Source organism: Streptomyces prunicolor NBRC 13075, assembly GCF_000367365.1.
Classification (GTDB): domain Bacteria; phylum Actinomycetota; class Actinomycetes; order Streptomycetales; family Streptomycetaceae; genus Streptomyces; species Streptomyces prunicolor.
On record NZ_BARF01000051.1, the window covers coordinates 1 to 230,686 of the forward strand.

187 protein-coding genes, 4 pseudogenes and 2 riboswitches (1 of these 193 cut by a window edge) are annotated in these 230,686 nt (G+C 70.6%); of the genes and pseudogenes, 102 read left to right on the forward strand and 89 right to left on the reverse strand.

Features of this window, described 5'->3' with window-relative positions; translation table 11 throughout:
* The first annotated feature begins 110 nt into the window (after nucleotides 1–110).
* From clsA to SPR02S_RS23025, 10 genes and pseudogenes are all read left to right on the forward strand, one after another.
* Nucleotides 111–719 carry a cardiolipin synthase ClsA gene (gene clsA, locus SPR02S_RS22980; protein WP_019059348.1) on the forward strand — a complete coding sequence of 203 codons (609 nt, stop codon included), beginning with the start codon at nucleotides 111–113 and terminating at the stop codon, nucleotides 717–719.
* 114 nt (nucleotides 720–833) lie between these two features.
* Nucleotides 834–3,329 carry a mannose-1-phosphate guanyltransferase gene (locus tag SPR02S_RS22985; RefSeq protein ID WP_019059349.1) on the forward strand — a complete coding sequence of 832 codons (2,496 nt, stop codon included), beginning with the start codon at nucleotides 834–836 and terminating at the stop codon, nucleotides 3,327–3,329.
* A 167-nt stretch (nucleotides 3,330–3,496) separates the two neighbouring features.
* A complete protein-coding gene (locus SPR02S_RS22990; RefSeq protein WP_019059350.1) occupies nucleotides 3,497–4,333 on the forward strand; it encodes a DUF881 domain-containing protein in 837 nt (278 codons plus the stop codon).
* Nucleotides 4,330–4,662, forward strand: a complete 333-nt coding sequence (locus SPR02S_RS22995) for a small basic family protein (protein ID WP_019059351.1) — start codon at nucleotides 4,330–4,332, stop codon at nucleotides 4,660–4,662. The genes SPR02S_RS22990 and SPR02S_RS22995 overlap by 4 nt, the downstream gene beginning before the upstream one ends.
* Before the next feature lie 5 nt (nucleotides 4,663–4,667).
* Nucleotides 4,668–5,504 (forward strand): DUF881 domain-containing protein, encoded by an 837-nt coding sequence (locus SPR02S_RS23000; protein WP_026150803.1) that lies wholly within the window; start codon nucleotides 4,668–4,670, stop codon nucleotides 5,502–5,504.
* A 61-nt stretch (nucleotides 5,505–5,565) separates the two neighbouring features.
* Complete coding sequence (locus SPR02S_RS60385; protein WP_078622974.1) at nucleotides 5,566–6,447, forward strand: zinc-ribbon and FHA domain-containing protein; 882 nt, start codon at nucleotides 5,566–5,568, stop codon at nucleotides 6,445–6,447.
* A 44-nt stretch (nucleotides 6,448–6,491) separates the two neighbouring features.
* Entirely contained in the window at nucleotides 6,492–7,232 is a 741-nt protein-coding gene (gene ftsR / locus SPR02S_RS23010; protein WP_019059354.1) for a transcriptional regulator FtsR, read from the forward strand.
* 85 nt (nucleotides 7,233–7,317) lie between these two features.
* A complete protein-coding gene (locus SPR02S_RS23015) occupies nucleotides 7,318–7,791 on the forward strand; it encodes a bifunctional nuclease family protein (RefSeq protein WP_006123076.1) in 474 nt (157 codons plus the stop codon).
* Between the two features lie 215 nt (nucleotides 7,792–8,006).
* Nucleotides 8,007–8,651 (forward strand): MerR family transcriptional regulator, encoded by a 645-nt coding sequence (locus SPR02S_RS23020; protein ID WP_078622975.1) that lies wholly within the window; start codon nucleotides 8,007–8,009, stop codon nucleotides 8,649–8,651.
* Between the two features lie 57 nt (nucleotides 8,652–8,708).
* Nucleotides 8,709–10,094 (forward strand): annotated as a pseudogene (locus tag SPR02S_RS23025) (DNA polymerase IV); the annotation flags it as partial.
* A 425-nt stretch (nucleotides 10,095–10,519) separates the two neighbouring features.
* Here SPR02S_RS23025 and SPR02S_RS23030 read toward each other — a convergent pair.
* Complete coding sequence (locus SPR02S_RS23030; protein WP_019059357.1) at nucleotides 10,520–10,891, reverse strand: PRC-barrel domain-containing protein; 372 nt, start codon at nucleotides 10,889–10,891, stop codon at nucleotides 10,520–10,522.
* A 114-nt stretch (nucleotides 10,892–11,005) separates the two neighbouring features.
* Nucleotides 11,006–11,101: riboswitch (glycine riboswitch) on the forward strand.
* Nucleotides 11,102–11,288: 187 nt separating this feature from the next.
* Here SPR02S_RS23030 and gcvP point away from each other — a divergent pair.
* Nucleotides 11,289–14,174 (forward strand): aminomethyl-transferring glycine dehydrogenase, encoded by a 2,886-nt coding sequence (gene gcvP / locus SPR02S_RS23035; protein ID WP_026150804.1) that lies wholly within the window; start codon nucleotides 11,289–11,291, stop codon nucleotides 14,172–14,174.
* Between the two features lie 120 nt (nucleotides 14,175–14,294).
* On the opposite strand, the gene SPR02S_RS23040 is transcribed toward gcvP, so the two are convergent.
* The 3 genes from SPR02S_RS23040 to modA are packed head-to-tail and all read right to left on the reverse strand — an operon-like array spanning nucleotide 14,295 to nucleotide 17,046.
* Nucleotides 14,295–15,374 carry an ABC transporter ATP-binding protein gene (locus tag SPR02S_RS23040; RefSeq protein WP_019059359.1) on the reverse strand — a complete coding sequence of 360 codons (1,080 nt, stop codon included), beginning with the start codon at nucleotides 15,372–15,374 and terminating at the stop codon, nucleotides 14,295–14,297.
* On the reverse strand, nucleotides 15,371–16,228 hold the full coding sequence (gene modB / locus SPR02S_RS23045; RefSeq protein WP_019059360.1) for a molybdate ABC transporter permease subunit: 858 nt from the start codon (nucleotides 16,226–16,228) through the stop codon (nucleotides 15,371–15,373). Before modB ends, SPR02S_RS23040 begins: the two co-directional genes overlap by 4 nt.
* Nucleotides 16,225–17,046, reverse strand: coding sequence for a molybdate ABC transporter substrate-binding protein (gene modA / locus SPR02S_RS23050; RefSeq protein WP_019059361.1), 822 nt, complete (start codon nucleotides 17,044–17,046; stop codon nucleotides 16,225–16,227). Before modA ends, modB begins: the two co-directional genes overlap by 4 nt.
* Before the next feature lie 219 nt (nucleotides 17,047–17,265).
* On the opposite strand from modA, the gene SPR02S_RS23055 reads away from it, so the two are divergent.
* A complete protein-coding gene (locus tag SPR02S_RS23055) occupies nucleotides 17,266–17,754 on the forward strand; it encodes a molybdopterin-dependent oxidoreductase (RefSeq protein WP_019059362.1) in 489 nt (162 codons plus the stop codon).
* On the opposite strand, the gene SPR02S_RS23060 is transcribed toward SPR02S_RS23055, so the two are convergent.
* Nucleotides 17,669–20,407: a molybdopterin-dependent oxidoreductase gene (locus SPR02S_RS23060; RefSeq protein WP_019059363.1), complete on the reverse strand. Its 2,739-nt coding sequence runs from the start codon at nucleotides 20,405–20,407 to the stop codon at nucleotides 17,669–17,671. The genes SPR02S_RS23055 and SPR02S_RS23060 overlap by 86 nt on opposite strands.
* On the reverse strand, nucleotides 20,404–21,225 hold the full coding sequence (locus tag SPR02S_RS23065; RefSeq protein WP_019059364.1) for an FAD binding domain-containing protein: 822 nt from the start codon (nucleotides 21,223–21,225) through the stop codon (nucleotides 20,404–20,406). Before SPR02S_RS23065 ends, SPR02S_RS23060 begins: the two co-directional genes overlap by 4 nt.
* Before the next feature lie 180 nt (nucleotides 21,226–21,405).
* On the opposite strand from SPR02S_RS23065, the gene SPR02S_RS23070 reads away from it, so the two are divergent.
* The 3 genes from SPR02S_RS23070 to SPR02S_RS23080 all read left to right on the forward strand — a co-directional run bounded on the left by SPR02S_RS23070 (nucleotide 21,406) and on the right by SPR02S_RS23080 (nucleotide 25,117).
* The gene (locus SPR02S_RS23070; protein WP_019059365.1) at nucleotides 21,406–22,893 is read left to right on the forward strand and encodes a helix-turn-helix domain-containing protein; all 1,488 of its coding nucleotides are present in this window, start codon (nucleotides 21,406–21,408) and stop codon (nucleotides 22,891–22,893) included.
* A 26-nt stretch (nucleotides 22,894–22,919) separates the two neighbouring features.
* The gene (locus SPR02S_RS23075) at nucleotides 22,920–23,852 is read left to right on the forward strand and encodes a LysR family transcriptional regulator (RefSeq protein WP_019059366.1); all 933 of its coding nucleotides are present in this window, start codon (nucleotides 22,920–22,922) and stop codon (nucleotides 23,850–23,852) included.
* Nucleotides 23,853–23,956: 104 nt separating this feature from the next.
* The gene (locus SPR02S_RS23080; protein ID WP_019059367.1) at nucleotides 23,957–25,117 is read left to right on the forward strand and encodes an NAD-dependent formate dehydrogenase; all 1,161 of its coding nucleotides are present in this window, start codon (nucleotides 23,957–23,959) and stop codon (nucleotides 25,115–25,117) included.
* A gap of 41 nt (nucleotides 25,118–25,158) precedes the next feature.
* Here SPR02S_RS23080 and SPR02S_RS23085 read toward each other — a convergent pair whose 3' ends face one another.
* Complete coding sequence (locus SPR02S_RS23085) at nucleotides 25,159–25,554, reverse strand: TOBE domain-containing protein (protein WP_019059368.1); 396 nt, start codon at nucleotides 25,552–25,554, stop codon at nucleotides 25,159–25,161.
* A gap of 97 nt (nucleotides 25,555–25,651) precedes the next feature.
* Here SPR02S_RS23085 and SPR02S_RS23090 point away from each other — a divergent pair, with 97 nt between their 5' ends.
* Nucleotides 25,652–26,242: a DUF1707 SHOCT-like domain-containing protein gene (locus SPR02S_RS23090; RefSeq protein WP_019059369.1), complete on the forward strand. Its 591-nt coding sequence runs from the start codon at nucleotides 25,652–25,654 to the stop codon at nucleotides 26,240–26,242.
* Here the strand turns inward: SPR02S_RS23090 and SPR02S_RS23095 are convergent.
* The 3 genes from SPR02S_RS23095 to SPR02S_RS23105 form a co-directional block, all read right to left on the reverse strand.
* Nucleotides 26,220–26,741: a hypothetical protein gene (locus SPR02S_RS23095; RefSeq protein WP_019059370.1), complete on the reverse strand. Its 522-nt coding sequence runs from the start codon at nucleotides 26,739–26,741 to the stop codon at nucleotides 26,220–26,222. The two genes, SPR02S_RS23090 and SPR02S_RS23095, sit on opposite strands and share 23 nt — an antisense overlap.
* Nucleotides 26,742–26,894: 153 nt before the next feature.
* Nucleotides 26,895–28,850: an APC family permease gene (locus tag SPR02S_RS23100; RefSeq protein WP_019059371.1), complete on the reverse strand. Its 1,956-nt coding sequence runs from the start codon at nucleotides 28,848–28,850 to the stop codon at nucleotides 26,895–26,897.
* Between the two features lie 458 nt (nucleotides 28,851–29,308).
* Complete coding sequence (locus SPR02S_RS23105; protein WP_019059372.1) at nucleotides 29,309–30,883, reverse strand: Na+/H+ antiporter; 1,575 nt, start codon at nucleotides 30,881–30,883, stop codon at nucleotides 29,309–29,311.
* 184 nt (nucleotides 30,884–31,067) lie between these two features.
* On the opposite strand from SPR02S_RS23105, the gene SPR02S_RS23110 reads away from it, so the two are divergent.
* A complete protein-coding gene (locus SPR02S_RS23110; RefSeq protein ID WP_019059373.1) occupies nucleotides 31,068–33,617 on the forward strand; it encodes an ATP-binding protein in 2,550 nt (849 codons plus the stop codon).
* On the opposite strand, the gene SPR02S_RS23115 is transcribed toward SPR02S_RS23110, so the two are convergent.
* Entirely contained in the window at nucleotides 33,595–34,131 is a 537-nt protein-coding gene (locus SPR02S_RS23115; protein WP_019059374.1) for a hypothetical protein, read from the reverse strand. The two genes, SPR02S_RS23110 and SPR02S_RS23115, sit on opposite strands and share 23 nt — an antisense overlap.
* Nucleotides 34,132–34,392: 261 nt before the next feature.
* On the opposite strand from SPR02S_RS23115, the gene SPR02S_RS23120 reads away from it, so the two are divergent.
* From SPR02S_RS23120 to SPR02S_RS23160, 8 genes are all read left to right on the forward strand, one after another.
* Complete coding sequence (locus tag SPR02S_RS23120) at nucleotides 34,393–36,225, forward strand: APC family permease (RefSeq protein WP_019059375.1); 1,833 nt, start codon at nucleotides 34,393–34,395, stop codon at nucleotides 36,223–36,225.
* A gap of 244 nt (nucleotides 36,226–36,469) precedes the next feature.
* Nucleotides 36,470–36,559: a K(+)-transporting ATPase subunit F gene (kdpF, locus tag SPR02S_RS59560; protein ID WP_016434100.1), complete on the forward strand. Its 90-nt coding sequence runs from the start codon at nucleotides 36,470–36,472 to the stop codon at nucleotides 36,557–36,559.
* 7 nt (nucleotides 36,560–36,566) lie between these two features.
* Nucleotides 36,567–38,246 (forward strand): potassium-transporting ATPase subunit KdpA, encoded by a 1,680-nt coding sequence (gene kdpA / locus SPR02S_RS23135; RefSeq protein WP_019059377.1) that lies wholly within the window; start codon nucleotides 36,567–36,569, stop codon nucleotides 38,244–38,246.
* Nucleotides 38,247–38,293: 47 nt separating this feature from the next.
* Nucleotides 38,294–40,387: a potassium-transporting ATPase subunit KdpB gene (gene kdpB / locus SPR02S_RS23140; protein WP_019059378.1), complete on the forward strand. Its 2,094-nt coding sequence runs from the start codon at nucleotides 38,294–38,296 to the stop codon at nucleotides 40,385–40,387.
* Between the two features lie 24 nt (nucleotides 40,388–40,411).
* The gene (locus tag SPR02S_RS23145; RefSeq protein ID WP_026150805.1) at nucleotides 40,412–41,080 is read left to right on the forward strand and encodes a potassium-transporting ATPase subunit C; all 669 of its coding nucleotides are present in this window, start codon (nucleotides 40,412–40,414) and stop codon (nucleotides 41,078–41,080) included.
* A 100-nt stretch (nucleotides 41,081–41,180) separates the two neighbouring features.
* A complete protein-coding gene (locus tag SPR02S_RS23150) occupies nucleotides 41,181–41,864 on the forward strand; it encodes a response regulator (protein ID WP_019059380.1) in 684 nt (227 codons plus the stop codon).
* 1 nt (nucleotide 41,865) lies between these two features.
* The gene (locus SPR02S_RS23155) at nucleotides 41,866–44,412 is read left to right on the forward strand and encodes a DUF4118 domain-containing protein (RefSeq protein ID WP_019059381.1); all 2,547 of its coding nucleotides are present in this window, start codon (nucleotides 41,866–41,868) and stop codon (nucleotides 44,410–44,412) included.
* A 57-nt stretch (nucleotides 44,413–44,469) separates the two neighbouring features.
* Complete coding sequence (locus tag SPR02S_RS23160) at nucleotides 44,470–45,921, forward strand: glycoside hydrolase family 43 protein (protein WP_019059382.1); 1,452 nt, start codon at nucleotides 44,470–44,472, stop codon at nucleotides 45,919–45,921.
* Between the two features lie 92 nt (nucleotides 45,922–46,013).
* Here SPR02S_RS23160 and SPR02S_RS23165 read toward each other — a convergent pair whose 3' ends face one another.
* Nucleotides 46,014–46,205, reverse strand: coding sequence for a DUF5999 family protein (locus SPR02S_RS23165; RefSeq protein WP_019059383.1), 192 nt, complete (start codon nucleotides 46,203–46,205; stop codon nucleotides 46,014–46,016).
* Between the two features lie 283 nt (nucleotides 46,206–46,488).
* The gene (locus tag SPR02S_RS23170) at nucleotides 46,489–47,073 is read right to left on the reverse strand and encodes a hypothetical protein (protein WP_019059384.1); all 585 of its coding nucleotides are present in this window, start codon (nucleotides 47,071–47,073) and stop codon (nucleotides 46,489–46,491) included.
* 543 nt (nucleotides 47,074–47,616) lie between these two features.
* Here SPR02S_RS23170 and SPR02S_RS23175 point away from each other — a divergent pair.
* Nucleotides 47,617–49,134: a glutamate-cysteine ligase family protein gene (locus SPR02S_RS23175; RefSeq protein WP_019059385.1), complete on the forward strand. Its 1,518-nt coding sequence runs from the start codon at nucleotides 47,617–47,619 to the stop codon at nucleotides 49,132–49,134.
* A 52-nt stretch (nucleotides 49,135–49,186) separates the two neighbouring features.
* On the opposite strand, the gene SPR02S_RS23180 is transcribed toward SPR02S_RS23175, so the two are convergent.
* Nucleotides 49,187–50,974, reverse strand: a complete 1,788-nt coding sequence (locus SPR02S_RS23180) for a substrate-binding and VWA domain-containing protein (protein WP_019059386.1) — start codon at nucleotides 50,972–50,974, stop codon at nucleotides 49,187–49,189.
* 188 nt (nucleotides 50,975–51,162) lie between these two features.
* Here SPR02S_RS23180 and SPR02S_RS23185 point away from each other — a divergent pair, with 188 nt between their 5' ends.
* Complete coding sequence (locus SPR02S_RS23185; protein ID WP_019059387.1) at nucleotides 51,163–51,963, forward strand: CPBP family intramembrane glutamic endopeptidase; 801 nt, start codon at nucleotides 51,163–51,165, stop codon at nucleotides 51,961–51,963.
* Between the two features lie 52 nt (nucleotides 51,964–52,015).
* On the opposite strand, the gene SPR02S_RS23190 is transcribed toward SPR02S_RS23185, so the two are convergent.
* From SPR02S_RS23190 to SPR02S_RS23200, 3 genes are all read right to left on the reverse strand, one after another.
* The gene (locus SPR02S_RS23190) at nucleotides 52,016–52,825 is read right to left on the reverse strand and encodes a PhzF family phenazine biosynthesis protein (protein WP_019059388.1); all 810 of its coding nucleotides are present in this window, start codon (nucleotides 52,823–52,825) and stop codon (nucleotides 52,016–52,018) included.
* 71 nt (nucleotides 52,826–52,896) lie between these two features.
* Nucleotides 52,897–53,565 carry a class I SAM-dependent methyltransferase gene (locus SPR02S_RS23195; protein ID WP_019059389.1) on the reverse strand — a complete coding sequence of 223 codons (669 nt, stop codon included), beginning with the start codon at nucleotides 53,563–53,565 and terminating at the stop codon, nucleotides 52,897–52,899.
* Nucleotides 53,566–53,602: 37 nt separating this feature from the next.
* Nucleotides 53,603–54,484, reverse strand: coding sequence for a helix-turn-helix transcriptional regulator (locus tag SPR02S_RS23200; protein WP_019059390.1), 882 nt, complete (start codon nucleotides 54,482–54,484; stop codon nucleotides 53,603–53,605).
* 218 nt (nucleotides 54,485–54,702) lie between these two features.
* Here SPR02S_RS23200 and SPR02S_RS23205 point away from each other — a divergent pair, with 218 nt between their 5' ends.
* From SPR02S_RS23205 to SPR02S_RS60390, 3 genes are all read left to right on the forward strand, one after another.
* Nucleotides 54,703–55,680, forward strand: coding sequence for an aldo/keto reductase (locus SPR02S_RS23205; RefSeq protein ID WP_019059391.1), 978 nt, complete (start codon nucleotides 54,703–54,705; stop codon nucleotides 55,678–55,680).
* A gap of 42 nt (nucleotides 55,681–55,722) precedes the next feature.
* Nucleotides 55,723–56,751, forward strand: coding sequence for a zinc-binding dehydrogenase (locus SPR02S_RS23210; protein WP_019059392.1), 1,029 nt, complete (start codon nucleotides 55,723–55,725; stop codon nucleotides 56,749–56,751).
* Between the two features lie 126 nt (nucleotides 56,752–56,877).
* Nucleotides 56,878–57,525 carry a PadR family transcriptional regulator gene (locus tag SPR02S_RS60390; RefSeq protein ID WP_078622977.1) on the forward strand — a complete coding sequence of 216 codons (648 nt, stop codon included), beginning with the start codon at nucleotides 56,878–56,880 and terminating at the stop codon, nucleotides 57,523–57,525.
* A 108-nt stretch (nucleotides 57,526–57,633) separates the two neighbouring features.
* Here SPR02S_RS60390 and SPR02S_RS23220 read toward each other — a convergent pair whose 3' ends face one another.
* The gene (locus SPR02S_RS23220; RefSeq protein WP_019059394.1) at nucleotides 57,634–58,062 is read right to left on the reverse strand and encodes a type II toxin-antitoxin system Rv0910 family toxin; all 429 of its coding nucleotides are present in this window, start codon (nucleotides 58,060–58,062) and stop codon (nucleotides 57,634–57,636) included.
* 114 nt (nucleotides 58,063–58,176) lie between these two features.
* Nucleotides 58,177–58,344: a hypothetical protein gene (locus tag SPR02S_RS64005; protein ID WP_019059395.1), complete on the reverse strand. Its 168-nt coding sequence runs from the start codon at nucleotides 58,342–58,344 to the stop codon at nucleotides 58,177–58,179.
* Between the two features lie 219 nt (nucleotides 58,345–58,563).
* Here SPR02S_RS64005 and SPR02S_RS23230 point away from each other — a divergent pair, with 219 nt between their 5' ends.
* Both SPR02S_RS23230 and SPR02S_RS23235 read left to right on the forward strand, forming a co-directional pair.
* On the forward strand, nucleotides 58,564–59,115 hold the full coding sequence (locus SPR02S_RS23230) for a Clp protease N-terminal domain-containing protein (RefSeq protein WP_019059396.1): 552 nt from the start codon (nucleotides 58,564–58,566) through the stop codon (nucleotides 59,113–59,115).
* A gap of 61 nt (nucleotides 59,116–59,176) precedes the next feature.
* Nucleotides 59,177–60,187 carry an EamA family transporter gene (locus SPR02S_RS23235; RefSeq protein ID WP_026150806.1) on the forward strand — a complete coding sequence of 337 codons (1,011 nt, stop codon included), beginning with the start codon at nucleotides 59,177–59,179 and terminating at the stop codon, nucleotides 60,185–60,187.
* 144 nt (nucleotides 60,188–60,331) lie between these two features.
* Here the strand turns inward: SPR02S_RS23235 and SPR02S_RS23240 are convergent, their stop codons facing one another.
* The 4 genes from SPR02S_RS23240 to SPR02S_RS23255 form a co-directional block, all read right to left on the reverse strand.
* Nucleotides 60,332–61,255 carry an RNA polymerase sigma-70 factor gene (locus SPR02S_RS23240; protein ID WP_019059398.1) on the reverse strand — a complete coding sequence of 308 codons (924 nt, stop codon included), beginning with the start codon at nucleotides 61,253–61,255 and terminating at the stop codon, nucleotides 60,332–60,334.
* A 35-nt stretch (nucleotides 61,256–61,290) separates the two neighbouring features.
* The gene (locus SPR02S_RS23245) at nucleotides 61,291–61,767 is read right to left on the reverse strand and encodes a carboxymuconolactone decarboxylase family protein (protein WP_019059399.1); all 477 of its coding nucleotides are present in this window, start codon (nucleotides 61,765–61,767) and stop codon (nucleotides 61,291–61,293) included.
* Between the two features lie 314 nt (nucleotides 61,768–62,081).
* The gene (locus SPR02S_RS23250) at nucleotides 62,082–62,717 is read right to left on the reverse strand and encodes an FMN-binding negative transcriptional regulator (RefSeq protein ID WP_019059400.1); all 636 of its coding nucleotides are present in this window, start codon (nucleotides 62,715–62,717) and stop codon (nucleotides 62,082–62,084) included.
* A complete protein-coding gene (locus tag SPR02S_RS23255; RefSeq protein WP_019059401.1) occupies nucleotides 62,717–63,403 on the reverse strand; it encodes a pyridoxamine 5'-phosphate oxidase family protein in 687 nt (228 codons plus the stop codon). The genes SPR02S_RS23250 and SPR02S_RS23255 overlap by 1 nt, the downstream gene beginning before the upstream one ends.
* A 94-nt stretch (nucleotides 63,404–63,497) precedes the next feature.
* On the opposite strand from SPR02S_RS23255, the gene SPR02S_RS23260 reads away from it, so the two are divergent.
* Entirely contained in the window at nucleotides 63,498–64,829 is a 1,332-nt protein-coding gene (locus tag SPR02S_RS23260) for an aminotransferase class I/II-fold pyridoxal phosphate-dependent enzyme (RefSeq protein WP_026150807.1), read from the forward strand.
* Nucleotides 64,830–64,860: 31 nt separating this feature from the next.
* On the opposite strand, the gene SPR02S_RS23265 is transcribed toward SPR02S_RS23260, so the two are convergent.
* Complete coding sequence (locus SPR02S_RS23265; RefSeq protein WP_019059403.1) at nucleotides 64,861–65,814, reverse strand: DMT family transporter; 954 nt, start codon at nucleotides 65,812–65,814, stop codon at nucleotides 64,861–64,863.
* A 74-nt stretch (nucleotides 65,815–65,888) separates the two neighbouring features.
* Here SPR02S_RS23265 and SPR02S_RS23270 point away from each other — a divergent pair, with 74 nt between their 5' ends.
* Nucleotides 65,889–66,791 carry a LysR family transcriptional regulator gene (locus SPR02S_RS23270; protein ID WP_019059404.1) on the forward strand — a complete coding sequence of 301 codons (903 nt, stop codon included), beginning with the start codon at nucleotides 65,889–65,891 and terminating at the stop codon, nucleotides 66,789–66,791.
* A gap of 23 nt (nucleotides 66,792–66,814) precedes the next feature.
* Here the strand turns inward: SPR02S_RS23270 and SPR02S_RS23275 are convergent, their stop codons facing one another.
* On the reverse strand, nucleotides 66,815–67,282 hold the full coding sequence (locus SPR02S_RS23275; RefSeq protein WP_026150808.1) for a pyridoxamine 5'-phosphate oxidase family protein: 468 nt from the start codon (nucleotides 67,280–67,282) through the stop codon (nucleotides 66,815–66,817).
* A gap of 151 nt (nucleotides 67,283–67,433) precedes the next feature.
* Between SPR02S_RS23275 and SPR02S_RS23280 the strand changes: the two genes are divergently transcribed.
* Entirely contained in the window at nucleotides 67,434–68,075 is a 642-nt protein-coding gene (locus tag SPR02S_RS23280) for a cysteine hydrolase family protein (RefSeq protein WP_019059406.1), read from the forward strand.
* 3 nt (nucleotides 68,076–68,078) lie between these two features.
* Here SPR02S_RS23280 and SPR02S_RS23285 read toward each other — a convergent pair whose 3' ends face one another.
* The gene (locus SPR02S_RS23285) at nucleotides 68,079–68,555 is read right to left on the reverse strand and encodes a Rieske (2Fe-2S) protein (RefSeq protein ID WP_019059407.1); all 477 of its coding nucleotides are present in this window, start codon (nucleotides 68,553–68,555) and stop codon (nucleotides 68,079–68,081) included.
* 331 nt (nucleotides 68,556–68,886) lie between these two features.
* Between SPR02S_RS23285 and SPR02S_RS23290 the strand changes: the two genes are divergently transcribed.
* The 8 genes from SPR02S_RS23290 (at nucleotide 68,887) to SPR02S_RS23325 (ending at nucleotide 76,762) form a co-directional block, all read left to right on the forward strand.
* On the forward strand, nucleotides 68,887–70,593 hold the full coding sequence (locus SPR02S_RS23290; RefSeq protein WP_019059408.1) for an MFS transporter: 1,707 nt from the start codon (nucleotides 68,887–68,889) through the stop codon (nucleotides 70,591–70,593).
* Nucleotides 70,594–70,652: 59 nt separating this feature from the next.
* The gene (locus SPR02S_RS23295; RefSeq protein WP_043258445.1) at nucleotides 70,653–71,405 is read left to right on the forward strand and encodes a HipA family kinase; all 753 of its coding nucleotides are present in this window, start codon (nucleotides 70,653–70,655) and stop codon (nucleotides 71,403–71,405) included.
* The gene (locus SPR02S_RS23300) at nucleotides 71,402–71,818 is read left to right on the forward strand and encodes a DUF3037 domain-containing protein (RefSeq protein WP_019059410.1); all 417 of its coding nucleotides are present in this window, start codon (nucleotides 71,402–71,404) and stop codon (nucleotides 71,816–71,818) included. The genes SPR02S_RS23295 and SPR02S_RS23300 overlap by 4 nt, the downstream gene beginning before the upstream one ends.
* Before the next feature lie 140 nt (nucleotides 71,819–71,958).
* The gene (gene fabG / locus SPR02S_RS23305) at nucleotides 71,959–72,720 is read left to right on the forward strand and encodes a 3-oxoacyl-ACP reductase FabG (RefSeq protein WP_019059411.1); all 762 of its coding nucleotides are present in this window, start codon (nucleotides 71,959–71,961) and stop codon (nucleotides 72,718–72,720) included.
* A 30-nt stretch (nucleotides 72,721–72,750) separates the two neighbouring features.
* Entirely contained in the window at nucleotides 72,751–73,512 is a 762-nt protein-coding gene (locus SPR02S_RS23310; protein WP_019059412.1) for an SDR family oxidoreductase, read from the forward strand.
* Nucleotides 73,513–73,711: 199 nt separating this feature from the next.
* Nucleotides 73,712–75,289, forward strand: coding sequence for an ABC transporter substrate-binding protein (locus tag SPR02S_RS23315; protein WP_019059413.1), 1,578 nt, complete (start codon nucleotides 73,712–73,714; stop codon nucleotides 75,287–75,289).
* Nucleotides 75,290–75,401: 112 nt separating this feature from the next.
* A complete protein-coding gene (gene ung, locus SPR02S_RS23320) occupies nucleotides 75,402–76,085 on the forward strand; it encodes a uracil-DNA glycosylase (RefSeq protein ID WP_019059414.1) in 684 nt (227 codons plus the stop codon).
* Nucleotides 76,086–76,186: 101 nt separating this feature from the next.
* Nucleotides 76,187–76,762 carry a hypothetical protein gene (locus SPR02S_RS23325; RefSeq protein WP_019059415.1) on the forward strand — a complete coding sequence of 192 codons (576 nt, stop codon included), beginning with the start codon at nucleotides 76,187–76,189 and terminating at the stop codon, nucleotides 76,760–76,762.
* Between the two features lie 37 nt (nucleotides 76,763–76,799).
* On the opposite strand, the gene SPR02S_RS23330 is transcribed toward SPR02S_RS23325, so the two are convergent.
* Nucleotides 76,800–77,288, reverse strand: a complete 489-nt coding sequence (locus SPR02S_RS23330) for a hypothetical protein (RefSeq protein ID WP_019059416.1) — start codon at nucleotides 77,286–77,288, stop codon at nucleotides 76,800–76,802.
* 170 nt (nucleotides 77,289–77,458) lie between these two features.
* Nucleotides 77,459–77,971 carry a DinB family protein gene (locus SPR02S_RS23335; protein ID WP_019059417.1) on the reverse strand — a complete coding sequence of 171 codons (513 nt, stop codon included), beginning with the start codon at nucleotides 77,969–77,971 and terminating at the stop codon, nucleotides 77,459–77,461.
* 106 nt (nucleotides 77,972–78,077) lie between these two features.
* Between SPR02S_RS23335 and SPR02S_RS23340 the strand changes: the two genes are divergently transcribed.
* Complete coding sequence (locus SPR02S_RS23340; RefSeq protein WP_019059418.1) at nucleotides 78,078–78,989, forward strand: Gfo/Idh/MocA family protein; 912 nt, start codon at nucleotides 78,078–78,080, stop codon at nucleotides 78,987–78,989.
* Here SPR02S_RS23340 and lnt read toward each other — a convergent pair.
* Both lnt and SPR02S_RS23350 read right to left on the reverse strand, forming a co-directional pair.
* Nucleotides 78,907–80,481 (reverse strand): apolipoprotein N-acyltransferase, encoded by a 1,575-nt coding sequence (lnt, locus tag SPR02S_RS23345; RefSeq protein WP_019059419.1) that lies wholly within the window; start codon nucleotides 80,479–80,481, stop codon nucleotides 78,907–78,909. The genes SPR02S_RS23340 and lnt overlap by 83 nt on opposite strands.
* Nucleotides 80,482–80,558: 77 nt before the next feature.
* Entirely contained in the window at nucleotides 80,559–81,050 is a 492-nt protein-coding gene (locus SPR02S_RS23350; protein WP_019059420.1) for a nuclear transport factor 2 family protein, read from the reverse strand.
* A 92-nt stretch (nucleotides 81,051–81,142) separates the two neighbouring features.
* On the opposite strand from SPR02S_RS23350, the gene SPR02S_RS23355 reads away from it, so the two are divergent.
* Complete coding sequence (locus SPR02S_RS23355) at nucleotides 81,143–81,883, forward strand: SDR family NAD(P)-dependent oxidoreductase (RefSeq protein WP_019059421.1); 741 nt, start codon at nucleotides 81,143–81,145, stop codon at nucleotides 81,881–81,883.
* A 56-nt stretch (nucleotides 81,884–81,939) separates the two neighbouring features.
* Here the strand turns inward: SPR02S_RS23355 and SPR02S_RS56165 are convergent, their stop codons facing one another.
* Together SPR02S_RS56165 and SPR02S_RS23370 are read right to left on the reverse strand one after the other, a co-directional pair.
* Nucleotides 81,940–82,119, reverse strand: a complete 180-nt coding sequence (locus SPR02S_RS56165; protein ID WP_043258438.1) for a hypothetical protein — start codon at nucleotides 82,117–82,119, stop codon at nucleotides 81,940–81,942.
* A gap of 251 nt (nucleotides 82,120–82,370) precedes the next feature.
* On the reverse strand, nucleotides 82,371–83,246 hold the full coding sequence (locus SPR02S_RS23370) for an undecaprenyl-diphosphate phosphatase (protein ID WP_019059424.1): 876 nt from the start codon (nucleotides 83,244–83,246) through the stop codon (nucleotides 82,371–82,373).
* Between the two features lie 318 nt (nucleotides 83,247–83,564).
* On the opposite strand from SPR02S_RS23370, the gene SPR02S_RS23375 reads away from it, so the two are divergent.
* The 3 genes from SPR02S_RS23375 to SPR02S_RS23385 are packed head-to-tail and all read left to right on the forward strand — an operon-like array spanning nucleotide 83,565 to nucleotide 86,472.
* Complete coding sequence (locus tag SPR02S_RS23375; protein WP_086021651.1) at nucleotides 83,565–84,803, forward strand: Gfo/Idh/MocA family protein; 1,239 nt, start codon at nucleotides 83,565–83,567, stop codon at nucleotides 84,801–84,803.
* Nucleotides 84,800–85,732, forward strand: a complete 933-nt coding sequence (locus SPR02S_RS23380) for a DUF6807 domain-containing protein (RefSeq protein ID WP_019059426.1) — start codon at nucleotides 84,800–84,802, stop codon at nucleotides 85,730–85,732. Before SPR02S_RS23375 ends, SPR02S_RS23380 begins: the two co-directional genes overlap by 4 nt.
* Nucleotides 85,729–86,472, forward strand: coding sequence for a cupin domain-containing protein (locus tag SPR02S_RS23385; RefSeq protein ID WP_373283331.1), 744 nt, complete (start codon nucleotides 85,729–85,731; stop codon nucleotides 86,470–86,472). The genes SPR02S_RS23380 and SPR02S_RS23385 overlap by 4 nt, the downstream gene beginning before the upstream one ends.
* Before the next feature lie 9 nt (nucleotides 86,473–86,481).
* Here SPR02S_RS23385 and SPR02S_RS23390 read toward each other — a convergent pair whose 3' ends face one another.
* A complete protein-coding gene (locus tag SPR02S_RS23390; protein ID WP_019059428.1) occupies nucleotides 86,482–86,955 on the reverse strand; it encodes a winged helix-turn-helix transcriptional regulator in 474 nt (157 codons plus the stop codon).
* A gap of 118 nt (nucleotides 86,956–87,073) precedes the next feature.
* Between SPR02S_RS23390 and SPR02S_RS23395 the strand changes: the two genes are divergently transcribed.
* On the forward strand, nucleotides 87,074–88,258 hold the full coding sequence (locus SPR02S_RS23395) for a thiolase family protein (protein WP_043258446.1): 1,185 nt from the start codon (nucleotides 87,074–87,076) through the stop codon (nucleotides 88,256–88,258).
* Between the two features lie 4 nt (nucleotides 88,259–88,262).
* Here the strand turns inward: SPR02S_RS23395 and SPR02S_RS23400 are convergent, their stop codons facing one another.
* Nucleotides 88,263–89,087 (reverse strand): TVP38/TMEM64 family protein, encoded by an 825-nt coding sequence (locus SPR02S_RS23400; protein WP_019059430.1) that lies wholly within the window; start codon nucleotides 89,085–89,087, stop codon nucleotides 88,263–88,265.
* Nucleotides 89,088–89,137: 50 nt separating this feature from the next.
* Between SPR02S_RS23400 and SPR02S_RS23405 the strand changes: the two genes are divergently transcribed.
* The 4 genes from SPR02S_RS23405 to SPR02S_RS23425 all read left to right on the forward strand — a co-directional run bounded on the left by SPR02S_RS23405 (nucleotide 89,138) and on the right by SPR02S_RS23425 (nucleotide 93,315).
* Complete coding sequence (locus tag SPR02S_RS23405; RefSeq protein ID WP_019059431.1) at nucleotides 89,138–89,857, forward strand: DNA alkylation repair protein; 720 nt, start codon at nucleotides 89,138–89,140, stop codon at nucleotides 89,855–89,857.
* A gap of 328 nt (nucleotides 89,858–90,185) precedes the next feature.
* The gene (gene tuf / locus SPR02S_RS23415) at nucleotides 90,186–91,355 is read left to right on the forward strand and encodes an elongation factor Tu (RefSeq protein WP_019059433.1); all 1,170 of its coding nucleotides are present in this window, start codon (nucleotides 90,186–90,188) and stop codon (nucleotides 91,353–91,355) included.
* 179 nt (nucleotides 91,356–91,534) lie between these two features.
* On the forward strand, nucleotides 91,535–92,371 hold the full coding sequence (locus SPR02S_RS23420; RefSeq protein ID WP_019059434.1) for a patatin-like phospholipase family protein: 837 nt from the start codon (nucleotides 91,535–91,537) through the stop codon (nucleotides 92,369–92,371).
* A 98-nt stretch (nucleotides 92,372–92,469) separates the two neighbouring features.
* On the forward strand, nucleotides 92,470–93,315 hold the full coding sequence (locus SPR02S_RS23425; RefSeq protein WP_019059435.1) for a spermidine synthase: 846 nt from the start codon (nucleotides 92,470–92,472) through the stop codon (nucleotides 93,313–93,315).
* Here the strand turns inward: SPR02S_RS23425 and SPR02S_RS23430 are convergent.
* Together SPR02S_RS23430 and SPR02S_RS23435 are read right to left on the reverse strand one after the other, a co-directional pair.
* Complete coding sequence (locus SPR02S_RS23430) at nucleotides 93,277–94,632, reverse strand: MFS transporter (protein ID WP_052347032.1); 1,356 nt, start codon at nucleotides 94,630–94,632, stop codon at nucleotides 93,277–93,279. The two genes, SPR02S_RS23425 and SPR02S_RS23430, sit on opposite strands and share 39 nt — an antisense overlap.
* Before the next feature lie 74 nt (nucleotides 94,633–94,706).
* Entirely contained in the window at nucleotides 94,707–95,723 is a 1,017-nt protein-coding gene (locus SPR02S_RS23435; RefSeq protein ID WP_026150810.1) for a DUF8017 domain-containing protein, read from the reverse strand.
* A gap of 153 nt (nucleotides 95,724–95,876) precedes the next feature.
* On the opposite strand from SPR02S_RS23435, the gene SPR02S_RS23440 reads away from it, so the two are divergent.
* The gene (locus tag SPR02S_RS23440; RefSeq protein WP_019059438.1) at nucleotides 95,877–96,314 is read left to right on the forward strand and encodes a DUF4442 domain-containing protein; all 438 of its coding nucleotides are present in this window, start codon (nucleotides 95,877–95,879) and stop codon (nucleotides 96,312–96,314) included.
* A gap of 95 nt (nucleotides 96,315–96,409) precedes the next feature.
* On the opposite strand, the gene galU is transcribed toward SPR02S_RS23440, so the two are convergent.
* A complete protein-coding gene (gene galU / locus SPR02S_RS23445) occupies nucleotides 96,410–97,390 on the reverse strand; it encodes a UTP--glucose-1-phosphate uridylyltransferase GalU (RefSeq protein WP_052347037.1) in 981 nt (326 codons plus the stop codon).
* A 439-nt stretch (nucleotides 97,391–97,829) separates the two neighbouring features.
* Here galU and SPR02S_RS56170 point away from each other — a divergent pair, with 439 nt between their 5' ends.
* From SPR02S_RS56170 to SPR02S_RS23465, 4 genes are all read left to right on the forward strand, one after another.
* Nucleotides 97,830–99,614 (forward strand): RICIN domain-containing protein, encoded by a 1,785-nt coding sequence (locus tag SPR02S_RS56170; protein WP_019059440.1) that lies wholly within the window; start codon nucleotides 97,830–97,832, stop codon nucleotides 99,612–99,614.
* A 260-nt stretch (nucleotides 99,615–99,874) separates the two neighbouring features.
* Nucleotides 99,875–102,385, forward strand: coding sequence for a beta-glucosidase (locus SPR02S_RS23455; RefSeq protein WP_019059441.1), 2,511 nt, complete (start codon nucleotides 99,875–99,877; stop codon nucleotides 102,383–102,385).
* 61 nt (nucleotides 102,386–102,446) lie between these two features.
* Nucleotides 102,447–103,940, forward strand: a complete 1,494-nt coding sequence (locus SPR02S_RS23460; protein ID WP_019059442.1) for an amidohydrolase — start codon at nucleotides 102,447–102,449, stop codon at nucleotides 103,938–103,940.
* A 74-nt stretch (nucleotides 103,941–104,014) separates the two neighbouring features.
* Complete coding sequence (locus tag SPR02S_RS23465) at nucleotides 104,015–104,695, forward strand: isochorismatase family protein (protein ID WP_019059443.1); 681 nt, start codon at nucleotides 104,015–104,017, stop codon at nucleotides 104,693–104,695.
* Between the two features lie 108 nt (nucleotides 104,696–104,803).
* Here SPR02S_RS23465 and SPR02S_RS23470 read toward each other — a convergent pair whose 3' ends face one another.
* Nucleotides 104,804–106,099 (reverse strand): lysine N(6)-hydroxylase/L-ornithine N(5)-oxygenase family protein, encoded by a 1,296-nt coding sequence (locus SPR02S_RS23470; protein WP_019059444.1) that lies wholly within the window; start codon nucleotides 106,097–106,099, stop codon nucleotides 104,804–104,806.
* Between the two features lie 110 nt (nucleotides 106,100–106,209).
* Here SPR02S_RS23470 and SPR02S_RS23475 point away from each other — a divergent pair, with 110 nt between their 5' ends.
* Entirely contained in the window at nucleotides 106,210–107,163 is a 954-nt protein-coding gene (locus tag SPR02S_RS23475; protein ID WP_019059445.1) for a methionyl-tRNA formyltransferase, read from the forward strand.
* 86 nt (nucleotides 107,164–107,249) lie between these two features.
* Here SPR02S_RS23475 and SPR02S_RS23480 read toward each other — a convergent pair whose 3' ends face one another.
* Genes SPR02S_RS23480 through SPR02S_RS23490 form a run of 3 tightly spaced genes read right to left on the reverse strand, consistent with a single transcriptional unit; the run spans nucleotide 107,250 to nucleotide 110,258 of the window.
* Entirely contained in the window at nucleotides 107,250–108,134 is an 885-nt protein-coding gene (locus tag SPR02S_RS23480) for an ABC transporter ATP-binding protein (RefSeq protein ID WP_019059446.1), read from the reverse strand.
* A gap of 4 nt (nucleotides 108,135–108,138) precedes the next feature.
* A complete protein-coding gene (locus SPR02S_RS23485; protein ID WP_019059447.1) occupies nucleotides 108,139–109,221 on the reverse strand; it encodes a FecCD family ABC transporter permease in 1,083 nt (360 codons plus the stop codon).
* Entirely contained in the window at nucleotides 109,218–110,258 is a 1,041-nt protein-coding gene (locus tag SPR02S_RS23490; RefSeq protein WP_019059448.1) for a FecCD family ABC transporter permease, read from the reverse strand. Before SPR02S_RS23490 ends, SPR02S_RS23485 begins: the two co-directional genes overlap by 4 nt.
* A 224-nt stretch (nucleotides 110,259–110,482) precedes the next feature.
* Between SPR02S_RS23490 and SPR02S_RS23495 the strand changes: the two genes are divergently transcribed.
* Entirely contained in the window at nucleotides 110,483–132,457 is a 21,975-nt protein-coding gene (locus SPR02S_RS23495) for a non-ribosomal peptide synthase/polyketide synthase (RefSeq protein WP_019059449.1), read from the forward strand.
* A 65-nt stretch (nucleotides 132,458–132,522) separates the two neighbouring features.
* Nucleotides 132,523–132,732 carry an MbtH family protein gene (locus SPR02S_RS23500; protein ID WP_019059450.1) on the forward strand — a complete coding sequence of 70 codons (210 nt, stop codon included), beginning with the start codon at nucleotides 132,523–132,525 and terminating at the stop codon, nucleotides 132,730–132,732.
* A gap of 63 nt (nucleotides 132,733–132,795) precedes the next feature.
* On the opposite strand, the gene SPR02S_RS23505 is transcribed toward SPR02S_RS23500, so the two are convergent.
* The 3 genes from SPR02S_RS23505 to SPR02S_RS23515 all read right to left on the reverse strand — a co-directional run bounded on the left by SPR02S_RS23505 (nucleotide 132,796) and on the right by SPR02S_RS23515 (nucleotide 137,559).
* Nucleotides 132,796–133,872 (reverse strand): ABC transporter substrate-binding protein, encoded by a 1,077-nt coding sequence (locus SPR02S_RS23505; RefSeq protein WP_019059451.1) that lies wholly within the window; start codon nucleotides 133,870–133,872, stop codon nucleotides 132,796–132,798.
* 76 nt (nucleotides 133,873–133,948) lie between these two features.
* Nucleotides 133,949–135,853, reverse strand: a complete 1,905-nt coding sequence (locus tag SPR02S_RS23510) for an ABC transporter ATP-binding protein (RefSeq protein ID WP_019059452.1) — start codon at nucleotides 135,851–135,853, stop codon at nucleotides 133,949–133,951.
* The gene (locus tag SPR02S_RS23515; protein ID WP_019059453.1) at nucleotides 135,850–137,559 is read right to left on the reverse strand and encodes an ABC transporter ATP-binding protein; all 1,710 of its coding nucleotides are present in this window, start codon (nucleotides 137,557–137,559) and stop codon (nucleotides 135,850–135,852) included. Before SPR02S_RS23515 ends, SPR02S_RS23510 begins: the two co-directional genes overlap by 4 nt.
* A 283-nt stretch (nucleotides 137,560–137,842) precedes the next feature.
* Between SPR02S_RS23515 and SPR02S_RS23520 the strand changes: the two genes are divergently transcribed.
* Nucleotides 137,843–138,487, forward strand: coding sequence for a DedA family protein (locus tag SPR02S_RS23520; RefSeq protein ID WP_019059454.1), 645 nt, complete (start codon nucleotides 137,843–137,845; stop codon nucleotides 138,485–138,487).
* A 65-nt stretch (nucleotides 138,488–138,552) separates the two neighbouring features.
* Here SPR02S_RS23520 and SPR02S_RS23525 read toward each other — a convergent pair whose 3' ends face one another.
* A complete protein-coding gene (locus SPR02S_RS23525; protein WP_019059455.1) occupies nucleotides 138,553–139,080 on the reverse strand; it encodes a gamma carbonic anhydrase family protein in 528 nt (175 codons plus the stop codon).
* Nucleotides 139,081–139,188: 108 nt separating this feature from the next.
* On the opposite strand from SPR02S_RS23525, the gene SPR02S_RS23530 reads away from it, so the two are divergent.
* On the forward strand, nucleotides 139,189–139,986 hold the full coding sequence (locus tag SPR02S_RS23530; RefSeq protein WP_019059456.1) for an acyltransferase: 798 nt from the start codon (nucleotides 139,189–139,191) through the stop codon (nucleotides 139,984–139,986).
* A gap of 398 nt (nucleotides 139,987–140,384) precedes the next feature.
* Here SPR02S_RS23530 and SPR02S_RS23535 read toward each other — a convergent pair whose 3' ends face one another.
* Nucleotides 140,385–141,242 carry a DMT family transporter gene (locus SPR02S_RS23535; RefSeq protein ID WP_019059457.1) on the reverse strand — a complete coding sequence of 286 codons (858 nt, stop codon included), beginning with the start codon at nucleotides 141,240–141,242 and terminating at the stop codon, nucleotides 140,385–140,387.
* A 116-nt stretch (nucleotides 141,243–141,358) separates the two neighbouring features.
* Here SPR02S_RS23535 and SPR02S_RS23540 point away from each other — a divergent pair, with 116 nt between their 5' ends.
* Both SPR02S_RS23540 and SPR02S_RS56175 read left to right on the forward strand, forming a co-directional pair.
* Entirely contained in the window at nucleotides 141,359–141,943 is a 585-nt protein-coding gene (locus SPR02S_RS23540; protein ID WP_019059458.1) for a helix-turn-helix domain-containing protein, read from the forward strand.
* 31 nt (nucleotides 141,944–141,974) lie between these two features.
* Nucleotides 141,975–142,531: pseudogene (locus SPR02S_RS56175) on the forward strand (YbaK/EbsC family protein).
* Nucleotides 142,532–142,555: 24 nt separating this feature from the next.
* On the opposite strand, the gene SPR02S_RS23550 reads toward SPR02S_RS56175, so the two are convergent.
* Entirely contained in the window at nucleotides 142,556–143,635 is a 1,080-nt protein-coding gene (locus SPR02S_RS23550) for a cation diffusion facilitator family transporter (protein WP_019059459.1), read from the reverse strand.
* A 59-nt stretch (nucleotides 143,636–143,694) separates the two neighbouring features.
* Here SPR02S_RS23550 and SPR02S_RS23555 point away from each other — a divergent pair, with 59 nt between their 5' ends.
* Entirely contained in the window at nucleotides 143,695–144,054 is a 360-nt protein-coding gene (locus SPR02S_RS23555) for an ArsR/SmtB family transcription factor (RefSeq protein WP_043258440.1), read from the forward strand.
* Nucleotides 144,055–144,109: 55 nt separating this feature from the next.
* Here the strand turns inward: SPR02S_RS23555 and SPR02S_RS23560 are convergent, their stop codons facing one another.
* From SPR02S_RS23560 to SPR02S_RS23580, 5 genes are all read right to left on the reverse strand, one after another.
* A complete protein-coding gene (locus tag SPR02S_RS23560; RefSeq protein ID WP_019059461.1) occupies nucleotides 144,110–145,333 on the reverse strand; it encodes a 4-hydroxybenzoate 3-monooxygenase in 1,224 nt (407 codons plus the stop codon).
* Nucleotides 145,334–145,419: 86 nt separating this feature from the next.
* Entirely contained in the window at nucleotides 145,420–147,057 is a 1,638-nt protein-coding gene (locus SPR02S_RS23565) for an APC family permease (RefSeq protein WP_019059462.1), read from the reverse strand.
* Between the two features lie 160 nt (nucleotides 147,058–147,217).
* Nucleotides 147,218–147,637 (reverse strand): CoA-binding protein, encoded by a 420-nt coding sequence (locus tag SPR02S_RS23570; protein WP_019059463.1) that lies wholly within the window; start codon nucleotides 147,635–147,637, stop codon nucleotides 147,218–147,220.
* An 81-nt stretch (nucleotides 147,638–147,718) separates the two neighbouring features.
* The gene (locus SPR02S_RS23575; RefSeq protein WP_245607603.1) at nucleotides 147,719–149,563 is read right to left on the reverse strand and encodes a right-handed parallel beta-helix repeat-containing protein; all 1,845 of its coding nucleotides are present in this window, start codon (nucleotides 149,561–149,563) and stop codon (nucleotides 147,719–147,721) included.
* A gap of 202 nt (nucleotides 149,564–149,765) precedes the next feature.
* A complete protein-coding gene (locus tag SPR02S_RS23580) occupies nucleotides 149,766–150,761 on the reverse strand; it encodes a LacI family DNA-binding transcriptional regulator (protein WP_019059465.1) in 996 nt (331 codons plus the stop codon).
* A 193-nt stretch (nucleotides 150,762–150,954) separates the two neighbouring features.
* Here SPR02S_RS23580 and SPR02S_RS23585 point away from each other — a divergent pair, with 193 nt between their 5' ends.
* Nucleotides 150,955–152,913 carry a hypothetical protein gene (locus SPR02S_RS23585; protein WP_245607604.1) on the forward strand — a complete coding sequence of 653 codons (1,959 nt, stop codon included), beginning with the start codon at nucleotides 150,955–150,957 and terminating at the stop codon, nucleotides 152,911–152,913.
* Nucleotides 152,914–152,926: 13 nt separating this feature from the next.
* Here the strand turns inward: SPR02S_RS23585 and SPR02S_RS23590 are convergent, their stop codons facing one another.
* On the reverse strand, nucleotides 152,927–154,975 hold the full coding sequence (locus SPR02S_RS23590) for an AfsR/SARP family transcriptional regulator (protein WP_019059467.1): 2,049 nt from the start codon (nucleotides 154,973–154,975) through the stop codon (nucleotides 152,927–152,929).
* Nucleotides 154,976–155,060: 85 nt separating this feature from the next.
* Between SPR02S_RS23590 and SPR02S_RS23595 the strand changes: the two genes are divergently transcribed.
* Nucleotides 155,061–155,939, forward strand: a complete 879-nt coding sequence (locus SPR02S_RS23595) for an alpha/beta fold hydrolase (protein ID WP_019059468.1) — start codon at nucleotides 155,061–155,063, stop codon at nucleotides 155,937–155,939.
* 1 nt (nucleotide 155,940) lies between these two features.
* Here SPR02S_RS23595 and SPR02S_RS23600 read toward each other — a convergent pair whose 3' ends face one another.
* Nucleotides 155,941–156,762 (reverse strand): DOMON domain-containing protein, encoded by an 822-nt coding sequence (locus SPR02S_RS23600; protein ID WP_019059469.1) that lies wholly within the window; start codon nucleotides 156,760–156,762, stop codon nucleotides 155,941–155,943.
* A 181-nt stretch (nucleotides 156,763–156,943) separates the two neighbouring features.
* On the opposite strand from SPR02S_RS23600, the gene SPR02S_RS23605 reads away from it, so the two are divergent.
* Nucleotides 156,944–157,708 (forward strand): hypothetical protein, encoded by a 765-nt coding sequence (locus SPR02S_RS23605; protein WP_019059470.1) that lies wholly within the window; start codon nucleotides 156,944–156,946, stop codon nucleotides 157,706–157,708.
* Nucleotides 157,705–158,247, forward strand: coding sequence for a SixA phosphatase family protein (locus SPR02S_RS23610; protein WP_019059471.1), 543 nt, complete (start codon nucleotides 157,705–157,707; stop codon nucleotides 158,245–158,247). Before SPR02S_RS23605 ends, SPR02S_RS23610 begins: the two co-directional genes overlap by 4 nt.
* A 221-nt stretch (nucleotides 158,248–158,468) precedes the next feature.
* Here the strand turns inward: SPR02S_RS23610 and SPR02S_RS23615 are convergent, their stop codons facing one another.
* On the reverse strand, nucleotides 158,469–160,454 hold the full coding sequence (locus SPR02S_RS23615) for an APC family permease (protein WP_019059472.1): 1,986 nt from the start codon (nucleotides 160,452–160,454) through the stop codon (nucleotides 158,469–158,471).
* Between the two features lie 125 nt (nucleotides 160,455–160,579).
* Between SPR02S_RS23615 and SPR02S_RS23620 the strand changes: the two genes are divergently transcribed.
* Entirely contained in the window at nucleotides 160,580–161,206 is a 627-nt protein-coding gene (locus SPR02S_RS23620) for a YigZ family protein (protein WP_019059473.1), read from the forward strand.
* A gap of 24 nt (nucleotides 161,207–161,230) precedes the next feature.
* Here the strand turns inward: SPR02S_RS23620 and SPR02S_RS23625 are convergent, their stop codons facing one another.
* On the reverse strand, nucleotides 161,231–163,180 hold the full coding sequence (locus tag SPR02S_RS23625; RefSeq protein ID WP_019059474.1) for a protein kinase domain-containing protein: 1,950 nt from the start codon (nucleotides 163,178–163,180) through the stop codon (nucleotides 161,231–161,233).
* Nucleotides 163,181–163,705: 525 nt separating this feature from the next.
* Between SPR02S_RS23625 and SPR02S_RS23630 the strand changes: the two genes are divergently transcribed.
* The 7 genes from SPR02S_RS23630 to SPR02S_RS23660 all read left to right on the forward strand — a co-directional run bounded on the left by SPR02S_RS23630 (nucleotide 163,706) and on the right by SPR02S_RS23660 (nucleotide 174,608).
* On the forward strand, nucleotides 163,706–165,268 hold the full coding sequence (locus tag SPR02S_RS23630; protein WP_019059475.1) for an ABC transporter substrate-binding protein: 1,563 nt from the start codon (nucleotides 163,706–163,708) through the stop codon (nucleotides 165,266–165,268).
* A 53-nt stretch (nucleotides 165,269–165,321) separates the two neighbouring features.
* On the forward strand, nucleotides 165,322–166,245 hold the full coding sequence (locus SPR02S_RS23635) for an ABC transporter permease (protein ID WP_019059476.1): 924 nt from the start codon (nucleotides 165,322–165,324) through the stop codon (nucleotides 166,243–166,245).
* A complete protein-coding gene (locus tag SPR02S_RS23640) occupies nucleotides 166,242–168,179 on the forward strand; it encodes a dipeptide/oligopeptide/nickel ABC transporter permease/ATP-binding protein (RefSeq protein ID WP_245607606.1) in 1,938 nt (645 codons plus the stop codon). Before SPR02S_RS23635 ends, SPR02S_RS23640 begins: the two co-directional genes overlap by 4 nt.
* Nucleotides 168,176–169,021 carry an ATP-binding cassette domain-containing protein gene (locus tag SPR02S_RS23645; RefSeq protein WP_019059478.1) on the forward strand — a complete coding sequence of 282 codons (846 nt, stop codon included), beginning with the start codon at nucleotides 168,176–168,178 and terminating at the stop codon, nucleotides 169,019–169,021. The genes SPR02S_RS23640 and SPR02S_RS23645 overlap by 4 nt, the downstream gene beginning before the upstream one ends.
* Nucleotides 169,022–169,059: 38 nt before the next feature.
* Nucleotides 169,060–170,310 carry a serine hydrolase domain-containing protein gene (locus SPR02S_RS23650; protein WP_019059479.1) on the forward strand — a complete coding sequence of 417 codons (1,251 nt, stop codon included), beginning with the start codon at nucleotides 169,060–169,062 and terminating at the stop codon, nucleotides 170,308–170,310.
* Nucleotides 170,311–170,422: 112 nt separating this feature from the next.
* Nucleotides 170,423–171,586 (forward strand): exonuclease SbcCD subunit D, encoded by a 1,164-nt coding sequence (locus tag SPR02S_RS23655; RefSeq protein ID WP_019059480.1) that lies wholly within the window; start codon nucleotides 170,423–170,425, stop codon nucleotides 171,584–171,586.
* 31 nt (nucleotides 171,587–171,617) lie between these two features.
* Nucleotides 171,618–174,608, forward strand: coding sequence for an AAA family ATPase (locus SPR02S_RS23660; RefSeq protein WP_019059481.1), 2,991 nt, complete (start codon nucleotides 171,618–171,620; stop codon nucleotides 174,606–174,608).
* Between the two features lie 20 nt (nucleotides 174,609–174,628).
* Here SPR02S_RS23660 and SPR02S_RS23665 read toward each other — a convergent pair whose 3' ends face one another.
* Nucleotides 174,629–175,084 carry an Lrp/AsnC family transcriptional regulator gene (locus tag SPR02S_RS23665; RefSeq protein WP_019059482.1) on the reverse strand — a complete coding sequence of 152 codons (456 nt, stop codon included), beginning with the start codon at nucleotides 175,082–175,084 and terminating at the stop codon, nucleotides 174,629–174,631.
* Between the two features lie 142 nt (nucleotides 175,085–175,226).
* Between SPR02S_RS23665 and SPR02S_RS23670 the strand changes: the two genes are divergently transcribed.
* Both SPR02S_RS23670 and SPR02S_RS23675 read left to right on the forward strand, forming a co-directional pair.
* A complete protein-coding gene (locus tag SPR02S_RS23670) occupies nucleotides 175,227–175,706 on the forward strand; it encodes a rhodanese-like domain-containing protein (RefSeq protein ID WP_019059483.1) in 480 nt (159 codons plus the stop codon).
* 118 nt (nucleotides 175,707–175,824) lie between these two features.
* Nucleotides 175,825–176,343, forward strand: coding sequence for an immunity 21 family protein (locus SPR02S_RS23675; RefSeq protein WP_019059484.1), 519 nt, complete (start codon nucleotides 175,825–175,827; stop codon nucleotides 176,341–176,343).
* A gap of 146 nt (nucleotides 176,344–176,489) precedes the next feature.
* Here SPR02S_RS23675 and SPR02S_RS23680 read toward each other — a convergent pair whose 3' ends face one another.
* Nucleotides 176,490–178,181, reverse strand: a complete 1,692-nt coding sequence (locus SPR02S_RS23680) for a DUF885 domain-containing protein (RefSeq protein ID WP_019059485.1) — start codon at nucleotides 178,179–178,181, stop codon at nucleotides 176,490–176,492.
* Nucleotides 178,182–178,257: 76 nt separating this feature from the next.
* On the opposite strand from SPR02S_RS23680, the pseudogene SPR02S_RS60395 reads away from it, so the two are divergent.
* Nucleotides 178,258–178,562, forward strand: a pseudogene (locus SPR02S_RS60395) (PLP-dependent transferase); the annotation flags it as partial.
* Here SPR02S_RS60395 and SPR02S_RS23690 read toward each other — a convergent pair.
* The 5 genes from SPR02S_RS23690 to pdxR form a co-directional block, all read right to left on the reverse strand.
* On the reverse strand, nucleotides 178,531–180,054 hold the full coding sequence (locus tag SPR02S_RS23690) for a GNAT family N-acetyltransferase (protein ID WP_106436998.1): 1,524 nt from the start codon (nucleotides 180,052–180,054) through the stop codon (nucleotides 178,531–178,533). The pseudogene SPR02S_RS60395 and the gene SPR02S_RS23690 sit on opposite strands and share 32 nt — an antisense overlap.
* A gap of 144 nt (nucleotides 180,055–180,198) precedes the next feature.
* The gene (locus SPR02S_RS23695; RefSeq protein WP_019059488.1) at nucleotides 180,199–182,862 is read right to left on the reverse strand and encodes a DUF7824 domain-containing protein; all 2,664 of its coding nucleotides are present in this window, start codon (nucleotides 182,860–182,862) and stop codon (nucleotides 180,199–180,201) included.
* Nucleotides 182,859–184,286, reverse strand: a complete 1,428-nt coding sequence (locus tag SPR02S_RS23700; protein WP_026150816.1) for an SWIM zinc finger family protein — start codon at nucleotides 184,284–184,286, stop codon at nucleotides 182,859–182,861. Before SPR02S_RS23700 ends, SPR02S_RS23695 begins: the two co-directional genes overlap by 4 nt.
* 141 nt (nucleotides 184,287–184,427) lie before the next feature.
* The gene (locus tag SPR02S_RS23705) at nucleotides 184,428–186,011 is read right to left on the reverse strand and encodes an alkaline phosphatase D family protein (protein ID WP_019059490.1); all 1,584 of its coding nucleotides are present in this window, start codon (nucleotides 186,009–186,011) and stop codon (nucleotides 184,428–184,430) included.
* A 134-nt stretch (nucleotides 186,012–186,145) separates the two neighbouring features.
* Nucleotides 186,146–187,633, reverse strand: coding sequence for a MocR-like pyridoxine biosynthesis transcription factor PdxR (gene pdxR, locus SPR02S_RS23710; RefSeq protein ID WP_019059491.1), 1,488 nt, complete (start codon nucleotides 187,631–187,633; stop codon nucleotides 186,146–186,148).
* Nucleotides 187,634–187,680: 47 nt separating this feature from the next.
* Between pdxR and SPR02S_RS60400 the strand changes: the two are divergent.
* A pseudogene (locus SPR02S_RS60400) lies at nucleotides 187,681–188,523 on the forward strand (DMT family transporter); the annotation flags it as partial.
* A 45-nt stretch (nucleotides 188,524–188,568) separates the two neighbouring features.
* Here the strand turns inward: SPR02S_RS60400 and SPR02S_RS23720 are convergent.
* Nucleotides 188,569–189,399, reverse strand: coding sequence for an alpha/beta fold hydrolase (locus SPR02S_RS23720; RefSeq protein ID WP_019059493.1), 831 nt, complete (start codon nucleotides 189,397–189,399; stop codon nucleotides 188,569–188,571).
* Nucleotides 189,400–189,558: 159 nt separating this feature from the next.
* On the opposite strand from SPR02S_RS23720, the gene SPR02S_RS23725 reads away from it, so the two are divergent.
* Nucleotides 189,559–190,443 carry an RNA polymerase sigma-70 factor gene (locus tag SPR02S_RS23725; protein WP_019059494.1) on the forward strand — a complete coding sequence of 295 codons (885 nt, stop codon included), beginning with the start codon at nucleotides 189,559–189,561 and terminating at the stop codon, nucleotides 190,441–190,443.
* A gap of 239 nt (nucleotides 190,444–190,682) precedes the next feature.
* A complete protein-coding gene (locus SPR02S_RS23730; protein WP_019059495.1) occupies nucleotides 190,683–191,444 on the forward strand; it encodes a GntR family transcriptional regulator in 762 nt (253 codons plus the stop codon).
* Between the two features lie 262 nt (nucleotides 191,445–191,706).
* Here the strand turns inward: SPR02S_RS23730 and SPR02S_RS23735 are convergent, their stop codons facing one another.
* From SPR02S_RS23735 to SPR02S_RS23745, 3 genes are all read right to left on the reverse strand, one after another.
* Complete coding sequence (locus tag SPR02S_RS23735; RefSeq protein ID WP_019059496.1) at nucleotides 191,707–192,861, reverse strand: ROK family transcriptional regulator; 1,155 nt, start codon at nucleotides 192,859–192,861, stop codon at nucleotides 191,707–191,709.
* 99 nt (nucleotides 192,862–192,960) lie between these two features.
* Entirely contained in the window at nucleotides 192,961–193,623 is a 663-nt protein-coding gene (locus tag SPR02S_RS23740) for a response regulator transcription factor (protein ID WP_019059497.1), read from the reverse strand.
* A 14-nt stretch (nucleotides 193,624–193,637) separates the two neighbouring features.
* Nucleotides 193,638–194,792: a sensor histidine kinase gene (locus tag SPR02S_RS23745; RefSeq protein WP_019059498.1), complete on the reverse strand. Its 1,155-nt coding sequence runs from the start codon at nucleotides 194,790–194,792 to the stop codon at nucleotides 193,638–193,640.
* 108 nt (nucleotides 194,793–194,900) lie between these two features.
* Between SPR02S_RS23745 and SPR02S_RS23750 the strand changes: the two genes are divergently transcribed.
* From SPR02S_RS23750 to SPR02S_RS23760, 3 genes are all read left to right on the forward strand, one after another.
* Nucleotides 194,901–195,821: an ABC transporter ATP-binding protein gene (locus SPR02S_RS23750; protein WP_019059499.1), complete on the forward strand. Its 921-nt coding sequence runs from the start codon at nucleotides 194,901–194,903 to the stop codon at nucleotides 195,819–195,821.
* A 2-nt stretch (nucleotides 195,822–195,823) separates the two neighbouring features.
* Entirely contained in the window at nucleotides 195,824–196,546 is a 723-nt protein-coding gene (locus SPR02S_RS23755; protein WP_019059500.1) for an ABC transporter permease subunit, read from the forward strand.
* Between the two features lie 81 nt (nucleotides 196,547–196,627).
* Nucleotides 196,628–197,071: a hypothetical protein gene (locus SPR02S_RS23760; protein ID WP_019059501.1), complete on the forward strand. Its 444-nt coding sequence runs from the start codon at nucleotides 196,628–196,630 to the stop codon at nucleotides 197,069–197,071.
* A 4-nt stretch (nucleotides 197,072–197,075) separates the two neighbouring features.
* Here SPR02S_RS23760 and mug read toward each other — a convergent pair whose 3' ends face one another.
* Complete coding sequence (mug, locus tag SPR02S_RS23765) at nucleotides 197,076–197,621, reverse strand: G/U mismatch-specific DNA glycosylase (protein ID WP_078622979.1); 546 nt, start codon at nucleotides 197,619–197,621, stop codon at nucleotides 197,076–197,078.
* Nucleotides 197,618–199,060: an adenylosuccinate lyase gene (gene purB, locus SPR02S_RS23770; RefSeq protein WP_019059503.1), complete on the reverse strand. Its 1,443-nt coding sequence runs from the start codon at nucleotides 199,058–199,060 to the stop codon at nucleotides 197,618–197,620. Before purB ends, mug begins: the two co-directional genes overlap by 4 nt.
* Nucleotides 199,061–199,340: 280 nt before the next feature.
* Between purB and SPR02S_RS64945 the strand changes: the two genes are divergently transcribed.
* Nucleotides 199,341–199,949 (forward strand): hypothetical protein, encoded by a 609-nt coding sequence (locus SPR02S_RS64945; RefSeq protein WP_019059504.1) that lies wholly within the window; start codon nucleotides 199,341–199,343, stop codon nucleotides 199,947–199,949.
* A 79-nt stretch (nucleotides 199,950–200,028) separates the two neighbouring features.
* The gene (locus tag SPR02S_RS23780) at nucleotides 200,029–200,586 is read left to right on the forward strand and encodes a hypothetical protein (RefSeq protein ID WP_019059505.1); all 558 of its coding nucleotides are present in this window, start codon (nucleotides 200,029–200,031) and stop codon (nucleotides 200,584–200,586) included.
* Between the two features lie 53 nt (nucleotides 200,587–200,639).
* On the opposite strand, the gene SPR02S_RS23785 is transcribed toward SPR02S_RS23780, so the two are convergent.
* The 8 genes from SPR02S_RS23785 to SPR02S_RS23820 form a co-directional block, all read right to left on the reverse strand.
* A complete protein-coding gene (locus tag SPR02S_RS23785; protein WP_019059506.1) occupies nucleotides 200,640–200,981 on the reverse strand; it encodes a DUF4326 domain-containing protein in 342 nt (113 codons plus the stop codon).
* Between the two features lie 6 nt (nucleotides 200,982–200,987).
* Entirely contained in the window at nucleotides 200,988–201,770 is a 783-nt protein-coding gene (locus SPR02S_RS23790; RefSeq protein WP_019059507.1) for an SGNH/GDSL hydrolase family protein, read from the reverse strand.
* Between the two features lie 708 nt (nucleotides 201,771–202,478).
* Nucleotides 202,479–203,492 (reverse strand): hemolysin family protein, encoded by a 1,014-nt coding sequence (locus SPR02S_RS23795; RefSeq protein WP_019059508.1) that lies wholly within the window; start codon nucleotides 203,490–203,492, stop codon nucleotides 202,479–202,481.
* Nucleotides 203,489–204,877, reverse strand: a complete 1,389-nt coding sequence (locus SPR02S_RS23800; RefSeq protein WP_019059509.1) for a hemolysin family protein — start codon at nucleotides 204,875–204,877, stop codon at nucleotides 203,489–203,491. The genes SPR02S_RS23795 and SPR02S_RS23800 overlap by 4 nt, the downstream gene beginning before the upstream one ends.
* A gap of 149 nt (nucleotides 204,878–205,026) precedes the next feature.
* Nucleotides 205,027–205,452 carry a GNAT family N-acetyltransferase gene (locus SPR02S_RS23805; protein WP_019059510.1) on the reverse strand — a complete coding sequence of 142 codons (426 nt, stop codon included), beginning with the start codon at nucleotides 205,450–205,452 and terminating at the stop codon, nucleotides 205,027–205,029.
* Entirely contained in the window at nucleotides 205,445–206,356 is a 912-nt protein-coding gene (locus SPR02S_RS23810; RefSeq protein ID WP_019059511.1) for an LLM class F420-dependent oxidoreductase, read from the reverse strand. Before SPR02S_RS23810 ends, SPR02S_RS23805 begins: the two co-directional genes overlap by 8 nt.
* 66 nt (nucleotides 206,357–206,422) lie before the next feature.
* Entirely contained in the window at nucleotides 206,423–208,993 is a 2,571-nt protein-coding gene (locus SPR02S_RS23815; RefSeq protein WP_019059512.1) for an ABC transporter permease, read from the reverse strand.
* Nucleotides 208,994–208,997: 4 nt separating this feature from the next.
* The gene (locus SPR02S_RS23820) at nucleotides 208,998–209,828 is read right to left on the reverse strand and encodes an ABC transporter ATP-binding protein (protein ID WP_043258453.1); all 831 of its coding nucleotides are present in this window, start codon (nucleotides 209,826–209,828) and stop codon (nucleotides 208,998–209,000) included.
* A 229-nt stretch (nucleotides 209,829–210,057) separates the two neighbouring features.
* On the opposite strand from SPR02S_RS23820, the gene SPR02S_RS23825 reads away from it, so the two are divergent.
* Both SPR02S_RS23825 and SPR02S_RS23830 read left to right on the forward strand, forming a co-directional pair.
* Entirely contained in the window at nucleotides 210,058–210,297 is a 240-nt protein-coding gene (locus tag SPR02S_RS23825; protein WP_019059514.1) for a hypothetical protein, read from the forward strand.
* A 4-nt stretch (nucleotides 210,298–210,301) separates the two neighbouring features.
* A complete protein-coding gene (locus SPR02S_RS23830; RefSeq protein WP_019059515.1) occupies nucleotides 210,302–210,676 on the forward strand; it encodes a hypothetical protein in 375 nt (124 codons plus the stop codon).
* Here the strand turns inward: SPR02S_RS23830 and SPR02S_RS23835 are convergent, their stop codons facing one another.
* Both SPR02S_RS23835 and SPR02S_RS23840 read right to left on the reverse strand, forming a co-directional pair.
* A complete protein-coding gene (locus tag SPR02S_RS23835; protein WP_019059516.1) occupies nucleotides 210,677–211,372 on the reverse strand; it encodes a class I SAM-dependent methyltransferase in 696 nt (231 codons plus the stop codon).
* Nucleotides 211,373–211,466: 94 nt separating this feature from the next.
* Nucleotides 211,467–212,153, reverse strand: coding sequence for an esterase/lipase family protein (locus SPR02S_RS23840; RefSeq protein ID WP_019059517.1), 687 nt, complete (start codon nucleotides 212,151–212,153; stop codon nucleotides 211,467–211,469).
* Between the two features lie 114 nt (nucleotides 212,154–212,267).
* On the opposite strand from SPR02S_RS23840, the gene SPR02S_RS23845 reads away from it, so the two are divergent.
* Nucleotides 212,268–214,538 carry a helix-turn-helix transcriptional regulator gene (locus tag SPR02S_RS23845; protein ID WP_019059518.1) on the forward strand — a complete coding sequence of 757 codons (2,271 nt, stop codon included), beginning with the start codon at nucleotides 212,268–212,270 and terminating at the stop codon, nucleotides 214,536–214,538.
* A 136-nt stretch (nucleotides 214,539–214,674) separates the two neighbouring features.
* Here SPR02S_RS23845 and SPR02S_RS23850 read toward each other — a convergent pair whose 3' ends face one another.
* The 4 genes from SPR02S_RS23850 to bioB are packed head-to-tail and all read right to left on the reverse strand — an operon-like array spanning nucleotide 214,675 to nucleotide 218,389.
* The gene (locus SPR02S_RS23850) at nucleotides 214,675–215,163 is read right to left on the reverse strand and encodes a hypothetical protein (protein ID WP_026150818.1); all 489 of its coding nucleotides are present in this window, start codon (nucleotides 215,161–215,163) and stop codon (nucleotides 214,675–214,677) included.
* Nucleotides 215,160–215,870 carry a dethiobiotin synthase gene (gene bioD / locus SPR02S_RS23855; RefSeq protein ID WP_019059520.1) on the reverse strand — a complete coding sequence of 237 codons (711 nt, stop codon included), beginning with the start codon at nucleotides 215,868–215,870 and terminating at the stop codon, nucleotides 215,160–215,162. The genes SPR02S_RS23850 and bioD overlap by 4 nt, the downstream gene beginning before the upstream one ends.
* A gap of 1 nt (nucleotide 215,871) precedes the next feature.
* Complete coding sequence (locus tag SPR02S_RS23860) at nucleotides 215,872–217,164, reverse strand: adenosylmethionine--8-amino-7-oxononanoate transaminase (protein WP_019059521.1); 1,293 nt, start codon at nucleotides 217,162–217,164, stop codon at nucleotides 215,872–215,874.
* Nucleotides 217,157–218,389: a biotin synthase BioB gene (gene bioB, locus SPR02S_RS23865; RefSeq protein WP_019059522.1), complete on the reverse strand. Its 1,233-nt coding sequence runs from the start codon at nucleotides 218,387–218,389 to the stop codon at nucleotides 217,157–217,159. The genes SPR02S_RS23860 and bioB overlap by 8 nt, the downstream gene beginning before the upstream one ends.
* Nucleotides 218,390–218,535: 146 nt before the next feature.
* Here bioB and SPR02S_RS23870 point away from each other — a divergent pair, with 146 nt between their 5' ends.
* Entirely contained in the window at nucleotides 218,536–219,663 is a 1,128-nt protein-coding gene (locus tag SPR02S_RS23870) for an 8-amino-7-oxononanoate synthase (RefSeq protein WP_019059523.1), read from the forward strand.
* A 41-nt stretch (nucleotides 219,664–219,704) separates the two neighbouring features.
* Here SPR02S_RS23870 and SPR02S_RS23875 read toward each other — a convergent pair whose 3' ends face one another.
* Together SPR02S_RS23875 and SPR02S_RS23880 are read right to left on the reverse strand one after the other, a co-directional pair.
* The gene (locus tag SPR02S_RS23875; RefSeq protein WP_026150819.1) at nucleotides 219,705–219,938 is read right to left on the reverse strand and encodes a DUF397 domain-containing protein; all 234 of its coding nucleotides are present in this window, start codon (nucleotides 219,936–219,938) and stop codon (nucleotides 219,705–219,707) included.
* A gap of 9 nt (nucleotides 219,939–219,947) precedes the next feature.
* On the reverse strand, nucleotides 219,948–220,817 hold the full coding sequence (locus tag SPR02S_RS23880; protein WP_019059525.1) for a helix-turn-helix domain-containing protein: 870 nt from the start codon (nucleotides 220,815–220,817) through the stop codon (nucleotides 219,948–219,950).
* A 212-nt stretch (nucleotides 220,818–221,029) separates the two neighbouring features.
* Between SPR02S_RS23880 and SPR02S_RS23885 the strand changes: the two genes are divergently transcribed.
* On the forward strand, nucleotides 221,030–221,488 hold the full coding sequence (locus tag SPR02S_RS23885; RefSeq protein ID WP_019059526.1) for an ATP-binding protein: 459 nt from the start codon (nucleotides 221,030–221,032) through the stop codon (nucleotides 221,486–221,488).
* 85 nt (nucleotides 221,489–221,573) lie between these two features.
* Here SPR02S_RS23885 and SPR02S_RS23890 read toward each other — a convergent pair whose 3' ends face one another.
* From SPR02S_RS23890 to SPR02S_RS23900, 3 genes are all read right to left on the reverse strand, one after another.
* On the reverse strand, nucleotides 221,574–222,047 hold the full coding sequence (locus SPR02S_RS23890) for a C40 family peptidase (RefSeq protein ID WP_019059527.1): 474 nt from the start codon (nucleotides 222,045–222,047) through the stop codon (nucleotides 221,574–221,576).
* A gap of 3 nt (nucleotides 222,048–222,050) precedes the next feature.
* Nucleotides 222,051–222,230: riboswitch (cyclic di-AMP (ydaO/yuaA leader) on the reverse strand.
* Between the two features lie 339 nt (nucleotides 222,231–222,569).
* The gene (locus SPR02S_RS23895) at nucleotides 222,570–222,878 is read right to left on the reverse strand and encodes a hypothetical protein (protein ID WP_019059528.1); all 309 of its coding nucleotides are present in this window, start codon (nucleotides 222,876–222,878) and stop codon (nucleotides 222,570–222,572) included.
* Nucleotides 222,879–222,885: 7 nt separating this feature from the next.
* Complete coding sequence (locus SPR02S_RS23900) at nucleotides 222,886–223,521, reverse strand: ATP-dependent Clp protease proteolytic subunit (RefSeq protein ID WP_019059529.1); 636 nt, start codon at nucleotides 223,519–223,521, stop codon at nucleotides 222,886–222,888.
* Between the two features lie 81 nt (nucleotides 223,522–223,602).
* On the opposite strand from SPR02S_RS23900, the gene SPR02S_RS23905 reads away from it, so the two are divergent.
* The 8 genes from SPR02S_RS23905 to SPR02S_RS23940 all read left to right on the forward strand — a co-directional run bounded on the left by SPR02S_RS23905 (nucleotide 223,603) and on the right by SPR02S_RS23940 (nucleotide 230,454).
* Nucleotides 223,603–223,881 carry a type II toxin-antitoxin system Phd/YefM family antitoxin gene (locus SPR02S_RS23905; RefSeq protein WP_019059530.1) on the forward strand — a complete coding sequence of 93 codons (279 nt, stop codon included), beginning with the start codon at nucleotides 223,603–223,605 and terminating at the stop codon, nucleotides 223,879–223,881.
* Between the two features lie 179 nt (nucleotides 223,882–224,060).
* A complete protein-coding gene (locus tag SPR02S_RS23910) occupies nucleotides 224,061–224,363 on the forward strand; it encodes an urease subunit gamma (RefSeq protein WP_019059531.1) in 303 nt (100 codons plus the stop codon).
* A gap of 9 nt (nucleotides 224,364–224,372) precedes the next feature.
* Entirely contained in the window at nucleotides 224,373–224,684 is a 312-nt protein-coding gene (locus SPR02S_RS23915) for an urease subunit beta (protein ID WP_019059532.1), read from the forward strand.
* Nucleotides 224,677–226,398, forward strand: coding sequence for an urease subunit alpha (locus SPR02S_RS23920; protein ID WP_019059533.1), 1,722 nt, complete (start codon nucleotides 224,677–224,679; stop codon nucleotides 226,396–226,398). Before SPR02S_RS23915 ends, SPR02S_RS23920 begins: the two co-directional genes overlap by 8 nt.
* Nucleotides 226,398–227,072, forward strand: coding sequence for an urease accessory protein UreF (locus SPR02S_RS23925; RefSeq protein WP_019059534.1), 675 nt, complete (start codon nucleotides 226,398–226,400; stop codon nucleotides 227,070–227,072). The genes SPR02S_RS23920 and SPR02S_RS23925 overlap by 1 nt, the downstream gene beginning before the upstream one ends.
* Nucleotides 227,073–227,269: 197 nt before the next feature.
* Nucleotides 227,270–227,947, forward strand: coding sequence for an urease accessory protein UreG (gene ureG / locus SPR02S_RS23930; RefSeq protein WP_019059535.1), 678 nt, complete (start codon nucleotides 227,270–227,272; stop codon nucleotides 227,945–227,947).
* The gene (locus SPR02S_RS23935; RefSeq protein WP_019059536.1) at nucleotides 227,935–228,702 is read left to right on the forward strand and encodes an urease accessory protein UreD; all 768 of its coding nucleotides are present in this window, start codon (nucleotides 227,935–227,937) and stop codon (nucleotides 228,700–228,702) included. The genes ureG and SPR02S_RS23935 overlap by 13 nt, the downstream gene beginning before the upstream one ends.
* Before the next feature lie 171 nt (nucleotides 228,703–228,873).
* A complete protein-coding gene (locus SPR02S_RS23940; protein WP_019059537.1) occupies nucleotides 228,874–230,454 on the forward strand; it encodes an alpha/beta hydrolase in 1,581 nt (526 codons plus the stop codon).
* Nucleotides 230,455–230,562: 108 nt separating this feature from the next.
* Here SPR02S_RS23940 and SPR02S_RS23945 read toward each other — a convergent pair whose 3' ends face one another.
* On the reverse strand, nucleotides 230,563–230,686 hold the end of the coding sequence (locus SPR02S_RS23945; RefSeq protein ID WP_026150821.1) for a lysophospholipid acyltransferase family protein. The gene runs 596 nt beyond the window's last position; 124 of the gene's 720 nt are visible here — the last part of the coding sequence; its start codon lies beyond the right edge, outside the window — the gene reads right to left on this strand; its stop codon occupies nucleotides 230,563–230,565.

Genomic DNA, 230,686 nt, shown 5'->3' on the forward strand with positions numbered 1-230,686 from the left:
TCCTTTTAGAGCTCTGGCTCTTGGGCATGCAGCCCAAGAGTCAGAGCTTTTTTGCGTTGGGGTAAGGTCAGGGGGAATCGTTGGCTCGTTTTCCCACAGGAGGCCCCCGGGTGGAGGTCCAGGAGACCCGTGTCCAGACAGACCGGGTGCTCACCATCCCGAACATCCTCAGCATGGCCCGCCTGGTCGGCGTACCCATCTTCCTGTGGTTGATCCTCAGGCCCGAGTTCGGCGGCCCCGAGAGCGACGGCTGGGCGCTTCTGGTGCTGATGCTGAGCGGGATCAGCGACTACCTGGACGGCAAGCTCGCGCGACGGTGGAACCAGATCAGCAGCCTCGGCCGGCTCCTTGATCCCGCCGCGGACCGGCTCTACATTCTCTCGACTCTCGTCGGGCTCACCTGGCGCGAGATTCTGCCAATCTGGTTGACCGCCGCACTGCTGGCGCGCGAGCTGGTCCTGCTGGTGGTGGTGGGCATCCTCAGGCGGCACGGCTATCCGCCGCTGCAGGTGAACTTCCTGGGCAAGGCAGCTACGTTCAATCTGATGTACGCCTTCCCGTTGCTGCTGCTCAGTGACGGAAGTGGATGGCTCCCCTCACTCGCAGCCATTTTCGGATGGGCGTTCGCAGGATGGGGTACAACGCTCTACTGGTGGGCAGGAGTCCTCTACGTGGTACAAGTCCGCCGCCTACTGCGTGCGGACGCCATGGCCGACTGACCTTGCCGATTGGGCGGTAACAGTCGCTCGATGGCCCGTTGCGCAAAAGTGCGGGACAATCTGGACTGGTGAAGTCGGCTAGACCGTCGTCTCGCAGAGGAGGACGCTTCCGACATGAAGGCCGTCGTGATGGCCGGAGGCGAAGGCACACGCCTTCGCCCCATGACCTCAAGCATGCCCAAACCACTGTTGCCCGTGGTCAATCGACCGATCATGGAGCACGTGCTCAGGCTGCTCAAAAGGCATGGGCTCAATGAGACCGTAGTCACCGTGCAGTTCCTGGCCTCGCTGGTCAAGAACTACTTCGGTGACGGCGAAGAGCTCGGCATGGAGCTCTCGTATGCCAATGAGGAGAAGCCACTCGGTACCGCCGGAAGCGTCAAGAACGCTGAAGAGGCGTTGAAGGACGATGCCTTCCTCGTCATCTCCGGTGATGCCCTGACCGACTTCGACCTCACCGAACTCATCAATTTCCACAAGGAAAAAGGCGCGCTGGTCACGGTCTGTCTGACCCGGGTGCCCAATCCGCTGGAATTCGGCATCACCATCGTCGACGAAGAGGGAAAGGTCGAGCGTTTCCTCGAGAAGCCGACCTGGGGTCAGGTCTTCTCGGACACGGTGAACACGGGCATCTATGTGATGGAGCCCGAGGTATTCGACTATGTCGAGGCGGATGTTCCCGTCGACTGGTCCGGCGATGTCTTCCCGCAGTTGATGAAGGAAGGCAAGCCGGTCTACGGCTTTATCGCCGAGGGCTACTGGGAAGATGTCGGCACTCACGAGAGCTATGTGAAGGCGCAGGCCGATGTCCTGGAGGGCAAGGTCGACGTTGAGATCGACGGCTTCGAGCTGTCGCCCGGTGTGTGGGTGGCCGAGGGTGCCGAAGTGCACCCCGACGCGGTTCTTCGCGGGCCGCTGTACATCGGTGACTACGCCAAGGTCGAGGCCGGCGCCGAAATCCGTGAGTACACCGTCATCGGTTCGAACGTCGTCGTGAAGGCCGGGGCTTTTCTGGACAGGACCGTCGTACACGACAACGTGTACGTGGGTCAGCACAGCAACCTTCGTGGCTGTGTGGTCGGAAAGAACACCGACATCATGCGTGCGGCCCGGATCGAGGACGGCGCGGTCATCGGTGACGAGTGCCTGATCGGTGAAGAATCGATCGTTCAGGGCAATGTGCGGGTCTACCCGTTCAAGACGATCGAAGCCGGCGCCTTCGTGAACACGTCGGTCATCTGGGAGAACAGAGGACAGGCGCACCTCTTCGGCGCGCGCGGTGTGTCCGGGATCCTGAACGTGGAGATCACGCCGGAGCTCGTAGTCCGCCTCGCCGGCGCCTACGCCACGACCCTCAAGAAGGGGTCCACGGTCACCACGGCCCGCGACCACTCCCGAGGCGCCCGTGCGCTCAAGCGGGCGGTGATCTCGGCCTTGCAGACCAGCGCGATCGACGTACGGGATCTGGAAAACGTACCGCTACCTGTAGCTCGCCAGCAGACCGCGCGGGGCAGTGCCGGCGGGATCATGATCCGGACCACGCCTGGTGTGCCGGACTCCGTCGACATCATGTTCTTCGACAGCCAGGGCGCCGACCTCTCGCAGGGGAGTCAGCGCAAGCTGGACCGGGTGTTCGCGCGGCAGGAGTACCGGCGTGCGTTCCCCGGTGAGATCGGGGACCTGCACTTCCCGGCCAGCGTCTTCGACTCGTACACCGGGTCTCTGTTGCGGAACGTCGACACGACCGGGATCGCCGACTCCGGCCTGAAGGTCGTGGTGGACGCGTCGAACGGCAGCGCCGGGCTCGTGCTGCCCAGCCTGCTCGGCAAGCTCGGTGTGGACTCGCTGACGATCAATCCCGGTCTCGACGAGTCCAGGCCGACGGAGACCGCTGATACGCGGCGGTCCGGCCTGGTGCGGCTCGGTGAGATCGTGGCCTCCGCGCGGGCCGCGTTCGGGGTGCGGTTCGACCCGGTCGGTGAGCGGCTCTCGCTCGTCGACGAGAAGGGGCGGATCGTCGAGGACGACCGGGCTCTGCTCGTGATGCTCGACCTGGTGGCCGCGGAGCGGCGCAGCGGGCGGGTGGCGCTGCCGGTGACCACCACGAGGATCGCCGAGCAGGTGGCCGCGTATCACGGGACCCAGGTCGAGTGGACGACGACCTCGCCGGACGACCTGACCAGGGTCGGGCGCGACGAGACGACCATCTTCGGCGGGGACGGCAAGGCCGGGTTCATCATCCCGGAGTTCAGCAGCGTCTTCGACGGCGCGGCAGCCTTCGTACGACTCATCGGACTGGTGGCGCGGACGCAGTTGACGCTCAGCCAGATCGACGCCCGGATTCCGCGTGCGCATGTCCTGAAGCGGGACCTGGCTACTCCCTGGGCCGTCAAGGGACTTGTGATGCGCCGGGTCGTGGAAGCGGCCGGCGATCGCTTTGTCGATACGACGGACGGTGTGCGGGTCGTGGAGACCGACGGGCGCTGGGTGATGGTGCTGCCCGACGTCGCCGAGGCGGTCACGCATCTGTGGGCCGAAGGGCCCGACGACGCCTCCGCGCAGGCCCTGTTGGACGAGTGGTCGGCGGTCGTGGACAGCGCCGGTCGGTAAAACACGGAGCACGCGTGCGTGCCGGACATGTGTCCCCAAGGGGGCCTGTCCGGCACGCCGGTGGGGCCATTCGGAGGTACAGGCCACCACGTGCGACGATGTGCGGCATGCCGCAGCAGCCCCCCGTTCGGAGCACACCCACGCGCCCTGCGCGCCCGGACGCGTCCATGTCGCTGCTCACCAATGTCATGGACCACAGCCTCGACGACGGTTACGCCGAGGCGGCCGCCCGGAAGAAGGCCGCGGGCGAGAGTGGCCTGCCGAAGACCCTCCGGGCGAAGCTCGGCCTCGCCGCCGGCCTGGTGCTGGCGGCCCTCGTCGTGACCGTGGGCGCGGCGCAGGCGCGTGTGGCCGCCCCCGTGGTGGCCAAGGAGCGGCAGGAGCTGATCGACCGTATCGACAAGGAGACTTCGTCGGCGGACAAGCTGGAAGGCACCGTCGACGACCTCCGTGACGACGTGAGCGCGCGGCAGCGGGCGGCGCTCAAGACGAGTGGTGGCAGCGGCCAGGCGGACCTGGTGAGCATGCTGTCCGGCGCCACCGCGGTGCACGGCCCCGGTGTGAAGCTCGTCGTCGACGACGCGAAGGAAGCCAGCTCCGGCGGGGGCGACAACCCGCGTGAGACCGCGGACTTCTCCGACACCGGGCGGGTGCGGGACCGCGACATGCAACGCGTCGTCAATGGACTGTGGGCGGCAGGGGCCGAGGCCGTGTCCATCAACGGACAGCGGCTGACGGCGCTGTCGGCGATCAGGGCCGCGGGTGACGCGATACTGGTCGACAACAAGCCACTGGTACCGCCCTACACGGTGCTCGCGGTGGGGGACGGCCAACGGCTGAGCACCAGGTTCCAGAACGGTGCCGACGGGCTCTATCTGCACGCCCTGGAAGACAACTACGGCATCAGGGCGACCATCGCCGTGGAGAGCGATCTCCGGCTGCCCGCCGCGCCGAGTGTGATCGTACGTACAGCACAGCCGAGAACTGAGAAGGGCACATCGTGATCGCCGTACTGGGCCTCATCGTGGGAGTGGTGGCCGGAATCCTGGTCCGGCCTGAGGTGCCGGTGGTCGTCGAGCCGTATCTGCCGATCGCCGTCGTCGCGGCGCTCGACGCCGTCTTCGGTGGGCTGCGGGCCATGCTCGACGGGATCTTCGACGACAAGGTCTTCGTGGTGTCGTTCCTGTCGAACGTGGTGGTGGCCGCGCTGATCGTGTTCCTTGGCGACAAGTTGGGCGTCGGCGCCCAGTTGTCCACGGGGGTCGTGGTCGTCCTCGGTATCCGGATCTTCTCCAACGCGGCTGCCATTCGCCGGCACGTCTTCCGGGCGTGAGGTCGATGATCAACGAGGACGAGCGGCCGGAACACCGGCTACGCAGGGAACTGCCCGAAGAGGTATCGGCGTCTGCTTCTTCGGAAGCGCCGATTCCGGAGGAGCGGGCGGTGTCCACCGTGACCGGTCGGCAGCGGCTGGTGCAGGGGCTGTGGCCGCCGCGAGTGAGCCGGGCCCAACTCATCGTCGCCGTGCTGCTGTTCGGGCTCGGTTTCGGGCTGGCGGTGCAGGTCGCTTCGAACAGCAACAGCGACAGCGCGCTGCGTGGGGCACGGCAGGAAGATCTTGTGCGCATTCTCGATGAACTGGACGACCGTACTCAGCGTCTTGAAGACGAGAAGCAGGGTCTGCAGAAACAGCGCGACGAGCTGGAGAACAGCTCCGACCAGGCCGAGGAGGCCCGCAAGCAGACGGCCGAGAAGGAGAAGCAACTCGGCATTCTGGCGGGCACCGTGGCCGCGCAGGGACCCGGCATCACGATGACCATCGACGACACGAAGGGAACGGTCGAGGCGGATATGTTGCTCGACGCGGTCCAGGAGTTGCGCGCGGCCGGTGCGGAGGCGATCCAGGTGAACGGCGTACGGGTCGTCGCCAACACGTATCTGACGGACTCCGGCAAGAGCGTGAGTGTCGACGGGAACAAGATCAACGCCCCCTATCGTTTCAAGGTCATCGGCAAGCCGCAGGATCTCGAACCGGCGCTCAACATCCCTGGAGGCGTGGTGCAGACTCTCGAGAAGGAGCAGGCCACCGTTACCGTCGGGCGGTCGAGCAAGATCGTCGTGGACGCCTTGCGGGCCGCGAAGCAGCCTGACTACGCTCGGTCGTCCTCCCGGTGAACCGCAGGTGCATGGGGGCCGTTGTTCGAGGGCATGAGGTTGCGGGGGGTCGACGCACCGATTGGGTGGTGCGTGGTGGAAACTGTCTGGTGGATACGGACGTTGTGAGGATGTCCGGGTCAACCGGTGTGTTCAATCAGGGTTCGTCCTGCCCCACGGGCGGGTCTGTTTCGGTCAAGGGGAATCGCCCGTGAAGTTGTTTGCGAAGTTGTTCGGCAAGAGTGCGAAAGAGGTCAGCGACAACCAGACCGCTCGCCATCGCGCACAACCGGACGCAGAAGGTCAGCGCCCGCTGTTCCGCGACCAGGTCGCCGGCCAGGGCGCGCCGTCGGTTGACCCTGCGCAGTCCGGCGACATAGGTTTCGGGCAACCGTCAACCTCAAGTACGGGTGGAGGGTTTTCCCCTATGTCGGCCCTGGTGTGTACGAGGTGCGGTAACCGCAACGCGGAGAACAGCCGCTTCTGTTCCAACTGCGGTGCGCCGTTGCGCCCCGGCGCGACTCCGGAGCGTCCGTCCGAGACGACGTCCACGATCTCCATCTCCGGTCTTGAGGCCTACGACGCCGAAGTGACCGGTCAGACGCAGATGCCCACGCTCTCCCCGGAGGCGCAGGCCGCCGTCGACGCGCTGCCGTTGGGCTCGGCGCTGCTGGTGGTGCGTCGTGGTCCGAACTCGGGCAGCCGCTTCCTGCTGGACGGCGAGCTGACCACGGCCGGTCGTCATCCGCAGAGCGACATCTTCCTGGACGACGTGACGGTCTCGCGCCGTCATGTGGAGTTCCGGCGCGCTCCTGACGGTTCGTTCACGGTCGCCGACGTCGGCAGCCTGAACGGCACGTACGTCAACCGTGAGCGCATCGACTCGGTCTCGCTGGCGAACGGTGACGAGGTGCAGATCGGCAAGTACCGGCTGGTGTTCTACGCGAGCCAGCGGGGTTACTGACCCTCCCTCGGACTGGGTCCGGGGGGATTCCCCCAGGAAGGTCCATGCTTCAAACACCGAGCGGCGGTGCCGGGCACGGTACCGCCGCCGCGGACACTGGGCTGATGATGAGCATCGGCACGGTGCTGAACGTGCTGCGCGACGAGTTCCCCGAAGTCACCATCTCCAAGATCCGTTTCCTGGAGTCGGAGGGACTCATCGAGCCGCAGCGGACCCCTTCCGGGTACCGCAAGTTCAGCCCCGCCGATGTCGAGCGCCTCGGCCATGTCCTGAGGATGCAGCGGGACCACTATCTGCCGCTCAAGGTGATCCGCGAGCATCTCGACGCCATGGAGCGCGGGGAGGCCGCGCCCTTGCCCACAGTGGGGCGTCAGCGGGACGGCGAGGTCGGCCTGGAGCCCGTGGAGGCGCCCACGGCGGCCCGGATCGGGCGGGCCGAGCTGCTGGCCGCCGTCGGTATCGGCGAGCAGGAGCTCGACGAGTGGGAGTCGTACGGACTCATCGCGCCGCTGCCGGACGGCGTTTACGACGCGGAAGCCGTCACCGTGGCCGGACTTGTCCTCGAACTCGGGCGGTTCGGGATCGAGCCGCGGCATCTGCGCGCCATGAAGGCCGCCGCGGACCGTGAGGCCGGGCTCGTCGACCAGGTGGTGGCCCCGCTCAAGCGCCACCGCAATCCGCAGACCAGGGCCCACGCGGAGGCCCGTACGAAGGAACTGGCGGGGCTCACGGTGAAGCTGCACGCGGCTCTGGTGCAGACCGCGCTGGGTGTACGCCTGCCCTGAGACGGGCGGCCCTGTGACTGCCTGATCGGTCACCCGATCTCGGCCCGACTACCCAAACGTCCCGGGCACGGCCTAGGGTTGCTGTGTGAACGAGCTCGATGTCGTAGGTGTCCGGGTCGAAATGCCCTCCAACCAACCGATCGTGCTCCTGCGTGAAGTGGGAGGCGACCGCTACCTCCCCATCTGGATCGGGCCCGGGGAGGCGACGGCGATCGCCTTCGCTCAGCAGGGCATGGCCCCCGCACGACCGCTGACCCACGACCTGTTCAAGGACGTGCTGGAGGCCGTCGGCCAGGAGCTGACCGAAGTGCGCATCACGGATCTGCGGGAGGGCGTCTTCTATGCGGAGCTGGTCTTCGCCAGCGGCGTCGAGGTGAGCGCCCGCCCGTCCGACGCCATAGCGCTGGCGCTGCGCACCGGGACGCCGATCTACGGCAGTGACGGTGTGCTCGACGACGCGGGCATCGCGATCCCGGACGAGCAGGAGGACGAGGTGGAGAAGTTCCGCGAGTTCCTCGACCAGATCTCGCCCGAGGACTTCGGGACCAACAGCCAGTGAGCTGAGGGTCGGCGAGAAAATGCCGGCATTTGCCACCGGCGTGTGAGAGCGTCCTGCGGCTCTCCGCGAGCGCATTCGGCTAGCCTTTCCCCGCGGTGGGACACGGGAAACCACTCCTTGGGTGATTATCACTCGGCGTGCCGAGTGTGGCGATCGTTGACGCACCCCTGGTGACTGCCTACCGTCGAGAAGGCAGGTCAAGGACGGAGGTCGGCGTGAGAAGCAGCGGCGACGGTACGGCTGGGGGTGCCCCGGAACGCAGTTTCGGGGACAGAGGTCCGTACCCGCTTCACGGCAGTACGGCCGATCGCATTCCGCAGCGGCCGGCGGCAGTGCCGAGCAGCGGAGGGGCGACGTCCATGGCGTCCGAGGAGATCGGCTACCGGGGGCCCACGGCCTGTGCGGCGGCCGGCATCACCTATCGGCAACTGGACTACTGGGCGCGTACCGGGCTCGTGGAGCCCAGCGTGCGGCCCGCGCACGGGTCGGGGACACAGCGGCTCTACAGCTTCCGGGACGTCGTCGTCCTGAAGATCGTCAAGCGGTTCCTCGATACGGGTGTGTCGCTGCAGAACATCCGCAGCGCCGTTCTGCACCTGCGGGAGTGCGGCTTCCGTGATCTGGAGCGCATGACGCTGATGAGCGACGGTGCGACGGTCTACGAGTGCACCTCGCCGGACGAGGTCCACGCGCTGCTCCAGGGCGGTCAGGGGGTCTTCGGGATCGCCGTGGGGGTCGTGTGGCGGGACGTCGAGAGCGCCCTGTCGCAGCTGCACGGGGAGCGCATCGACACCGGCGAGACACTCGTCGGGTCCAACCCCGCCGACGAGCTGGCCAGGCGGCGCAACCGGGCCGTCTGAGGGCCCGGTGGGAGCCGTAGCGGGGCATTGTCAGTGGCGTAGGGCAGCATCGGAGATGTGAGAACCGCGCCCACGATCCTGCATCTCGACATGGATGCCTTCTTCGCCTCGGCGGAGCAGGCGTCCAAGCCGAGCCTGCGCGGGAAGGCCGTCGTGGTGGGCGGGCTCGGGCCGCGTGGGGTGGTGGCCACGGCGTCGTACGAGGCGCGGGTCTTCGGGGTGAACTCGGCGATGCCCATGGCCCAGGCGCGGCGGCTCGCTCCGAACGCGGCGTATCTGGTGCCGCGGTTCGGGTTCTACCGGTCGATCAGCGAGCAGGTGATGGGGCTGCTGCGGGCGTTGTCGCCGTTGGTGGAGCCGCTGAGCCTGGACGAGGCGTTCGTGGACCTGGAGGCCGGGGGAGCGGCCCGGGACGCGGAGTCGGCGCGGGTGACCGGGGAGCGGCTGCGGGCGGACATACGGGCGGTCACGGGGCTCACGGGATCGGTGGGCCTCGCCGCCTCCAAGATGATCGCGAAGATCGCCTCCGAGCGGGCCAAGCCGGACGGGCTCGTGCTGATCGAGCCGGGGACCGAGCGGACGTTGCTCGGGCCGTTGTCGGTGCGCACGCTGCCGGGGGTCGGACCGGCGACGGGTGATCATCTGCGGCGGGCCGGGATCACCACGGTCGACGAGATCGCCGAGGCGGGCGAGGACGAGCTCGTACGGCTGGTGGGGAAGGCGCACGGGCACGGGTTGTACGCGATGGCGCTGGCGCACGACGAGCGGCCTGTGGTGGCCGAGCGGGAGACGAAGTCGGTGTCGGTCGAGGACACGTACGACGTCGACATCCACGACCGGGTGCGGGTGGGCCTGGAGGTGCAGCGGCTGGCCGGCCGGTGTGTGCGGCGGCTGCGGGCGGCCGGGCTGTCGGGGCGGACCATCGTGCTGAAGGTGCGGCGGTACGACTTCTCGACGCTCACCCGGTCCGAGACGCTGCGTGGGCCCACCGACGACCCCGGGGTGGTGCGGGAAGCGGCGGCCCGGTTGCTGGACTCCGTGGACACCACGGGCGGGGTACGGCTGCTCGGGGTGGGTGTCTCCGGGCTCGCCGACTACACGCAGGAGGACCTGTTCGCGCAGGCGGCGGGTGAGCAGGCCGACTTCCTTGAGGAGGAGCACGCGGAGGAGGAGCGGGGGGAGGAGCAGGCGGCGCCTGTGGAGAGACGCTGGCCCGCTGGGCACGATGTGCACCACGCCGGTTTCGGGCACGGGTGGGTGCAGGGGAGCGGGCTGGGGCGGGTCACCGTGCGGTTTGAGAGGCCTGAGGATTCGGGGCCGGGGCGGGTGCGGACGTTCCGGACCGACGATCCTGAGCTGGAGCCGGCGGAACCGTTGCCGTTGGTGGCGCGGGCCTCGGGTGAATCGCCGGGGGTGGTGATGCCGTTGGCGGGGCGGGGGCCTGATGAGGGGCTGGCCGAGCCGTTGTCGTCGGTTGCACGGGGTCCTGATGTGCCACCTGCGGTGCCGGTGGCGAGCCGAGGACCGGACGAGCCGCCGGACGAACCGACATCATCGGCGGAGCCGGGTCTTGGTGACTCACAGGGGGAGTTGCTGCAGTCGGTCGCGCGAGGTCCTGGTGCCGGGCCTGTGCAGCCGACGCCGTTGGCGGTGCCGGGCTCCGGTGACCCACAGGGCGCGCTGTTGGCGTCGGTTGTGCCGGATACCGGTGCCGGGCTTACCGTGTCGCTGCCAGTGAACCCGCCGGCCTTTGACGACCGGCAGAGCGAGGCACTGTCGTTGATCGCGCGGCGCCCCGGCGTCCAACCTGCCTCGCCGACGGCCCCGGAGATTCGAAGCCCCAGCGACGCCCTACCTGCTGGACCCGCTCACGTGTCTTCCGAGCCCGCGAGTTTGCCGAAGTCGTGGTCCGGGAGGGATGGGGGTGGGCCGACGTCGAGGCCGTAGTGGTGGTAGAGCTGGAGTTCCTGGTCCGGGGAGAGGTGGCGGCCTACTCCGAAGTCGGGGGCGTCCTTGATCAGGGAGCGGTCGAAGGGGATGTGCAGGGTGCCTTCGATCAGTTCGCTGGGCTCCAGGGGGACGAAGGCGTCTCTGGAGAACAGGCCGGTGCGTATGGCCGCCCACTCCGGTTCGCCGGTCGCGTCGTCGAGGTAGACCTCGTCGATCGTGCCGATCTTGGCGCCGGTGCGGTCGAACGCCTTGCGGCCGATCAGGTTGCGCGGATCGATATCGGTCTGCACGGGCCCTCCTCCTGGTCGCAACTCATCCGTAAGCACTACGAAAGAGCACATTGGGAAAGGTGGCCACTCGAAAGCTCGGCTCCAACGCTCGCTGGTAGGCTGGCGAACGGCTGCTGACCCCGTGCGGGAGAGTCCTCCAGACTTCATCGGAGGCGCCGAAGGAGCAAATCCTCCCCGGAATCTCTCAGGCTCACGTACCGCACGGACGAGGTCACTCTGGAAAGCAGGGTGCGTGTCGTTGATTCTGTCGACGGCTTGCGCTCTCACCGACGGTGAAAGCCGGTGACCCTCGGGTGGCCGGTGAAGCTCTCAGGTTGAGATGACAGAGGGGGAGGCCGTCCGGCACCCCGCTGTCGTGGTGCCCTCGAAGGTCGTGTCCGACCAGGAGGCCTCCCTGATGACTGTCCCTCGCATTCCGCTCTCCGAGCTCGAACAGGGCATCCCGTTCGAGCAGCGTCACATCGGGCCCGACCAGGAGGCGCGGGCCAAGATGCTCGCGCAGGTCGGCTACGGCTCGCTCGACGAGCTCACGGCCGCCGCCGTCCCGGATGTGATCAAGAACGCCGACGATCTCGATCTGCCGGGCGCCCGTACCGAGGCCGAGGTGCTGGCCGAGCTGCGCTCCCTCGCGGACCGCAACGAGGTCCTCGGTTCCATGATCGGACTCGGGTACTACGGGACCTTCACCCCGCCCGTGATCCTGCGCAACGTCATGGAGAACCCGGCTTGGTACACGGCCTACACGCCGTATCAGCCGGAGATTTCGCAAGGGCGGCTCGAAGCCCTTCTCAACTTCCAGACCATGGTCGCCGATCTGACCGGGCTGCCCACCTCCGGTGCCTCCCTGCTCGACGAGGGGACGGCCGCCGCCGAGGCCGTGGCGCTGTCGCGGCGCATGGGGAAGAACAAGAAGGGGCTGTTCCTGGTCGACGCCGACGCGTTGCCGCAGACCATCGCCGTGATCGAGACCCGCGCCGAGCCGGCCGGTGTCGAGGTCGTCGTCGCCGACCTGAGTGACGGGATTCCGGCCGAGCTCGCCGAGCGGGAGATCAACGGCGTGCTCGTACAGTACCCGGGCGCCTCCGGTGCCGTACGCGACATCAAGCCGCTGATCGAGCAGGCGCACGCGCTCGGTGCGCTCGTCACCGTCGCCGCCGATCTGCTCGCGCTGACGCTGCTGAAGTCGCCGGGTGAGCTGGGGGCGGACATCGCGGTCGGTACGACGCAGCGCTTCGGAGTGCCGATGGGCTTCGGCGGGCCGCACGCCGGATACATGGCCGTGCACGAGAAGTTCGCGCGCAGCCTGCCCGGGCGGCTCGTGGGCGTCTCCGTCGACGCCGACGGACACAAGGCCTACCGCCTCGCCCTGCAGACGCGCGAGCAGCACATCCGCCGTGAGAAGGCCACCAGCAACATCTGTACCGCCCAGGTGCTGCTTGCGGTGATGGCCGGTATGTACGCCGTCTATCACGGGCCCGAGGGGTTGAAGGGCATCGCGCGGAGGACGCATCGGTACGCCACGATCCTTGCGGCTGGGCTCCGCGTCGGCGGAGTGGAGGTCGTGCACGGCGGTTACTTCGACACGCTGACCGCGCGCGTTCCGGGCCGGGCCGCCGAGGTCGTCGCCGCTGCGCGTGAGGATGGGGTTAACCTCCATCTCGTGGACGCCGACCAGGTGTCCATCGCCTGCGACGAGACCACCACGCGTGCCCAACTGGCCGCCGTATGGACCGCGTTCGGGGTCGATGGGGACATCGAGGCGCTCGATGCGTCCGCCGAGGACACGTTGCCCGAGGCGCTGCTGCGCACCGACGCGTATCTCACGCACCCGGTCTTCCGGGACCACCGTTCCGAGACCGCGATGCTGCGGTATCTGCGGCGGCTCGCCGACCGGGACTACGCGCTCGACCGGGGCATGATCCCGCTCGGCTCCTGCACGATGAAGCTCAACGCGACCACCGAGATGGAGCCGGTCACCTGGCCCGAGTTCGGGCAGCTGCACCCCTTCGCGCCCGCCGAGCAGGCGCAGGGATACCTCACGCTCATCCGGGAGTTGGAGGAGCGGCTCGCCGAGGTCACCGGGTACGACAAGGTGTCGTTGCAGCCGAATGCCGGTTCGCAGGGGGAGTTGGCCGGGCTGCTCGCCGTACGCGGATATCACCGGGCCAATGGCGATGAGCAGCGGACTGTCTGCCTCATTCCGTCGTCCGCGCATGGGACCAATGCCGCGAGTGCCGTGATGGCCGGGATGAAGGTCGTCGTCGTGAAGACCGCCGAGGACGGTGAGATCGACGTCGAGGATCTGCGGGCGAAGATCGAGCAGTACCGCGACGAGCTCTCGGTGCTGATGATCACTTACCCGTCCACGCACGGGGTGTTCGAGGAGCACGTCGCCGACATCTGTGCGCAGGTGCACGAGGTGGGCGGGCAGGTCTACGTGGACGGTGCCAACCTCAACGCCCTTGTGGGGCTTGCCAAGCCGGGGCACTTCGGTGGGGACGTCTCGCATCTGAATCTGCACAAGACGTTCTGCATTCCGCACGGTGGGGGTGGGCCGGGGGTCGGGCCGGTGGGTGTGCGTGCGCATCTGGCGCCGTATCTGCCGAACCACCCGTTGCAGCCGGCGGCCGGGCCGGAGACGGGAGTTGGGCCGATCTCGGCGGCTCCTTGGGGTTCCGCCGGGATCCTGCCGATCTCTTGGGCGTACGTCCGGCTCATGGGTGGGGAAGGGCTGAAGCGGGCCACGCAGGTGGCTGTGCTCAGCGCCAACTACATTGCCAAGCGCCTTGAGCCGCACTACCCGGTGCTCTACACCGGGCCCGGTGGGCTTGTCGCGCACGAGTGCATCATCGATCTGCGGCCGATCAGCAAGGCGACCGGTGTCAGCGTCGATGACATCGCCAAGCGGCTTATCGACTACGGCTTCCACGCGCCGACCATGTCGTTCCCGGTGGCCGGGACGCTGATGATCGAGCCGACCGAGTCCGAGGATCTGATCGAGCTGGATCGGTTCTGCGAGGCGATGATCGCGATTCGTGGGGAGATCGAGAGGGTTGGCGCGGGGGAGTGGCCGGGTGAGGACAACCCGTTGCGGAACGCCCCGCACACCGCTGCCGCGCTCGGTGGGGAGTGGGGGCACGCGTATACGCGTGAGGAGGCTGTCTTCCCGGCTGGTGTCTCTGTTGCCGACAAGTACTGGCCGCCGGTTCGTCGGATTGACCAGGCGTTTGGGGATCGGAACCTGGTGTGTTCTTGCCCGCCGTTGGACGCCTACGAGGACTGACCTTCTGCTGGGAGTGCCGCGAGGCGTCGTCTTTTGGGTGCGGCACCGTCGTGGCTGGTCGCGCCCCGCGTCGGAGCCGCAAATTGATACAGCCCCGCGCCCCTATGGGGCGCGGGTAGCTCACGCGGGATATGAGTGAGTCTGCGTTGCCTTGACCGTTGCCCAGACCAATGCGCCCTGGTGCAGATCCAGTTCGGCTGCCGCGACCGTCGTTAGGTCGGCGGCCAGGGGGAGTTCGCCGGTTAGGTCTACGCGGATCTGGTCGCCGTGGGTTTCCAGGCCCGCTACCTCGCAGTGCCAGAGGTTGCGGGCGCTGGCGCTGGTGGGGCGGTCCCGGAAGAGAGTTACCGCGCTCGGTGGGAACGCTACGAACACCTCGCCCTGGAGATCCTCCGTGGTGGTGATCACGGGGCCGGTGTCGAGCGTGACCGTGTGGCCGTCGGCCCGGCCCTTGTAGAGGTTGAGGCCTACGAGTTGGGCGATGTAGTCCGTGCGTGGGTGGCGGGCGATGTCTGCCGGGGTGCCCTCCTGGACGATCGAGCCCTGCTCGATCACGACCAGGCGGTCGGCCAACACCATGGCGTCCAGCGGGTCGTGGGTGACCAGGACGGCGACGGCCTCGAACTCGGCCAGGTGGCGCCGGAGTTGGGCACGTACGTCGAGGCGGGTGCGGGCGTCCAGGGCGGCTAGGGGTTCGTCGAGGAGCAGGAGGCGTGGGCGGGTCGCCAACGCCCTTGCCACGGCTACGCGTTGGGCCTGGCCGCCGGAGAGTCTGCGGGGCTTGGCGCCCGCGTGCTCGGCGAGGCCCATGCGGTCCAGCCACTCGGCGGCGATGGCTCGGGACTCCGCCTTCGTCGCGCCCTGGCAGCGGGGGCCGAAGCCGACGTTGTCGAGGGCGGTCAGGTGGGGGAAGAGGAGGTAGTCCTGGAAGACGACGCCTACGGGGCGGGACTCCGGTGGCGTACGGTCCAACTCCGCGCCGTCCAGCCGTAGATGACCATCCGTCAGGTGGACCAGACCCGCCAGTGCGCGCAGCGCTGTCGTCTTGCCCGCGCCGTTGGGGCCGAGCAGGGCGACCACGTCGCCGGGGGCGGCGGTCAGTTCGACGTCGAGGCGGAAGGTGCCGCGGTCCACGATGAGATGGGCGTCGAGGCCCTTGTCGTCCGTGCCTTCGATGGCGGTCGTACGGAGGTTGCTCATGATGTGGTCATCCAGCGGTCCCGGAGCCCTGCCAGGACCGCGATCGACACGGCCAGGAGGACCAGGCTCAACGCGATGGCCGCTTCCGGGTCGTTCTGGAGGGCCAAGTAGACCGCCAGTGGCATCGTCTGGGTGCGGCCGGGGAAGTTGCCGGCGAAAGTGATCGTCGCGCCGAACTCGCCCAGTGCGCGGGCCCAGGCCAGGACCGCGCCCGCCGCGATGCCCGGGGCGATCAGGGGGAGCGTGACCCGGCGGAACGCGGTGAAGCGGGAGGCGCCGAGCGTTTGGGCCGCCTCCTCGTAGCGGGGGTCCGCGGCGCGCAGGGTGCCCTCGACGCTGATGACGAGGAAGGGCATCGCTACGAACGCCTCCGCCACCACCACACCCGTTGTCGTGAAGGGGAGGGTGATGCCGAACCAGGAGTCGAGCCATTGGCCTACGACGCCGTTGCGGCCCAGTGCGAGCAGCAGCGCCACGCCTCCCACCACCGGGGGCAGGACCAGCGGGAGTGTCACCAGGGCGCGGAGGAAGCCGCGGCCGGGGAACTCCGTGCGGGCCAGTACCCAGGCCAGCGGTACGCCCAGGACCAGGCTCACGGCCGTCGCCGCGGTCGCGCTGAACAGGGAGAGTTGGAGGGCCTGCCAGACCTCCGTGCTGGTCAGTTGCGATGGGAGGGAGCGCCACGGGGCCCGTACCAGCAGGGCGATCAGGGGGAGGAGCAGGAACGCCAGGCCTACGAGTGCGGGGACCAGGAGGGGGAGTGGTACCCCGCGGCCGGTCATCCGGACACGGCGACGCCGCGGACCGCCCTTCAGGGTCTCGGCCGCGGCATCGGAGGTGTCGAGCTGGGTCACGGCTTGAGGAAGCCTGCCGCGGAGAGCACCTTCTGACCCTCGGCGGACTGCACCAGGGCGATGAACGCCTTGGCGGCGACGGCGTTGGGCGCGTTCTTGAGGAGGACGATCGGGTAGTCGTTGATGGCGTTGGCGGACTCGGGGAACTCCACGCCCTGGACCTTGCTGCCGGCGGCGTGCACATCGGTCTTGTAGACGACCGCAGCGTCGGCCTCCTTCAGCTCCACCTTCGTCAGCGCGCTCTTGACGTCGGCCTCGTAGGACACCGGGGTGAGCTTCAACTTGCTTGCCGTCAGCGCCTTTTGGGCCGCCGCACCGCACGGCACCGTTTTGTCGCAGAGCACGACCTTCAGCGAGGACTTCGTGAGGTCCTTCAGGGAGGTCACCTTGTCGGGGTTGCCCGGCAGGGTGGCGATCTCCAGCTGGTTGCGGACGAAGGTGGCCGGCGTGCCGACCGCGTCCTTCTTGTCCGTCACGATCGCCATGGTCTTCGGGCTCGCGGCGGCGAACACGTCGGCCGGGGCACCGCCGGTGATGCTCGCGGCGAGGGTGTCGCTGCCGCCGAAGTTGAAGGTGACCTTGGTACCAGGGTTGGCCTTCTCGAACTCCTTGCCCAGCGTCGTGAACGACTCCTGGAGCGAGGCGGCGGCGAAGACGGTGACCGTGCCGGACATCTTCGGGGACGCGGACGCCGAGGAGTCGGACTTCGAGGAGGACGAGTCGTCGCTGGAGGAGCAGGCGCTCAGGGCCAGCAGCGCGGCGGCTCCCGCCCCGGCAACCTGCAGGGTCCGGCGGGTCCGACGCGCGGAACGGGTCATCACGGTTCTACTCCTCTGGTCTCTTCATGAAAGGGGCTCATGAAAGGGGTTGTCGCGCCCTGGGACGACCGCAACGGCCGTGCCGCGATGATACTGCCGCACTTGCAAGGCATAAGTCTCCTGTCGCATCGCATGAGCTGCACTGTTCGCTTCTGGGGTGCGCATGTGCGTTTGTACGGGAGTGCCGTCCGGGTACCACATTCCGGGAGGTGATGGCTCGTGACGCTCGCGCAGCTCGACCTGACGGGGGACCTCGCCCGACCCACCCGGCTGACCGTGCCCGACCTGTCGAACTGGCCGCTGCACCGGGTCCGGGTCAGCTTCGAGTGCGCCACCAGCGGCACCCAGGTGCACCGCTTCGCGGGACCCCGGCTCTACGACGTCCTGTCCTCCGCCGGGCCCGGCTTCGACCCCGTCCGCCGCAAGGACCGGCTGCGCTTCCTCATCGCGGTCAGCGGTGCGGACGGGCACCACGCGCTGCTGTCCTGGGCCGAGATCGACCCCGACTTCGCTCATGCCCCTGTTCTGCTCGCCGTGAGCATCGATGACACCCCGCTGGACCGTGCGGGACCGCAACTGGTGCTTCCGCAGGACCGTTGCGGGGCCCGGCACATCAGTGGGATCAGGGCGATACGGGTGGACGGGAGGTACGGGGCGACTCGGCCAGTGCCCGCCACACCCGGTCTCGGGTCAGCGGAAGTTCGGTGAAGCGGACGCCTGTCGCGTCCCGCAGGGCGTTGGCGAAGGCGGGCGCGACCGGGTTGAAGGGGCTCTCGCTCATCGACTTGGCGCCCAACGGGCCGATGGCGTCCGCTGTTTCCATGAAGTGGACCTCGGTGCGCGGCACGTCCGCGTACTGGGGGAGCCGGTAGCGGCGGAACGCGGCCGTCTCCACCGCACCTTGCTCGTCGATCCGTACGTTCTCGAAGAGGGTCGCGCCGAGCGCCTGGGCGACCCCGCCCTCCACCTGACCCCGGCACTGCATCGGGTTCATCACCTTGCCCGCGTCGGCCGCGTGCACACTGCGCAGGATGCGGATCTCGCCCGTGTCCGGGTCCACGGCGACCCTGAACCACTGGGCGTTGAAGGCTACCGAGCGAGGCGTCCCGCCGAAGTGCCCGTCGGCGGCGAACTCCACCCCGACCGCCGCACCCGCCGCGTGCAGCTCCTTCAGAGTGAGACGGCCACCCGGGTGCAGTACGGCCTCCTCGGCCAACGTGCAGTCGGCGCGCGGGAGTTGCAGACGGGCGGCGGTGAAGTCGAGCAGCTGGTCGGCCAGGGCGCGGGAGGCGCGGAGAGTCGCCTTGCCCGCCACCACCGTGCCCGTGGAGGCGAAGGCGCCCGTGTCGTGGCGTACAACGTCGGTGTCGGACTGGCGGACGGTGATGCGGTCGACGGTGGTGGCGAGTTCACCTGCCGCGATCTGACGGTGGACCGTGGTGGTTCCGTTGCCGAACTCGGCTGTGCCTACGGCGAGATCGAAGCCGCCGTCGGGGAGGAGGCTCGCCTTCGCGTCGGCGATGTGGCCGCCGGGCGGGCCCGTCGCGATCATCGCCAAGGCCGCTCCCTCGCCGACCAGCCAGCCGTCGGGAGCCGCGTCCCAGGGGTCGGTCTGCGCGCCGCGCACGATCGACACGCACTGGTCGAGGCCGTAGCTCGCGATGTGCAGGTCCTCCTCCTCGCCGCCGGGGGAGACCATCGGCTCGCCCGGACCGATGATGTTCTTCGCCTTGAACTCCAGCGGGTCCAGGTCGAGTTGGCGGGCAAGTTCGTCGAGGGCCGACTCCACGGCGAACATCACCTGGCCGAGGCCGTAGCCCCGGAAGGCGCCCGCCGGGACGGTGTGCGTGTAGACGGAGAAGGCGTCGACCTTCTTGTGCGGGGCGCGGTAGACGGCCATCGACTCGCCGACGCTGTGGAACATGACGGCGGGGCCGTGGTTGCCGTAGGCGCCGGTGTTGGAGACAACTCGTAGCTGGAGCGCGGTGAGTTGGCCGTTGCGGCGGGCGCCTGCCTTCACGTTGATCGTGAAGGGGTGGCGGGTGGTCGCGCCGTAGAACTGTTCGGCGCGGGTGTACTCCAGTTTCACCGGGCGGCGCAGGCGTAGGACCGCGAGGGCCACGATGTCCTCGACGAGCATCTCCTGCTTGCCGCCGAAGCCGCCGCCGACCCGGCCGGCGACGACCCGGACCTGTTCCTCGGGGAGGTCGTACAGTGCGCAGAGGGCGCGGCGGGTGAGGAACGGGGTCTGTGAACTGGTGCGTACCGTAAGCCTGTTGTCCTCGTCGAACCACGCCACCGCGCCGTGCGTCTCCAGGCTCGCGTGCTGGACGCGCTGGGTGCGGTACGTGTCCTCGTAGACGGCGTCGGCCTCCGCGAAGCCCGTCTCCACGCTGCCGATCTCGCCGTGTGCCTCGCCCACGACGTTGTTCTGCGGACGGGAGATGAGGGCCGTAGCAGCGTCCTTGTCGTGGACGACCGGGGCGCCGGGGCGCATCGCCTCCTCCGGGTCGAGGACCGACGGCAGAGTCTCGTACGTCACCTCGACGCGTCGGCAACCCTCCTCGGCGGCGGCCTCGCTGTCGGCGACTACGGCGGCGACGCGTTGGCCGATGTAGCGGACGGTGTCGTCGAGGACGCGGGTGTCGTCCGGGTCCTCGGTGGGGTGCTCGTGGCGGGCCGTGGAGAAGTGGCGTTCAGGGGCGTCGTAGTGGGTGAACACCGCTTGTACGCCTGGGACTTGGAGAGCCGCTGTGGTGTCGATGGTGGTGATGCGGGCGTGGGCGTGCGGGGAGCGGAGGAGCTTCATGTGGAGCAGGTCGGGGACGTCGATGTCGAAGGTGTAGCGGGCGGTACCGGTGACCACCTGGGGGCCTGCGGGGGCGGGGAGGTTGCGGCCGACCGCCTCGCCCGCGCCCGGTGCTTCGGCGTGGCGGACGCCTCGTACCGCGTCCTCGATGGCGCGGTAGCCGGTGCAGCGGCACAGGTTGCCCTTGAACGCCCTTGGGAGGTCGGTGAGTTGGTCCTCCTTCAGGGCGGCCGTCGTCATCAGGAAGCCGGCCGTGCAGAAGCCGCACTGGAAGCCCTGGGCGTCCAGGAACTTCCGCTGTACCGGGTGGAGTTCGCCGTCCTCGGCGGCCAGGCCCTCGACCGTGGTGACGGTGTGGCCGTCGGCGCGGAAGGCCGGGTAGAGGCAGCTGTGCACCGGTTCGCCGTCGACGTGGACCGTGCAGGCGCCGCAGTCGCCCGCGTCGCAGCCCTTCTTCACACCGAACCAGCCGCGCTCGCGGAGGTATGTGCGCAGGCACTGACCCGGGCGGGGGTCCTCGGTGAAGGAGCTGCCGTTGATCTCGATCTTCATCCTGCCGTCTCTCCCAGCTCCCGGCGGATCTCCTCCGCGTAGCGGAACGTCATGTGCGCTCGCCATTCCGGCAGCCCGTGGATGTCGTCGAACCATTCGTGGTCCGCCACGGCGGAGGCGATCGCCGTGCGCAGTTCCTCGGCCGTCGGTGGCAGCGGGAACCACAGGCGGAACGGGCGGACCGTCGACGCGGTGATCGTCAGCGCGAGTGAGCCGTGCAGTGGGTCCAGGGTGCCGATGACCAGGACTCCGGAGCGGCCGAGGCCGTAGAGCGAGGCCTGGCGGAAGGCCGTACGGCAGGTCAGGGCGCGGGCCGGGACAGTGATCGAGCGGAGCAGCTCGCCCTCGGCCAGGTCCTTGCGGCCCGCGCCGGTCACGAAGTCGGCGACGCGGACCCGGCGGCGTAGGCCGTCCTGGGACAGGAGGAGGCACTCGGCGTCCAGGGCGGCGGTGAGGGAGATCATCGGGCCCGCGGGGAGGGCGTTGCAGAGGTTGCCGCCGACCGTCGCCATGTTCCAGATCTTGAAGGAGGCGAGGAAGGCGCGGCAGCACTGCTCGAAGAGCGGGGCCGCTGTGGTCGTCAACTCCTTCGCGAAGCGGGAGAGTCGGGCGATCGTGCAGGTCGCGGCGATCTCCAGGGAACCGTCCGGGTGCCGCTCGACGGGCGTCCAGCCGGTGCGGCTCAGGTCCACCAGGCGGCGCAGGTGCGGTTGCGGCTCGGAGAAGAGATATGTGCCGCCGCCGAGCCAGGCGTCGCCCGGCCGCCAGGGTGTCGGCTGCCGGGCGTCGAGGATCTCGGCCACCGTGTTCAGGTCCATGACCGCCAGTGAAGCAACGCGGAGCGGGTCGGGACGACTGGTTCACAGCACGGAAACGCCGACGTTCCCGGGCTTCACTCTGGAGGATCAACCAAGAGGCGTTTCGGGTGATTAGTCTTGCACTTACCATGCAATCACTCGTGTTCACCTGGCGAATGCGAGATGCGAGGAGCCGGAACCATGCACGTCGAACACCTTCTTCAGGACGAGTCCCTCGGCCTGCGCCTGCTGTGGGCCGAGGACGCCCAGCTGGCCCGGGAGATCAGCGGAGTGACCGTGACCGACCTGGAGGACCCCGCGCGGTTCGTGCGGCGGGACGAGGTCGTGCTGAGTGGGCTCGTGTGGTGGTCGGCCGAGGACGGGCCCGGGCGGGCCGAGCGGTTCGTGTCCGCGCTGCGCGGGGCGGGCGCCGCCGCGCTGCTCGCGGGGGAGGAGACGCACGGTTCGGTGCCGGACGATCTTGTCGAGGCGTGTGTGCGGCACGGGTTGCCGGTGGCCGCCGTACCGGCGCACATCATGTTCCGCGCGATCACCGACACGGTGTACCTCGGGCGGTGGGGCGAGCTGAGCCGTCGGCACACGCTGCCGGAGAACGTGCGGGGGCGGCTGAGTCGGATGGCCGCGCAGGGGGCGGGGCCGGAGGCGATCGTCGCGACCGCTTTCGCTCACCTCGAACGGGCCGTCGCGTATGTCCTCACGCCCTCCGGGCGGACGGTCGCGGCGACGCCGGTGGCTTCCGCGATACCGGTGGAGAAGGCGGCCGGACTGCTGGGGGAGGCCGTGCCCGTCGATGCGGATGGGGTCTCACCGTACGAGCGGTGGCACCTCTACCTTCCCGATCCCGATGACGCGCCGCCGCGCATGGTGCACGAACTGGCCTCCGTGCTGGGGCGCTGCCAGGAGGCGCGGGTGCGGGTGCGGGCCGAAGAGCGGCAGACGGCCGATGAGTTGGGGGCGTTGCTCGCCGTGGAGGGTGGTGATGGTGCGGCCGTGGTGGTGGCGCTGCGGGCGTGCGGGTTGCCGGACGACGGGCCGTATCGGGTGCTCGTCGCGGAGACCGGGGCGCAGCGGGCCGGGCTCGCCGAGGGGGCGTTGGCGGAGGTGGTCGCGCATGTGGTGCCGGGGGAGGGCGCCGTGGGGCGGCTGCCGGACGGTACCGCCTTCGCGGTCGTCACCCGGGGCGAGGTCGACGCGCTCAGCGAGGTGTGGCCGCTCGTCGCCGCCGGTGAAGCCGCCGTACCGCTGTACGGCGGGACCGGAGCGCCCGTCGCCGTGGCGAAGGAGCTCAACGGGGCGCTGGCGGAGGCGCGTTACGCACTCGCCTCGGCGCGGAGTACCGCTGCGGCGGGCGGCTCCGCGCTCACCGACGCTTCCACCCTCACGGGGCTCGACGCGCTGCTCACCGGTGTTCCGGCGGAGGTCCGTACCGTCTACAGCCGTACCGTCCTCGGTCAACTGCGCTCCAACGCCGTCCTGTTGGAGACCCTGGAGACCTTCCTGGCCTGTGACGGTTCCTGGGCGCGGACGGCGGAGGCGCTGCATCTGCACGTCAACTCCGTGCACTACCGCATCGGGCGCATCGAGCACTTCACCGGCCGCGACCTCTCCCGCCTCTACGACCGACTCGACCTGTGGGCGGCCCTGTTGTGCCGGACGGATGCGGCTTAGCCTGCACGTCACAGGGGAGGTCACGGATGCTGTTGCGTCAGCTGGAGTACCTCGTCGCGCTCGCCCGTGAACGGCACTTCGCGCGCGCCGCGGCGGCCTGCTATGTCTCACAGCCCTCGCTGTCGGCCGCGATCCGGCGCCTGGAACACGAGTTGGACGTGCCGATCGTGCGGCGCGGCAGACGGTACGAGGGGCTGACCCCCGAGGGCGAGGTGGTGCTCGCCTGGGCGCACCGCATCCTGGCCGAACGGGACGCGCTGCACCAGGAGTTGTCCGCGCTGCGGGGTGGACTGACCGGCACGCTGCGGCTGGGTGTGGTGCCGACCGCGCTGCCCGCCGCCTCCCTGCTGACCACCCCGTTCTGCGTACGGCATCCCCGGGCCAGGGTCGCCCTGGAGTCGCTGTCGTCCGTCGGCATCACCCAGGGCCTCGCCGAGTTCGAGCTGGACGCTGCGATGACGTACCTGGACGACGACACCCTGCGCAACGTCCGCCGGGTCCCGCTCTACGAGGAGCGGTACGTCCTCCTCACGCCCGTCGACGGGCCACTTGCCGGTGTTTCCAAGGCCAGTTGGGCACAGGCGGCGACCCTTCCCCTCTGCCTGCTCAACTCGCGGATGCGCAACCGCCACATCATCGACGAGTTCTTCGCGGCCGAGGGCGCGACGGCCTCTCCGGCGATCGAGTCGGACAGTGTCGCCGGGCTCTACACGCTGCTGCCCGGCGGCCGTTGGTCCAGCGTGATCTCGCACGCGTGGCTGCACATGTTCGACGTACCGGAGGGGATGCGGGTCGTACCGCTGAACGGGCCCGCGCACGGGCCCCGGGTCGGACTGGTCGTGGCCCGCAGCGAGCCCCGATCGGTGCTGGCGGAGGCGCTGTTGAAGGTGGCGCGGGAGGCGGGCGTACGGGACGCGCTCGACGAGTTGCTGCACACGTACCTGGGTGGCGGCAGCTGATAGGAGCGGGCTATCTGGACATAGCAACGTTCGCTTTGACCAGGACGATCGACCCCGAGGATCGTGAAGTGCACCTTCCGACAACGGAGTTGAGGAGCCGCGACATGGCCAAGGTTCTCTGTGTCCTGTACGACGACCCGATCGACGGATACCCGACCTCGTACGCCCGCGACGACCTGCCGGTGATCGACCACTACCCCGGCGGCCAGACCACCCCCACTCCCGAGGCGGTCGACTTCACCCCGGGCCAGCTGCTCGGCAGTGTCTCCGGTGAACTCGGCCTGCGCGCCTACCTGGAGGCGGCCGGGCACACCCTCGTGGTCACCTCCGACAAGGACGGCGAGGGCTCGGTCTTCGACCGTGAACTGGTCGACGCCGACATCGTGATCTCGCAGCCGTTCTGGCCCGCGTACCTCACCCCGGAGCGGATCGCCGCCGCCAAGAACCTCAAGCTCGCCGTCACCGCCGGCATCGGCTCCGACCACGTCGACCTCGACTCGGCGATCTCCCACGGCGTGACGGTCGCCGAAGTCACGTACTGCAACAGCATCAGCGTCGCCGAACACGTCGTGATGATGACGCTGTCCCTCGTGCGCAACTACCTGCCGTCCCACCAGGTCGTGCTCGACGGCGGCTGGAACATCGCGGACTGCGTGGCCCGTTCGTACGACCTCGAAGGCATGCACGTCGGGACGGTCGCCGCCGGGCGGATCGGGCTCGCGGTGCTGCGGCGGCTCGCGCCCTTCGACGTCAAGCTGCACTACACCGACCGGCACCGGCTTCCCGAGGACGTGGAACGGGAGTTGGGGCTGACCTGGCACGAGAGCGCCGAGGACATGGTGCCGCACTGCGACGTCGTCACCATCAACGCGCCGCTGCACCCCGAGACCGAGGGGCTGTTCGGGGACAAGCTGCTCGCGCAGATGAAGCGCGGGGCGTATCTCATCAACACCGCGCGGGCGAAGATCGTCGACCGCGATGCCGTCGACCGGGCGCTGCGCAGTGGGCAGTTGGCGGGTTACGCCGGTGACGTGTGGTTCCCGCAGCCCGCTCCGGCGGACCACCCCTGGCGGACCATGCCGCACCACGGGATGACCCCGCACATCTCCGGGTCGTCGCTGTCGGCGCAGGCCCGGTACGCGGCGGGCACGCGGGAGATCCTGGAGGCGTTCTTCGCGGGGCGGCCGATCCGGGACGAGTATCTGATCGTGGACGGGGGCGCGTTGGCCGGTACGGGCGCGCACTCGTACTCCGTCAACAAGTGACGGAAGCGCCCTCTAGGTGACGGCCGGGGCCGCCGCACGCCTCACACACGGTCGATGTGCACGTTCGTCGACTTCACGCGGGCGGTGGCCTCCATGCCGACCTCCAGGCCGAGTTCCTCGACGGCCTCGCGGGTCAGCAGGGAGACCAGTCGGTGCGGGCCCGACTGGATCTCGACCTGGGCCGCGACATCGCCGAGCTTGATCGCGGTGACGATGCCGGGGAACGCGTTGCGGACCGAGGTGTAGGAAGGGTCCTCCTCGACTTCGCCCGCCTTCGCCAACTCGACCGAGAACGCGGCCAGATCGACCCCGTCGATGAGCCGGCGCCCGCCCTCGTCGCGGTGGGTCGTCACCCGGCCCGCGTCCGCCCACCGGCGCGCGGTGTCCGGGCTCACGCCGAGCAGCCGCGCCGCCTGGCCGATTGTGTAGGACTGCATACGCGCCACCCTAGGGGCAGAAACGTGAACCGGTGGACGGGGGGTTGGCTCTGGGGTATAACGCGATATAGCGCAGGCCGTCGATCGGGGTGAGGGTATGTCGGGTGAGCTGACGAGCACGACCGGGTTGCGGGCCTCGCACGCGGACCGGGACCGCGTCGTGGACGTGCTCACCGGCGCGGCCGGCGACGGACGGCTGACCGCCGAGGAACTCGACGAGCGCGTCGAGGCCGCCCTGACCGCCCGCACGATGGGTGAGTTGGCGGTCCTGACGGCCGACCTGCCGGTGGTGGCGGGCACGACCCCGGTCGAGGTGAAGGACGTCGCCCGCATCGAGCAGAACGGCGGTTCGACGCGGCGCGGCGACGGCTGGGTGGTGCCGCGCCGACTGGAGATCCAGTCGCGCCTGGGCGATGTGACCCTCGACTTCACCGAGGCGGTGATCACGCAGGGCACGTTGCGCATCGACCTGGACATGCACCTCGGTTCGCTACGGCTGCTGCTCCCGCCGGGCATCGTGGTGGACACGGACTCCCTGGTGCTCAACTACAGCAAGGTCAAGACACGCGGGTCCGGGGACACGGGGGCTCCGGTCGAGCTGCGGATCGAGATCGCCGGACAACTGGGCTTCGGGAAGGTCCGGGTGCGCCGGACGCGGCGCGCGGTCAGGAAATCCCCGACGCCCTGAGGACGGACCGGGCGGTCTCGTCGTCGATGAGATGACCCAGGTGACGCCGGACATCGGTGTCCTGGCGCAGCGTGCCGCGTTCCATCGAGTGCCGGATGCCCGTGTCCAGCTCGTGCCAGAGCAGCGGGTTGGCGACCAGGACCCGGGGGTCGAGTTCGAGCCACTGTCCGTGCGTGTCCCGGAGGACCAGGCGTGTGGAGACATCGCCGTACTGCCGTACGACGGTCAGCGCGTCCGTGTGCACCGTGCGGCGCAGCAGCGGGCTGTCCACGGTGAGCCAGCCGGGGCCGGCGGTGACGCGGTGCGGCAGCAGAACGGCGAGCAGTGTCGCCGACAGGGCGAACCACAGCAGCGCGCGGGTCAGGGTGAGGGTCCCGGCGTTCCAGTCCACCAGCAGGGTCATACCGAGGAAGCCGAGCGCACACCCCGCCGCGAGCCGGGCGTCGCCACGCCAGTGGCGGTCGCCGGCCGGGTCCGGTGGAGGTGCGCTGTGCCGCATGAGGCCGACGGTAGGCCGCGGACGGCGCGCTGCGGGGGCCGCTGACGGGGCTCTTACACACCGGTGCCGGATTTTGTCGTGCTTCTTACGGTGGTGTCGGCTCGGGGGGCCCGAACGGCCGGCCGGTGTGCATACGCGGTCGCGGTGTGCCGGTCAGCCGGTGTGGACGCGCGGGCGTCGGGTGCGGTCCGGTTCTGCCTCGCGGAGGACCTCTCGGGTGACCGGGGCGACCTCGCCCTGGCCGAAGAGGAAGAAGCGGAGGAAGTTGGCGAACGGGTTTCCCTCGGTCCACTCGAAGTACATGTGGGGGATGCGGCCCGTCGAGTCGCGGACGTGGAGCATCAGCGCGGCCAGGGCGTTCGGGATGGAGGACGACTCCAGGGTCAGGACCCGGTAGCGGCTGTGCAGGACTTCGCCGCGTACCGTCAGGCCCGCCTCGAACTCGGAGGCGTCGAGGACCGTCACCTCGACGAACACGAAGTCCTCGCCGGGGATGTCGTTGTCGTTGCGGATCTGCTCGATCTTCTCCCGGTACTCCGCCTTGTCGCGCCGGTCGGGCTCGTTGGCGACGAAGCGGATCTTCCGGCTGGCCATGTCGCGGATGAATCGTTCCGCCATGGGGTCCAACTGCACGCTCGTCACCCGGAGTTCGAAGGCGCGGGCCAGCCGGGACAGCAGGGAGACCAGGATGATGCCGGCGATGAAGCAGGCGCCGATCTTCACACCGTCGGGGCGTTCGATGACGTTCACGACGGTGACGTAGAGGAGGACCGCGGAGACGATGCCGAAGACGACGGTCCAGTTGCGCTGCTGGGCGCGGCGGGCCGCGATGGTCACCGCGATCGCCGCGGAGGACATCAGGACCAGGACGCCGGTGGCGTAGGCGCCGCCCTGGGCGTCGACGCTGGCGTCGAAGATCCAGGTGACCAGGAACGCGACCAGCGTGAAGACGATCACCATGGGGCGGACGGCGCGGGCCCAGTGCGGGGCCATGCCGTAGCGGGGCAGGTAGCGCGGCATCAGGTTGAGCAGGCCGGCCATCGCGGAGGCGCCGGCGAACCACAGGATGGCGATGGTGGAGAGGTCGTAGACCGTGCCGAAGGCGTTGCCCAGGTACTCGTGCGCGAGGTAGGCGAGCGCGCGGCCGTTGGCCTGGCCGCCCGCCTTGAACTCCTTCTCCGGGATCAGCACGGTGGTGATGAAGCTGGTGGCGATCAGGAACACGCTCATGATGAGCGCGGCGGTCGTCAGCAGCTTCTTGGTGTCGCGGATACGGCCCTTGGGGTTGTCGTGGGTGTCGTCCGGGTCGCCCTCGACGTGCGGCATGACGGCCACGCCGGTCTCGAAGCCGGAGAGGCCGAGGGCGAGTTTGGGGAAGACCAGCAGGCTCACGCCGATCATCGCGAAGACGTTGCCGTGCTCGGTGGTCAGGGCGCTGGTCCAGTCGGTGACCACGTGTTCCTGGGTGACCACGTGCCACATGCCGACGATCACGACGACGACGTTGAGGCTCAGGTAGGCCGCGACCAGGTACACGGCTACGCCGATCGCCTCCAGGAAGCCCTTGAGGAACACCGCGCCCAGCAGGGCCACCAGGATCAGCGTGATCAGCATCTGCTTGTCGTGCAGCATGCTCGTCAGGTGCGGGTTCTCCACGAGGTGGGTGGAGGCGTCCGCCGCCGACAGGGTGATCGTGATCAGGAAGTCCGTCGCCGCGAACCCGAGCAGGGTCAGGACGAACAGCTTGCCCTTCCAGAACGACAGCAGCCGTTCCAGCATCGCGATGGAGCCTTCGCCGTGCGGGCTCTCCTCGGCGACCCGGCGGTACACGGGGAGGGCGCCGGCCAGGGTGACGATCACCAGCACGATCGTCGCGACCGGGGAGAGCAGGCCGGCCGCGAGGGCCGCGATGCCGGGCTGGTAGCCGAGGGTGGAGAAGTAGTCGACGCCGGTCAGGCACATCACCCGCCACCAGCGCTGGCCCTGGTGGACGTGCTGTTCCGGTTCCGGTGCGGCCTGCGTGGCGTGCGTGCCGCCCTTGCCCATGTCGGCCAGGCCCTCCAGCATCCAGGCGCGCATACGACTGGGAGGGTGTTCGATGGTGGCCATCGGCGTGCTCCTGAGGTGCGGGTGCGGGTCAGCGTGGGGTCTCTGGCCATCACGCGGACGGCGGCACCAGCGTAAGCGGAGAGTGACGCGTGGGCCCATGGATGTGGGGGGCTTGGGCGTCAATCTTGCGTTAAGACTGGCCGGGTTGGTGGAGGGGGCGCATCAGGAAAGGGGGGACGGGGCTGGTTGGGGGTGCGTTGGGCTGTATGGGGGGTGGGGACGGGGTGGTTGGGGGTGACGGATACCCAGCGTTACGGGGGTGGGGGCGTTTCGTCGCCCAGGAGCTCGGGGGGTGCTCTTGTGTGGCGAGTGCGGGTGCCTTGTGGCTGGTCGCGCAGTTCCCCGCGCCCCTAGGTGGGTGCAGGGGGCCGGGATGGGGGTGCCGGCAGGTTGGGTGGGCGTGCGGCGATCGGCCGTTCTCGGGACGCGGGCGCGGACCGCCGATCTCCACTGAGCAGTCATACGTCCGCCAGCCTTGCCTCCTCCAGGTCCAGTGACCGTTGGAGTCGTCTGCGGGTTGTGTCGCTGATGGTGTGGTCGTCGTAGAGGCGCTGTAGTTCGAGCGTTTCCACGGTGATCAGGTCGCGGCGGAGTTGGCGGTAGACCAGGTCGGCCGACTCCGTGTGGGAGGTGTGGCCGTTGGGTTCGGCGAGGCGGTCGCGGGCCTCGTCCAGGCGGGCGTTGAGGCCGCGGCGGAGGCGGTCGAGGACGACGTCCGGTACGGCCTCCAGCTCGGCGAGTTCGTCGAGGCGGCGGATGCCCGCGTCGGCCAACCGGCAGCGGGCGGAGGCCTCTTCGCGTTCCGTGTGGTCGGGTTCCAGGGCGATGCCGGAACGGCGGACGACCGGGGCGAGGGTGAAGCCCTGCACGACGAGGGTGACGACCACGACCGACGTGGTGAGGACCAGGACGAGGGGGCGGTCGGTCAACGTGGCGCCCGTCCTGGTGACTTCGGGGATCGACAGGGCCGCCGCCAGTGGGAGGACACCCCGGGTGCCCGCCCAGGTCAGCACCATCGGCACCCGCCAATTCACCCTGTGCACCCCGCCCTTGCGCTGCACCACCGCCGACAGCGGCGCCAGCCACAGCAGTCGTACGGCGATCAGCGTGCCCGCCACCGCGAGCGCGTACAGGGGCCATGCGCGGTCGCCGTCGGACAGCGCCCGGACCTGCGCGGGCAGGGCAAGGCCGATGAGCGAGAACACCACGCTCTCCAGCAGGAACACCAACGTGCCGTAGACGGCGTGCAGTTGGAGCCGGATGCGGGCGTTGGTGAGGCGATCGCCGCGACCGCCGAGTACGACCCCGGCGACCACTACCGAGGTGACGCCGGAGGTGTGGGCGCCCTCCGCCAGGACGTAGGCCGCGTACGGGGTGACCAGGGCGATCACCGTCTCCAGGACCGGGTCCTCGGTGCGTCGGCGGATCAGGGTCACGACGTACGCCACGGCCGCTCCGATGACCGTGCCGCCGCCCGCGAGCACCACGAACTCCCCGCCCGCCGCACCCCAGTTGGCCGCCGCCGAGGCCACGGCGACGCTCACCGCGACCCGGAACAGGACCAGCGAGGTCGCGTCGTTGAAGAGGGACTCCGCCTGGACGAGGATCTGGACCCGGGGCGGTAGGGCGAGGCGGCGGCCCAGTGCGGTGACGGCGACCGGGTCGGTGCTGGCCAGGACCGCGCCGAGCACGAGCGCCATCTGCCAGGAGAGCGGGGTCACCGTCGATGCCACCCAGCCCACGGCTGCCGCCGACGCCAGGACCAGGCCGATCGCGAGGATCCCGACCGGCTTCCACACCGCCTTCAGCTCACGCCACGACATGTCCTCGGCGCTGACGTAGAGGAGCGGCGGCAGGACGACCAGGCCGATCACGTCCGGGCTGATCTCGATCGACGGGGTGCCCGGCAGCAGGGCGACGGCGAGACCGGCGACCACGAGGAGGGAGGGGGCGGGGATCCGCCAGCGGCGGGCGAACGTCGCGACCAGCGTCGCCAGTACCACGAGTGCCAGAACCGTACCGACGCCGCGCATGCCGTCCCCTTGTGGTCTTGGACGAGCCCATGCGGACTCCCCGCCGACCAGACTTCCCGGCACACCGCGTTCACCCTAACCCGGCCCGGCGCCGTCAAGACAGTGTCAACGTCCTTGCGGGCGGCGCCAGGGACGCATCAAGAAGCCTGCCCGGAGGGCTGGCGGAGCGCTTCTCTGGGAGGCGATGAACGACGTACTGCGACGCGGACGGCTCAAGGTCTACCTCGGGGCGGCCCCGGGCGTCGGCAAGACCTACCGCATGCTCGACGAGGCCCGGCGCCGGGCCGCCCGGGGCGCCGACGTGGTGGTGGGCTTCGCCGAGTGCCACGGGCGCCCGCGCACCGAGGCGATGCTCGACGGCCTGGAGGTCGTGGCGCGGGCCCAATGTGCTTACCGGGGTGGGGAGTTCGAGGAGATGGACCTCGCGGCGGTCCTCGAACGGCGCCCGGAAGTCGCCGTCGTCGACGAGTTCGCGCACAGCAACGTTCCCGGCGGCGGGCGCAACGCCAAGCGCTGGCAGGACATCGACGTGCTGCTCGCCGCCGGCATCGACGTCGTCACCGCCGTCAACGTCCAGCATCTCGCCTCCCTCAAGGACGTCGTCGAGAAGATCACCGGGGTGCCGCAGCACGAGACGGTGCCCGACGACGTCGTACGCCGGGCCCAGCAGATCGAGTTGATCGACATGCCGCCCGAGGGACTGCGGCGGCGCATGGCGCACGGCAACATCTACACACCCGAGAAGATCGACGCGGCCCTCGCCAACTACTTCCGGCCCGGAAACCTCACCGCCCTGCGGCAGTTGGCGCTGCTGTGGGTCGCCGACCGGGTCGACGAGGCCCTGCACACCTACCGCGCCGAGCACGCGATCGGCGGGGTGTGGGAGACCCGGGAGCGGGTGGTCGTCGCGCTCACCGGCGGGCCCGAGGGCGACACGCTCATCCGGCGCGCCGCGCGTATCGCCGACCTCCCCCACTCTCGGCTTCGCTCGACCGGGGGGACCCCCATCGCCGGCGGTGACCTGCTCGCCGTGCACGTGGCCCGCAGCGACGGACTCGCCGCCGGGGTGTCGCACGCCTCGCTCGCCCGGCAGCGCAGGCTCGTCGAGGACCTGGGCGGCAGCTACCACTCGGTGGTCGGCGACGGTGTCGCCACCGCCCTCGTCGAGTTCGCCCGCACCGAGAACGCCACCCAACTCGTCCTCGGCACCAGCCGCCGGGGCCGGTTCGAGCGATTTCTGACCGGTCCCGGCACGGGCGAGACAGTGACCGAGTTGTCCGGTGACATCGACGTCCATCGGGTCACCCACGAGCGCGCCGGACGCGGCACCCTGCTGCCCTCCCGCCGCCGTACCCTCTCCACGGCACGGCTGATTGCCGGGCCCGTGACGGGACTTGTGCTCCCGCTGCTGCTCACCGTCTGCCTCGCCCAGGTGCGTGACACGGTCAACCTCACCAGCGAGGCACTGCTGTTCCTGCTCGCCGTGGTCGGGGTCGCCTGCATAGGCGGTGTCACCTCGGCGGTCATCGCGTCGGTGACGGCCTCGCTGCTGCTCAACTACTGGTTCATCCCGCCCATCGGGCAGTTCACCCTGGACGACCCCAACGCCCTTCTGGCGCTAGGGGTGTTCACGGTGGTGGCGGCGACCGTGGCCGCCGTCGTGGACCGTTCGCTACGACTGTCCCGGCGCTCGGCGCGTGCCACCGCCGAGGCGGAGACCATGTCCTCCCTCGCGGGCAGCATCGTGCGTGGCGGCCAGACGATCCCGGCGCTGCTGGAGCGAACGAAGGAGACCTTCGGCACCGACTCGGCCGAACTAGTCGACCAGCCGCCGGACCACGAGGTCGGCAGCGGGGTCACGACCGTCCCCGCGGGTCCCGGTGCCTTCCTCGTGCTGCGCGGACGCACCCTGTCCTCCTCGGAACGGCGGGTGCTCGCCGCCTTCGCCGCCCATGTCGGTTCCGCCGTCGAACGGGCCCAACTCGCCGAAGCGGCAGCCGAGATCGAGCCGGTGAAGGCCGCGGACCGGTTGCGTACGGCGCTGCTGCGGGCCGTAGGGCACGATCTGCGGACGCCGCTCGCGGCGGGGTGGGCGGCCGTGACCTCGTTGCGCGGGCGGGATGTGGAGTTCTCGGACGAGGACCGGGACGAACTCCTCGCCACCGCCGACGAGTCCATGGCCAAGCTGAACCGGCTGCTGGAGAACCTCCTCGACCTGAGTCGGCTCGAGGCGGGTGTGCTTCCGCTGAATCTGCGGGCCACGAGTCTGGAGGAGGTGCTGCCGATGGCGCTCGCGGACGTGCCCGATGTGGATCTGCGGGACGTGGAGTCGATTCCGCCGGTGCTCGTGGATCCGCCGCTGCTGGAGCGCGTGATCGCCAACCTGGCCGGCAACGCCGCCCGGCACACTCCGGCCGGGCGGCGGGTCATGATCACCGCCAGCGCGTTGGGCGGGCGGGTGGAGTTGAGGGTCGTGGATCGAGGGCCTGGGCTGCCGACTGCCGGTCGTGAGCGGCTCTTTGAGCCCTTCCAACGGCTCGGGGACACGGACAACTCCACCGGGCTCGGGCTGGGGCTCGCGCTTGCGCGCGGGCTCACCGAGGCGATGAACGGGACGCTCGCTCCCGAGGACACTCCGGGTGGCGGCCTGACCATGGTCGTGTCCCTTCCGCTGGCCGAATGGGTGGACCCGTCAGCCTCGACAGCGGTGGCTACTCCAAGCCGGACACCTTGAACACCGTCTCCGCGGTCTCGCGTTCGACGCGTTCCGCGACCCGGCGCAGCGCGGTGGCCCCGCAGGTGAGGGTGCCGGTGGCGATGGACCGGCGGGAGTCCTCGGAGACGCGGTGCCACAGGTCGGGGTTGTGCACCAGCACATCGGGGTCGATCTCGACCCGGCCGCCCAACTCGTCCCGCAGCACGAGGCGTTGAGAGACTCCGTCCAGACAGCGTACGGAGACCAGCCGGTCCGTGCGGACGCGTCGTTCGCGCAGTAGTCCGCGTGCGGACAGCCAGCCCTCGCCCGCCCGGACCCGGGCCGGGTACAGCACCAGGAAGAGCAGTACGGCGAGGGCGAGCCAGAGCGCGCCGCGCCACAGCGTGAAGCGCCCGCTGAAGTGGTCGACGAGCAGCAGGAGTCCGAGCAGCGCGCCCGCGCAGCGGAACGTGTCGCGCAGGTTCCGCGCCCACCGCCGGTCGTGCGCCGCTGCGCGCGGTTGCTGCGCGTGAGCGTCGTCGGGGCGTCCCATGGTGGCGACGGTAGGGACTCCGGGCGTACGGCGAACGGGCCGTGACGCGACTCTGACGGGCGGCCCGCGCTTCTTGACGCCGTCGCAGCGGAGGAGGGCGGGGCTGTGCGGGTCACATCGTCGTCAAGTTCGCGTCAAGGAACGCGTGTTCGGCGCGAAGAAGACGCAAGGAGAAGGGGAAACCGGCCACGGCGGGACAGAACCTGAAGCGCACCCGCGCGTTCCCGTCAGCGCGCGTCCGTACGTGAAGGAGCCATCAGCATGACCGTTCTCGCTGTCCAGCCGGGTGAGACACCGGCCGACGAGGAGCCCCCGGATACCGGCGAACGCCACCGGCTGACCGCCCTCGGCGGGTTCGCCGCCCTCTTCCTGGACGCCATGGCGTCGGTCGCGTACGGCCCCGAGGCTATCGTCCTCGTGCTGGCCGCCGCCGGTGCGCACGGGCTCGGCTTCACGCTGCCGGTCACGCTCGCCATCGCCGCTCTGCTCGCGGTGCTCGTCGCGTCGTACCGGCAGGTCATCGCGGCCTTCCCGGACGGCGGCGGCTCGTACGCGGTGGCGAAGACCCACCTGGGCGCGCGGACGAGCCTGGTGGCGGCGGGCTCGCTGGTGCTGGACTACGTCCTGAACGTGGCCGTCGCCGTGACTGCCGGAGTCGCGGCGCTCACCTCGGCTTTCCCGTCGCTCTACGGTGAACGGGTGTGGCTCTGCCTGGCGGTGTTGACACTGGTAACAGCTGTGAACCTGCGTGGGATCGCCGAGTCGGCACGGGTGTTCATCGTGCCGACCGTCGTGTTCATCGGCTCGATCTTCGTCCTGATTGTGATCGGCCTCTTTCGCGATGCGCCTGTGAACCGGGTCAACAGCGAGTCCGTGGTGACCGGCAATGTCACAAGCGTCGGTGTCCTGCTCCTGCTGAAAGCCTTCGCGTCCGGATGCAGCGCCCTCACCGGCGTCGAGGCCATCGCCAACGCCGTGCCCTCCTTCCGCGCACCCCGCGTGAAACGGGCCCAGCGCGCGGAGGTCGCCCTCGGCGCGGTGCTCGGCGTGATGCTGATCGGCCTGTCGGTCCTGATCTCCCGCTTCCACCTCCAGCCCGTCCAAGGAGTCACCGTTCTCGCCCAGCTCGCGGACGCCTCCCTCGGCCACAACTGGGCTTTCTACGTCATCCAGTTCGCGACGATGATCCTGCTCGCCCTGTCCGCGAACACGTCGTTCGGCGGGTTGCCGGTGCTGCTGAAGCTGCTGGCCCGCGACAACTACCTCCCGCACGTCTTCGCCCTCAAGGCCGACCGCCAGGTGCACCGGCACGGGGTGCTCGCGCTGGCCGCGGTCTCGGCGGCCCTGCTGGTGTTCTCCGGCGGTGACACCAACACCCTCGTGCCGCTCTTCGCGATCGGCGTCTTCGTCGGCTTCACCGTCGCGCAGGTCGGCATGGTCCGGCACTGGCGCGGCGAACGGGGCACCGGCTGGCGCGGAAAGGCTCTCCTGAACGGTTTCGGCGCGGTCCTCACCGGCGTCGCGGCGGTCGTCGTCACCGCGAGCAAGTTCGACGACGGCGCCTGGCTGATCGTGATCACCCTGCCGCTGCTGGTGCTGGCCTTCGAGACCGTGCACCGCGCGTACGCGCACATCGGCGAACGGCTCGGCCTCGGCCGCATCCCTGAACCTCCGCACCGCGACCGTTCGGTGGTGATCGTGCCGGTCTCGTCCCTCTCCCGGCTCACCTCCGAGGCGCTGACGGCCGCGGCCTCCCTCGGCGACGAGGTCCGCGCGGTCACGGTCTGCTACCCGGACCCCGAGGACCGCGCCAACCTGCACGCCCTGGAACGCGCCTGGGCCCAATGGGACCCCGGTGTCCCCCTGGTCCAACTCGCCTGCGAGCGCCGCTCGTTGGGCCGCCCCATCGCCGCCTACGTACGAGACGTCTCGGCGACGGAACCGGACACCCGGGTCACCGTCCTGATCGCGGAGGTGGAGCCCGTACGGCTGTGGCAGCGGCTGCTCCAGAACCAGCGGGGGGCCGTGGTCGCCCATGCGGTACGGCGGGACACGGACGCGGTGATCTGCCGGCTGCGGTTCCGGCTGTTCTGATCCCCGGGTGCGGTGCGCGCGCCCGGTTCGCGGCGTCGCCGTAAGAGTCGCGTCAAAGGCGTATGCGTCGCCGTAAGGGACCCGTCAACGGCGGCCGAATCCGGTCACAGGCGCGGTTACCTCTAAGCGTCCGTTCCATTCGCACCTCATTCCAGGAGCTCACGATGGCCGATCTGGCCTTCGTCGTCACCACGATCGCGGTCTTCGCGTCGGTGGCCCTCGTCGCCAAGGGGGTGACGAAGCTGTGACCGCCGAGAACATCGTCGGCCTCGTCGTGGCCGTCGCCCTGCTGGGCTATCTCGTCCTCGCCCTGATCTTCCCGGAGAGGTTCTGAGAGCGATATGGGTCCCGTCCTTGCCGGTGTGCTTCAGCTGATCGCGCTCATAGCGGCGCTGGCGCTCGCCTACGTCCCGCTCGGCAACTACATGGCCAGGGTCTACTCCTCCGACAAGCACCTGCGGGTCGAGAAGTGGATCTACAAGGGCATCGGTGCCGACCCGAACACCGAGATGCGCCGGCCCGCGTATCTGCGCGGCGTGCTCGCCTTCTCGGTGGTCGGTGTTCTCTTCCTCTATCTGCTCCAGCGGATCCAGGGGATCCTGCCCGGCTCGTTGGGCTTCTCCTCCGTCAATCCGGCGCAGTCGTTCAACACGGCCGTGTCGTTCGTGACGAACACCAACTGGCAGTCGTACTACGGCGAGCAGACCATGGGTCACGTCGTGCAGACCGCCGGGCTCGCCGTGCAGAACTTCGTCTCCGCGGCCGTCGGCATCGCCGTCGCGGTCGCTCTCGTACGCGGCTTCGCGCGCTCCCGTACCGGTGAACTCGGCAACTTCTGGGCCGACTTGGTGCGCGGCGTCATCCGCATCCTGGTACCGCTCTCCGTCGTCGCCGCGCTCGTGCTCGTCGCGTGCGGCGCAATCCAGAACTTCTCCGGGATCCATGAAGTCGGGCAATTTTTTAATGGGCACAGCATGGGCGGCCACCAGCAGTGGAACGGCGGCGCGGTCGCCTCGCAGGAGGCCATCAAGGAGGTCGGCACCAACGGCGGCGGGTACTTCAACGCCAACTCGGCCCACCCCTTCGAGAACCCGACGCCGTTCACCAACCTCTTCGAGATCTTCCTGCTGCTGGTCATCCCGTTCGCGCTGACCCGTACCTTCGGCGTGATGGTCGGCTCCATCAAGCAGGGCTACGCGATCCTCGCCACCATGGCCACCATCTGGGTCGGTTTTGTCGCCCTGATGATGTGGACCGAGTTCGCCCACCACGGCGCGGCGCTCCAGGCCGCCGGCGGTGCGATGGAGGGCAAGGAGACCAGGATCGGCGTCGGTGCCTCCTCGATCTTCGCGGTGTCGACGACGCTGACCTCGACGGGCGCGGTGGACTCCTTCCACTCCTCGTTCACCGGTCTCGGCGGCGGAATCACCATCCTGGGCATGCAGTTGGGCGAGATCGCACCCGGTGGTACCGGCTCCGGGCTGTACGGAATGCTGATCATGGCCGTCATCGCGGTGTTCATCGCCGGGCTGATGGTCGGCCGTACACCCGAGTACCTGGGCAAGAAGATCGGCACCCGCGAGATGAAGCTCGCGGCCTGCTACATCCTGATCACCCCGGCCCTGGTCTTGATCTTCGCGGCCGCCTCCATGGCGCTGCCGACCCCGCCGCACTCCATGCTCAACTCCGGCGCGCACGGCTTCTCCGAGGTGCTGTACGCCTTCACCTCCGCCGCCAACAACAACGGCTCGGCCTTCGCCGGTCTGAACGCGAACACCGACTGGTTCAACACCATGACCGGACTCGCGATGGTGCTCGGCCGCTTCCTGCCGATGGTGTTCGTGCTGGCCCTGGCCGGTTCGCTCGCCGAGCAGAAGCCGGTGCCGGTCACGGCAGGAACCCTGCGCACCGAAAAGCCGCTGTTCACCGGCCTGTTGGTGGGCGCGATCCTCATCATCACCGGTCTGACCTACTTCCCGGCGCTGGCGCTGGGACCGCTGGCCGAGGGGCTGGCGTCATGACCACCCGCATAGACAACCAAGAAAACCAAGCAAACCAAGAGGACTCGATGTCCACTGCCACTCCGACCCGGGCGCCGCACAGCGATGTGCCGACCGGTCACAAGGACGAGGGACGGGTCGGTGCGGGACTGTTCGACCCGAAGCAGCTGATCAAGTCCCTGCCCGACGCGTGCCGCAAGCTCGACCCGCGGGTGATGGTCAAGTCGCCCGTGATGTTCGTGGTGTGGATCGGGTCCGTGCTGACCACGATCTTCTCCTTCAAGGACCCGGGCGACTGGTTCGGCTGGGCGATCAGCGCCTGGCTGTGGCTGACCGTCATCTTCGCCAACCTGGCGGAGGCCGTCGCCGAGGGCCGCGGCAAGGCGCAGGCCGACACCCTGCGCAAGGCCAAGACCGACACGGTGGCCCGGCGCCTCAACGGCACCGTCGAGGAGCAGGTGCCCGGCACCGAGCTGCGTATCGGCGACCTCGTGGTCTGCGAGGCCGGCGACATCATCCCCGGCGACGGTGACGTCGTAGAGGGCGTCGCGTCCGTCGACGAGTCCGCCATCACCGGCGAGTCCGCGCCCGTCATCCGCGAGTCCGGCGGCGACCGCTCGGCCGTCACCGGTGGTACGAAGGTCCTCTCCGACCGCATCGTCATCAAGATCACGACGAAGCCCGGCGAGACCTTCATCGACCGGATGATCGCCCTGGTCGAAGGCGCCGCCCGGCAGAAGACGCCCAACGAGATCGCCCTGAACATCCTGTTGGCGTCCCTCACCATCGTCTTCCTGCTGGCCTGCGCCACGCTCCCGCCGTTCGCCGACTACGCGGGCACCCACCTCACGATGATCGTGCTGGTGGCCCTGTTGGTCTGCCTCATCCCGACCACGATCGGCGCGCTGCTCTCCGCGATCGGCATCGCGGGCATGGACCGCCTCGTCCAGCGCAACGTACTGGCCATGTCCGGCAGGGCAGTTGAGGCCGCGGGTGACGTCTCGACCCTTCTCCTCGACAAGACCGGCACCATCACCCTCGGCAACCGCCAGGCCTCCGAGTTCGTGCCCGTCCCCGGCACCACCGAGGCCGAACTCGCCGACGCCGCCCAGCTCTCCTCGCTGGCCGACGAGACGCCCGAGGGTCGTTCCATCGTCGTCCTGGCGAAGGAGAAGTACGGCCTGCGGGAGCGCCACCAGGGCGAGTTGGCGCACGCCGAGTGGATCGCCTTCACCGCGCAGACCCGTATGTCGGGTGTGGACGTCGACGGGCGCAAGATCCGCAAGGGCGCGGCCGGTTCGGTCGTCACCTGGGTCCGGGAGCGGGGCGGCCAGGTGTCCGAGGACGCCGGCGCGCTCACCGACCGGATCTCCGCGGCCGGCGGTACCCCGCTGCTCGTGGCGGTCGAAGACACCGAAGGCGCACGGGTGTTGGGCGTCATCCACCTCAAGGACGTCGTCAAGGCGGGCATGCGCGAACGGTTCGACGAGCTGCGCCGCATGGGCATCAAGACCGTCATGATCACCGGCGACAACCCGCTGACCGCCAAGGCGATCGCCGAGGAGGCGGGCGTCGACGACTTCCTCGCGGAGGCGACTCCCGAGGACAAGATGGCGCTCATCAAGCGGGAGCAGGCCGGCGGCAAGCTGGTCGCGATGACCGGTGACGGCACGAACGACGCGCCCGCGCTGGCCCAGGCGGACGTCGGCGTCGCGATGAACACCGGTACGTCGGCCGCGAAGGAGGCCGGCAACATGGTCGACCTCGACTCGAACCCGACCAAGCTCATCGAGATCGTCGAGATCGGCAAGCAACTCCTCATCACCCGGGGCGCGTTGACGACGTTCTCCATCGCCAACGACGTCGCGAAGTACTTCGCGATCATCCCGGCGCTGTTCGCGGCCGTCTACCCGGGCCTGGACAAGCTCAACATCATGCACCTGGCCTCGCCCGACTCCGCGATCCTCTCCGCGGTCATCTTCAACGCGCTGGTCATCATCGCGCTGGTCCCGCTCTCCCTGCGGGGCGTGCAGTACCGGCCGGTCAGCGCCGACAAGATGCTCCGCCGCAACCTCGGGATCTACGGCATCGGCGGCCTGATCGCCCCCTTCGTCGGCATCAAGATCATCGACCTCCTCATCTCCCTCATCCCCGGGCTGTAACTTCTTGAAAGCGTGCTGAAGGCCATGAACAACTCCGTTACGAACACAGCCCGGTTGCTCTGGGCGGGCCTGCGAGCGCTCCTCGTGTTGACTCTGGTCACAGGCGTGATCTACCCGTTGGCCGTCACAGGTGTGGCCCAGGCGCTGTTCAACAACAAGGCGAACGGTTCGGAGATCAAGTCGGACGGCAAGGTCGTCGGCTCGTCCCTCATCGGGCAGTCGTACAACCTGCCGTTGAAGAAGGGCCAGGAGACCCCGGACCCGGACCTGAAGTGGTTCCAGGGCCGACCGGCCAACGGGCTGGGTGTGAACTCGATCAACACCCAGTACAAGCTGATCCTGTCCGGCGCCACCAATCTCTCCGCCGACAGCAAGGTCCTCGTCCAGCAGGTGAAGGACGCCAAGGCAGCCGTCATCAAGGACAACTCGGTGCCCGGCTACACGGTCAAGGCGTCCCAGGTGCCCGCCGACGCGGTCACCTCCTCCGGCTCCGGCCTCGACCCGGACATCTCCCCGGCGTACGCGGACCTCCAGGTCCACCGCATCGCCGAGAAGAACGGCGTGTCCGTCGCCCAGGTGCAGAAGCTGGTCGACGAGCACACCGACGGCCGCACCCTCGGCTTCATCGGCGAGCCGACGGTGAACGTGCTGGAGCTCAACATCGCGCTCAAGTCCCTTGTGACGAAGAGCTGATGGCGTTACGCGACCGGCAGGGGAGTCGGCGGCCCGGGAGAGATCCCGGCGCCGCCGACTCCCGCCGCCATGCCAGGGACCACACGAAAGGCACACCCCCATGACACGGGTGCTGGTGGTGGAGGACGACCCGCAGCTCGTACGGGCCCTCGTGATCAACATGCAGGCCCGGCAGTACGGCGTCGACGCGGCCCCCGACGGCGCAACCGCGCTCCGGCTCGCGGCCATGCGGCAGCCGGACGTCGTGATGCTCGACCTCGGACTGCCCGACATGGACGGCGTCGACGTCATCAAGGCGCTGCGCGGCTGGACCCGGGTCCCGATCCTGGTGCTGTCGGCCCGGCAGGCCTCGGACGAGAAGGTCGCCGCCCTCGACGCGGGCGCCGACGACTACATCACCAAGCCGTTCAGCATGGACGAACTCCTCGCCCGGCTACGGGCCGCGGTCCGCCGCGTCGAGGACGTGCCGCTCGCTCCGACGACCACCCTGGTCACCACCGACGACTTCACCATCGACCTGCTCGCCAAGCGCGCCACCCGCGGCGGCCACGACATCCGCCTCACCCCCACCGAGTGGCATCTGCTGGAGATCCTCATCACCAACCCGGGCCGCCTCGTAACGCAGAAGTACCTGTTGCAGGAGGTGTGGGGGGTGTCCCAGAGCAACAAGACCAACTATCTCCGGGTCTACATGGCCCAGTTGCGCCGGAAGTTGGAGGGGGACCCGTCGAGCCCCCGCTATCTGATCACCGAGCCCGGCATGGGCTACCGCTTCGAAGGATGACATGGGACGCGGCAAGCTCCGGATCTACCTCGGCGCGGCACCGGGCGTCGGCAAGACGTACGCGATGCTGTCCGAGGCACACCGCCGAATCGAGCGCGGCACGGACTGCGTGGTCGCCTTCGTGGAACACCACAACAGGCCGCGCACCGAGGTGATGCTGCACGGCCTGGAGGAGATCCCGCGCCGCGAACTCGCCTACCGGGACACCCAGTTCACCGAGATGGACGTCGACGCGGTCCTCGCCCGCCACCCCGAAGTCGCCCTCGTCGACGAACTGCCGCACACCAACATCCCCGGCTCCCGCAACGCCAAGCGCTGGCAGGACATCGAGGAGTTGCTCGCGGCCGGCATCGACGTGATCTCGACCGTCAACATCCAACACCTGGAATCCCTGGGCGACATCGTCGAGTCCATCACCGGAGTTCGGCAACAGGAGACCGTCCCGGACGAGGTCGTCCGCCGCGCCGACCAGATCGAACTCGTCGACATGTCACCGCCCGCGCTACGGCGCCGGATGGCCCACGGCAACATCTACAAGCCGGACAAGGTCGACGCGGCCCTCTCCAACTACTTCCGCCCCGGAAACCTCACCGCCCTACGGGAGTTGGCGCTCCTCTGGCTCGCCGACCGGGTCGACGCCTACCTCCAGGAGTACCGCAGCGAGCACCGCGTCTCGGCGATCTGGGGCTCGCGCGAGCGGATCGTCGTAGGTCTCACCGGCGGTCCGGAAGGACGCACGCTCATCCGCCGTGCCGCGCGCCTCGCCGAAAAGGGCGCGGGCGGTGAGGTGTTGGCGGTCTACATCTCCCGCAGCGACGGCCTGACCTCCGCCTCCCCGAAGGAACTCGCCCAACAGCGCACCCTCGTCGAGGACTTGGGCGGCACCTTCCACCAAGTCGTGGGCGAGAACATCCCGGTGGCCCTGCTGGACTTCGCGCGCGGAGTGAACGCCACCCAGATCGTCCTCGGTGTCTCCCGCCGCAAGGGCTGGCAGTACGTCTTCGGGCCCGGCGTCGGCTCGACGGTCGCCCGGGACTCGGGCCCCGACCTCGACGTCCACCTCATCACCCACGACGAGGCGGGCAAGGGGCGCGGACTGCCCGTGAACCGGGGCACGCGGCTCGGGCGCGCCCGCATCGTCTGGGGCTGGCTGGCCGGAATCGGCGGACCGCTGCTGCTGACCTGGCTGTTGAGCGGTGTCGCCCCCGAAGTCGGCCTGGCCAACGACATGTTGCTGTACCTGTCCCTCACCGTGGCGGCGGCCCTGCTCGGCGGACTCTTCCCCGCACTGGCCTCGGCGGCGGTCGGATCGCTGCTCCTGAACTGGTACTTCACCCCGCCCGTGCACACCTTCACCATCGCCGACCCCAAGAACATCGTCGCCATCGCGATCTTCGTGGCCGTAGCGGTATCGGTCGCATCGGTGGTGGACCTGGCGGCAAGGCGCACGCACCAGGCGGCCCGGCTGCGCGCCGAGTCGGAGATCCTCTCCTTCCTCGCGGGCAACGTACTGCGCGGCGAGACCAGCCTGGAGGCGCTCCTGGAACGGGTCCGGGAGACCTTCGGCATGGAGTCCGCCGCCCTCCTGGAACGCGCGAGCGACGTCGAACCCTGGACCTGCGCGGGCAGCGTGGGCCCCCGCCCCTGCCAGCACCCGGAGGACGCGGACGTCGACGTACCGGTCGGCGACCACATGGCTCTCGCCCTCTCCGGCCGGGTCCTGCCCGCCGAGGACCGCCGCGTCCTCGCCGCCTTCGCGGCACAAGCTGCCGTAGTCCTGGACCGCCGCCGCCTCCGCGAAGAGGCCGACCAGGCAAGGGCGTTGGCCGAGGGCAACCGCATCCGCACGGCGCTCCTGGCCGCCGTGAGCCATGACCTGCGGACCCCGCTCGCAGGCATCAAGGCAGCCGTCTCCTCACTCCGTTCCGAGGACGTGGCCTGGTCGGACGAGGACCAGGCGGAGTTGCTGGCCGGCATCGAGGACGGCGCCGACCGGCTCGACAACCTCGTCGGGAACCTCCTCGACATGTCGCGCCTCCAGACCGGCACGGTCACCCCGATCATCCGCGAGGTGGACCTCGACGAGGTCGTCCCGATAGCGCTCGGCGGGGTCCCCGAGGACAGCGTCGAACTCGACATCCCCGAGACCCTGCCGATGGTGGCCGTCGACCCCGGGCTCCTGGAACGCGCCGTGGCCAACCTGGTCGAGAACGCCGTCAAGTACAGCCCGGACACAACTCCCGTACTGGTAAAGGCAAGTGCCATCGCCGACCGCGTCGAGATCAGGGTGGTCGACCGCGGCCCCGGCGTCCCCGACGAGGCCAAGAACCGCATCTTCGAACCCTTCCAGCGCTACGGCGACGCCCCGCGCGGCGCCGGAGTAGGCCTCGGCCTCGCGGTCGCGCGCGGCTTCACCGAGGCCCTCGGCGGCACCCTCAGCGCCGAGGACACACCGGGCGGCGGCCTCACGATGGTGCTCAGCCTCCAACTCGCCCCCGCCCCGGACCTTGTCCCCGCCGAAGGTTCCACCTACAGTCCCGCTCCGTAACGTTCGCCAATCGGCCCGAAACTTTCGAACACGGGCCGGACGGAAGGGCTGAGGTACATGCGGACCTACGACAACCCGGTCATCGGCGGTTTCCACCCCGACCCCAGCGTGTGCCGGGTCGGCGAGGACTACTACCTCGTGTGCTCCAGCTTCGAGTACTTCCCCGGGGTCCCGCTCTTCCACAGCCGGGACCTGGTGCACTGGCGCCAGATCGGCAACGTCCTTGACCGGCCGGGCCAGTTGGACCTGCCGGACGACACCCCCGCCTCCGGCGGCATCTACGCCCCGACCCTCCGCCACCACGACGGCCGCTTCTACTTGATCACCACCGACGTGCGCGGCAAGGGCACCTTCCTCGTCACCGCCGACCGCCCCGAGGGCCCCTCGTCGGACCCGGTACTCGTCGACGTCCCCGGCATCGATCCCGACCTGGCCTGGGACGAGGACGGCAACTGCTGGTGTGCCGTCGCCGGGGTGACGGTGGCCCGCATCGACCCGGCGACCGGCAAGGTCCTGGAGGGCCCGCTCCCGATCTGGTCCGGCACCGGCCTCCAGCACCCGGAGGCCCCGCACCTCTACCGCGTCGGCGACTGGTGGTACCTGATGATTGCCGAGGGCGGCACCGCGCACGGCCACAGCGTCTCGATCGCCCGCGCCCGCTCCCCGCGCGGCCCTTACGAACCGGCCCCCACCAACCCGATCCTCTCCCACCGCAGCACCGACCTCCCCATCCAGAGCACCGGCCACGCCGACCTGGTCACCGCCCCCGACGGCACCTGGTGGATGGTGCTGCTCGGCACCCGGCCCCGGGGCTGGTTCCCCGGCTTCCATGTGCTCGGCCGCGAGACGTTCCTGACCCCGGTGGAATGGGTGGACGGCTGGCCGAGGGTGGGCCCGGTGCAGGAACAGCACCAGGCACCGTCGACCTGGCACCCCTTCCAACTCCCGCCGGTACGCGACGACTTCGACGCCCCGACCCTCGCCTTCTCCTGGATCTCCCCGCGCAGCAGGCCGGACGACAGCTGGTCACTGACCCGCCGCCCGGGCTGGCTGACCCTGGACGCGCGGTTCGGCCCCGCCTTCTTCGGACGCCGACAGCAGCACCTCGACTGCCGGGCGGCGGTCCGGATCGACCCAGGCTCCGGCCGCGCCGGTCTCTCCGTCCGCATGGACGAGGCGCATCACTACGACATCGAGGTCGCCGGGGGAGTGGTGAGCGTGGTCCTGCGGATCGGTCCCGTACGGGAGCGGATCGCCGAGCGCGCGGTGGAGCCGGGGCCGCTCACCCTGGCCGTCGACATCAGCACCGCCGACGTCGGCACGCGCGGCCCCGACACCCTCACGTTCTCCGTGGAGGCTCCCGAAGGCGCCGTAGAACTGGCCGAGTTGGACGGCCGCTATCTGTCCACTCAAGTGGCAGGGGGATTCACCGGACGGGTGATCGGAATGTACGTCACTGAGGGGGAAGCGGCCTTCGACTGGTTCGACTACCAGGAGGCACTCCGATAGCGGGTGACTACGCGGGGTGACCAACCCCGGAAATGCGTCGGGGCCGGTGCGCACCTCGTGTGTGCGGCCGGCCCCTCATGTCCCTGAAATGCTCAAGCGGCTGTCACCACTTGGCGGTGCGGCGCGATGATCTGCCCGTCGGGCAGGAGCTCACCGGTGTCCTCGAACAGGAGAACGCCGTTGCACAGCAGGCTCCAGCCCTGTTCCGGGTGGTGTGCCGTGAGGCGGGCGGATTCCCGGTCGGCGGATTCGGCCGTGGGACACGGTGGCTGGTGCTTGCACATTGGTGGGATCTCTCGCTCTGTTGTGGTCATGTCCGTCCCCCGTGGTGTTGAGTCGGTCCGAACCCAGTGTTGCCCCATGGACGGCAATCCGCAGGGATTTAGCAGCACCGCTTCTCACAGGTTAGTGACGCTTCACCCGCGCGGACGGTTCATCCCAATTCCCGGCTCGTACGAGCTTTTTGCTGCTCGTACGAGCATTACGAGCGTAAGAGGGCCGGAAACGCGATCGTACCCCGCCACCGGGAATTCGATGACGGGGTACGAGGGTGACGGCGGGGGAAAATCAGGCGGGTGAACCGAGCAGCGGCGCGGGAGTCACCCGATGGGTGAGCACCGGCAGCAACTCGGCGACCCGGTGCGGACGGTGGGCCGCGATGCCGGGCGGCGCCGGGGCCAGCGGGACCAGCAGATCGGATGCGGCGGGGTGGCCGTCGGCGCCGTCCGCGGTGAGGTCGCCGTGCAGCCAGAGCGTGAGCATGTAGAGGCCGGGCACGGACAGGAGGCGCGGCTGGTAGGCGCCCTTCATGTTCTCGGCCTGGCGCAGCGCCCGCTCGGTGGAGGCGATGTACGGGCCCTCGAAGAAGTGCGAGAACGCCCAGCCGTCCGGGGTCAGCATCGTCTCGGCCGCGGCGACCGCGCGGTCCCCACAGCGGATCAGGAAACGCCATCCGGCCAGCCGGGTCACGGCCGTCCCGTCTGCCGACACTCGGTCCAGCACATGCAGGGGCAGCGGGAGTTCGGGTGTTGCCGGTCCCTGGGCCGCGCGCAGGGACGGAGTGCGGGCCTCGCGGACTGCGGTGGGGGAACCGAGTGCCGTGAGAACGGAGCGCAGGGCGGGCGCGGGAGCCGGGGGGACATGCAGCGGCATGGTGGGTCGCCTCTCATTCGACAGGCACTGTTGGCGCGAGGGCGGGGCGGGGGCGGACGGCGCTGTCAGCTCTCGGGGTCAGGGAGGCCGGGGCCGGGTTCCGTGCACATGGGTACGGCCTGCCGCACGTCACCTCGACGGCAGGTTCCAGGACCGGGGCGCCAACCTTCTGCCTTGTTCGCGGAGTTTATACGACACGTGTTCAGACGATGTTTCGTCTAACCGTTTCCCGTATGAACAACAAGGGGCTATTCGGCCAGGGATTCGCGGGAATCATCCCGGTTCACGGCCGGTCCTACAGCGATGACCTGTGGATATGGCACCGATGCGGTCGGCCAATTGTCGTCGGCGTTTTTCACGAGGTCTTCATTGAGGGCGGAACTGCGGGCGGAACTGCATGTGCCGCATGCCTCGTGAATGTGCCGCGGGTCACGTTCGACCAGAGTAGCGGGCGCCGGGCCGCCGCGGGGACGTTATCGATCGCCAGGTCTGGGCATCATCCTTCCTGACCCGGGGACGAGTGGGACGAGGAGGTGACGCACCGTGGGGGAGAAGATCGTGGCGGGGCCGTTCGAGCTCGCCGACCGCCAGCGCTACCGCGCCAAGCTGCGGCGCTGCCTGACAGTGCTGGAGCGGCTGCTGGCCGAGAAGCGGTTCGACCGCCCCAGGAACCTCATGGGGCTGGAGATCGAACTCAACCTCGTCGGCTCCGACGGCATGCCGAGAATGCTGAATGGAGAGGTTCTGGAACGTATCGCGAGCCGCGATTTCCAAACAGAACTCGCCATGTTCAATCTGGAAGTCAACATTGCCCCACACCGATTGGAGGGCCGGGTATTCGATCGGCTCGCCGAGGAGATCCGTACGTCACTGGCATATGCCCATCGGAAAGCGGGCGAGGTCGACGCCGGAATACTGATGATCGGCATTCTGCCGACGCTCGACCGGGACGACCTGGTCTCCTCGAACCTCTCCGCGGTCGACCGGTACACCCTGCTCAACGACCAGATCGTGGCCGCCCGCGGCGAGGATTTCGTCCTCGACATCGACGGCGTCGAGCACCTCACCTGTACTTCGGGCTCCATCGTGCCCGAAGCCGCCTGCACCTCCGTGCAGTTGCACCTCCAGGTCACCCCGGACCGCTTCGCGGACGTGTGGAACGCGGCCCAGGCCGTCGCCGCCGTCCAGGTCGCCGTGGGCGCCAACTCGCCCTTCCTGTTCGGCCGCGAGCTGTGGCACGAGTCCCGGCCCCCGCTGTTCCAGCAGGCCACCGACACCCGCCCGCCCGAACTCCAGGCCCAGGGCGTCCGCCCCCGCACCTGGTTCGGCGAGCGCTGGGTCACGTCGGCGTACGACCTCTTTGAGGAGAACCTGCGCTTCTTCCCGCCCCTGCTCCCGATCCACGACGACGAGGAACCCCTCGAAGTCCTCGACGCGGGCGGCATCCCCACCCTTGCCGAACTCGTCCTGCACAACGGCACGGTGTACCGCTGGAACCGCCCGGTCTACGGCATCGCCGACGGCGTCCCGCACCTGCGCGTCGAGAACCGCGTCCTGCCCGCCGGCCCCACCGTCACCGACGTCATCGCCAACACCGCGTTCTACTACGGCGTCGTCCGCGCCCTCGCCGAGGAGTCGCGGCCGGTGTGGACCCGGCTGCCCTTCGAGGCCGCAGCCGCCAACTTCGACACCGCGTGCCGCCACGGCATCGACGCCCGCCTGCTCTGGCCCCGGCGCGGACGCCTCGGCGGCGTCACCGAGATCGACGCGGTGGCCCTCGTACGCGATGAACTGTTGCCGCTCGCGGAGGCCGGGCTGGACGCGTGGGGGGTCGAACCGGCCGACCGGGACCTGTACTTGGGCGTGATCGACGAACGCTGCCGGCGCCGGGCCAACGGCGCGACCTGGCAGTCCGCCACGTTCCACCGGGCCCTGGAGCAGGGCCTCGCCCGGGATGCCGCGCTGGCCGCGACGACCCGCCGCTACAGCGAGTTGATGCACCTCGGGGAGCCGGTCCACACCTGGCCGGTGGGGCTGCCGGAGCCGGTGCCGCTGGGGTGAACGGTCTTTGTTTCAGGCCGAGTTGGCCAACGTGGGGTGAACTGCGGCTGTTTCAGCCCGCGTTGGCCGACGCACCAGACGCGCCCGCCGCCACGATGGCCTGGAGGATCACCGACTGGATCTGGGCCGGGTCGGTCACCTCGTGGCCCGAGCCGCCGGTCGCCTCGGCGATCTGCCGGGCCTCCTCCTTGTCGGCCTGCGGCCCCACCCCGATCATGATGAGCGGCACCGGCCGCTCAGGGCTGGCGAGTTGCCGCAACTGCTTGATGAGCGTGGAGCGGGAGATGCTGCCCGGGTCCTGGTTGACGCCGTCGGTCAGGATGACCAGCGCGTTGAACTTCCCCTTCGCATAAGAGGACGTGGCCGCCTTGTACGCGGCGAGCGTCGTGTCGTAGAGCCCTGTCGCGCCGTTCGGCACCGGCTTCAGCGAGCCGAACGCCGCCGACAGGGCGTCCCGTTGGGTGCCGTCGCCCTTCTGGTCGCCGAGCCGCTCGGTCGGTACGAGCACGCGGTAGTCCTTGTCGCCGTCGAGCTTCGTCGAGAACTCCCACAGCCCGATCTCGTCCTCGGGCGTGAACGTGGCCAGCGCCTGCAGCAGCGAGGCCTTCGTGACGTCCATGCGCGACTGTCCGGTCCCCGGCACCGTCTCCGCCATCGAGGCGGACGCGTCCACGACCGTGGTGATCCGCGCGCTCTGCACCGTGATCGTCCAGGTGCCCAGGGCCTCTTGGAGCGCCGCGTCGGAGGCGGGATCGGGCGCGGCCACGGCGTACGGCTGCGGACTGACGCCACCCGCCTTGGCGACCACGGCCTTTGGTGCGGCGTCGTCGTCCGTCCGGAAGCCGTACTTCTCCATGAGCTTCCGTTGCGCGGGCTGGCTCAGATAGGTATTGAATCGGATCGCGGCCCGACTCTGGTCCGTGGTCAGCCGCTCCTGGTCGACCAGGTTGTACGGGTAGTCGAGCCGAGGGGAGCCGTCCTTCGGGTAGAAGAGATCCAGGCTCCCGCCGCTGTCCGCCGACGCGTTGTACGCGAACGCCGACTGCTCGCTGAGGACCAGCGCCTGGTTGCGCTTCGGGTTGCCCTGCTCGGTGCCGGACGAGTTGCGCGGCAGGGTGTCCAGGACCTGGCTGTCGGTGTCCGAGGTCCGCTGCGACAGCGTCTTCATCATCGCCGCCGCCTGCGTGGCCCCGCCCTTGACCTTCGCGGCGGCCGTACTCAGCTGCGTGAGCGCCAGCAGTCCCGTAGCGCTGCGCGCCGGGTCCGCCGCGCCCAGCCGCAGCGAGTCGTCCGTGAGGGTGGCACCGGCCAGGTCCAGCCAGCTGTACGTCTTCTTCGGCCACCCCAGCGACTTCGCGGCGGCCGGGACCATCGCCACCCCGACCGGCGTGGAGGCCACGTTCCCCGCGGGAGTCACCTCCGTCGCGTCGGCGTCGGCGGCCGACGTGACCTCGTTCACCCACAGCTCCGAATCGGGCACCCATACCTGTACGTCCGGGTGCTTGCCCGCCTTGAGGGTGTCCGCGAACTTGTACGACTCCTGGGCGGTCACCGAGATGTTCAGACACTGCCCGTCGGACGTGACGCCCTCGTCGCGCGCCTGCCCGGCCGCCGCGCGCAGCGCGGGAGCCATGTCGGGGGAGGCGGCGAGTTTCAGCCGTACCGCGTCCTTCTTGCAGGAGGAACCGAAGGAGAGCAACCCGCTCTGCACCGCCACCGCGGTACCGCCCGCGACGGTCAGCACGAGCACCGTGGCGATGGCCACCGTACGGCGGCGCGCGCGAGGGCGGGGGTCGCTGCCGCCCGCCCCGTACTGATCGGGCAAGCTGTGACGTCCCATGACGGTGGTGCCCCTCCCTGTTGAACCACGTGCCGGTGTGCGGCCGTATGGCAGACATTGGGGGAGGTACGACCCCGAACCGCGTCCGTCCCCCCAACGGCCTGTCGCGCACGATCTTCGTAAGTTCTTTCGAGACCCTAGCGGGGCGAAGATGGGCATGAGGCGGGATTTCCGAACTGAAGGCAGGTGTGCAGGTGGAGGCAGGGCAGGTGGCCGAAACTTTTCCGCTGGAGCGGCCCACGCGGCGGATTCTCCGGTCCGAGGCGCTGCTCGTTCTGGGGCTTTCGCTCGGTGCGAGTGGAGTGTCCGCCCTGATCAGCTTTGTCGGATCGGTCACGAAACCGGGGGGTCTCAAGGACCAGGCGGCCACCCTCAACGCCTCGGCCGCGCCGGGCCGTCCCTGGCTGGATCTCGCCTGGCAGCTGTTCGGTATCGCCTCGGCGCTCGTGCCCGTCGCCCTCGTCGCGCACTTCCTCCTGAGGGAGGGTGAGAGCCTGCGCACGATCGGCTTCGACCGCACCCGGCCCTGGCCCGACCTGGGCCGCGGGGCGGCGATCGCGGCGGTCATCGGCAGCACCGGGATCGCCTTCTACCTGTCCGCCCGCGGTCTCGGCTTCAACCTCACGGTGGTGCCGGAGGCGCTGCCCGACGTGTGGTGGAAGTACCCGGTGCTGATCCTCTCCGCGATGCAGAACGCGATCCTCGAAGAGGTCATCGTCGTCGGCTATCTGCTGCGCAGGCTCGGCCAGTTGGGCTGGACACCGGGCACCGCGCTGGTGGCCAGTTCCGTACTGCGTGGTAGCTACCACCTCTACCAGGGCATCGGCGGCTTCGTCGGCAACATGGTGATGGGCGTGGTGTTCGTGTACCTGTACCGGCGTTGGGGTCGCGTGGGTCCCCTGGTGGTGGCGCATTCCCTGCTCGACATCGGGGCGTTCGTCGGCTATGCGCTGCTGGCGGGGAAGGTGGGCTGGCTGCCGACGGCGTAAGTCGTAGGCAGGGCAGGCGTCTTGAGGACCGACGGGGCAGGTCCCTTGAGGCTCAGGCGAGCAGCTCGCCGTCGATGACCGTGACCGCGCGACCGGTCAACAGGGTCCGGTCGCCCCGGAGTTCGGTACGGACGAGCCCCGAGCGGGCCGAGGCCTGCAATCCGGTGAGGACGGTGCTCCCGAGACGCTCGGACCAGTAGGGAGCCAGCGCCGTGTGCGCGCTCCCGGTGACCGGGTCCTCGTCGATCCCGACGTTGGGGAAGAAACAGCGGGAGACGAAGTCGTAGCCCCGGGTGGGGTCTTCGGCCCGGGCGGTGGCGATGATGCCGCGCTCGGAGTGGACGGCGAGGGCTTTGAGGTCCGGGGCGAGTCCTACGACGGTCTTCTCGTCGGCGAGTTCGACGACGAGGTCGTTGATGTTCGGGCCGGTGTCGAACGCGGTCAGCGGTTCGGCGCCCAAGGCCTCGGCGAGACCGTCCGGGAGTTCGACGGGGGTGAGCGGGGCGGTCGGGAAGTCGAGGGTGATCGACCCGTCCTCGGCCGGCGTGGCGACGAGCACACCGCTCCGCGTGGCGAACCGCACGGTCCCTTCGTGGGCGCCGGTCGTGTGCAGGACGTGGGCCGTGGCGAGGGTCGCGTGCCCGCACATCGCGACCTCGGTCGTCGGCGTGAACCACCGCAACGCCCAGTCGGCGTCCCCGCCTTCGGGCAGCCGGTGCGCGAACGCGGTCTCGGCGTGATTCACCTCCATCGCTACCTTCTGAAGCCTGTCGTCGGCCGGGAAGGCGTCGAGGAGCAGCACGCCGGCCGGGTTACCGGCGAAGGGACGGTCGGTGAAGGCGTCGACGATTCGAATCCGCATGCCTCGACGCTAGAGGCTGAGTGGAGCCGCAGACCAAGGCCAATTCGGGGGCAGTGGACTGATTCGGTGGTTCAGTGGCGGGGGCGATCCGGTTTCCGGGCCAGGAAGACGGCGTGGGTCCGCTTCGCACCCTCGGCCGGCTCCAGCACCAGGCGCGCGGTGAGCGTGAGTCCGGCCCGGGTGAGCAACTCGGCGATCCGGTCCGGTGGGAGCAGGTGGGACTCGTAGGAGACGAGGTGGCCGCCGTACCCATGTGCCGGGCGCACCAGTTGTTCGTCTCCGACGTGGCCGGCCAGCATCAGATGGCCGCCGGGGGCGAGTGTGCGGTGGAACTCCCCGAAGATGACGGGCAGTTGGTCGGGCGGTGTGTGGTGCGTGGAGTAGTAGGCGAGGATGCCGCCGAGTTCCTCGTCCCCGATCGGTGGTGCGGTCATCGAGCCCACGGTGAAGGTCAGGTCCGGGTGGGCGCGGCGGGCCAGTTCGATCATCCTCGGAGAGAGGTCGATGCCGAAGACGGGCGCCCCCAACTCCGCCAGATATCCGGTGACTTTGCCCGGCCCGCACCCCAGGTCCGCCACCGGACCGAGGCCCGCCGCCCGTACGGTCTCGGCGAACGCGGCCAGCATCGCGCGGGACAGCGGGTCCAACTCCGCCGGGTTCTTGACGAGTTGGACGTAGTCGGCGGCGACGGTGTCGTACGACTCCCGGATCGCGGCGAGGTAGGAGGGCTCGGTGGTCACGCGGGCGACTTTAGAACAGGGTGTCCCCTCGCCCAGGTCACCGCGTCGAAGGGGACGGGACTCCGGCGGTCATGTCGAGCAGGAGCAGGGCGTCGTGGTCGGGGCTGCCGGGTTCCGCGGTGTAGACGCCGATGCGCTGGCCGGGGGTGCCTTCGATGTGCAGGGACTGCGAGGTGAGGGTGAGGGTGCCGACCTGGGGGTGGTGGAACGTCTTCTGGACGGGCTTGCGTCCGGTCACCTCGTAGCGCTCCCACAGCCCGGCGAAGTCGGGGCTTTTCAGCAGCAGTTCGCCGACGAGGTTGGTGAGGTCGGGTGCGTCCGGGGCGGTGCCGGCGATGGCGCGCAGGCGGGCGACGCAGCCGGTGATCTGCCGGTCCCAGTTGTCGGCGAACAGGTCACGGGCCGCGGGGTGCAGGAAGAGATAGCGGGCGAGGTTGCGGTGCTTGGCCGGCCACTCCTCCAGGCCCGCGTACAGGGCCAGACCGCCGGGGTTCCAGGCCAGCACGTCCGTGCTGCGGCTGATGACCAACGCCGGGTTCGGGCGCAGGGATTCGAGCAGCAGCTTGAGGTGGGGGCGCACGGTGCGGCTGGGCGCGGGCGGCGGTTCGGGGGCGTAGCGGGCGGCGCGGGCGGCGAGCTCGCGCAGGTGTTGGTGCTCCTGGTCGTCCATGTGCAGGGCGCGGGCGAGCGCGTCGAGGACAGCGGGGCTGGGGCGGGTCTCCTTGCCGCGTTCGAGCCGTACGTAGTAGTCGATGCTGATGCCGGAGAGGGTGGCCAGCTCCTCGCGGCGCAGGCCGGGGGTGCGGCGGAGGCCGGCGCCGACGGTGAGGCCGACGTGTGCGGGGCTGGTCTGGGTGCGGCGGGCGCGCAGATAGCGGCCCAGCTCGGCGCCTTCGCTGTGCGCGCTCTCGGATGCCATGACTCCAGTCTCACCCGCACCCGCTCCGGTGCGCAGGTGGGAGGGGGGTCCTGTCATTACCCCCGAAGATCCCGCCCTGCCACGGGGGCCCCATCCGGGCGAAGCTGAAGGGGCAAGACACCGACGTCCCGGATCCCGCCGGGGGCGCGGCAGGCACGAGCTGCCGAGCGGTGCGGGAGCGAAGGCACCGGGCGGCGCCACAACGCGGAGAGGACGACATGCGTTACATCAAACTGCGTGACCTGGAGGTTTCCCGGATCGGCCTGGGCGCGATGGGAATGTCCCACGCCTACTCCGGCTCCGGCACCGACGACGCCGAGTCGATCAGGACCGTGCACCGCGCGCTGGAGCTGGGCGTCACGCTCATCGACACCGCCGAGATCTACGGCCCGTACACCAACGAGGAGTTGATCGGTCGGGCGCTGAAGGGGCGCCGGGACCAAGTGGTGCTCGCCACCAAGTTCGGCATGGTCTCCCACGGCGGAGAAGGCACCTGGAACGTGGATTCCAGCCCGGCGAACATCCGTACCGCCGTCGAAGGCTCCCTGAAGCGGCTGGGCACCGATCACATCGACCTGTACTACCAGCACCGGGTCGACCCGAACACGCCGATCGAGGAGACCGCCGGAGCGGTCGGCGAGCTGATCGCCGAGGGCAAGGTGCGCGCCTTCGGTCTCTCGGAGGCCGGCCCGGACACGATCCGGCGCGCGCACGCCGTCCAGCCGGTCACCGCGGTGCAGTCCGAGTACTCCCTGTGGACCCGCGGCCTGGAGGAGCGCGTCCTGCCCGTGCTGCGGGAACTGAACATCGGCCTGGTGCCGTTCTCCCCGCTCGGCCGCGGCTTCCTCACGGGCACGGTGCGCTCCCTCGACCAGTTCGACAAGGACGACTTCCGGCGCGACAACCCGCGCTTCACGGGCGAGAACTTCCGGCGCAACCTGGCGCTCGCCGACGAGGTCAAGACCCTGGCCGACGAGGTCGGCGCCACGCCCGCGCAGGTCGCCCTGGCCTGGCTGCTCGCCCAGGGCGACGACATCGCCCCGATCCCCGGCACCAAGCGCGTCACCCGGGTCGAGGAGAACACCGCCGCCGACGCCGTCACCCTGACCGCCGACCAGCTCGACCGGCTCAGCAGCCTGCCGCCCGCCGCCGGTGACACCCACACCGAGGCCCAGGCACGCCTGCTCGAACGCTGACCTTGCGCCCCCCGCATCCCCCCGTTTGGAGTAGTGCCTCTCATGCGTGCAGCCGTGATGTACGGAGCCGGAGACGTCCGGGTCGAGGACCGGCCCGACCCGAAGATCGTGAAGCCCGCCGACGCCGTGGTCCGTGTCGTCGCCGCGTGCGTGTGCGGCAGCGACCTGTGGCCCTACCAGTCGATGCCCGTCACCGACACCGGCCGCCCCATGGGACACGAGTTCCTCGGCGTCGTGGAGGAGACCGGCGCCGAAGTGACCGGGCTGAAGACGGGCGACCTGGTCCTCGCACCGTTCACCTACAGCGACAACACCTGCGACTACTGCGCCAAGGGCCTGCACATCTCGTGCCGCAACGGCGGACGCTACGGCTTCGACGGCGTGGACGGCGGGCAGGGCGAGGCCGTCCGCGTCCCGTACGCGGACGGCACGCTGGTGAAGCTGCCGGTGGCCGCCGACTCCGCGCTGCTGCCCTCGCTGCTGACGCTGTCGGACGTGATGACCACCGGCCACCACGGCGCCGTCACCGCGGGCGTCGGCCGCGGCGACACGGTGCTGGTCGTCGGCGACGGCGCGGTCGGCCTGTGCGCGGTGATCGCCGCGAAGCGGCTCGGGGCCGAACGGATCGTGCTCGCCGGCCGCCACGAAGCCCGGACCGAACTGGGCCGCGACTTCGGCGCCACCGACGTGGTCGCCGAGCGCGGCGAGGAAGGCCTGGCCCGCATCCGCGAGCTGACCGGTGGCGTGGAGAAGGTCATCGAGGCCGTCGGTACTCGCCAGGCACTCGACACCGCCCTCGGCGCGGTCCTGGACGGCGGCACCATCAGCCGCCTTGGCGCCCCCCAGTACGAACTGGGGCCGCTCGGCCGGGCCGAGTTCATGCGCAACATCACTCTGACCGGCGGGGCGAGCCCCGCACGCGCCTACATCGAGCAGCTGCTGCCGGAGGTCCTCGACGGCACGATCACCCCCGGCCGCGTCTTCGACCGGACCTTCGCCCTGGACCGGGCACCGGACGCGTACCGGGCCATGGCCGACCGCCAGGTCCTCAAAGCCCTCATCGCGCCCTGATCTCACGTCCACGCAGGGGCATCGCGGCGTACGACAGGGCACTCGGCGAGAGGGGTTGCCATCCGAACGCTCCCGATATATCGTTGACCCATCGCGACAGATCAACGATGGAGTGGAGTGATTGCGATGCGTACCCACGGATTCGAGCGTGGACATGGACAGGACGGCCCCTTCCGGCGCGGCCGGGGTGGCCCTGACGGGCGGCGTGGGGCTTTCGGGCCCTTCGGTCCCGGTGGGCCGGGTGGCCCTGGTGGGCCCGGCGGCCCCGGGTTCGGACCGGGCTTCGGTCCCGGGCCCTGGGGTGGACGAGGGCGTGGCGGCCCGAGGGGTGGCAGGGCGCGGCGCGGTGACGTACGCGCGTCGATCCTGGCCCTCCTCAAGGACCGGTCGATGCACGGCTACGAGATGATCCAGGAGATCGCCGAGCGCAGCGGCGGCGCGTGGAAGCCGAGCCCCGGCTCGGTCTACCCCACCCTGCAGCTGCTGGAGGACGAGGGCCTGATCGTCAGTGAGTCGGAGGGCGGCAAGAAGCTCTTCGCGCTCACCGAGGCCGGCCGTACCGCGGCCGAAGAGGGCCCGGACGCACCCTGGGAAGAGGCTTCCCGCGGTGTCGACTGGGAGGCCCTCACCGAGATCCGCCAGGCGGGCTTCGGTCTGATGGAGGCCTTCGGCCAGGTCTGGAAGACCGGCAGCAAGGAGCAGCGCGAGAAGGCGCTGACCGTCATCAACGACGCCCGCAAGAAGCTGTACCTGATTCTGGCCGACGAGGACTGATGTCCTCGGCGCGGTCGGAAGAGACAGCGGGCCAAGGCGCCCCACGGGACTTCCGTGGGGCGCCTTCCCTGTGCGCGTTCCCGTTCCTGCGCTGCCCCGTCGCCTTCCTCAGGCCACCAGCCCGGCCAGTTTGCGCAGCGACTCGTTCAGGGCGGCCGTACCCGAGTCCTTCAGTTTGCCCGCCATCAACGACACCGCCGCACCCGTGAACTCGCCGTCGATCCGGACCGTCGTGGCCTCGCCGTCGGGTGTGAGCGTGTAGCGCGTGGCGACGTTCACGGCCATCGGGCCCTTGCCGCGGATGGCCAGCACGCGGGCCGGCTCCAACTCCTCGATGGTCCACTCGACTTCGGCCGGGAAACCCATCAGCTTCATGTTCTCCTGGAAGGTCCCGCCCACCGCGAGGACTTCCGGACCGCCCTTGGGGAAGTTGGTGTGCGTCGCGTTCCACTCGCCGTACGCGGACCAGTCCGTGAGTTGTGCCCACACCTTCTCGGCCGGGGCCTCGATGCGTGCCTCCGCGCTGATTTCGGCCATGCGACCACCTCTTCGTATCGGGCTACGGTGTCGCGGAACGTAGCCCCGGGGCGCGCAACATTCAATACTGATGAACCGTCAGAAATTGTGTACGTGACCCCACTTGCACGGTGTTCAGCTCACCCGTCGTATCACCGCCGCGTCGAACAGGTCCCACGCGCGCGGGTGGGCGCTTTCGTCGTGGCAGTGCCACGCGTCCCAGAACAGGTCGGCGAGCAGTGCGTCCTCCGGGGCGTCCACCCGGTACACGTACTGCCTGCCGTCGACCGCCGGCAGAGCCACCAGCCAGCACCTGCTCTCCACGTTCGCAAAAGACGTACGCCGGGTGCAGCGCGGTTGCGTACGGGGCGCGCGGCGGGCAGGTGCGCGCCTCTCGGGGTCAAGGGGTGTGATCTCATCCGTAAGGAGGAGATTCCGTCGGCCCGGGTCCACTCTGTGTGGGACGCCGAAATGCAACCCTCCGGGGATGCCCTCGATGCGGGGGACTGATGGGGTAAGAGTGTGCAACCCCGTATCCCCAGCCAGTCGACCCGCGAGCAGGGAATCCACCGCGCGGACAACGATGCCAGGCTCAACGCAGAGCTGGCAGCGGTGGTCGCCGGTGCGCGCCGCCGGGCCCTGCGGGACGGGGACCGGCAGATCGACACGGCCCACCTGCTGCACAGCCTCCTTGAGTCGGACCCCGAGGCACGCGCCGTCTTCGGCGACGGCCCGCAGATCGCCCGCCTCCTCGGCTACCTCGTCCAGCGCAGCATCGGCTACGGCCTCCGCTGGCAGGGCACGGTCGAGGACTCCGGCGCGATCCCAGTGATCCCCGCGGCGGAAGGCTGGTCGCCCCTGGCCGCCGGTGCCCTGGAATACGCCTGCGAGCGCGCCGAACTCCGCGGCGACGACCTGGCGTGCGGCATCGACCTCCTCGCCGCGATCGTCGCGGACCCCGAGTCCCGCGCGGTCGAGGTTCTCCTCCGCGCGGGCATCGAGTACCCCGACGTACTGATCTGGATCGAGGGCCGCTTAGGGGAGTACGTCAGGGGCGCCGAGACGGGCTGCTGAGGGTCCACGCTCTGAGACAGGTGTCAACAGGGGTGACGCTCCTGTCATCCCCTGTCATCATGTGCCCGTGCATACGTCTGAGAGCAGTGCGGCCGGAGGTGGCGGTGGCAAGGGTGTCGGGCTGGGCCTGGCACTCGGGTCCGCGTTGGCCTTCGGGGGATCCGGGGTCGCGGCGAAGCCGTTGATCGAGGCGGGGCTCGACCCGCTGCACGTGGTGTGGCTGCGGGTGGCCGGCGCGGCCCTCGTGATGCTGCCCCTCGCCGTACGGCACCGCGCGCTCGTACGGAGTCGCCCCGCGCTGCTCCTCGGGTTCGGGCTACTCGCCGTGGCCGGTGTCCAGGCCTGCTACTTCGCCGCGATCTCCCGCATACCCGTCGGGGTCGCCCTGCTCGTGGAGTACCTCGCACCCGCCCTCGTGCTCGGCTGGGTGCGGTTCGTGCAGCGGCGGCCGGTCACCCGGGCCGCCGCGCTCGGTGTGGTCCTCGCGGCCGGCGGACTCGTCTGTGTCGTCGAGGTGTGGACGGGCCTGAGCTTCGACGCCGTGGGACTGCTGCTCGCGCTCGCCGCCGCCTGCTGCCAGGTCGGCTACTTCGTCCTGTCCGACCAGGGCAGCGACGCCGGCGAAGCGTCCCCCGACCCGCTCGGCGTGATCGCGTACGGCCTGCTCGTCGGCGCCCTCGTCCTCACCGCCGTGGCCCGCCCCTGGACCATGGACTGGTCGATCCTCGCGGGCGACGCCCACATGAACGGCAGCCCGGTCCCGGCCGCCCTCCTGCTCGCCTGGATCGTCCTGATCGCCACGGTCCTGGCGTACGTCACCGGAGTCGTCTCCGTCCGCCGCCTCTCCCCGCAGGTCGCGGGCGTCGTGGCCTGCCTCGAAGCGGTCATCGCGACGGTCCTGGCCTGGGTCCTGCTCGGCGAACACCTCTCCGCCCCGCAGATCGCCGGGGGAGCGGTGGTTTTGCTGGGCGCCTTCATCGCCCAGTCCTCCACACCCACGAAGGCCTCCGGCGAACCGGTGGCCGGCGGCGGCCCGGAACGCGAGCCGGCCGCCCGGGAGACGAGCGCCTGAGCGTCGTACGACGGGCCGTCCCGCCGCCCCACCGCCCGCGATCCCGCCGTCCACCACCTGCCGTCCCGGTGCCCGCTGCTGCCGCCCCGGCGCGACGGCCCACCGCCCGCGGGCCCGCCGCCACCGGCCCGCCGTCCCCCTCCGTCAGCTCGGTCGGCGGCGTGCCTGCCGTAGTTCGCGGTCGACGGCCCAGGCGTCGGCGACCGGGCCGAGGTGGCCGAGCTTGTCGGGGTTGATCACCGCGCGGATGGTCTGGATGCGACCGTCGAGCACGTCGAGGGCCAGGGTGTGGAGCACCTTCCCGTCGCGGTCGCGGAAGAGCGCGCCGGGCTGGCCGTTGACCTCGTGCGGTTCGCAGGACACATCGATGCGGATCAGCCACGGGAAGACCGTGCCCAGCACCCGGGCCACGTTCTCCGCCCCGGCGATGGCCTTGGCCAGTTGCGGAGCCTTACCGCCACCGTCACCGACGAACTGCACGTCGGCGGCGAGCAGTTCACGCAGTCCGCCCACGTCGCCGTCCTTCAACGCGTCGAAGAACCGGGTCGCCAGCTCCTCCCGTTCCCGCCGGTCCGCGGTGAACCGGGGCCGCCCCTCCGCCATGTGCCGCCGCGCCCGTACCAGCAACTGCCGACACGCCGCCTCCGAACGACCGACGGTCGTGGCGATCTCCTCGAAGCCGAAGGCGAACACCTCCCGCAGCACGAACACCGTCCGCTCCAGCGGGCTGAGTTGCTCCAGCAGCAGAAGGGCCGCCATCGACACCGAGTCGGCCAACTCCACCGACCGCGCCGGATCCTGGTACGGGTCACTGAGCAGCGGCTCGGGGAACCAGGGTCCGACGTACTCCTCCCGCCGTACCCGAGCGGAACGCAGCACATCGATCGCGATCCGGGTCACCGTGGCCGACAGGAAGGCCTTGGTCGACGTGGGCCGGGTGGCCGTGGCGTCGAACCGCAGCCAGGTCTCCTGGACCGCGTCCTCGGCCTCGGCCACACTGCCCAGAATCCGATAGGCGATCGAGAACAGCAGTGGCCGCAGCTCCTCGAACTCCTCGACCTTGCTCACGCCGATTCCCCTTCCCCTGCCAGTAGTTGTCCCGCTCAGCCGAACATCCCGGGCGCATAGTCGCCCGCGCACGGCTGCCTCGTGATGATGTTCAGCCGGTTCACCGAGTTCATGAAGGAGACCAGGATGACCAGCGTGGTGAGCTGCTCGTCGTCGTAGTGCTTGGCGGCGTTCGCCCACACCTCGTCGCTCACCCCGCCGGCCGCGTCCGCGACCCGGGTCCCTTCCTCGGCCAGCTCCAGCGCGGCCCGCTCCGCCTCCGTGAAGACCGTGGCCTCCCGCCAGGCCGCGACCAGGTTCAGCCGCACCGAGGTCTCGCCCGCCGCCCCGGCCTCCTTGGTGTGCATGTCGATGCAGATGGCGCAGCCGTTGATCTGGCTCACGCGCAGCGCCACCAGCTCCTGCGTCAGGGCCGGCAGTGCCGACCCCTTGAGCGTCCTGCCCACCGCCATGAACTGCTTGGCGGCCTTGCCGGCGATCGGGCTGGAGAGGTAGTTCAGTCGTGCGTCCATGGTGTGCCCTCCTGGGCTGTGGTCGTCAGTGGCTGCACCCCCGAGACGAGACAGCCCGGCCCCCTGTGACATCGACGAAAGTGACCTGCGTCTCCCACCCGCTGGCCCTTAGGCCGACCGCCGTGCACGCGAACGCACTCGCCCTTCCGCTGCCGTTCGCCCCGGCCGAGGGGTTGGTACCGCACACCGTCCAGCCGGGCCGGGCCCTGTGGCTCCTCGGGTACATCGCCATGGTCCCCACAGCCCCCGCCTACGCGCTCAACTTCGCGGCGGCGACCGACGAAGAAGCCCTGGTGCAGAGGGAGTTCCGCTCCTCAGCCCGCGCGCCGCCGCCGTACCAGATGCTCCCGAGCCACCCCGTCCCGAGGACCGCCCCGCTCCACGAGCCGCTCCGCGATACGGTCCTGGATCTCGGACGACCGCTTGCCCGCGTACTTGAACTTCGCCCGTACGCCGGTCACTTCGAGCCGTACCACCCGGATACCGGACAACAGCCGTCCGTACGGCGCCTCGCCCGCGGTGACCTTCGAGGAGCCGCCCTCGGGCTGGAAGTGGCCGACCTGGCGGTTGAGCAGGGTCGCCTTCTCGGCGGGGTCGTCCACCAGGTGGGCGGTGCACCGGAGTTGGACCGCCGCGTAGAAGCTGGTCGGTACGCCGTGCTCGGCCGGGCCGTCCGGTTCCGCCTGCCAGGGGCCGGGGACGTAGACGTAGTCGTCGACGACGCTCAGGACCACCTGCGGGGCTGCCGCCAGCGCGGGCAACAGGGGGTTGGGGCGGGCGAGATGAGTGATCGCCTCGCCGAGCTGCGGGTCGTAGGCGAAGTGGAGGGGCTGGACGAACGGGGGTTCGCCGGACGGGCCGTTGACCGCCAGTTGGCCGAAGTCGTGGGCGGCGAGCCAGTGTTGCCACTCGGTGTCGTCCTGGGGTGCGTCCCAAGGGTGGATGAGCATTACAACGCGGCCAGGTAGGAGGGGAGTTCGGTGCCGGGGGCCAGGTCGTCGTTCGGGAGCGGGGCTCCGTAGGCGGCCCGGAGCGGGACCACGCCGGACCAGTGCGGGAGGTCCAGGTCCTCGGGCTCGTCGTTCGCGCCGCCGGTGCGGAGCTTGGCGGAGACCTGGTCGAGGTCGAGGCGGATCACCATGGTGGCGGCGAGTTCCTTCTTGTTGGCGGGCCGCGAGTCCGCCGACCGGCCGGGCACGACGTGGTCGACCAGCGCGTCCAGCGCTGTCCGCTTCTCCTCGGGGTCCGTCACCTGGTGGGCGATGCCGTGCACCACCACGGAGCGGTAGTTGATCGAGTGGTGGAACGCGGAACGGGCCAGCACCAGGCCGTCGACGTGCGTGACCGTCAGGCACACCGGCAGCCCCGGGTCGGCCTGCCCGGTCATCCGCAGCGGGCGCGCACCCGTCGAACCGTGCACGTACAGCCGCTCGCCGACCCGTCCGTACAGCGTCGGCAGCACCACCGGCGCGCCGTCGCGCACGAAGCCGAGGTGGCAGACGTAGGCCGCGTCGAGTATCGCGTGGACGAGGTCCTTGTCGTACGACGCCCGGTCCGCCGAGCGGGTGGGGACGGTCCGGTCGGTCGGCGTGTAGGCGGCGGGCGGTGACGTCGGCTGCGCGGTGGTCCCCTGCATGGTGCTCTCCAATGGTCTGCTTGCGGTCCGGGGTGGTCCGGAATGTGGTGGCGTCGGGTTGTCATTCGCATTGCACTAGTGCATAGTGTGCTTTGTGCTAGGAGGATATCGGATCGAGGGGCGACGCGCAGCAGACATTGCGGCGGACGTCGAGCGCGCGGTGGGTTCGGGGGAGCTGGAGCCGGGTCAACTGCTGCCGCCCATGCGGGAGTTGGCGGTCGAGCTGGGGGTGAACCCGAACACGGTCGCTGCCGCGTACCGCACGCTGCGGGAGCGCGGGGTCATCGAGACCGCCGGGCGCCGCGGCAGCAGGGTGCGGCCCAAACCGGCCACGACCGGGCGCGAGCACATCCGGGTGGACGTGCCGGCGGGGGTGCGTGACGTCTCCCACGGCAACCCGGATCCGGCACAACTGCCCTCCCTGGCAAGAGCGTTCACCTATGCCGCCGAACAGTCCGACCGGGAACCCGTCATGTACGGCGACGCCCCGGTCGAACCGGAGCTGGCGCGCATCGCCCGGGCCGAACTGGACGCGGACGGGGTGCCCGCCGGCCCGGTGGCCGTCACCTCCGGCTCCCTGGACGCCATCGAACGCGTCCTGGCCGCCCATCTGAAGCCCGGGGACACCGTCGCCGTGGAAGACCCGGGGTGGGGCAGCCTGCTCGACCTCGTACCGGCGCTCGGGCTGCGCGTGACCCCTGTCGGTGTCGACGACGAGGGGCCGCTCCCCGACGATGTGCGCGCCGCGCTGGAGTCCGGCGCGCGGGCGTTGATCGTCACCGACCGCGCGCAGAACCCGACCGGGGCCGTGATGAGCGCCACGCGCGCGCGTGCGTTGCGTTCCGTGCTCCGCCGCCACCCGGAGACCCTGCTGATCGAGGACGACCACGGCCACGGCATCGTCGACCAGCCCCTGCACCCCCTGGCCGGAACCACCCACACCTGGGCCCTCGTCCGCTCGGTCGCCAAGGCCTACGGCCCCGATCTGCGCCTCGCCGTGCTCACCGGCGACGCCGTCACCCTCGACCGCGTCCGTGGCCGCCAACGGCTGGGCCCGGGCTGGGCCAGCCGCATCACCCAGCGGGCCGTGGCCCGGCTGTGGGCCGACGGCGCCGTCGACACCCCGGCGGTGGCGGCGGCGTACGGCGCCCGCCGGGACGCGCTGATCGCCGCGCTCGCCGAACGCGGGATCGCGGCCCACGGCACCAGCGGCCTGAACGTGTGGATCCCGGTACCGGACGAGACCGGCGCGGTCGCCCGTCTCCTCCACGCCGGTTGGGCCGTGGCCCCCGGCGCCCGCTTCCGCCTGGGCGCACCGCCCGGCATCCGCGTCACCGTCTCGACGCTGACCGCCGACGAGTCCGGACCGCTGGCGGAGGCGATCGCATCGGCCAGCGGCCCGGCACCGGTTCGCGGTTACGTCTGACACCGGTTCCCGGGCACCTACGGCCCGACGGCTAGCGGTTCTCTCTCGGCCGCACCTGCGTAAGTCCCGCCCCCGCCAGCACGATCACCGCCCCGACCGGAGTCGACCAGGTCAGCGACTCGCCCAGGATCGCGACGCCCGCCGCCGCGGCGATGACCGGGATGAAGTACGTGACCATCTGGGCGGTCGTGGGGCCGACTTCGGCGACCAGGCCGTACTGGACGAGGAGGGCGAGACCCGTGCCCAGAGTGCCCAGTGCGGCGATCGCCAGCAGGGGGAGGAGCGGGAAGTGGGCCGGCACGGACGTGAACAGCGAGGTGATCGCGGCCAGTTGGAGGGTGGCCAGGAGCAACTGGGCGCCCGTCAGCGAGAGATGCGACGCACCGGTGCCCGCCAGTGTGCGGCGGACGTAGATCCAGCCGATCGGGTAGCTGAGCGAGGCCAGCAGGGCCATCGCCGTGCCTCTGGCGTCCAGGCCGCTGAAGCCCTGCCAGGCGCCCAGGACGGTGAGGACGCCCAGGAAGCCGAGGCCCAGACCGGCCACGCGGACGCGGGTCGGGCGGTCCTCGGAGAGGGCGACCAGGGACAGTGCCATGCCCCACAGCGGCGAGGTCGCGTTGCAGATGCCCGCGAGCGTGGACGGGATCGTCAGCTCGGAATAGGCGAAGAGGGAGAACGGCAGGGCGTTGAGCAAGAACGCGGCGACCGTGAGGTGGGCCCAGATGCGCGCGCCGCGCGGCAGCCGCTCCCGCTTCACCGCCATCGCCGCCGCGAGCACCACCGTCCCGAACAGCAGCCGCCCGAAGGTGACTTGGAAGGGTGCGTAGCCATGGGTGCCCACCTTGATGAGCAGGAAGCTGAAGCCCCAGACGAGGGAGAGCGCCCCGAACCGCAGCCGCCAGTCGAGGGCGCGGCGGGGGAGGGGTGAGGTGGTAACCCCAGCCTGCTTCGGGGCGGCATCGGCGGTGGTACTGACTGTGCTCATGGGTAACAAGATCCTGGCCTAGACCTCGTAGCACAAGCGAGATTCCGCGCCAGCTATCTCGTAGTATCGCTTACATGTTGAACCTGGAGCGCCTGCGCACCCTGGACGCCCTCGCCCGGCACGGCTCGGTCAGTGGTGCCGCCGAGGGGCTGCATGTGACGACCTCGGCCGTGTCGCAGCAGATGGCCAAGCTGGAGCGGGAGGTCGGGCAGCAGCTCCTCGCCAAGAACGGGCGGGGGGTGCGGCTCACCGACGCCGGCCGGCTGCTCGCGGAGCACGCGGGGCGCATCCTCTCCCAGGTGGAGCTGGCCCAGGCCGACCTGGAGGCTCAACGCGGGCAGGTGGTCGGCGAGTTGAGGATCTCCGCGTTCCCGACCGCCGCCCGCGGCCTGTTCCCCACCGCGCTCGCCGCCCTGCGCGCCCAGCACCCCGCGCTGCGCGTCCGCTCCACGGAACAGGAGCCGGAGCGCGGCATCGCGGGCGTCGTGCGCGGCTTTCTCGATCTCGCGGTCGTCCTCGACTGGTACAACAAGCCGATGCCGCTGCCGGACGGCCTGGTGAAGGCGCCGATCCTGGACGACCCCGCCGACGTGGCGATGCCGGTCGGCCATCCGCTGGCCGGGCGCGCAGAGGTGGACCTCGGCGAGTTCGCCGAGGACGAGTGGATCACCTGGGCCGAGGGCGAGTTCTGCCACGAGTGGCTGATGTTCACCCTGCGCTCCCGCGGCATCGAACCGATCATCGGCCACCGCGCCGCCGAGACACACACCCAACTGGGCCTGGTGGCCGCCGGGTTGGGTGTGTGCGTCGTACCCCTGCTGGGCCGCAACCCGATGCCCGCCGGAGTCGTCACCGTCCCCCTGAAGCAGCGGGTCCGCCGCCATGTCTACGTCGTCTGGCGCGCCGACGCCGACCGCCGCCCGTCCATCCGCGCGGCGGTCGAGGCGCTGCGGGCGGCGGCCGAGACCGTCGGCTGAGCGTCCGCCCGGGAGCAACTCGCCTACAGCGCCGCCAACTTGCGGAAATCCCAGGATGCGAGCGTGTCCGGCGTCAGCCGTATCCACGCGTGCCGGCCGTCGTACGGCATCGCGTCCAGGCCGAAGTTCTTCTGCGCGAACAGCTTCTCCACGGCGACGAGTTCGGGATGTGGCTCGCCCGTGCGCGGGGCCTCGCCGACGAACTCGACGGTCCCGGACAGCTCGACGCCCCGCAACTCGTCGTAGGCGTGCCCGCCGTCGATCACCACCGCGACGCGCGGGTCGCGGCGCAGGTCCGCCCAGCGCTTGCTGCGTGTGATCGAGTACAGCCAGAGCGAGGTGCCGTCCCAGACGAACCAGAGCGGGCTGACGTGCGGGGCCCCGTCCGCGGAGGCGGTCGCGACGCGGCAGGTGCGCTCGGTGGCGAGGAACTCGTCCAGTTCCTCGGGTGTCATCATGATCTTCCGGCCTCGACGCTGAGTGGCGGTCATGCGATCCCCTTCGGCTACGGCTCGTCGAGCGGCGGGCAGCCGCTTCTGACGCTACGTCAGAAGCGGGGCCGGAGAAGCGTCGGCCGTCTTCCCTCCGCACGCGATGCTCGTTACTGTCGCCCGCCCCGGCCGTCGACGACAAGGGAGAGCCATGCCGTCGCACGCACAACTCAGTGAGATCCTCGACACGGTGAGCACTGCGCTGCTGACCGTCGAATGTCAACAGGGGGTGGTCGGACCGGACAGCGCACTGCCCGAACTCGCCCTCGCCGCACGCCAGTCGGGCGCGCTCGCCAACGTGGCCCGACTGGTCGCCGCCGCGCACGAGAGCGGGGTGCAGGTGATCCATGCCGTTGCCGAGCGCCGGCCCGACGGCCGGGGCGCGAACCGCAACGCCCGGCTGTTCCGCGCCGCCGAACGCCTCCCCGTACAACAGCTGTCGGGCACCACGGCGGTCCGCGTGGCACCCCCGATCGAGGTCGCCGACGAGGACTTCGTCGTACGACGGCTGCACGGTCTGTCGCCGATCCAGGGCACCGAAGTCGACGCGCTGTTACGCAACTTGGGCTGCCGCACACTGATCGTCACCGGCGTCTCGGCCAATGTGGCGATTCCCAACGCGGTGTTCGACGCCGTCAACCGCGGCTACACCGTCGTCGTCCCCAGGGACGCCATCGCGGGGGTGCCCGCTGACTACACCCCCGCGATGATCCGCAACACCCTCGCATTGGTCGCTACGGTCGCGACCACGGACGAGGTGCTGGGCTGTCTCAAACGACCGCGCCGAGGCTGAACGTCACGCCAGCGTGATGGAGTCCCCGGACACGGTGATCTGCTCGGCGGGCAGCGCCGTGGTCGCGGGGCCCTTCTTCACGCTGCCGTCCGTGACGGAGAACTCGCTCTTGTGGCACGGACAGACGATGACGCCGTTGCTGATGCTGCTCACCGCACAGCCCTGGTGGGTGCACTTCGACGAGAACGCCTTGTACGTGCCCGCCGTCGGCTGGGTGACCACCACGCCCTGGCTGGCGAAGATCTTGCCGCCGCCCTCGGGGATGTCGGTGGTTTTCGCCAGTTCGGTGCCGCCCGCGTCGCCCTGGGCAGTGGTCGAGCCGGACGTGCTGCTGGAGCTGGACGTGTCCGAGGAGTCCGACGACGAGTCGTCGCTGGACGAGCACGCGGTCAGCGCGACGGCGAGTCCCGCCGCGCCGACCGCCGCCAACGCGGTGCGACGGGACGGCGCCGTAACGGGTTCGAACGATTCGCTGGTCATGCTGACGTTCCTTCCATGGGAAGCATTCGTGGGTGTGCAAAGGGGTACGAGGTGCGGGTGACCGTCGTTCAGACGGTGTCGAGAGCTTGGCCTTATCGAGATCAGGAAGACGTAAAACGTCCCTGTCGGTCAGCTGTCGGCCGCGTATAAGGCCTGATCAGGCACCTGTAACAGCCCCCAGCAACAGGCGCGGGCAACCTGCGGCGACGTCCAAGGAAGTCATGTCGCACATCTAGCCGTACCGACTGGTCGGTACTAGCCTCCGCCGGAACGGAAGGAGCCCCCACCTCCCACCGCCCCCTTCGTCCCCGCACGTTCCAAAGGGAGTCGTATGCCCTCCGCCTCCGCACCTTCCGACACGCGAGGCCCCGGTGCCGCCGCGTTCGGCACCGGCGCTCGCGGCTCGCTCGCGCGGCTGTACCGCCGCGACCTGGCGGCGTATCCGGCCACCGGGCGACGCATGTCGTACCTGGCGATCGTGGTGGTCACGACCGTCGTGCTCTACTACATGCTCTACATCCAGTACGCGGTGGCGACGTCGATCATCACCCACTTCGACATGACCTACCGCTACTTCGTGTGGGTCTCGGTCATCGGCAACGCGATCGGCGCCTTCGCCTCCCTCGTGGCCGGCCTCGCGGACCGCTGGGGACGGGCGAACCTCGTGGTCTACGGACTGCTGGTCGCCGCGCTCCTCGTCTTCTTCGGACTGCCCAACGCGGGTGACAAGACGGCCTACTTGGTGCTGTTCGCCGTCGTGAGCTTCATCGAGGGCATCGTGCTGGTCGCGACGCCGGCGCTGATCCGCGACTTCTCACCGCAGCTCGGCCGAGCCACCGCGATGGGCTACTGGACGATGGGGCCGGTCATCGGCAGCCTGGTCGTCACCTCGGTCACCAGCAGTACGCTCGACACCGCCGGTTGGCAGGACGAGCTGCGCTACTCCGGGGCGGCCGGGCTGGTCGTGTTCGTCATCACCCTGATCGCCCTGCGCGAGCTGTCGCCGGGGCTGCGCGACCAGATCATGGTCAGCCTGCGCGACCGGGCCCTGGTGGAGGCGCGCGCCAAGGGACTGGACACCGAGGCGGTACGGCGCGGCGAGTGGCGCCAGATGCTGCGCCTGGACATCCTCGGCTCCGCCTTCGCGATCGCCGTCTTCCTGCTGCTCTACTACGCGGCCGTCGGCAACTTCGTCGTCTACTTCTCGACCACCTTCGGCTACAGCGAGCAGCGCACCAACGGCCTGGCCAACTGGTACTGGGCCGCGAACGCCCTCGCGCTGATCGTGGCAGGGCTGCTTTCCGACCGGCTGCTGGTGCGCAAGCCCTTCATGATCGTCGGCGGGATCGGTGCGATTGTGGCGACCGCGATCTTCGCCTCGCTCGCCACCCACGCGACGACCGGCTACTACACCTTCGCCTGGCTGTTCGTCGCGATCGGTGTGTTCAGCGGGGTCGCCTACGCGCCGTGGATGGCGAGCTTCACCGAGACCGTGGAGAAGCGGAACCCGGCCGCGACCGCCGCAGGGCTCGCGGTCTGGGGCTGGACGGTACGGATCGTGGTCGCCGTGTCGGCCGCGTTCATCCCGGTGCTCGTCACCTCCGTCACCCCGCTCGTCGAGCACGGCGCCGAGGTGGCGGCCGCGACGAAACAGGCCGCCCCGGCACTCGCCATCGTCGACGCGCACCCCCAACTCTTCGCCGAATTCGGCAAGTACACGCCGACCACGACGCCTCCCGCCCTGGCCGCCCAGGCGGTCAAGGAAGTCGGCGCCGCCGATCTGGCCGTCGTACAGAAGGCGCAGCCGCAGCTCAAGGTGCTCAAGGAGCACGGGCCGGACGTGCAGAAGGCCGTGAAGAACGGTCCCGGGGAGTGGCGCACCTGGTGGTGGATCTGTGTGGGCGGCCAAGTCCTCTTCCTGCCCTTCGTGTTCGTGATGGCCGGCCGCTGGAGCCCGAAGAAGGCGCGCGAGGACGCCCGGGCCCACCAGGACGCCGTGGACCGGGAGTTGGCCGCGCTCGCCACTAGCGAGGCCTGACCGCGCGGACGCGCGGGCGCTCTTGGCCGGTGATCACGCGCGATCACTATGCTCACTTCATGAAGGAAGTGATCGCGACCCGCTACATCACACCCCTGCGTGAGGGCGGCTCGCTGCCCGGGCTCGTCGAGGGCGACGACTTCGGGACGTACGTCATGAAGTTCAGCGGCGCGGGGCAGGGCCGCAAGACGCTCGTCGCCGAGGTCGTCGTGGGGGAGCTGGCCCGGCGGCTGGGATTCAGGGTGCCCCGCCTGGTGACCCTCGACCTCGACCCCGTGCTCGGCCTCGGCGAACCCGACCAGCAGGTCCAGGAACTGCTCAAGTCCAGCGGCGGCACCAACCTCGGCATGGACTTCCTGTCCGGCGCGCTCGGCTTCGACCCGCTGGCCTTCACGGTGAGCCCCGAGGAGGCCGGCCGGATCGTCTGGTTCGACGCCCTCGTCAACAACGTCGACCGCTCCTGGCGCAACCCCAACCTGCTGATGTGGCACGGCGACCTGTGGCTCATCGACCACGGCGCCACCATGATCTGGCACCACAACTGGCCCGGCGCCCAGACTTCCGCGGCCCGCCCCTACGACGCCGCCGACCACGCCCTCGCCCGCTTCGCGCCGGACGTCGCGACCGCGGCCGTGGACCTGGCGCCGAAGGTCACCGAGGAACTCCTCGCGGAAGTCACCGCCGAGATCCCCGACGCCTGGCTGACCGGCGAACCCGGCTTCGACACCCCGGACCTCCTCCGTGAGGCGTACGTGGCACCCCTCCTCGCGCGCGTGCCCTTCCTCCACGAACGCATCAAGGGACTCCAGTGACCGAGCGCCACATCATCCGCCCGAGCGAGGCGAACACCCGGGACGTCTTCGAGTACGCCCTCCTGAGGGTCGTACCGCGCATCGAGCGCGGCGAGTGCGTCAACGCCGGGGTCCTCGTCTACTGCCGCGCCCAGTCCTACGTCGGCGCCCGCACCCATCTGGACGAAGCGAGGCTGCTCGCCCTCGACCCGGCGGCCGACGTGGCCGGAATCAGGGCCGCGCTCGGCGCCGTGGAGGGCGTGTGCGCGGGCGGGGAGGCGGCCGGGCAGGCGGCCGTCGACGATGCCGGGCGGCGGTTCCGGTGGCTGATCGCGCCGCGGTCCACGGTGGTGCAGCCGGGGCCCGTGCACACCGGGCTCACCGTCGATCCGGCGGCCGAGGCGGAGCGCCTGCTGGACCTGCTGGTGAGGTAATGGATCACACCTGGCCGCGCGCACGTTGACACCGAGTGCCAGGGCTTCTAGCGTCACGACTGCCGAAGGTACTAAGCGGTCGCTCACCGGCGGGCCGCGTTTCAAGGGCGAGAGATTCTCAAGGGCGAGGAGAACCAGCAATGTCCACCACTGAGCAGCGGGTCGCGATTGTCACCGGCGGGGCGCGGGGCATCGGCGCCGCCACCGCCGTACGCCTCGCGGCCGAGGGCCGTGCGGTCGCCGTGATCGACCTCGACGAGGCCGCCTGCAAGGACACCGTGGAGAAGATCACCGCGGCCGGCGGCAAGGCCCTCGCGGTCGGCGCCGATGTCTCCGACGAGGCGCAGGTCGAGGCCGCGATCACGCGGATCGTCGCGGAGCTGGGCGCGCCGACGATCCTCGTCAACAACGCGGGCGTGCTCCGCGACAACCTCCTCTTCAAGATGAGCGTCGCCGACTGGGACACCGTCCTCGGCGTGCACCTGCGCGGCTCGTTCCTGATGACCAAGGCCGTCCAGAAGCACATGGTCGACGCGGGCTTCGGCCGGATCGTCAACCTCTCCTCGTCCTCCGCCCTCGGCAACCGCGGCCAGGCCAACTACTCCGCCGCCAAGGCCGGTCTCCAGGGCTTCACCAAGACCCTCGCCATCGAGCTCGGCAAGTTCGGCATCACGGCCAACGCCGTCGCCCCCGGCTTCATCGCCACCGACATGACCGCCGCGACCGCCGCCCGCGTCGGCATGGGCTTCGACGACTTCAAGGCCGCCGCCGCCACCCAGATCCCGGTGCAGCGCGTCGGCGAGCCCGACGACATCGCCAACGCCGTCGCCTTCTTCACCAACGAGGCGGCCGGTTTCGTCTCCGGCCAGGTGCTGTACGTCGCCGGCGGACCGCTCAACTAGGAACACAGGAACACGGGAACGCGGGAAACCATGACTGAACTGCCTGAACTCTCCGGCAAGGTCGCCGTCATCACCGGCGCCAGCCGCGGCATCGGCTACGGCGTCGCCGAGGCGCTGCTCGCCCGCGGCGACCGGGTCTGCATCACCGGCCGCAGCGAGGACGCCCTCAAGGAGGCCGTCGAGGCGCTCGGCGCCGAGCGCGTCATCGGCGTCGCCGGCAAGGCCCACGACGAGGCCCACCAGACCGTCGTCGTCGAGCGCACGATGGAGGCCTTCGGCCGCGTCGACTTCCTGGTCAACAACGCCGGTACGAACCCGGTGTTCGGCCCCATCGCCGACCTCGACCTCAACGTCGCCCGGAAGGTCTTCGAGACCAACGTCATCTCGGCGCTCGGCTTCGCCCAGAAGACCTGGCACGCCTGGCAGAAGGACAACGGCGGCGCCATCGTCAACATCGCCTCCCTCGCCGGCGTCTCCGCCTCGCCGTTCATCGGCGCGTACGGCGTCAGCAAGGCCGCGATGATCAACCTGACGCTCCAGCTGGCGCACGAGTTCGCGCCCGGCGTACGGGTCAACTCGATCGCCCCGGCGGTCGTGAAGACCAAGTTCGCCGCCGCCCTGTACGAGGGCCGCGAGGCGGAGGCCGCCGCCTCCTACCCGCTGGCCCGGCTCGGCGTGCCGTCCGACATCGGCGGCACCGCCGCGTTCCTCACCTCGGACCAGTCCGACTGGATCACCGGCCAGACCCTCGTCGTCGACGGAGGCATCCTCCTCAACGCCGGAGTCGGCTGACCGATCCGCCCGGGCGCCGATCTCTTTGCTGTTCCCTTGACGGAATCGGCGCCCGTGTCAGGACATAAAACGCGCACAGCCGAATGACAACGTCGTCATAGAAACGCTGCTCAACAGCCCCGTCCGAACCAGCTTTTCCGGGCGGGGAACTGCGGTACGGTCTGCCGACCCTTGGTACGGCGGATCGAGGAGCGTGCGTGTGTTCACCCGGAACCGAGGCCTGCGGGCAGGCACGGCGATCGCGTCGATATCCCTGATGGCCGGATGCGGTGTGTTCTCGGACGAGAATCCCGACGACCGGGGAGCCATCGTCGTCGGGACCACCAGCGCCCCCAGCACACTCGATCCGGCCGCCTCCTGGGACGGCTCCTGGGAGCTGTTCCGCAACATCTACCAGACGCTGCTGGCCTACCCGTCCGGCGCGACCACACCCGAGCCCGACGCGGCCAAGAGCTGTGCGTTCACCGACGGTTCGAACACGACGTACCGCTGCGAACTCCGCGCGGACATGAAGTTCGCCGACGGCGACACCCTCGACGCCCGGGCCGTCAAGCACTCCATCGACCGGATCCGGCAGATCGACGTGTCGGGCGGACCCACAGGCCTGCTCGGCAGCCTCGACCGGGTACAGGTCCTCGGCGACCGCGAGGTCGTCTTCCACCTCAACAAGCCCGACGCCACCTTCCCGTTCGTGCTCGCCACCCCGGCCATGTCGATCGTCGACCCCGACGACTACCCCGCGCACTCCCTGCGCAAGGACGGCAAGGTCTTCGGCTCCGGGCCGTACACCCTGAAGTCGTACGACGACGGGAAACAGGCCCGACTGGTCAAGAACGACCACTACAAGGGCTTCGCCCGGCGCGAGAACAGCGCGGTGACGATCCGCTACTTCCAGGACTCCGCCACCATGGTCAAGGCGCTGCGGGACGGGAAGATCGACGTCACCTACCGCGGCCTCGCCGCCGACGACATCATCGCCCTCCAGGGCCGCGCCTCCAAGAGCCTGCAACTGGTCGACGGCTCCGGCACCGACATCAACTACCTGGTGTTCAACCCCAAGGACAAGTGGGCCGGGAACCTCGCCGTCCGCAAGGCCGTCGCCCAGCTCGTCGACCGCGGGGCGATCACCCACAAGATCTACCGCGACACCGTGGACCCGCTCTACTCGATGGTCCCCAAGGGCCTCACCGGCCACACCACCGCCTTCTTCGACGACTTCGGAGACCCCAGCGTCCCCAAGGCCCGCAAGCTCCTCACCGACGCGGGCATCAAGCAGCCCGTCCCGCTCACCCTCTGGTACACGAGCGACCGCTACGGCTCCGAGACCGCCCTCGAATTCAGGGAACTGAAGCGGCAGTTGGACAACTCCGGGCTCTTCACGATCACCCTGAGGAGCCGCCCCTGGAAGACGTACGTGACGGGCTACCAGAAGGGCGAGTACCCGGTGTTCGGGCGCGGCTGGTCCCCGGACTTCCCCGACGCCGACAACTTCATCGCGCCGTTCGTGGGGCGGCAGAACGCGCTCGGTACGCCCTACCCGTCGACCAGGATCACCGACGTACTGCTGCCCGAGTCCCGCCAGGAGAGCGACCGGGCCGACGTGGTCAAGGAGTTCGAGGACGCCCAGCAGGTCCTGGTGGACGACGCGCGGCTGCTGCCGCTGTGGCAGGGCCGGCAGTACGTGGCCGCGAGCGAGGACGTCTCCGGCGGGGAGCAGGCCCTGGACCCGTCGACGATCATGATGATGTGGGAGCTGTACCGCAAGACCAGCTGGTGACAGGGCTCTTGGCACCCGTTGTCAGTGGCCGCCTGTAGGTTCTGGGCATGGCAGCGACCGCATCGCGCGGTCGCCCCTCATCGCAGTTGCCGCACACGGTAAGGAAGTTGACGTGACCGACATCTCCATGCTCCCCGAGTCCTGGCGCGGGGTCCTGGGCGACGAGCTTCAGCAGCCCTACTTCAAGGAGCTGACCGAGTTCGTCGAGGAGGAGCGCGCGAAGGGCCCGGTCTACCCGCCGCGCGAGGAGGTCTTCGCCGCGCTGGAGGCGACGCCGTACGACCAGGTGAAGGTGCTGGTCCTCGGCCAGGACCCGTACCACGGCGAGGGCCAGGGCCACGGCCTGTGCTTCTCGGTCCGCCCCGGGGTGAAGACCCCGCCCTCCCTGCGGAACATCTACAAGGAGATGAAGGAGGAGCTGGACCTCCCGATCCCGGACAACGGCTATCTGATGCCGTGGGCCCAGCAGGGTGTCCTGCTGCTCAACGCGGTGCTCACGGTCCGCTCCGGCGAGGCGAACTCGCACAAGGGCAAGGGCTGGGAGAAGTTCACGGACGCGGTGATCCGCGCGGTGGCCGACCGCCCCGACCCGGCGGTCTTCGTCCTGTGGGGGAACTACGCGCAGAAGAAGCTCCCGTTGATCGACGAGGAGCGCCACGTGGTGGTCAAGGGCGCGCACCCCTCCCCGCTGTCGGCCAAGAAGTTCTTCGGCTCCCACCCGTTCACCCAGATCGACGAGGCCGTCGCGAAGCAGGGCCACACCGCGATCGACTGGCGCATCCCGAACCTGGGCTGACCCCACCCGGGCCGGTCCGGGGCCGCCTGACGGGGATTGTCAGTGCCGCCGGTTAGCGTCGATGGAGACAGCCAGGGTGGCTGGCGAGTGCGGAGGACGCGGTGGCGGAGCGACAGGAGCAGGCGGCGCCGGACGCTGTGCTGACGCGGATCGGACAGGTCGTCATGCTGCACCACGGCGGCGACCGCGAGGAGGCCCGGGAGCGGCTGCTGGGCCTGTGGACGGAGCTGGGCGAGGACGGCGACCCGCTCCACCGCTGCACACTCGCCCACTACCTCGCCGACACCCAGGACGACCCGACCGACGAACTGGCCTGGGATCTCAGGGCGTTGTCGGCGGCGGACGAACTGGCGGACGGGCGGAACACCGGAAACCCCGGGGAGGCCGAAGACACCGGGGACACCGGGGACACCGGGGACGTCGGCCAGGAGGGGGCGATCGCGATCCGCGCCTTCTACCCCTCCCTGCACCTCAACCTCGCCGCCGACTATGTGAAGCTCGACCGCCCGGACGCCGCCCGCACCCACATCCGCCGCGCCCGCGCCGCCTGCACCGTCCTCGCCGACGACGGCTACGGCAACGGGGTGCGGGCCGCGATCGGCCGGCTGGAGCTGCGGCTGGGCGACGGGGGCGCGGGCGGGGGCGAGAGCTGGGGGCCGCCGAGACAGCGGCCGTAGGGTCCCGGCGGCACTGTGATTCCGGAGCCCTCTCGCCTCAACGCCCGTACGTCTGGCCGCAGATGACCGACTGCGGGCTGTCCGACTGCCAGCCGCCGTACTTCTTGCCCAGGGCGCAGACGTCCTGCGTGTTCTTGGGCACCGACTTCACCACGTCCGGAATGTCTGCGCCCGGCTGCCGGGGGTGGTGCGGCTTCGGGTGCGGATGGGGCTGGGAATGCGAGTGAGTGTGCTGAGGTGAGCGGGGGACCGGTGCCTGGGCCGCCTTCGGGGGCTGGACCGGTACGCGGTGCGGCGGATGCGTGGCGGGTTTCGGGCGGTGGGACGGGTCGATGAGTTCCAGCGCCTCCCGCGCCGGGGCCTGTACGACCTGCGGCTCCGCGCTGCCGTCCGGGCGCGGCACCGACGCGTGTGACGGTACGGCCGGGGGAGCGGGGGCCGCCGGTCGCTGGACCGTCACACAGCCGGAGAGGGCCGAGACAGCCACGGTGACCAGGAGCGTTGCGGTGGTCGTCGTTCGATGCACCCGCGCAACTCTGCTGGTTCCGGCCCCGTTTGGGACAGCGGACGGGCGGATGATGCCCCACACGGGTGATCTCCGCCCCCTTACGGACGGCGCGCGCCTGCTCCGGGTGACGGGTGTCGGGTGACGTGACGTCAGTCGCCGGTGTTAGCTGCCGGTGTCAGTCGCCGGTGTCAGTCGCCGGTGTTGCCGTCGATCCGCTCGCGGAGCAGGTCGGCGTGGCCGTTGTGCCGGGCGTACTCCTCGATCATGTGGGTGTAGATCCAGCGCAGGTTGAAGCGCTCACCGGTGCGCCGGTGCTTGCCCACGGAGACGTCGTCCAGGGCGAACCGGGCCGCGTACTCGTTCGCCACTTCGATCTCGGCCTGCCAGGTGGCGTACGCCTCCGCCCAGCTGTCCGCCTCGGTGAGATGGAACTCGCCGTCCGGGTCCTCGTCGGTGTAGTAGATCGGGTCCACCTGCTCGTCCGCCATGACCTTGCGGAACCAGCCCCGCTCCACCTCCGCCATGTGCCGCACCAGGCCCATGAGCGACAGCGTGGACGGCTCCACGGAAGCGGTCCTCAGCTGCTCGTCGGTCAGTCCCTCGCACTTCCAGGCCAGGGTGTCCCGGTGGTACTTCAGCCAGCCTTCCAGCATGGTGCGTTCGTCGGCGGTGGTGGCGGGTTCACTGCGCTCGATGGTCATGCCCGCATCCTCGCGTGCTCAGACCGCCCGCACCAACGGGTATTCCCCCGCCGTATGCTTCCGAGGAGGTACAGGAGGTACCGCTGGGCGAGCGTTGGGAGACTCCGTGAAGGTCGGCTGCATCGGACTCGGTGACATCGCGCAGAAGGCCTACCTGCCGGTTCTCGGCAGCCTGCCCGGGGTCGAGCTGCACCTCCAGACCCGCACCCCCGCCACCCTCGCCCGGGTCGCCGACGGCCTCCACGTGCCGCAGGACCGGCGGCACACGGACCTCGACGCGCTCCTCGCGCAGGGCCTCGACGCCGCGTTCGTGCACGCACCCACGATCGTGCACCCCGAGATCGTCACCCGGCTGCTGGAGGCGGGCGTACCGACGTACGTCGACAAGCCGATGGCGTACGAACTCGCCGACTCCGAGCGGTTGGTGAGGCTCGCGGAGGAGCGGAACGTGTCGCTCACGGTCGGGTTCAACCGGCGCTACGCCCCCGGGTACGCGCAGTGTGTCGACCACCCGCGCGAGTTGATCGTCATGCAGAAGAACCGGATCGGGCTCCCGGAAGCGCCGCGCACGATGATCCTGGACGACTTCATCCATGTCGTGGACACCCTGCGGTTCTTGGTGCCGGGGCCGATCGAGGACGTGACCGTGCGCGCCCGCGTCCAGGACGGACTGCTGCACCACCTCGTGCTCCAGCTCTCCGGCGACGGCTTCACCGCGCTCGGGGTGATGAACCGGCTCAGCGGCTCGGTGGAGGAGATCCTGGAAGTCTCGGGCCAGGACACCAAGCGTCAGGTCCTCAACCTCGCCGAGGTCGTCGACCACAAGGGCCAGCCGACGATACGGCGCCGCGGGGACTGGGTCCCGGTGGCCCGGCAGCGCGGCATCGAGCAGGCCGTCCTCACGTTCCTCGACGCCGTACGCGCCGGAAAGGTGCTCAGCGCCCGGGACGCGCTGGCGACTCACGAACTGTGCGAGCGGGTGGTACGAGCGGTCGCGGACCGGTCCGCCGCAGCCTGAGCGCCTGTACCCCCTCGCCGGCGCACATCGTCGCGAGGATCAGCAGCGCCATACCCACCGGCCAGGCGCCGTAGCGGACGTACGGCGTGACGCCGTGCGCGAGCGGGACGTCGTAGACCTGGGTCGTGCTCTTGTTGGTGCCCAGCCATGATCCGATGCGCCGGCCGCTCGGGCCGTAGACGGCGGAGACGCCGGTCAGGGTGGCGTGGACCATCGGGCGGCCGGTCTCGGCGGCGCGCAGGGCGGCGAGGGTGGCGTGCTGCTCCGGGGCCCAGCTGTTCTGGAACGACGAGGTCGACGACTGGGCGAGCAGGACGTCCGCGCCGTCCTGGGCGAGATGGCGGCTCATGTCGGGGAACGCGGTCTCGAAGCAGATCAGCGGGCCGATGCGCAGCCCGTGCCCCGCGTTCATCACGACCTGCTCGGTGCCGTGCCTGCGGTCCACGCCCGCCGCCTTGCCGACGGAGGTGGCCCAGCCGAGCAGGGAGCGGAACGGGATGTACTCGCCGAAGGGGACGAGCCGCATCTTGTCGTAGCGGTCGCCGGTGAGGCCGTTGGGGCCGACCAGGATCGAGCTCTTGTAGATGCCGGGCTTGTCGGAGCGCTCGGCGTCCACGTTGACCAGGATGTCGGCGCCGGTCTCCTTGGAGAGGGCGGCGATACGGCGGGCGAGATCGGGCCGCTTGGTGAGGTCGAAGCCGACGCTGCTCTCGCCCCAGGCGATCAAGTCGACGTCCTGGCCGACGAGTTGGCGGGTCAGCTGCTCCTCGCGGTCGAAGCGCCGGGCGCCGCTCTCGTCGCCGTCGATGATCCCGGGCTGTACAACGGCGATCCGGACGTGGCCGTCGACGTCGGGGCGCGGCGACCACACCCAGGCCGCCGAGGTCACGGCGGTGGTGACCAGAAGCCCGGCGACGGCGGGCACCCGCACCGCGCGGACCGCGACCAGCACGGCGACCGCGACATTGACGGCCACCACCAGGAAGCTCAGCAGCCACACCCCGCCGACGGACGCGAGCCGCAGCGCCGGTTCCACCTGCCACTGGGTGGAGCCGAGCAGCCCCCAAGGGCCGCCCAACCCCTGCCAGGACCGCACGAGTTCGACCATCAGCCAGCCCGAGGGCAGGACGAGCAGCGCGGCACCGCCCCGCCGGGGCGACGGCACGCCACCGAGGAAGCGCCGCACCAGCCAGCCCCACGGAGCCCACAGCGCGCCGAGCAGCCCCGCGATGACCACGATGAACACGCTCAGGCTCGGCACCAGCCAGCTGTGCACGGCCAGCATGAACCCGAGCCCCCCGAACCAGCCGTCGTAGACCGCCCGTCGCCCGGTCGGCGCCGAGCGCGTCAGCAGGATCCAGGGGACGAGCGCGACGTAGGCGAACCACCACAGGGACGGCGCGGGGAACGCGAACACGGGCAGGGCGCCCGCGAACACGGCGAGCAGGGAACGCCGCCAGGGGGAGACGAGCCAGTCGCCGAAGTCCTTCATGCGAACCCCCTACCCACTGGTGGCTCCGGTGTGCGTGCCGCGGCCTATCCCGGACAGCGGACGCCGAACCGGTCGTATCAGTTGACCACGGCTTCCGGGCGCCGCTCGGGAAGGCGCCGCCACTTCTCCTCCACGACGACCTCGGTCAGCCGCCAGCCGTCGTCCGCCCGCAGCAGCCCGAAGGCGTACCGCCCGCCGCACACGAAGTCGGGCGCGGTGGAACCGTCGCTGTCGTCCTCCTTGGCGAAGCGCATCGGATTGACATAGTCGGCCTGGACCCGGGCGGTGTCGTCGGTGTGCTGGTCCAGGGCTCCGAAGCGGATCCGCCGGTTGACGATCAGGTGCTGTCGCATCGGGAAGAGCTTCATGCTCTCCGCGAGCCACTCGGCGATCTGTTCAGCGTTCCCCTCGATCCCTCCGGCGGACCGGTAGTCGGCTCGCCCGTCCGGGGCGAACAGTTTCCGGTACGCCCCCCAGTCGCCGTCGTCCACCGCCACCGCGTATTCGGTGATCACTTCGTCCACGGCCAGCCGGTCCATCACAATCGCCAGTTCCACACGCTGCGTCATCGGCTCAGTGTTGGCTACGGAGGGTGTCGCGCCAAGGGGGACGCGGATACAAGGTGGGGAACATTGAGTGGTCGTCGTCGCGAGGAGTGCTGATGAAACGTCTTGTCACGGTCGTCACCGGGGGCAGCCGGGGGATCGGCGCCGCGACCTGCCGACGGCTCGCGGAGGACGGGCACGACGTGCTGGTGGGCTACCTCCGGGACGCGGATGCCGCCGAGGACGTCGCGGAGGCGGTACGGCGCGCCGGTGCCCGTTCGGTCTGCGTACGGGCTGACACGTCCGTCGAGGCGGACGTCGAGCGGCTCTTCACGGCGGCCGAGGAGCAACTCGGCCCGGTCACCGGCCTGGTCAACAACGCCGGGGTGACCGGCCCGTTCGGCCGCCTCGCCGACAGTGACCCCGCGGACCTGCGCCGGATCGTCGAGGTCAACCTCCTGGGCACACTGCTGTGTTCGCGCCGCGCCGCGCGGGTCATGACGGCACGCGGAAACGGCGTCATCGTGAACGTGTCGTCCGCCGCCGCCACCCTCGGCAGCCCCGGCGACTACGTCCACTACGCCGCGACGAAGGCCGCCGTCGATGCCCTCACGCTCGGCCTCGCCAAAGAGCTCGGCCCCGACGGCATCCGCGTCAACGCGGTCGCGCCCGGCGTCATCGACACGGAGATCCACGCGAGGTCGGGCGACCCGGACCGCCCCGAGCGGTTGGCGGCGTCGATTCCGCTGCGGCGGGCTGGCCGGCCTGAGGAAGTCGCCGCCGCGATCGCCTGGTTGATGTCGCCGGAGGCGTCCTACGCGACGGGGACGGTGGTGCGGGTGTCGGGCGGGCGGTGAGCGCGGGCCGGCACGGCTCGTCCAGGATTCGTTGCGGCTCGGCTGTGCTGTTCCGTTCAGGCCGCCGCGATGACCTCGTCGCGTATCGCCTTGGCCCACTCGACCACCAACAGCTCGTATTCCTCGCGCTCTTGGGTGGAGAGCGAGCCGCCCGCACGCAGCCAGAGTGCCCGGATCTGCTCGTTCACCTCGGAAGCAGACCGCACGGAACCAGGGGCCACGGAATCGGGGGACATGCGAACAGCCTAGGGGCAAGGACTGACACTGCGCTACCAGACGGCTACTCAGACCGTATGGGGTTGGTCACGGGCGCGGCGACCCCGGTATCCCGTGCGGGCCGGACGTGGTGAGGGCCGAAGTGCGGCAGCGGTCGAGGTACTCGGAGGTCACGCGGGCGAACTGCTGCGTCAGTACCACGAGTTGGCTCCCCCCCCCGTCCATGAACTCGATCCCGAGCCGTGGGCCCTTGCCCTGCCCGGGAGTTGACTCAGCCCGCCGACTCCGCCGCGTGCGGGCTCAGCGCGCCCGCCGTCACCAGCGCGATGATGACGATGCCGAGGGCGATGCGGTAGTAGACGAACGGCATGAAGCTCTTGTGCGAGATGAACTTCATGAACCAGGCGATGACCGCGTACCCGACCACGAACGCGATCACCGTCGCGAACATCGTCGGTCCCCACGCGACATGCCCGCCCTCCGCCGCGTCCTTCAACTCGAAGGCGCCCGAGGCCAGTACGGCCGGCATGGCGAGGAGGAAGGAGTAACGGGCCGCCGCCTCGCGGGTGTAGCCCATGAACAGGCCGCCGCTGATGGTCGCGCCCGAGCGGGAGACGCCGGGGACCAGCGCCATCGCCTGGCAGAGGCCGTAGAGCAGGCCGTCCTTGGTGTTGAGGTCCAGCAGGGTCTTGCGCTGCTTGGGGGCGCGGTGTCGGCCGCCGTTCTCATCGCGGGCCGCGAGGCGGTCGGCGATGCCGATGACGACGCCCATCACGATCAGCATCGTGGCGGTGATCCGCAGATCGCGGAACGGCCCCTCGATCTGGTCCTTGAGCGTCACGCCGAGTACGCCGATCGGGATGGAGCCGACGATCACCAGCCAGCCCATCTGGGCGTCGTGATCGCGCCGCATCTCCTTGTTCGTGAGCGACCGGAACCACGCGGCGAGAATGCGCCCGACATCTTGGCGGAAATAGATCAGCACCGCCGCCTCCGTGCCGAGCTGGGTGATCGCCGTGAAGGCGGCGCCCGGGTCCTCCCAGCCGGAGAAGGCCGCCGTCAGCCGCAGATGCGCGCTGGAGGAGACGGGGAGGAACTCGGTCAGCCCCTGGACGAGTCCGAGGATGAGGGATTCAAACCAAGACATGGAGTTACGGCGTCCAAGTGCTGATCGAGGAGGGGCAAAGGACACACCAAAACGCCGCGCGCGGTGAACGAGTGTGTGTGAGGGGCAGCGTAGCGTCCCGGTGTGACAGGCCGGACACAGGGGTTTCACGGCGGTCGCGCGACTCCGGGCCAGAGGTTTCAGGGCGGTTGCGTGCCCCCGCACACAGAGGTTTCACGAGTGGTCCGACGACTCCGGGTTCGCGGTGTTGACCAGCTGCGGGGGCGGCGCATACGTTGCAGCGGAGGAAAGCGCTTGCTGCATGCGCTCGCTGTCCCCGGAGGAGTGCTGATCACGCCCATGTCCACACAAGCCACCAACCCCGGGGCGTTCCAGCCCTTGCCACCGCTCACCGGCCGACGCATCAGAGCCGCCGTGGTCGGCGCCGGTGCCATCGGCCGGGGTTCCCATTTTCCCGCGCTCGCCCGGCTCGCCGAGGAGGGCGAGACCGAGGTCGTCGCGGCCGTTGACATCGATGCCAAGTCGGTCGAGTCCTTCTGCGCCGAGGCCGGGATCCCGCACGCCTACACCGACCTGGAGCAGATGCTCCGGGAACAGCGGCCCGACCTCGTCACCATCTGCACCCCGCCCACCCTGCACCGCGCGCAGACGATCGCCGCGCTGCGGGCCGGCGCCTGGGTCTGGTGCGAGAAGCCGCCGGTGCCGACGCTGGCCGACTTCGACGCCGTGGAGAAAGAAGAAGGCGCGGCGAAAGAAGAAGGCGCGGAGGGTGTGGAAGGGGGTGCGGAAGAGGGGCCAGGAAAGGGCACGGCCGGTGGGCCGTTCGCCTCGATCGTCTTTCAGCATCGTTTCGGGTCGGGCTCCCGGCATGTGCGGCGGCTGCTCGCCGAGCAGGCGATGGGACGGCCCCTCGTGGCGCACTGCCAGACCACCTGGTACCGCGACACCGCTTACTACGCCGTGCCCTGGCGCGGGCGTTGGGAGACCGAGGGCGGCGGTCCCGCGATGGGGCACGGCATCCACCAGATGGATCTGCTGCTCGATCTGCTCGGGCCGTGGAGCGAGGTGAAGGCCATGGCCGGGCGGCTGGTCCACGACGTGGAGACCGAGGACGTCTCGACCGCGCTGGTCCGCTTCGAGAACGGCGCGATGGCGACCGTCGTGAACAGCGTGCTGAGCCCCGACGAGGTCAGCCGTATCCGCATCGACTGCGAGCGCGCCACCGTCGAACTCACCCACCTGTACGGGCACAGCAACGACAACTGGCGCATCACCCCCGCCCCGGAGGTATCGGGCGAGGAGGTCGCGGCCTGGCAGGACTTCGGGCCGGACGTGCCGAGTTCGCACCTGGAGCAGTTGCGCGAACTCGTCGTCAGCATGCGGGCCGGCGAACGGCCGCGCAGCAGTGGCGCGGACGGGCGCACCAGCCTGGAGCTGATCACCGCGCTCTACAAGTCGGCGTTCACGGACACGACCGTGCGGGCCGGCGAGATCGGCCCCGGAGACCCCTATTACACGGCGCTGCACGGCGGCGCCCCCGGCTGGGCGCCTGTGGCGCGCGAGGAGGTGTCGGCGTGACCGGCCTACGTATCGTCCATGCCCACGGGGACCGCATCACGGTGACCGAACCGGCCACCGGCGTCGAGCTGTTCAGCTATGTGTACCGGCCCGAGGCCGCCTGGGAGGCGCCGAAGCCGTACCTCCACCCGATCCGGACCCTTGCCGGTGACGTCGTCACGGACTACCGGCCCAACGACCACCGCTGGCACAAGGGGCTGCAGTTCACCGCCTCGCATCTGTCGGGCCAGAACCTGTGGGGCGGCAACACATACGTTCACGGTGAGGGGTATCTCCAACTCCCGGAGCGGGTCGGGTCGATGGCCCATGTCGCCTTTGACGAGATCGACGCCGACGATTCGCGTCTGGTCATCGCCGAACGGCTGACCTGGCATCCGTACAGCGGTGAACTCTGGGCCGACGAGCAGCGCCGGATCGAGGTGCACGATGTGGACACGGACGCGGAGTCCGGTTCGTGGGCGCTGACCTGGACGAGCGCCGTGACGAACCGCCGTGACGAGCCCCTGCTGTTCGGCAGCCCGACCACCCACGGGCGCGAGGCGGCGGGCTACACCGGCCTCTTCTGGCGCGGCCCGCGCGCCTTCCGCGACGGCCGGATCATCGGCCCCGACGGCGAGGGCCCCGAACTGATGGGCTCCCAGGGCCCCTGGCTCGCGGTCTCCGGCGAGCACGACGGCACCGACGGCCACGCGACGATCGTCTTCGCGCACGCCCCCGAGAACGACGAGTCCGGCGCTCAGGGCACCCACCCCGATCACTGGTTCGTGCGCAACGAGCCGTTCGCGGGAATCGCCCCCTCCTACGCCTTCTACGACGAGCTGGTGCTCGACCCCGGCGACACGCTCACCCGGCGCTACCGGGTCGTCGTGGCCGACGGGGCGTGGGAGCGGGAGGAGATCGCCAAGTACCTGGAGGCGCGGCCGTGGTGAGTGCAGGGCCCGCAGGGGGTTTCTCCGGGTTGCCGGGCGGGGTCGCCGTCTCGCATCTGTCCGTCTACGACTGGCCTGCCGAGGTCGATGCCGAAATGGACGCCGGCGTGTGCGGCGGAACTCCCCATATGCACCTGACCTGTTCGGAGGGGTACGTCGTCACCGGCGGGCAGGGCGCGGTGCAGACGCTGACGACCTCCGGATACGAGGTGACGCCGCTCGCGGCCGGAACGGTCGCCTGGTTCACGCCGGGCACCATCCACCGGCTCGTCAACGAGGGCGACCTGCGCATCACCGTCCTCATGCAGAACAGCGGGCTGCCCGAGGCGGGGGACGCGGTGCTCACGCTGCCCCCGCAGTACCTCACCGACCCGGAGACGTACGCCGCCGCCACCGTGATCCCGGCCGACGCGCCCGAGGCGGAGCAGGAACGGGTCGCCCGGGCCCGGCGCGACCTCGCCCTGGAGGGCTACCGGGCGCTGCGCTCCGCCGAGGGTCCGGAGGCGCTGGCCGCGTTCCACCGGGCCGCCGCCGCACTGGTACGACCCCGGCTGGCGGAGTGGCGCGAGCGCTGGGAGCGGGGGGCGCGGGCTGCTGCTACGGCCACGGGGGCGCAGCTCGACCGGCTTGAACAGGGGGACTTCTCGCACCTCGCCGATGCCGGGGTACGGGCCGAACAGCCGTCCGCGTATGGGAAGTTCGGGATGTGCGGGCGGTTGGACGTCTACAAGGGGCAGTAGGTCTGGATCTCAGGCTGCGGTGGGGCCCGTCACCGTCCAACCGGGTGTCTGCGGGTGGGCCGTCAGGTCCTGGTGGTGGACCGGGGCGCCGCACGCCGTGCAAGTGACGGCGGGGATCAGTTCGTTGCCGCAGATGTGCTCGATCACCATGGGGCGATCGAGCTGATCCCTTCGAAGATGCCGGTCGCCCCACGCCATGAGGGTCATCAGGACCGGCTCCAGTTCGAGACCCGCCTCCGTGGGCCGGTACTCGAAGCGCTGCGGGTGCTCGCTGTAGGTCCGCCGGGTCAGGATCCCGGCGTCGACGAGGCGGCGCAGCCGGGTGGCCAGGACGTCGCGCGGGGCGCCGATGTTGCGGACCAGCTGGTCGAAGCGGCGATTTCCGAGGCACACCTCCCGTAGGACGAGCAGGGAGTACTTCTCGCCGACGAGTGCGAGGGCGTCGGCGATGGAGCAGGGGCGCGGGTCTTTGGGGGCGGCCATAGCACCCACTTTAAGGGAGGGTTTGATTTTCCAACTGACCAAGCTATCGTGAGTTTGGATTTCCTACTCACTAGTAGTTCTGGTTGCTGTTCCCTTGATCGTTGTGGAGGCCCGCACGATGTCTGTAAAAATTGCGCGTGACGCAGTGATCGTCGAAGCCGTACGCACGCCCGTAGGCAAGGGCAAGCCGAACGGCTCCCTCGCCCAGGTCCACCCCGTCGAACTCCTCTCGCACACCCTGCGCACCCTCGTCGAACGCACCGGCATCGACCCGGAGACGATCGACGACGTCATCGGCGGCACGGTCACCCAGGTCGGTGAGCAGGCCGTGAACATCACCCGGCAGGCCGTGCTGTCCGCCGGTTTCCCGGAGTCGGTGCCCGCGACCACCGTGGACCGCCAGTGCGGCTCGTCCCAGCAGGCCGTGCACTTCGCGGCGCAGGGCGTGATCTCCGGGGCGTACGACATCGTCGTGGCCTGCGGAGCGGAGTCCATGGGGCGTGTACCGATGGGGTCGAGCGTGCTGCCCGGCACTGACCCCTTCGGCCCCGGAGTCGCCGGGCGCTACCCGGAGGGCCTCGTCCCGCAGGGCATCAGCGCCGAACTCATCGCCGCCAAGTGGTCGATGACACGGGACCAGTTGGACGCCTTCGCGGTCTCCTCGCACCGGAAGGCGGCCACCGCCTGGGACGCGGGACTGTTCGACGCCCAGGTGACACCCCTGGCGGGCGCCTCGCGCGACGAGTGCGTACGGCCCGGCAGCACCGCCGAGATCCTCGGCGGTCTCAAGCCCGCCTTCTACGACGCGACGTACGCCGAGCGCTTTCCGCAGATCGAGTGGAACATCACCGCCGGCAACTCCAGCCCCATCAATGACGGCGCCTCCGCCGTGCTCATCACGTCCAGCGAGACGGCGGCCCGTCTCGGCCTGCGCCCGCTCGCCCGGCTGCACAGCTTCGCGGTGACCGGTTCCGACCCGCTGCTCATGCTCACCGGCGTCATCCCGGCCACCGAGAAGGTGCTGCGCCGGGCGTCGCTCACCCTCGACGACATCGACCTGTTCGAGGTCAACGAGGCGTTCTCCAGCGTTGTGTTGGCCTGGCAGCAGGAGACGGGTGCGGATCTCGCCAAGGTCAACGTGCACGGTGGGGCCATCGCGATCGGGCATCCGCTCGGGGCGAGCGGTACGCGGCTGACGACCACGCTGGTGCACGCGATGCGGGACCGGGGGGCGCGTTACGGGCTGCAGACGATGTGCGAGGCGGGGGGTCTCGCCAACGCGATGATCCTTGAGGCGGTCTGATCCCTCACTGGGCTCGTAGGTGGTGGCGCTTGCGCCAGGCCACCACCGCGCCGCCCAGGGCCGGCAGGGCGATGCAGGCCATCGCGATCAGGAAGGCCGGCGAGGTCGGGCTGGAGGCGCGGGCACCGGCGACGACGTACGCGGCGGTGTTCGGGATCGAGCCGAGCGCCGTCGCGAGCAGGAACGGCGTCCAGCGCATACGGGAGACGGCCGCGCAGTAGTTCACGCCCCAGAACGGCAGTCCCGGGAAGAGCCGCGCCGCCAGCATCGAGCGGAAGCCGTGCCGGCTGAGCTGGCCGTCCGCCGCCTTCAGCCACCGGCCCCGCAGCAGCGGGCGCAGGGCGTCCTGGCCCAGCACACGGCCCAGGCCGAAGGAGATCCCGGCGCCGAGCACCGTGCCGGCCAGTGCCGCGCCGGTGCCCAGCTGGGAGCCGAACAGCGCGCCCGCCGCGAGGTTCAGCAGGGGGCGCGGTACGAACGCCACGCTGCACAGGCCGTACGCCGCCGCGAACACCAACGCGGCCATGGCACCGCCGAGTTGGGGCGGCCAGCCGTCGGAGAGCAGTCTCTGCGGGTGGAAGAGCAGCACGGTCGACGCCGCCCCGGCGAGCAGCACGAGCAGCAGCGACAGCCGCGACCACGGCGAGAGCAGGGCTCTCGTGCAGCGCGCGGCGAAGCCGGCCGGGATGACGGGCGGCAGAGGCGCTACGGCCATGGCCGCGGGGACGGTCACGACGGCGGCGAGTGCCGTGGCAGGGGCCTGGGGAGTGGCCGTGGCGGTGCCCCCAAAGCGGGTGCCCCCAGAGTCGGTGGCGGCATCGGCGAGCATGTCGGCGACACTAACCGACCTGTGTATGTGATCGCCGTATGGTTCGTCTCATGAGCGTCACAGGTGCGGGCACCGCGCGGGTGCCGGGCAGCGTTCTCGCGGACACCGTGCTGGAGCGGCTCACGGCCACGTACGCCGCCGCGGCCGACCCGGAGCGGGCCGTGCCCATGCGGGCGTACATGAAGGACGTCGCGCCCTTCCTGGGCCTCACCACCCCCGTACGCAGGGCGTTGTCCCGCACGGTCCTGGAGGGCACACCCCGCCCCGACGAGACCGACTGCACCGCGATCGCCCTGCGCTGCTGGGAGCTGCCGGAGCGCGAGTACCAGTACTTCGCGGTGGACTACCTGCGCCGCCATGTGAGGCACTGCACGTCCGGCTTCCTGCCGGTCGCCCGCCACCTCGTCTCGACGGTCCCTTGGTGGGACAACGTCGACGCACTCGCCTCCCACGTAGTGGGAGGCCTGGTAGCCGCCGATCCGAAGCTGGCGACGGACATGGACGCGTGGATCGTCGACGAGGACATGTGGGTCGCCCGCACCGCCCTCCTCCACCAAGTGCGCTACAAGGAGCACACCGACACGGAACGCCTCTTCGCGTACTGCCTGCGCCAGTCCGGGCACCCGGAGTTCTTCATCCGCAAGGCGATCGGCTGGTGCCTGCGGGAGTACGCCTGGACGGACCCGGAGGCGGTACGGGACTTCCTGGCCCGGGAGAAGGGGCGGTTCGCGCCGCTGTCGGTGCGCGAGGCCCTGAAGAATCAGCCCTGAAGAATCAGCCCTGAGGAATAAGCACTGAAGAACATCGGCGCCTGACGTCCCACGTGCTGATAAATCGTTCGACGCAGGGCAAAGCGTCGGCAATGATCGGAGCCATGTTCCGGTTCGCCTTCCACCACGCAGCATCCGCGGTCGCGGATGCTCCGAAGGCTGCCGTTCCCGTGCTCGATCCCGTTCTCCTCGCCGCAGTCGACGGCGCCCGAAGCTGACCCTCTCCGGATCGTCCGGCGGACCCCGCAGGGGGAGGGTCGGCGAGTCCTCGGGGTCCCGTTTTTCACCACTGGGCTTTTCACCACTGGAGAGGCTTCGAGGTACCGCCATGTCCAAAACGGCATACGTCCGCACGAAACCGCATCTGAACATCGGCACGATGGGCCATGTCGACCACGGCAAGACCACCCTGACCGCCGCCATCACCAAGGTCCTCGCCGAGCGCGGCGCGTCCACCTTCGTACCGTTCGACCGGATCGACCGGGCGCCGGAGGAGGCCGCGCGCGGCATCACCATCAACATCGCGCACGTCGAGTACGAGACCGACACCCGGCACTACGCGCACGTGGACATGCCGGGCCACGCCGACTACGTCAAGAACATGGTCACCGGGGCCGCGCAGCTCGACGGGGCGATCCTCGTCGTCTCCGCGCTCGACGGGATCATGCCGCAGACCGCCGAACACGTGCTGCTCGCCCGGCAGGTGGGCGTCGACCACATCGTGGTCGCGCTCAACAAGGCCGACGTGGGCGACGACGAGCTCACCGACCTGGTGGAGCTGGAGGTCCGCGAACTGCTCACGGCGAACGGCTACGGCGGCGACTCTGTACCCGTCGTGCGGGTGTCCGGCCTCAAGGCCCTTGAGGGGGACCCCCGTTGGACGGCGTCGATCGACGCGCTGCTCGACGCCGTGGACACGTATGTGCCCATGCCCGAGCGGTACTTGGACGCGCCGTTCCTGTTGCCGGTCGAGAACGTGCTCACGATCACCGGGCGCGGGACCGTCGTCACCGGGGCGATCGAGCGCGGCACGGTCCGGGTGGGCGACCGGATCGAAGTGCTCGGGGCCGCCGTCGACACGGTGGTCACCGGCCTGGAGACCTTCGGCAAGCCCATGGCGGAGGCCCAGGCCGGCGACAACGTGGCGCTGCTCCTGCGCGGTGTCCCACGCGACGCGGTCCGGCGCGGGCACATCGTCGCGGCGCCCGGCAGCGTCGTCCCCAGCCGCCGCTTCTCGGCGCAGGTGTACGTCCTGTCGGCGCGCGAGGGAGGCCGTACGACCGCCGTGTCGACGGGCTACCGGCCGCAGTTCTACATCCGCACCGCGGACGTCGTCGGCGACATCGACCTCGGTGAGACGGCGATCGCGCGACCCGGTGACACCGTCACCATGTCGGTCGAGCTGGGCCGTGAGGTCCCGTTGGAGCCGGGGCTCGGCTTCGCGATCCGCGAGGGCGGGCGGACGGTGGGGGCCGGGACGGTGACGGAGGTCGGTTGAGCGGCGTCGGTTGAGCGGAGTGGGTGCCCGTCCCTTCGGGGGCGGGCACCCATGCGCGTTCCAGGGCGAGCTGTCCTCTGCGGCCCAGGTCAGGGGCTCGTACCCGGGATTGTCAGTGGCGTGCGCAAGACTTGATCGCGACGGCGGTTGTGGCGAGGCGTGGGGAAGGCGGAGGCACCATGGCGGGCAAGGCACTTGTACTCGGTGGCGGGGGCAGCAGCGGGATCGGCTGGATGGCCGGGGTGCTGTACGGGCTGGGCGAGGCCGGCGTCGATCTCTCCGACGCCGATGTCGTGATCGGTACGTCGGCGGGTTCGACCGTCGGCGCCCAACTGCGGGCCGGCACGCTCGAGGAGGTCTACGAGCGTCAACTCGCCGCCCCCGAGGGCGAGATCCCCGGCCGACTCGGTATCAGCCTGCTGCTCCGCTATGCCTGGGCGACGGTGACCTCGCGTACCCCCGAGGCGTACGGGCGGAAGATCGGCCGTATGGCACTCGCCGCCAGGACACCCGCCGCCGCGGCCCGGCGCGCCGCGATCGAGACCCGGCTCGTCTCACCGGAGTGGCCCGACCGCGCGTTGCACATCACGGCCGTCGACACGGTGACGGGTGAGCTGCGGGTCTTCGACCAGGACAGCGGGGTGCCGCTCGGCGACGCCGTGGCCGCCAGCTGTGCGGTCCCTGGCGTGTGGCCGCCGGTCACGATCGAGGACCGTCGCTGGATCGACGGCGGTATCCACTCGGCGGCCAACGCACAGCTCGCCGAGGGCTACGACCAGGTCGTCGTCCTCGCGCCGATAACCCTCGGGGGTGGTCCCCTGGTGTCCCCGTTGACCCAGACCCGGCGACTGGTGGAGCAGGGCGCCCGTGCGGTCGTCGTCTCGCCGTCCCCGGAAGCGAAGCAGGCGTTCGGCCGCAATCCGCTCGACCCGTCGTTGCGGGCGGCTGCGGCGCGGGCGGGGCGGGAACAGGCGGCGGCGCATGTGGGGGAGGTGGCGAAGGTCTGGGGGTCTTGACGGGCCGACCCGACGAACCCTCGCCCAAGTCCACCCCCGCCCAAGTCCACCCCCGCCGCAGGCCCGGCACAATGGACTCCGTGAACGAGCCACTACCCGTGAACGAGCCGATACCCGTGACCCGGGACGTTGATCACGGGACCGCGAAACTCATGCCCGACGTCGACCGGGAGCGGGCCTGGTTGCTCACCGTCGACGGGGCGCCGCAGTCCTACGTCGACCTGGACGAGCCCACCCACCTGGAGTTCGAGTACACGCGGCGGCTCGGGCATGTGCTGGACACCCTCGCGGAACCGGGGCGCCCGCTGGACGTGCTGCACCTGGGTGGCGGGGCGTTCACATTGCCCCGGTACGTGGCGGCGACCCGGCCCGGTTCACGGCAGGACGTGGTCGAGGACGACCGGGGGCTGCTGGAGCTGGTCACCGAGCACCTGCCGTTGCCGGAGGGCGCCGGTGTCACCGTGCACGGCGCCGATGCCCGCGCCTGGCTCGAAGCGGCGCCGGACGGTTCGGCGGACGTGATCGTCGCCGATGTCTTCGGCGGTTCGCGGGTTCCGGCGCACCTCACGTCCGTGGCGTACGCCCGTGAAGCCGAGCGTGTCCTGCGGGCCGACGGCGTCTACCTCGCCAACCTCGCGGATGCCGCTCCCTTCACCTTCCTGCGGGCCCAACTCGCCACGTTCGGTTCGGTGTTCAAGGAGTTGGCGCTGATCGCGGAACCGGCCGTACTGCGCGGACGCCGCTTCGGCAACGCGGTGCTCGTCGCCGCCCATCACCCGGTCGACACGGTGGCCGTGACCCGGCTTGTGGCCTCGGACGCGTTTCCGGCGCGGCTCGAACACGGGGCCGCGCTGCGGGAGTTCATCGGCGGGGCGCGGCCGGTCCGGGACGAGGACGCCGTTCCGTCACCCGAGCCCCCCGACGGAGCGTTCGGCATCGGCTGATCCGTTCGCGGCCGGTTCCGGCTTCGCCTCTTTCTCCTCTTTCTCCTCAGGCACCGATCCGGTGTGTCGCCGCAGGTTCCGTACCTCCGGCACGCACAGCACCGCCCCCGTGACCACCGTGACCAGTGCCGCGCAGCCCCACAGGGCCGCCGTACGCCCGAAGGCCGATTCCGTCGGGCCCGCTGCCGCTGCCGCGAGCGGCATCAGCGCGATCGAGCCGAACCAGTCGTAGGCCGAGATCCTGGAGAGTTTTTCCTCGGGGATCTCCTGGTGGAGGGCGGTCATCCAGCTCACCCCGAACACCTCCACCGTCGCGCCCGCGACGAACATCACCGCGAAGAGGACGCCGATCGGGACCGGTACCGCGAGGGCGGCGGACGGGAGGGCCAGGGGGAAGATGCCGAGCATGCCCGCGAGGAGCAGGCGGCGGGGTTTCCAGCGGGTCATCAGCAGGGCGCCGGCGACCGTGCCCGCGCCGAACGCGGCCAGGGCCAGGCCCCAGGGACCCGCGCCGCCGAGGCTGTCGCGGGCGACGAGCGGGCCGTAGACCGCGTCCGCCGCGCCGACCACCGCGTTGGCGATGGAGAACGCCACGACGATGGACCACAACCACGGGCGGCCGATGAACTCCCGCCAGCCGTCCCGGAGATCGGCGAGCATGCCGCCGCCCGGCGCACGCGGCGGGATGTGGCTCACGTCGAGGAAGGAGCGGAGTCCGCCGGCCACCGCGAACGCCGCCGCGTCCACCGCGAGCACCCACCCCGGGCCGACCGCGGCGACCAGCGCGCCGCCGAGTGCCGCGCCGCCCAACGACGCGCCCTGCATCGCCATCCGGAACACGGCGAACGCCCGGCCCGCCTGTTCGCCGCTCACCGTGGACATCAGCATGCCCTCGGCCGCCGGGCCGAAGAACGCCTGGCCGGTACCGCCGAGCGCGGTCAGCAGCATCATCTGCCAGATGCGCGGCTCGCCGGTGAGGACGAGCACCGCGAAGGCCGCCTGCGACACACAGCTCAGCGCGTTGGCCGCGACCATGACGTGGTGCCGGGGCACCCGGTCCGAGATCGCGCCGCCGATCAGCAGGAACAACACCAGCGGCAGCGTGCGCGAGGCGGCCACCAGACCCACGTCACCGCTGTCGCCGCCCGCGTCCAGCACCGCGAACGCGGCGGCGATCAGCGCGCCGTTGCCACCGAGGCCGGTCGCCACCGCGGCGGCGGTCAGCAGCGTGTAGTTGCGGCCCGCCCAGTCGGGTCGGCGCGGCCGACGAGGGACGGGTGCGGGGGCGACGGTCACCGGCCGACTATCGCCGCCCATGCCACACCCCGCCAAACGGATTGCCGCCAGAATCAAGCCGAACGGTCAACCACCAAGGGCCGACAGACACAGCGTCAGCTCGTGCTGCCCGTCGGGTCCCCGTGCAGTCGTACGGTGCTCAGGATCTGCTGGATCGTGGCGTCGGGGATCTCCTCGCTGACGCCCTTCGCGCCGTAGAGCGTCCAGGAGACGAAGTCGCCCGCCGAGTTCTTGAAGGCGAACGACGTCGCCTTGCCGTCGGAGGAGCACTTGCCGGACTTCGGGACGCCGGACGTGTACGAGGTCGCGACGCTGCCCGCGACACCCGACTTCGTCGTGTACGACTTCGCCGTGCCGATCTTCAGGTACTTCTTGGACGAGTCCTTCTGGTCCGTGTACCCGCCGAACGCGAACGCCGCCGCGTCGCCGCGCGCGGTGCTCGCGGTGTCCTTCGCGCCGTCCTCGCCCTTGGTGCCGCTCGACGCCAGCGACGAGGTCTCTTTGGTGCCGTCCTTGTTGTCGTCGGACTCGCAGTAGTTCTGCTTCAGGTAGGCGGGCGCCGAGAAGCCGATGTACGGGGAGCCGTCGCCCTTCACCTCGTCCTCGAAGAAGGTGAAGGTGCCCGGCTTGCCGACCTCCCAGCCGGCGGGGACGTCGAAGGCGGTGCCGTACTTCTGGTTGACGACGACCTTCCAGCCCGCGATCGTCGGCTTCTCGGTCTCGTTGCCGCGCGGGTTGTCGTCCGAACCGGAGGAGGAGGCGCTCGGGTCCGGGGACGCCGACGGCGACTGGCTCGACTTGTCCTTGCCGCCGTCCGCCTTGTCGTCCTTGTCGCCGCCCAGGACCAGGTATCCGGTCACACCGGCGGCCACGACGACGGCCGTGGCGGCGATGATCGCGACCAGTTTCGTCCGGTTCCCGCCACCCCCGCCCTGCGGTGGCTGCGGTCCACCTGCCGGGCCCGGCGGGCCCCACTGTGGTTGCTGCCCATAGGGATTGGGTTGCTGATAGCCGGGCTGCTGATACGGATTCGGCTGTTGGTACCCCGGCTGCTGGTACGGGTTGTTCTGCGGGTTCTGCTCGCCCCCGGGCGGCTGCTGTCCTGGCCACATGGGCAGTAACCCTAGTGCGGCGTCGGACACGGTTGGGTCACCGCCCCTTGTCAGGGTCGTACCAAGTTGAAGTGTGACGGGTGTGTGCGCCCGCACACATCTGGCCAGACCTGGCTACCCGTGAGTAACATGCCCTTCATGAGCGCAGATCAGATGTCCATAGGCGAGTTGCTGGCCGCCACGGTGCCGATGGTTCGCACGCTGAACCTGGAGTACCTGGAGACCAGTCCGGAGCGGGCCGTGCTGTCCCTGCCGGACCAGAGCGAGTACCGCAACCATGTCGGCGGGCCGCACGCCGGCGCGATGTTCACCCTCGGCGAGTCCGCCAGCGGTGCGATCGTCCTCGCCGCTTTCGGCGACCAGCTCTCGCGTGCCGTGCCGCTCCCGGTCAACGCCGAGATCGCGTTCAAGAAGATCGCCCTCGGCCCGGTGAAGGCCACCGCGACCCTCGGCCGCCCCGCCGCCGACGTCGTCGCCGAACTCGACGCGGGTCAGCGCCCCGAGTTCCCGGTCACCGTCGCCATTCAGCGCGAGGACGGCGCCGTCACGGGCGAGATGACGGTCACCTGGACACTCCGGCCGAACGGCTGATCAGCTCAACTCGGCTCAGCTCGGCTCAACTTCGTTACGGGGCCCGGTCATCGTCTACGGATGACCGGGCCCCGTGTGTGTGGTGCGGGTGGCGCTCAGGCCGCGATCCGCCCACCCTCGCTCTCGCCGTTCCCGTCGCTTTCGGCGGCCTGTCCGCTCTCCAGTCCCGCCACGAACTCCTTGAGCCACGCGACGAATTCGGGCCCCAGGTCGTCGCGGTCGCAGGCCAGCCGGACCACCGTGCGCAGGTAGTCGGCCTTGTCGCCGGTGTCGTAGCGCAGGCCCTTGAAGACGACTCCGTGGACTGTGCCTTCGGCGGCCAACTCCTGGAGGGCGTCGGTGAGTTGGATCTCGCCGCCGCGGCCGGGCGGGGTGCGCTCCAGGGTGGGGAAGATCGCGGGGTCGAGGACGTAGCGGCCGATGACGGCGTAGCGGCTCGGGGCGTCCTCGCGGGACGGCTTCTCGACCAGGCCGGTGACGCGTACGACGCCCTCCTCGCCGGTCGGCTCCACGGCCGCGCAGCCGTACAAGTGGACTGATTCCGCAGGGACTTCCATCAGGGCGACCACGCTGCCGGCGTACCGCTCGCGGACGTCCAGCATCTGGCTGAGCAGGGTCTCGCGCGGGTCGATCAGGTCGTCGCCGAGGAGGACGGCGAACGGCTGGTCGCCGACGTGGTGGCGGGCGCAGAGCACCGCGTGTCCGAGGCCGAGCGGGTCGCCCTGGCGGATGTGGTGGATGTCGGCGAGGCGCGCGGGATCGCGTACGGCGTCCAGGCGCACGGTGTCGCCCTTGGCGGCCAGCGCCTGTTCCAGTTCGAAGGCGTGGTCGAAGTGGTCCTCGATGGCGCGCTTGTGCCGGCCGGTGACCATCAGGATGTCGTCGAGCCCGGCCGCCGCGGCCTCCTCGACGACGTACTGGATCGCGGGCTTGTCGACGACCGGGAGCATCTCCTTCGGCGTCGCCTTCGTCGCGGGCAGGAACCGCGTGCCGAGCCCGGCGGCGGGTACGACCGCCTTGCGGACCGTGGGCGCGGGGGCGGATGCGGGGGTGGCTGAAGAGTGGGGGGCGATCATGCGGCCCATGGTGGCCCGCGGTGATGAGAGCACCCCGAGAGAAACCTCGGAGTTCCCTGTGTGCCGCCCTTAGTTCGCGCGGGAGTTGGAGATTTGGTGGAGACGCCTGTGGATACCGGCGGTAACCAATCTGAATTCTCCGCGTTTTGAACATCGGTCACTCGAACTCCTTGTTTCCTGTCAGGAGCTTGTGCGAGTGTGAGCCACCCCGTGAGACCGGCCGTCAGTAGGCACCGGAAGCCAATGGTCAGCGTCACTTCCCGCGCCTTCTGACATCTCATAGGTATGCACCAATCAAGCACCTGCTTTCCGAGGGCGGGCATTCCGTGTGCCGCCCTGCGGCTTGGAAGGAAATGGTTCCGTGCAATCCCCCTACCCCCCACGCCCGCCGTTCCCGCCCCGCCCCGGATCGACCCCGGGGGAGTCCGACCGCAATCTCGTGGCACAACTCGGCGATAAGGCGGCGGGCACCCGTGCCGTGGCACTGCTGCTGGCACGTCACTGGCAGGCGACAAGCGAATATGCGGTCATCTGCCTTGCCACCGCCGAGAGTTCGGCGTCCATGGTGGCCAGCGCCGCCTTCCACCAGGTGCTGGCGGGGCGGGCGACCGGCGGCGCGCTGCGTCCCCAACTCCTTGTAGCGGTACGGGAGATGGTGAAGAAGTGGGCGGCGGAGGAGCGAATTGCCGCCTACTTGCCGGAACTTCGTAAGCCCACCGGTGCCCGAGGTCTACGCGCGGCGAGGCCCGGCACCTCGGAAAGGCGGAAGCTCGCGGAACGGGCTTTCGGCGCACTGTCCGGCGCCTCCCAATGCCTGCTGTGGCACACCGAGGTCGAGGCCGAACCCATATCCGTACCGGCCGGTCTGCTGGGCGTGGACGAGGTCACCGCGACCGCCGCGCTGGACCAGGCGCGAGAGCAATTCCGGCAGGGCTGTGCACGTGCCCATAAGGAACTCGCGCCGACCGCGGAATGCCGTCACTACAACCGGCTCCTGGACGTTCCGATCCGCCGCGGCGGCAGTCTGTTGCCCGATGTGCAACGGCATCTCGTGACGTGCCGCTACTGCCGTTTCGCCGCAGAGCAGTTGAGCCATTTCGAGGGTGGCCTCGAAGTGCTGCTCGCCGAGACCGTCCTCGGCTGGGGCGCCCGCCGCTACCTCGACTCACGGCCCGGCCGCGAGACCCCCGAGTCCGCGGCCCGCGCCGCTCGCCGTCCGATGGGCCGCCACCGCCCCACGCCGGACGGTCGGTTGGCCTTCCCGCGCAGGCACCCCAAGGTCGCGCTCGTGGGCGTGGGTCTGACCTCCCTCGCGCTGCTCGCGACCGTGCTCGCCACCAAGGGCTGGACCGAAGGGGGCAACTCGCCTGATCCACAAGTCACTTGGGGTGCGGCCAGTGGCAGTTCGACCCGCCCGAGCCCTGTCGGGGCGCCCTCGTCCGACGGTTCCGCCGCCTCCGCGTCGGCCGCCGGCGCCGACGGGGGAGTCGCGGGAGTCGTCCAGCAGGGCGTGCTGCGCAGCCTCGCCTCCGGCCTGTGCCTCGACATTCCGGGCGGCCAGGTGCGGTCCGGCGCCGCCGTCACCATGGCGGCCTGCTCGACCGCCGGGTCCCAGCAGTGGTCGTACGACCAGGACGGTCTGCTGCGCAGCCTCACCGACCCGGGACTCTGCCTCGACACCGACACCACCGCGCGCACGGTCACTTTGGACGGCTGCCTGGTGCACGCGGGCGAGGTGCACTACGACCTGACGGTGCGCGGCGAGTTCCTGCTCCGCTGGAGCCAGGGGCTGGCCGTCGCTCCCGCGAGCGCGAAGGCCGGGGCGCGGGTCGTGGTGAGGGACCGGGACGGGTCGGCCGGGCAGCGCTGGGCGCTGGAATCCGGCGTCGACGCGCGGGTGAAGCAGGGCGAACCGGACGGAAAGGGGGAGGTGGACGGGAAGAGCGGGACGCCGGGGAGTGGTGCGTCGGCGGGGCCCGGGTCGCCCGAGGGCGCGCCCCCGGGAGACGTGCCGCAGCCGCTTCCCACGGACGTTCCGCAGCAGGGCGACCCGCAGTACGCGCCCCGCGCCGCCCAGGTCGCCTGCTGTGACGAACCGGCGCCGGAGCCCGAGCCCTCGGGCGCCGGATCCGGTGGCGGCGATGTCGATGCCGTACAGCCGCTGACGACGGTTGTCGCGGCTGTCGTGGACACCGTTACCTCCCTCGTCCCGTCCCTTCACTGAGCCACCCGCGGGGCCACCCCACGCGGGTGGCCCCGCAGCTCTTTCACCCTTCGGTTCTTGTCGGCGCGCGGTCGATTCCTGTTCGGGTTATTGACACGAGTCAACGGCGGTCATAGTTTTCCCGCCGCGCCAGTGGTGTCTAACGGGTCGTCAAGTCGGCGTTCGCGCATGGTGAGTTCAGATACCGAACACGGTCCGGGGCATCGAGGCGCACCCGCGGTTCACACCGTCGTGCCCGCACACCGAAGGAGTGACGGCTCATGACCGACACCGTGTCCCGGCGATCCGCCCTGCGACTGCTGGGCGGCGCGATCGCGGTGGCCAGCGCGGCCACCACCGGACTCGCCTCCCCGTCGCACGCGTACGCGCAGGCCAGACCCGAGGCGGGCGCCGGCCCCCGCGTCGAAGGACTCCTGGCGAAGCTCACCCTCGATGAGAAGATCTCCCTCCTGCACGGCGCCACCGACCCGGACTCGCTCGGCCAGGCCGGTTACATCCCCGGCGTCCCGCGCCTGAGGATCCCGCCGCTACGGCTCACCGACGGACCGGCCGGCGTCCGCGTCACCGCACACGCCACCGCCCTGCCGGCGCCCGTCCTGCTCGCCTCCGCCTTCGACCCCGAACTCGCCCGCCGCTACGGCCAGGTCGTCGGCCGCGAGGGCCGCGCGCTGGGCCAGGACGTCCTGCTCTCCCCGATGGTCAACCTCATCCGCACCCCGTACGCGGGCCGCAACTTCGAGACCCTCAGCGAGGATCCGCTGCTCGCCGGTGACCTGGTCGCCGCCGAGATCAAGGGCATCCAGGGCGAGGGGCTCATCGCGACCGTCAAGCACTTCGCGATGAACAACCAGGAGAAGGACCGCGACTCCATCGACGTGCGGGTCGACGAACAGACCATGCACGAGATCGAGTTGCGCGGTTTCGAAGCGGCCGTCGGCGCCGGCACCGGCGCGGTGATGGGCGCCTACAACAAGGTCAACGGCACCTTCGCCTGCGAGAACAAGACCCTCCTCACCGACATCCTGCGGGGCCAATGGGGCTTCGAGGGCTGGGTGATGACCGACTGGTTCGCCGCGCACAGCACCGTCGCCGCGATCACCGCCGGCCTCGACATGGAGATGCCGGACGGCACTTACTTCGGCACGCCCCTCAAGTCGGCCGTACAGAACGGCAGTTTGCCCGAGCGGTATGTCGACCGCGCGGTGCGCCGGATCCTCGGGGTCATGGACCGGTTCGGGCTCCTCGACGGCAGTGTGCCGCCGCGTCCCGCGCGCGACGCGAAGGCGGGCGCGGCCGTAGCACTGGAGGTCGCCAAGGCGGGCGCGACCCTGCTCCGCAACGAGCACCGCACCCTCCCGCTGACCGGCGGCGGCACCATCGCGGTGATCGGCCCGACCGGCACCCTGCCCTTCGTGAGCGGCGGCGGCAGCGCGCATGTCGTACCGGATCACGCGGACAGCCCGCTCGACGCGATCAAGGCGCGGGCCGGTTCGCGGACCCGGGTGACCTACGCGCTCGGCGAGGACCTGTTCGGCAAGGCCATCCCCGTGTCCTCGCTCACGCCCGCCTTCGACAGCGAGGGCCGGCAGGTGGAGGCGGGCGAGACCTGGGAGTACGACGGCTCGCTCGCCGTGACCGGGTCCGACGAGTGGACGTTCGTCCTGCACTTCTCCTCCGCCCCCACCGCCCGCCCCAAAGTCCTCCTGGACGGCGAGGAGTTGTTCCCGCTCGCGGCCGGATACGGCGAGTACTTCTCCGGCGGCCTGGTCTCGGCCGACCCCGACGGCCTCTCCGTCCGCCGCAAGACCCTCACCCTCGCCAAGGGCGCCCACACCCTGAAGATCACCGCCGAGGGCGGCGACGCGGGACTGCTGTTCCGGCTGCGGCGCAGCACCGGCGAGACCCGCGCCCAGGATGTCGCCGAGGCGGTCACCGCGGCACGCGCCGCCCGCGGTGTCGTCCTGTTCGCCTACGAGGACGCCACCGAGGGCGTCGACCGCACCACCCTCGAACTCCCCGGAAACCAGGCCGACTTGATCGACGCGGTGACGGCGGCGAACCCGCGCACCACGGTGGTCCTCAACACCTCGTCCTCGACGTCGATGCCATGGCTGGCGCGCACCGGCGCGGTCCTCCAGATGTACTACCCGGGCCAGGAGGGCGCCGCCGCCACGACCGCCGTCCTGTTCGGCGACTGCGACCCCGGCGGCCGGCTCACCCAGTCCTTCCCGGTCGACGACACCCACCACCCGGTCGCCGGGGACCCGCTCCGCTACCCCGGCGTGAACGGCACCGAGGAGTACTCGGAAGGCATCCACGTCGGCTACCGCTGGTACGACGCGGAGGGCGTCCGACCCCTCTATCCCTTCGGCCACGGGCTGTCGTACACCTCCTTCTCCTACGAGGACGCGTCGGCGCGGTGGAACGGTCACGGGCTCGACGTCACCTTCACGGTCCGCAACACCGGCCGACGGGCGGGCGTGGCCGTGCCTCAGGTGTACGTCGGCCGCTCACCGGAACTCCAACTCGACCAGGCCGTACGGGTGCTGGGCGGCTATCGGCGGCTCGCGCTGCGTGGCGGGGAGCGGCGGCGGGTTACCGTGCATGTCGATGCGCGTACCTTGTCGTCGTGGGACACGAAGCGGCACGCGTGGGTGCTCGGGAGCGGGCGGCGGGCTGTGTGGGTGGGGGCTTCGGCGGGGGACCTGCGGGTGCGGACGAGTGTCGACGTGAAGCAGGCAGCGGAGGGCGCGGTCCACAAGGTAAGGTAAGCCTTACTTAATGTGGTGGAATCGTTGGAGGAGTGCTCTCGGCATTCCCCTGGAGGCCCTTATGGCGGACAACCCCAGCGCTCTGACTCTCACCCGGGTGCGGCTCGGTGCCGGTGGGCCGCTCGCCCGGGTGCGGGTGGCGGACGGCCGGATCACTCACGTCGTACCGGAGACGGACGCGGGCTCCGGCGCCGAGGTCGACGGCGGGCGTCAACTCGACCTCGGCGGGCGGGTGTTGCTCCCCGGCCTCTGGGACGCCCACGTCCACCTGGCGGAGTGGGCGAGCGCCCGGCACCGTCTCGACCTGGCCGGTACCGCGTCCGCACAGGCCGTCGCCGATCTCGTCCGGGAGCGGGCGGGGGCGGCCGACGGCGCGGTCCTCTACGGGTACGGGTTCCGGGACGGGCTGTGGGCCGACGCCCCGCACAAGCGGCTGTTGGACGCGGTGTCGCCCGATCGGCCGGTCGCCCTGGTCAGTGCCGATCTGCATGCCGCGTGGCTCAACTCCGCCGGCCTCGCCCTGGTCGGCCGGGGCGACCATCCGACCGGCCTGATCAGGGAACACGAGGCTTTCGAGGTCCTCTCCGCGTTGCCCGCGGCCCCGACCGACGTGGTCGACGGCTGGATCGAGGACGCCTGCCGGGCCGCCGCCGCGCGCGGGGTCAGCGGTGTCATCGACTTCCAGTTCGGCGACACGGTCGCGGACTGGGAACGGCGCTCGGCCCGATTCCGGCCCGCCGTACGGGTGTCGGCCGCGGTCTACGCCAGTCACCTGGACGCCGCGATCAGACGAGGGTTGCGTACGGGGGACGAGGTCGGCGCGGACGGGAGTCTGGTCCGGATGGGCCCGCTGAAACTCTTCACGGACGGTTCGCTCAACACCCGTACCGCCCTGTGCCGCGACCCCTACCCGGGACTCGAGGGCACGGACGGCGCCCATGGCATCGAGGAGACGGCACCCGAGGAGCTTGTACGGCTCATGCGGCACGCCGCCGCGCACGGCATCGAACCCGCCGTGCACGCCATCGGGGACCGCGCCAACACCGTTGCCCTGGACGCCTTCGAGGCGGTGCGCTGCCGCGGCCGGATCGAGCACGCGCAGTTGCTGAGCCCCCAAGACCTGCCGAGATTCGCCCAGTTGGGAGTGGTGGCGGGAGTGCAGCCCCGGCACGTGACGGACGATCGTGACGTGGCGGACCGGCACTGGGCCGGACGCACCGAACGCGCCTTCGCCTACGGCGACCTGCTCGCCGCCGGGGCCCGGCTGGAGTTCGGCTCGGACGCCCCCGTCTCACCGCTCGACCCCTGGCTCGCCATCGCGGCCGCCGTCAGCCGCACCGATGACGAACGCCCCGCCTGGCACCCGGAGCAACGCATGTCCGTACCGGACGCGTTGGTCGCGGCGGCTCGCGGACGTCGGCTCATCCGCGTCGGCGACCCGGCCGACCTGGTGGTCGTCGACGCGGACCCCCTGGACGCCGAACCGGACACCCTGCGCGCGATGCCCGTGCACGCCACGCTGACGAACGGCCGCTGGACCCATGGGCCTTACTGAGCCGAACACCGGCGACGCGGCCCGATGTCCCGCGTTCCCCACGACCTTCGACGACCGGTGAGAGGCCGACGCGTATGCCGACATCCGACATGGTCCCGTACGTCATGCCCGGTTCCGCCGTGCTGCCCCCGGACCGGACGGGCTGGTCCATCGACCCGGGCCGTGCGGCGCTGGTGGTCCTGAACGTCCAGAACCACTTCCTGCACGTCCTGCGGGAGTCCTCCGCACCGGTAGGCGAACTCCTCGCCGGAGTCGGCCTGTTGACGGAGTCGGCGCGGGCGGCCGGCATCCCCGTCCTGTACACCCTCAAGACCGCCGAACGGGAACCGGACGGCCGGGAGACCAGCTTCGGGCATCCACGCCTGCCCGGCAGCGAGGACTCCCGTGGCGTCGTGGACGCGATCCGGCCGCAGGTCGGCGACAGCGTGCTGGTCGCGAAGCGGTTCAGTGCCTTCGCCGGTACCCGACTGCGGCGCAGGCTCGCGGAGTTGGGGCGCGACCAACCGGTGATCGTCGGGGTGTTCGCCCGCACCCAGGTGCTGCTGACGGCGGCCGACGCGTGGATGCAGGACATGGAACCGTTCGTCGTCGCGGACGCGGTCGCCGACCGGGCGCACGACGACCACCGGATGGCGATGGACTGGATCGCGGCGACCTGCGGGGCGGTCAGGACCGTACGGGGCGTGGCGGACGTGTTCGGCGGGCCCGGTCCCCGACACCGCGGAGATGGTCGGCCCTCAACGCCGCTGATGTGACTGAGGTTTGACCAGCGGCGGCCGGCAAGCACGAACACCGGCAAGCACAGACAGAACCCCGGGCCCGGAAGGGACCGTACCCTCCGGGCCCGGGGAGTTCATGCGGCGTCAGACGGGCAGTTTCGCCGCCTGTACCGAGCGGTGGATCTCCTCCGCGCGCACCGCGACCGTCGACAACAGCGTGCTGGTCAGACCGTGGGTGTGCTCGGTGCCGCCCTGGAGGTAGAGGCCCGCGGTGACTTCGGGGACCGTCTCGACCCGGTGGTCCCGGCCGACGCGGACCTCGTCGCCGTCGTCCCGCAGGCAGAGCTTCGCCGCCTCGCCGAGCAGCGAACTCAGGTCGCGGGGCCGGTAACCGGTGGCGAGCACCAGCACATCGGCGGACAGCACCTGCTTCTCGCCGGTGGGCAGGAACTCCACGGCGATGTCGAGACCGCCGTCCGACGCGGCGTCGACGGCGCGGATGCGGGAGACGTTGAGGAAGCGCAGCCGTTCCCGGCCGGCCACCTTCTCCCGGTACGCGGTGGCGTACAGGGTCTCGATCAAGTCCATGTCGACCACGGAGTAGTTGGTCGAGCGGTGGTAGTCGATGAGCGACTGCTTGACCTCGGACGGGGCCGAGAAGTAGACGTCCACCGCCTCCGGGTCGAAGATGCGGTTCGCGAACGGGCTGTCGTCCGCAGGGGTGTAGCCGTACTTGGCGAACACCGAGCACACCTCCGCGTCCGGGAAGGTGCGGTGCAGATAGTCCACCGCCTCGGCGGCGCTCTGCCCGGCGCCGAGCACCACGGCACGCTGTACGGGCTTGCCCTCGTCGGCCAGTTTCGTCGCGCGGGGGATCAACTCGCTGTTGTGCCAGATCCGTTCGGCCAGTTCGAGACCCGGCGGAACGTGTGGCTCAAGTCCCATCGCCACGCTGATGTTGCGCGCCCGGCGGGTGATCGTCGTACCGGAACCCGAAGGGTCGCGGCTGGTGACGTCGAAGTAGGCGATCTCGCCGTCGTCGCCGCGCACCGGGTCGACGGCGATGACCTCGCTGCCGTAGGAGACCAGGTGGGAGACCCGCTCGGCCGCCCACTCGAAGTACTCGTGGAACTCCACGCGCAGCGGGAACAGGGTCTTCTGGTTCAGGAAGTCGATCAGTCTGCCCTGCTCGCGCAGGAAGCAGAGGAAGCTGTAGTCGCTGGTCGGATTCCGCAGCGTGACCAGGTCTTTGAGGAACGACACCTGCATCGTGGCGTCGTCGATCAGCATGCCCCGGTGCCAGCCGAAGCGCGGCTGGCGTTCCAGGAACAGGGCGTTGAGACGGCTGTCTGCCGGAAGGCTCTTGTTGTGCTCCTCAACCGCTATGGACAGAGCGAGATTTGACGGACCGAATCCGATTCCGAGTATGTCGTGGACCACTTCGGAATCCAGTAGCGGTGACTTCACCGTGGCATCGCCTCCCTCAGGCAGCCCAATGCTAGATAAGGTAAGGCTAACCTTGCAATGAGTCGTTGAAGGGAAGGACCGTCATGCGGGTCGTCATGCTCGGCTATCAGACCTGGGGTCACCGCACGCTGCAGGCGTTGCTGGACTCCGACCACGAGGTCGTTCTCGTCGTCACCCACCCGAAAAGTGAGCATGCCTACGAGAAGATCTGGGACGACAGCGTCGCCGAACTCGCCGAGAAGCACGACGTCCCCGTCCTGCTGCGCAACCGCCCCGACGACGCCGAACTCCTCGACGCCGTACGGGAAGCGCGGCCGGACATCATCGTCGCCAACAACTGGCGCACCTGGCTGCCGCCGGAGCTGTTCGACCTCCCGCCGCACGGCACCCTCAACGTCCACGACTCGCTGCTGCCGTCGTACGCGGGCTTCTCGCCGATCATCTGGGCGCTCATCAACGGCGAGCCGCGCGTCGGCGTCACCGCGCACCGCATGAACGGCGAACTCGACGCGGGAGACGTCCTGATCCAGCGCTCGGTACCGGTCGGGCCCACCGACACGGCGACCGACCTGTTCCACCGGACCGTCGACCTCATCGCACCCATCGTGCGCGAGTCGCTCGACCTGATCGCCTCCGGCCGCGACGCCGGCCAGTGGGTCCCGCAGGACCGCGGCCGCGCCAGCTTCTTCCACAAGCGCTCGGCCGAGGACAGCCGCATCGACTGGAGCTGGCCCGCGGAACGCCTGGAGCGCCTCGTACGGGCCCAGTCGGACCCCTACCCGAACGCATACGCCTTCCACCGCGGCGAGCGGCTCAGGATCGTCTCCGCGGCCGTCTCGGAGGGACGCTACGGCGGCACCCCGGGCCGGATCTTCATCCGCGAGGGCGACGGCGTGGTCATAGTGGCCGGCCCCGAGGCCCACACCGGGCGCAGCCAGGGGCTGTTGGTGCGCAGGGTACGCACGGACGACGGCACCGAGTACGCGGCCGGTGACTACTTCCGCACGATGGGCGGGTACTTGACGTCCCGACCGTGATCGGCCGGCCCCACGTCGGCCGGCGGACTTCGGCGGCGGGGCGGCGGTAGGGGGTTCGGAAAAGTGTGACACTTCTCGCGAAAGTGTCACACTTTTTCGGAGACACCCGGCTGCCCGGCCGGGGAGGTGCCGTCGTGGTGATGCCGCCCCAGCGGGATCACCAACGGCGTGCCGCTGACCGGGTCCGGCGTGATCCGGCAGCGCAGGTCGAAGACGTCCTCAACGGTCGCCTCGGTGACCACGTCGGCGGGCGCGCCCTCGGCGACGATGCGGCCGGCCTTCATGGCGATGACGTGATCGGCGTACCGGCAGGCCTGGTTGAGGTCGTGCAGGACCATCACGATCGTGCGGCCCTCGCGCCGGTTGAGGTCCGTGATCAGGTCGAGTACGTCGATCTGGTGGGCGAGGTCGAGATAGGTGGTCGGCTCGTCGAGGAGCAGGATCGGGGTGCCCTGGGCGACGGCCATGGCGATCCACGCGCGCTGCCGCTGGCCGCCGGAGAGTTCGTCGACCGGGCGCTCGGCGAGGTCGGTGAGGCTGGTTGCTTCGAGGGCCGCGTGCACGGCTTCCTCGTCGGCCGCCGACCACTGTCGCCACCAGGTCTGGTGCGGGGAACGTCCCCGGCCGACCAGGTCGAGGACCGTCAGCCCCTCCGGCGCCACCGGCGTCTGCGGCAAGATGCCCAGTTTGCGGGCCAGTTCACGGGTGGGGACGGAGCGCAGCGCGACACCGTCCAGCTCCACCACGCCCTGGCGCGGGGCCAGTAGCCGGGCGAGCGCCCGCAACAGGGTTGATTTCCCGCAGGCGTTGGCGCCGACGATGGCCGTGATCCGGCCGGTCGGCACGGTCAGGTTCAGGTTCTCGACCACGGGCCGGCCGTCGTAGGCGAGATGAAGATCACGTGCCCGCAACTCGGGCCCCGGGGCCGGTGCTTCGGATGTCCGCGGGGTGCGCGGGTCAGTGGTCGACATGCGATCAGCCTCCAGAGCCCGCGCGGTTGGCGCGGATGAGCAGCCACAGCAGGACCGGCGCGCCGAGGGCGCCGGTGACGATCCCGACCGGCAGTTCCGTCCCCGGGATCGCCTCGCGGGCGAGGAGATCGGAGCCGAGGACGACGAGCGCGCCGGTGAGACCGGAGACGAGCGGGGGCGGCGACGAGGTGCCCGCGAGCCGCTGGGCGATCTGCGGACAGGCCAGCGCGACGAACGCCACCGGTCCGGCGGCCGCCGTACCGAACGCGACCAGGCCCACCCCCGCCAACAGCAGCGCCAGCCGCACGGGTTGGACGGGGGTGCCGAGCCCGGCGGCCACGTCGTCGCCGAGCATGAGCGTGCGCATCCAGCGGCCCATGCCCAGGGTGATCGGCAGCAGCACGGCCAGGGCGATCGCCAGGGAGTCCACCTGGTTCCAGGTCCGGCCGTTGAGGTTGCCGACCAGCCAGCCGAGCGCCGCCTCCGCCTCGAACCGATTGCCGCGCGCCACAAGGAAGTTGGTGGCACTGGAGCAGATCCAGGACACGCCGATGCCGACGAGGATGATGCGGTATCCGGTGGCCCCGCCCTTCCATGCCAGCGCGTACACGAGCAGCGCCGTGGCCAGCGCGCCGAGCAACCCCAGCGTGGACAGCCCGAGTCCGCCGGTCCAGCCGAGAACTACCGCAGCCACCACGGCAGTTCCGGCGCCCTCGGTGAGTCCGATCATGTCGGGGCTGGCCAGCGGATTGCGGGTCATCGTCTGGAACACCGCCCCGGAGACCCCGAACGCGACGCCGACCAGCAGCCCGACGAGGGCGCGGGGCAGCCGTAGATCCTGGACGACGATGACCGTGCCCGCGTCGCCCGAACCCCACAGCGCGCGGATGACATCCGTGAAGGCCACCGGATAGTCGCCGATGGTCAGGCCCCAGCAGAACAGCAGGAACGCGCCGAGCGCGACGCCGACTCCCGTGAGCAGCAGGCGTGGACGCAGCACGCCGGACACCGGGGGCACGGCCAGCCGGAACGGCCGGTTGCCCAGGGCGGCACGCGGGGGAGCGACAACGGGTGAGGGCACGCTCATACCTCCGCGAGCTTCCGGCGGCGGACCAGGACGATGAAGAACGGGCCGCCGAGGAAGGCGACGAGGACACCGGCCTGGATCTCGGTCGGGCGGTCCACCATCCGGCCCAGAATGTCGGCGGACAGCAGCAGCACGGGCGCGAGCGCGGCCGAAAGAGGCAGCAGCCAACGGTAGTCGGGGCCGATACCGGCGTACTGCGCGAGCACTCGCGCGATGTGCGGGACGACCAGACCGAGGAAGACCACGGGACCGATGACGGCGACGGACGCGCCGGTCAACAGGACGACGGCGGTGACCCCTTGGAGCCGTACCAGACCGAGCCGCCGTCCCAGCGAGGCGGCCACGTCGTCGCCGAGGGCCATGCTGTTGAGGGCGGGAGCGAGGGACAGGGCCAGTACGGCGCCCACGGCGAGGAAGGGCAGGATGCGCACCAGCTCGCCGGAGTCCTGGTCGGCGAGGGTGCCGGCAGACCAGAAGCGGTAGCGGTCCAGCGCGTCCTGGTCGGTGAGGACGATGGCGCTGGTGAACGACTGGAGCAGCGCGGTGATCGCGACCCCCGCGAGCGCCAGTTTCACCGGTGTGGCCCCGGACCCGCCCAGCCGCCCCAGGAAGAAGACCACGACACTCGCGACGAGCGCCCCGCCGAACGCGAACCACACGTAGCCGTACAGCGAGGCCACCCCGAACACCCCGACCGCCACGACGATCGCGAAGGACGCCCCCGCGCTCACCCCGAGAATGCCCGGGTCCGCGAGGGGGTTTCGGGTCAGGGCCTGCATCAGCGCGCCGGACAGACCGAGCGCGGCGCCCGTCGTCAGACCGAGCAGGGTGCGGGGCACGCGCACCGACCAGATGACGTTGTCGACGAGGCGGCTGGGCGGATGGCCGAGGACCGAGCGCACGACATGGTCGAGCGGGACGCTGAGCGCGCCCAGGGCGATCGACAGGAGCGACAGCAGGACGAGGAGGGCGACGACCAGTGTCACCAGCACCGTGGTGCGAAGCCTTCTGCCTGAAGCCACTTTGCCGGTCTCCATGTCGTCTTCCGTGGTGCCACCGGGGCATCTTCCGTGCTCTGGAACCCTGTTGGCGGACCACCGGACGGCCCCGCCAGCAGCTTAGGTGAGCATAACCTCAGCGGCTGTGACATGGACCTGGGGTTCCGGGGTGGGTCTATCAAGTAAGGCAATGCTTACCTTACTATGCGAGCGGTCGCGGCTCCGCTGAGCCGTTCCACACGCATCGGGAGGCACGGGCAGCTGTGGCGGGCAACACGCTTTCTTCGGCACAGGCAACGGCGACGAACGACTTCTGGCGACGGCGGTTCGCGTCACCGGTACCGGAGACGTCCCTGCCGTTGGACTTCCCCCGTCCGCCACGCGGGGAGGGCGCGGTCTCCCGCGCGCAACGCGCGTCAGTCCTCGCCGTGACAGCCGACGAGGCCACCCAACTCACCGCATTTGTCGCCCTGTTGCACCGCTACGGCGGTACGACGGCCACCGAGACGGCAGTGGCCCACGACGGCCTCCCGCTGCGCGTCACCATCGACGGCGACACCCCGTTCTCCCAACTCCGCGACCAGATCGAGGCCGTACGCGCAGAGGCTGCCACCCACCACCTCCCGACCACCGAGCTGCTACGGATCCTCGCCCCCGAACCCTTCCGCGGCGGCGGCCTGTTGTGCGCCACGGGCTTCGGCCCCGCCCCCTGGGACGAGAGCGCCCCGCTGGACCTGGCGCTGACCGTGACCGAGGGGGAGGGTGGGGGAGAGGGCGGCGGCGAGGTGTCGGCCGACTACCGCACCGACCTCTTCTCGCCCGCCACCGTCGACCTGATCCTCGGCCACTACGGCACCCTCCTCGCCGACGCCGTAGCCCGCCCGGACACCCCGGTCGCCGACCTCGAACTCCTCGGCGCGGACGAACGGCACCACATCCTGCACGGCTGGAACGACACCGAGCACGACGTCCCCGCGCTCACCTGGCCCCGCATGTTCGCCGACCAGGTCGCCGCCCGCCCGCACGAGATCGCCCTCATCCACGAGGACGTCCGCCTCACCTACGCCGAACTCGACGCCCGTGCCGCCAAGTTGGCGCACGCCCTGGTGGCTCGCGGTGCCGGTCCCGAGCAGGTCGTGGCGCTCGCCGTACCGCGCTCGGCCGACATGATCGTGGCCGAGGTCGCCGTCCTGAAGTCGGGCGCGGCCTATCTGCCGGTCGACACCGACTACCCGGCCGACCGCATCGCGTACATGCTCGCCGACGCCCGCCCCGTCTGCCTCGTCACCACCGCCGAGATCGCCCCCGACCTCCCGCCGGACCTCGACCCGCTGGTCCTCGACGCCCCCGAGACGGTCGCCGAGCTGGCCGCGTACCCGGCCCAAGGTCCGTCCACCGCCGATGAGTTGACGACGGCGCACGCGGCCTACGTCATCTACACCTCAGGATCCTCCGGCCGCCCCAAGGGCACGGTCCTCTCCCACGCGGGCGTCGCCAAACTCGTGGCCACCCAGCAGGAACGCTTCGGCATCGGCCCGCACAGCCGGGTCCTCCAGTTCGCCTCGCCCAGCTTCGACGTCGCGTTCTGGGACCTCTGCCTCGGCCTGCTCTCCGGCGGCCGCCTGGTCGTCGTCCCCGCCGACCGCCGCGTCCCCGGCGCACCCCTCGCGGACTACGCCAACGAGCACGGCATCACCTTCATGATCCTGCCGCCGGCCCTGCTCGCTGCCATGCCCGAGGACGTCCAACTCCCGCCCCAAGCAACCCTGTTGGCGGGCACGGAACGCGTCTCGCCCGAGCTGGTCGGCCGGTACGCGCGCGGCCGGATGATGTTCAACGCCTACGGCCCGACCGAGGCCACCACCAACTCCACCCTGGGCCTGTGCGACCCGGACACCCCGGCCGGCACCATCGTGCCCATCGGCGTCCCCGACCCCGGCACCCGCGCCTTCGTCCTCGACGACCGGCTGCGCCCGGTCCCCGCCGGTGTCACGGGAGAGCTCTACCTCGGCGGCGCCGGACTGGCCCGCGGCTACCTCGGCCGCCCCGCGCTCACCGCCGAGCGCTTCGTCGCCGCCCCCGCCGACATGACCGCCGCACCCGGCGAACGCCTTTACCGCACCGGCGACTTGGTCCGCTGGAAGGCGGACGGCCGACTGGAGTTCCACGGCCGCGTCGACACCCAGGTCAAGATCCGCGGCTTCCGCATCGAGCCGGGTGAGATCGAGTCCGTCCTGCGCTCCCACCCGTCCGTCGACCAGGCCGCCGTCGTCGTCCGCGAGGACCGCCCCGGCGAACGCCGCCTCGCCGCCTACGTCGTGCCCTCGCTGGACGCCGAGGCGAGCCCGGACGAGGGGGTCGCGGACTGGAAGGACCTGCACGAACTCCTCTACTCCGCCGCAGGATCGGACGGTTTCGAGGAGAACTTCGCCGGCTGGAACAGCATGTACGACGGCCTTCCGATCGCCCTCGCGGACATGCGAGAGTGGCGCGAGGCCACCGTCGACCGTATCCGCGCGCTACGACCCCGGCGCATCCTGGAAATCGGCGTCGGCAGCGGCCTGTTGCTGTCCCGGCTCGCCCCGGACTGCGCCGAGTACTGGGGCACCGACCTCTCCGAGGAAGCCGTACGCGCCCTGGGCGCCCAGGTGTCCGCCGTCCCCGAACTCGCCGACCGCGTCACCCTGTTGGCCCGCCCCGCGCACGACCTCACCGGTCTGCCCGAAGGCCACTTCGACACGATCGTCGTCAACTCCGTCATCCAGTACTTCCCCGGCGGCGACTACCTCACCGGCGTACTCCGTGACGCCGCCGCGCTCCTCGCCCCCGGCGGCGCGGTGTTCGTCGGCGACGTACGCAATCTGCGGCTGCTGCGCACCTTGAGCGCGGCCGTCGAGAGGGGACGGGTGCGGGACGACGGAGACGAGACGGGCACGGACAAGGAAGCCCTGCGCGCCGCCGTGGACCGGGCGGTCGCCTGGGAGGGCGAACTCCTTGTCGACCCCGACTACTTCACCAGCCTCGACGGCCTCACCGCCGACATCCGCGTCAAGCGCGGCACCCACCACAACGAACTCACCCGCTACCGCTACGACGTTGTGCTCCGATCGCGGCCGGACGCCGCCGAGGTGATGCCCGAGTCGCCCTGGCCCACGCTCGGTTCGGTCCAGGCGCTGGACGAGCTGCTCACCGAACGGCCGGACCGGTTGCGGATCACCGGCATTCCCAACTCCCGTCTCGCCGACGACCTCGCCGCGCTCGACACCCTCGACGACAGCAGCAGGCCGGCCGCCGGGGCATACGGTGTCGACCCGGAGGCCCTGTACGAGACCGCCGCGCGGCACGGCTACGAGGTGGCGCTCACCTGGAACGGGGACGCCGAGGACGGCAGCCTGGACGCCGTCTTCGCCCCCGAAGGCGACGGGCAGGTCCTCGTGCGGTACCGCCCGGGAGCCGGTCACCCGCTCACCAACCGCCCCGCCCCCTTCCGCAACGTCAACGCCCTGATGTCGACGCTGCGGACACACGCCACCGAGTACCTGCCGGACTACATGGTCCCGGCCGCGTTCATCCCGCTGGACCGGCTGCCCGTCACCCCGAGCGGCAAGCTCGACGCCGCCGCGCTGCCCGTCCCGGACCTCACCCGCCAGCTGAGCGCGGGCCGGGCGCCCGAGACGGCTCGCGAGCAGCTGCTGTGCGACCTGTACGCACGGGCGCTCAAGGTGCCCTCGGTCGGCGTCGACGACGACTTCTTCGCGCTCGGCGGCGACAGCATCGTCGCCGTCCAACTCCTCATCCTGGCCCGCCGCGCAGGCCTGGAACTCACCCCGCGAGACGTCTTCCGCCACCGCACGGTCGCCGAACTCGCCACGGTCGCCCGCACCGGGACGGCCGACGATCTCGACACCACCCCGTGGCAGACCTTGAGCGATGACGAACTCGCGGCTGTTCAGGGCGAGTTCCCCGTCACCGTCGAGGAAGTACTTCCCCTCGGCCCGCTCCAGGAGGGCTTCTTCTTCCACGCGCTGGTGGACGGCGCCGAACTCGACGCGTATGTCGTGCAGCAGGTCATCGAGTTGTCCGGACCGGTCGACGGCACCCTGCTGCGTCAGGCCGCGCAACGACTTGTCGACCGGCACGCCCCGCTGCGCGCCTGCTTCCGCCAGACGCCCGACGGCCGCCCGATCCAGCTCATCGCATCCGGCCTCGAACTGCCCTGGCACGAGGTCGACCTGTCCGCGCAGGACGACACCACGGTCCGCCGCGACCTCGCCGAGGCAGTCGCCGCCGACGAACGCGCCCACCGCTTCGACCTCGCCCGCCCGCCGCTGATCCGCTGCGCCCTCATCCGCTTCGGCGAGGACCGCAGCCGACTGGTCCTGACGTTCCATCACATCGTCGCGGACGGCTGGTCCTTGCCGGTCCTGCACCGCGAACTCCTCGCCCTCTACGGCGAGAACCCGACCCCCCTCCCCGAAGTCGCCCCCTACCGCGGCTACCTCCGCCGTATCGCCGGCGCCGACAGCGACGCCGCCCGCGCTGCTTGGAGCGACGCCCTCGCCGGGGTCGACGAGCCCACCCGACTGGTGGAGACCTCCGCGCCCGCCGGACCCGTCGAACCCGCCCAGATCCGCGTGGAGTTGACCGAGCGGATCACCTCGCGGCTCGCCGCCCGCGCCCGGGAACGCGGAGTCACCCTCGGCACGCTCGTCCAAGGTGCCTGGGGTCTGCTCGTCGGCCGGATGACGGGCCGCGAGGACGTGCTGTTCGGCACCACGGTCGCCGGACGTGACGCCGCCGTCGACGGCATCGAGTCGATGATCGGCCTGTTCATCAACACCCTGCCCACCCGCCTGCGTTGGGCTCCGGGTGACACCCTGGGCGGGCTGCTGGACCGACTCCAGGACGAGCAGAGCGCGCTCCTCGACCACCAGCACCTCGGCCTCGCCGACATCCAGCGCGCCACCGGGCACGCGGGCGACGGTGAACTCTTCGACACCCTCGTGGTGTTCGAGAACTACCCCGGCGGCGAAGGCGCCCCGGGCATCACCGACCCCACCGGCACGATCGCGGTCGCAGGCCACGCCTTCCACGACGCCGTGCACTACCCGCTGGCCCTCATCGTCAAGCCCGGCCGCCGCCTCGACCTGCGCCTCAAGCACCACGCCCGCCGCCTCGACGCCGACGCCGTGCAGTCCCTCGCCGACCGGCTCACCCTCATCCTGCACGCGCTGGCGGACGACCCCGGCGCCCGCGTCGCCGACCTCGACCTGCTGACCCCGGAGGAGCTGGCGGACGCCCACCCGGCGGGGGAGACGCGGCCGGTTCCGGCCAGCACCCTCGCCGCCGCGTTCGCCGCGCAGGTCGCGCGCACGCCGGACGCGACGGCTGTCGTCCACGACCGCACGACCACGCTCACCTACGCCGAACTGGACGCGCGAGCCGAGGAGTTGGCCGCACGCCTGCGGGCCAAGGGTGCAGGGCGGGAGCGGATCGTCGCCGTCGCCGTACCCCGCTCGGCGGAGTTGATGGTGGCGCTGCTGGGTGTCCTGAAGTCGGGGGCCGCCTATCTGCCCCTCGACCTGGACTATCCGGCCGAGCGGCTCGCGTACATGCTGGCCGACTCGGGGGCGACGACGGTCGTCACGACGGAACGGGACGCGGACCGGCTGCCGCCGGTCGAGGGCCTGGACGTGCTGCGCGTGGACTCGGAGGGCGACGAAGCTCTGTTCGGCGGGACTCCGGACCCCGCCCACCCCGACGACCCCGCCTATCTCATCTACACCTCCGGTTCCACCGGCCGCCCCAAGGGCGTCGTCGTCACCCACCGCGCCATCGGCAACCGGCTGGCGTGGATGCAGGGCGGGTACGAACTCACCGCCGACGACCGGGTGTTGCAGAAGACGCCGTCCAGTTTCGACGTGAGCGTGTGGGAGTTCTTCTGGGCGCTGCGCGAGGGCGCCGCCGTAGTCCTCGCCGCTCCTGACGGACACCGCGACCCCGCCTATCTGGCCCGCCTGATCCGGGCCGAGGGCGTCACGACGATGCACTTCGTGCCGTCGATGCTGGAGGCGTTCCTCGCCTCGGACGAGGTCACCGCCGACCCCGCGTGGGCGGGCAGCCTGCGCCGCGTGTTCAGCAGCGGCGAGGCCCTGTCCGGGGCCGCCGCCCACCGCTGGCGCGAGCTGACCGGCGTTCCGCTGCACAACCTCTACGGCCCCACCGAGGCCGCCGTCGACGTGACCCACCACGCCTACGACGGCGCGTCCGACACCACCGTGCCCATCGGCCGACCCGTGTGGAACACCGGCCTGCGCGTGCTCGATTCGTGCCTGCGCCCGGTCCCCAACGGCGTCCCCGGCGAGCTGTACCTGACCGGCGTCCAGCTGGCCCGCGGCTACCACCGGCGCCCCGCGCTCACCGCCGACCGCTTCGTCGCCGACCCGTACGCCACCGAACCCGGCGCGCGCATGTACCGCACCGGCGACCTCGTACGCCGCCGCCCCGACGGCACGATCGACTACCTCGGCCGTACCGATCGCCAGGTCAAACTCCGCGGCAACCGGGTCGAACTCGGCGAGATCGAGGCCGAGTTGACGCGAATCCCCGCAGTGGCCAGGGGCGCCGTCGTCATCCGCGACCAGCGGCTCGTCGCCTACGCGGTGCCGTCATCCGGAGTCACACTCGACCCCGCCGAGCTGCGTGCCGCCCTCGCGGACGCGCTGCCCACGCCCCTGGTCCCGGAGGCGTACGTCGTCCTCGCCGACCTCCCGCTCACCCCGAGCGGCAAGTTGGACCAGGCCGCGCTGCCCGCCCCCGAGGCCGAGCGTGCCGAACGCCGTTCGCCCGCAGGGCCGTTGGAGCGGCAGCTCACCGAGATCTTCGCGGCCGTCCTCGGCATCGAGGACGCGGGCCCGGACGACGACTTCTTCCGGCTCGGCGGCGACAGCATCAGCTCCATCGGCGTAGCCAGCCGGGCCCGCGCGGCCGGCCTGGACCTGAGCCCGCGCGACGTGTTCACGCACCGCACCCCGGCCGCCCTCGCGACGGCGGCCACTCCCACGGCCGTTGTGGTCCCGGCAGCCGCAGACGTATTCGCCCTCACCGATGCCGAACACGCCCGCGTCCGCGCCGTCGCCGCCCCGGCGGAGGTCGCCGACGTATGGCCGCTGGCCCCCCTCCAGGAGGGCCTGTTCTTCCACTCGGCCTACGACGAGGGTGCGTTGGACGTCTACACCGTCCACGAGACCTTCGACTTCGCGACCCGCCTCGACACCACCCGGCTGCGCGCCGCCGTCCGCACCCTCCTCGACCGCAACCCCGGCCTGCGCGCTGGCTTCACCAGCGACGGCCTCGACCAGCCGGTGCAGTTCATCGTCGAGGACCCGGAGATCCCCCTCGAAGAGGTCGACCTCTCCCTCCTCCCCGCAGCTGAACAGGACGTTCTGCTACGGGAGTTGACGGACGCCGAACGCAACCGCCGCTTCGACCTGTCCGCACCCCCGCTCTTCCGGCTCCTTCTCCTGCGCCTCGGCGCGGAGCGCGGCGACCGGCTCGTCATCGGCCGCCACCTGATCCTCTGGGACGGCTGGTCGGCCTGGCTGTTCCTCGACGAGCTGTTCGCCCTCTACGAGACGGGCGGCGACGCCAACGCCCTGCCCGAGCCCGGTAGTTACCGCGACTACCTGACCTGGCTCGAGGAGCAGGACGACTCGGTCGCCACGGCCGCCTGGCGCACCGCGCTCGCCGGTCTCGACGAGCCGACACTGCTCGCGCCCACCGCCACCGACGGCCTCGAACCCGTCATCCCCGACCAGCTCGACGTACACTTGTCCGCCGAACTCGGCGACCGGCTACGCGAGTTGGCCCCGGCCCACGGCCTGACCCTCAACACGATCCTCAACGCGGCCTGGGGACTCACCCTCGCCTCCGCGACCGGCCGCGCCGACGTCGTGTTCGGTACGACCGTCGCCGGACGCCCCAGCGAGGTCCCCGACGTCGGCAACATCATCGGCCTGTTCCTCAACACCGTCCCGACCCGGATCGCCCTCGACCCCGCCGAACCGGTCCTCGACCTGCTCCGCCGCATCCAGGGCGAACGCCTCGACCTCATGCCGTACGAGCACTTGAGCCTCGGTGTCCTCCAGGCCGAGACCGGCCACCGCAAGCTCTTCGACACGCTGTTCGTGCTGCGCAACAACGACACCGAGGAGCGTTTGGCGGACCTGAAGACCCGGCACGGCGCCACGGCCGTCGCCAACGTCGACGCCACCCACTACCCGGCCAACCTCGTCATCACCCCCGGCCGTGAGATCGCCGTCACCCTCACCCACCGCCCCGACCTCGTCCCAACTGACAGCGCCCAGGCCCTCCTCGACCGATTCGCCCTGCTCGTCGACCGCCTCACCGTCGACCTCACGGCCCCGGTCGGCTCCCTGGACCCGCTCCTGCCCGCCGAACACGAGGCGCTACGGCGGGAGTCGGCGGCCAGCCGTGTCCCCGACCCCGAGGACACCATCGCCGACCTGCTGACCGCGCAGGCCGAACGCACCCCGGACGAGCGGGCCCTCGTCTTCGGCGAGCGCAGCATGACGTACGCCGAACTCGACGCCGCCGTAAACCGGTTGGCCCGGCTGCTGATCGACCGGGGCGCGGGCCCCGAGCGAGTCGTCGCCCTCGCCCTGCCGCGCTCCCTCGACATGGTGGTCGCGCTCTTCGCGGTCCTGCGCACCGGAGCGGCCTACCTGCCCCTGGAGTTGGACCACCCGGCCGACCGCCTCTCCCTGATGCTGGCCGACGCCCGCCCGCTCCTCCTGCTCAGCACCACGGCCGTATCCGCCACGCTGGACGGCGAGATGACCCGCGTCCTGCTCGACACCCCTGAGACCAAGGGGGAGTTGGCGGGCCAGTCGGATGCTCCGGTCCGTCGCCGCTTCAGCCTCGAACACCCCGCCTACGTCATCTACACCTCCGGCTCGACCGGCCGCCCCAAGGGCGTCGTCACCCCCTACCGGGGCCTGACGAACATGCAGTTGAACCACCAGAAGGAGATCTTCGAACCCGCCATCGCCTCGGCCGGCGGCCGACGGCTGCGCATCGCGCACACCGTGTCCTTCGCCTTCGACATGTCGTGGGAAGAGCTGCTCTGGCTCGTCGAGGGCCACGAAGTGCACGTCTGCGACGAGGAGTTGAGGCGTGACGCCGAGGCGCTGGTCGCCTACTGCGAACGGCACCGCGTCGACGTCGTCAACGTCACCCCCACCTACGCCCGACTCCTCATCGAGCAGGGCCTGTTGGAGGGCCACGTCCCGCCGCTCGTCCTGCTCGGCGGCGAGGCCGTCCCCGAGACGGTGTGGACGGCGCTGCGCGACACCGAGGGGACGTACGGCTACAACCTGTACGGGCCGACCGAGTACACCATCAACACCCTCGGCGGCGGCACCCTCGACAGCGACACCCCGACCGTCGGCAAGTCCATCCGCGGCACCCGCGCCCACATCCTCGACGCCTGGCTGCGTCCGGTGCCCGACGGCGTCCCCGGCGAGCTGTACATCGCCGGAATCGGCCTGGCCCGCGGCTACTTGGACCGGCCCGCGCTGACCGCCGAACGCTTCGTCGCCGACCCGTTCGGCGAACCAGGCGAACGCATGTACCGCACCGGCGACCTGGTCCGCCGCAACCCCGACGGCAACCTCGACTTCCTCGGCCGCACCGACGACCAGGTCAAGATCCGCGGCTACCGCATCGAACCCGGCGAGATCGAAACAGCCCTCAGCCGCCACCCGTTGGTCGCCCAGGCCGCCGTCGTCGTCCGCGACGAACGCCTCGTCGGCTACGTCGTCCCCTCCGGCGCCGACTCCGCCGAACGCACCGCCGCCGAGGCCGCGCAGGTGGGGGAGTGGCAGGAGATCTACTCGGACGAGTACGAGGAGATCGGCACCGCCGTCTTCACCGAGCAGTACGACGGCTGGGACAGCTCCTACGACGGGCAGCCCATCCCCTTCGAGGAGATGCACGAGTGGCGCGAGGCCACCCTCGCCCGCATCGGCTCCCTCAAGCCCCGCCGCATCCTCGAAATCGGCGTCGGATCAGGCCTGTTGCTGTCCCGGCTCGCCCCGGACAGCGAGGCGTACTGGGCAACCGACTTCGCCGCGCCCGTCATCCGCAAGATCGGCGAGGAGGTCCGGCGCGACCCCGCCCTCGCCTCCAAGGTCGAACTGCGCTGCCGCCCGGCCGAGGATCTGAGCGGTCTGCCGTTCGCCTACTTCGACACGATCGTCATCAACTCCGTCATCCAGTACTTCCCGAGCATCGACCACCTGACCGCCGTGCTGCACGGCGCGATGGAGCTACTCGCGCCCGGCGGCGCCCTGTTCGTCGGCGACGTCCGCAACCTGCGGCTCGCCGGCACCTTCCACACCGAGATCCAGCGCACCCGGGGCACCGCGGAGGCGGACCTGGAGCGGGCGGTGGAACGCGGCCTGCGCCTGGAGAAGGAACTCCTCGTAGACCCCGACTACTTCACCACCCTCGGCTACGGCGTCGACCTGCGCACCAAGCGCGCCCACCACCACAACGAGCTGAGCCGCCACCGCTACGACGTCGTCCTCTACGCCGACGAGCCGGACGTACGCCTGGACAACATCCCCTCCGTCGACTGGGCCACCGGCAACACCATCGGCGAACTCCTGCGCGGCGACTGGTCGTCGGCCGAGGCCATCGGCCAACTCCTGGCCGGCAACTGGTCCGCGACCGGTGTGGCCGGTGAACGCCCGCGCGGGGAACGGCCCGAGGCACTCCGCTTCACCGGCATTCCCGACGGCCGTACGACCGAGACGGGCGTCGACCCCGAGCACCTGCACGAACTCGGCACGGCGGCCGGTTACCGGGTGCTGACGACCTGGTCGGGGGAGACCGGGACCTATGACGCCGTGTTCCTGAAGTCCGCCGAACTACGCGTCACCGGCGGCCTGTTCCGCCCCGGCGGCGGTACGCAGCCCTACGCCAACGACCCCACCGCCGCCCGCGAGGCGAGCGCGCTCGTACGGCGGCTGCGTGAGGACCTGGGCCGTGAACTGCCCGACTACATGGTCCCGTCGGCCTTCGTCACCGTCGAAGGCCTGCCCATGAACGCCAACGGCAAGCTCGACGTCCGCGCACTGCCCGACGCCGAACCCGCCGTCGCCCTCGGCGGCGGACGCGGCCCGCGTACCCCGCAGGAAGAGGTGCTCTGCCGGCTGTTCGCCGAGGTGCTGGGGCTGCCAGAGGTCGGTGCCGAGGACAACTTCTTCGACCTGGGCGGCCATTCACTCCTTGCCACCCGGCTGGTCAGCCGCGCCCGCACCGAACTCGGCGCCGAACTCGCCATCCGCGACCTCTTCGAGGCACCCACACCCGCCCTTCTCGCGGGCCGTGCGGACACGGCGAGCCCGGCCCGCCCGGCGGTCACCCCCGTCACCGACCGGCCCGCCCGTATCCCGCTTTCGGCCGCCCAGCGACGGCTGTTGCTCGTCGAGGAGATCACCGGCAGCGGCGTCGCCTACAACTTCCCGCTGGTGTTCCGGCTGCGCGGCACCCTCGACACCGAGGCCCTGGCCGCCGCCCTGCGGGACGTCGCCGGACGCCACGAGGCGCTGCGGACGGTGTTCCCGACCCACGAGGGCGAGCCGTACCAACGGATCATCCCGGCCGCCGACGCCCATCCCGTCTCCACGATCGTCGACTGCACCGAGGACGAACTGCCCGCGCTGATCGAGTCCGCCCAGCGCCGCCCCTTCGACCTGACCACCGAACTCCCGTTGCGTTGCGAGGTGTTCAGGCTCGGCCCGGACGAGCACGTGGTCGCCGTCGTCCTGCACCACATCACCACCGACGAGTGGTCCGACCGCCCCTTCCTCGCCGACCTCGACACCGCCTACGCGGCCCGCCGCGCGGGACGGGTGCCCGAGTGGGCTCCGCTGCCGGTGCAGTACGCCGACTACACCCTCTGGCAGGACGACCTCCTCGCCCGCACCGGCGAGGCCCAACTCGCCCACTGGGCGGATGCGTTGCGTGGCCTGCCCGAGGAACTCGCCCTGCCCGCCGACCGACCGCGCCCCGCCGAACCGACCGGCCACGGCGGCAAGGTCCGCCTGGAACTGCCCACCGCCACCGGCCACGCCCTGCGCGACCTCTCCGGCGCCACCGGTACCAGCATGTTCATGCTGTTCCAGGCAGCCACCGCCGCGCTGCTGAACCGGCTCGGCGCGGGCGAGGACATCCCGCTGGGCGCCCCCATCGCGGGCCGCACCGACGAGGCACTCGCCGACCTGGTGGGCTTCTTCGTCAACACCCTGGTGCTGCGCACCGATGTGTCCGGCGACGAGCTGACGTTCCGTGAACTCCTGGGCCGGGTAAAGGAATCGTCCCTCGCCGCCTTCGAGTACCAGGACCTGCCCTTCGACCGGGTCGTGGAGGCCCTCAACCCGCCCCGCGTGGCCGGCCGCAACCCGCTCTTCCAGGTCATGCTCGGCTACCACCACCGCCCCGACGGCGACCCGGACGTGCTCGGCCTCGCGACCGAGTGGTTCGACATGGACACCGGCATGGCCAAATTCGACCTCCACTTCACCTTTGTCGACGAGACGGGCGGCGACCGGGTGGTCCTGCTCCTGGAGTACGCGACCGACCTCTTCGACCACGGGACGGCGGAGCGGATCGCCGCCCGCATGGCCCGCCTCCTGGACCACGCGGCGGCCGAACCCGACCGCGCGGTAAGGGACTTCGACCTCCTGGCGGACGCCGAACGCGCGCTGGTCCTGGACGAGTGGAACGCCACCGACCACCCGGTCCCGGCCACCACCCTCCCCGAACTCTTCCGCGCCCAGGCGGCCCGCACCCCGGACGCCACGGCCCTCGCCTTCGAGGGGCAGCGGCTGACGTACGCGGAGCTGGACGCCCAAGTGGAGCGCACGGCAAGGGTGTTGGCGGCGCTCGGCGCAGGCCCCGAGCAGACCGTCGCCGTGGCCCTCCCGCGCTCACTCGAACTCGTCGTCGCCCTGCTCGCCGTACACCGAGCCGGAGCCGCCTACCTCCCGCTCGACCCCGACTACCCCGAGGACCGCCTCGCCCTGATGGTCGAGGACGCCCGCCCGGTGCACATCATCCGCGGCACCCTGCCGACCGGTCCCGAGGGCCAACTCCCCACGTCCTACGATCCGTCGAGCCCCGCGTACGTCATCTACACCTCCGGCTCCACCGGCCGCCCCAAGGGCGTCGTCGTCCCGCACCAGGGCATCGTCAACCGGCTGCTGTGGATGCAGGACGCGTACGGCCTCACGGCCGCCGACCGGGTGCTGCAGAAGACGCCGTCCAGCTTCGACGTGTCGGTGTGGGAGTTCTTCTGGCCGCTGATCACCGGCGCCACGCTGGTCGTCGCCCGCCCCGAAGGACACCGCGACCCGGCCTACTTGGCCCGCCTCATCCGCGAACAGGACGTCACCACGGTCCACTTCGTGCCCTCCATGCTCCAACTCTTCCTGGAGGAGCCCTCGGTAGCCGACTGCGCCGGCCTCCGCCGCGTGATGTGCAGCGGCGAGGCCCTGCCCGTCGCCCTCACCCACCGTTTCCACGAGGTCCTGACCACCGCCGAACTGCACAACCTCTACGGCCCGACCGAGGCCTCGGTCGACGTGACGGCCGTGGAGATCGGTCCGGACGCGACGAGCGTCCCGATCGGCCGCCCGGTGTGGAACACCCGCACCTACGTTCTCGACGCGGGCCTGCGTCCGGTACCGCCCGGTGTCCCGGGCGAGTTGTACCTCGCGGGCGTCCAGCTCGCCCGCGGTTACCTCGACCGGCCCGGCCTGACCGCCGAGCGGTTCGTCGCCGACCCATACGGCGCCCCGGGCACGCGCATGTACCGCACCGGCGACCTGGCCCGCTGGAATGCCGACGGCACGATCGAGTACCTGGGCCGCACCGACGACCAGGTGAAGGTACGCGGCTTCCGCGTCGAACCCGGAGAGATCGAGGGCGCGTTGACCGCGCATCCCTCCGTCGCGCATGCCGTCGTCGTGGTCCGGGAACAGCGTCTGGTGGCGTACGTGGTCCCGGCCGGGGTCGGCGGACCGGTCGACTTGAGCACGTTGCGGGCCCACACGGCCGCCGCTCTCCCCGCCCACATGGTCCCGGCCGTCTTCATGACCCTCGACGGCCTGCCCCTCACCCCGAACGGCAAGCTCGACCGCGCCGCCCTGCCCGCCCCCGACTTCACGACCACCACGGACGCAGGCAACGCGCCCCGCAGCCCGCGCGAGGAGATCCTCACCGGACTCTTCGGCGACGTCCTCGGTCTCGAACGCGTCGGCGCCGACGAGGACTTCTTCACCCTCGGCGGTCACTCACTGCTCGCCATGCGCCTGGTCAGCCGCGTCCGCACGGTACTTGGCGCCGACCTCACCGTCCGTTCCGTCTTCGAGGCGTCCACGCCCGCGCTCCTCGCGGCCCGCCTGGACGACCGGGCCGGCGGACTGCCTGCCCTCGTCCCGGCCGACCGGCCCGACGAACTCCCGCTCTCCTACGCCCAACAGCGCCTGTGGCTGCTGCACCGCATCGAGGGCCCGGGAGCCACGTACAACATCCCGGCCGCCTGGCGCCTGACCGGCGTGCTCGACCGGGACGCGCTGGCCGCCGCGCTGGACGATGTCGCCGTACGACACGAGAGCCTGCGCACGGTCTTCCCCGAGCGGGACGGCCGCCCGCGCCAGGTCGTGCTGGACCAGGTCACTGTGCCCGTCCACCACAGCCGGGTCACGGAGACCGAACTGCCCGACCGGCTCGCCGAGGCCGCCGCGCGCGGCTTCGACATCGACCGCGAACTCCCGCTCCGCACGCACCTGTTCGAGGTGAGCGAGGACGAGCACGTCCTGCTGCTGGTGCTGCACCACATCGCCGGCGACCAGTGGTCCGACGGTCCGCTGTGGCGCGACCTGGCCACGGCCTACGCGGCCCGCCGCGAGGGACGGGCACCCGTGTGGGCGCCGCTGCCCGTGCAGTACGCCGACTACGCCCTCTGGCATCGCGAGGCGCTCGGCGACGCCGACGCCCCGGACAGTCGCCAGTCCCGTCAACTCGCCTACTGGCAGACGGCATTGGCTGGTCTGCCGGACGAGCTCGCGCTGCCCACCGACCGCCCCCGCCCGCTGGAGAGCAGCCACCAGGGCGGCGCCGTCGGACTGACCCTCGACCCCGAACGGACCCGTCGACTGCGGGCGTTGGCCCGTCGTCACGGCGTGAGTATGTTCATGGTCACCCAGGCCGCCGTCGCCGCGCTGCTGCACCGGCTCGGGGCCGGGGACGACATCCCGCTCGGCGCACCCATCTCCGGGCGCGGTGACGAACACCTCGAAGACCTGGTCGGATTCTTCGTCAACACCCTTGTCCTGCGCACCGATCTGTCCGGCGACCCCACGTTCGCCGATCTGCTCGCCCGCGTCCGGGACACCGACCTCGCCGCCTACGAACACCAGGACCTGCCCTTCGAGCGCCTGGTGGAGGCGGTCAACCCGGCCCGGTCGCTGGCCCGGCATCCGCTGTTCCAGGTGATGGTCGTCCACCTTGATGACGAGGGCGCCACGCCTGCGCTGTCCGGCCTGACCGCCCGCCGTGAGGAACTCGGCCAGCAGGGCGCCAAGTTCGACCTCAGCTTCGACTTCGTCGAGCAGGGCGAGGACGGGATGCGGTGCTGGATCGAGTACAGCGCCGACCTCTTCGACGAGTCGACCGCCGAACTCCTCGCCCAGCGCCTGGAGTTGCTGCTAACCCAGATCGCCACCGACCCCGACCGACGCATCGGCGCGCTCGACGTCCTGCGCGACGACGAACGCGCCCTCGTCCTCACCGACTGGAACGACACCGCACGCACCGTCCCCGACCTCACCCTGCCGGAACTCTTCCGCGCCCAGGTCGCCCGCACCCCCGAGGCCACGGCGGTCGTCTTCGAGGACACCGCCCTCACCTACGCCGAACTCGACCTGCGGGTGGAGAAGTTGGCGCACACGCTCGCCGCGCACGGAGCGCAGGCCGAGGCGGTCGTCGCCGTCGCGCTGCCCCGCTCCCTCGACCTCGTGGTGTCCCTCCTCGCGGTCCACCGAGCGGGCGCCGCCTACCTTCCCCTCGACACCGGCTACCCGACCGAACGGCTCGCCTATACGCTCGCCGACGCCCGCCCGGTCTGCCTGATCACCACCGAGGGCGTCACCCTCCCGGACGCCGACGTGCACACCCTCACGGTGCATGCGGACGGCACCTCCGACGACCCGGCGTACGCACCGCTGCCCACCGCCCACGACCCCCGCCACCCCGCCTACGTCATCTACACCTCGGGCTCGACCGGCCGTCCCAAGGGCGTCACCGTCCCCCACCAGGGCATCACCAACCGCCTGTTGTGGATGCAGGACGCGTACCGTCTCGACGCCGACGACCGGGTGTTGCAGAAGACCCCGGCCGGGTTCGACGTGTCGGCGTGGGAGTTCTTCTGGCCGCTGATCACCGGCGCCACGCTCGTCGTGGCCCGCCCGGAAGGCCACCAGGACCCGGTCTACCTCGCCGAACTGATCCGGCGTCAGCACATCACCACGGCCCACTTCGTACCGTCGATGCTGCGCGCCTTCCTCGACGAGCCCGGCGCCGCCCACTGCATCGAGCTGCTCCAAGTGATGTGCAGCGGCGAGGCGTTGCCCGCCCAGCTGGCCGCCCGCTTCCACCAGGTCCTGCCGGGCAGTCGCCTCCACAACCTCTACGGCCCGACCGAGGCATCCGTCGACGTCACCGCCCACGAGGTACCCGCCGACCCGGCCACCGTGCCGATCGGCCGCCCGGTGTGGAACACCCGCACCTACGTCCTCGACGCCGGACTGTGCCCCGTACCGCCCGGCGTGGCCGGCGAACTGTATCTGGCGGGCGTCCAGTTGGCGCGCGGCTACCTGGGCCGATCCGCCCTGACCGCCGAACGCTTCGTCGCCGACCCGTACGCCACCGAGCCCGGCGCCCGGATGTACCGCACCGGGGACCTGGCCCGGTGGACCCGGGACGGTGAACTGGAGTACCTCGGCCGCGCCGACGACCAGGTCAAACTGCGCGGGTTCCGTATCGAACTCGGTGAGATCGAGAGCGTGTTGGTCGCCCACGGGAGTGTCGCGCACGCCACTGTCGTGCTGCGGGACGAACGCCTCGTCGCGTACGTCGTACCGAGCGGCGAGACAGCGGACTCCGCCGAACTCCGGGCCCACACCGCCCGGTCGCTGCCCGACCACATGGTTCCGTCGGCCGTCGTCACCCTCGACGCCCTCCCGCTCACCCCCAACGGCAAGCTCGACCGGCGTGCCCTGCCCGCCCCCGACTTCGCGGCAGAGGTGACCGACACCCGCCCGCGCACACCGCTGGAGGAGACCCTCTGCGCCCTCGTGGCGGACGTGCTCGGTCTCGAACGCGTAGGTGTCGAGGACGACTTCTTCTCGCTGGGCGGCGACAGCATCGTCGCCATGCAGCTGGTCGCCCGTGCCCGCGCGGCCGGGCTCACCTTCAGCCCGCGTGACGTGTTCCGCCACAAGTCGGCAGCCGGGCTCGCCACCGTCACCGCCACCACGGCCGCCGCCGAGCGCGACGACCAGGTCACCCTGCTCGACCTCACGTCCGACGAACGCGCCGAACTCGCCGCCCTGCCCGCCGGAACCGAAGTCCTCCCCGTCTCCCCGCTCCAGGCCGGTCTGCTCTTCCACGCCGCCCTCGACTCCGGCGACGACGGACCGGACGTGTACACCGTCCAGGTCTCCTACGACCTCGAAGGCCCCCTGGACGCCGACCGGTTGCACACCGCGGCCCAGGCGGTGCTCGACGCGCACGAGAACCTCCGCAGCGGCTTCCGGCACCTGCCCTCCGGGCGCCCCGTGGCCGTCGTACCGCGCACGGCCGTCCTGCCCTGGCGGCAGCTCGACCTCGCCGACGAACCGGAGGAGTGGGAGCGCCTGCTGGTCCAGGAGCGGCGCCGCTTCGACCCCGAACGGCCGCCGCTGCTCCGGCTGTTGCTGGCCCGGCTCGGTCCGGACCGGCACCGGCTCGTGCTCTCGCACCAGCATCTCCTGCTGGACGGCTGGTCGCTGCCGCTGCTCACCGCCGAACTGTGGGCGCGCTACGAGGGTCGTACACCGGCCGCGCCCACCCCATACCGTGAGCACCTGCGGCTGCTGGCCGCCCAGGACCCGGCCGTCTCCACCGCCGCGTGGGCCGAGGCCCTCGGCGGGCTGGCGGAGCCGACGCGCCTCGCGCCGGTCGACCCCGACCGTGCCGCCGTCGTACCGTCCACCCACACCGTGGAGTTGGACCCGGACCGCACGACGGAGCTGGAGGCGTTCGCGCGCCGGCAGGGCGTCACCGTGAACACCCTTGTCCAGGCCGCCTGGGGCGTGCTGCTCGGTCGGCTCACCGGCCGGGACGACGTGGTGTTCGGCGCGACCGTCGCCGGTCGCTCGCCCGAACTCACCGGCGCCGAGTCGATGATCGGCCTGTTCATCAACACCATCCCGGTACGGGTACGGGTCCGCCCGGAGGAGAGCACGGCCGCACTCCTCGACCGGCTCCAGGACGAGCAATCCAGGCTCATCGCCCACCAGCACCTCGGCCTCGCCGACATCCAGCGGGCCGCCGGACTCGGCGAACTCTTCGACACCCTCGTGGTGTTCGAGTCCTACCCGGTCCCCGACGACGAAGAGGGCGGCGACGGGCCGCGCGTCTCGGTCCGGGACCACGAGGACTCCACCCACTACCCGTTCGCGTGGGCGGTCGAGCCCGCCGAACGGCTGCGCCTCACCGCCGAGTTCAGGCCCGACCTCTTCCAACCGGCCGTCGTACGACGGATCACGGACGCCATGACCGCCCTCCTCACAGGCATGGCGGCCGAGCCCGACCGCCCCGTCGGCCGACTCGACCTGCTCGATTCCGCCGAGCGGCATACGGTCCTGGAGACCTGGAACGACACCGCGCTGCCCGCACCGGAGACCGAACGGCTCGGCACCGTACCGGCGTTGTTCGTCGCGCAGGCCGCCGCCGACCCCGGCGCGGTCGCCGTCACCGACGGCCGTACGACGTGGACGTTCGCCGAACTCGACGCTCGTACCGACCAGTTGGCCCGCGTCCTAGCCGGACACGGTGTCGGACCCGAGCGGATCGTGGCCCTCGCGCTGCCCCGTACCGCCGACCACATCGCCGCGATCCTCGCCGTGATGAAGGCGGGCGCCGCCTATCTGCCCCTCGACCCCGACCTCCCCGAGTCCCGCCTGACCGGCATGCTCGACGACGCCCGCCCCGCGCTGATCCTGGCCACGGCGGAGACGGCCGCCACGCTGCCCTCAACCACCGTACCCGTCCTGCGACTTGACGCCCCGACCGACGGACTGCCGGAGGCTGAACCAGTCGCCCCCGGCCCCGACCACCCCGCCTACGTCATCTACACCTCGGGCTCCACCGGCCGCCCCAAGGGCGTAGTCGTCACCCAGCGAGGCATCGCCAACCTCTTCCACAGCCACCGCCACGACCTGCACGAGGTCGCCAAGCGGCGCACCGGACTGCGGCGCCTGCGGGTCGGGCACGCATGGTCGTTCTCCTTCGACGCCTCCTGGCAACCGCAGTTGTGGCTCCTTGACGGGCACGCGCTGCACATCGCCGACGACGAGACCCGCCGCGACCCCGAACTCCTCGCCGCGTTCATCCGCGACCGGGGCATCGACTTCATCGAGGTCACCCCGTCGCTGCTCGCGCAGATGGCGGACAGCGGCCTGATCGGGGACGAGGGCGACTGCCCGCTCTCCGTGCTCGGCTTCGGCGGCGAGGCCGTACCCGAGTCGCTGTGGGCGCGGTTGGCCGCCCTTCAGGACACCGAGGCGTTCAACCTGTACGGCCCCACCGAGGCCACCGTCGACGCGCTCGTCGGCCGGGTCCGCGACAGCGCCACCCCGGTCGTCGGACGGCCGGTCCACGAGTCCCGCGCCTACGTCCTCGACCCCGCCCTGCGCCCCGTACCGCCGGGCGTCACAGGGGAGTTGTACCTGTCGGGCCCTGGCCTGGCCCGCGGTTACCTCGGCCGGCCCGAACTCACCGCCGAACGCTTCGTCGCCGACCCGTACGCCACCCAGCCCGGTGAGCGCATGTACCGCACCGGAGACATGGCCCGCTGGACCGAGGACGGCCTCCTTGAGTTCGCCGGACGCACCGACGACCAGGTCAAGATCCGCGGCTACCGCATCGAACTCGCCGAGATCGAGGCCGCGTTGGACACCCACCCTGCCGTCACGCAGAGCGTGGTCGTGGCCCGCGAACACCGGCCTGGCATACGGCAGTTGATCGCCTACGTCGTCGCCGGCGGCACGGACGGTGCCGAACTGCGCGCCCACGCCGCCTCCGTTCTGCCCGACTACATGGTCCCGGCCGCCGTGGTCGTCCTCGACCAGTTGCCGCTGCTGTCGAACGGCAAGCTCGACCGATCCGCCCTGCCCGCCCCGGACTTCACCGCCCAGGGCGGCGGCCGGGCCCCCGAGAACGACACCGAGCGCACCCTGCGCGACCTGTTCGCGGACGCCCTCGGGCTGCCCGCCGAGGCGGTCGGCACGGACGACGACTTCTTCACCTTCGGCGGTGACAGCATCGTCGCCATGCAACTCGTCGCCCGGGCCCGCGCCGGTGGGCTGCGGGTCACGCCCCGCCAGGTCTTCCAGCACCGAACCGTCGCCGCCCTCGCGGCAGTTGCGGTCCCGCTCGACGCCGACGAACGGCAGGCCGTCCACGACGACGGGACCGGTACCGTCCCGCTCACCCCGATCATGCGGGGCCTGCTGGAGCGCGGCGGTCCCATCGCCGCCTACCATCAGGCGGCTCTGGTCCAGACCCCGGCCGACCTGACCGAACCCGGCCTGCTGACCGTGCTCACGGCACTCGCCGACCGGCACGACATGCTGCGGGCCCAACTCGTCCGCGAACCCGAGTGGTTGCTGCGGGTACCGGCCGCACGGGACACAGACGTCAGCACGTGGCTCACCCGCGTCGATGTGCGCGGGGCGGACGACGACGAACTGCGCGCGGCCATCTCCCGCCACGCCGAGACGGCCCGGGCCGGGCTCGACCCGGACGCCGGGGCGATGGTGCGGGCGGTCTGGTTCGACGCCGGACCCGGACAGCCCGGCCGACTCCTCATCCTCGTCCACCACTTGGTGATCGACGGCGTCTCCTGGCGCGTCCTGCTGCCCGACCTGGCCACCGCCTGGGCGGCGGTCAGGGGTGGTCGTACGCCCGAACTCGCCCCCGTGGAGCTGTCGTTCGGCCGTTGGTCCCGGCTCCTCGGAACCCGCGCGACCGACCCGGCCACCGAGGACGAGCTGCCCTGGTGGACCTCCGCTCTCGCCGAGGGCGCCGAACTCCCGCTGGCCCGGCCCCTCGACGCGGCCCGGGACACGGTCGCCACCACTCGGTACGTCTCCGTGTCCCTGCCCGCCGATGTCACCGGGCCGCTGCTGAGCCGAGCCCCGGCCGCGTTCGGAGCCACCGTCAACGACGTGCTGCTGACCGCGTTCGCACTGGCGGTCGGTGACTGGCGGGCCCGGGAACTGGGCGCGGAACGGGCGGGCGGACCCGTCCTGGTGGACGTGGAGGGCCACGGCCGTGAGGAGCAACTCGCGGGCGACGCCGACCTGTCCCGTACGGTCGGCTGGTTCACCAGCGTCGTACCCGTACGACTCGACCCGGGCGAGGCCGACTTGGCGGACGCGGCGGACGCCTTCGCGGGCGGACCCACGCTGGACGCGGCCCTGGCCCGCATCCGCGAGCACCTCACCGCACTGCCCACGGCCGGTATCGGACACGGCCTGCTGCGCCACCTCAACCCCGAGACCGGCGCACGTCTCGCCCAACTCGGCGAGCCGCAGATCGAGTTCAACTACATGGGCCGCTTCGACCGCCCGGCGGCAGCCGACTGGTCCTACGCCCCCGAGGACGACGCCGCCGACCTCGACGCCGACCCCGGCCAGCCGATGTCCCACGCCCTGACCCTCAACGCCATCACCGAAGACCGCCCCGAGGGACCGGAGTTGAGCGCCCACTGGGCGTACGCCGCCGAACTCCTCACCGAGGAACAGGTACAGGACCTGGCCCGCACCTGGTTCCGCGCGCTGGAAGCAGTCGTACGACGAGCGGCCGTACTCAACAAGCCCTGACCCCACCGGACTTACCCGACCGACTCACTCACCCGACCGCATCAGAGAGGCAAGGAACCCCCGACATGAGCAACCCGTTCGAGAACCCCGAAGGCGTCTACTCCGTCCTCGTCAACGACGAGGGCCAGCACAGCCTTTGGCCCGACTTCGTGGACGTACCGGCGGGCTGGACGGTCGCGTACGGACCGGCCGCGCGCCAGGAGTGCCTCGACCACATCGAGGCCAACTGGACGGACATGAGGCCGAAGAACCTGGTCGAGGTCGACGGGGTCTGAGCACACGGAAGGGGGGCGGGTCCGAACTACCTCGGACCCGCCCCCCTTTCACGTTCCCGTGGGTCAGGACGCCGGCTGCTCCACCTTCGTCGAGGTCTTGCCGTCCACCGCGGCGGTGAGCTGCGGCACCAGGCGGTCCAGGACGTAGGGGATGCTCAACACCGTGGACAGGGATACGGCGTTGCCGTAGTCGCTGGACTCCTTGATGAAGACCTCGCGGCCCTGCTTCACCACGTTGAGGTCGCCGTAGATCTTGTCGTTGTGCAGCTTGGTGACGGCCGTGGTGGTGTCGGGGACTATCCACACGGCGACCTTCTGGTCGAGGAGGTCGTAGCGTTCCTTGCTGATGTTGGCGCCGAACGTGTCACCGATGACCTTGTCGAGGCCCGCCGGGAGCGAGAAGCCCAGGTCGGAGAGGAGCCGGGAGCGCGGGTCCTGGCTGCCGTAGACGAACACGCCCTCGTACGGGGTGGCCATGACGGCCGTCGCGTCGGCGAAGGCGGGGTTGGCCTTCTTGGCCGCCGCGAACTTGGCCTCGACGCCCGACACCAGGGTCTTGGCCTCGTCGGCCTTGCCGAGCGCCTTGCCGATCTCCTCGGTCTGCTGCTGCCACGGCACGCCGTAGTCGTTGTACTGCTTGGGCTGGGCGACGACCGGCGCGAACTGCGACAGGCTCTGGTACTGCGCCTTGGTCAGGCCCGAGTAGACGGCGAGGATCAGGTCCGGCTTAAGGGCCGCGATCTTCTCCACCTGCGGACCGGTGCCGGTGTCCTTGAGGACGGTCGGCGCCGCCGCACTGCCCAACTTGTCCTGCGCCCAAGGGCCGATGGCGCCCTTGTAGCCGCCGAGCCACTCGGTGGTGCCGACCGGCACCTTGCCCAGGGCGAGGACGGCGTCCTGGTCGGTGAGGCCGACGGTGACGATCCGCTTGGGCTCGGACTTGATCGTCGTACTGCCGAACTTGTGGGCGATCGTCACTGGGAAGGCGTCCGCGGAGGCCTTCGCCCCCGACCCCGACGTGTTCGAACTGGACGACGTGGAGTCGGAGTTGGAGGAACCGCAGCCGACCGCCGTGACGGCCAGCAGGAGTACGGAGGCGAGCAGGCCGGACAGCCGGGAAGCTCTGGTGGCGCGGGGCATCGGATGATCCTTCTGTTCGTCGCGGTGGGTTCGGCGGGGGGTGACAGGTCTTCGCGGGGGGAGATCTTCAGCGGGGCTAGTGGGCTTCGGGCGCGGTCTCGGCGGAGCGGCTGTCGGACCAGGCGTGCCACAGGGCGGCGTACTGGCCCTGGGCGGTGAGGAGTTCGTCGTGCGTGCCGTTCTCCACGACCCGGCCACCGCTCAGCACGATCACCCGGTCCGCGGCGGCGGCCTGGCTGAGCCGGTGCGCCACGACCAGTGCGGTACGGCCGCGCAGGGCCTGTTCGGCGGCCTCGTCGAGCTGCCGCGCACCCGAACTGCCCGCCTCCGCCGTGGCTTCGTCGAGTACGACGACCGGCGGATCGGCCAACAGGAGTCGGGCGAGGGCGAGTTGCTGAGCGCGGTCGGCGGTCAGACGATGACCGCCGTCGCCGACGACCGTGTCCAGGCCCTCCGGCAATGCTTCGACCCAGCCGAGCGCGCCCACCGTGTCGAGCGCCTCCCGGAGTTCCTCGGTGTGCGCGTCCGGGCGGGCCAGCCGCAGGTCCTCGGCGAGCGGCCCGGCGAAGACGTGCACCTCCTGCGTGACCAGCCCGACCAGGTGACCGGCCTCGTCCGGCTCGGCGCCGCCGACGTCGATCCGGCCCGACTGCGGGCGGTGCAGCCCCGCGACCAGCTTGGCGAGCGTCGTCTTGCCCGCACCGGTCGTACCGACCAGCGCGACCCGCTCCTTGGGCCGTATCTCCAGGTCGACGTCGTGCAGCACCGGGCGGCCCGGCACATACGCGTGGGAGACACCGGTCAGCGTCACGGACGGGGGACCGGCGGCGGTCGTACGGTCGTCCGCGCGGTCGGCGACCACGGGCGCGGGCTCGTCCACCACGCCAACGAGCCGTGCCAGTCCGGCCGTTGCCGACTGGGCGTCGTCCAGCAGCACCAGCGCGGTGTTGACCGGCCCGAAGAGACTGGCGAAGTACAGCGCGGCCGCGGTGGCCGTACCGACCGACGCGGAACCGTCGCGCACCAGCAGATACCCGGTGACCAGGACCGCGGACAGCCCCATGTACTCGGCGATGTGCAGCCGACTGTAGAAGCGGAGCATCAACTGCACGCCGCTCATGGTCAGTTCGACGGCCGAGCGCGAGCGTTCGGTGACCCGCAGGGTGTGGCCCTTCTGCAGCCGGTACGCCCGGACGGTCCGCGCCCCGCCGATGGTGTCCAGCAACTGCTGCTGCTGTGTGCCGGTGGCGATGCGCTCCTTGGCGTACAGGGGAACGGCGTTGCGCACATACCAGCGTGCGGTGTGCGCCTGCACCGGCACGGCGATCAGCGCGGCGATCAGGAACCGCCAGTCCAGCAGGGCGAGCGCGCCCAGCGTCAGCACGATCGACAGCGCGGACCGGGCCAGTTCGGGCAGCGCGCCGCGCACGGCGTCGGCGACCCGTGAAACATCGCGGGTGACACGGGAGTTGAGGTCACCGGAGCCGGCCTTCTCCACCCGGTCCAGTGGGAGGGACAGGGCACGCTCGACGAACAGTTCGCGGAGTCGCGCGAGGGCGGTCTCCCCGAGCCGCGACACCAAGGACATGCCGAGTGCGGTGGTCACGCCCTGGACGAGGGCGACTCCGGCCAGCGCGACCACCGGGAAGGTGAGCGCGTCGGGGGAGCGGTGCTCGGTGACGATGTCGACGATGTGGCCCAGCAGTGGCTGGGTGAGCAGTCCGACGGCGGTGGCGAGCACCATCAGCCCGAACCCGGCGGCAGCCAACCCCCGCTGCGGGCGCAGCAGTTCACGGACCGCGGCGCGGGTGCGGGCGGGGGTGGCGGTGGGGAGGAGGGTGCGGTCGGAGTCCGCCTCGTGCGTGTCGGTCAGCTCGGCGTCCACCAGTCCCGGCTCCACCAGTCCCGGCTCCGTCAGCTCGGCGTCCACCAGTCCCGCTTCCGTCAGTTCCGCTTCCATCCCCTCGGCTCCGGTCGTCATGCCAGCACCGCCGTCCGGTAGGTCGCGTCGGTCCGTACGAGATCCGCGTGGGTGCCCTCGGCACCGACCCGGCCGGCGTCGAGGAGGATCACGTGGTCGGTGACCGCGAGCAGGGCGGGGCTGTTGGTCACCACGATGGTGGTGCGGCCCTGCCGGAACTCGCGCAGGCCCTCAGCGATGCGGCCCTCGGTCACCGTGTCGACGGCGGTGGTCGGATCGTGCACGACCAGGACGGGCGGCTCGGCACGCAACGCCCTTGCCAGCAACACCCGTTGGCGCTGTCCGCCCGACAGGGAACGCCCGCCCTCACCCACACCGGTCGCGGTGCCGTGCGGCAGCGAGTCGGCGACCTCGTCGGCGCGGGCGGCGACCATGGCACGCTCGGTGAGGAGACCGGCCGCGCCGTCCTGAGAGGCGTCCTCCGGCGTCACGTTCGCCGCCAACGAGCCCTCGAACAGCGCCGCGTCATGGGCGGCGACCAGGACAGCGGCCCGAAGTCCCGCCGGATCAAGCCGAGTCAGGGGCACGCCGTCCAGCTCGACAGACCCCGACTCCGGATCGGTCTCCCGACCAAGACACCGCAACAGCGCCTCGGCACCGGCCGGGTCCGTCACCGCGATGCCGGTCAACTGCCCGGCGGGCAGGTCGAGATCGACACCGTCGAGCCCGCCGAGCCGTACGCCACGCAGCCGCAGTTCCCCGCGCACGGGCTCGGCGACCGGGTCGTCGCCGTCCACGACAGCGGGCCCGGTGGCGAGCACCTCGGCGACGCGCGCGGCCGAGGCACGGCCCTGCGCCAGCTCGGCGTTGACCCAGGCGAAGGTCTCCAACGGCCCGAGCAGGAACAGCGCGAGCCCCACCGCCGACACCAACTGGCCCAGAGTCATCGACCCGTTGAGCGCCAGTCGGCCGCCCACGAGAGCGATCAGCGCGATGAACCCACCGGTGAGCGCGAGCACGAGCCCCGTCTGCCAGGACTCGGCACGCGCCGAACGCAGCGTGGCGGCAAGGGAGATACGACTGGTCCGGCGATACCGCTCGACGGCGGCGCCCTGCGCACCGAGCCCCTTCAGTACCCGCAGCCCGGCCACCAGGTCGGCGGCCACGCCCGAGGCATGAGCGGCCTTGTCCTGCTCGGCCTCGCTGCGCCGCTCCAACGGCTTGCTCAGCAGATGCCCCAGCCACAGCAGAACGGGCGTACCCAGCAACACGATCAGTCCGAGTGTCACGGACGTCAGCAGCAGCGCAACCGCGCTCACCGCGACCCCCGCGAAGGCCCAAACCCCGGCCATCAACGCCATGTTGACCGCGCCGACCCGCTTGGCGTCCTCGGTCGCGACATTGGCCAGTTCCCCGGGCAGCCGCCCTTCCTCGGCACCGCCACGGGCGTCGAGCACCCGCCCCACGATCGCCAACCGGAGTGTGTGCGCGGCCTCTTCGGCACTGCGCTCACCGGCCTTGGCGCCCAGCCGGAAACTCCACGACAGCGTCACGTACATGACGGCCAGCACGCCGAGCCAGAGCGCCAGATATCCGGCGTTCTGCCCGGCGACGGCCTGGTCGATGACGACACCGATGAGCACCGGTACCAGGGCTTCCCCCAGTTGGTGCACGCTTCCGAGCGCCGAGCCGAGTGCGACGCGCCGTATCTGTCCCTTGACCGAGCGCGTCCAGACGTCCCGCCCCGACAGTTCCCCTGCTCCCACCAGCCACCCTCCGGAAACCGGCCAACTTAGGCAAGGCTACTCTAAGTGAATCTGGGGCAGTCGACGCCCTTTCGGCCCTCCTGGCACGTAACGGAGCGATTCCGATGCGGTCGGCGGGGGGACGTCCGAGCTGTCGTCCGAGCCGCTGTCTGAGCCGCTGTCCGAGCGCTCGCCCGAGGGGCGTTGCCTTCGGATGCCGAGCGGTAGGCTTCCTGGGTGCGCCCCATGTGTTCGAGGCGCACGCCGGCAAGACAGACAGTCCGCGCATTCAGGAGGACCGGCGTTGCACGTCCAGGAATGGCTCGACTCGGTTCCGGCGGTGGCCGTCTACGCCGTGGTGGCACTCGTCATCGGGGTGGAGAGCCTGGGCATCCCGCTGCCGGGCGAGATCGTCCTGGTCTCGGCGGCACTGCTCTCCTCCCAACACTCGGGCATCAACCCGATCATCCTGGGCGCCTGCGCGAGCCTGGGCGCGGTGGTCGGCGACTCCATCGGTTACGCGATCGGCCGCAAGGGCGGACGCCCCCTGCTGGCCTGGCTCGCGAACAAGTTCCCCCGGCACTTCAGCGAAGGCCATGTGGCCACCGCGGAACGGTCCTTCGAGAAGTGGGGCATGTGGGCCGTCTTCTTCGGCCGCTTCATCGCCCTCCTCCGCATCTTCGCCGGCCCCCTCGCGGGCGTACTCCACATGCCCTACTGGAAGTTCCTGATCGCCAACGTCCTCGGCGGAATCATCTGGGCCGGCGGCACCACGGCGGTCGTCTACTACGTGGGAATCGTCGCCGAGGACTGGCTCAAGCGCTTCTCGTACTTCGGCCTGGCGGCAGCGGTCCTGGTGGGCCTGGCTTCAATGCTCCTGGTAAAGCGCAGGGCCCAAAAAATGTCGGCCGAGAAGAACGAACCCGAACCGGTAAACGCCGGCGAGTAACGCGCCCTGAAGGGGCGCGGGGAACTGCGCGACCAGCCACACCCGGCCCGCACCCGCCATACGACCTACTCATGCACCCCGCGATGCGCCTTCGCCAACTCCGCATACATGGTCCCGTTAAGGGTCAACCCCTCCCGCTCCTCACCGCTCAACTCCCGCCGCACCTTCGCCGGCACCCCGGCGACCAGTGACCCCGGCGGCACAACCATCCCCTGCGGCACCAACGCCTGAGCCGCAACAAGCGACCCCGCCCCGATCACCGCCCCGTTGAGCACCGTAGCCCCCATCCCAATAAGGCAGTCATCCTCAACGGTCGCCCCATGCACAACGGCGTTGTGCCCAACGGAAACCCGCTCACCCACACTCACCGGAAACCCAGGATCCGCGTGCAGCGTGCAGTTGTCCTGGATGTTGCTGCTCGCGCCCACCGAGATCCTCTCGACGTCACCGCGCAACACCGCCCCGTACCAGACACTCGCCCCCGCGGACAGCGTCACATCCCCGATCACAGACGCCGTAGGAGCCACGAACGCCGACTCATCGACCTTCGGCTCCCGCCCACCAATGCCCACGATCAACGCCCTGTGCGTCATAAGACCCTCCCTAACCGTCGGAGACACCCGCACGGTACGACATCGGTGGGGCGAAGATCACAGCGGCCAGACCTCATGGCCCAGGCTCCCGCTGAGTACCGTGGCCGGGTGCCCAACCGCAAGAACACGTTCTCAAAATGGCGGAGCCACCTCGCGCAGCGCGCCGTTCACGCGGGCTGGGCCTGGGTGCAGCGCACCGGCTCGGTGACAGCGAAGAACCCCGGCCGTTTCCACTTCGGCTCCATCGGCGAAGCCACCCGGCTCGCCTTCCCGCTGGGCACGGTCTTCGGTGAACCCTGGATCCACCTCGGTTCCCACTGCATCGTCGGCGAGCAGGTCACCCTCACGGCGGGCCTGATGCCGGACCTCGACCTCGGCCCCGACCCGATCCTGCGCCTGGGTGACGGCGTGGTCCTCGGCCGCGGCAGCCACGTCATCGCCGACACGACGGTGACCATCGGCAGCGACTGCTACTTCGGGCCGTACGTCTACGTCACGTCCACGAACCATTCCTACGACGACCCGCACGAGCCCATCGGCAAGCAGTGGCCGCGCATGGAACCCGTCGAGATCGGCCCCGGCTGCTGGATCGGCACCGGCGCGGTTATCCTGCCGGGCGCGCGCATCGGCCGGAACGTGGTGGTGGCGGCCGGTGCGGTGGTCCGCGGCACGGTGCCCGACCATGCCGTGGTGGCGGGGGCGCCCGCACGGGTCGTACGCCGCTGGACCCCCGCCGAGGGCTGGCAGCCGCCGCTCCGCACCCCCGCTCCGGTGCCGATCCCCGCGGATGTGACCCCGGATCAACTCCGCGCACTGGCAGGCCTGGACGAGGAAGGCGCGACCCGGCTCGCCGAACTGGACGAGAACGCGATCGCCCACCTCGCGGAACTGGACGCGGAAGCTTGAGCGGCACGCGTGTCGAGGTGTGATCCGGCATGCGAGTTGAGGCCTGATCCGACACGTGTGCCGAAGCCCGATCCGGCATTCATGCCGAGGCCTGACCTGGCACTCATGCCGAGACGGACCCGGCATTCGACGTCTTCGGCACCCCACCTGGCAGCCGGCGCCCGTCGGCTGTGCGCCGAGGCGTGATCCGGCGCTCATGCCGAGGCCAGGCCTGGCATTCATGCCGAGACGAGCCCGGCACCCGTCGCCCCCGGCACCTCACCCGGCGCCCCCGCGCCACCCGACACCCCCCGGCACCTCACCCGGCGCCCCCGCGCCACCCGACACCCCCCAGCATCCGACGCCCCCGTTCCCACACCCCGCGGTACTCGACGCCCCCTGCACACAACCCCGCCCCCTCACCCCGTCGCCAGCAACAACGTCCCCACCAACGCAAGCCCCGCCCCCGCCGCCTGAATCACCCGCAACCGCTCGCTCAGAAACCCGCGCGCGGCCAGCGCGGTGACCACCGGATACAGCGACGCGAGCACCGCCGCCACCGTCACCGGCCCATGCTGCGCGGCGATCGAATACGTTCCGTTGGCCGCCACGTCGGCCAGTCCCACGAAGGCCAGCGCCGGCAGCGAACCCCAGAGGAACCCGCCCTCCGGAAGCGCGACCCCGCCCCGCCGTACGGAGACGTAGAGCGCGGCGCCACCCGTGGCCACATTCGTCACGCGCTGCACGAACAGCGCGAGGAAGAGGCCGGTCACGCTGCTGGACGCCTCCGCGATCAGTGCGAACACCGTGCCGAAGCCGAGCGCGGCGATCAGGGTCAGGAGGATCGTCTGCCTTTGGACGGGCGCGCCCCGCAACTGGGGGCCGCCCGCGAGCACGACCCCGGTGACGGCGACCGCGATCCCCGCCGCCTGCATCAGGCCGGGCCGCTCGCCGAGGAAGAGCCCCACCCCGACCGGTACGGCCACGCTCAGCGTCGCGAGCGGCGAGACGACGCCCATCGGGCCCAGCGCGAGCGCCTTGTAGAAACTGAACAGCGCGACCGGCCCCACCACCCCCGCCGCGAACGCGAACCACAGCTGCGGCCCGGCCTCGCTCCAGCCCCCGGTGGCCACCACGACCGCGCCGAGCACGGCCGCCGCGATCCCCTGCGAGACCACGACCACCGTCAGCGCCGGGGTCCGCCTGGTCAGCAGTCCGCCGCCGAAGTCGGCCACTCCCCACAGGAGGCTGGTGGCCAGGGCGAAGAATGCTGTCACGGGGTGCCTCGCAGTACAGTTCGGTGCAGTTCGCTGAACGATCGGGTGCAGCACACCGTAGTTCACTGAACTGAACCCTGTCATCCAAAATATTGACCTGAAGGTATGGACGGAACGTGTCGGACCTCGACCTGCTGACCCAGTCCCTGGCTCGCAACGTCAAGCACTGGCGCTCGGTGCGCGGCTTCACCCTGGACGTGCTCGCCGCCCGGGCCGCCGTCAGCCGGGGCATGCTCATCCAGATCGAGCAGGCCCGCACCAATCCCAGCATCGGCACGGTCGTCAAGATCGGCGACGCCCTCGGCGTCAGCATCACCACCCTGCTCGACTACGAACAGGGCCCGAAGGTCCGTATCGTCCCCGCCGAGCGCGCCGTACGGCTCTGGCACACCGACGCCGGCAGCTACAACCGCCTCCTCGCCGGCACCGAGGCCCCCGGACCGCTGGAGATGTGGGACTGGCGACTGATGCCGGGGGAGGCCAGCCCCTCGGAGCCCCACCCCACCGGCACGGTCGAGATGCTCCATGTCGTCACCGGCGAGCTGACCCTCACCGTGGACGGCGAGGACCATGTCGTCCCGGCCGGCGCGAGCGCCACCTTCGAGGCCAACACCGCCCACACGTACGGGAATCGGGGCGAGGTCCCGGTGGAGATGATGATGACGGTGTCGGTCCCGCCCGTGCGCGGAGAGACCCCGTGAGCGGCCGCCCGGTGCCTGTTAGCGTTCCGTCATGCACGCACCCATCGGACACTTCGAACACGCCGCCCCGGCCCCCGACCGCCTCGACGAACTGACCCGCCCGGTCGCCGACGCCGTGCGCGCCTGGCGCGGCAGCGTCCCCGCCGACCAGATCGTCTACGTCGACACGGACCCGGAGTGGGCCGACACCGCCACCTTCGTCGAACGCTACGGCCAGGAGTTGCTGGAGCAGGCCGCGAACTGTGTGGTGGTGGCCGGAAGCGCGGCGGTGAGACCATGCTGGCCGCGTGCGTGGTCCTGTCCACCACCCGAGTCGACGTGAACGGCGTCGTCCGCCGCCAACTCGGCGCCCGCAAGGTCTCGTTCGCGTCGATGGACACCGCGACCGGCGAGACCGGCATGGAGTACGGCGGCATCACCCCCGTCGGACTCCCCGCCGACTGGCCGGTGTTGGTGGACTCGGCCGTCGTCGACCTGCCCTACGTCCTGGTCGGCAGCGGACGCCGCCGCGGCAAACTCCTGGTCCCCGGCAAGGCGTTCGCGGAACTTCCGGGCGCGGTGGTGCTGGACGGCCTGGGCGTCGCCTGACCCCCAAGCCGTAGAGAACCGGCCTCACACCGTGGCGTGGTGGTGGGCCAACTCCCCATGCGGGTCCGCCTCGCCGGGCACCGGCGCCGGGTCGGCGTGCACGAGGGCGGCCGTGAGCCGCGGCACCGCGTGCAGCAGCGCATGCTCCGCCGCTACGGCGACGGCGTGGGCCTGCCGTACCGTCGCCTCCCCGTCCACCACCACCGCGACCTCGGCGCGCAGCCGGTGCCCGATCCAGCGCAGCCTCAACTCGCCCACCCCGCGCACCCCTTCGACCTCCCGCACGGCGTGCTCGGCCCGGTCCACCAGGTCGGGGTCGACGGCGTCCATCACGCGCCGGAACACCTCGCGCGCCGCGTCCCGCAGGACCAGCGCGATCGCGGCCGTGATCGCCAACCCCACGATCGGGTCGGCGAGTTGCCAGCCCAGCGCCGAACCGCCGGCCCCGGCCAGCACGGCCAGCGAGGTGAACCCGTCGGTACGGGCGTGGAGTCCGTCGGCGACCAGCGCGGCCGACCCGATCTCCCGGCCGACCCGCATCCGGTACCGGGCCACCCACTCGTTGCCCACGAACCCGACGAGCGCCGCGACGGCGACCACCGGGACGTGGGTCATGGGACGCGGATCGAGCAGCCGGTCCACCGCCGCCCAGGCCGCGAACGCGGCGGACGCGGCGATCGTCAGCACGATCGCGATACCGGCCAGATCCTCGGCGCGCCCGTAGCCGTACGTGAAGCGGCGGGTGGCGGCCCGGCGGCCGAGTACGAACGCGATGCCGAGCGGTACGGCGGTCAGCGCGTCCGCTGCGTTGTGCACCGTGTCGCCGAGCAGCGCGACCGACCCGGACACGACCACCACGACCGCCTGCACCAGCGCGGTCACCCCGAGCACCGCGAGCGAGACCCAGAGCGCGCGCATACCGCGGGCCGAGGACTCCAGGGCGGAGTCGAGCTTGGCGGCGGTCTCGTGGGAGTGCGGGGTGAGGAGGTGGCCGAGGCGGTGACGGATGCCGGTGGGGGAGTGGTCATCGGGATACGGGTGGTCGTGTCCGTGGTCGTCGTGCGGGTGTGCGTGCTCGTGTTCGTGGTGGTGCTGGTCGCTCACGTGGGTCCCCTTCCGGTGCGCGGGTGGACGGACGGCGCCCACGGGACCATTATGTGCGTATGAGCGCACGCATGCACCTATCACCTGCGCACGATGCGCACCCGCGCACCCCCGGCGAGGAACAGTTCGCGCTGGCCGCCGAACTCCTGGCCCTGCTCGGCGACCGCACCCGCCTGACCCTCCTGCACGCCCTGACGTCAGGGGAGTCCGACGTCAGCACCCTCACGGAGGCCTGCGACGCGGCCCGCCCCGCGGTCAGCCAGCACCTGGCGCGGTTGCGCCTCGCGGGGTTGGTGACCACGCGCAAGGAGGGCCGCCGGGTGATCTACGCGTTGAGCGACGGTCATCTACGGCGGCTGGTGGACGAGGCGTTGAACGTGGCGGACCACCGGCTCACCGACCGCCCGCCGCACGACTGACGGCCGCACGACTGACCGCCGTACAGCTGGCAGCCGTACAACTGACGGCCGTAGCTCAGGAGTTGGGGTCCTTGCCCAGGTAGCTCTCCGCGAACGCGAGGCCGGCGGAGGGGGATGCGAAGACGCGGCGGAGTCGGGCGAGGGTGGTGCCCGCGCGGTACGGGTCGCCGGACGAGGTGCCGTGGTACACCTCGGAGAGCCACTGGGAGAACTCCTGGTAGTCCCACACCCGGCTCAGGCAGGCCTCCGAATAGCCGCCCAGGCCCGTCGAGTCGCCCTTCGTGACATACGCGACGAGCGCGTCGCCGAGCAGGAACGCGTCGTGCAGGGCGAGGTTCATGCCCTTCGCGGCGATGGGAGCGGTGAGGTGGGCCGCGTCACCGGCGAGGAAGAGCCGGCCGAACACCATGGGTTCGACAACGTAGTTGTGCATGTCGAGCACGCGCTTCTCGATCAGCCGGCCTTCGGTCAGCGGCGGGGCGCCGGTGGCGGCGAGCCGGAGCTGGAGCTCGGCCCAGACGCGCTCGTCCGGCCAGTTGTCGGGGTCGTCGCCGGGCGGGCATTCGAGGTAGTAGCGGGTGACCTCGGGGCTGCGCGCCATGTGCCCGGCGAAGCCGCGCGGATGGACGCCGAACATGACGCAGTCCGAGGACGGCGGCGCCTCCGCGAGCAGCGCGAGCCACCCGATGCCGTAGTCGAGCCGCGCGATCCGCGCCCGCTCCGGCGGCAGCGCGGCCCGCGTCACCCCGCGCGCACCGTCGCAGCCCGCCACGAAGTCGCCCTGTACGAGCTGCCGTTGACCGGTCTCCGGGTCGGTGTACGACACCGCCGGACGGTCGGTGTCGAGGTCGTGCAGCTGGACGTCCTGGACCCCGAACCGGATCGCGCCGCCCCGCACGTCCGCGTACTCCCGCACCAGGTCGGTCACCAGCAACGGCTGTGGATAGACGTAGTGGTGATGCCCCGTCAGCTCGGTGTACGACAGCCGGTGGCGCTGCCCGCCGAAGCGGAACTCGCACTGGGTGTGCCGCTGCGCCCGCGCCAACAGGTTCTCGGCGAGCCCCCGTTGCTCCAGCCCGCGCACGGCCCACTCCTCGATGACGCCGGCCCGGGGCCGCTGCTCGATGAACTCCCTGGTCTCGGTCTCCAGCACCAGGCAGTCGATCCCGGCCGCGCGCAGGATGTTGCCGATGGTGAGCCCGGCGGGACCGGCGCCCACGACGACGACCGGAAAGCGTTGTGGGGAGCCGGAGTTGGGGTGGGGGGAGGTGAAGGTCACCCGGCCATTATGACGGTGTGCGGACAACCGAAAACCGGCCGCCTGGGGGGCGGCCGGTTCGGATTTCGCTGGGGGGAGGGGGCGGATCAGTGCGCGGGTGCGTCCGTGATGACGACCTCGTCGATGCTGCGCTCGATGTCCTCGAGCGTGGACGAGGTCGCCCTGGCCCAGTAGTAGATGCCGATCGAGAAGACCGCGATGAGCAGGATGTCCCACCACAGCGGGATGTTGCCCTGGCCGCCGAAGCCGCCCTGCCAGGAGATCACGCCCATGCCGACCAGGTAGACCGGCAGCCACTGCGCGGCCCGGAAGCCCAGCCGGGGTGCGTCGGGTGCCTCGCTGGCCGTGGCGTACCAGGCGTAGGTGCCGAGCAGCAGGTAGCCGAGGACGATGGCGACGCCGAGCCGCCACAGGGTGTCCCAGCCGGCCCAGTAGATGATCAGGTTGGCGACCACGAACGACAGCGGGGAGATCACCTTGCCGGCCGGCAGCCGGTACGGGCGTTCCAGGCGCGGCAGCTTGTCGGCGAAGACGCCGTACGCCAGTGGGGCGCCCGCGTACATCAGCACGCTCGCCGAGGTGATGAAACCCACCAGCTTGTGCCAGCTGGGGAACGGCAGGAAGCAGATCACGCCGGTCACGAAGGACATGATGAGGCCGAACCACGGCACACCGCGTGCGTCGGTCTTCGCGAAGATCTTGGGGGCGTAACCGTTCTTCGCCAGGCCGTAGGAGACCCGCGAGGTGGCCGTGGTGTAGATCAGGCCGGTGCCGCCGGGGGAGATGATCGCGTCGAGGTAGAGGACCACGGCCAGCCAGCCGAGGCCCACCACGGTCGCGAGGCCGGCCCACGGGCCGCTGTCGCCCTTGAACGCGAGGTGGGCCCAGCCGTTCGCGAAGGCGGCGTGCGGCAGTGCGGCGATGAACACCACCTGGAGCAGGATGTAGATGACGGCACCGATCGCGACCGAGCCGAGCGTGGCGCGCGGCAGGTCCCGCTTCGGATTGCGGCTCTCGCCCGCCAGCTGGATGGCCTGCTCGAAGCCGAGCAGCGCGAAGATGATGCCGCTGGTGCTGATCGCGGTGAGCACGCCCTTGGCACCGAACGGCGCGAAGCTCGCCGAGTGGAAGTTGGCCGGGTGGAAGTTGCCCACGGCGACGACGAAGATTGCGCCGAGCGGAACGGCGATCTTCCACCAGGTCGCGGCGCTGTTGGTGTGCGCCAGCACCCGTACACCGAAGAAGTTCACCCCGACGAAGACCGCCATGAGTACGACCGCCACGAGCAGACCGCTCGTCGTCAGGGTCTTGTCGGCGTGCTGGAAGTGCTTGGCCCACGACCAGTGACCGGCGTAGCCGATCATGGCCTCGACCTCGATCGGCGCCACGGTCGCGGCCTGCAGCCAGGAGAACCAGCCGAACGACATGCCGGCCAGGCCGCCGAACGCGTAGTGCGGGTAGCGGGCCGTGCCGCCCGCCACCGGGAACATGCCGCCGAGTTCGGCGTGCACCAGGGCCAGCAGGACGATCGCGATCGCGCCGATCACCCACGAGATGATCGCCGAGGGACCGGCCTGGATGGCCGCGTCGTGCGCGCCGTACAGCCAACCGGAGCCGATGATCGAGCCCACCGACGCCCACATCAGCCCGATCAGGCCGACGTCCCTCCGCAAACCGCTCGGATCCTTGGTGGCCTCCGGAACGGACTGGTCAACGCTCACCATGTCAAGAGGCCTCTCGAAGTCAGCACGCATGCTTAACGGGGAAGAGGCCTCAGGCTAGGAATGAATGAATATTTACAGAAGTCTGTTGCCTGAAATTTGACTTGGCTTCGAGGGCTTCTTTGTCATGCTCACAGGCTTCTTACGGTGCCTTCTTACCCTGTCAGCCTGAGCTGCGGCCGAGGGCCGGGATCTCGATCGCCGGGCAGTGGTCCATCACCATCTCCAGGCCCGCCGCCCGGGTCCGGTCGTACGCGGCCTCGTCGATCACCCCGAGCTGGAACCAGACGGCCTTCGCGCCCTTGGCGACCGCCTCGTCGGCGACCGGGCCGGCGAGGTCGCTGTTGACGAAGACGTCCACCACGTCCACCTCGAAGGGGATGTCCGCGAGGGAGGCGTAGCCCTGTTCGCTGTGCACCGTCTCCGCCTTGGGGTGGACGGGGACGACGCGCTTGCCGAAGCGCCGCAGCACCTCCGCGACGCCGTACGCCGCGCGGGACCGGTTCGAGGAGAGGCCCACGACCGCCCAGGTGTCACCGGTCTCGGTGAGGATCTTGCGGATCGTTGCTGAATCGCCGTACACGCTCGGCCTCCTTGGGAATCGTGCGCCCGCTGCCGTCCGGGACAACAGCGGGCGGAGTGCCGTGATTCCTCGGTCCCTCGCTCAGTCCTCGACCACGGACGTGTTGAGGCCCTTGTCGTAGTGGTTGCGGGCGATCTTGATGCCCGTGCTGCCGTGGAAGACGAACAGCGGGGAGGTGTACGGCGGTTCGCCCGGTGCGGCGAGGCGGCGGACCGTGTTGCCGGTGAAGGTGAAGCCGCCGACGCTCTTGGCGTTGACGACCGTCACGTCGCCGATGTCGAAGGAGTTGTGCTCGACCTTGATGTTGTGGTGCACCGGGTTCGCCGGGTCGACGACCTGGTTGGTCGGCTCCACGAAGATGACCGGGCCGGTCGGGCGCGTGAAGGAGTTGTCGCGGATCGTGAGGTCGGCGACCGGGCCGGACTCGTACCACTGGTAGGCGTCGGCGGAGACGTAGATGCTGGCCATGGACATCGCGTCGAAGCGGTTGCCGGCGATCAGGACGGGCTTGCGGGTGGTGACCAGGATGCCGCGCGTCGGAACGTTGCGGAACGTGTTGCCGGTGATGACGACCGACGGGGTGGCCGTGATGTTCTCGACGACCGTGCCGCCGATCTCGACCCCGGCCGGGACCGGACGGTCGAACGTGACGGTCATGGTGGTCAGCGACTTGGTGTGGTCCATGCCGCTGGGCCCGTCGACCGCCGTGACCTTGGCGTGCGGGTCCGCCACCGGGGTCATCGTGCGCTTGGTGGTGAACTCGACCTCGTCACCGGGCGCGAACTGCGGGAACCCGGCGGTCTGCGGGTGCTCGTAGGCGAGGGTGACCGTGTTCGGCCCGGGCTGCCCGACGACCTCCAGGTACGTGCCGTGGATGTTGATCGGGTCGTCGTGCGGGCCGTCGAAGAGGCTCCGGGTGATGGAGACCTTGCCCTTGACGCCGGACATCTGCACGAAGTCGGCGAACGAGGCCGTCGACCGGCCGGACTTCGGATCGGGTGCGAAGTTCACCTTGTCGATGGAGATGTTCTCGCTCAACTGGCCGACCACACCGAAGGATTGGAGGTAGTAGGCGTTCATCGAGCGCATCGTGACGTTCTTGGACTGCCAGATGAAGGCGCCCGGTTCCGTCCGCTCGATCAGCCGCATCTGGTAGACGAGCCCGGCGTCCGTCGGCTGCGTCGCGGTGCTGTAGTCGATCCGGATCCGGCGGTCGCCGAGGTCGGTGACTGAAGAGACGTTGTTGAAGAGCGGGTTGTCCCCGCGCCAGGTCTTCTGCGCCTTGGGGTCGTGGATCTGGGTGTATTGGAGCCCGTCGACGCCTTGCCAGTACGGCTGTCCGGTGGCCGGGCTCTTCTCGCCGAGCCAGGTGATGTGTGTGCCGTTCACCTCGTACGGGCTGCCGGCCGGGATCTTCAGGACGCGGTAGGCATGCGCGTCGGCGCCGTCGGTGACACCGGCGGTGGCCACGGTCGCGTCGATGACCTCGGGCGCCGCGTAGTCGAACGAGAAGTTCTGGAAGGTCACATTGGTCGAGCGGATCGACGCGAACGCCGTCTGCAACCCGTGGTAGACGAGCTTCGCGCCGCCGCCGTCGACGGTGACGTCGTGCATGTCCTCGATGAGGAGCCCGATCTTCTTGTCGCGGTAACGCTGGTCCGCGCCAACGGTGTTGGAGACGTACAGCTCCCGCGTCTCGGCCCGCTCGGGGTAGAGCTGGTAGGTCCCCTTCGAGAACTCGATCCTGACCGCCCGCCCGTGATCGACGCTCTTGGCGTGCCGCAGCGCCGCGACGACAGCGGGCGTGGAGTCCGTTCGGCCGGTGGGGTCGGCTCCGTACGCGTCCACGTCGACCACCGCCACCGGCGTCGCTCTCTGCGCCGCGGCGACAGGACCGCCGCCGCCCACGAGCAGCGCGAGCGCCACCCCGACAAACATGAACCGAGACCGAGACATAGCCCCTCCGGAGCATTCATGATGCACGACCATGAGTCGCGAAACACCCGATGAATAGGGGGAGTTTCCGCCGATCGCCCGGTCGGATCTCCGACTGGAGTGTCCTTAGATCCGACCTCTAGGTCAATGGTCTGGACGAGCAAGGGGAGCCCGGCTCATGCCCTCCGCTGCCTCACGCCTTCGGCGCCCCCGTGCTCGCGCGGATCACCAGCTCGGGATCGAAGAGGAGTTCACCGACGGGGACGTCACGGTTGCCGACCAGGGCGAGGACACTGCGGCCCGCTTCCGAGGCCAGCCGGTCGGCCGGCTGGCGGACCGTGGTCAGCGGCGGATCGACGAAGTCCATGATCATGGAACCGTCGTAGCCGACCACCGACACATCACCCGGAACGTCGTACCCCTGTCGCCGCGCGCCCCGGATCGCGCCCAGCGCCATGTAGTCGCTCGCCGCGACGATCGCCGTGGCCCCGCGCCCGAGGAGCGAGATCGCGGCGGACTGGCCGCCCTCGACGGTGTAGGACTGCCGGACCACCCACTGCTCCGGGTCCTCGACACCGCGCTTGGCGAGCGAGGCGACGAAGCCGCTGACGCGGCGGTCGGCGGGGCGGTTGCCGAGCGGGCCCGACGCCATGCCGATACGGCGGTGGCTGAGCCGGTGCAGATGGTCGACGGCGAGTTCGGCGGCGAGCAGGTCGTCGGTGGAGAAGACCGGCGCCTCGCTCGCACCCTCGAACCGGCCGTTGATCCCGACGAACGGGATCCTGCGGGACCGCAGCAGTTCGTACGCCGAAGGGTCCGCGCCCTCAAGGGTGTTGCTCGCCGAGAGGAACACCACGGCGGCGACGCCCCGGTCGGCGAGCGAGGTCACGAAGTCCAACTCCTGTACCCCGCCCGGGAAGCACGGGCACAGGACCGTCTTCAGACCGTGCGGGGCGAGCACGGACTCGATCCGCTCGGCGACATCGGCGAAGAACGGGTTGGAGACCAACTCGGTGACCACCGCGACGAGTTGACCCCGGGTCTGCCGCTCGTACCCCAGGTCCGCCATCGCCTGCTCGACCGCCTCACGGGTCTTGCGGGACACGCCCTGACGCCGGTTGATGACCCGGCTGACCGTGGCCTCGCTCACCCGCGCCCGCTCCGCGACCTCGGTGATGCCGACCTTCATACGGTTCCCTTCGAGCCTGACTTGCAAGAAGCCGCTGAAAACTTTCAGTACATCCTGCCGTGCAAAGTAGCAGCAGAAGTGCGTGTCTTCCATGTTTCTCTCGCATGACCATTGAATCGCCACTTCCGCCCCTGCTAGCTTTCCGGCCACCACGCGGCCCCCACCCCGCAGTGACCGAAGACCGGGAGATCCGATGAAGCCCTCAAGGCTCATGCTGCTCACCGCTGTTGCCCTGCTCGCCCCGATGGCTCCCGCTCTGTCGGCCACCGCGTCCGCCGCCCCCAGCCCCCAACTCGCCATCCCGGACCCGGGGTTCGAGAACGGCGGGACGGGCTGGACCTTCACCTCGGGGGCCGGCGTCGGCACCGGCAACAGGCATGGCGGCGAACGCTTCCTCTACCTCGACGCCGGAGCCGGTAAGAGCGCCCAGCTGACCATCGTCGCGCCCGGGAACGGGAGTTACGACTTCTCCGCGTGGATCGGCAGCGCCGGCACCGGCGGCACGTACACGATCCGGCGCAACGGCGAGACCGTCCAGACGATCACGCTGCCGCAGCACCCCGGCTACGCCCGGTACACCATCAGCGACGTCGCGCTGAGGACCGGCGACCGGCTCCAGATCGAGTTCGGCTCCGGCAGCGCCTGGGTCAACGCCGACGACCTGATGATCTCGCCCGCCGCGTCCGCCGACCCGAAGGTGACCTCGTCCGACCCCGAGGTCGTCGCGATGTTCGACTGGGCCCAGAAGAAGGCCAACAGCTGGGTCCAACTCCCGGGCACCGTAGGCCCGGTGAACGTCGACGAGTACCAGACCGGCGGCACCGGCAGCGCGACGTACGAGCCCACCTACTGGGCCGGATACGCCAACCGCAGCGCCTACTACTCCCGAGACATGACCCACCAGCTCGCCGGCGCCCACCTCATCGGGCTCGACGCCGAGAACGAGACGATGCTCCGCTCGTACGCGGCGTCGGCCACCGCCGAGCACAAGTACTTCCCGGTGTGGTCCCTCAACTTCGACGCGAAGACCTACCTGAGCATCGACTACAAGAGCCCGGACAATTTCGTCCGCGAGGTGCCGGCCACCTTCGAACTCGTCGAGAAGGCGGCCCAGGCGTATCTCTGGACCGGCGACCGCAGATACGTCGACGACCCGGTGCTGTGGGATTTCTACCGGCACGCCACCGAGCAGTTCATCGACCTGCACAACTCCGCCAAGGACAACGGCAAGGTGAAGGTCGCCGAGGGCACGGGCCAGGGCATCTTCCAGGGCGCCGCCAGCTACAACGAGCAGGACGGCGACGGTCTCGCCGAGGCCGGGGACGGCATCGCCTCCGAGTACCAGGCATACCTGGCGATGGCGGTCCTCGCCCGCGGCAAGGGCGACACCAGACTCGCCAAGACGTACGACAAGCGCGCCGCCGACCTGAAGACGTACTTCAACGACGACTGGAGCGGCACCGGCAGCGGCGCCGACATGGTCCGCGCGTACACGACCTCCGGCACCCCGGTCACCGGCTGGGGCAAGGAGAACAGCGTCTTCATGCCGATGAAGCAGATCATCGACCCCGGCCCGCGCAACGACGCCTACCTCGACTACATCCAGGCGCAGGAGCTGGGCCCGGACGGCTCGCCCAACATCGAGTCCACGACCTACCTGCCCGACATGTTCTTCAAGAACAACCGCGCCGACACCGCCTGGCAGTGGATGAAGAAGATCTACGGCGAGCGGGAGATCCAGCACATCAACTCCAGCCAGGGCCCCAACGGCGACTACCCCGAGGTGTCGTTCACCCTGGTCAGCCAGACCGTCCAGGGCCTGATGGGCATCACCCCGGACGCACCCGACCACAAGGTGACCACCCAGTCACAGCTCCCGTCCGGCATGAAGTGGCTCCAGGCGGCCGACGTCCCCATCGGCACGGGTACGGTCACCGTCCGCCACGACGGCGCGACCAAGACCACCCTGACGAACAACTCCCGCAAGGGCTCCTACAGTTGGGAGGCCCGCTTCCCCGGCGTCCACAAGAAGATCAAGGTCAACGGCGTCCAGCAGCATGTACGCACCAAGACGGTCAACGGCGTGACCTACACCTACGCGACGCCGACGGTACGGGCGGGGGCGACGGCGGTCGTGCAGGTGACCGACTGACGCGAACACCGGCTCACCGAGGGCTCCGTAGCGCGACGGCGAGATCGTCGAGGTGCTGCGCGACCGGGCCCAGGGTGAGCAGGCCGCTGCCCGCCCCGGCCAACTCCGCCGCGGCGGGCGTCAGTTCGGCGAGAGCGCGCTCCATCGTGCCCCGGTCGCCCACGGTGAGAGCCGCGCGGGCGGCCAGGCACCACAGGGCCTCGAAGAGGAGATCGCGGGGCGGGTCCGGGAGCGAACTCAGCGCCACCCGGGCCTCGGTGGGACGGTCGTGGGCCAGCAGCACCAGCGGGCGGGCCCACGGTTCGTACGGTCCCCAGTCGATGTGCTCGTCGGTCTGGGCGGGCTGCCCGCTCCGCAGCCGCAGGCACAACAGGGCCAGCGGCAGCAGCCCGCGTTCCAGCCCTGGCATGCAGGCTCCGTCCAGGCGAAGTGCCGCGTCCTGGTAGGCGGTTGCCACCTCGGCGGGATGCGGACTGCCGGTCGCGGTGAGCCGTAGGACCCGGTACCACTGGGTGAACACGCCCACCAGCGGCAGTTCATGACGGTCCGCCAGCCGGTCCGCCGCCGTCGCGTGAGCGTCGGCTCCGGTGAAGTCCGCGAGGGCGCTGCGGGACTGGAGCCGTACGAGATGCCCGAGCACCTCGTAGGTGACCATGCCGTGCCGGGCGGACAGGGCGACCAACTCGGCGCCGATCTCGTCCCGTTGCGGGGCCAGGCCCGCGCGGTGGAAGGTCTGCATGAACGTGCCGTTGAGGGCGAAGGCCAGGAGCGCGGGGCCGTTCAGTCTGCGGGCAATCTCCTCCGCCTGGCGGGCGGCCTGGAGTCCACGTGCGGAGCGGGTTCCGCGTGACTCCAGGGCGATCGTGGCCAACAGGCGGGCCCGTGAGGTGAGTTGGGCGTCCGGCGGGAGTGCGGCCAGGGTGTGCTCGGCCGCGGCCACCGTGTCCGCCGCCTGGTGCGGGTCGTCGACGCGGGTCCAGATCGCCGGGACGTCGTAGCCGCCGATCACGCGGGCGGTGAGTTCCGGGTCGCCCAGTTCCCGCGCCGCCGTGATGGCGGCGAGGCGGTGTCTGCGGGCCGCTTCCAGGCCGTCGCCTCCGGTCACCGCGAGGTCGCGGAGCAGGCCGACTGTCGATTCCAGGCGGGCACGGGCGCCGGATGCGACGGTTCGGTCGTAGGCAGCGGTTGCTTCGGCCCATACGCGATCGGCTGGACCGCTCGGATCCGACACGGGGGTGAGGTGCGGGGCATGGGCGAGTGACGGCGGATGGTCGATGTGCGGGCCGGAGTCCAGATGCGCCGCATGATCCAGGATGTCCGCCTCCAGGCGGCGCAGCGTCGGGCCCGGGTCCGCTCCGAGTTGGTCTACGAGGAGGGCGCGCGCCCGGCGCAGTACCGCGAGCGCGTCGCCCTGGCGGCCGGTGCGGTAGAGGGCCAGGGCCAGCAGGCGCCAGGCGTCCTCGCGCCACGGGTGTTCGGCGACGTGGGCGTCCAGGTCGGGGATCGCCACGGCGGCCCGGCCCAGGGCGAGTTGGGTCTCGGCCCGGCGCTCGGCGGCGTGCAGTCGGAGTTCGGCGAGCCGGGAGCGTTCCGCGCGGGCCCAGGCTTCGTCGCCGAAGTCGGCGTAGGCCGGGCCCCGCCACCAACTCAGCGCCTCCTCCAGCCGGTTGAGCGCATCCGGGGCCGGCAGGGTCGCGGCGTCGGTCACCGCCCGCTCGAACCGCCAGGCGTCCACGGCCCCGGGCCCGGCGCGCAGCGCGTACCCCGGGCCCTCGGTGACCAGCAGCCGGGCCGGAGTTCGCGGCGGGCGCTCCGGTTCCAGGGCCCGGCGCAGCGCGGCCACGAAGGTGCGGACCGCGCCCACCGCGTCGGCGGGCGGCTCCGCATGGGCCGCCTGATCCGCCCACAGATCCTCGACCAGACGCGCGACCGGTACGACGCGGCGCCGGGCGACCAGCAGTCGGGCCAGCACGGCACGGTGTCGCGGGCCCTTCAGGGCGATCGTGTCCCCGGTGCCGTCCCAGGCCGCGACCGGCCCCAGCACACCGAACGCGACCTCCATCGCCGACCACCCTTTCCGGGGCATCGCCCCAGGTCACCGTAGCGCGCTCATTCGTTGCTCATCGGCGCGCGGCAGGCTCGACGGCATGTCAACGACCATCCCCGGCTTCACCTACCACCGTGTCCCCGTCGCGGACGGAGTCTCCCTGAACGCGGCTGTGTCCGGCTCCGGGAGCCCGATCGTGCTGCTGCACGGCTTCCCGCAGACCCATCTCATGTGGCGCCACGTCGCCGCCGACCTCGCGGCCGACCACACGGTGATCTGCCCCGACCTGCGCGGCTACGGCGCGAGCGACAAGCCCGCCGAGACCGACGGCTCCGGCTACGCCAAGCGCACCATGGCCGCGGATGTCGTCGCCCTCGCCCACGCGCTCGGCCACGACCGTTTCGCGCTCGCCGGGCACGACCGCGGCGCGCTGGTCGCCTTCCGGGCCGGACTCGACCATCCCGGCACGATCACCCACCTCGCCTGCCTCGACGTACTCCCCACCCTGGACATGTGGGACGTGCTGCACGGCGTCACCGCCGCCGTCGGCTTCCACCTCTACCTGATGGCCCAACCGCCGGGCCTGCCCGAGGAGTTGATCGCCGCCGCGCCCGACGGGTTCTTCGGCCACTTCCTCGACCTCTGGACGAACGACCCGTCCGCGATCCCCGCCGACCTCCGCGCCGCCTACCTCGACGCCTGCCGCGCCGCGGTCCCCTCGATCGTGGCCGACTACCGCGCCTCCGCCGGTATCGACGTCACCCACGACCGGGTCGACCGCGACACCGGCAACCGGCTGCGGATGCCCGTCGCCGTCCTCCAGCAGGACTGGGGCGCCGCGCTCGGCTTCGACGCGGCGGCACTGTGGAGCGCCTGGGCACCGGACCTGCGGCACGCGACCGTGACCTGCGGTCACTTCATGGCGGAGGAGGACCCGGCCGTCGTGGCGAAGACACTGCGGGAGTTGCTCGCGGGATGAGTCAGTGGGCCGCGTCCGGTTCCTGCGCGGTCACCGTGAAGTCGACGTCCTCACCGACCGCCGACACCCCGTTGAACGCGGCGCTCGCGTGCAGCCGGTTGGCGCCGGCCGGCAGCGGGGTGTCCGGCGTGCACGACCAGGTGCCGTCGATGCGGGCGACACCCGCGCACACCTTGTGCTCGGCGGCGTCCACGACACTCACCCGCGCCCCCGGATAGGAGAACCCGGCGAGCCGCGCCGCGCCGGACACGAAGGTGCCGCCCGCCGGTTCGGTCAGCGTCGGCCCGGGCATGCCGACGGTCACGGCGCAACTGCCGGACGCCCGGCGCGCTCCACCCGCGTCGGTCAGCACGACGGCGCACCCGGGCAGCCGCGTCCCCGGCACCGCCCGTTCGTCCACGGTGAGGACGAACGGATAGCCGCCGTCCTTCCACGAACCGGAAGCCGAGTCGCGCACATACGTGTACGAGCCGCTCGTACCGTCGGCGGTCACCGAGCCCTGGAACCCCCCGGCGTCGGCGAGCGGCGTCTCCGTGACCCGGGCCCCGACGGGCGCGGTCAGCCGCAGCGAGGACCCGGCCGGCAGGGCGGCACCCTTGTACCCGCTGATCCGCACCAGCCCGGACCGCCCCGGCACGATGGTCGCCCCACCGCCCAGCGCCCGAGCGGAGGCCTCCCAGGAGTCGGTGCGGAGCGGCGCGGCGGCGGCGACTCCGGGCGGGAGGAGCGCCGTACCGGCGACGAGCGCGGCGGTCAGGAGGACCAGCCGCCGTCGAAGGGGCGTCGGCGACGAGGGTTTGCGGGGGAACACGCGGTCGGTCATCGGGAGTCTCCGAGGGTCGTCTCGTCCGGGGTGCTGGTCGGGGCATCTCCCACCCCACACGCCCCACCGGCCTCGGCGAAAGGCGGGATGGGCGAACGGGTGAACGCGGGCGGGCTTGCGCACCCCGGCGCCCCGGACAGACCGGGGTGAATCCCGTCGGCTCGTCCGGAACAGAGCGAACATGCATGCGTACGGCCCTCCACCCGCCTACGCTCAGGCCGTGCTGCGCATCACCGACGCCCGAACCGGCGAGCCCGTCGAAGCCGCCCCCGCCCGCCGTGGCCTGACCAGGGTCGAGGCGCACGCGTCGGGCCTGACTCCCACGACACTACGAGTCCTCCTCCTCTCCGATCTCCTCGTACGCGCCCTCGAACTCGGCGGCACCCCCGTCTGGTCACTGCTCACCGGCGAGCACGAGCAGCCCGAACTCCGGGCCGCGGCAAGGGCATTGGGCATACGGCCCTTCGAGGACGGCGGAGACCTCGGCTCCGGACTCGGCGAGGCCCAGGTCCTCCACGTGGCGACCGAGGGCACCGAGCCGACCGGGGGAGTCCTGGTGGCCGTAGCCCCCGCCGATTCGCCCACGACCTCCGCCCCCGACCTCTCCGACCCGGCCGCGCTCCGGCTCGCCCTGCTCTCACACCCCCGTGACCTGCCGGTACGGCTCGACGCGGCGGCGCTGGAGGAGGCGCGGCGGACGCTGGCGCACTGGCGTGGTTCGGTCGCCGACTGGGCGCGGCAGCCTTCGAGGCCGGTGCCCGACGAGGTGCGCGCGGAGCTGCGGACGGCCTGGGAGGACGACCTGGACGTGCCCGAGGTGCTGCGGGTGCTGCGCCGGGTGGAGACCTGGCCCGACCTGCCCGACGGTGCCCGCTTCGAGACGTACGCCTACGCCGACCGGCTTCTCGGGCTCGAACTCACCCGTGACATCGGGTCGTTGGCGTGAACGCCCGCGCCGGTGCCCGCCCGCTGCGCCGCCTGGTCGTGCTGCGGCACGCCAAGTCGGCCTGGCCCGAGGGCGTTCCCGACCACCAGCGCCCCCTCGCCCCGCGCGGGCGCCGCGACGCCCCGGCCGCCGGCATCGCCCTCGCCGAGACCGACGCCCTGCCGGACCTCGCCCTGTGCTCCACGGCCGTACGGGCCCGCCAGACCTGGGAGTTGGCGTCCGCCGAGTGGGGCACCCCACCGCCGGTCCGGTACGAGCCGAGCCTGTACGCGGCCGACGTACCGGAACTCCTCGACGCCGTCCACCAAGTACCGTCCGAGGTCGAGACGTTGCTCCTGATCGGGCACAACCCCGGCCTGGAGGACCTGGTCCTCGACCTCGCCGGCGACAGCCTCGACGACGCGCTCGACGAGGTGCGCGTCAAGTTCCCGACCTCGGCGATCGCGGTCCTCGCCTGGCACGGCAGCACATGGCGGGACCTCGCCCCGGGCACGGCCCTGCTGACGGGCGTGACCGTACCGAGGGGCAAGAAGAAGTAGGCCTGCGATCAGGGCACTTGGAGGAACTCACGGGCTCCGCGCGGCCGGGTGCGCAGGCCTTCTCGTGTCGCGCCGCTGTCGAGGCGGACGTTGAGGGCCCGGGGCGGGAGGCACAGTACGTTGCCGCCGTCTCCCAGCCCGCCGCCGTCGCCCGGCGTACGAGTTCCGTGCCCAGGAAGCCGCTGCCGCCGATGGCCAAAACCCTTACCACGGCCGGCCGTTCACCCGACGTGCACGCGTGGCCGTCGCTCGGGATCCGGTTCCGCGCGGCGCAGTACCTCGCGGGTGACCGGGGCGACCTCGCCGTCGCCGAAGACGAGGAAGCGGATCAGGTGGCTGACCGGGTTGCCCTCGGTCCAGGTGAAGTAGGCGTGGGGGACCTTGCCGGTGCGGTCGCGGAGGACCAGCAGGACCGCGGCGATCGCGTTGGGCACCGTAGGCCCCTCGATCCGGAGTCGTCGTACCCCGTACTTCTCCTCGCCGTGCACGGTGATGTCCGCCGAGAAGTCCGAGGAGTCGCGCAGCAGGACCTCCAGGAACAACACCGGTCCGCCGTCCGGGATATGGGTCTCCTCGCGCTGGCTGTACTCCTTGGCGCGGTACTCCCGGCGGCTGTGCTCCTGCGGCTCGTTCGCGATCAGCCGGAGCGGGCCGCTGCGCGCCGCCTCGTCGACGAAACGGGACGCCGTGTCGTCGAACGTGACCTCGGCGGCGCGGAGTTCGAAGGCGCGGTGCACCCGTGAACCGAACGATGTCACCAGGATGAGGACGATGAAGATCGCCGCGATCTTGATGCCGTCGGGCCGTTCGATGACGTTCGTGACGAGTGTGTACGCGAACACGGCGGTGATCACCCCGAAGCCGAGCGTGGCCTTCCGGTGGCCCCGCTTGTGAACCGTGACCGTGGACGCGAAGGCCGCCGACAGCATCAGCACCAGCACACCCGTCGCGTACGCGCCGCTCTGCGCGTCGACGCTCGCGTGAAACCACAGGGTGATGACGATCGCCGTCACCATGAAGACCAGCACCAGGGGGCGCACCGCCCGCGTCCACTCCGGCGCCATGCCGTAGCGCGGCAGATAGCGCGGTACGAGGTTCAGCAGCCCGGCGAGCGCGGAGGCGCCCGCGAACCACAGGATCGCGATCGTCGAGACGTCGTAGAACGTGCCGAAGACCTGGCCCAGATGCTCGTGCGCGAGATAGGCGAGCGCGCGGCCGTTCGCCGGGCCGCCCGTCTTGAACGCGCTCTGCGGGATCAGGATCGTCGTCGCCAGGCTGGACAGCAGCAGGAAACCGGACATGATCACGGCGGCCGTGGTGAGCAGCCTGCGGGTCTCGCGGATCCGGCCCGTCGGCTTCTCGTACGTGTCCGTCGGATCGCCCTTGACCTGCGGCATCACCGCGACGCCCGTCTCGAAGCCGGACATGCCGAGCGCGAGCTTCGGGAACACGAGCAGCGCCACACCGACCATCGCGAGCGGCGAGGAGTGCGCGGCCGTCATCGCGTCCGTCCAGTCACCGATCTTCACCGGATGGCTCAGCACCTCCCAGGCGGACACCGCGAGCACCACCACGTTGAGCGTGAGATACACGCCCACCAGCACCACCGCGATCCCGATGGCCTCCCGGAACCCCTTCAGGAAGACCGCGCCCAGCGCGCCGACGAGCACGAGCGTGATCCACGTGTTGCCGCCGTGCATCCAGCCCGGCGTGAACGGGTTCTCCACGACGTGCGCCGCCGCGTCCGCCGCCGACAGGGTGACCGTGATCATGAAGTCCGTCGCCGCGAAGCCCAGCAGCACCAGGACGAAGATCTTCCCCGACCACCACGGCAGCAGCCGCTCCAGCATGGCGATCGACCCCTCACCGTGCGGGCTCTCGTGCGCCACCCGCCGGTAGACCGGCAGCGCGCCGAGGAGCGTCAGCCCGATCAGGACGACCGTCGCCAGCGGGGACAGCAGTCCGGCCGCGAGGGCAGCGATGCCGGGCTGGTAGCCGAGGGTGGAGAAGTAGTCGACGCCGGTCAGACACATGACGCGCCACCAGCGGTGCCCCTCGTGCTCAGGGTTCGGGGTGGCGTGCGGGCCCGGATGCCGGGCGCTCTGCTCGCTCAGCCCGTCCAGGAGCCAGGCCCGGCAGCGCTCCGCGGCGGACTCGGGGCTCCCGGACCCCGCGCTCTCCCTCGGGTCCACCTGCGCGCCGGCCATGCTGAGAACTCCCTGCGATCGGACCACCGTGCCCGGGGCCCGGGCAACGAGGAGCGAGTATCCACCACATCCTCACCCGCACCCGGACCGGGGGCGACCGACAGCCCTGCGCATAGGCTGGCCGGATGCAGGACGAGTACCGCACAGTGGCCCGCACGGGCGTGCACGAGACCGAGGTCAACCGCTCCCGCTTCCTGTGCGCCCTCGCCCCGGCGGCCACCGAACAGGAGGCCCAGGCCGTCGTCGCCCGCATCCGCAAGGAACACACGGACGCCTCCCACAACTGCTTCGCCTACGTCATCGGCGCCGACGCCGCGATCCAGAAGGCGAGCGACGACGGCGAACCCGGCGGCACCGCGGGCGTCCCCATGCTCCAGATGCTGCTGCGCCGCGACATGCGGTACGTCGTCGCCGTCGTCACCCGCTACTACGGCGGCGTCAAGCTCGGCGCGGGCGGTCTTATCCGGGCCTACGGCGGCTCGGTCGGCGAGGCCCTCGACACCCTCGGCACGATCACCCGACGCCGCTTCCGCCTCGCCACGGTGACCGTCGACCACCAACGCGCCGGCAAGATCCAGAACGACCTGCGCGCCACCGGCCGCGAGGTCCGGGATGTCCGCTACGGCGAGGAGGTCACCATCGAGATCGGCCTGCCGGACGCCGATGTGGACGCGTTCCGGGCGTGGCTGGCCGACGCTACGGCGGGCACCGCGGAGTTGGAGCTGGGCGGCGAGGCGTACGGGGACGCGTGAGCGCCGAACGTTTCTGACGCTGTGTCAGGGGCCCCAGTTCCAGACCTGGTTGGAGCTGCCCGCGCAGCCGAAGGTCTGGACGGTCTGACCGTCCTTCCCCGACCCGGAGGCCTCCGCGTCCAGACAGAAACCGTCCGGAACGCTGACCAGGGTCCCGGCGCTGCCCACCTGCCACCGTTGCGCGCTCAGCCCGTCGCAGCTCCTGGCACGGATCTTCGAGAAGTTCTGGCCGACCGTGTCGGCGTCGGCGTCCAGGCAGTAGTGGGTGCCCTCATTGACCACGAGGAACTGGGACACATGGCCGGGCACGCGGTACAGCGCCCACTTCTGGGCCGCCGTGCCATCGCATCCCCAGACCTGCACCGCGCCCGCGTGGACGTCGAGGCAACGGGCGACATCCACGGTATGGACGCTCTCGGTGACGGTCACCGAACCGGACTGGACCGCCCCGCGTGCCGTGCCGTACAGCAGCGTCGCGGTCTGCGGATCGACCGTGCCGCTCGGGGTGGTGCCGGCCTCGGTCTGGAAGACCTTCACCGCGGCGACCGTCTCCGTGGTGTAGTCGCCGTCGGCCGTGACGTGCAACCCGTAGCCGGCGAGGAGGAGTTGGAGCGCCTTGACGCAGTCGCCGTGGGAGTGCGAGGCGAGTTCGGCGACGCAGGAGGAGAGCCGGATGTCGAGGCTCGCGGGATCGCGGGTGGCCGGCGCGGCCGACGGGCTCTGCGACGTCCCGCCCTTCGACGCCGCCGCGCTCGGCGAACTGCTGGGCGCCGAGGGCGAGTTCCTCGGTGCGGCGGCCGCCGGGGGTGTGTCCGGCAGGGCGCCGGGCGGCGTCCCGGGGTCGTTGTGCCGCAGCAGGAGCAGCGTGGCGGTGATGCTGCCGGCGATGAGGAGGGCCGCCGCGGCGATGGCGCCCACGATCAACTTGCCGCGTTTTCCCAGGGTGTTGCCGCGTCTCCCGGCGGGGTTCGCGTGTTTCCCGGGGGCGGCGGGCGGTGCCGGGGGCGCTGCGGTGGGCCGGGCGGTGGGCCGTTCGAGCCCTGCCGACCCATCCAGCCCTTGCGCCCCTTCGAGCCGGTCGAAGCGTTCGGCGGGGGAGGGCCTGCGCCGCGAGGGGACCCGGGGCGGTCCGTCGACCGGTGCGGCCAGCTGGTGTCCGATGGCTGTCGTGAACACCGCCTCGGGTGACGGCCGTAGCTCGGGGTCCTTCTCCAGGCAGGTGCGGATGAACACGGCCAGTGCCGGGTCGACGCCCGCGACCTTGTCGAGGACGTCCTCCCGGGGCGGGTCGAACGCCACCCGGTGCAGCACGTCGACGCCCGTGCCCTCGCCGAACGGCGCCTCCCCGGCGACGGCGTAGGAGAGTGTGGAGGCCAGCGAGAAGACGTCGGAGGCGGCGGTCACCTCCTGGCCGCGTACCTGCTCCGGGGACATGTAGGCGGGGGTGCCCACGTTCTGGCCCGTGGCGGTGATCGAGGTGGTGTCGCCGGCCTGGACGACACCGAAGTCGATGACGCGGGCGCCGTCGGCACCCAGGATGACGTTGGACGGCTTGAGGTCGCGGTGCACGATCCCCGCGCGCCAGATCGCCTCGATCGCCCGGCCCACGTCGGCCAGCAACCGCCAGGCCGCCGCCGCGTCGACCGGCCCACGCGCGTCGACCAGCTCGGCGAGCGTGGGCCCGGGTATGTACTCGGTGGCGACCCAGACCAGGTCCTCGTCGCAGCCACTGCCCAGCAGCCGTACGATGTGCGCCCCTCGGATCCGGTCCAGCGCGCCGACCTCGCGCTCGAAGCGCCTGCGGAACAGCGGGTCCTCGGCGTACTCGGGCCGGATCACCTTCACGGCGGCCGGGCCCGTGGCGCCGGTGGCGTCGCGGCCCAGATAGACCCGGCCCATCCCGCCGCTGCCGAGCACCGACAGCAGCCGGTACGGGCCCGCCTGCCGGGGATCGTTCTTCCGCAACGAGACCACGGGAGGCGGTTCCATCCCCGCTGCCGCGTAGGCCATCGTTTCGGACCGACCGCGGAACTCGACTGGCATGGGGACCCTGTGTCTCTCGCGTGGTGCGTGTGACGTGAGAGATTAGCGCAGCAGGTGTGTGCGACAAGGGAGTTGGGGCTTTCCGGCCACGGGGAGGACCGGACCCGGCCGCCGCCCAGGCCGGCCACGGAGAGGCTCCGGGACGCCGCCCTTTGCGCGCGACGGTCCGTTCAGCGGACTGCTGTCGTGCGGGGATCGGAGCGGCCGACCGAATAACGAGGCCACTTCGTACCCCTTGCCCGGCCTGAACTCCACAAGAGCGGGCTGAGCGGTGGCTACGGGCCTCCGCTTACCCGAAGTGACAGTTTACGGACATTCCCTCACGTCGAGGTCGTCCCCCCCCGCCCCGACATTCCGCGGACTCACGCAACGGAGCATCCACCACGACGGTGGCCTCCTTCCCCACGCACGGTGAACCCCGCGTTCCCATTCGACGCCTCAACGCCGGAGGTTCAGATGACCCGTTCGCGCCTTGCTCTCACAGTCACGGCCGGTGCCGCCGGACTCGCTCTCCTGACCACCGCGTGCGGCGGTGGAAGCAGCACCTCGTCCGGTACCGCGAAGGCCCAGGATCCCAGCGTGCTGACGGTGGCCTCGGCCATCGCGCCCAACAGCCTCAACCCGGCCCTGGGCGGTTCCGCCGACCCGCAGCAGTACTTCTTCGAACTGGCATACGACACGCTGATCCGGCAGGCCCCGAACGGGACGTACACCCCGGCCCTCGCCACCAAATGGGGCTTCGTCGGCTCCGACAGCAAGACCTTCGACCTCACCCTGCGCTCCGGCGTGAAGTTCAACGACGGCTCCGCGCTCACCGCCGACGGCGTGAAGAAGTCGCTCCAGTACTACGCCAAGGCCGGCGGTCCACTGGCGGCCGACCTCGCCCCCGTCGGATCGATCGACGTCGTCTCCCCGCTCCAGCTCCGGATCCACCTCAAGACGTCCGATCCGCTGCTGCCGCTCTATCTCTCCAGACCGACGACCGGCGAGATCATCAGCCCCGTGGGCCTCGCCAGGACAAGCGAACTCGGGACCACCACGCACGGCGCCGGACCGTACGTGATCGACGCCGCGCAGACCGTCTCCGGCCAGACCTATACGTACGTCCCCAACCCCACGTACTACGACAAGTCGCGGGTGCACTGGAAAAAGGTCGTCGTCAAGGTCATCAAGGACGAGAACACCACGCTCAGCGCCTTCCGCTCCGGCGAGGTCGACTACGCGCTCGGCGACTCCACGACCGCGAAGGCCGCCAAGTCCGCCGGATTCCAGGTCCTTTCGAGCCCCTACTCGATCATGCAGCTGATCATCCAGGACCGGGCGGGCACCATGGTCAAGGCCCTCGGTGACCTGCGGGTACGACAGGCCATGATGTACGGCATCAACCGGGACTCGATCGCCAAGGCCCTCTACGGCTCGTACGCCAAGGGCTGGGACTATCCCGTTCTCGCGAACACGAGCGGCTACACCCAGGGCAGCGAGGGCAAGTACCCCTACGACGTCGCCAAGGCCAAGAAGCTGCTCGCGGCGGCGGGGTATCCCAACGGCTTCAGCATGTCCATCACCGTGAACCTCACCGGTGTCGGAGAGTCCCAGGCCGCCGAGGCCTTCGCCGCCGAAATGGCCAACATCGGAATCAACGTCAAGATCAACGTCCCGGCGAACGTGAACGAGCTCTTCTCCACCTACGCGAAGTTCCCGGCGATGATGTTCGACTACGGCACCGGCATCGCCCCGCCGTACGCCCAGGGCAACGACCTCCTCTACAGCTGGGGCAACCCGCTGAAGGTCAGCGACAAGCAGCTCGACACGCTCTACAGCCAGGCGGCCTCCTCGTCGACCGCCCAGCTCCAGGAGCAGGGCTGGCAGAAGTTCGAACAGCGCCTGTCCGACCTGTCCTGGACGATCCCGATGGTCTCCCTGGAGAAGATCGTCTACGTACGGCCCGGCCTGAAGGGCGTCGACCTCTCGGCCACGAACCTCACGCCGGACCTGACGACCTTGTACGCCGCCAAGTGACCCTCCAGTGACCCTCCCGAGAAAGGCACCCAGTCATGTGGCGAACCAGCGGAATGCGGATCGTGCAGGCTGTACCCCTGCTGCTCTTCGTCTCGGCGCTCACCTTCTTCCTCCAGTTGTTCATTCCGGGTGACGCCGCCCGGTCCATCGGCGGACTGACCGCCTCGCCCCAGGCGATCGCCGCGCTACGGCACCGCCTCCACCTCGACCAGCCGGTCTGGGAGCGCTACTGGGCCTGGCTGAAGGACGCGGTGCACGGCGACCTCGGACGCTCGATCAGCAACAACGAGTCGGTCGCGGGCACGCTCAACACCCGGCTGGGGGTGACCCTCTCCCTGGTGATCGCGACCACCCTGCTCGCGCTGGTCGTCGGAGTCGTCCTGGGCATGGCGAGCGTGCGCGGCGGGCGCACCACCCGGCTCGCCGCGGACGGCGCGTCCATCGCGGGCATGACCATCCCCGCCTTCTGGGTCGGTCTGCTCGGCATCTGGGTCTTCAACACCCGGTTCGGCCTGCTGCCCGCCAACGGATACGTGTTCTTCGGGACCTCCGCCGGCGGCTGGGCGCGCTCACTGGTCCTGCCGGTGGCCGCCCTGGCCTTCGCCCTGGTCACGGCGATCGCCAAGCAGACGCGCGAACAGTTCGCCGACGTACTGAGCCGGGACTTCGTACGGAACCTGCGCGCCAACGGCGTCAGCGAGCGCTCCATCCTCTTCAAGCACTCGCTACGGCATGTCTCCGTCACCGTCCTGACCGTGGCGGGCAACAACCTCATCGGACTCCTCGGATCGGCCGTGGTGATCGAGGAACTCTTCGGCCTGCCCGGCCTCGGCAGCGCGGCGGTCACGGCCGCGTCCAGCGGTGACATTCCGGTCATCCAGGGAGTGGCGGTGTACTTCACCCTCATCGTGGTCGGACTCAATCTCCTGCTCGACCTCGCCACCGGCTGGCTCAACCCACAGGCGGTCGCCGCATGAGCACACCTCAAGTCCCCTTCCTCCGCCGCGCCTTGGGCCGGCCGCGCATCCTGATCCCCGCCGTGATCCTGGTGGTGGAGCTGATCGCGTCGTTCGGCGCGAGCCTGCTCGCGCCGTACCCGCCCCAGCAGGCGGACTTCGCCGCGGCCCTCTCCGGACCGAGCGCGAAGCACCTGCTCGGCACCGACCGCCTCGGCCGCGACGTGCTGTCGCGGCTGATGTACGGCGGCGCGGACACGTTCCGGGAGATCGCGATCGCCGTGCTGATCACCCTGGTGATCGCGGTCCCCCTCGGCCTGGTCGCCGGCCTGCGCCGGGGCCGTGTCGACGCGGTGCTGATGCGGCTGGCCGACGTGGTGATGTCGATCCCCGGCATCATCCTGCTGCTGATCGTGCTGGCCCTGTTCTCGCAGAGCATGACCGCGGCCATGATCGTGATCGGCCTGCTGTCGGTACCCGGCATGATGCGGGTCGTCCGGTCCGCGTCGCTCACGGTCGGCCGGGAGACCTACGTCGCCGCCGCGCGGGTCTCCGGACTCGGCACCTGGCGGGTCGCCCGCCGGCACGTGCTGCCCCGGATCACCGGTCTGATCCTGGTGAACGCGGCGCTGGCCTGCGCGAACACTCTGCTCATCGCGGCCGGCCTGAACGCCATCGGCCTCGGCGTGAAGCCGCCCACACCGTCCTGGGGCGGCATGATGGCCGACGCCGCGCAGACCCTCAACCAGAGCCTCTGGCTGGCCATCCCGACCGGCGGCCTGGTCGCCGTCACGGCCGCCGCGCTGATCGTCCTCGGCGACGGCCTGCGCGACATGCTCGCCGAACGCTGGTCCGGAACCTCCCACACGACAACAACCCGGCGCCACAAGGCAGTTGCCGCCGCGGTGGCCACCGTGACGGCACCGCAGTCCGACGACGCCTGGCTGCTGGCGGAACCGCAACCGGTCGTACGGCTCACCAAGGTGACCGTCACCGCGGAGACCGAGCACGGCGAGGTCGAGCTGATCAGCGACGTGAGCCTGGCGGTGGGGCAGGGCCGCACGGTGGGACTGGTCGGCGAGTCCGGCTGCGGCAAGTCCATGACCGGGCTCGCCCTGCTCGGCCTGCTGCCGAACGGGGCCCGCGTCTCCTCGGGCACGGTCGAGATCGAGGGCGTCGACGTCGGCTCGTTCGGGCCGGACCGGTGGCGGGCACTGCGCGGCGGCACCATCGCCTTCATCTCGCAGGAACCCATGGTCGGTCTCGACCCCCTCTTCACCATCGGCCAACTCCTGCGCGAGGCGGTACGCACCCACGAGAAGCTCTCCCGCAAGGAAGTCGCGCTCCGGGCCCGTGAACTCCTCGCGCAGGTCCAACTCCCCGATCCGGAACGGGTGTTGAAGCTCCGCCCGTCGCAGATCTCCGGCGGTATGGCGCAGCGCGTCTCCATCGCCGTCGCGCTGGCCGGACGCCCGCGCGTCCTCGTCGCCGACGAACCGACCACCGCGCTCGACGTCACCGTCCAGCGCGAGATCGTCCAACTGCTGCGCACGATCCAGCGGGACACCGGCATGGCGCTGCTGATGATCAGCCACGACTGGGACGTCATCGCGGAGGCCTGCGACACTGCCCTGGTCATGTACGCGGGCCAGGTCGTCGAAGCCGGTCCGACCGAGCGCGTCATGACCGCGCCGCTGCACCCGTACACCCGCAAGCTGCTCGCCGCGAACCCGCGCCTGGCGACGGTCGGCGAGCCCATCCCCACCATCCCCGGCACCGTGCCGCCCCCGGGCCAGTGGCCCGTCGGCTGTCACTTCGCCGACCGGTGTCCCGACCGCGTCGCCCGCTGCACCGAGGCGCCGATCGCCCTGACCCAACCCGATGACCAGGGCGTCGCCCGCTGCGTCCTGGTCGGCGAAGAGCTGGGCGAAGAACTGCTGGAGGTGTCCTCGTGAGTACGAACGACGGGAGTACGACCGGTGTGAGCGCGTCCGGCGTGAGTGTGGCCGAACAGCCCCTGCTCGACATCCGGGACCTCTCGGTGTCGTACCACCGCCGCGGCAAGGGCACCGCGGCCATCCGTGACGTGTCCCTGGACATCCGCCCCGGCGAGACCGTCGCCCTGGTCGGCGAGTCCGGTTCCGGCAAGTCCACGCTGGGCCGTGCCGTACTCGGGCTGACGGCCGTCACCCAAGGCACGATCCTGTTCGACGGCGAGGACATCACCCGTGCCGGCGGCGCCCGGCGCAAGGAGCTGAGCAAGAGCGTCCAGGCCGTCTTCCAGGACCCCAACGGCTCGCTCAACCCGGCGCTGACCGTGGGCCAGACCCTGGGCGAACCGCTCCGGGTGCACTCGCGCGGCGAGCGGGCCGTGGTCCTGAAGCGGGTACGGGAGGTGCTGGCCCTGGTGGGGCTGCCGGCCGAGGCGGCCGACCGCTATCCGCGCCAGTTCTCCGGCGGCCAGCGGCAGCGGATCGCGATCGCCCGGGCCCTGGTGATGGCGCCGAAGCTCATCGTCTGCGACGAGCCGGTCAGCGCCCTCGACCTGTCGGTCCAGGCCCAGGTCCTGAACCTCTTCTCCGATCTCCAGCGGGAGACGGGCGTCAGCTATCTGTTCATCTCCCACGACCTGGCCGTGGTACGGCACCTCGCCCAGCGGATCGTCGTCCTGTACCGAGGTGACGTCGTGGAGAGCGGCACGACCGAGGAGGTCTACGCCGACGCCCAACACCCCTACACCCGAAAGCTGTTGGCGGCGGCCGGAGTCGAGGGGGCACCCGCCACCTCCGCCCGCTGACCCCGGACAGTCCCCAACTCCCGTACACGGAGGCCGACATGCAGCAGTTCGCCGACCGCTTCGGCGTCACCAAGCCCCCGGAGCGGTCCGGCTTCAGCGCCGAACGGCTGGGCCGGATCGCCGAGTTCTTCGACCGGCAGACCGAACTCGGGGTCATCCCCGGCTGGTCGGCGCTCGTGGCCCGCGACGGGGAACCCGTGTACGCGGCGGGCGGCGGACTCCGGGATCTCGAAGCGGGGCTCCCGGTCGAGCCGACCACACTGTGGCGCCTGTACTCCATGACGAAACCGGTGACGTCCGTCGCCGTCATGATGCTGGTGGAGCGCGGACTGCTCGGACTCGACGACCCGGTCAGCGCGTTCATCCCCGAGTTCGCCGACATGGCGGTCTACGACGGCGGGTCGCCGGGGAGCGTGCGGGTGCGCCCGGCCGCCCACCCGGTGACCGTGCGCCACCTGCTCTCCCACACCGCCGGGCTGACCCTCGGACTGGCCCACATGAACCCGGTGGACGCGCTGTACCGCCAGGCCGGCCAGGACGTACTGCCGCTGCCGGGCGCGACACTCCGGCAGCTGTGCGCCGACGTGGGCGCCCTGCCGCTGCTGTTCGAGCCGGGCACCGCCTGGAACCACTCCCTGGGCGTCGACGTCCTGGGCCGGATCATCGAGGCCGTCGGCGGCGCGAGCCTCGACACCTTCGTCGAGAGCAACGTGCTCGGCCCGCTCGGGATGACCGACACGACGTTCGCGCTCGCGCCCGAGCGGCTGCCGGACCTGGCGGAGGTCTACAGCCCGGACCCGGAATCGGGCCGGCTCGTCGTGAACCAGGAGCTGCGGCCCACCTTCCGCGAACCGGCGCCGTTCCCGTCCGGCAGCGGCGTCCCCGGACTGGTGTCGACCCTGGAGGACTACCACCGGTTCGCGGCCATGCTCGTACGCGGCGGCGAACTGGACGGCGAGCGGCTGCTCGGCCCCCGGACCCTGGCGCACATGACGGCCAACCACCTGGCCGGTGGCGCCGACATCAACTCCTTCGGGCTGTACCCCGACGACGAGCACCGGGGCTGCGGCTTCGGGCTGGGCTTCTACGTCATGACCGACCCCGTGGCCGGGGGCTCGTTCGGCAACAAGGGGGAGTTCGGCTGGTCCGGCGCCGCGAACACCCACTTTTTCGTGGACCCGGTCGCCGGGGTCACGGCGGTCTTCTGCACCCAGGTCGTCACCTGGGGCAAGCACCGGACGCCGCTGCGCCGCCAGTTGCGGAACCTCGTGTACCAGGCGATGACATAAAGCATGGTCGGCCATGACATAGGGGATATTCCCGGCGTTCTGTTCGTCGGGGCGGGGCGAGTGTGTGGCCGTGGTGAAGCAGGGGGTCCACAGGCGCTAGCGTGGTGGCTCCATGAAACTGCTGCACACCTCCGACTGGCACCTGGGCCGGGCGTTCCACCGCGTGAACATGCTCGGCGCCCAGGCCGACTTCGTGAGCCACCTCGTCACCACCGTGCGCGAGCACGCCGTGGACGCGGTGGTCGTGTCGGGAGACGTGTACGACCGGGCGGTGCCGCCGCTGGCCGCCGTCGAGCTGTTCGACGACACCCTGCACCGGCTCGCCGACCTGGGCGTACCCACGGTGATGATCTCCGGGAACCACGACTCGGCCCGCCGTCTCGGCGTCGGCGCCGGTCTGATCGACCGCGCGGGCATCCACCTGCGCACCGAACCGGCGGCCTGCGGGACGCCCGTGGTGATCCCGGACGCGCACGGCGACGTGGCCTTCTACGGGCTGCCCTACCTCGAACCCGCCCTGGTGAAGGCCGAGTTCGGGGTGGAGAAGGCCGGCCACGAGACCGTCCTCGCCGCCGCCATGGACCGCGTCCGCGCCGACCTCGCCGACCGCGCGCCCGGCACCCGTTCCGTGGTCCTCGCGCACGCCTTCGTCACCGGCGGCGAGGCCAGCGACAGCGAACGCGACATCACCGTCGGCGGAGTCGCCGCCGTCCCGGCCGGAGTCTTCGACGGCGTCTCCTACGTCGCGCTGGGCCACCTGCACGGCTCCCAGACCATCACCGAACGCGTCCGCTACTCGGGCTCCCCCCTCCCGTACTCCTTCTCCGAGGCCGACCACCGCAAGACCATGTGGCTGATCGACCTGGACGCCGACGGATCCGTCACCGCCGAGCGCCTCGACTGCCCGGTACCACGCGAACTGGCCCGGATCCGGGGCACGTTGGAGCACCTCCTCGACGACCCCGACCTCGCTCGGCACGAGGAGGCGTGGGTCGAGGCGACGCTCACCGACCCGGTGCGCCCGGCCGACCCCATGGCCCGGCTCGTCGAGCGCTTCCCGCACACGCTCAGCCTCGTCTTCGACCCCGAGCGGAGCCCCGACGACCCCGACGTGTCGTACGCCCGGCGCCTCGCGGGCCGCGACGACCGCGAGATCGCCGACGACTTCGTGGCCCACGTACGCGGCGCCGGTCCCGACGAGGACGAACAGGCCGTGCTCCAGGAGGCGTTCGACGCGGTGCGCGCGGACGCGGTCGTACGGGAGGTGACGCCGTGAACGCGCGGCACGCGGGAACAGGGGGGCACCGATGAGGCTCCACCGGCTCGACATCACCGCCTTCGGGCCCTTCGGCGGCTCCCAGACCGTCGACTTCGACGAGCTGTCCTCCGCCGGGCTCTTCCTCCTGCACGGGCCGACCGGCGCCGGCAAGACCTCCGTCCTCGACGCCGTGTGCTACGCGCTCTACGGCTCGGTGCCCGGTGTCCGCCAGTCCGGTCAGGGCATGACGCTGCGCAGCGACCACGCGGCGGCCGGCACCCGCACCGAGGTGCGGCTCGAACTGACCGTCGCTGGGCGGCGGTTGGAGCTCACCCGGCAGCCGCCGATGGAACGCCCCAAGAAGCGCGGCACCGGCAGCACCCTGGACAAGGCGCAGAGCTGGCTGCGCGAGTACGACGCGAGCGCCGGCGCCTGGAAGGACCTCAGCCGCTCGCACCAGGAGATCGGCGAGGAGATCACCCAGCTGCTCGGCATGAGCCGGGAGCAGTTCTGCCAGGTCGTGCTGTTGCCCCAGGGCGAGTTCGCGCGGTTCCTGCGCTCCGATGCCGAGGCGCGTGGCAAGTTGCTCGGCCGGCTCTTCGACACCCACCGCTTCGCCGAGGTCGAGAAGCGGCTCGCCGATCGACGCCGTGCCACCGAGGCCCAAGTCCGCGAGGGCGACGCCGAGTTGCTGGCCGACGCGCACCGCATGCAGCAGGCCGCCGGCGACGCCATGGAGCTGCCGGACCTCGCCCCGGGCGAACCCGGCCTCGCCGACGCGGTGTTGAGCGCGGCGGCCGTCGCCCGGAGCACCGCACGCGAACAACTCGCCGTCGCGCGCAGTGGGCTTACGGCTGCCGAGTCGGCCCAGGCCGCCGCCGATCGCGAGCTTGCCGACGTGCGTGAACTGGCGCGGCTGCAACTGCGGTTCACGCAGGCGCGGGAGCGGGCCACACTCATGGAGCAGCGGGTCGACGGCTACCGGCAGGCGCAGGCGCGGATGGAGCGGGCCCGGAAGGCGGAGGCGGTGGCGCCGGCGCTGGAGCTGAGGGAGGCCGCCGACACCGAGCACCGGGACGCCGCCCGCGCCGAGTCACGCGCGCGGGACCTGCTGCCGGACACCTTCGCGGGCGCCGGCGCGGCTGGGCTGGTTGCCGCCGCACGCCGGGCCGCCGAGGAACTGGGCGGACTGGAATCGGCCCGCCGCGCCGAGCAGCGCCTCACCGAACTCGCCGTGCAGCGCGCCGAGTTGGACCGGCAGGAGCGCGTCGACGAGGACGTACGGCAGGAGGCCGAGGCCTGGCTCGCCGAGTGGGACACGACCCGCGCGGGACTTCAGACGCGGATCGAGGCGGCGCAGGAAGCCACCACCAGGGCCGAGCAACTCGGCGTGCAACGTGAGCCCGCCGAGCGGCGGCTCGGGGCGGCCCGGCAGCGGGACCAGTTCGCCGGTGACACCGAGGACGCCCAGCAGCGGGTGCTCGCCTGCACCGAACACGCTTTGACGGCCCGCGCCCACTGGCTCGACCTCAAGGAACAGCGACTCAACGGCATCGCCGCCGAACTCGCCGCCCACCTCACCGACGACGCACCCTGCGCCGTCTGCGGAGCCACCGAACACCCCGCCCCCGCCCGCAAATCCGCCGGCCACGTCGACCGTGCGACGGAGGAACAGGCACTCACCGCCCACCAGCGCGCCGAGGACCAGCGCACCGAGGCCGAGCGGCGCCTGGGCGTCGTACGGGAAGCGCTGGCCGCCGCCACCGCCGAGGCGGGGGACACGCCGACCGGCCAACTCGCCGACGAGGTCGCGGAGTTGGGGCGGCTCTACGAGCAGGCGCGCCGGGACGCGTCCTGGCTGCACCCCGTCACCGAAGAGCTGCGCCGGGCCGAGCAGGAGCACGCCCGGCGGACCAAGATCCAGCAGGAGGCGGCGGTCCGGGCCGCGTCCCGTACCACCCTGCGCGAGACCCTGGACCGCGAACGGGCCTCCCTGGAGGGGGAGTTGGCGCAGTCCAGGGGGACCGCCGACAGCGTGGCCGCGCGCGCCGCCCAGCTGGAGCGGCAGGCCGCGCTGCTCACCGACGCGGCCGAGGCCGTCCGCAGTGCCGAGGACACCGCGCAGCGCCTCAAGGACGCCGACGCCCGGCTCGCCGACGCCGCCTTCCGCGCCGGGTTCGACACCCCGCAGGCGGCGGGGGAAGCACTCCTCGACGACACCGCCCATCGTGAACTCCAACGGCGCCTGGACGCCTGGCAGTCGGAGGAGGCCGCCGTACGGGCCGTCCTGGCGGAGACCGACACGGCGGCAGCCGCACAACAGGCGCCCGCCGACCTGGACGCGGCGGAGCGCGCCGCGACCGCCGCCGACCGGCGGACCCGGGACGCGGCCTCCGCGCGCGACGCGGCGGCCCGGCGCTGCGCCGAACTCGACCGGCTCTCCGCCCGATCGGCCGCCGGGGCGCGTCAACTCGCCCCGCTGCGCGAGGAGTACGACCGGGTGGCCCGCCTCGCCTCCCTCACCGCCGGCACCTCGGCCGACAACGAACGCCGGATGCGGCTGGAGTCATACGTCCTCGCCGCCCGCCTGGAACAGGTCGCCGCGGCCGCGACCGTACGGCTTCAGCGCATGTCGTCCGGGCGTTACACCCTTGTCCACTCCGACGACCGGGCCGGGCGCGGCCGTAGCGGACTCGGGCTGCATGTCGTCGACGCGTGGACCGGGCGGGAGCGGGACACGGCGACGCTGTCCGGCGGCGAGACGTTCTTCGCGTCGCTCGCCCTCGCGCTCGGGCTCGCGGACGTGGTCACCGACGAGGCCGGCGGGGTCCGGCTCGACACGCTCTTCATCGACGAGGGCTTCGGCAGCCTCGACGAGCAGACCCTCGACGAGGTCCTCGACGTCCTCGACTCCCTGCGCGAACGGGACCGCAGCGTCGGCATCGTCAGCCATGTCGCCGATCTGCGGCGGCGCATCCACGCGCAGCTGGAGGTCGTGAAGGGGCGGGACGGGTCGGCCGTACGGCAGCGCGGTCAGTGAGGTCGGTCGGGTCGGTGAGATCAGTGGCCCAGGGGGCGGCGGGGGAGCGGTGAGGAGTAGACGACGCTGGTGGTGACCGAGCCCAGGGCGCCGATCCTCCCCGACACCTCCTCCAGGTGGCGCATCGAACGGGCCGCGACCTTGATCATGAAGCAGTCGTCGCCCGTGATGTGATGCGCCTCCAGGATCTCCGGCGTCGCGGCGACCAGGTCGTGGAAGGGCTTGTAGTTGCCGTTCGGATAGCGCAGCCGCACGAACGCCAGGATCGGCAGGCCAAGCCGCTCCGGGTCCACGACCGCCGCGTAGCCCTGGATCACCCCCGCCTCCTCCAGCCGCCGCACCCGCTCGGTGACCGCGCTCGCGGACATGGAGACGGCCCGCGCCAGCTCGGCGAAACTGGCCCGGCCCTCCCGCTGGAGGACTTCGAGGATGCGCCAGTCGGTGGCGTCCGGGGCGTAAGCGGAATGCGCGGTCATGCCCGAGGAATAGCAGGGGAATCCCCGGCGGATCAAGAGGTACGCCGGGGATCACCCCTTCAGCGGACCGGTCCGCGACCGTAGATTTCTGGCCGTAGGGACACCTCGGGAGACCCGGGACACCTCGGTGAAAGGCCGGATCATGAGCAGCAGTACTGTCGTCAACCCTGTTCTGCGGGTCGCCCCCGCCGCGCCCGCGGCAGCCGCCGCCCACTTCCGCGCGAGCCTCGCCTTCCATGCAGACGTCTCCGACGTGGCCGCCGCGCTGGCGATCGGCGGCGATCCCGGTTTCGTCGTCGTCGACTCACGCTCCACCGAGTCGTGGGACCAGGGGCACGTCCCTGGAGCGGTCCACCTCCCCACCGCGCTCATTCCGGTGCGGGCCGAGGATCTCCTCGACAAGTCCGTGCCGGTCGTGACCTATTGCTGGGGTCCGGGCTGCAACGGCGCCACCCGGGCCGCCCTCGCGCTCGCCGAACTCGGGTACCAGGTCAAGGAGATGCTCGGGGGCTTCGAGTACTGGGTGCGTGAGGGCTTCGAGTTCGAGACGTGGGAGGGGCGTGAGCGAGGTGCGACCGATTCGTTGACGGCACCGGTGGGCGCGGCCGACTGCGGCTGCTGACTGCTGGCGGATGTCCTTCAACTGGGCTTCCTGGAAGGCGAGTTCGTACGCCGACCGCCGACGCGCGGGTCTTCGGAACCGTGAACATGTGGGGTAGCTGTGCGTGTAGGTTCTGCCCATGGCGCATTACGCGGAGCCGGGTACGGCGGTGCAGTGGGTGGAGTCGGGCGGCGGGCCGCTCATAGCGGTGCCGGAGACGGTGCTGCCGTTCTGGGCCGGAGCCGACGGCGATGAGCTGGCCTCGGACTACGACCGGGCGTGCGAGGTCGGTGGATACGCCGGCCTGCTGCCCGTGGGGGATGGCGCGGCGCTGGTCCTGGGCGAGGACCCCGCGTCGACCGCCTTCCTGCCGGAACACGGCACGTTCGTACGGTGGTGTGCCGCGAACTCCGAGGACGAGGTGCTGGCCGGCATCCCCGCCGCGCTCGCGGGCGCGACCTGGGAGAACGAGGTGCAGTGGGACGTAACCGGCCCGGTCGTCCTGTTCGACTCGGCGTGGCCCGGGCGGGAGTCGGAGGGTACGGAACATCTGAAGGTCGACCTGGAGCCGGGCCGTTACGCGGTCCGCGCGGGGCAGGCCCGGCCGGGTCCGGAGACGTGGCTCGGGCTCGTTCAGCTGCGGCGGCTCCCGAGCTGATCGTGCGGTGAGGGGAGTTGCGGGCGGCTGCGTTCCGAACCGACCGCAGGGTGAGGGGAGTTCTCGGCGGCCGGGTCCCGAACTCCCGGACCCGGCCGCCGATGCGTCACCTGCGTCGGAGGTGCGTCACCTGCGTCGGAGGTGCGTCAGAGCTGCGACAGCTCGTCCACCAGGTCGTCCAGCCCCAGCGAGCCCTGCGACAGCGCGGCCATGTGCCAGGCCTTCAGGTCGAAGGCGTCGCCGTGCCGCTGCCGTGCGTTCTCGCGGCCCAACAGCCAGGCTCGTTCGCCGAGTTTGTAGCCGATGGCCTGGCCGGGGATCGTGAGGTAGCGGGTCATCTCGCTCTCCACGAAGTCCGCCGGACGGCTGCTGTGCGCGCCGAAGAACTCCTGGGCCAGCTCCGGCGTCCAACGCTGACCGGGGTGGAAGTGCGAGTCCGCCGGAATCTCCAGCTCCAGATGCATGCCGATGTCGACGATGACCCGGGCGGCCCGCATCATCTGCGCGTCGAGATAGCCGAGCCGCTGCTCCGCGTCCTCCAGGAAACCCAGCTCGTCCATCAGCCGCTCCGCGTACAGCGCCCAGCCCTCGGCATTGGCGCTGACCCCGCCCACGGCGGCCTGGTAACGGGAGAGGTTCCCGGCGACATGCGTCCACTGCGCGAGCTGGAGGTGATGACCGGGGACGCCCTCGTGGTACCAGGTCGAGACGAGGTCGTAGACCGGGAACCGGGTGCGGCCCATCGTCGGCAACCAGGTGCGGCCCGGACGCGAGAAGTCCTCCGACGGCGGTGTGTAGTACGGCGCCGCCGCGCCGCCCGCAGGGGCGATGCACGACTCCACCTTCCGTACCCGCTCGGCGAGTTCGAAGTGTGTGCCGTCCAGATCCTCGATCGCCTTGTCCATCACGCTCTGCAGCCACGCGCGGACCTCTTCGACGCCCTCGATGTGCCGGCCGTGCTCGTCGAGGTGCGCGAGCGCCACCCACGGGGTCGCGGCGCCGGGCAGGATCTTCTCGGCCTCCCGCTTCATCTCGGCGAGCAGCCGGTGGTACTCGGACCAGCCGTACGCGTACGCCTCGTCGAGATCGAGGTCCGTACCGTTGAAGTAGCGCGACCAGCGCGCGTACCGTTCCCGGCCCACCGTGTTCGGCGCGCCTTCGATGGCCGGCGCGTACACCTCGCGCATCCAGTCCCGCAGCTCCACCAGGGCCGCGGTCGCCGCACGGGCGGCCTCGTCCAGTTCGGGGCGCAGCGCCTCGGGGCCCGTCGAGGCGAAGTCCTCGAACCAGCCGCGCCCCTGGCCGTCCGTGTCCGACCACTCGGTGAGCTGGCCGATGAAGGTGTCGGTAGGGCGCGGACCCGCGAACAGCTTGTGATCCAGGCCCAGTTGGAGGCACTCGCGGTAACCCGCCAGCGCGGTCGGCACCGCGCGCAGTCGCTCGGCGATCGCCGTCCAGTCCTCGTCGGTCTCGGTCGGCGTCACCGTGAACACCTCGCGCACCGAGTGCGCGGGCGTGTGCATGTTGCCGACCGCGCGCAGGCCCTCCTCGGCCTCGTGCACGGCGAGTTCGGCGGTGAGCCGCTCGCGCAGCAGGCGCGCGCAACGGCGCTCGCTGTCACTGTCCGCGCCGGGCCGGCGCTCTGCCTCGTCGAGCTTCGCGAGGGTCGCCCGCTGAAGCTCCGCGAGTCGTTCCTGACCTGCGGGGGAGAGATCGGGCAGGCGGCTCGAACTCTCCTTCACGCCGAGATACGTACCGGTGACCGGATCGAGGGCGATGAGGTCGTCGACGTAGGCGTCGGCGACCTGCCGGGGCAGCGGAGTGTTGGTCTGCGACATGGGGACCATCCTCATACGCGGAACTTCTCCGCGTCACCCCGATTCAGCTACGGGCGTGGCAAGCGGTAGCAAGGGCCCGCGCATCGGCGGCGCGATGATCGCCTTCGAGGTCCACGGCGACCCCCACGAGGTCATCGCGGAGTCCGCCTGATCGCCCCGGCGCTGAGTCAGGGCAGCGTGGACACCCTGATCCAACACCCGGCCTCCATCAGTCACCACGTGGTGACCGGGGAGGACGTAGAGGACCTCTGGGCAGATCTGGACGGGGCGCTTGCGCCCCTCCAGAGGGGCGCGGGGAACTGCGCGACCAGCCACAACGCACCCGCGCCCGTAAACCGATCCGCAACCGCTACGGCGCTTCGGCCCTCCCGAACTCCGTAGCATCCACGGAACTCACCGCCGCACTCAGCCGAGCCGTGACCACCAACGTCCCCTCCTCGATCTGATAGTCGAGCGGCAGCCCGAGCCCCCGCATCGCCGCCACCATCCCCGTGTTGGACGCCTGAGTCACCGCGTACACGCTCTCGCACCCCGCCTCGACAGCCATCCCCACCAGCCGCCCCAACAACTCACTCCCGATACCCCGCCGCTGCCAGTCGTCCTCGACAAGCAGCGCGACCTCCGTCTCGTCCCCGTCCCACAACAGGTGCCCGAGCCCGACGATCCGCCCCGACGCCGTCTGCACGGCGAGCGTCCGCCCGAAGCGCGGAGAGAGCAGGTGGTTGAGATACCGGTCGGCGTCACCGACCGGCCCGTGATAGCGCATACCGAGCGTCCGCGCCGAGCACCGCTCGTGCATCTCCCGCGCCGCGTCCAGATCGCCGGTGTCCGCGCGCCGCACGGTGATCGCGTTGCCCTCGGGCAGCGTCAGTACGTCCTGGCTGCGCGGGATGCGCGGACCGAGCCGGGCGTCCAGCTCGACCAGCGCCCGCGCCCGGGCGAACTCGGTGGGCGTGAACGGCAGATACGCCCGCTCCACTGTGATCACTCCGCCTTCCGGCGCCCGCAGCCGCATGACCGTGTCCTCCAACGCCCCCTCCACCGGCACCGACTCCGGCTCGCGCCCCGTGCCGGCGACAACGTTGGCGGGCAGTGAACGGATGGTGCACCGGCCCAGCAACTGCCGTAGCGCCAGCGGTAGTTCGGCCGCGTCCAGGGCCGTCCGCGTGGCCAGGCCCAGGACACGGGTCGGCGCGTCCACCAGGTCGTGGGCGTCGGCCCGCTCGATCCAGGTGCCCGAACCGCCGGCCGACGACACCGCCCGGGTGATCTCGGACGCCGCGACCTCGGCCGGCGCCCGCAGCAGGAACTCGTCCACCGTGCCCTCGGCCAGCGGATGCGTCTGCAGGCTCAGGATGTCGACCTGCTGACCGGCCAGCGCCGTGCACAACACCGCCAGCGATCCCGGCGCGTCCTGCACCGTCGTCCGCATCCGCCACAGCGCGGCCGGCGCGGCGACGGGGTCGGCTGCCGCGGACGACGGCGCGGACTCGGACGCCGACGTGAACTCGGACGTGGTCTCGGATACGGCCTCGGACGCGGACTTCGATACGGGCTTCGACGCGGACTTCGACTTCGACTCGGATGATCCGGTCGGCCCGGTCCGCCGCGTCTCCGCGGCCGGCCGGGCACCGATATCGCCCGTCGGGGGCGCATGGCCGTGGCGGCGTGACCACCACGTGTGGAACCCCGCCGTGGCGATCAACGCCAGCGCGGAGATCGCCAGCAGCGCCGGACCGTCGGGTCCGTGCCCCACCAGATCCGCCACGACGTCCGCCACCGCGACCGCCGTGAACAGCGCGGCCAGCTCCACCAGGTCCCGCCGCCAGTGGTGCACCGGACGCCCGTGCCTCGCGCGCGTCACATCAGACATGTCTCGACTCATGCATCCACTGTGAAGGAAGGGTGTTGCGTGATCACGAACGCTCTGTGACCTACCGGTAAAAGGATCGTTCTGTACCTTTTGCCGTTCTTTTGGTGAGTGCGGTGCACCGGAGGTCAGCCCTGTCGCCCTACGTCATGCGGCCACCCCCTCCACCAGCGCGCTACGCAGCCGACGCGCCTGAGTGACCAGCCGGGACGAGCCGCTCCGGGCCGCCGTCTGCGCCAGATGCGGCAGTTCACCCCGCGCCCCCGACCGCTCCGCGCACTCGGCGGCCACGGTGAGGAGGTCCCCGAGCGCCCGCGCGTGGGCGGGCTTGGCGTCGCCGTCCAGGTCGGCGAGCAGTGCGGTGAGGGTGTGCCGGAGGATCCCCCAGATGGTCGCGTTCGCCCCGGTCGCCGCCCCTGTCCGCACCGCCTCGGCGAGCCGCGACGGCTTCACGGCCCCGCTCCGCACCAGCTCCCCGAGATCCGCACCCAGCCGAGCCGCGTCCAACTGTCCCCGCGCCGTGAGCACCAGCAACGCGTCCACGGCGGCCAGCCGATCCTCGGGGTGCCGCGCCCCGAGACCGTACGCCACACACAGGTGCGTGGCCTGCCCGGCCACCCCGTCGGATTCGGCCAGCAGTGGGAGTACGGCGGCCGCGCCCCGGGTGTCGTCGACGGCGACGGCGGACACGTCCCGCACCAGCCGCGCCGCCACCAGCTCGCGACGCTCGGGGAGTATCGCGAGCCAGTGCGGCTGCACGTCCTGGGTCCAGTGGTAGCAGTGCCAACGGTCGCCGTAGGCGGTCACCGGCTTGCCCAGCGCGCGGAACTCCGCCGGGAAGTCCTCCTGCACATCGAGGAGTTCACCCAGCTCCACCACGACGCGCGCCCCGGCCGTCCGCCGCCTGCTCAGGGGCAGGGCGGGGCTCTCGGAGGTCAGCCAGCGCGCGAGCCGGGTGCCCTCCGCCGTGCCGAGCGCCTCCGCCCGCTCGGCGGCAGCGGCTGCCGCCGCCCGGTCCTCGCGGCGCACCCGCAGCAGCGCCTGCGCGAAGTCGGCCTCCGAGACCCGCGCGCCCAGGCGCCGGTACGCGTCCAGCCGGTCCACCAACTCGCCCGGCTCCAGCAGTCCCGTGCTCCAACTCGGCGTCGACAACAGGAACGGCAGCGGCTCCGCGCGGAGCCGGTACGCCACCTCCCACACCCGGGCGTCGAAGGCCCGCGTCAGCGCGCTGTGCCCGCACTCCCGGCCCCGATGGCCGTGCTGCACCCCTTCGTGAAGTGTGACGGTGCGTACCTTGTCCACGAGGGTGGCCAGCAGGAGATCGAGCCCGTACGATCCGCTGCCGAAGCTGTGGTGCATCCTGCTGAAATGTTCGTCCGCACGCCGGCCGTACCCGGGCTCGGCACTGTCCCACCAGCGGCGCGCGACCACCGGCCCCAACGCCTCCAGCAGGGTGTCCCGGTCCCGGTACACATGGCGGACGAGTCCGTCCAGCGCACGCTCGAACGTCGCGACGTCCCCCTCGGTCGCCAGCAACACTCCCAGTTCCTCGGCGAGTTCGACTGCCGACTCGGGCGCCGGTGCGAGGCGCGCCGCCTCCGGTGCCGGCGGGAGCACCTCCTCGTACACCGTGGATGCCGCCGCCACCGGCGCCGCACCCAGCGTCTCGACCGCGCGAGCGCGCAAGGTGGGGATCAACTGGTCCGCCGCTACGGCGAGTTCAGCTCGCACCTCGGGGGACCGGACCTTCTTGAGGTGCCGTTCGACCAGCTTCAGTGCCCGCTCCTGTACGTCCGCGTCCTCGTGCCCGAAGGCCTGGCCGAGGGCGGGCAGTACCTCGTCGGCGGTCGACGCGTCCCGCGCCAGCACCTTCCCCAGCAGCACGAGTTGAGCCCGGACGAGCTTCTTCTCGGGCCGGAACAGTACGGCGTCCGACATCTCCGCCAGCCGACGTGGCGTCAACTCCCCCTCCAGAGCCAGGGAACCGAGCACCGACTGAGCATGCGAGGCCACAGTGGGTACCGCGTCCGACGCCAGCGCCAGCCAGTCGGCGATCCGCTCCCGCTCCTCCTCGTGGGTCAGGGCGAGGGCCTTCAACACGCGCAGGAACACCCGGTTGTCGAGGGTCGTACCGCCCCGCAGCAGCCGGGCCACACACGCGTCCACCGTGCGCTTCCGGTCCAGGACGCCTTCGGCGGTGAGCTGGGCGAGCGCGTCGACCCAGCTGTTCGGCCCATCGGTCGAGGCCCACTCCAGCGGGCTGCCGATGTCCTCCGTCTCGAAGACCGCGTGCACCAGCTCCGCGAGATGCGGATCCGTGCGCAGCCGGTCGAGCAGGGTGTTCCCGAGCTGCCGCAGGTGGCTGATGTGCTCCACCCAGCCCCGCACATAGGCGTCCGTCGTCGGCACCGGGCAACCGGAGAGCCGCACCAGACCGGCCATCAGCTCATACGGCACGCCAGTGGCGGCCGGGCGTCCGGCGAGGCGGTGCGTCACGTCGGCGAGCCAGGCGGTGTCGCGGTCGCCCAGGATGTGGATCAGCAGCGCCGGGGACGACTGCGACCAGCGCATGTCGGTAGCGGCGATCCAGGTAGCCACTGCTGCCGCCCCCGTCTCGCAGGCGGCCCCGGCCGCGTGCAGAGCCGGATAGGCGCGGCGGGACGGCTCCTCCCACGGCGCCTTGCGCAGCTCCTTGCGGAGTTCCTTCAACTCCGGCAGGAACGACCGCCGTTCGGCGTCCGTCAGCCCGTCGAGCAGCCCCACCGCCTCGGCCGTCCGGCCCGCCCGCACCGCTTCCACCAGCGAACTCATCGCACACCCCCGTCGATCCGCACCATGTCCTGCTTCGTGTTGTGCTGTGTGTCCTGCTCCGCTGCGGCGCCCCGCCGCACCATCCGCACCGCCAGCGCGTGCTTGCACGGCCCGCGTCCGCCCCGGTACTTCGCCCACCACACGCAGCTGCAACTCAGCACCCCCGCCTCGTCCCGCACCCGGTGCACATGACCGTCCTCGGCGGTCACCGTGCCGATCGCGCCCTCCAGGGTCACCGCCTCCGCGGCCACCAGCGCGCGGGCCGAGCGCAGCCGCGGATTGTGGCGCTCCACGCGCTGCGCGTCGTAGGGCAGTTCACGGTGGAAGTAGGCCGCCTCCGCCGTGTCGTAGCCGACGCGCCCCGAAGTGCCGAGCCGGGTCAGCGCGGCGCGGACCCGCTCCGGGGTGAGTCCCGAGGCGGCGGCCATGTCGGCGACGTCGATACGGGGCTCCCAGGCCAGCAGCACGGAGATCAACTCCGCGTCCTCGCCCGCCTCGTCGGCGGTGAGCGCGTCCAGGACGCCGCCCTCGCCGGAGAATCCGCGCGACGCGTCCGGCGACAGCGTGAGGGTGAGTCGCATGCCCGGCAGCACGGCTTCCCAGGCACCGGCCGTGGCACCGGCGCCGATGACGGCGGGGCCGTAGATCCGCAGGGCCGTCGCGTGGCGCAGGACCCGCTGGAGTGCGATGAGGCGCTCCGGGCCCGGGAGGCACACCGCGCCCGGTACGGGGCGAGTGGTCGGGCGCAGGCCGCGGCCCGCCGGTACGACCCAGCGCGGGCCGCTCGTGGTACCGCGCGCCCCGCTCTTCGGGAGGGAGCGCAGGAACCGGACCGCCTCCGCCGCGGGCAGCTCGGCCCGCAGGTCGAAGCCGGCCGCTATGACCTGGGCCTCCGCGAAGCCGCGCAGCCACCGATCAGGGAGCGGTACCTTCTTCTCCAGCACCGGGCCGTCCAGCGTGGTCACGGCCAACTCCTCGGGCCCGACCCGGAGATGGAGCGGATCGTCGGTGCCGATCCGGGACAGGGCCTCGCGCAGCGGGTTGTTGACGTCGACGTTCGTCGTGCCGTGTCCCACCTCGTCGCCGTCGAGTCCGGGGCCGAGGACGTCCAGCCGCGCGTACACCCCACCGCAGCCCGAGAAGGACTCGAAGCGCAGCCGGTCGCCGCCCGCCGTCACCACCGGGTCGAGCGAGGCGGGCAGTTGGCGCTGGTAGTACCGCGTGGCCGCCACGTCGGCCACCGCCAGCAGCGCCGCCGAGGCCACCTGAGGAGAGGTCAGGAAGCCCGCGAAGAAGCGCGGATGGTCGGTGACACCCGAAGGAGTCGCACCCTGTGAGGTCTCAAGGCCGAGGCGCCGCTCACCCGCCGACGACTCCAGCACGGAGGGTCGGCGATAGGTCACGGCCTGCAAAGATCGCGTCATGGAAAAACCGTAGAGGCCACCACTGACAATCGGCTCTGACCTGCGAAAACGCGGTCCGCGAAGGGGTGTTGGGGCACTGCGGCGAACGCCGCGCACCGGGGGATGACGCCGGTGCGCGGCCCATGTACGAGGGTAGTGGAGTTACTGGCCGACCCGTCCCGGCTGCAGCGTCCGCGTGAACAGCACGGTGCCGTCCTGCTCCCGCAGACGCACCGTCAACTCCCCGCTGTGGCCGTCGATGTCGACCTCGCCGAAGAACTGGTAGCCCTGGGCCGGCGACACGTTCTGCGCGGTCGGTGCCTTCACGAACACCCGCTCGGGACCGAAGGTGTTGTCGAGGTCGCTGGCCGGGAAGGCACCCGCGTTCAGCGGACCGGAGACGAACTCCCAGAACGGCTCGAAGTCCGTGAACGCGGCCCGTGAGGGCTGGTAGTGCTGCGCGGAGGTGTGGTGCACGTCGGCCGTCAGCCACACGGTGCCGGTGATCCGCCGGTGCTTGATGTACCGCAGCAGCTCGGCGATCTGCAGCTCACGCCCGAGCGGCGCGCCCGGGTCGCCCTGCGCGACCGCCTCGATGTTCGCCTTGCCCTCGGTGGCGTCCGGCACGACCAGACCGAGCGGCATGTCGGCGGCGATCACTTTCCACACCGCACGCGAGCGCGACAACTCCCGCTTGAGCCACTCCAGTTGCTCGCGGCCGAGGATGCCCTGCGGGTCCACGGTCTGCTTGTCGGGCGAGTTGGCGTTGCGGTAGGTCCGCATGTCCAGGACGAACACGTCGAGCAGCGGACCGTGCCGCATCACACGCTGGACCCGGCCCTCCTTCGCGCCCGGCCGCAGCGTCGAGATCGGGAAGTACTCGCTGAACGCACGCCGGGCGCGCACCGCCATGACGTCGACGTTCTTCTCCGTGTAGCGGGTGTCGGAGGCGGCGATCACCTCGCCCGGGTACCAGTTGTTGCGCACCTCGTGGTCGTCCCACTGGATGATCGACGGGACCTGGGCGTTGAAGCGTTTGAGGTTCTCGTCGAGGAGGTTGTAGCGGAAGTTCCCGCGGAACTCGGCCAGGGTCTCGGCGACCTTGGACTTCTCCTCCGTGGTGACGTTCCTGTAGAGGCTGCCGTCGGGCAGCGCCTGGGTGGCCGTGATCGGACCGTCGGCGTAGATGTTGTCGCCGCTGCACAGGAAGAAGTCCGGGTCGAGCCTGCCCATGGCGTCGTAGATCCGGTAGCCGCCGAGATCCGGGTTGATGCCCCAGCCCTGGCCCGCCAGGTCACCGGACCACAGGAAACGCACACCGCGCCGCCCGGTCGGCACCGTACGGAACGTACCGGCGACCGGCTCGCCGGTACGGCGCGGGTCGTCGGGGTCGGCGAGCAGGACCCGGTAGTGGATCTGCTCCCCCGAGGGCAGCCCGCGCAGCCGCGTGGTGCCGGTGAAGTCCGTGCCCGCGCCGAGCAGCGGGCCGTGCCACCGGTGCGGATTGCGGAACGACTCGGTGGCCGAGGTCTCCACGATCATCCGGGCCGGGCGGTCCGAACGCACCCACACGAGCCCGGAGTCCGAGGTCACGTCTCCCGCCTGCACGCCCCAGCCCGCCTTGGGCCGTCCGGACAGGGCGAAAGCCGGGGCGGCGCCGAGGGCGGCGGGCACGGTCAGGGCCGCCGACGCGGCCAGGGAGCCGCGCAGAACGCTACGGCGGGCGGGGAACGGACGAGGTGACATGGGGTTGCGCCTCCACGGACGGGATGCGGTCAGGGTGCACTGCCACAACTACTGGTGCGCCACAGCGCGCACGGAAACCACAGGTGAACAACGGAACGCGGTGACATGGGGCCGCGCGCGACACCAGAGACTCCCTACGGGCGTACGGCGCCGGCCATCAGACGTATGCCCGCACGGATCCGTCCGGGAGAGAGCCGCGCGTACCCCAGGACCAGCCGTACGACCGCGTCGTCGTCCACGCGCGCGTGTGCGTAGGCGGTGAGGGGGCGCACCGCGACGCCGGCGGAGGCCGCGCGTTCCAGGAAGTGCTCCTGCGGGCCGTACCTCTCCGGCAGTTCGGCGATGACGTGCAGTCCCGCCGCGATCCCGGTCACCTGCGCTCCCGGGAAGTGCTCCTCCAGGGCGGCGACGAGGGCGTCGCGGCGCTGCCGGTAGGCGCGCTGGCAGCGGCGCAACTGGCGGTCGTAGTCGCCGCGTTCGAGGAAGCGGGCGAACAGCGCCTGATCCAGGGTCGGGTGGCCGAGGTCCATGGTCCGCTTGCGCTCGACGACCTCGTCGGCGAGGGACTCCGGGACGAGCAGCCAGCCGAGCCGCAGCCCCGGGGCCAGGGATTTACTGACCGAGCCCGCGTAGGCGACATGCTCCGGGTCGAGACCCTGGAGCGCGCCCACGGGGGCCCGGTCGTAGCGGAAGTCGCCGTCGTAGTCGTCCTCGACGATCAGACCGTCCACCGACCGCGCCCAGTCGAGGAGTTGGGCCCGTCGCCGCGCGGAGTAGGCGATGCCCGTGGGGAACTGATGGGCGGGTGTGGTCACTACGACCCGTAGACCCGACGCCCGCAGTGGCCCGACCGCGAGACCCTCCTCGTCCAGGGGCAGCGGTACGGTGCCGACGCCCGCCGAGGCGTACAGGGCGCCGTGCTGGGGACTGCCCGGGTCCTCGACGCCGACGGTGCGTTTCCCGCGCGCGTGGAGCACGAATCCGAGCAGCGTCGTAGCCTGCGCCACTCCGGAGACCACGACCAGTCGCTCCGGGTCGGCGACCACACCCCGGCGGCGCGCCAGGAGTTCCGCGAGAGCCGTACGCAAGCGCGGCAGCCCGCGCGGATCGGGATAACCGAGCACGTCGTGCGGCAGCTCCGCCAGCACACCGCGCTGCGCCGCCGCCCAGGCCGCGCGCGGGAACAGCGACAGATCCGGCGTGCCGGGCACGAAGTCGGCCCGGGCGTCGGGGGAGCGCGGCGCGAGGTCACGCGCGCGTGGCCGTGCCGCCCGTACGGCACCGCCCACCCAGGTGCCCGCACCCCGGCCGCTGCGCAGATACCCCTCCGCCGTCAGCTGCTCGTACGCCTCCGTGACCAGCCCCCGCGACACCCCGAGGTCGGCCGCCAGGTCGCGGCTCGACGGCAGCCGGGTGTCCGGCGCGAGCCGCCCCGAACGCACCGCCTCGTGCAGCGCGGCCTGAAGTGAGCGACCACGCGCGCGTGCCGGTGCGGAGGCCGCGGGCAGCAGCAACTCCCAGGCGGCGGAACCCGTCAGACCCTCCGGATCGGTCGGCCCCTCCGGATCGACGGGCCCTTCCGGACTGGCCGGTCCTTCCGGATTGGTCCGTGATGACGTCATGAAAGTGGACCTTAAACCGGACCGCCGGTCTCCCTAGCGTCGCTGCCATGAACGCCACCGCCACCACCGCCCGCGGCGCCCCGCTCGCCGCCTTCGCCTGCGTCCTCGTCGGCGCGTCCTTCACCGCGAACAGCGTCCTGGGCCACTACCCGTACGCGGGCGGCCAGTTCCTGCGCTACGGCCTCGCCTGCCTGCTCCTCCTCCCATTCACCGGCAAGGACGCGACGGCCCGACTACGGGGACTCACGCCACGCCAATGGGCCCGTCTCGCGCTCCTCGCGGCCGTGGGCATGGTCGGCTTCAACCTGGCCGTCATCGCCGCCGAACGCAGCGCCGAACCGGCCGTCCCCGGCGTCTTCGTGGGCTGCGCTCCCGTAGCGGTCGCGATCCTCGTCCCCTTCCTGGAGGGACGCCGTCCACGACGGATCGTGCTCTACGGGGCGTCACTCGTCGCCGTCGGCGCGTTCACGGTCCAGGGGTGGGGCCGTACGGACGGCGCCGGAATCGCCTTCTCCGGGTGCGCACTCGCGGGCGAGGTGGGTTTCGCGGTGCTCGCGGTTCCCGTACTGCGGCCCCTGGGACCGCGATTGCTGTCGGCCACCGTGTGCGGTCTCGCCGCGGTCGAGGCGGCGACGGCCGGGCTGGTCCTGGACGGAACCGCCTGGCTGCGGCGCCCGGACGGCACCGAGGCCGCCGCGCTGCTGTGGCAGGCGGCGGTTGTCACGGTCGTCGGCTTCGTGTGCTGGTACATGGGCGTGCAGCGGATCGGCGCGGAGCGCGCCACGCTCTTCTCCGGCCTCATCCCGGTCGCCGCCGCCGCTACCGCGCCGCTCGTAGGAACGGGCTCCTACGGGGCCGCCCAGGCCGCCGGAAGCGCCCTCGTGGGTGCCGGAGTCGCCCTGGGATCGGGTGCGTTGGCGCTGCTGCCGCGCCGGTCAGCGGCTGCCGTCGAGGATGACGCGCGCGACCAGGGCCGGGTCGTCGTTCATCGGACAGTGCCCGCAGCCGGGCAGCCGCACCAGCTGGGAGCGGGGGATCATCTGCTTGGCGCGGACACCCTGGCGGCGCAGCAGCAGCCGGTCCTGGGTGCCCCAGGCCACGGTGACCGGGATGCCGGGGATGTCGTCGGTGAACAGGACGCCCGTACCGGCCCGGAGCGTGTCGTCGAACCCGGGGGCGTTGACCAGCGCGAGCGTCTCGGCGACCACGGCCTCGGGTGAACGGCGGCCCGGGCGGGCGTAGATGGTGCTGGTGAGCGCGGTACGGCCGACCACCGTGCGCGCCAGTTTCTCGACCAGCGGGAGCGGCATGCCGCGGGCGATCCGCCGCATGGTGAGCAGCACGGCGAAGGCGTACCGACGCTCGGCCTGGGACCAGAATCCGGCGGGGGAGAGGGCGGTGACGGACCGTACGACCTTCTCGCGGCCCAGCTCCAGGGCCATCAGACCGCCGAGCGAGTTGCCCGCCGCATGCGGACGGTCGAGCCCCAGCGTCTCGCAGAAGGCCCTGAACACGGCGGCCGTCGTGGCCAGGTCGTACGTCAGCCCCTCCGGGAGCGCGGGGGAGGCGCCGAACCCGGGCAGGTCCACGGCGATCACATCGCGCTCGGTCGCGAGGATGTCCACCACCGGGTCCCAGGCCTGCCGGTGGTGGCCTATGCCGTGCAGCAGGAGCAGCGGCTCGCCGCGACCCACGCGCGCGTAGGACACGGTCACGGTCTTCGGGCCCTGCGGAGTGGGGACCGGGAAGGAGACGGTGGCGGACATGGGGATGCTCCTCGTCTGGGACGCGTTGGCAGACGCCGTACAGGCCGTGTAGACAGCTTGTCAGCAACTGCTACTGACCGGTAGCCCCAAGTGCCGGGGACCTTGGGGCCCTACGGTTATCTGCTGGACAGGGCGGCTCCCAACGCGTGGGATGAGGTGGTGACCACCGACACGCCGACCGATGTCTTCGAAGAGCACCGCCCCGTCCTCATGGGGGTCGCCTACCGCATGCTCGGGCGGGTGGCCGACGCCGAGGACGTGGTCCAGGAGGCCTGGCTGCGCTGGTCCGCCGCCGACCGCGCAGAGGTCCGCGAACCGCGCGCCTACCTGGTACGCGTCACCACCCGCCTCGCGATCGACCGACTCCGCCAGGTCAAGGCACGCGGCGAGGCCTACGTGGGCCCGTGGCTGCCCGAGCCCTACGTCACCGACTTCGGGGACACCGTCCCCGACACCGCGGAGCGCGCCGTCCTCGCCGACTCCGTCTCCCTCGCCGTACTCGTCGTCCTGGAGTCGCTGTCCCCGGTGGAGCGCGCCGTGTTCGTCCTCAGGGAGGCGTTCGGTTATCCGCACGCCGACATCGCGGCCATGCTGGACCGGAGCGAGCCGGCCGTGCGTCAACTCGCCGGACGGGCCCGCAAACACGTCGACGAAGGGCGCCCGCGCTACGAGGTCGACCCCGCCCAGCGCCGCGAACTCACCGAGCGGTTCCTCGCGGCGGCGGCCGAGGGCGACCTGGCGGGCCTCATGGAGATGCTCGCCCCGGACGTCCGCCTCGTGGGCGACAGCGGCGGCAAGTCCAAGGCGCCGCTGCGGATCCTGGAGACCGCCGACAATGTGGGCCGCTTCCTGGTCGCCGTCGCCGGGAAGGGCATCCCGGAGATGTCGTTCCGCTTCCTGGAGCTCAACGGCGGACCCGCGGTACTGATCCTTTCGGGTGACACGCCCGACAGCGTCTTCCAGGTGGACGTATCCGCCGGACGCATCCGGTCCGTCTACATCGTCCGCAACCCCGACAAGCTTCGATCACTGGCTTCCGCTTAGCCGCTGCCCGGTCAGAGCCCCCGTTTCGCGACGGGGGCTCTGCTGTTACGTCACGAAGAACACCCAGTACGAACGCCCTGTGAACGCTCTGCGGCAGACGCTCTGTGCATTGCATATGACATGGAGGATTGGTCTTGACCAAGGGTGGGGGTCGCCCTATGGTCGCAGATAAGTGAAACAACCTTTAATAAACAAGGGCGCTAAAACGCCGCCGGAACACGGCGATTGCGGAGGACAGGGTGGGGACCACGCAGTTGGAATCGGTGCCGGAACCGAAGTACTGGCATCTCAAGACCGTGCTGAGTGAGGCACTGGACTCCGAGTTCTCCGTGGGCGAGATCCTGCCCAACGAACGAGACCTGGCGGCCCGCTTCGGCGTCGCCCGGGCCACGCTCCGGCAGGCTCTGGAACAACTCGAACTGGAAGGCCGGCTGCAGCGCCGCCGCGGAGTCGGTACGACCGTCGCGCCGCCGCGCGTGGGGGTCGCCGTCGGCACCGAGCAGCACGCCTGGCCGGGCGCCGGGGAGGACGCCTGGCAGTCCGTCGACTGCGTCCTGGCGGCCCCGCCGGCCGCCGTCGCGGACGTCCTGGAGACCGGTTCCGAGGAGCTGGTGCACACCGTAAGGCGCTCCCGGGTGAGCCACGGTCAGCCGGTCGCCGCCGAACTGCTCTACATCCCGGAGTCGTCGGTGCCCGACCTCTCCGCCATAGACACTCCGTCCGCGACGGCACGCGCGCGTGCCGTCCTGCGCGAGTTGCAGCGCCTCGAACTGGAGGGCCAGGACCGCGCCGTCGAACTCGGCTCGGCCCGCGCGGACGACGCCAAGGAACTGGACCGCCTCCCCGGGGCCCCGGTCCTCGTCGTCACGACCCGCTTCTTCGCCGAGGGCCGCACCGCCGCGGTCTCCGTCGCGACCTACCGCGCGGACACCTGCCGCCTGACCTTCGCCGACTCCGGCAACGTAGAAATCCACCACGGACCAGAACGCCAGGCCTCCTGACCGAGATCAGGGTTCATCCGTCGCGCCCCGGGAACTCCACCCGGGGCGCGACGCGTTTTCCGTGCTGGGCGTGCTGGGCGTGTTTTCTATGCCGGGCACGGCAGCGCCCCAAAGGGGCGCGGGGAACTGCGCGACCAGCCACGACGGCGCCGCAGCCGACACTCGACCAACGCAACCGGCCACGACGGACCCGCACCCAATACACGACCGTCGCGCCCAGCCACAACGAACCCGCACCCGGCACACGCCCACCCCGGCCGAGCTAGCGCCGCGTCACCGTGCCCTCGACCGCGAACAGTTGCTCCTCAACATGGTCAAGAGCCAACCGCAACGCCCCAGTTGCCGCAGCAGCCTCCCCGAGCAACGACAGGGCAACCTTCGGCGGCCGCAGGCAATACCGCGCCAACTCCCGCCGCAACGGCTCCAGTACACCGTCCAGCCCGGCAGCCCACCCACCCACGACGACCAACTCAGGATCGAGCGCCAGCACCAGCGCAGCGACATCGTGCACAAGGCGCTGGATGAACCGATCGACAGCCGCCATCGCCCGCTGGTCACCGTCCCGCGCCAGCGCGAAGACCTGAGCCACAGCCTGCTCGTCCAAGGGATGCAGCGGCTCGTCCGTGGTGGAGAGCAACGTCTCCGGAGTCACATCCCGCCCCAGCAGATGCAACGCGCCGATCTCACCGGCAGCCCCCCGATACCCCCGATGCAGCCGCCCCCCGATCAGCGAGCCGGCGCCCGGACTCAACCCGGCAAGCACCATCACCATGTCGTCGGACTCGGTGGCCGCACCCTTCCAGTGCTCGGCGACCGCCGCCGCGTTGGCGTCGTTCTCGACCAGAACAGGGCACTTGAAGGAACGGCTCAACCGCTCGCCCAGGTGCAGCCCCGTCCACTGGGGCAACGCCGTGCCCAGCCGTACGGTGCCGTCCGCCTCGACGATGCCCGGCGTGGCGACGCCCACCGCCCGCAGTGAACCGCGGGCGACCCCGGCCCGGCGCAGCAGCTCGGCGACCGCAGTCCGCAGCCGCTCCAGGCGCTCGTCCGCCGAAGCCGTCTCGTCGACGTCCTTGGCGATCGCGCCGAGCACCCGCCCGTCCAGGTCGGCGAGGAGCACGGCGACGCGATGTGCGCCGATCTCCAGGCCCAGCAGATGCCCGGCCTCGGCCCGGAACCTGAACCGCCGCGCGGGCCGCCCCTGCCGCCGTACAACGCTCTCGTCGGCCGCCTTCTCGACGACCAGCCCGGCATCCATCAGTCCCTCGACGACGCCCTCGACGGTCGGCCGGGACAGACCGGTCACCCGGGTGATCTCCGTCAGCGTGGCGCAGTCCGTGGCACGCAACGCGTGCAACACCACCGCGGAGTTGATCCTCCGCAGCAGCGAGGGGTCCCCGCCGGTCAGCCCCGCCAAGGTCTGTCCTCCCAGCTCGTGCGCGTGTTGGGCGGATCGTACTCGGCGCGGCGGACCGCGGCGAGAGCCGGGCGCCCCCGACCCACTCGCCCCACTGATTCACCCCGGCGCCACGAACCCCGACTCGTACGCCGCGATCACCGCCTGCGTACGGTCCCGCGCCCCCAGCTTCGCCAGTACGGCGCTCACATGGGACTTCACCGTCTCGGTCCCGACGACCAGCCGGGCGGCGATCTCCGCGTTCGACAGACCCCGCGCCATCAGCCGCAGCACCTCGGCCTCACGCTCGGTCAACTGGGCCCGCTCCATCACCGCGCGCGCCACCCGGTTCCCGCCGTCGTCGCCGTACTCGGCGGCCAACTGCCGTACGGAGGCCGGGAAAAGCAGCGACTCGCCCTCGGCCACCAGCCGCACGGCATGCACGATCTCGGCCGGCCGGGCCCGCTTCAGCAGGAACCCGGCGGCACCGGCCCGCAGCGCCTCGTACACGTACTCGTCGTTCTCGAAAGTCGTGATGACCAGGATCTTCGGCGGGTCCTCGACCGTGCGCAGCACCGCGCGCGTGGCCTCGATGCCGTCCAGGAGCGGCATCCGTACGTCCATGGCAACCACGTCCGGCCGCAGCCGCCGCACCAGCGGGATCACCGCCGCCCCGTCGGCGGCCTCCCCGACCACCTCGATGTCCGGCTGCGCCTCCAACACGGCCCGCAGACCCGCGCGTACGAGGGGTTCGTCATCGACCAGGAGCACGGTGACCGGCATCCGGCCAGCGTAGATCAGCCCAGGGGCAGCTCCGCGCGCACCTGCCAGTCACCCTCGTCGGGCCCGGTGTGCGCGTGCCCTCCGAGGAGTGCGGCACGCTCGCGTATGCCCCGTAGACCACTGCCGCGGCCCGGGCCCGGTATCGCCGCCGTCAGCGGATTGCGGACCTCCAGATCGAGGGTGCCGTCGGAGACCCGGATACGGATCCGCACGGGGACGGACCCCGCGTGCCGCAGCACATTGGTCAACGCCTCCTGCAGGATCCGGTACCCCTCCCGGGAGACCGGCCCCGACACCGTCTCCAACGGACCCGTCACCTCCGCGTCGACCTTCGCCCCGGAGGCCCGCGCCGACTCCAACAGCCGGTCGGCGTCCACCAGCGACGGCCGACTGCTCACCGGCCGCTCCGCCTCCCGCAGCACGCCCAACACCCGCTCCAGATCCTCCAGTGCCGCCCGACCGGTCTCCTCGATGGCACCCAGCGCCCGCTCGGTGAACTCCGGATCACCCGCCGCGCGGGCGGCGCCCGCCTGCACCACCGCCACGGTGAGCGCGTGACCGATGGAGTCGTGCAACTCCCGCGCGATACGCGTGCGTTCCAGCAGCTGCTCGGTGCGCTCCTCCAGGGCGGCGAGCCGCTCCGCGCGCGAGGGGCCGAGCAGGCGGCGGGCCAACAGAGTGGCCAACTCGCCGAGGCCGACAACGGCGGCGTACAGGGCGATCAGGGGGAGGGGTGCCAGCAGGGCGTACCAGCCGCTCGGTGTCGCCTCCTTGAGAAGTGGTACGTCGTCGGGCACGCGCCCGCGTGCGACCTCGATCAGCTGGAAGGCGATGATCGGCAGCCAGACGCAGGCGAACGCGGCCACCCAGCCCAGCACCATCCGGGCCTCCAGCCACAGCATGGTGCGGCCCCGGTCCCGCCAAGTCACCGACGGCGCCACGGAGATGCTCGGGTCCTGCTGACCCGGCGTCAGCAGCAGTTGCGCCTGTACTCCCTCACCGATCCGCACGGCCGGGATCAGGGCGACCGGGATCAGCGCGAGCGCGGGTGCGTAGGGGGTCGCCGGACTGATCAAGATCCACACGGCGGTGATCAGCATCGGCACCCAGAGGTGCAGCAGACGCGTGTACGTCGTCCCCCGAAGCAGCGGGCGCAGGAAGCGGGCCATTCCGACATCGTGACAGTCGGCACTGACAATCGGCCTCCCCCGGGCGGGGGAGAGGATCTCCACGGGCGGGGGAGGACCCAACCCCCTTGACCGACGAGGCTGTTGGCCATGACCAGCATCGACGTACGAGACCTCACCAAGGAGTACGGCACCCGGCGGGCCGTGGACCACGTCACCTTCGACGTCCGCCCCGGCAAGGTCACTGGCTTCCTCGGCCCCAACGGCGCCGGAAAGTCCACCACCATGCGCCTTGTCCTCGGCCTCGACCGCCCCACCTCCGGAACCGCCACCATCGGCGGCCGCCCCTACGCCGCGCTCACCGAGCCGCTGCGCCACGTGGGCGCCCTGCTCGACGCGCAGGCCGCGCACGGCTCCCGTACCGCCCGCGACCATCTGCGCGCCCTGGCGGCGAGCAACCGCATCCCGGCCGCCCGGGTCGACGCGGTGCTGGCGGAGTCGGGACTCGCGTCGGTCGCGCGGCACCGGGTGAAGACGTACTCCCTGGGCATGCGTCAGCGGCTGGGTATCGCCGGTGCCCTCCTGGGCGATCCCGAAGTCGTCCTGTTGGATGAGCCGTCGAACGGCCTCGACCCCGAAGGCATCGTCTGGATCCGGGAGTTGCTGCGCCGACTGGCGGCGGAGGGCCGTACGGTCCTGGTCTCCAGCCACCTGATGAACGAGACGGCCTCCTTCGCCGACCACCTCGTGGTTCTCGGCCGCGGCCGACTCCTCGCGGACACCCCGATGAGGGACTTCATCGACGCGCGCGTGCAACCCCACGTACGCATCCGTACGACGGACGCGGGCGCCCTCAAGAGCACCCTCGCCGAGCACGGTCTGGACGCGGTGGAGCAGGAGGAAGGCCACTGGACCGTGGCGCACGCACGCGTGGAGGAGATCGGCACCCTGTTGTCCGCAGCCGGCGTACCGATCCTCGAACTGACCTTCACCGAGGGCACGTTGGAGCAGGCCTACCTCGATCTGACGGCCACCGAGACCGAGTTCACCGCACCGCACCAGGAGGCCTGACGATGGCATTCACGCCTGTGTTCCACTCCGAGTGGATCAAGATCCGAACCCTGCGCTCACAGGTCGCGGCCCTAGCGACGATCGTCTTGCTGACGACACTCTTCTCCGCGCTCGCCGCGTCCGACACCGGAGGCGACGACTTCGACCCGCTGTTCGCGGTCTTCTTCGGTGTGGCCTTCGGCCAGATCGCGGCGATCGCCTTCGGCACGACCGCCGTGTCCTCCGAGTTCCAGGGCGGAGCGCTGCGGGTGTCGCTGGCCGCGGTGCCGCACCGGGGGCGCTGGTTCGCGGCGAAGGCGACGGCGATCGCCGTGCCCGTGTTCGCCGTCGGCCTGGTCACCGGAGTGGTGACACTGGCGGTCGGCAAGGCGGTACTGGGCGCCGAGGCCGACGGACTCGGCTGGGCGGAACAGGTGCGCGGCGTGGTCGGCTGCGCCGTCTATCTCACGCTGATGGCGTTGCTCGCGGCCGGTCTCACGGCGGTGCTGCGCAGCGGAGTGGCGACGCTGAGCATCGTCATACCGTTCCTGCTGATCGTGTCCTTCGTGGTCGGCGACGCGTCGAGCGACCTCGCGGACCTCCTGCCCGACCGGGCCGGCCAGGTGGCGCTCCACGAGACCTGGGACGGCGCGATGGGGCCGTGGACGGGACTCGGGGTGACGGCGCTGTGGACCGCGGCGGCGTTGGCGGCGGGGGCGTGGAGTGTGCGGCGCCGGGACGCCTGACCCCGGAAGTGCCGGAACGTTTGCCCCTGTGCGGGGCCTGACGCCCCGCCCATTGTCAGTGGGAGCGGGTTCACTGGAGGCATGAACATCACGCACTCGCTGGCGACGATCGGCCTGCTGTGCACCCGGGACTTCCCCGCGGAGCAGGGCAGGACGGACGTGGGCACGGGAGGACCCGGCTATCACATCGCGGAACTACAGACGAGCGGCGACTTCTGGGAGGACGACGGGACGGAGCGGGAGGGGACCGAGGCGCAGTACGAGATCGACCGCGAGGTACTCGGCGAGCGGCTGATCGAACGCTGGAGTACGCCCCAAGTCATCAGCCTGGAGAGCGCGTTCGAGCGGTCGCAGGACGGCGAGGACATACCGGAGCCCTGGGCCTCGCTCAGCGCGCACGTGCCGGACGTACACCTGTGGAAGCCACCGGAGACCGGCCGATGGATCGCCCTCGGCGTGTCCCAGTGGGACAAGGAACTCCCGTTCCAACTCCTGGCTGTCGTAACGGAGATGGACCCGCCGTGAGGGTCTAGTCCTGCGCGGCGACCCGCAGCCGGCCGAACTCCTCGGCCATCGTCGCCGCCGTCCAGTGCGCGTTCAGCCCGCTCGGATTGGGCAGCACCCACACACGCGTGTCCCCGAACATCCGCTCCTGCGGCCCCACTTGGGCCTTGCGGTCGTCGAAGGCGGCCCGGTACGCGGTCACCCCGAGGACGGCCAGCCAGCGCGGCTTCCACTCCGTCAGCCTCGACGCGAGGAGTCGCCCGCCCTCGCGGTACTCCTCCGCGCTCAGCTCGTCGGCCCGCGCCGTCGCCCGTGCCACCACGTTCGTGATGCCGAGCCCGTAGGACAGCAACTCCCCTTGTTCCGCGGGCTTCATGAGCCTCGGCGTGAACCCGGAGAGATGCAGCACGGGCCAGAAGCGGTTGCCGGGGCGGGCGAAGTGGTGGCCCGTGGCGGCCGTCATCAGACCGGGGTTGATGCCGCAGAACAGCACGGCGAGGCCGTCCGCGACGACGTCCGGTACGAGACGGTCGCGGGCGGCCTCCAGTTCGGCCTGGGTGAAGCGGGTCAGAGGATCGCCCCCGGGGTGTAACCCGCGGCCTCCGGGTGCTGCTTCGCGAGCTCCTCGACACGGGCGACGACGACGGCGACCTGGTCGGCCGCGGCACCGGTGAAGGACAGCTTGTCGGCCATCAGCGCGTCCAACTGGGCGCGGTCCAGCGGGATCCGCTCGTCGGCGGCGAGCTTGTCCAGCAGCTCGTTGCGCTCGGCGCCCTGCTCGCGCATCGCCAGGGCGGAGGCGACGGCGTTCTCCTTGATGGCCTCGTGCGCGACCTCGCGGCCGACACCCGCGCGGACCGCGGCCATCAGTACCTTGGTCGTCGCGAGGAACGGCAGATAGCGGTCCAGCTCACGCGCCACGACGGCCGGGAACGCGCCGAACTCGTCGAGCACGGTCAGGAACGTCTCCAGCAGCCCGTCGAGCGCGAAGAACGCGTCCGGGAGGGCCACTCGGCGCACGACCGAGCAGGAGACATCGCCCTCGTTCCACTGGTCGCCCGCCAGCTCGCCGGTCATCGACGCGTAGCCGCGCAGGATGACCATCAGGCCGTTGACGCGCTCGCAGGAACGGGTGTTCATCTTGTGCGGCATCGCGGAGGAGCCGACCTGGCCCGGCTTGAAGCCCTCGGTGACCAGCTCGTGCCCGGCCATCAGCCGGATCGTCTTCGCCAGCGACGAGGGCGCCGCCGCGACCTGTACCAGCGCGGTCACGACCTCGTAGTCCAGCGAGCGCGGGTACACCTGGCCGACCGAGGCGAACGCCTGCGAGAAACCGAGGTGAGTGGCGATCCGCTGCTCCAGCTCCGCGAGCTTCGCCGCGTCACCGCCGAGCAGGTCGAGCATGTCCTGCGCCGTGCCTACGGGCCCCTTGATCCCGCGCAGCGGGTAACGCCCGAGCAGCTCTTCCACCCGACCATAGGCGACAAGCAGCTCGTCGGCAGCGGTCGCGAAACGCTTGCCGAGGGTGGTGGCCTGCGCGGCCACGTTGTGCGAGCGACCGGCCATGACCAGCTCGCCGTACTCACCGGCCAGCTTGCCGAGACGCGCCAGAACGGCCACAGTACGGTCGCGCATCAGCTCCAGCGAGAGCCGGATCTGCAATTGCTCGACGTTCTCCGTCAGATCCCGGGACGTCATGCCCTTGTGCACCTGCTCGTGCCCGGCGAGGTCGTTGAACTCCTCGATCCGCGCCTTCACATCGTGCCGCGTGACCTTCTCGCGCTCGGCGATCGAAGCCAGGTCGACCTGGTCGAGCACCCGCTCGTAGTCCGCGATCGCCGCGTCCGGCACCTCGATCCCGAGGTCCTTCTGGGCCCGCAGCACAGCGAGCCAGAGCTGCCGCTCCAGCTTCACCTTCTGCTCGGGGGACCAGAGCGTGGCGAGCTCGGTGGAGGCGTAACGTCCAGCGAGGACGTTCGGGATGCGGGGCTTGGCGGCAGCGGAAGTCACGTGTACGGAGTTTACCCGGCGTCCTTGAGGGGTCCGGACCGTCAGTTCGGTCCGGAGATCCCAGGTCAAGGACGCCCCGGGCAGGCGGCCGCGAGATGTGTGTGATCGCGAGCCGGGTGTGAGAGGTCGACCGTAGCGGTCAGGCCCCATCGGCATTGCCCCTGAGACCGCACGTCCGCCTCCGACTCGATTGGGTGATTACCCCCAGTAGGCGGAAACCGCACGCTGTCTTTACAAGTCACACATCTCGCATTCATCAGCGAGCACCTCAGGGGGACACATGAGCAACCAGCCGCCCTACCCGTCACAGCAGCCCGGTTGGGGCAACGGTCAACAGCCTTACGGGCAGCCCCCGTTCCAGCCGCAGCCCCCGAAGAAGCGCTCGGTCGGGAAGGTCGTCGGCCTCGGCTGCCTCGGCATCGTCGGTCTGTTCGTCGTCATCCTCATTGCTGTCGCCGCCATCGGAGGCGGCAGCAGCAACAACGACTCCAGCGGCAGCGGTAACTCGAAGAGCACGGCACCCGTCGGCAAGAGCTCCGACAAGGCCGGCGATACGAAGAAGAACGACACCAAGAAGGACGCCACCGACGGCAAGGTCGTCTTCAAGGTGTGGGGCACCGCCCCCGCCGGTGCCCTCGGCGGTCTCGACATCGGCTACGGCTCCGACTCGGACACGCGTAAGGGCACGTTCCAGGACGGCAAGTTCGAGGCAACGCTGACCCTCCACAAGGGCGCCCTGTACTACAACGTTCACGCACAGCTCCAGGGCTCCGGAGACATCAACTGCTCGGTCACGGCGGACGGGAAAACGAAGAAGGGTCACGCGTCCGGCGGCTACAACATCTGTACCGCGCAGTTGAGCAGCAACTTCACCGGGGGCTGGTCGTAGCCGGTTGTGCGGGCGTTGCCGGATCCCGTGGATTCCCCGGCGCCCGAACACGAACGGAACGACTGGCCCTGGGAGGACCATGACTGCGACCAGCGTGCCGTCGACGCCGTCGATGCCGCCGAACAATCCGTCGCAGGCGGCGAAGAAGTCGCGCACCAACCTCGTCATCATCGGCTCGGCCGCCGCCGTCATCGCCGCCATCGTGGGCACCGGCGTGGTGGTCGTGGAGTCCCGGACCGATGAAAGCAAACCGGCCGCCACTGCCCAGCCGAAGGCACACGACGAGGACACCGTCACCGCGGCGAAGCCGGAACCGGAGCCGACGTACAGCGAGGTCGACGCCGACAGTTTCACGATGGGGCTGAAGATCACCTCGCGGCAGTGCTTCGGGTCGGCGGGCTGCAACGTGACGGTCGAGCCCGACCTGACCATTCTGGGTGACGGCGCGGGGATCGATCCGGACGCCGTGTACGACGTCACCTACGAGATCCACGGCGATGAGTCCGGCCCGGTCATCGCGACGGCTGAGCTGTCGGACCGGAGGAGCCTGAATTACACGCCGTCCATGATCAGTACTGCTTCGGCGGGCACGAAGGTGTCCGTGGAGATCACGGAGGTCTCGGTTCAGGGGGGATGAGGAGCCGCAGGTCGATCGTTCGGCTCGGCGGAGGCAACGAGACTCACCTCACCTCACGCCCCGCCATCAGCAAGCTCAGCCAATACCCCCGCGTGGCACAGCAGCGGCGCACACCAACAAGCCAGCACCCGCCCCCGCAACGCCGGCACCAGCTCCAGCAGATCAGGCCGCCCCAGCAGATACGCCCGATACTTCGCCATCACCTCCGCGCGCGTGCCGTCCCGGCGGCGCGTGGGGGTGTCGTAGGCGAAGGGGTTGTAGAGCGGGTGGCGGGGGAGGTCCCAGCCGCCGAGGGTCCAGCGGCGGCCGACGTAGACGATGTCCCTCGGGGCGAGTTCGAGGCGGGGGCCGTACTCGTGGATGTGGCCCCTGACGTTGATCACCCGCGTGGTCATGGGGAGTTACGCCGCCGGGCCCTCGTAGGGAAGTAGATCCGGGCGCTTCGGGGAGAGGCCGTCGCCGGAGGAGCGGCCGGTGAGGCGGCGGCCGATCCAGGGGAGGAGGTACTGGCGGGTGAAGCGGGCGTCCTCGACGCGGCGGGCGGTCCAGTTCGGGGGCAGGGTCGGGGGCATCGGGGTGCGCCACTCCGGGTCCTCTGGCTCGTAGCCGAGGGTCTGCCAGACCGCCTCGGCGACCCGGCGGTGGCCCTCATCCGTGAGGTGGAGGCGATCGACGTCCCACGCGCGCGGGTCGCCGAGCGAGGGGGCGCCGTACAGGTCGACGACGAGGGCGCCGTGGCGGGCGGCGAGGTCGTCGACGCAGGCGAAGAGTTCCTCCATGCGAGGGCGGAAGCGCTCCAGGACCGGGCCCTGGCGGCCGGGGCTGCGCATCAGCACCAGGTGCTTGCAGGCCGGGGTGAGGCGTTCGACAGCCTCTTCCAGGAGAGCGCGGACGCGGCCCATGTCGCACTTGGGGCGCAGAGTGTCGTTCAGGCCGCCCACCAGGGTGATCACATCGGGCTGCATGGCGGCGGCCGGGCCGACCTGCTCCTCGACGATCTGCGCGATCAGCTTGCCGCGCACGGCGAGGTTGGCGTACCGGAAGCCGGGCGCCCGGGCGGCCATCCGCCCGGCGAGGAGATCGGCCCAGCCCCGGTACGTGCCGTCCGGGAGCAGGTCCGACATGCCCTCGGTGAAGGAGTCGCCGATCGCGACAAGGCTGGTGTGCGTGGGATTCGTCTGCATGGCGACGAAGAGGATATCCCGCGTCCATACCCGCCGGTAGGTCGGCCTCCACCGGCCGCCACCAGCGCCCGTCCGGCTTCGAAGCCACGCCTGCCTGGCTTCGACCGGCGCCTGCCTGGCTTCGACCGGCGCCTGCCTGGCTTCCGGCCGTGACCGCCCGGCTTCGACCGCCGCCCGCCCGGCTTCCGGCCGTGACCGCCGGCCTTCCACCGGCGCCCACCGGCCTTCCACCGGCGCCCGCCGGTCCTCCACCGGCGCCCACCGGCCCTCCAAGCCGCGTGCCCGGCCTTCACCAGCGTCTGTCGGTCCTCCAAGTAGCCCGCCTCCGGACAGTGGGCCGCTCCGCAGGACGTGCAGCCTCTGCCGCAGTCGCCGTCCGTGCACAGCCAGGCCACGGTGACCTCCCTGCCGTCCGACGGCTTCGCCCCACCCGCACCCGGCCTCCACCAGCGCCCGCCCGGCCCCCGGTCGAGCCCGCCCAAGCCGCGTCCGGCTGGCCGCCGCCAGCCCTCACCCGGCCTCCGGCCGAGCCCGCCCTCCACCAGCGCCCGCCCAGCCTCAGACCGCGCCCGCCCGGCCCCCAAGCCGCGGCTGCCGGCCTCGAAGCCACGCGCCCGCCCGGCCGCCACCAGTACCCACCCGGCCGCTACCAATACCCACCCGGCTTCCACTGGTACCCGCCCGGCCTTCGCGGGCACCCTCCCCGCCCTACGCCCGCTGCCCGAACAGCTCCCGCAGCACGTCCTCCATGGTCACCAACCCCGTCAGCCGCCCCTCCTCGTCCAGCACCGCCGCGAGATGCGTACGGCTGCTGCGCATCGCGGTGAGGACGTCGTCCAAGGGGGTGTCCTCCTTCACGTTCGCGATGGACCGCATGTCCTCCGCCTTGAACGGCTCGTCGCGCGGTGAGGCGTCCAGCGCGTCCTTGACGTGGAGGTAGCCGATGATCCGGCGCTCGTCGTCCACCACCGGGAAGCGGGAGAAGCCGGACTCGGCCGACAGCACCTCCAGCTCGGCCGGGGTGATGCCGGCGACCACGTAGTCGACGCGTTCGAGGGGGAGTACGACATCCCGCACGGGCCGCCTGCCCAGCTCCAGCGCGTCGTTCAGCCGCTCCAACGCCCGTTCGTCGATCAGACCCGCCTCGCCGGAGTCCCGTACGATCCGGGCCAGTTCGGCGTCTGAGAAGGATGCCGTGACCTCGTCCTTGACCTCGACCCGCAGCAGTTTGAGCAGGGTGTTGGCGAACGCGTTGATCGTGAAGATCACCGGGCGCAGCGCCCGGGACAGCGTCACCAGCGGCGGTCCGAGGACCAACGCGCTGCGCACCGGCTCGGCCAGGGCGATGTTCTTCGGCACCATCTCGCCGAGCAGCATGTGCAGATAGGTCGCCACGGCCAGCGCGATCACGAAGGACACCGCGTGCCCCGCGCCCTCCGGCACGCCGACCGCGTGGAACACCGGCTCCAGCAGATGCGCGATCGCCGGTTCCGCGACGATGCCGAGCACCAACGTGCAGAGCGTGATGCCGAGTTGGGCCGCGGCCATCAGCGCCGACACGTGCTGCAGACCCCACAGCACGCTCTTGGCCCGCCGGTCGCCCTCCTCGGCGTTCGGCTCGATCTGGCTGCGGCGCACCGAGATCAGCGCGAACTCGGCGGCCACGAAGAAAGCGTTGACGACCAGCGTCGCCAACCCGATCAGCAGTTGTACGGCGGTCACAGCTCCCCCTTCGCGGAGTCGGAACCAGATCCGGAACCAGATCCGGAACCAGATCCGGAATCGGTGTCGGAATCGGCGTCGTCGAGCGGCGCGTGCAGCAGCAGCCGCGCGGCCCTGCGCCCCGACGCGTCAACCACGTCGATCCGCCAACCAGCGACCTCGACGACGTCCCCGACCTCCGGAATCCGCCCCAGCTCAGTTGCCGCCAGCCCGGCCAGCGTCTCGTACGGCCCCTCCGGCGCCCGCAGTCCCACGCGCGCGAGCTGGTCCATCCGGGCGGCACCGTCCGCCGAGTACAGCGTCCGGCCGGCGTCGTCCGCCCCGGCCGGAGCCAGGTCGGGTGTCTCGTGCGGATCGTGCTCGTCCCGCACCTCTCCTACGACCTCCTCGACGATGTCCTCCAGGGTCGCGACCCCCGCCGTACCGCCGTACTCGTCGATGACGACGGCCATCGTGCGCTTGCCGGACAGCCGGTCCAGGAGGCGGTCCACGGTGAGGGACTCCGGGACGAGGAGGGGTTCGCGCATCACCTCGGAGAGGGGGAAGCGGGCCCGTCGGTCGGCCGGTACCGCCAGGACGTCCTTGATGTGGACCGTGCCGACGACCTCGTCGAGGTTGCCGCGGTAGACCGGGAACCTCGACAGCCCGGTCGCCCGGGTCGCGTTCGCCACGTCCTCGCAGGTCGCCTGGGCGTCGAGGGCGACGACCTGGACGCGGGGCGTCATCACGTTCTCCGCGGTGAGATCGGCGAGGTTGAGCGTCCGTACGAACAGCTCGGCGGTGTCCGGCTCCAGGGCGCCCTCCCTGGCGGAGTGCCGGGCCAGCGCGGCCAGCTCCTGCGGCCCCCGCGCGGAGGCCAGCTCCTCGGCCGGCTCCAGGCCGAAGGCCCGCACCACGTGGTTGGCCGTGTTGTTCAGATGGCTGATGAACGGGCGGAACGCGGCACTGAACCAGCGCTGCGCGTTCCCCACCCGCTTCGCCACACTCAGCGGTGACGAGATCGCCCAGTTCTTCGGCACCAGCTCGCCGACGACCATCAGGAACACCGTCGACAGCGCTGTACCCAGCACCAGCGCGACGGACTTCGACGCGGAGTGCGAGATGCCCAGCGATTCCAGCGGGCCCGCGATCAGCGCGGCGATCGACGGCTCGGAGAGCATGCCGACGACCAGGTTGGTGACGGTGATGCCGAGCTGCGCCCCGGAGAGTTGGAACGTCAGATTCCGTACGGCCTTCAGGGCGCCCGCGGCGCCCCGCTCGCCGCGCTCGACCGCACGCTCCAGCTCACCGCGCTCGACGGTGGTCAGCGAGAACTCGGCCGCGACGAAGGCACCGCAGAGGAGCGAGAGCAGGATCGCCACCAGCAGCAGAAGCACTTCGGTCATCGGGTCACCTCCGTCCCATGATCGGACAGGGCAGGGAGGTTCGCGCGATGTCGCGTACTGGGGGGCTCGCCCATGGGCGGACGCTCACACCTTTCGTGGAGTTCTGGAACTGCGAGTCGTCCGCCAATAGTAAAGGATGAGCAAAGTGATCAGGTGGTGAGATGCTTCACCCAGCGCCGCCACTGTTCCTCGGGTGCGTACCCCGCCGCGCGCCACGCATGCTGTCCGGTCTCGTTGCGCTCCAGCACCATCGCGTCCCCGCGCCGCCCGCCCAGCGCCACGAACCGCTCCTCGGCCGCCGTGAGCAGCGCCGAGCCGATGCCCTGGCGGCGGTGCGCCGGGTGCACGGCCAGCCGGTAGAGGTGGCAGCGCCAGCCGTCGAAGCCGGCGATCACGGACCCGACGAGCCGTCCGTCGCGTTCCGCGAGGATCAGTGCGTCGGGGTCCCTGTCGATGAGCCTGGCCACGCCGTCGCGGTCGTCGCTGATGCTCGTGCCTTCGGCGGCCTCGCGCCAGAAGGTCAGGACGGCGTCGATGTCGGGGAGGGCCGCGCTACGGATGTGAAGATCACTCATGGGGCGAGCCAAGCAGAGGGACGGCGGGCGTGACCAGTGGGTTTCGGCGCAATTCCGCGGCCACCGGCGCGAACGCCTCCATGTACGGCTCCAGCACGGTGAGATACGAGAAGCCGTACCGGTCGCGCAGCGCGCGCACCTTCGCGGTGATCTCGTCCAGGGTGCCGACCAGGAAGACGGGCAGGTCCAGCACCTGCTCCAGGGTCAGGTCCGGCCGGCGGTCCAGCAGGGGGCGGAGCGCGCCCGCGGGGTCGTCCGTCACGGCCACCACCTGGATCAGGAGGTTGAGTTCGGCGGGTTTCTCGCGGCCGGTGGCGAACTCCCGGTACCGGGCGACGCGTTGGCCGAACTCGACGGCGTCGACCGGGGCCAGCCTGCCCGTCGTACTGCCAGGTTCCAGGCTCGCGCCCGTGAATGCCGCGATGTCCGCGTGCTCGGCGGTCAGCCGCAGCATACGGTCGCCGTTGCCGCCGAGGAGCAGCGGTACCCGGCACTCGGCGGCGTCCAGCAGTCGCCCCAACTCCTCGATGGTGTGCCGCAGATGGTCGATGCGCTCGCCCGGCGAACCGAAGGGCAGGTCGGCCGTGTCGTGCTCCGCCTGTACATAGCCGGTGCCGAGGCCGAGTTCGAGGCGCCCGCCGGTCAGGTCGTGGGTCGTCGTCACCTCGCGGGCCAGCAAAGTGGGGTTCCAGAAGCCCGCGTTGAGCACGAACGTGCCGACCCGTGGCCGCTCGGTCGCCTCCGCCGCAGCGACCAGCGCCGGGAACGGCGCGACCATCCCCAGGTGATCGGGGACCAGGATCACGTCGTAGCCGAGCTCCTCGGCCCGGCGGCATCTGGTGCGCCACTCGGCGGCGGGCGCGGACGTGAGCAGGCTGACCCCGAAGCGGAACGGGCGCGGCATGAACTCTCCTCGCAGACAGGTGACCTGACTGAGCGTCACATGGTGTGAGTTGCTGTCGCGATTCCATCACTCGTGAGCGATCGCCGCCAGCACGTTCATCCGGGACGCGCGGAGTGCCGGGAGCAGGGCCGCCACGATGCCGACCACCGCCGAGCCGATCACCACCGCGACGATCGTGGTCCACGGAATCGCGAGCGCCGTCATGCCCTGGAGGGCCAGGACTTGTTGTGCGCAGACGCCCCACACCAGGCCCAGTCCGAGCCCGAGTACCGCGCCGAACACCGCGATCACCACCGACTCCAGCCGGATCATCCGCCGCAGTTGGCGCCGCCCGAGCCCGATCGCGCGCAGCAGGCCGATTTCCCGGGTGCGCTCCACGACCGACAGGGCAAGGGTGTTGACCACGCCGAGCACCGCGATGACGATGGCAAGCCCGAGCAGCGCGTACACGAGATAGAGCAGGACGGCGATCTGGTCGTGGACCAGCTTCTTGTAGTCGGCCTGGTCGCGGACCTGCACCTGTGGATAGGGCTTCAGCGTCGTCTCCAGCGCCGTGCGGAGCTGGTCGGCGCCGGTGCCGGAGGCGGCGTTCACGTACAGCGAGGAGTCCTGGCCGGTCGGGACGTACTTCTCGACCGTGGCGATCCCGAAGAACAGCCCGCCCTGCGTCCCGAAGCCACCCGAGGCGCCCTGGTCGCTGAGGGCGCCCACCGTCAGCCGCGTGGTGCGGCCGCCCGGGAACTCGACGGGGAGCACGCTGCCGATCCGTACCCCGTGCTTCTTCGCGAAGTCGACGTCCATGGCGAGGTGCCCGGCGGCGAGCGCCGAACTCGTGCTGCCCTGCGCGTACTTGATGTGGGCGACGTCGTCGAGCGGGGTGTCGTAACCGGCCGCCGTCGTCTCCACCCGCCTGCCGTCCGGCAGTCGGACCGCGAGGGGCGCGAAGCGGGCCCGTACGACGAGACCGACGCCCTGGGTGGCGCGCACATGGTCCGTGACCTCCTTGGAGAACGGCAGGAAGTTGCCGTTCTGGATCACGAAGTCGGCGCCCAGGGTCTTGTCGATCTGCTGGTCGAAGGACTTGGACATGGACGCGCTCGCCACCGACATACCGCCGACCAGGGCGAGCCCCACCATCAGGGCCGCCGCGGTGGCGCCCGTACGGCGCGGGTTGCGCAGGGCGTTGCGCTGGCTCATCCGGCCGACCGAGCCGAACAGGGCGGGGAAGGCGCCGCCCAGCACCCGGATCATCGGGCGGACCAGGAGCGGGCCCGCGATCACGGTCGCGATCAGGGTGAGGACGATGCCGAGGCCCAGGAGGGAGGAGGACGAGGCCGTGCTCGTCGCGGCGGCGCAGCCCGCCAGCGCGGCCACCCCGATCGCCCCGACGATCGAACCCACGACCGCACGCACCTTCAACGGCCGCCCCACGCCCGCGACTTCGGCGTCCGCGAGGGCCGCCATCGGGGAGACGGTCGCAGCGCGCCGGGCCGGGAGATACGCGGCGACGAACGTGACGCCCACACCAACTACGTAGGCCGCCACCGGAGTCGGCCAACCGACCACCATCTCCGTGGTCTTGAGGTTCATCCCGAACGCGGTCATCAGCTTGATCAGCCCGGCCGCGAGCCCGATTCCGGCCGCCAGACCGAGAGTTGAACCCACCAGTCCGAGCAGCAGTGCTTCGGTGAGCACCGACCGCCGCACCTGCTTGCGGTCGGCGCCCAGGGCACGCAACAGGCCCAGTTCGCGGGTGCGTTGGGCGATCAGCATCGAGAACGTGTTGACGATCAGGAAGACGCCCACGAGGACCGCGATGCCGGCGAAGCCCAGCATCACGTACTTGATCACGTCGAGGAAGCCGCCCAGATCGGCGGCGGCCGATTTCGCCTGCTCGTCGGCGGTCTTGATGTCGTACGTACCGGCGGAGTCGATCGCGGCGGTCACCCGCTGCTTGAGTACGGCGTCGTCGACACCCTTCGCCGCGTCCACCGAGATGCTCGTGGCGCGGTCGGGTGCGCCGAGCAACTGGTCCTTCGCGGTGGCGGGGTCGAGGAAGACCAGCGCGGCACCCGGGTTGGTGGTGGTGAAGGTGGCGATGCCGACGATCTGAACCTTGAAGCTGCCGGGCTGTGCCTGCACGGTCAGGGTGTCGCCGATCTTCACGTGCTTGTTGTCGGCGGTGTCCGCGTCGAGGAGTGCCTCACTGGCGCCCTGCGGAGCGTGTCCCGAGGTCAGTTTCACCGGGCTGCGGTCGGTGAGGTACCAGTCGGTGGCGATGGTGGGGGCGCCCGTGGTCGGGCCGACCGACTTGTTCCTGCTGTCGACGACCACGATGTTCTCGACGGACACGTCGGCATGGGTCGAAGCGACCCCGGCCACCTTCGCCACCTGCCCGGCCAGCGCGGCGGGCACGGTCTCGGTCGCGCCGGTGGGCACCGAGGACTTGAGGTCCTGCTTCGGCTCGACGGTCACATCGGCGGAGGTGGATGCGAAGAGCCGGTCGAAGGTGCGCGTCACCGTGTCGGAGAAGATCAGACTGCCGGCCACGAACGCCACCGACAGCACGACGGCGAGCGCCGAGAGCAGCAGCCGTCCCTTGTGCGCGAGGAAGCTCCGGAGGGTCGCCTTCAGCACGGGTTCAGTCCTTGTCGAGGGTTACGTCGGACGTGTTCTCGGCAGCACCGTCGAATGCGCTGCGGGTCAGGTCGAACCTCTTCATGCGTTCCAGCACCCCCTCCGCCGTAGGCCGCTCCATCTCGTCCACGATCCGCCCGTCCCCGAGGAAGATCACCAGGTCGGAGTGGGCGGCGGCGCCCGGGTCGTGGGTGACCATGACCACGGTCTGCCCGAGATCGTCCACGGCATTGCGCAGGAAGCCGAGCACTTCGAGGCCCGCGCGTGAGTCGAGGTTGCCGGTCGGCTCGTCCGCGAAGATCAGCTCGGGGCGGGAGGCGAGCGCCCGCGCGCAGGCCACGCGCTGCTGCTGGCCCCCGGACAGCTGGGACGGCCGGTGCTTCAGCCGGTCCCGCAGCCCGAGCGTGTCGATGACCTGGTCCAGCCACTTCTGGTCCGGTTTCTGGCCGGCGATGTCCATGGGCAGGGTGATGTTCTCGGCCGCGTTCAGGGTCGGGATGAGGTTGAACGACTGGAACATGAACCCGATCCGGTCCCGGCGCAGCCGCGTCAGCTCGCGGTCCTTCAGCCCCGTGATCTCGGTGTCGCCCAGCCACACCTGTCCGGCCGAGACGGTGTCGAGCCCCGCCAGGCAGTGCATCAGCGTGGACTTTCCCGAGCCCGAAGGGCCCATGACCGCGGTGAAACGGCCCCGCGCGATGTCCACGTCCACCGAGTCCAGAGCGAGCACGGCCGTCTCGCCCGAGCCGTACGCCTTGGTCAGCTGACGGGCGCGGGCCGCGATCCGGTCGGCCGCGGCCCGACCTGGAGAGTGCTCCGCAGTAGATGTGGACAAGACAGCCCCCTCGGACTCCCGCACTGGTGGACGTGCCGACTCCGTACTCCGGGCCGAGCCTAGTGTGACGCGGCGCACACCCGATATCCCCCGTGCGACCGAGACGGTCTCCACCCCAGGTCGGGCTCCCGATACCGGTGTAAGGGGCACTCTCCACCCGGCGTCCACCCGCCGTCCGCCTACCGGGCAGCCCTTGCCGGTGCTAGCGATCCGGCGCTAGCGTCTAGGTATGGCGAAGACCCAGCTGAACGTACGCGTGGACGAGGGCACCGCCCGCGCGGCGCGTGAGCGTGCCCTGGCGCGTGGCATGAGCGTCAACCGCTACATAGAAGAGCTGGTCAGACAGGACACCGGCGAGGTCGGCCACACGTTCGTCGAGGCCGCGGCCGACTTCATGAAGCAGTACGAGTCCGTCTTCGCCGACGAGTTCGGCGCCGACGGGTCGAGCACCCGCGAAGGTCGCCGCTGATCCCTTGAACAACCTCAGGATCGATCTCGCCTGGCTGCTGATGCTCGCCGAACACAACACACCCGGAGACCCCCAGGTCACCGACTGGGGCGCGCTCGTCGCCGCCGTCGCGCGCCACCAGGCCGACATATTCGACGTCCCGGTCTACGACAGCCCGCACGCCCGCGCCGCAGCCTTGCTTCAACTCCTCATCCACGTCCCCGCGTTGGAGCGCTCGAACGCCCTCTTCGCCTCCGCCGTCGCATACGCCTACCTCGTCGCCAGCGGCCTGAAGGTCGTCACCTCGCCCGAACAGGTCCGTGATCTGGCCCGGTTGGTCAAGAGCGGCGAGGCGTCGGTCGACGACATCGCGCGCGAACTGCGCCAGTGGAGCCTGTGATCACTCTTCGGCGGCAGTGCGCCATGCGGTGCCCAGGACGCAGTACGAGCTCGGCAGCGTGGGCCCCTTCTCGGGGATCAACACCCGTCGGTACGGCCCGAGTTCGAACCCGGCGTCGCGCAGTGCGGCGACCGGGTCGCGGGCCAGATGGCAGCCGCCGTTCAGCGGCGGCCACAGTGTGCGGTCCAGGGCGCGCTGGGTGAACACCATCGCGGGCCCGCCGCCCCGGCCGTGCTCGAAGAACCGGACGACCCCGCCGGGCCGCAGCACCCGCCGTGCCTCCGCGAGCGCCCGTGGCACATCGCGCACGCTGCACAGCACCAGAGACAACACGACCGCGTCGAAGGCCTCGCTCTTGACGGGCAGCTTCTCCGCCGCGCCCGGCACCACGTCGACGGGCACCTCGGAGCGGAGCGCGGACTCCACGGCGAGCTGCCGCAGAGTCCGCTCGGGCTCGATCGCGACGACCTCCGAGACGGCGCTCGGATAGTGCGCGAAGTTCAGGCCGTTCCCGGCCCCGATCTCGATCACCCGCCCGGAGAGCCCGGCGAGCAGCCGGTCCCGCATCCCGGCCAGGCCGAACCGCGACTCGGCGCTCACACTGAAACGGGCGTAGTAACGGGCGAACAGCGGGTGGTGGACGGCGTCCCGCGGCACAGCGCCGACTGTGCCGGAGCCTGCGGACCTGAGCGGCATGGCGACCTCCCGGACCGGACCGGGCCGAAACCGGTCCCTACCGGGATTGTCCCCCCTGCCGCCCTTGACCACCCCCGCTGCAGCCCCGGGCCGGTCAGGAGATGAAGTCCCGCACCTGCTCGTAGACGCCGTGGTCGTTGTTCATGTCGGTGTGCGAGATGCACCCGACGTCGACATTGGTCGCGCCGCTCAGCTCGGCCGAGGTGTCCGGGTTGATCGCCTCGTCGCAGTCCGACCAGTAGGCCGCGTACGACACGTTGCCGGGCGTCTCGTCACCGGAGTTGAGCGCGGTGAGGAACGAACTCCCCGTCTGCATCTCCTTGCAGGACGTGTACAGCCAGCCGCAGAGCGAGGCGATGCTCGTTCCGTGGTTCACCCCGGCGACCGACACGAAGTCGTCGACGTACGAGGTCCCGCCGAGGTTCTTGAGGTAGTAGCGGCTGTTGAGCGCACCCATGGAGTGGACCACCAGGTCGACCTTCGAGGCGCCGGTGCCGGCGAGGACGGACTGGATGTACGTCGACAGCGTCGAAGCGGTCGTGACGTTCGACTTCGTCCAGTCGTAAGAGATCGCGTACAGCTCGGAGGACGAGTAGCCGTCCGCCTCGAAGTCCGCGATCCAGTCGTCCCAGCTGGTGGAGTCGCTGCTCAGACCGTGCACGAACACGATCGGGTTGTGGCTCGCCGCGTGAGCGGGCGTCGAGGCCAGGGAGAGTGACAGAAGGAGCGAGGTGGTCACGGCCGACAGGGCCGTGGCGATGCGACGCTTGTGGCGCTGCATGATGCCTCCTGATACGGGTGGGGTTGTCAGGAGTGTCGGCGCGGTCTACGCGCGCCGCATCGGCGAAATCGCCGGTCTTTACGGGTGAATTAACTCGCCAGTAACGTCAGTTGTGTGCTGACTCCGGTGAACCCCACTTCCCTAGACCGCACTTCGCCCCCGTCGCGCACCGACACCGGGCGAACCCTCGACCCCGCGCTCCCCGAAGGGGTCCGCATCCGACTGCTGCGCGCGGTCTACGGCGACCCGCGCGCCGCCGCCGAACTCCTCCCGCGCCTGACCCCACGCCAGGCCGCGGGCCTCGACCCCCTCCCGACCGAACCGGCGTCCCTGGCACCGGAGTTGCTGGCCCGGCACCGCCGGGAGATCCGTGCCCTGCCCGACAACACGCGGCTGCTCCTGCTGCTCGCGGCGGCCGACCAGTACCCGGTCGCCACCCACGCCTTCCTGCGTGCCGTCGCGGCGGCCCGGCTCGACACCCGGCCCCTCGAAGCCGCCGAGACGTCCGGGGTCGCGCACGCGACGGCCGGCGGAGTCGTGTTCCGCGACGCGTGGACGAGGATCGCCGCGTACGAGACCGGGTCACCGGCGGACCGGCGGGACGTACACCGCTTGCTGGCACGGGTGTTGCGTGCCGAGGGCGAGACACCGCGCCGTTCCTGGCACCGGGGCGCGGGCGCGCTCGGCCCCAGCGTGCGGCTCACCGCGGAACTCCGTACGGCGGCGCAACAGGCCCGCGACGCCGGTGAACACCCCCTCGCCTGCGCCCTCGTGGAACGCGCCGCCGCGCTCTCCCTCGACCCCCGCGAACAGTCCCGCCTCCTCGACCGCGCCGCCGGTGACGCCTGGCAGTCCGGCGAGGGCGACCGGGCCCGAAGACTCGCCGCCGCGACGGACAGCGACGCGTTGAACGGGGTGTTCGCGCTGCGGGCGGGCAACGCGGCGGAGTCGTTCGACGCGCTGCTGACGGCTGTGGCGCGGTGCGAACCGGCCGAATCCGGCGCCGACTTGAGACCGGCGTCCGGGTCGACCGAGGTGCCCCGCACGGTCGCCGCGCCCCGAACTCCCGCCCCCGACCACGCCGTTCACCTCCTAGTCCGTGCCACCGAAGCCGCTATATACACCGGTGACCTGAGACGGTGTCGGGAGGCGGCGGCCGTCGCCTCCCGGGTCGGGATCGTGCCGCACGGAACGCTCGGGGGACTGGCCGCCGCTTTCGAGGGGCGGTACGAGGACGCGCGGGACCTGCTCAAGGCCGCCGCCGGGAGATGCGGGCCCGGGGGTGACCCCACCCTCCTCATCCATGCCGGGATCGCCGCGCTGATGCTCGGCGACCACACCCGCGCCACCACCGCCACCGTGCGGGCGGCGGCCTCGGCGAGAGCGCGGGGCGCGACCGTGGTCGTGGCGCAGGCGATGGAGTTCCGGGCCTACGCCGAGTTCTGGACCGGGCATCCGAGGGCCGCCGAGACGGCCACGGCGGACGCCCTGTGGCAGGCCCACGCCACCGGCCAGGACAACGGCGCCTGCCATCTACAAGCAGCGCTCGCCATGTTCGCGGCGCTCACCGGGGACGGCGACGTCTGCCGGGAACGTGCCGCTGCGGCCCGCTCGTACGCCCTGGGCCGAGGCCTGGGCCTACCGGCCGCCCTCGCGCAATGGGCACTCGCCTACCTCGACCTCAGCAGCGGCCGTTTCGCCGCCGCGGCGGCCCGGCTGCGCGCGCTCGCCGGGTTCGGGCCGGGCCACGGCCACCGGGCGATCCGGCACCTCGCCACCCCGCACTACGTCGAGGCCGCCGTCCGCAGCGGCGACACCCGTATCGCCCGCGCCGCACACGCCGACTACGACCGCTGGGCACGTGCCGTACGCAGCTCCGACGACCTTGCCCTGAGCGCCCGTTGCCGGGCCCTGCTGGCACCCGGCGACGAGGCGGTCGAGCACTACCGCATCGCCCTCGACCTGCACGCACGCGGCACCCGCGACTTCGAACGGGCCCGCACCGAGCTGCTGTTCGGCGGCGCGCTACGTCGACTGCGCCGCCGCACCGAGGCCCGCGACCGCCTGCACACTTCGCTGGAGGCCTTCGAATCCTTCGGCGCCCCGCACTGCGCCGCCCAGGCCCGAGCCGAACTCCGCGCCCTCGGCACCCCGGTGGCCGCGACCGCCCTCCGCACACCGGGAGCCCCCACAACCTGCCTGACCGCCCAGCAACTGATGGTCGCCCGCATGGCCGCCGACGGCGCCACCAACCGCGAGATCGCGGTCCGCCTCGCCCTCAGCCCCCGCACGATCGACCACCATCTGCGTGGTGTCTTCAGCCGGTTGGGCATACGATCGCGGATCGAACTGGTACGGCTGCTGGCGGAAGGGGAGGCTTCCTGAACCGGGTCCGTCGGTCTGTAGTTCCCCTGGTCGGTTGGCCGGGCGCTTGCCGAAGACCTCGGCACCTTCAGCCACGAGGGAGTGCGCGCGCTCGCCTCCTGGGCCGCGGGCCACGCTGGAGCGAACCACCAAGTCGTCAGCTGCTGGGAGACAGAACCGTCCGGAAGCCTTCTCCGCCGTGGAGGGAGTCATATCGGATCTCGACCGTGATGCGGTCCTGGATCAGGGCCTCGAAGTCCGCGTGATCCTGGGGGCTGTACGTCGGGACACTCAGCAGGTACTTCTCGTGATCCACGGCGAACACTTCTTGTTCGTTGAACGTCGAGTACGAGGGGCGGACGGACAGTTCGTCGCTCAGCAGGTTCGCGCACGCAGACGTCCATGGCCCGATCTCCTCACCGTCGACCCATACCCGACTGCCGGTCACGATGGCGGGGCCCAGCCCGCAGTTGCTGAGGCGGATCCCGGTACGGCTCCCGTGATGCCAGATCCGATGCAGTTGAAGGATTGGACGCACAGAATTTCGATTGTGACGACGTGATGCACGGGCTTCGTAGATCGAGACGCTCAAGGAGCACAACGCGATGATCACGGCACACAGCGCAATGATGTTCTCCGACTTCACGTGCCCTCCCGAAACTCCTCCGCATCCCACACCCCGTCAAGCCGCGGCGCTACCCAACTAGGCGCCGCAGCACGGAAGTCGGCAGGCGCCAGCGCCCCCGCCCCCTCCGGCAACGCCCCGAGCAGCGGTGCCCCCGCCACCTCCGGCAGGTCGGCCACATTGCAACGCGACGCCAGGTCAGGTGTGTTGGGCCAGCTGCCGATCACCAGGCCCAGCAAGTCGAGGCCCTGGGAACGGAGTTCACGGGCCGTCAGTTCCGTCGTGTTCAGGGTGCCCAGACCCGCCGACGTCACCACCAGGACCGGGGCGGACAGCAACCGCGCCGCGTCCGCCAGGGTGCCGCCCTCCGCGTCGAACCGTACGAGCAGGCCACCCGCACCCTCGACCAGCACCAGGTCGTGCTCGGTGGCCAGCTTCTGGGCGGCTTCCGCGATTTCGGGCGGGTGTACCGGTGCCATGCCGGCCCTGCGCGCCGCCGTGCCCGGTGCCAACGGCTCGGGAAAACGGGCTAGTTCGGTCGCCGTCACCGCACCCGCGAGCCTCGCGACCTCGTCGGCGTCCCCGCGCTCGTCCGGTCGTAGGCCTGTCTGGGCGGCCTTCAGGACGGCCACCGTGCGGCCGGCCGCGAGCGCCGCCGCTGCTACCGCGGCCGTGGTGATCGTCTTGCCGACCTCCGTGCCCGTGCCCGTGATCACCAGTACCGGCATGTCATCCCTCCCGCGCCGCCGCGCACACCGCGCGGGTGATCCGCGCCAGGTCGGCGTCGCCCGTGACGTACGGCGGCATCGTGTAGACGAGGTCGCGGAACGGCCGTAGCCACACGCCCTCGCGTACGGCCGCGTCCGTGGCGGCCTTCATGTCGACGGCGTGGTCGAGCTGGACCACGCCGATGGCGCCGAGGACGCGGACGTCCTGGACGCCGGGGAGCTGTGCCGCCGGGGCCAGGCCCTCCCGTAGGCCTGCCTCGATGCGCTTGATCTCCGTCAACCAGTCCTGGTTCAGGAGGAGTTCGAGCGAGGCGCAGGCCACGGCCGCCGCCAGCGGGTTGGCCATGAAGGTCGGGCCGTGGGCCAGGATCGGTACCTCGCCCTGCGAGATGCCCTCGGCCACGCGTGACGTGCAGAGCGTCGCCGCCATCGTCACATAGCCGCCGGTCAGCGCCTTGCCCACGCACATCACGTCCGGTGTCACCGCCGCGTGGTCCGCCGCGAACAGTGCGCCCGTGCGGCCGAAACCCGTCGCGATCTCGTCGAACACCAGCAGCACGTCGTGCGCGTCGCACGCCTCGCGCAGCACCCGCAGATACGCGGGGGAGTGGAACCGCATCCCGCCCGCACCCTGCACCACCGGCTCCACGATCACCGCGGCCAGTTCGTGGGAATGCCGACCGATGAGCTCGCGCAGATGGTCGGCGTACGACTCCTCGTACTCCGTCGGTGGCGCGTCGGCGAACACCTGCCGGGGCAGCACCCCCGACCACAGCTCGTGCATCCCGCCCTCGGGGTCGCACACCGACATCGGCTGCCAGGTGTCGCCGTGGTAGCCGCCGCGCCAGGTCAGCAGGCGCTGTTTCGCGGGGCGGCCGAGGGAGCGCCAGTACTGGAGGCACATCTTCACCGCGACCTCGACCGACACCGAGCCCGAGTCGGCGAGGAAGACGTGTTCCAGGCCGTCGGGTGACATGTCGACAAGGAGCTTCGCCAGGCGTACGGCGGGCTCGTGGGTGAGACCGCCGAACATGACGTGGCTCATCCGGCCGAGCTGTTCGTGCGCGGCCTCGTTGAGCACGGGGTGGTTGTAGCCGTGGATCGCCGACCACCAGGACGACATCCCGTCGACCAACTCGCCCCCGCCGTCCGCCAGTCGGAGCCGCACTCCGCTCGCCGACTCCACGACGAGCGGGTCGACCCGGCCGGGCATCGGACCGTACGGATGCCAGACGTGCCGCCGGTCCAGTTCCAGCAGCTCCGGGACGGGCAGGTGGCCGATCGGGTCAGGCATTGGGCGCGATGTCCGTTCCGGCACCTCGACGGCGTACGGAGACCAGGTCCCGGCGGACCTCGTCGACCTGCGGCGCGGCAGCCGACGTAGACGCGGCAGCGGGAGCGGAACCGCAGACTCCGGCGCCCTCGTGCCCACCACAGCCACCAGTGGCGTCCTCGTGCCCGCCGCAGCCCCCACCGCACCCGGCGTCCTCGTGCGCACCGCAGCCACCCGCCGTCGCCCGGTGCTGCGGCAGCGTCACCTCGCCCGCGCCCTCCACCTCGAAGCCCGCGTCCGCGATCATCTCCAGGTCGGCGTGGCCCGCCTGGCCCTCGGACGTCAGGTAGTCGCCGAGGAAGATCGAGTTGGCGAGGTTCAGGGCGAGCGGCTGCATCGTGCGCAGGTGGACCTCACGGCCGCCCGCGATGCGGACCTCGACGTCCGGGCAGACGAAGCGGACCATCGCGAGGATGCGCAGACAGCGCTGCGGGGTGAGGTGCCACTCGGCGGCGAGCGGGGTGCCCTCCATCGGGATCAGGAAGTTCACCGGCACCGAGTCCGGGTCGAGGTCGCGGAGGGAGAAGACGACGTCGATCAGGTCCTCGTCGCTCTCGCCCATGCCGGCGATCAGGCCGGAGCAGGCGGACAGGCCGGCCGCGTGCGCCTTCTGCACGGTGTCGACGCGGTCGGCGTACGTGTGGGTGGTCGTGATGTCGCCGTACGTCGACTCGGACGTGTTGAGGTTGTGGTTGTAGGCGTCCGCGCCGGCCTCGCGCAGCCGGTCCGCCTGGCCGTCGGAGAGCAGGCCGAGGCACGCGCACACCTCGACGCCCTCGTTCTGGTCCTTGATCGCCTTGATGGTGCCCGCGACCCGGTCCACGTCCCGGTCGGTCGGACCCCGGCCGCTCGCCACCAGACAGACGCGCTTGGCGCCTCCCGCCACACCGGCCGCCGCGGCCTTCGAGGCAGCGTCGGGTTTCAGCCACGTGTACTTCAGGATCTCGGCCTTGGAGCCGAGCCGCTGCGAGCAGTACGAGCAGTCCTCGGGGCACAGGCCGGACTTCAGGTTGACGAGGTAGTTGAGCTTCACCCGTCGCCCGAACCAGTGCCGGCGCACCTTTCCGGCCGCGGCCACGACATCCAGCAGGTCGTCGTCCGAGGTGGCGAGGACGGCGAGAGCTTCCGCGCGGGTCGGCAGCTCGCGCCGAAGCCCCTTGTCCACGAGCGTGTTCAGCAGGTCCATGAGATCCGATCCTGTCCTACGGGAGCGCTTGCGGCCAAGGAGAGAATCCACAAGACATGGGGCTGGGCGTGTGGGTATCACCACACCATGGGGGGCTCGTCGTCCGATTAGTGTCTGTGCACTGCCTACAAAAGCCCGGAGGAACCATGGCGTTCGGCTGGATCGACGAGCAGGCGGAGCAGCGCCGTCGCGCCGGGCTCGTACGCACCCTGCGGCCCCGGCCCGCCGACTCGCCGCTTCTCGATCTCGCGAGCAACGACTACCTGGGGCTCGCCCATCACCCCGAGGTCGTCGAGGGGGCCGCCGATGCGGCGCGGACCTGGGGCGGGGGGTCCACCGGGTCGCGGCTCGTCACCGGTACGACCGAGCTGCACACCCAGCTGGAGCGCGAGCTGGCCGAGTTCTGCGGTTTCGAGGCGGCCCTCGTCTTCTCCTCCGGCTACGCGGCCAACCTCGCCGCGGTCACCACACTTGCCCCGCACGGCTCGCTGGTCGTCTCCGACGCGGGCAACCACGCTTCGCTCATCGACGGCTGCCGGCTGGCGCGGGGTGCCACCCAGGTCGTAGGACATGCCGATCCGGACGGGGTGCGCAAGGCGCTGCGGACGCACGACGGGCAGGCCGTGGTCGTGTCCGACTCGGTGTTCTCCGTGGACGGGGACGCGGCACCGGTGGGGGCGCTCGCCGAGGCGTGCCGGGAGTTCGGGGCCGGGCTGCTGCTCGACGACGCGCACGGGCTCGGGGTGCTGGGCGACGGGGGGCGCGGGGCGCCGTACGCGGCGGGGCTCGCGGGGAGTGAGGACGTGGTCGTGACGGTCACGTTGTCCAAGTCGCTCGGGAGTCAGGGCGGTGCCGTGCTCGGGCCGGCCCGGGTCATCGACCATCTGGTCAACGCGGCGCGGACGTTCATCTTCGACACGGGACTCGCGCCCGCGGCGGCCGGTGCCGCCCTGGCGGCGCTCACCCTGCTGCGGCGCGAACCCGAGCGGGCCGCCCGGGCCCGCGCCGTGGCGAGTGAGCTGCACACACGTCTCACCGCCGCGGGTCTGGAAGCGGTACGTCCGGACGCCGCCGTGGTGTCGGTGCGTGCGCCGTCCCCGGAGGCGGCCGTGCAATGGGCGGCCGACTGCCGTACGGCAGGGCTGGCCGTGGGCTGCTTCCGTCCTCCTTCCGTGCCCGACGGCATCTCACGGCTCAGGCTGACCGCCCGAGCGGACCTCTCCGGGGCCGAGATCGAACGCGCTGTACGTGTGATCGGCGAGACGCGACCATGAGTCGGCGTTACACGGTCGTGCGTCGCTGACGGGCGGACAGATCAGTGGAACGTGGCGAGGAAGCCCGTCCAGCTCGCGGGGGAGAAGAGCAGGGCGGGTCCTTGCGGGTCCTTCGAGTCGCGTACGGCGAGCAGCCCCGCGCGGGGGCCGGAGCGCGGACGAGCCGCCTCGACGCAGTTGTTCGCTCCCGTGCTGTAGCTGCTGCGCAGCCACCGCACACCGGACAGATCAGAGCTGTCAGAACTGGAAGGTACGTTCCGAGGCAGTGCAGACATGGTGCCTCCTTACGCGCCGTCACCTATCCCGGCGATGTAATCCAACGAATCCTCGGGCGAAAGGGCGTGGAACTGAAGGGTCTTGAAGGCCTCGCTGTAGGCCTCTAGGTCTTCTTTCCGTTCGAGGTAGAGGCTACTCGTCAAATGGTCTAGAACAACCACGTCCAGATCAGAAGTGCTCGGAAAGGAGAAGATTACGAAAGGGCCGGTGATGCCGATGTGTGCTCCTGCGGCGAACGGCAGTACCTGAAGCCTCACTTGGGGCAGGTGGGCCGCCTCCAGCAGCCGGTCCAGCTGACGTGCCATCACCCCCGGACCGCCGACCTCCCGCCGCAGTACGGCTTCGTCGAGGACCACACTCAGGTCCAGCGGGGGATCCGCGCGCAGGATGTCCTGCCGGGCCAGCCGCACCTGCACCAGCGCGTCGAGCCGCTCGGGACCGTCGTTGTCGAGGCCTCCCACGGCGGCCCTGGTCACCGCGCGGGCGTACTCGGGCGTCTGCAGCAGTCCGGGGACCACCGAGGTCTCCAGGGTGCGGATCGTGCTGGCCTGTGACTCCAGGCTGATGAAGTCCCGGTAGGCGGGCGGCAGTACACCGCGATAGGCGTGCCACCAGTGGTGCCGGCCGCCGCCGTCGTCGGAGCCGGCCAACACGAGGAGCATGTCCCGAAGTTGTGGGTCGCCGACCTGGTAGGCGTCCAGGAGTAACCGGACGTCGGGCGGTTTCACGCCACTCGCGCCGGTCTCGATGCGGCTCACCTTCGACTGGTGCCAGCCGACCAGCCGGGCCGCCTCACCGCTGGTGAGCCCCGCCTCCGCACGCAAGGTGCGGAGTTCGGCGCCCAGTTTCCGGCGGCGCACCGCGGGACCGTACTGCATGGGTTTCTCCTTACTCCTTCCGAGCCGCCCAAATACGGTCTGGGGTCGCAGAGTTCACCGCTTCGAGCGACAGATATATGCATATCTTGGTGGATCGCCACCGTTACCGACGCGGTAATGGCAGTCTGGCGAAGAAGCACCAGTCCGGGACCGTACTCGAACCATCCGCTCCGTGTCGGACACCGGTCCCGCGGGAAAGGGACGACCGCGCCATGGCAGACCATCTGGAAGCATCCGTCACTCTGCCGAGCGATCCCGCCTCGGTCTCCGCCGCCCGCACGTATGTGGTCGGGACCCTGGTGGATTGGGGACTTCCGGCGGACACGGAGGTCGCCGACACCATCCGCCTGATCGTCTCCGAACTCGCCACCAACGCCGTACAGCACACTTTCGGGCAGTCACCCACCTTCACGGTGGACATCGAGCTGGAGCGTGACGAACGGCTGCACATCGGGGTCACCGACAGCCATCCCCGCTTCCCGAAACGCCTGCCGGCCGCCGTCCAGCAGGACAACGGCCGGGGCATGGTGATCATCCGCTGGCTGACCGCGGAGTGCGGCGGCAAACTCAAGGTCCGGCCCACCCTGGAGGGCGGCAAGACGGTCTCCGTCGAGGTCCCCTGGACGGTACCGGCCCGGCCGGTGACGGCGGCGGGCCAGCAGGAGACGTAGAACAGCGTGGTGAACGTCCCTGGACACCCGAGGGGGTGGCGGCCTGTCAGGTGGCCGCCACCCCCTCGGGAGATTCGGACAGGTCTTAGCTGACCCGGCCGTACCAGACGCTCTTGGTCCAGATCTTCTGCAGCCTCACCACGTCCCCGGTCTTCGGGGCGTGCCAGATCTTTCCCTTACCGGCGTAGATGCCGACGTGGTAGACGCTGGAGCCCGAGTGGAAGAACACGAGGTCCCCGGCCTTGCGGCTCTTGGCCGAGATGTGGTGGGACTTGTTGTACTGCTGGGCCGCCGTACGGGGCAGTTTCTTGCCTGCCTTCTTGTACGAGTACAGCGTGAGCCCGGAGCAGTCGAAGCGGCCCGGTCCGGTGGCCCCGTACCTGTACGGAGCGCCCTTCTTGGACGCCGCGACCTGGAGTGCCTTCGTCGCCGGTGTCGCGGCCGCGGCGTCGGATGCGACGCCCGGTATCACGACGGAACCGCCAACAGCGGCGATGGCGAAGGCCGAGGCCGTACCGGCCCTGACCATCAGCGACGGGACACGATTGAGCGCAGTCATGCGCAACCCTTCGTCAGCCGCCTGTGAAGGATGACCTGTCGGATTCGGGCTGGCGAAGTTGCCCGGCCGCTGACGCGGCTTCACCCCAAGGGCTGCTCGACCCGGTCATGGCGTGACCGTCCCGGCGACCCGTCGTGCTTGGGTCCTCCACTCCTGCCGATGCAATCCTGTCGACCTGTCATCCGGGCGGCGGCAGGACTCGGCGTCCGCCCGGATCGCCCCGCCGCTGCGGCGGGGTCTTGTCGTCAGACAGGGATCTTCACCTATGAATGTCCGAAAAGCCCAACGGAATCGGGGATTTGTGGGGTTACTCACCACTCACCCGTTCGGCTGAACGCATCGGTGTTCGAGGGAGTGTTGAGGGGGGTGTGACGCCCGGACCAGCACCGGAACACTTCATACGGCCCTCGGGCTACACGTGTTGCGCAACCCGGACGGCTGTAAGGGCGGAGCGGCGACTACTCCGATCGGGGGTACGTCGTTCGGCCCGTTTCGCCCCCGCCCCGGGCGGCTCCGCGTCCCTCAACTGTCGGAGGGCGCGGGGATGGTGACGCGGGCCGTGCGGCGCTCCCCGTCCAGCACGCGCAGCGCCCGCGCAAGCGTGGGAGCGTGCAGCTCGGTCTCGCCCCGCTGATGCATCAGCTCCAGCGCGTCCCGCAACTGAGTGGCCTTGGCCACCAGCGCCTGAGCGGCCCTCAGGCCACGGTACGTGTCCCCGTGATGCGCGGGGTTGATACGGCCCAGCAGGTCGGCCACGTCCAGGTAACGGTCGATCAACTCGCCCTCGGCGCGCGTCAACGCGGGCAGCGGCGGCAGCTCCGGCGGCAGCATCGTCGGCTCACTCCCCGCCCGGCTCGGTGAGCGAGGTCTTGCGGGTGGTCACGATCCGGTCCACCAAGCCGTATTCCAGGGCCTGTTGGGCGTCCATGATCCGGTCCCGCTCGATGTCCGCGCTCACCTGCTCCACCGTCCGGCCGGTGTGCAGGGCCAGCAGCTCCTCCAGTTGGTACCGGGTGCGCGCCAACTCCTCGGCCTGGATGGCGAGATCACTCGCCTGACCCTGGATCGGCTCGGGGAAGGAGGGCTGGTGGAGCACCACCCGCGCACCCGGCAGCGCCGACCGCTTGCCCGGTGTGCCCGCCGCCAGCAGCACCGCCGCGGAGGTACCGGCCTGGCCGAGGCAGACCGTCTCCACGTCACACGTGACGAACTGCAGCGTGTCGTAGATCGCCGACATCGCGGTGAACGAGCCGCCGGGCGAGTTGATGTACAGCGAGATGTCCCGGTCCGGTGCCTGGTACTCGAGGTGCATGAACTGGGCCATCACATCGTTCGCCGAGATGTCGTCGATCGGCGTCCCGAGGAAGACGATCCGCTCCTCCAGCAGCTTTGAGTACGGGTCGAGGGTTCGGTGGCCCGCGCTGGTGCGCTCGGTGAATTCGGGCAGGACGTGGCGGGCGGACGGTCGGGTCATGGCGTAGTCCCTCACTGGCTGGCGCTGTTTCGGCTTGCTCTGTACAAAATGTACAGGACGTATGGAACGTATGATGGGCTCATGGCCTACGAGATTCCGGTGACGCAAGCCAGGGCTGAGCTCGCCGACCTGATCAACCGGGTGGTGTACGGCGCCGAGCGCGTTGTCGTGACACGGCACGGGAAGCCGCTCGTCGCCCTTGTCTCCGCTGCTGACCTGGAACGACTGAATGAGCTGGACCGGGCCGGTGAGGAGCGGGTGATCAGTGCCGTCTCCGCCGTGCGTGAGGTCGCGTCCGCTCCTCGCGAACACCAGCGGTTCGGTATCGCGGCCGAACACCGGGGCTCGAATCCCTCGTAGCAGGAGGCCGTGCGGGGGACCGCTCTACGGGCGTAGATGCGATTGCCCTGATCACAGCTCGGTTAACTTGCTTGAAACGCCGTCCAACTAGCCTGCCGATCCACGCCACCAGGGACTTTGCCCGGGGGCTGCGGCAGCCGGACCCCGCACGGTCCGGAGCGAGGACTGTGAGGTGGGACGTGCAACTGACCCCGCACGAGCAAGAGAGGCTGCTGATCCACGTGGCGGCCGACGTGGCCGAGAAGCGCCGGGCCCGTGGTCTGAAGCTGAACCACCCCGAGGCGGTCGCCCTCATCACGTCGCACATCCTCGAAGGCGCCCGTGACGGCCGGACCGTCGCCGAGCTGATGTCCTCCGGGCGCAAGCTGCTCACCAGGGACGACGTCATGGTGGGCATCCCCGAGATGATCCACGACGTACAGGTCGAGGCGACCTTCCCGGACGGCACCAAGCTCGTCACCGTCCACGACCCGATCGTGTAGGAGGCCTCGATGATTCCCGGCGAGATCCTGTTCGCGGACGACCCGATCGTCTACAACGCGGGCCGCGAGGTCACACGGATGACCGTCCTCAACGCCGCCGACCGGCCCGTCCAGGTCGGCTCCCACTACCACTTCGCCGAGGCCAACCCCGGCCTCGAGTTCGACCGCGCCGCCGCGCGCGGGCAGCGGCTCAACGTCGCCGCCGGTACGGCCGTGCGCTTCGAGCCGGGGATCCCCGTCGACGTCGAACTCGTCCCGCTGGTCGGCGCCCGGATCGTGCCCGGACTGCGCGGGGAGACCGGAGGTGCCCTCGATGCCTGAGATCTCCCGTGCCGCGTACGCGGACCTGTTCGGGCCGACCACCGGTGACCGGATCCGGCTCGCCGACACCGATCTGCTGATCGAGATCGAGGAGGACCGCAGCGGCGGTCCCGGACTCGCCGGTGACGAGGCCGTGTTCGGCGGCGGCAAGGTCATCCGCGAGTCGATGGGCCAGGCGCGTGCCTCCCGCGCGGAGGGCACCCCCGACACCGTCATCACCGGTGCCGTGATCGTCGACCACTGGGGCATCGTCAAGGCCGACGTCGGTATCCGCGACGGCCGTATCACCGGCATCGGCAAGGCCGGCAACCCCGACACCATGGACGGCATCCACCCCGACCTGGTGATCGGCCCCGAGACCGAGGTCATCGCCGGCAACGGACGCATCCTCACCTCCGGCGCCGTCGACGCGCACGTTCACTTCATCTGCCCGCAGATCGCCGACGAGGCGCTGTCCGCCGGGGTCACCACGCTGGTCGGTGGCGGCACCGGACCGGCCGAGGGTTCCAAGGCCACGACCGTCACGCCCGGGCCCTGGCATCTCGCCCGGATGATGGCGGCGATGGAGCAGTACCCGCTCAACATCGGCTTCCTCGGCAAGGGCAACACCGTCTCGCACGACTCGATGATGTCCCAGATCCGAGGGGGAGCGCTGGGACTGAAGCTGCACGAGGACTGGGGCTCGACTCCCGCCGTCATCGACGCCTCGCTCACCGTCGCCGACCGCACGGGCGTCCAAGTCGCCATCCACACCGACACGTTGAACGAGGCCGGGTTCGTCGGCGACACCCTCGCCGCGATCGCCGGACGCGGTATCCACGCGTACCACACCGAGGGTGCGGGCGGCGGGCACGCGCCGGACATCATGACCGTGGTCTCCGAGCCGCACGTGCTGCCCAGCTCCACCAACCCGACCCGGCCGTACACCGTCAACACCGCCGAGGAACACCTCGACATGCTGATGGTGTGCCACCACCTCAACCCGGCGGTCCCCGAGGACCTGGCCTTCGCCGAGTCCCGCATCCGCCCCTCGACCATCGGCGCGGAGGACATTCTCCACGACCTCGGCGCCATCTCGATCATCTCCTCCGACGCGCAGGCGATGGGCCGGGTCGGCGAGGTCATCATGCGGACCTGGCAGACGGCGCATGTGATGAAGCGGCGGCGGGGTGCGCTGCCCGGGGACGGGCGTGCGGACAATCGTCGGGTACGGCGTTACATCGCCAAATACACGATCAACCCCGCCCTCGCGCAGGGCCTCGCCCGCGAGATCGGTTCCGTCGAGACCGGCAAGCTCGCCGACCTCGTGCTGTGGGAACCGGCGTTCTTCGGCGTCAAGCCGCACCTCGTCATCAAGGGCGGGCAGATCGCCTACGCGCAGATGGGCGACGCCAACGCGTCCATCCCGACGCCTCAACCCATCCTGCCGCGGCCGATGTTCGGGGCGATCGGACGGGCACCGGCCGCCAACTCCTTCAACTTCGTCGCCCAGCTGGCGATCGAGGACGGACTTCCCGAACGGCTCGATCTCGGGAAGAGGTTCGTCGCCATCGAGTCCACGCGTGGGGTCACCAAGGCCGACATGCGGGAGAACGATGCCCGGCCTCGCGTCCAGGTCGACCCCGACAGCTTCGCCGTGCACATCGACGGGGAGCTCGTCGAGGCGACTCCGGCGGCCGAACTGCCCATGGCCCAGCGGTACTTCCTCTTCTGATGTCCAGGGGAGCATTGCTGGTTCTGGCCGACGGGCGCTTTCCCGCCGGGGGGCATGCGCACTCCGGCGGGGCGGAAGCCGCCGTCAAGGCCGGTCGTGTCACCGGCGCGGCCGGCCTTGGTGAGTTCTGCCGGGGGCGGTTGCATACCGCCGGTCTCGTGTCCGCCGCGGTGGCCGCCGCGGCTGTACTCGGTGCCGATCCGGGGGAGTTGGACCTCGCTGTGGATGCGCGGACTCCGTCGCCCGCGTTGCGGGTGGCCTCGCGGAGACTGGGGCGGCAGTTGATGCGGGCCGCGCGGGCTACCTGGCCGTCCGCTGAACTCGACGCCCTCGCGCGGGAGTTCCCCAAAGGGGCGCATCAGCCGGTGGTGTTGGGTCTGGTGGCTCGGTCGGCCGGGCTGGGGGCGGAGGATGCGGCGTACTGCGCGGCCTACGAGAGTGTGAGTGGGCCGGCGTCCGCGACGGTGCGGTTGCTGAGCCTGGATCCCTTCGACGCTACGGCTGTGCTGGCTCGGTTGGCGCCGGAGTTGGACCTTGTCGCCGATCGGGCGGTGGAGGCGGGGCGGCGGGTTCTTGCCGAGGGAGTTGATGAACTGCCTTGTGCGGCCGCGCCGTTGCTGGAGATCGGGGCGGAGGCGCATGCGGCTTGGGCTGTGCGGTTGTTCGCGTCGTAGGGGGTTTTCTCGCCCCCGCCGCCCCTACCCGTCCCGTCCCGTCCTCCAGGGGCGCTGCCCCTTCGACCCCGATCCCAGGGGGCTCCGCCCCCTGGACCCCCGATCGGCCTGGACGGCCTCGTCCTCAAACGCCGGACGGGCTGAGGGAGTGCCCCCTCGCTGATAAGGACCCGTAGAAAACCAGAAGGAGCCGCGCCATGCATCTCGACCACACTCACGACGGCCCCGCCGCCGTCAGCGCCGACGCGCATCGACCCGACGGAACCCACCGCGCCCTGCGGATCGGGCTCGGTGGGCCCGTCGGGTCCGGGAAGACCGCCACCGTTGCCGCGCTCTGCCGGGCTCTGCGGGACGAGCTGTCCCTCGCTGTCGTCACCAACGACATCTACACCCGCGAGGACGCCGAATTCCTGTTGCGGGCGGCTGTGTTGCCGCCCGAGCGGATCACCGCCGTGGAGACGGGGGCCTGTCCGCACACCGCCATTCGGGACGATATTTCCGCCAACCTCGAAGCCGTCGAGGACTTGGAGGACGAGGTCGGGCCGTTGGATCTCATCCTCGTCGAGTCGGGTGGGGACAACCTCACCGCCACCTTCTCCAAGGGGCTCGTCGACGCGCAGATCTTTGTGATCGACGTGGCCGGTGGGGATGACATTCCGCGCAAGGGTGGGCCGGGGGTGACCACGGCCGATCTGCTGGTCGTCAACAAGACCGACCTTGCGCCGTACGTCGGGTCCGATCTGGGGCGGATGGCCGCCGATGCGAAGGCTCAGCGGGCCGAACTGCCCGTCGTGTTCCAGTCGTTGAGGACGGAGGCGGGGGTCGGCGATGTCGCCCGCTGGGTGCGGGAGCGGCTCGCCGCGTGGACGGCGTGATCGTGACCGGGGTGCGGGCCACCGCGCGGATCGTGGCCCGGGACGACGGGCGGGGTGGTACCGCGCTGCCCGTGCTGGAGGGGGACGGGCCGCTCGCGTTGCGGCGGACTCGGGCGAGTGGGTCCGAGGCTCGGGTCATGCTTGTCGGAGCCATGAGCGGGCCGCTCGGCGGGGATCACTTCGCCGTCGAGGCCGGTGTCGAGCGGGGGGCTCGGTTGCGGGTCGGGTCCGCTGCCGCGACCATCGCGCTGCCGGGGCAGGCGAAGGGCGAGTCGCGGTACGACGTGCGGATCGATGTCGCCGAGGGGGGTGAACTGCACTGGTTGCCGGAGCAGTTGATCTCCGTGCAAGGTAGTGATCTGCGGGTGACTACGCGTGTCGACCTCGCCGGTTCCGCCCGGCTCGTGCTGCGTGAGGAGCAGGTGCTCGGGCGGGTCGGGGAGGAGCCGGGGCGGCTCACCAGTCGGCTTTCCGTGAGGGTCGCCGGGCGTACCGTGCTTGATCAGGAGTTGGGCTGTGGGCCGGGGGCGCCGGGTGGGTGGGACGGGCCCGCCGTGCTCGGGGGGCATCGTGCTGTGGGGCAACTCGTCGTCGTACGGCCGGAGTTCGCGCGAGAGCCGGTCGCGGCGCGGATGCTGGGGGAGCACGCGGCCCTCGTGCCGCTCGCCGGGCCCGCCGTGCTGGTGAGTGCGATCGCCTCCGACGCGCTGCGGCTGCGGCGGGTACTGGACGAGGCGTTGGCGTTCCTCGGGTGAGTATCCGCTGAGCGGGACCGGCGTTTCCGCTTATCGGATTGGTAAAGAAGGTCAACCGCCTCTGTTCTCAGACGGCTCACAGCCGCGAGGATCCCCCGAGACCATTTCGCAACGATGAACGATGTACGGGGAGGGGCCCACTTGAGGCACAACAAACCGAAGAGCCGGGTGATGGCGTTCGGTTCGGCCGGATTCGCGGCGGCGGCACTGATAGCCGGCGCCGTGGTGGCACCCGCGGCCAACGCGCAGACCAACCAGAGCGCCGTGAACGGGCAGGACCGCGCGGCGGCCCAGGGCGCCGCGCTCACCGCCGCCCGCGCCGCCAAGGCCGGGATCGACTGGCAGGACTGCCCCACCGACTGGGGCTTCGCGAAGCCGGTCCAGTGCGGCTGGGTCACCGTCCCGATCGACTACACCAAGCCGAACGGCAAGAAGATCAAGCTGGCCGTCGACCGTGCCGTCAGCACGGGCACGAAGAAGGAGCGCCAGGGCGCGCTCGTCTACAACCCCGGCGGTCCCGGTGGCTCCGGGATGCGCTTCCCGCTGCGGGTCACCACCAAGAACCCGCTGTGGGTCAACACCTCCAAGGCGTACGACTTCGTGGGCTTCGACCCGCGCGGTGTCGGCCACTCGGCGCCCATCTCCTGCATCGACCCGCAGGAGTTCGTGAAGGCGCCCAAGGCGGACCCGGTGCCGGACAGCACGGCCGACAAGAACGCGCAGCGCAAGCTGGCCCGTGAGTACGCCGACGGCTGCGCCGAGCGCTCCGGCCGCACCATGCTCGCGCAGATGACCACGCCGAACACCGCGCGCGACCTCGACGTCATCCGCGCCGCCCTGGGCGAGAAGAAGCTCAACTACCTGGGCGTTTCCTACGGCACCTACCTCGGCGCCGTCTACGGCACCCTGTTCCCGAGCCACGTCCGCCGGATGATCGTCGACAGCGTCGTCAACCCGGCGCAGGACAACATCTGGTACGAGGCCAACCTGGGCCAGGACGTCGCCTTCGAGGGCCGCTGGAAGGACTGGGAGGACTGGGTCGCCAAGAACGACGCGGCCTTCCACCTCGGCACCACCCGTGCCGCCGTCCAGGCGAAGTGGCTCGAGCTGCGCGCCGCCGCCAAGAAGAGCCCGCTCGGCGGGGTCGTCGGTCCGGCCGAGCTGCTCGGCTTCTTCCAGGGCGCCCCGTACTACGACTCCTCGTGGGTGCCGGTCGCCACCGCGTTCAGCAAGTACGTCGCCGGTGACCCCCAGCCGCTGATCGACGCGGCCTCGCCCGACATGTCGGACACCGCGGGCAACATCTCCTCGGAGAACGGCAACGCCGTCTACACGGCCGTCGAGTGCACCGACGCCAAGTGGCCCACCAGCTGGGCGAAGTGGGACAAGGACAACACGGCGCTCAACAAGAAGTACCCGTTCTTGACCTGGTCCAACGCCTGGATGAACCTGCCGTGCGCCACCTGGCCCGTCAAGCAGCAGTCCCCGGTCAAGGTCAAGACCGGCAAGGGTCTGCCGCCCGTCCTCATCGTGCAGTCGCAGCGCGACGCCGCCACGCCGTACGAGGGCGCGGTCGTCCTGCACAAGAGCTTCAAGGGCTCCCGGCTCATCACGGAGAAGGACGCCGGTTCGCACGGTGTGACCGGTCTGGTCAACCCGTGCATCAACTCCCGTGTCGACGCCTACCTGTTGACCGGCAAGCTCGACAAGGCCGACTTCACGTGCACCCCGCACGCGACGCCGGTGCCGTAAGCGGCACGTCGTAAGTAGCAAGCCGTAGGCGGTAGTTGTATGTGACGAGGGGCGGCCGGTTCTGAACCGGCCGCCCCTCATTCACGTCGACTCACGCCTGAACGGACCTCAACTCAGCGGCAGGCGCGGGAACTTGCGTTCCTTCGCCGCGGCCGCCTGCTCCGCCTTGGCGACGGCCGCGTACTGGTCGACGTACTCCTGCTCGGAGAGCATCAGGATCGCGTACATGATC

Excerpts from the sequence above, each read along its gene's own strand:
- SPR02S_RS22985 (WP_019059349.1), top strand. The coding sequence starts at position 834 with ATGAAGGCCGTCGTGATGGCCGGAGGCGAAGGCACACGCCTTCGCCCC.
- SPR02S_RS22990 (WP_019059350.1), top strand. The coding sequence starts at position 3,497 with ATGTCGCTGCTCACCAATGTCATGGACCACAGCCTCGACGACGGTTAC.
- SPR02S_RS23000 (WP_026150803.1), top strand. The coding sequence starts at position 4,668 with ATGATCAACGAGGACGAGCGGCCGGAACACCGGCTACGCAGGGAACTG.
- ftsR (WP_019059354.1), top strand. The coding sequence starts at position 6,492 with ATGCTTCAAACACCGAGCGGCGGTGCCGGGCACGGTACCGCCGCCGCG.
- gcvP (WP_026150804.1), top strand. The coding sequence starts at position 11,289 with ATGACTGTCCCTCGCATTCCGCTCTCCGAGCTCGAACAGGGCATCCCG.
- SPR02S_RS23040 (WP_019059359.1), bottom strand. The coding sequence starts at position 15,374 with ATGAGCAACCTCCGTACGACCGCCATCGAAGGCACGGACGACAAGGGC.
- modA (WP_019059361.1), bottom strand. The coding sequence starts at position 17,046 with ATGACCCGTTCCGCGCGTCGGACCCGCCGGACCCTGCAGGTTGCCGGG.
- SPR02S_RS23060 (WP_019059363.1), bottom strand. The coding sequence starts at position 20,407 with ATGAAGATCGAGATCAACGGCAGCTCCTTCACCGAGGACCCCCGCCCG.
- SPR02S_RS23065 (WP_019059364.1), bottom strand. The coding sequence starts at position 21,225 with ATGGACCTGAACACGGTGGCCGAGATCCTCGACGCCCGGCAGCCGACA.
- SPR02S_RS23070 (WP_019059365.1), top strand. The coding sequence starts at position 21,406 with ATGCACGTCGAACACCTTCTTCAGGACGAGTCCCTCGGCCTGCGCCTG.
- SPR02S_RS23075 (WP_019059366.1), top strand. The coding sequence starts at position 22,920 with ATGCTGTTGCGTCAGCTGGAGTACCTCGTCGCGCTCGCCCGTGAACGG.
- SPR02S_RS23080 (WP_019059367.1), top strand. The coding sequence starts at position 23,957 with ATGGCCAAGGTTCTCTGTGTCCTGTACGACGACCCGATCGACGGATAC.
- SPR02S_RS23085 (WP_019059368.1), bottom strand. The coding sequence starts at position 25,554 with ATGCAGTCCTACACAATCGGCCAGGCGGCGCGGCTGCTCGGCGTGAGC.
- SPR02S_RS23090 (WP_019059369.1), top strand. The coding sequence starts at position 25,652 with ATGTCGGGTGAGCTGACGAGCACGACCGGGTTGCGGGCCTCGCACGCG.
- SPR02S_RS23095 (WP_019059370.1), bottom strand. The coding sequence starts at position 26,741 with ATGCGGCACAGCGCACCTCCACCGGACCCGGCCGGCGACCGCCACTGG.
- SPR02S_RS23100 (WP_019059371.1), bottom strand. The coding sequence starts at position 28,850 with ATGGCCACCATCGAACACCCTCCCAGTCGTATGCGCGCCTGGATGCTG.
- SPR02S_RS23105 (WP_019059372.1), bottom strand. The coding sequence starts at position 30,883 with ATGCGCGGCGTCGGTACGGTTCTGGCACTCGTGGTACTGGCGACGCTG.
- SPR02S_RS23110 (WP_019059373.1), top strand. The coding sequence starts at position 31,068 with ATGAACGACGTACTGCGACGCGGACGGCTCAAGGTCTACCTCGGGGCG.
- SPR02S_RS23115 (WP_019059374.1), bottom strand. The coding sequence starts at position 34,131 with ATGGGACGCCCCGACGACGCTCACGCGCAGCAACCGCGCGCAGCGGCG.
- SPR02S_RS23120 (WP_019059375.1), top strand. The coding sequence starts at position 34,393 with ATGACCGTTCTCGCTGTCCAGCCGGGTGAGACACCGGCCGACGAGGAG.
- kdpA (WP_019059377.1), top strand. The coding sequence starts at position 36,567 with ATGGGTCCCGTCCTTGCCGGTGTGCTTCAGCTGATCGCGCTCATAGCG.
- kdpB (WP_019059378.1), top strand. The coding sequence starts at position 38,294 with ATGTCCACTGCCACTCCGACCCGGGCGCCGCACAGCGATGTGCCGACC.
- SPR02S_RS23145 (WP_026150805.1), top strand. The coding sequence starts at position 40,412 with ATGAACAACTCCGTTACGAACACAGCCCGGTTGCTCTGGGCGGGCCTG.
- SPR02S_RS23150 (WP_019059380.1), top strand. The coding sequence starts at position 41,181 with ATGACACGGGTGCTGGTGGTGGAGGACGACCCGCAGCTCGTACGGGCC.
- SPR02S_RS23155 (WP_019059381.1), top strand. The coding sequence starts at position 41,866 with ATGGGACGCGGCAAGCTCCGGATCTACCTCGGCGCGGCACCGGGCGTC.
- SPR02S_RS23160 (WP_019059382.1), top strand. The coding sequence starts at position 44,470 with ATGCGGACCTACGACAACCCGGTCATCGGCGGTTTCCACCCCGACCCC.
- SPR02S_RS23165 (WP_019059383.1), bottom strand. The coding sequence starts at position 46,205 with ATGTGCAAGCACCAGCCACCGTGTCCCACGGCCGAATCCGCCGACCGG.
- SPR02S_RS23170 (WP_019059384.1), bottom strand. The coding sequence starts at position 47,073 with ATGCCGCTGCATGTCCCCCCGGCTCCCGCGCCCGCCCTGCGCTCCGTT.
- SPR02S_RS23180 (WP_019059386.1), bottom strand. The coding sequence starts at position 50,974 with ATGGGACGTCACAGCTTGCCCGATCAGTACGGGGCGGGCGGCAGCGAC.
- SPR02S_RS23190 (WP_019059388.1), bottom strand. The coding sequence starts at position 52,825 with ATGCGGATTCGAATCGTCGACGCCTTCACCGACCGTCCCTTCGCCGGT.
- SPR02S_RS23200 (WP_019059390.1), bottom strand. The coding sequence starts at position 54,484 with ATGGCATCCGAGAGCGCGCACAGCGAAGGCGCCGAGCTGGGCCGCTAT.
- SPR02S_RS23205 (WP_019059391.1), top strand. The coding sequence starts at position 54,703 with ATGCGTTACATCAAACTGCGTGACCTGGAGGTTTCCCGGATCGGCCTG.
- SPR02S_RS23210 (WP_019059392.1), top strand. The coding sequence starts at position 55,723 with ATGCGTGCAGCCGTGATGTACGGAGCCGGAGACGTCCGGGTCGAGGAC.
- SPR02S_RS60390 (WP_078622977.1), top strand. The coding sequence starts at position 56,878 with ATGCGTACCCACGGATTCGAGCGTGGACATGGACAGGACGGCCCCTTC.
- SPR02S_RS23220 (WP_019059394.1), bottom strand. The coding sequence starts at position 58,062 with ATGGCCGAAATCAGCGCGGAGGCACGCATCGAGGCCCCGGCCGAGAAG.
- SPR02S_RS23245 (WP_019059399.1), bottom strand. The coding sequence starts at position 61,767 with ATGGACGCACGACTGAACTACCTCTCCAGCCCGATCGCCGGCAAGGCC.
- SPR02S_RS23250 (WP_019059400.1), bottom strand. The coding sequence starts at position 62,717 with ATGCTCATCCACCCTTGGGACGCACCCCAGGACGACACCGAGTGGCAA.
- SPR02S_RS23255 (WP_019059401.1), bottom strand. The coding sequence starts at position 63,403 with ATGCAGGGGACCACCGCGCAGCCGACGTCACCGCCCGCCGCCTACACG.
- SPR02S_RS23265 (WP_019059403.1), bottom strand. The coding sequence starts at position 65,814 with ATGAGCACAGTCAGTACCACCGCCGATGCCGCCCCGAAGCAGGCTGGG.
- SPR02S_RS23270 (WP_019059404.1), top strand. The coding sequence starts at position 65,889 with ATGTTGAACCTGGAGCGCCTGCGCACCCTGGACGCCCTCGCCCGGCAC.
- SPR02S_RS23275 (WP_026150808.1), bottom strand. The coding sequence starts at position 67,282 with ATGACCGCCACTCAGCGTCGAGGCCGGAAGATCATGATGACACCCGAG.
- SPR02S_RS23280 (WP_019059406.1), top strand. The coding sequence starts at position 67,434 with ATGCCGTCGCACGCACAACTCAGTGAGATCCTCGACACGGTGAGCACT.
- SPR02S_RS23285 (WP_019059407.1), bottom strand. The coding sequence starts at position 68,555 with ATGACCAGCGAATCGTTCGAACCCGTTACGGCGCCGTCCCGTCGCACC.
- SPR02S_RS23290 (WP_019059408.1), top strand. The coding sequence starts at position 68,887 with ATGCCCTCCGCCTCCGCACCTTCCGACACGCGAGGCCCCGGTGCCGCC.
- SPR02S_RS23295 (WP_043258445.1), top strand. The coding sequence starts at position 70,653 with ATGAAGGAAGTGATCGCGACCCGCTACATCACACCCCTGCGTGAGGGC.
- fabG (WP_019059411.1), top strand. The coding sequence starts at position 71,959 with ATGTCCACCACTGAGCAGCGGGTCGCGATTGTCACCGGCGGGGCGCGG.
- SPR02S_RS23310 (WP_019059412.1), top strand. The coding sequence starts at position 72,751 with ATGACTGAACTGCCTGAACTCTCCGGCAAGGTCGCCGTCATCACCGGC.
- SPR02S_RS23335 (WP_019059417.1), bottom strand. The coding sequence starts at position 77,971 with ATGACCATCGAGCGCAGTGAACCCGCCACCACCGCCGACGAACGCACC.
- lnt (WP_019059419.1), bottom strand. The coding sequence starts at position 80,481 with ATGAAGGACTTCGGCGACTGGCTCGTCTCCCCCTGGCGGCGTTCCCTG.
- SPR02S_RS23350 (WP_019059420.1), bottom strand. The coding sequence starts at position 81,050 with ATGACGCAGCGTGTGGAACTGGCGATTGTGATGGACCGGCTGGCCGTG.
- SPR02S_RS23355 (WP_019059421.1), top strand. The coding sequence starts at position 81,143 with ATGAAACGTCTTGTCACGGTCGTCACCGGGGGCAGCCGGGGGATCGGC.
- SPR02S_RS56165 (WP_043258438.1), bottom strand. The coding sequence starts at position 82,119 with ATGTCCCCCGATTCCGTGGCCCCTGGTTCCGTGCGGTCTGCTTCCGAG.
- SPR02S_RS23370 (WP_019059424.1), bottom strand. The coding sequence starts at position 83,246 with ATGTCTTGGTTTGAATCCCTCATCCTCGGACTCGTCCAGGGGCTGACC.
- SPR02S_RS23375 (WP_086021651.1), top strand. The coding sequence starts at position 83,565 with ATGTCCACACAAGCCACCAACCCCGGGGCGTTCCAGCCCTTGCCACCG.
- SPR02S_RS23390 (WP_019059428.1), bottom strand. The coding sequence starts at position 86,955 with ATGGCCGCCCCCAAAGACCCGCGCCCCTGCTCCATCGCCGACGCCCTC.
- SPR02S_RS23395 (WP_043258446.1), top strand. The coding sequence starts at position 87,074 with ATGTCTGTAAAAATTGCGCGTGACGCAGTGATCGTCGAAGCCGTACGC.
- SPR02S_RS23400 (WP_019059430.1), bottom strand. The coding sequence starts at position 89,087 with ATGCTCGCCGATGCCGCCACCGACTCTGGGGGCACCCGCTTTGGGGGC.
- SPR02S_RS23405 (WP_019059431.1), top strand. The coding sequence starts at position 89,138 with ATGAGCGTCACAGGTGCGGGCACCGCGCGGGTGCCGGGCAGCGTTCTC.
- tuf (WP_019059433.1), top strand. The coding sequence starts at position 90,186 with ATGTCCAAAACGGCATACGTCCGCACGAAACCGCATCTGAACATCGGC.
- SPR02S_RS23420 (WP_019059434.1), top strand. The coding sequence starts at position 91,535 with ATGGCGGGCAAGGCACTTGTACTCGGTGGCGGGGGCAGCAGCGGGATC.
- SPR02S_RS23430 (WP_052347032.1), bottom strand. The coding sequence starts at position 94,632 with ATGGGCGGCGATAGTCGGCCGGTGACCGTCGCCCCCGCACCCGTCCCT.
- SPR02S_RS23435 (WP_026150810.1), bottom strand. The coding sequence starts at position 95,723 with ATGTGGCCAGGACAGCAGCCGCCCGGGGGCGAGCAGAACCCGCAGAAC.
- SPR02S_RS23440 (WP_019059438.1), top strand. The coding sequence starts at position 95,877 with ATGTCCATAGGCGAGTTGCTGGCCGCCACGGTGCCGATGGTTCGCACG.
- galU (WP_052347037.1), bottom strand. The coding sequence starts at position 97,390 with ATGATCGCCCCCCACTCTTCAGCCACCCCCGCATCCGCCCCCGCGCCC.
- SPR02S_RS23455 (WP_019059441.1), top strand. The coding sequence starts at position 99,875 with ATGACCGACACCGTGTCCCGGCGATCCGCCCTGCGACTGCTGGGCGGC.
- SPR02S_RS23460 (WP_019059442.1), top strand. The coding sequence starts at position 102,447 with ATGGCGGACAACCCCAGCGCTCTGACTCTCACCCGGGTGCGGCTCGGT.
- SPR02S_RS23465 (WP_019059443.1), top strand. The coding sequence starts at position 104,015 with ATGCCGACATCCGACATGGTCCCGTACGTCATGCCCGGTTCCGCCGTG.
- SPR02S_RS23475 (WP_019059445.1), top strand. The coding sequence starts at position 106,210 with ATGCGGGTCGTCATGCTCGGCTATCAGACCTGGGGTCACCGCACGCTG.
- SPR02S_RS23480 (WP_019059446.1), bottom strand. The coding sequence starts at position 108,134 with ATGTCGACCACTGACCCGCGCACCCCGCGGACATCCGAAGCACCGGCC.
- SPR02S_RS23485 (WP_019059447.1), bottom strand. The coding sequence starts at position 109,221 with ATGAGCGTGCCCTCACCCGTTGTCGCTCCCCCGCGTGCCGCCCTGGGC.
- SPR02S_RS23490 (WP_019059448.1), bottom strand. The coding sequence starts at position 110,258 with ATGGAGACCGGCAAAGTGGCTTCAGGCAGAAGGCTTCGCACCACGGTG.
- SPR02S_RS23500 (WP_019059450.1), top strand. The coding sequence starts at position 132,523 with ATGAGCAACCCGTTCGAGAACCCCGAAGGCGTCTACTCCGTCCTCGTC.
- SPR02S_RS23505 (WP_019059451.1), bottom strand. The coding sequence starts at position 133,872 with ATGCCCCGCGCCACCAGAGCTTCCCGGCTGTCCGGCCTGCTCGCCTCC.
- SPR02S_RS23510 (WP_019059452.1), bottom strand. The coding sequence starts at position 135,853 with ATGACGACCGGAGCCGAGGGGATGGAAGCGGAACTGACGGAAGCGGGA.
- SPR02S_RS23525 (WP_019059455.1), bottom strand. The coding sequence starts at position 139,080 with ATGACGCACAGGGCGTTGATCGTGGGCATTGGTGGGCGGGAGCCGAAG.
- SPR02S_RS23555 (WP_043258440.1), top strand. The coding sequence starts at position 143,695 with ATGAGCGCACGCATGCACCTATCACCTGCGCACGATGCGCACCCGCGC.
- SPR02S_RS23565 (WP_019059462.1), bottom strand. The coding sequence starts at position 147,057 with ATGGTGAGCGTTGACCAGTCCGTTCCGGAGGCCACCAAGGATCCGAGC.
- SPR02S_RS23580 (WP_019059465.1), bottom strand. The coding sequence starts at position 150,761 with ATGAAGGTCGGCATCACCGAGGTCGCGGAGCGGGCGCGGGTGAGCGAG.
- SPR02S_RS23585 (WP_245607604.1), top strand. The coding sequence starts at position 150,955 with ATGAAGCCCTCAAGGCTCATGCTGCTCACCGCTGTTGCCCTGCTCGCC.
- SPR02S_RS23590 (WP_019059467.1), bottom strand. The coding sequence starts at position 154,975 with ATGGAGGTCGCGTTCGGTGTGCTGGGGCCGGTCGCGGCCTGGGACGGC.
- SPR02S_RS23595 (WP_019059468.1), top strand. The coding sequence starts at position 155,061 with ATGTCAACGACCATCCCCGGCTTCACCTACCACCGTGTCCCCGTCGCG.
- SPR02S_RS23600 (WP_019059469.1), bottom strand. The coding sequence starts at position 156,762 with ATGACCGACCGCGTGTTCCCCCGCAAACCCTCGTCGCCGACGCCCCTT.
- SPR02S_RS23605 (WP_019059470.1), top strand. The coding sequence starts at position 156,944 with ATGCATGCGTACGGCCCTCCACCCGCCTACGCTCAGGCCGTGCTGCGC.
- SPR02S_RS23615 (WP_019059472.1), bottom strand. The coding sequence starts at position 160,454 with ATGGCCGGCGCGCAGGTGGACCCGAGGGAGAGCGCGGGGTCCGGGAGC.
- SPR02S_RS23620 (WP_019059473.1), top strand. The coding sequence starts at position 160,580 with ATGCAGGACGAGTACCGCACAGTGGCCCGCACGGGCGTGCACGAGACC.
- SPR02S_RS23630 (WP_019059475.1), top strand. The coding sequence starts at position 163,706 with ATGACCCGTTCGCGCCTTGCTCTCACAGTCACGGCCGGTGCCGCCGGA.
- SPR02S_RS23635 (WP_019059476.1), top strand. The coding sequence starts at position 165,322 with ATGCGGATCGTGCAGGCTGTACCCCTGCTGCTCTTCGTCTCGGCGCTC.
- SPR02S_RS23640 (WP_245607606.1), top strand. The coding sequence starts at position 166,242 with ATGAGCACACCTCAAGTCCCCTTCCTCCGCCGCGCCTTGGGCCGGCCG.
- SPR02S_RS23650 (WP_019059479.1), top strand. The coding sequence starts at position 169,060 with ATGCAGCAGTTCGCCGACCGCTTCGGCGTCACCAAGCCCCCGGAGCGG.
- SPR02S_RS23655 (WP_019059480.1), top strand. The coding sequence starts at position 170,423 with ATGAAACTGCTGCACACCTCCGACTGGCACCTGGGCCGGGCGTTCCAC.
- SPR02S_RS23660 (WP_019059481.1), top strand. The coding sequence starts at position 171,618 with ATGAGGCTCCACCGGCTCGACATCACCGCCTTCGGGCCCTTCGGCGGC.
- SPR02S_RS23665 (WP_019059482.1), bottom strand. The coding sequence starts at position 175,084 with ATGACCGCGCATTCCGCTTACGCCCCGGACGCCACCGACTGGCGCATC.
- SPR02S_RS23670 (WP_019059483.1), top strand. The coding sequence starts at position 175,227 with ATGAGCAGCAGTACTGTCGTCAACCCTGTTCTGCGGGTCGCCCCCGCC.
- SPR02S_RS23675 (WP_019059484.1), top strand. The coding sequence starts at position 175,825 with ATGGCGCATTACGCGGAGCCGGGTACGGCGGTGCAGTGGGTGGAGTCG.
- SPR02S_RS23680 (WP_019059485.1), bottom strand. The coding sequence starts at position 178,181 with ATGTCGCAGACCAACACTCCGCTGCCCCGGCAGGTCGCCGACGCCTAC.
- SPR02S_RS23690 (WP_106436998.1), bottom strand. The coding sequence starts at position 180,054 with ATGTCTGATGTGACGCGCGCGAGGCACGGGCGTCCGGTGCACCACTGG.
- SPR02S_RS23695 (WP_019059488.1), bottom strand. The coding sequence starts at position 182,862 with ATGAGTTCGCTGGTGGAAGCGGTGCGGGCGGGCCGGACGGCCGAGGCG.
- SPR02S_RS23700 (WP_026150816.1), bottom strand. The coding sequence starts at position 184,286 with ATGACGCGATCTTTGCAGGCCGTGACCTATCGCCGACCCTCCGTGCTG.
- SPR02S_RS23705 (WP_019059490.1), bottom strand. The coding sequence starts at position 186,011 with ATGTCACCTCGTCCGTTCCCCGCCCGCCGTAGCGTTCTGCGCGGCTCC.
- pdxR (WP_019059491.1), bottom strand. The coding sequence starts at position 187,633 with ATGACGTCATCACGGACCAATCCGGAAGGACCGGCCAGTCCGGAAGGG.
- SPR02S_RS23720 (WP_019059493.1), bottom strand. The coding sequence starts at position 189,399 with ATGTCCGCCACCGTCTCCTTCCCGGTCCCCACTCCGCAGGGCCCGAAG.
- SPR02S_RS23740 (WP_019059497.1), bottom strand. The coding sequence starts at position 193,623 with ATGCCGGTCACCGTGCTCCTGGTCGATGACGAACCCCTCGTACGCGCG.
- SPR02S_RS23745 (WP_019059498.1), bottom strand. The coding sequence starts at position 194,792 with ATGGCCCGCTTCCTGCGCCCGCTGCTTCGGGGGACGACGTACACGCGT.
- SPR02S_RS23750 (WP_019059499.1), top strand. The coding sequence starts at position 194,901 with ATGACCAGCATCGACGTACGAGACCTCACCAAGGAGTACGGCACCCGG.
- SPR02S_RS23755 (WP_019059500.1), top strand. The coding sequence starts at position 195,824 with ATGGCATTCACGCCTGTGTTCCACTCCGAGTGGATCAAGATCCGAACC.
- SPR02S_RS23760 (WP_019059501.1), top strand. The coding sequence starts at position 196,628 with ATGAACATCACGCACTCGCTGGCGACGATCGGCCTGCTGTGCACCCGG.
- SPR02S_RS64945 (WP_019059504.1), top strand. The coding sequence starts at position 199,341 with ATGAGCAACCAGCCGCCCTACCCGTCACAGCAGCCCGGTTGGGGCAAC.
- SPR02S_RS23780 (WP_019059505.1), top strand. The coding sequence starts at position 200,029 with ATGACTGCGACCAGCGTGCCGTCGACGCCGTCGATGCCGCCGAACAAT.
- SPR02S_RS23785 (WP_019059506.1), bottom strand. The coding sequence starts at position 200,981 with ATGACCACGCGGGTGATCAACGTCAGGGGCCACATCCACGAGTACGGC.
- SPR02S_RS23790 (WP_019059507.1), bottom strand. The coding sequence starts at position 201,770 with ATGCAGACGAATCCCACGCACACCAGCCTTGTCGCGATCGGCGACTCC.
- SPR02S_RS23800 (WP_019059509.1), bottom strand. The coding sequence starts at position 204,877 with ATGACCGAAGTGCTTCTGCTGCTGGTGGCGATCCTGCTCTCGCTCCTC.
- SPR02S_RS23805 (WP_019059510.1), bottom strand. The coding sequence starts at position 205,452 with ATGAGTGATCTTCACATCCGTAGCGCGGCCCTCCCCGACATCGACGCC.
- SPR02S_RS23810 (WP_019059511.1), bottom strand. The coding sequence starts at position 206,356 with ATGCCGCGCCCGTTCCGCTTCGGGGTCAGCCTGCTCACGTCCGCGCCC.
- SPR02S_RS23825 (WP_019059514.1), top strand. The coding sequence starts at position 210,058 with ATGGCGAAGACCCAGCTGAACGTACGCGTGGACGAGGGCACCGCCCGC.
- SPR02S_RS23835 (WP_019059516.1), bottom strand. The coding sequence starts at position 211,372 with ATGCCGCTCAGGTCCGCAGGCTCCGGCACAGTCGGCGCTGTGCCGCGG.
- SPR02S_RS23840 (WP_019059517.1), bottom strand. The coding sequence starts at position 212,153 with ATGCAGCGCCACAAGCGTCGCATCGCCACGGCCCTGTCGGCCGTGACC.
- bioD (WP_019059520.1), bottom strand. The coding sequence starts at position 215,870 with ATGCCGGTACTGGTGATCACGGGCACGGGCACGGAGGTCGGCAAGACG.
- SPR02S_RS23860 (WP_019059521.1), bottom strand. The coding sequence starts at position 217,164 with ATGCCTGACCCGATCGGCCACCTGCCCGTCCCGGAGCTGCTGGAACTG.
- bioB (WP_019059522.1), bottom strand. The coding sequence starts at position 218,389 with ATGGACCTGCTGAACACGCTCGTGGACAAGGGGCTTCGGCGCGAGCTG.
- SPR02S_RS23870 (WP_019059523.1), top strand. The coding sequence starts at position 218,536 with ATGGCGTTCGGCTGGATCGACGAGCAGGCGGAGCAGCGCCGTCGCGCC.
- SPR02S_RS23875 (WP_026150819.1), bottom strand. The coding sequence starts at position 219,938 with ATGTCTGCACTGCCTCGGAACGTACCTTCCAGTTCTGACAGCTCTGAT.
- SPR02S_RS23880 (WP_019059525.1), bottom strand. The coding sequence starts at position 220,817 with ATGCAGTACGGTCCCGCGGTGCGCCGCCGGAAACTGGGCGCCGAACTC.
- SPR02S_RS23885 (WP_019059526.1), top strand. The coding sequence starts at position 221,030 with ATGGCAGACCATCTGGAAGCATCCGTCACTCTGCCGAGCGATCCCGCC.
- SPR02S_RS23890 (WP_019059527.1), bottom strand. The coding sequence starts at position 222,047 with ATGACTGCGCTCAATCGTGTCCCGTCGCTGATGGTCAGGGCCGGTACG.
- SPR02S_RS23895 (WP_019059528.1), bottom strand. The coding sequence starts at position 222,878 with ATGCTGCCGCCGGAGCTGCCGCCGCTGCCCGCGTTGACGCGCGCCGAG.
- SPR02S_RS23900 (WP_019059529.1), bottom strand. The coding sequence starts at position 223,521 with ATGACCCGACCGTCCGCCCGCCACGTCCTGCCCGAATTCACCGAGCGC.
- SPR02S_RS23905 (WP_019059530.1), top strand. The coding sequence starts at position 223,603 with ATGGCCTACGAGATTCCGGTGACGCAAGCCAGGGCTGAGCTCGCCGAC.
- SPR02S_RS23915 (WP_019059532.1), top strand. The coding sequence starts at position 224,373 with ATGATTCCCGGCGAGATCCTGTTCGCGGACGACCCGATCGTCTACAAC.
- SPR02S_RS23920 (WP_019059533.1), top strand. The coding sequence starts at position 224,677 with ATGCCTGAGATCTCCCGTGCCGCGTACGCGGACCTGTTCGGGCCGACC.
- SPR02S_RS23925 (WP_019059534.1), top strand. The coding sequence starts at position 226,398 with ATGTCCAGGGGAGCATTGCTGGTTCTGGCCGACGGGCGCTTTCCCGCC.
- ureG (WP_019059535.1), top strand. The coding sequence starts at position 227,270 with ATGCATCTCGACCACACTCACGACGGCCCCGCCGCCGTCAGCGCCGAC.
- SPR02S_RS23940 (WP_019059537.1), top strand. The coding sequence starts at position 228,874 with ATGGCGTTCGGTTCGGCCGGATTCGCGGCGGCGGCACTGATAGCCGGC.